Source organism: Amycolatopsis sp. cg9, assembly GCF_041346945.1.
Taxonomy (GTDB): Bacteria; Actinomycetota; Actinomycetes; order Mycobacteriales; family Pseudonocardiaceae; genus Amycolatopsis.
Window position 1 is genome coordinate 5,276,863 of record NZ_CP166850.1, and the last position, 227,677, is coordinate 5,504,539.

Consider the following 227,677-nt stretch of genomic DNA (forward strand, 5'->3'; position numbering starts at 1 on the left):
GCGCCCGCGAGCTGGGCGGAGCCGGCATCGAGGTGCTCTGGTCGAAGGGCCTGTTCGCGGGCGAGGTGAAGGCGAAGGCGAGCGCCACGCAGGCGCCGGCGAGCGTGGCGGGAGCGGAGTTCGCGCTGCGCAGCCTCCTGGAGTTCCGCTGGCAGCTCAGCCTGGGCGGCGAGCAGCTGACGGAGGCGGAGGTCGCGGCGCTGGCCGAGGCGAAGCGGCCCCTGGTCCGCCTGCGCGGGCAGTGGGTCCGGGTGGACCCGCAGCTGCTGGCCCGCGTCCGCGGCCGCACCCGCAAGCTCGACGCGGGCGAGGCCTTGGCGGCGGCGCTGACGGGCGAGCTGGAACTGGACGGCGAGCGCGTGGAGTTCGCGGCCCCACCGGTCCTGGGCGACCTGGCCTCCCGCATCCGCGACCGGGCGGGTTCGGAGGTCGTCCCGCCGCCGGGTCTGCAGGCGACGCTGCGGCCGTACCAGCAGGCGGGATTGGCGTGGCTGGCGACGATGACCGGCCTGGGTCTGGGCGCTTGCCTGGCCGACGACATGGGGCTGGGCAAGACGATCCAGCTGATCGCCCTCCACCTGCATCGGCGTGCCCTCGCCCAGTCCGGTCCTCGGCAACTCGCGGATCCGCTGCCGGCTGTCGCACCCAGCGGTGGGGGTGCCCTGCCGCCCGGTTCCCGGCCCGCCGCCGTGCTCTCGTCCGCCGCTGGGCCCCAGCCCACCGGCGTCGAGTCGCAGCCGGCTGCCGCCGAGCCCGTATCCACCGTCGGCGAGTCCCCCTCGGTCGCCGCCGATGCTCAGCCCGCTGCCGCCGAGCCCGCGTCGGCCGGCGGCGCTCGACCCGCTGTCGAGCCCTGGCCGGCCGACGGCGCATCCCCCTCGGGCGGCCCTGCGCTCCGGCCTGCCGGCGCCGGGTCCACGCGCTCCGATGCCGACGTCCCACCTGTCGCCGCCGAGCCCGCGTCCACCGGCGCCGGGTTGCAGCCGGCCGCCGCCGAGCGCCAGCCCTCCGGCGTCGAATCCCCGCTCCCCACCGGCGGTCCCACCCTCGTCCTCTGCCCCACCTCCCTCCTCGGCAACTGGGAGCGCGAGTTCGCCCGCTTCGCCCCCGAAATCCCCGTCCGGAGGTTCCACGGCGGCAGCCGCCACCTCGACGACCTCGCCCCCGACGAAGTCGTCCTCGCCACCTACGGCGTCCTCCGCCGCGACCGCGAAACGCTGTCCGAAGTGGACTGGGGCCTGGTCGCCGCGGACGAAGCGCAGCACGTCAAGAACCCGCTCTCCGCCACGGCCAAGGAACTCCGCAAGATCCCCGCCCGCGCCAAGGTCGCCCTCACCGGCACCCCGGTCGAGAACCGCCTCACCGAGCTGTGGTCCATTGTGGACTGGACCACGCCCGGCCTGCTCGGTCCCCTCGACCGCTTCCGCCGCACCGTCGCGAAGCCGATCGAACGCGACCGCGACAAGGAAGTCACCGAACGGCTCGCCGCCACCGTGCGGCCGTTCCTCCTCCGGCGGCGCAAGTCCGATCCGGACATCGCGCCGGAGCTGCCGCCCAAGACCGAGACCGACCGGTTCGTCCCGCTGACCGCCGAGCAGACCACCCTGTACGAGGCCGTGGTGCGCGAGAACCTCGCCGAAATCCGCGAGTCGCAGGGCATCAAGCGGCGCGGGCAGGTGCTGCAGCTGCTCACCGAGCTCAAGCAGATCTGCAACCACCCGGCGCAGTTCCTCAAAGAACCGCACGGCGCGCTCCCCGGCCGGTCCGGCAAGCTCGCGGCCTTCGAAGAACTCCTGGACGTCATCCTCGACGAAGGCGAGAGCGTCCTCGTGTTCAGCCAGTACGTCCAGCTCTGCCGCCTGCTCGAACGCCGCCTCAAGGAACGCGGCCTGCCCACCGAAGTCCTCTCGGGGGACAGCTCGCCGTCGAAGCGGCAGGACATGGTCGACCGGTTCCAGGCCGGCGAGATCCCGGTGTTCCTGCTCTCGCTGAAGGCGGGCGGGGTCGGGCTCAACCTGACCCGCGCCACGCACGTCATCCACTACGACCGCTGGTGGAACCCCGCGGTCGAAGACCAGGCGACCGACCGCGCCTACCGCATCGGCCAGGACCGGCCCGTCCAGGTGCACCGGCTGATCGCCGAAGGCACCCTCGAAGAGCGGATCGCCGAGGTGCTCGAGAAGAAGCGCGGGCTGGCCGAGTCGATCGTCGGCGCGGGGGAGGACTGGATCACCGAGCTCTCCGACGACGCGCTCGCCGACCTGGTCCGGCTCGGGAGCGGGTGATGCCACCGCGGCGGAACTTCGGCACCACCTGGTGGGGCCGCGCCTGGGTCGACGCGCTGGAGCAGCGCGCGAAACTCGATCCGAACCGGCTGCCCCGCGGCCGCACCTACGCGCGCCAGGGCACGGTCAGCGAGCTGCACTTCGGCGCCGGCGCGATGACGGCGCGGGTGCGCGGCAGCCGGCCCCAGCCGTACCAGGTGACCATCACGATGCGCACCTTCACCGACGGCGAGTGGGACACCCTGCTGGGCGTGGTCGGCACGCAGCTCGGGCACGCGGCGGCGCTGCTCGACGGCGAGCTTCCGGGCGCGCTCGCCGAGCAGGCCCGCGAGGCGGGCGCCGACCTCCTGCCGGGCCCGGGCGACCTACGGCCGCGGTGCTCGTGCCCGGATTCGGCGAACCCGTGCAAGCACGTCGCCGCGGTGTACTACCTGGTCGCCGACGAGGTGGACCGCGATCCGTTCACGCTGTTCCTGCTGCGCGGCCGGCCGCGGGCGGACGTCCTGGCCGAGCTGCGCGCCCGCCGGTCGCCGGCCCGCGCGGACCGACCGAAGCTGCCGAAAGCGGCGGACGAAGGACTGACCCCGCGAGCCGCCTACGCCCGGCGGCCGGGGCCGATCCCGGCCGTGCCGCCCCCGCCGCGCGTCGCGGGATCCCCGGCGGTCCTGGACCTCGACCCGCCACCGGCCACGGGCTGGACGGCGGCCGCACTGTCGACGCTCGCGGCGGACGCGGCCGCCCTGGCCCGCGACCTCCTGGTCGGCGGCGTGACAGCGGCCGAGCTGACGTTCGAAGAGGACTTGGCCCGCCGCGCGGCCGGCCGCACCGCCCCGGAGATCACCACCCTCGCGACGGCGGCGGGCCTGCCACCCCGCGACCTGACCCGCTGGGCCGAAGCCTGGCGCGAAGCCGGCCGCGGCGGCTTGGCGGCCCTGCGCGAAACCTGGCAACCCGGCCCCGGCCCGCTGGCCGAGGCGCAAGCGATCCTGGCCGAAGCGGGCCTCCCGGGCCGGCCGAAGATCTGGCGCAACCGCCTCACCCAGGGCGGCCTGCAACTGCGCTACGGCCGCGACGCCCGCTGGTACCGCTTCGTCCGCTCCGGAACGGAGTGGCGGTTGGACGGCCCGCCGTCGGCGAGCCCGGTGGACCTGGCCTACTGACCGCCGGTCCCGAGCCCTCAAGCGCCCCAATGTGGCGTTGGTTGCGTCCAACGCACCGAACGCCACATTGGGTGCGTCTGACGCACCGAACGCCACATTGGGGCGCACGGGGACCGGCCGGCTACCGGTTCTCCGCCTTCCACGTGGTGTACGTGTGGTCCAGGAACCGGGCCACGCCGCGGACCACGTGCGCGCTCCGCACCGACGTGAACACGTCGAACGCGTGCTGCGCCCCCGCCAGCTCCGCATAAGCCACCGGCTGGCGGGACTTCTCCCGCAGCCGACGGACGAACTCGCGGGCCTCGCGCACCGGGACCAGGGAATCGTCGCGGCCGTGGATGACGAAGAACGGCGGGGCGTCCGAACTGATCCGGTCCAGCGGCGAAGCCGCGATGTAGTCGTCGAGGTGGTTCACCGGGTCCCGATCCGCCGCGAACACCCGCCGGGCGATCAGGCTCTCCAGCCGGTACTGGCTGGCCCGCGAACCCGACGTGGCCGCGAAGTCGTACACGCCGTAGTGCGGGACGCAGGCCTGGACGCTCGTGTCCGCGTCCTCGAACTCCGGCTGCAGCGCCGGATCGTTCTGCGACAGCGCCAGCAGCGCCGCCAGGTGGCCGCCCGCCGAACCGCCGGTCACCGCGACGAAGCGGGGGTCGCCGCCGTACGCGGTGATCTGCGAACGGATCCACGCCAGGGACTGCTTCGCCGCCACGATGTGGGCCGGCCACCTGTGCGTGGGGGACAGGGGGTAGTTGATCGCCACGCACACCCAGCCGCGGCGGGCCAGGTAGCGCATCAGGGGGCGGCCCTGCTCCTCCTTGTTGCCGATCACCCACGCGCCGCCGTGGACCTGCAGCAGCACCGGCGCGCCCGTCACCGGCGACGCGGGCCGGTACACGTCGAGCAAGAAGCGCTTGCCGCCCGGGGCGTACGCGATGTTGCGATCGACCCGCACGTCCGGGGCGCCCATCCGGAACGGGAGCGCCAGCTCGCTCCACGGGAGGCCGAGGTCGGAGCGGCCCAGCTCGGACGCGTAGTCCTCGCCCAGCGCCGCGGTCAGCGCCTTCTCGATCTCCTCGCGGGCGCCGTGGCCGGTGCGGATCAGCGCGCCCAGACCGGCGGCGGACGCCGCGGCCATGGCCAGGCCGGCCTGCGTCGAACGGTCGCGGGCGCCGTGGCGGGCCAGGTGGACCGCGGTGTCGGCCGCGGTCAGCGCCAGGAGCTGGGGTGCCAGCTCGCCGGTCAGCCAGCCGGCGAAGAACACCGGGATGGTCGTCGAGCGGGCCCGCAGGGGGCGGAGCGCGTTCGCCGTGAGACCGAGCTGGACCGCGCGGCGGATCAGGAAATTCGGCTGCACCAGCGCGATGATACCGGTGAGTAGGGTGACGCGCCGCTCACCGGAAGTGGCTTACCCTGGCGGCATGCAGAGACTGAGCGGCCTCGACGCGAGCTTCCTGTACCTCGAGACGCCGTCCCAGGTCCTGCACGTCTGCGGGCTGCTCACCCTCGACGGCTCGACCGTCCCCGGTGGCTACACCTTCGCGAAGCTCAAGGAAAAGCTCGACGAGCGGGTCCGGCTGATCCCGGCGTTCCGCCGCAAGCTGCACAACCCGCTCTGGAACCTCAGCCACCCCGTGTGGATCGAGGACGAGGACTTCGACCTCGACCACCACGTGCACCGCATCGGCGTGCCCGCCCCCGGCGATCGCGCCGAGCTGGCCGAGCTGTGCGCGCACATCGCCGGCCAGCAGCTCGACCGCGCGCAGCCGCTGTGGCAGCTCTACGTCATCGAAGGCCTGGCCGACGGCCAGATCGCCGTGCTGCTGAAGATGCACCACGCCAGCGTCGACGGCGTGAGCGGTGCCAGCCTGATCACCTACCTCGCCGGGCTGGAGCCCGACGCGCCGGCGCCGGTGATCGAGCAGCCCGGCAACCCGGGCACGCCGTCGGCGCTGGACCTGCTGCGCTCGGGCGTCGAGAACGTCGTGAGACGGCCCGCCGAAGTCGTCCGGCTGCTGCCCGACCTGCTGGAGCTGGTGCCGCGGTGGCTCGGGAAGGCCCTGCGCGGCAAGGGGATGCCGGTCCCGTTCACGGCGCCGCGGACGTCGCTGAACGGCACGATCACCGGGCACCGCAGCGTCGCGTTCGCCCAGCTGGACCTCGACCGGGTCAAGGAGGTCAAGAACGCCTTCGGGGTCACGGTGAACGACGTCGTGCTCGCGCTCGTCGCCGGGGCGCTGCGCGAGTTCCTCGAAGCCCGCGGCGAACTGCCGGACGACCCGCTGGTCGCGACCGTCCCGGTCTCGGTGCACGACCGGACCGAACGGGACCACGGCAGCAACAAGGTTTCGGCGTTCTTCGCCTCGCTCCCGACGCACCTGCCCGACCCGGCCGCGCGGGTCTTCTTCCTCGCCGAGGCCAACCGGCTCTCGAAGGACCACCACTACGACATCGACGCCGACATGCTGCAGGACTGGGCGCAGTTCTCGGCCGCGACGGCGTTCGGCCTCGCCGTGCGCGCGTACTCGGCGCTGCGCCTGGCGGAGAAGCACCCGGTGGTGCACAACCTGGTCGTGTCCAACGTGCCCGGCCCGCCGATGCCGCTGTACTTCCTCGGCGCGCGCATCACCGGCCTCTACCCGCTCGGCCCGGTCTTCCACGGCGCGGGCCTGAACGTCACGGTGCTGTCCAACGCGGGAAAGGTGCACGTCGGCCTGCTGGGCGCGCGCGAGCTGGTCAAGGACCTCTGGCCGCTCGCCGACGCGCTCCCGGAGGCCCTCGACGAGCTGCTCAAGGCCGCGGGCTGAGTACCACGACCGGGATCTCCCGGTCGGTCCACGCCTGGTACTTCGCGAAGTCCGCGTACAGCTCGACCAGCCGCGGCCACAGTTCGGCGCGCTCGGCCGGCTCCGCGACGCGGGCCGTCACCGGGACGTCCCGGTGCCCCTTCAGGTGGATGCGCGTCTCGGGGTCCGCCCGCAGGTTGAAGTACCACTGCGGGTGCCGCGGCAGCCCGCCCTGCGAGGCGACGATGACGACGTCCTCGCCGGAGCGCAGGTACAGCAGCGGCGTGGTGAACCGGCGCCCGGACTTGCGGCCGCGGTGCTCCAGCAGCAGCGTCGGCACCGGCTTGCGGAACCCGGCCCCGACCCGCCAGGTGCTGCCGATCCGGCCGCCGGTCAGCTTGAAGACCGCGACCTGCGCCTTCGCGCCGTACTTCATGACCTTCGCCGTCACCGGCGAGTCCAGGCCGTCGGGCTTCTGCTCCGGCAGGCTGAAGCGTCCCATCGTGGGGTTCCTTCCTCAGAGGGAGTGGACGGCGGCGAGCAGGGCGGGCACCCAGCGGTCGGCGGCGAGGACGCAGGCCGCGTGCCCGGCCGCGACCTCGTAGGTCGCCGCGCCCGGGATGCGGCGGGCCAGGGAGCGCTGGTGCGCGGGGGCGATGAAGCGGTCCCGCGCGGTCACGACGACCGCAGCCGGCAGCCGCACCGTGTGGAGCCACGGCGTCGAGTCGAACCGGCCGATCTCGTCGACGGCGACGGCGATCTCCCACGGCTTGGTCGACCGGAACTCCCGAAGCCCCCACCGGTGGTCTTCGACGCGCCGCAGTGGGGCCGCGGGGACGACCGGCAGCTTCACGCGCTCGCGCAGCTGCCGCACCGTCCGGCCGAAGACGTCGAGCGCGACGCGCTGCCGCAGCCCGCGGCGGAAGCTGCTCGCGGTCGAACACAGCACCAAACCGGTAACACGTTCTGGCTCGGCGCGGGCGACCAGCTGGGCGACCATCCCGCCCATCGAGTACCCCGCGAGCGCGAACCGGCCGATGCTCAGCGCGTCCGCGACCGCGGGTACGTCCCCGGCGCAGTCGGCGAGCCGGAACTCCGGCGAGCGGATGCCCCGGCCGTGCCACCGCTGGTCGAACACGACGACGCGGTGGTGCCGCGCGAGCCCGGCCAGGGCGGGGTACCAGGTCAGCAAGCCGGTGCAGGCCACGGAATGCAGCAGCAGGAGCGCGGGGGCGTCCCGTGGGCCGACGTCGGTGACCACCGTGCGCCCGCGGCCGGGCAGGTCGAGGGGGACCGGGTCGGGGACGCCGGCCGTCGGCGGCACGGTGATCAGCCGCCGCGTCGCCGCCATCCGACTCCTCCTCCGGGGTTGCCGCGCCGGTCCTTTCCGGTTAAGACTAGAACATGTTTCAGTATTGCGCCGAGCCGGAGGTCGGGCGTGGACTTCACCCTTGACGATACGCAGAGCGAGATCGCCGCACTCGCCGCGAAAGTGCTCGGCGCCGAAGACGATCCGTGGCGCGCCCTCGCCGGCGCGGGTCTGCTGGCGCTCGCGCTGCCCGCGGACCTCGAGGGCGACGGCCTGGGCGTCGCGGAGGTCGCGCAGGTCCTGACCGAGGTCGGCCGGGCCGCCGCGCCGGTGCCCGCGTACGCCGCGCTGGCGCTGGGCGTCCTGCCGGTCGAGACGCTCGGCACGCCCGCCCAGCGCGCGGAACTCCTGCCGCCGGTCGCGGCCGGGGAAGCGCTGCTCACCGCGGCGCTGCACGAGCCGTCCGCCCCGCTCACCGCCGAGCCCGCCGCGACCGCGCGCGCGGCGAACGGGAAGTGGCTGATCAGCGGCGTGAAGACGGCGGTCCCGTACGCCGCCGAAGCCACCCGGATCCTCACGCCGGTGACGACCCCGCACGGCACCGCCGTCTACCTGGTCGACCCGCGCGCCGACGGCGTCACGCTCGTCCCCACGCGGAACTCGGCCGGGACACCGGAGTGCACCGTGCGGCTCGACGACGTCGCCGTCGAGGAGACCGACCTCCTCTTCGACCGGGGCGCGGTCGCGGCGCTGCACCGGTTCGCGCTGGCCGGCGCGCTCGCGCTCGGCGACGGCCTGCTGGCCGGAGCCCTCGCGCTCACCGTCAAGCACGTCGGCGAACGCGCCCAGTTCGGCCGCCCGCTGGCGACCTTCCAGGCGGTGGCGGGCCAGATCGCCGACGTCTACGTCGCCGCGCGGACCGTGCACCTCGCCGTGACGTCCGCGGTGTGGCGGCTGGCCGCCGGCCTCGACGCGGATGCCGAACTGGACGTCGCCGCCTACTGGGTCGCCGAGGAAGCCCCGAAGGCGCTCGCGACCTGCCACCACCTGCACGGCGGTGTCGGCGTCGACGAAACGTACCCGCTGCACCGGTATTCGTCGGCGGTCAAGGATCTCGGCCGGGCGCTCGGCGGTGCCGCGCACCGGCTCGGCAAGCTCGGCGAACGAGTGGCGGGGTGAGGGAGATGCACGTCGAACTGACCGCGGCGCAGAAGGATCTGCGCGCGGAGCTCCGGGAGTACTTCGCCGGGCTCATCAGCCCCGAAGAACGCCGGGAGATGCGGCGCGAGCGGCACGGGCCGGTGTTCCGCGAGATCGTCCGCCGGATGGGCCGCGACGGGCGGCTCGGCGTCGGCTGGCCGGCGGAGTACGGCGGGCAGGGCTTCGGCGAGATCGAGCAGCACCTGTTCGTCGACGAGGCCGCGCGCGCCGACGTCCAGCTGCCGTCGGTGACGCTGCAGACCGTCGGGCCGACGCTGCAGCAGTTCGGCACCGACGAGCAGAAGTCCTTCTTCCTGCCGAAGATCCTGGCCGGCGAGATCCACTTCGCGATCGGCTACACCGAGCCGGAGGCGGGCACCGACCTCGCGGCGCTGCGGACGACGGCGGTGCGCGACGGCGACGAGTACGTCGTCGACGGCCAGAAGATCTTCACCACCGGCGGCCACGACGCCGACTACATCTGGCTCGCGGTCCGGACAGCGCCCGACGCGCCGAGGCACAAGGGCATCTCGATCCTCATCGTGGACACGAGCGACCCGGGCTATTCGTGGACGCCGATCATCACCTGCGACGGCGCCCACCACGTGAACGCGACGTACTACTCGGACGTCCGCGTGCCGGTGAACCGCCTGGTGGGCAAGGAGAACGAGGGCTGGCGGCTGATCACCACGCAGCTCAACCACGAGCGCGTGATGCTCGGGCCGGCCGGGCGCATCGGCGGGATGTACGACCGCGTGCGCGCCTGGGCCGCCGCCCACGGCCTGCTCGACCTCGCCGACGTCCGGGCCGTGCTGGCCGAGGCCATGGCGGTGACGCGGGTGAACGAGCTGCTGAACTGGCAGGTCGCGGTGTCCTCGGCGACCGCGCCGGTCGGTGTCGGGGACGCGTCGGCGACCAAGGTGTTCAGCTCCGAGGTGATCCAGCGGATCGGCCGGAACCTCGACGAGCTCGTCGCCCGCCACGGTGATCCGGCCGACCCGGACACCGCCGAGCTGGCGGACTGGCTGGACGTCTCGGCGAAGCGCAACATCGTGCTGACCTTCGGCGGCGGCGTCAGCGAAATCCAACGGGAGCTGATCGCGTCGATCGGCCTTGGCCTGCCGAGGGTGCCGCGATGACCATCGAAGAAACGGCTCGGGAAATCGCCGCCCGAGGGGAAAGCACGCCGCGTCTCGCGCGCGACCCCGTGAACCAGGCCATGGTGAACAACTGGGTCGAAGCGATCGGGGACACCAACCCCGTCTACACCGACCCGGAGTTCGCCGCGCGGAGTGTGCACAAGGGACTCGTCGCGCCCCCCGCGATGGCGCAGGTGTGGACGATGGGCGGGCTCAACGTCCCGCGCGGGAGCGACGACCCGCTCGGCCTGATGATGGAGCTCCTGGACGAAGCCGGGTTCACCTCCGTCGTCGCGACGAACTCCGAGCAGACCTACCACCGCTACCTGCGCCCGGGCGAGCGGGTCGAGGCGCGGACGAAACTGGAAGACGTCGTCGGGCCGAAGAAGACCGCGCTCGGCGAAGGCTGGTTCGTCACCACGCGGATGACCTGGTACGTCGACGGCGAAGCCGTCGCGGAAATGATGTTCCGCGTCCTCAAGTTCCGCCCGCCCGCCCCGAAGCCGCCGGCGGCGCCGGTGCTGCGGCCGGTGATCAGCAAGGACACCGAGTTCTTCTGGGACGGGCTCCGCGAAGGGGAGCTGCGCATCCAGCGCTGGGGCGAAACGCTGCGGCACCCGCCGGGGCCGATGCCGCCGGACGGGTCGCTCGACGCCGAGCCGGACTACGTCGTCGCGAGCGGCCGCGGGACGGTGTTCTCCTACGTCGTGCACCACCACCCGCCGGTGCCGGGCAAGAACCTGCCGTTCGTCGTGGCACTGGTGGAGCTGGAAGAAGGGGTCCGGGTGATGGCGGAGCTGCTCGAAGCCGCGCCGGAAGAAGTCCACATCGGACTGCCGGTGGTGGCGGCGTTCGTCCGGGTCGACGACGACCTGACCCTGCCCGCGTGGAAGGTGGCCCGATGACCGTCGCCGAAGGAACGGAACTGCCGCCGCTGACGATCGAGGCGACGCCGACGTTCGTCGTCAGCACGGCGCTGGCCACCCGCGACTTCCAGGACGTGCACCACGACCGGGACGCGGCGGTGGCGCGCGGCTCGAAGGACATCTTCCTCAACATCCTCACCGACACCGGCCTGGTGCAGCGGTTCGTCTCGGACTGGGCCGGCCCGGAGGCGCTCATCCGCTCGGTCAAGATCCGGCTCGGCGTGCCGTGCTACGCCTACGACACCTTGACCTTCACCGGCCGGGTGGTGTCCGCCGACGGCAACGACGTCGTCGTGGCGGTGTCCGGAGTGGACTCACTCGGCGAGCACGTCGCCGGCACCGTGGAGGTGACCCTGCCGTGACGCTCTCGGGCAAGGCGGCCATCGCCGGGATCGGCGCGACGGAGTTCTCGAAGGACTCCGGGCGCAGCGAACTGCGGCTGGCGGCCGAATGCGTCTCCCTCGCGCTCGCCGACGCCGGGCTGGCACCGTCCGATGTGGACGGGCTGGTGTCGTTCACCATGGACGGCAACGCGGAAATCGCCGTGGCCAGGGAACTCGGCATCCCGGAGCTGAAGTTCTTCAGCCGCATCCATTACGGCGGCGGCGCGGCGGCGGCGACCGTGCAGCAGGCCGCGATGGCCGTGGCGACCGGGGTCGCGGACGTCGTCGTCGCCTACCGGGCGTTCAACGAGCGCTCGGGCATGCGGTTCGGCCAGGTGTCCTCGGCCGCGGCGGGGCAGGTGAACTCGTCTGGGGTGGACAACGCGTTCCACTACCCGATGGGCATCGCGACCCCGGCGGCGACCGTGGCGATGGTGGCGCGGCGGTACCTCCACGAGTACGGCGCGACGAGCGAGGATTTCGGCCGGGTGGCGGTGATCGACCGCAAGCACGCGGCGACCAACCCGAACGCCTGGTTCCACGAGCGGCCGATCACCCTCGAGCAGCACCAGGCGTCGCGCTGGGTGGCCGAGCCGCTGCACCTGCTCGACTGCTGCCAGGAGAGCGACGGCGGGGTCGCGCTGGTCGTCACCAGCGTGGAGCGGGCCCGTGACCTGGCGCAGGCGCCGGCGGTGATCGCCGCGGCGGCCCAGGGGAGCGGACCGGACCAGTACGTGATGACCAGCTACTACCGCGACGACCTGGCCGCGCTGCCGGAGATGGGCGTCGTCGGGCGGCAGCTGTGGGGCCAGGCCGGGCTCGGACCGTCCGATGTGGACGTCGCGGTGCTGTACGACCACTTCACGCCGTACGTCCTGATGCAGCTGGAGGAGCTGGGCTTCTGCGGTCGCGGCGAAGCGAAGGACTTCATCGCCGGCGGCGCGCTGGAACTCGACGGCGCGCTGCCGCTCAACCCGCACGGCGGGCAGCTCGGCGAGGCCTACATCCACGGCATGAACGGCATCGCGGAAGGCGTCCGGCAGCTGCGCGGCACGGCGGCCAACCAGGTCGCGGACGCGGCCCGCGTGCTGGTCACGGCCGGGACGGGCGTGCCGACCAGCGGACTCATCCTGACGGGTGACTGAGGCGTCACCTCATTGACGGCTGGTGCGCGGCCGTCGTGGGTGTCACGGTGGAGACACCACCCACGACGGAGAGTGAGGCCGACTGGCGATGGTCGTCGACTGGGCGCTCACCGCGGTGTTCGCGGCGCTGGCCCTGCCGTGCGTGCTGCGGCTGGTCCGCCTCGACTACGCGCGGCTCGGCCTCGGCGTCCGCCACGGCGACCTGGCCGAGCTGCTGCTGGTGGTGGCCATGGTGGCGATGGTCTCCCCGGTCGGCGGCCCGATCCCGGCGGCGGGCTGGCAGGCGGTTCTGGTGCTGACGGCGGGCTGGTTCACGGTGGCCTGGTGGCGCGGCCGGTCCGGCGCCCACCACGCCCTCTCGGCGGCGGCGATGTTCTACATGGTCACGGCGATGCCGCACCCGAGCACGCACGGCCCGTGGCTGACGATGTCCACAATGGACACCCGACTGGCCCTGCCGCTCCTCGCGGTGGCGGCGGCGGGGTACTTCGTGGCCGACGCGGCCCGCACGGGGGTCATCGTGCTCCGCGGCACGGAGCTGACGGCCGGCGCCGGCCAGGCCTCCCGCGCACTCTGCCGCGCGGCGATGGGCGCCGGCATGGGCTACCTGCTCCTGGCCTCGGCCCTCTGACGCCCGCTGAAGGGGACTTTCCGTGCATCAGATGCGAGGAAAGTCCCCTTCAGCGCGTCAGATGAGACGAACGTCCCCTTCAGCTCGTGAGGCGGCGGACTTCGCCCAGGGGGCTTTCGCCCGGTTCCGGCAGGGAAGCGGCCGGGTGCTCGAGGGTCCACTGGGCCGCCGTCGCGATGTCGTTCTTCAGCGCCGTGATCAGGTCCTCGGCCGAGGAGTACTTCTCCTGGTCGCGCAGGTGCGAGCCGAGCCACACCACCAGCGTCTCGTCGTAGAGGTCGCCGGTGAAGTCCAGCAGGTGGGCCTCCAGCAGGCGGTAGCCGTCCGCGCCGTAGTACGTCGGGCGGCGGCCGACCGAGATCGCGGCCGGGATGCGGGAGCCGTCGGCGCGGCCGGCCCAGCCTGCCCAGACGCCGTCGCCGAGGGAGCCGTCCTGGTCGCGCAGGGCGATGTTGGCCGTGGGAAAGCCCAGCTCGCGGCCGCGCTTGTCGCCCGATTCGACCGTTCCCCGCACCACGAAGTATTCCGGCATCGCGTTCCGTCCTCCCGAGTCGCTCCCCTCCACGGTAGCGGGCGCGCGGGCGGGGGTTCAGAGCGTGGACAGCACCGTGTCCGCCAGTACCGGGGCGTCGTCCCGGTCGGCCGCCGACGTCGTGACCAGCAGCCGGCCGTCCTCGCGCCACACCCGGATCCGCAGCGTCTCGCCGGGGAACACGACCCCGGCGAACTTCGTCGCGAACGCCGCCACGCGGGCCGGGTCGCCGTCGAGGAACTCGTTCACCAGCACCCGCGCGACGATCCCGTACGTGCACAGCCCGTGCAGGATCGGCCGCTCGAAGCCCGCGGCCCCGGCGAACTCGGGGTCGGCGTGCAGCGGGTTGCGGTCGCCGCACAGCCGGTACAGCAGCGCCTGCTGCGGCAGCGTCGGCGTCTCGAAAACGAAGTCCGGCTCACGCGAAGGCCACTCGATGCGATCCGACGGACCGCGCGAGCCGCCGAACCCGCCCTCGCCGCGGGCGAAGATGCTCGACCGGGCCGTCCACAGTGGATCGCCCGCCGACGACGTGACCGAGACCTCCTGGACGACCACCGCCGCCTTGCCCTTGTCGTACACGTCCGCGACCCGCGAGCGGGCCACCGCCTTCCCCGAAGCCGGGATCGGCCCGTGCAGGGTGATCTCCTGCTTGCCGTGCAGCACCTTCGCCAGGTCGATCTCCACGCCGGGGAACGACACCGCCGGCGGGTCGAACACGCGCAGGTTGGCCGCGACGGTCGCGAACGTGGGCAGCACCACCAGGTCCCGCTCGTAGGTGTAGCGCAGCTCGTCCGGGCCCGCCCCCAGCGCCAGGTGGTAGAGCAGCACGTCCGACGACGTCCAGGCGAAGCTCACCTCGCCGATCTCGGCGCCGATCGCGACGTCGGGGTTGATGGGCACGCGGGCTCCTACTCGTAGCTGATCGAGACGTCGTCGGTGACCGGGAGCGACTGGCAGGCCAGCACGATGCCGTCCGCCATGTCCTCGGCGTCGAGGACCTCGTTGTGCAGCATCTTCACCTCGCCCGAGACGACCCGGCACGCGCACGCGCTGCATTGTCCCTCGCGGCAGGAGTACGGCGCGTCCATGCCCTGCTCCAGCAGGTGGTCCAGCAGTTTCCGCTGCCGCGGCCAGGCCGTCGACCGCGTGTCGCCGTCCAGTGAGACGGTGAGCGACGCCGGTGCCTCGTCCGAAGCCGGCGCAGGCTCTTCGTCCGGAGCGGCTTCGAACGGGTTCCCCGTCAGCGACGTGAACTTCTCGACGTGCACCCGGTCCCGCGGCACCCCGAGCTGCCCGAGCGCCTCCCGCACGGCCGCCATGAACGGCGCCGGCCCGCACAGGAAAGCCTCGTGGGACGTGTACGCGGACGCCAGCCCGCGCAGCTGGGAGACGTCCGGCAGGCCCTGGACGCTCTCCAGCCAGTGCACGACGACGAGGCGGTCGCCGTACCGCTTCGCCAGCGACGCCAGCTCGCCCGCGAAGATGACCGAACGCTCGTCGCGGTTCGCGTAGACCAGCACGACCCGCCCGGAACCGGTCTCCAGCGCCGTTTTCAGGATCGCCATCACCGGCGTGATCCCGCTGCCGCCGGCGAACAGCAGGAAGTCCTCGTCCACCGACGCCGGGCAGAACACCCCCGCCGGCGCGAGCACGTCGACCCGCATGCCCGGCTCCAGCGACGAGCACACCCAGCTCGACCCGTACCCGCCGTCGGTGCGCTTGACCGTCACCTGCACGCGGTTCTCGTGCGGCGCGCTCGAGAGCGAGTAGCACCGCGCCACCGAACCGGTGCGGTCGCTGGGGATCTTCAGCGTCAGGAACTGCCCGGCCCGGTAGGAAAAAGCCGAAGCGTGCTCGGGCGGGATCTCGAAGACCACCGACCGCGCGTCCGGCGTCTCGACGACGACGTCGGCGACGGTCAGCGTGTAGACCCGCTCAGCCATCGGCCACCGCCAGCGTGCCGTCGCGCACGGCGTCGCCGATGCTGTCGGCCAGCTTCGGGCACGTGTCGAGCAGCGCCGAGGGCCCGTCCGCGTCGGCGAACACCGGGCACGTCTCGGCGGGCCGGGACGTCCACTGGATGCTCGTGTGCTGGATGCTGTTCTTCTTCACCAGCACGCACGTCCCGCAGCTGCGGCACTCGTGCGGCCGCAGCCCGCCGGAGAGGAACTCGGTCTGCTCGGCGGTCGTCACACTTCCGCCTCGGTCTGCTGCCGGGCCAGGTTCTCCGCCACCTCGGCCGCCCACGCCTCGTTGGCCTTCGAAGTGTCCACTTCGAACTCGAAGCGCCGGGTCATGTCCTCGGTGACGTCGGCCGCGTCGACGTAGAACTGCTGGTACCAGCGGCGAAGCTGGTAGACCGGACCGTCCTCTTCGCACAGCAGCGGGTTGTCGATCTGCGTCTTGTGCTTCCAGATCTCGACGTCCTGAAGGAAGCCGGCGCCGATGCCCTTGGCCAGCTTCGCCGCGATCTTGTCGGCGTGCTCGTCGGTGAGCCCGTGCTGCTTCTTGACCTTCATGCCGTACTGCAGCACGAACGACGTCGGCGTGACCGGGTAGTGGCAGTTGATGAGCACGCTCTCGATTTCGTAGCCCTGGAACGAGTTCACCAGCTTGTTGATCATGTAGGACGGCCCGAAGTACGACGCCTCCGAGCGCAGCAGGTTGTCCTCGCCGCCGTAGTTCGAGGCCATCCCCATGTCCGGGCGGCCCTTGGTGTTGAGGTACTGCGTGGCGATGTGGCCTTCGAAGACGTTCTTGAAGTACGTCGGGTAGGCGTAGTGGATGTAGAAGAAGTGGGCCATGTCGACGACGTTGTCGATGATCTCCCGGCAGTTGGAGCCGTCGATGAAGATCTCGTCCCAGGTCCAGTTGCTCCACTCGTCGCTGTGGGCGGCCTCGATCCGCGGGATGGCCAGCTCCGCCGGCGGCGGGTTGCCCTCCGGGTCGTGCCACACCATGAGCTGGCCGTTCTGCTCCGACGCCGTCCACGATCGCGTCCGCGCGCGCAGCGGAACCCGCTTGGCGTAGGGGATCGAGACGCACTTGCCCTTGCCGTTCCAGCGCCAGTCGTGGAACGGGCACGCGACCTCGTCACCCTTGACCGAGCCCTGGGTGAGGTCCCCGCCCATGTGCCGGCAGTAGCCGTCGAGGACGTTCAGCTCGCCCTTCGAGTCGGCGAAGACCACGAGCTTCGTGCCGAACGCCGTGACCGCGTGGGGTTTCCCGTCGCGGAACCGCTCGGCCAGGCCGAGGCAGTGCCAGCCGCGGGCGAACCGGGTCGGCGGCTCGCCGGCGTAGATCGTGCGTACGGACTCCTGCGTCATCGTTCGCCTCCCGTGGTGCCCTGATCTTCGTTCGCCAGCCGCGTCGCCGCAAGGTAGCCGAACACCATGGCCGGGCCGATGGTCGCGCCCGGTCCGGCGTAGGTCCGGCCCATCACGGCCGCGCTGACGTTGCCCGCGGCGGACAGCCCGGGCACCACCGAGCCGTCCTCGCGCAGCACGCGCGCGTGTTCGTCGGTGCGCAGCCCGCCCTTGGTGCCCAGGTCGCCCGGCACGATCTTGACCGCGTAGTACGGCGCTTTGTCGAGCGGTCCGAGGCTGGGGTTGGGTTTGTTGCGCGGGTCGCCGTAGTAGTGGTCGTACTTGCTGACCCCGCGGTGGAAGTCCTCGTCGACGCCGTTGCGCGCGAAGCCGTTGAACCGCGTCACCGTGGCTTCGAGCGCTTCGGCCGGTACCTCGATCTTCGCCGCCAGCCCGGCCAGCGTCGACGACTTCGCCGCGATCCCGGCCTTGAACCAGCGGCCGGGCAGCGGCTGGCGCGGCCCGATGCCGGTGAACATGTACCGGTCCTTGTAGCGCTGGTCGAACACCAGCCAGGTCGGGATGTGCTCGCCGGGCCCGTCGCCTTCGCCGTACATCGCGTGCACGGCCTCGACGTAGGGCGCGGACTCGTTGACGAACCGCTCGCCGCGCGCGTCGACCATGATGCTGCGCGGCCGCGACCGTTCGGCCAGCGCGAACCACGGGCCGCCGGTGAGCGGCAGCGACGGCCCCCACCAGGCGTCGTCCATCAGGTCGAGCGCCGCGCCGAGCTGGCTGCCGGCGCTGATGCCGTCGCCGGTGTTGGCGGCGGCGCCGACGGTCCAGTCGACGCCGATCGGCGCGCGCTGGTACTTCTCGCGCATCTCGAGGTTCTGCTCGAACCCGCCGCTGGCGAGGATCACTCCCCGCCGGGCCCCGACGACGCCGCCGGGCGTGACGACGCCGGTGACGCGGCCGCCCTCGGCCCGGAGATCGACCAGCGGCGTGTTCAGCCGGACCTCGACGCCCGCCCTGGCCAGGCCCACCCGCAGGCCGGCCGCAAGCGCTTGCCCCATGCTCAGCAGCCGCTGCCCGCGCAGCTTCCCGACGAGCCACTGCCGGCCGAGCGACAACAGCCGGAGGCTGCCGCGGGGGTGCCGCGCGAGGAGGCTCAGCCAGCGGTAGTCGGCCTGCGTGATCGGCACGCCGAGCGGGGGAGCGCTGTAGGGCGGCTCGAGGTGGGCCAGCTCCGCGCCGAGCAGCTTGCCGTCGAAGGCGGCCGGCTCGACCGAGCGCCCGCCGGGCCGCCCGCCCGGGGCTTCCGGGTGGTAGTCGCTGTAGTCGCGGACCCACCGGAACTCCAGCGGGGTGTGGTCGCACACGAACTTCAGCACCTCGGGCCCGTGCGCCAGGAACGTGTCGCGCCGGACGGCCGGGACGACGTCGCCGACGATCGATGCCAGGTACTCACGGGCCCGTTCGGGGGGTTCGTCGATCCCCGCGGCCCGCAGCGCGTGGTTGCCCGGCAGCCAGACCCCGCCGCCGGAGCGGGCGGTCGAGCCGCCGAAACAGGCCGCCTTCTCCAGGACCACGACGCTGAGGCCGTGGTGGGCCGCGGCCAGCGCGGCGGTCATCCCGGCGGCGCCGCTGCCGACCACGACGACGTCGAACTGCTCCGTCATGCCACCTCACTTGCAACGTGTTCCACGAAATGAGTACCCAGTTGGGAGCCGCTTCGGTCACCATAGACGAGAACGTGTTTCAGTTCTAGGGTACCGACCATGGACGAACTCGTCGCGGACGTGGTCATCGTGGGGTTCGGGGCGGCCGGCGCCTGTGCCGCCCTCGAAGCGGCCGACGCGGGCGCCGACGTCGTCATCGTCGAGCGGTTCGACGGCGGTGGCGCCAGCGCGGTCAGCGGGGGCGTGGTCTACGCGGGCGGCGGCACCGCCCAGCAGCTCGACGCGGGCGTCGACGACTCGGTCGACGCGATGTACGCCTACCTGCGGCTCGAGACCGGGGACGTCGTCGCCGAAGAGACGCTGCGGCGGTTCTGCGAGGGCAGCCGCGAGATGATCACCTGGCTGGAGGGCAACGGCGTGCCGTTCGAAGGCAGCCTGTGCCCGTACAAGACGTCGTACCCGAGCGACGCCCACTACCTGTACTACTCCGGCAGCGAGGCCGCCGGCGGCTTCCGCGACGCGGCGAAACCGGCCCCGCGCGGGCACCGCGTCAAGGGGCCGGGGACCTCGGGGAAGCTGCTGATGACCCGGCTGAAGGAGGCCGTGCGCCGGCGGGGGATCCGGGTGCTGACCCAGACCCGCGCCCGCGGCCTGATCCGCGAAGACGGCCGGGTCACCGGGCTCGTCGCCGACACGCTGCGGGACGCGCCCGCCGGGGTGCGGGCCCGGCACCGGCGGCTCGCGCGGTACGCCGCGAAACCCGGCATCTACGTGCCCTCGCTGCGCAAGTCGCTGCACCGGCGGGTCGAGCGGATCGAGCGCGCGCACGGCCATGAGCTGCGGATTTCCGCCCGGCGCGGGGTCGTGCTCGCGGCCGGCGGGTTCATCGCGAACCGCGAGCTGGTGCGCGAGCACGCGCCGGGCTACCGCGGCGGGCTGCCGCTCGGCACGTCCGCCGACGACGGCTCGGGCCTGCGCCTCGGCGTCGAGGCCGGGGCCGCGACCGGCGAGCTCGGCCGGATCTCCGCGTGGCGGTTCATCACCCCGCCCAGCGCGTTCCTCGGCGGCATCATCGTCGACGCCGCGGGCCGCCGGGTCATCGACGAGTCCCGGTACGGCGCCGCGGTCGGCGAGAAGCTCATCGAGGAGCACGGGAGCAAGGGCTGGCTGCTCGTCGACGCGCCGATCGTGGCCGAGGCCCGGCGGGACACGAAGGCGCAAAGCCAGTGGTTCCAGGGGTTGCAGCTGCGGTACCTGCTGCGCCGCGGCCGCGTGACGGGCGCGACGGTCGAAGAGGCCGCGCGCAAGGCCGGCGTCGATCCGCAGGGGCTGCGCGCGAGCGTCGAGGCCTACCGCGGCGACCGCGATCCGGTGGGCAAGCCCGCCGAGTTCGCGCGGCGGCTGGACAACCCGCCGTACTCGCTCATCGACATCTCGGTGCGGCCGAACCTCGGCTATCCGACGCCGATGCTGACCCTCGGCGGCCTGGTCGTGGCCGAGAGCACGGGTGCGGTGCGGAGCGCGGCGGGGGAGCCGATCCCCGGCCTGTACGCCGCCGGCCGGACCGCCGTGGGAATCTGTTCCAGGTCCTACGTGAGCGGCCTGTCGCTGGCCGACTGCGTGTTTTCCGGCCGCAGGGCGGGGATCAACAGTGCCCTGGCGCAGGGTGTTCTCGACAAAAACGAGAACGTGTTCTAGTCTTGGCGCAGCGAGAAGAGAGGACTGCGCATGAGTGAGCAGGTGATCGCCGGGGTCCGGGACCTCCTGCCGGTCCTGCGGGAACGGGCCCAGGACACCGAGGACGCGCGGAACGTCCCCGAGGAGTCCGTCAAGGCCCTGCAGGAGACCGGGTTCTTCAAGATGCTGCAGCCGAAGTCCTTCGGGGGCCTCGAAACCGACCCGGTGAGCTTCTACACCGCGGTCAAGCTGATCGCGAGCGCGTGTGGATCCACCGGCTGGGTCGCCTCCATCCTCGGCGTCCACCCGTGGCACGTGGCGCTGTTCGACCGGCAGGCCCAGCAAGAGGTCTGGGGCGAGGACGAGGACGTGCGGATCTCCTCGTCGTACGCGCCGATGGGCAAGGCGGAGGTCGTCGACGGCGGCTACCGGCTGTCCGGCCGCTGGAGCTTCTCCTCCGGCTCCGGCCACTGCACGTGGGTGCTGCTCGGGGGACCCGCGTTCAAGGACGGCAAGCCGGTCGACTTCTGCACCTACCTGCTGCCCATCGCGGACTACACCATCGTGGACGTCTGGGACACCGTCGGCCTGCGCGGCACCGGCTCGAACGACATCGTCGTCGAGGACGTCTTCATCCCGCAGCACCGCGCGCTGAGCTTCATCGCGACGTCGAAGTGCAAGGTGCCGGGCCAGGCGATCAACCCCGGGCCGCTGTACCGGCTGCCCTACGGATCGGTGCACCCGTCCACGATCACCGCGCCGATCATCGGCATGGCCCAGGGTGCCTACGACGCCCACGTCGAGCACCAGCGCAAGCGCGTGCGGGCCGCGTACGCCGGTGAACAGTCCAAAGAGGACCCGTTCGCCAAGGTGCGGATCGCGGAGGCGGCCAGCGAGATCGACGCCGCCTGGCTGCAGCTGACCCGCAACATCGAGGAGCTGTACGAGCTCGCCAAGCGCGAGGAGCGGCTGCCCAGCGACCTCCGGCTGCGCGTCCGGCGCGACCAGGTCCGCGGCACCGAACGCGCGATCTCGGCGATCGACCGGCTCTTCGAGAACTCCGGTGGCCGCGCCATCCAGCGCGGCACGCCGATCCAGCGCTTCTGGCGCGACGCGCACGCGGGCCGGGTGCACGCGGCGAACGACGCCGAGCGCGCCTACGTCATGTTCGGCACCGGCGCCTTCGGGCTCCCCGTCGAGAACGCGATGTACTGATGGCCGCGCCCGAAGGGAAGTACGTCCAGGCCGGCTCGTTGCGGCTGCACTACCACGAAGCCGGCGCGGAACACGCCGAGACGGTGATCCTGCTGCACGGTGGCGGGCCCGGCGCGTCGGCGTGGAGCAACTTCGGGCGCAACCTGCCGGAGTTCGCCAAGCACTACCGGACGATCGCCGTCGACCAGCCCGGCTTCGGCCGGTCGGACAAGCCGACCGAGCACCCGCAGTACTTCCGGCACAGCGCGGACGCCGTCGCCGGGCTGATGGACTCCCTCGGCATCGAACGCGCCCACTTCGTCGGCAACTCGCTCGGCGGCGGGGCCGCGGTGCGGTTCGCGCTGAACCACGGCAAGCGCGCCGGGCGGCTGGTGCTGATGGGGCCGGGCGGGCTGAGCGTCAACCTGTTCGCGCCCGACCCCACCGAGGGCGTCAAGAACCTCGGCAAGTTCGGGGCGCACCCGAGCCGGGAGCGGATGGAAGCGTTCCTGCGCATCATGGTCCACGACCAGGCGCTGATCACCGACGAGCTGATCGACGACCGCTTCGCCGCGGCGAACACCCCGGAGTCCCTGGCCGCGATGCGGGCGATGGGGAAGTCGTTCGCCCACCCCCGAACCTACGAAGAAGGCATGCTCTGGCGCGAAGCCCACCGGCTCCGCCAGCGCGTGCTCCTGATCTGGGGCCGCGAGGACCGCGTCAATCCCCTGGACGGCGCTTTGGTGGCCTTGAAGACGATTCCGCGCGCGCAGCTGCACGTGTTCGGCGGCTGCGGGCACTGGGCCCAGCTGGAGAAGTTCGACGAGTTCAACCGGCTGGCCCTCGACTTCCTCGGGAGTTCCTGATGGGCATCCGGTCACTGGGCTACCTGCGCGTCGAAGCCACCGACATGGCCGCGTGGCGCGAGTACGGGCTCAAGGTGCTCGGCATGGTCGAAGGCAGCGGCACCGACCCGGACGCGCTCTACCTGCGGATGGACGACTTCCCGGCGCGCCTGGTCATCTCACCCGGGTCCGCGGACCGGCTGGCCGTCACCGGCTGGGAGGTCGCGAACGCGGGCGAGCTGACCGAGCTGCGGTCGCGGTTGGACAGTGCGTCGGTGCCGTACAAGGAAGGCACGCCCGACGAGCTGGCCGACCGCCGCGTCGACGAGCTGATCAGCTTCGACGACCCGTCCGGCAACACCCAGGAGGTGTTCCACGGCGTCGCGCTGCAGCACCGGCGCGTGGTCAGCCCGTACGGCCACAAGTTCGTCACCGGCGAGCAGGGCCTGGGGCACGTGGTTTTGTCCACAAAGGACGACGAAGCGTCGCTGCGGTTCTACCGCGACGTCCTCGGCTTCCGGCTGCGCGACTCGATGCGCCTGCCGCCGCAGCTGGTCGGCCGGCCCGCCGACGGGCCACCCGCGTGGCTGCGGTTCTTCGGCTGCAACCCGCGCCACCACAGCCTGGCGTTCCTGCCGATGCCGACGCCGTCCGGGATCGTGCACCTGATGGTGGAGGTCGAGAACACCGACGACGTCGGGCTGTGCCTCGACCGCGCGATCCGGCGCAAGGTGCCGATGTCGGCCACGCTCGGCCGGCACGTCAACGACCTGATGCTGTCGTTCTACATGAAGACCCCCGGCGGCTTCGACGTCGAGTTCGGCTGTGAAGGCCGCCAGGTCGACGACGACAACTGGATCGCCCGCGAAAGCACCGCGGTTTCCCTGTGGGGCCACGACTTCTCGGTCGGTGCACTCGGTCAAGGCCGCGCATGACCGCGGTGGCGGTCGACCAGGCCGGTTTCCGCACCGTGCTCGGGCACTTCTGCACGGGCGTCACCGTGGTCACCGGCCGGGACGGCGACACCCTCGCCGGCTTCGCCTGCCAGTCGTTCGCGGCGCTGTCGCTGGACCCGCCGCTGGTGCTGTTCTGCCCGGCCCGCACGTCGCGGACCTGGCCGGTGCTGGCCGCGGCGGGCCGCTTCGCGGTCAACGTGCTGGCCGAGGACCAGCAGGAGGTCAGCGCGGTGTTCGGCGCCCGCGGCGAGGACAAGTTCGCCCGCGTCGGCTGGACCCCGGCGCCGTCCGGGGCCCCGCTGCTCGACGGCGCGTTGACGTGGATCGACTGCGCGCTGGAAGCCGTCCACGAGGCGGGGGACCACTACGTCGTGATCGGCCGGGTCACGGCGCTGGGCGCGCCGTCGGACGCGCGGCCGCTGCTGTTCCACCGCGGCCGCTACGCGGTGACCGAACCCGCACCGGACGCACTGGCGGCGCTGATGCCGTGGCCGCGTCCGGACGACTGGCTCTGAGCACCCGCCGCCCGCGCTGAAGGGGACGTTCCTCTCGGGTGACGGGAGGAAAGTCCCCTTCAGCGCGTCGGACGCGAGCAAGGTCCCCTTACGGGTGGGTGGGGGCGAGTAACGGGCGCCGGGGCGCGCGCGACTTCCCCGGGAGCCGTCGCCCGAGGAGGACCCCGTGCAGCTGTGCGGATTCCCGGCCGCCGAGGTCGAATTCGACCAGGCGGGTGCCGTCGTCGGCGACCGGGGCGCGGCCGTGCGGGCGCTCGCGGCCGATCCGGCGGTCACCGACCTCGTCGTCCTCTGCCACGGCTGGAACGACGGCCCCCTGGTCGCGCGCCTGCTCTACTCCGCCCTCGCCGGGTCGATGCGCTCGGTCGCCGGCGGCGGGCCCGGCCGCCGGATCGCGTTCGCCTGCGTGCTGTGGCCGTCGCGGAAGCTCGCCGGGCCGGACACCGGCGTGCCCGAGCGCCTCGACCTGCTGCGGGACCTCGTGCCCGGCCAGCGGCTCACCATCGACGCCGCGGCCGACCTGGTGCCGGCGCTGCCGGCCCGCGCGACCGCGCGCACGGCGTTCGCCGCCGCGCTGCTTTCGGTGGCCGCCCGCGGCGCGGACGACCACGAAGACGCCTCGACGGAGCTGTTCACGCTGCCCGGCGGCACGGTCATGGACCGGCTCGGGAAGACCGGGTTCACCGACGCGGCGACCCAGCTGCTGGACTTCCTCGCCGGCTACGAGCTGAAGGCCCGCGCCGGGGAGATCGGCGTCCGCGGCCTCGCGCCGCTGCTGGCGGCGGCCGGCGGGCCGAAGGTCCACCTCGTCGGCCACAGCTTCGGCGCCCGGCTGGTGGCCGCGGCCGCGAACGCGCTCCCGGCCGGGGCACCGGCGACACTGACCCTGCTGCAGGCGGCGTTCTCGCACTTCGCCTTTTCCGCCGACTGGGCCGGCGGCCGGGCGGGGGCGTTCCGCCGCGTCGTGGCCGAGCGGCTCGTGCGCGGGCCGATCCTGGTCACGCACTCCGCCGCCGATCTCACCGTCGGCATCCCCTACGCGATCGCGTCCCGGATCGGGGACGCGTCGAGCGCGTACGGCGGCATGGGCCACGACGGCGCCCAGCGGACCGCCGAAGCCGTCGCCGCGGGGCTGCTCCCGGTGACCGGGACCTACCGCTGGCGGCCGGGGGTGCCGCACAACCTCCGCGCGGACCGGTTCGTGCGCGGCCACACCGACGTCACCGGACCCCAGATCGCTCACGCGCTGTGGTCGGCGATCGCGGCGAGTTAGCGCGACCGGGTGGTTGTGCACCGGTTCACAGGTGGGCCGCATCCCATTTACGAGAGAAAGTCGAGCCCCTGCGCGCACACTGTTATCGAGATGACGTCTTCTGGGAGGAGTGAGTCGCGCATGCGCAGGCCCAGCGGACGGATCGCCCGGTTCCGGCGCCGGTTGCACCCCGGGCGCAACCCGCTGGCGCGGGCGGGCGACCGGTTCGAGTCCCTCCTGCTGCTCCTGGTGATCGCCGGCGCGCTCCTGGCCGTGCCGTTCGCGGCGGCGTTCGGCTCCGACACCTACGCCGCGCAGACCGCCCGCGCCGAGCAGGAGCGCACCACCCGCCACCCGGCGACCGCGGTGTCGCTCGCCGCGGCGCCCAGCCAGCCCTACAGCACCGACGGCGCCGGCGCCCCGGCCGACCAGACGACCGTCCAGGCCGCCTGGTTCGACGCCCGCGGCGCCCGCCACACCGGGGACGTCCTCGCCGACGCGGGCAGCCCGGCGGGCACCCGCGTCTCCGTCTGGCTCGACCAGCGCGGCGAGCTGGCCGCCGAGCCGCTCTCCGCGTCGACGTCGGCGGCCGACGGGGTCTTCGCGGCGATCCTGCTGTGGGTCGCGATCACGGGCTCCTTGGCCGGCCTCTACGGCGCCGGGCGGTTCGTCCTGGGCCGCCTCCACTCGGCGGCGTGGGACCGCGCGTGGGCCGAAGCCCGGCACGACAGCCGGTTCTGATCACTTCCAGCGGAAGTGCACGAACACCCGGCCGAAGTTGTCCTTGTCCTTCTCGACCCGGTGGTAGCGCGCCTTGACGTCCTTGCGCTCGAGGAACCGCAGGACGTGCTTCTTCAGCTGGCCCGACCCCTTGCCGGGGATGATCTCGACGAGCGGCGCCTTCTTGGCGACGGCTTCGTCGATGATCGCTTCGAGCGCCCGGTCGATCTCGCCGCCGCGGTTGTAGATGTCGTGCAGGTCCAGCTTGAGCTTCACAGCGCCTGCCACCAGCCGTCCACCGGCGGCGGCGCGGCCGCGTCGATGCGCTCGCCCGGGCGGGGGACCGCCAGCGCCAGGTCGGCCGCCTTCGCTTCGCGCCACACGCGGTCCGCCGGCTCACCCCACGGGTGCATCGCGAGCTGGAACGTCGCCCAGTGCACCGGGACCAGCAGTTTCGCCCGCACGTCGAGGCCCGCCGCGACGCCTTCCTCCGGCGTCATGTGGATGTCCGGCCAGAGCGGGGCGTACGCGCCGATCTGGATCAGGGCGACGTCGAACGGGCCGTGCTCCTCGCCGATCTTCGCGAACCCGTCGAAATAGCCCGTGTCGCCGCTGTAGAACACGCGGTGCTCGGGCCCGAGCAGCGCCCACGACGTCCAAAGCGTGCTGTCGTTCGAGATGCCGCGGCCCGAGAAGTGCTGGGCCGGCGTCGCGACGAACCGGATGCCCGCCACCGTGGCTTCCTCGCGCCAGTCGAGCTCGATGATCCGCGATTCCGGGACGCGCCAGCGTTCGAGGTGGGCACCCACCCCGAGCGGCACCAGGAACGGCGCCGTCGTCGACGCGACCAGTTCGCGGACGGTCGCCAGGTCCAGGTGGTCGTAGTGGTCGTGCGAGATGACCACCGCGTCGATCCGGCCGAGGCCCGCCAGCGGCACCGGGGGCTCGTGCAGCCGCCGCGGGCCGGCGAACGCCGCGGGGGACACCCGCTCGCTCCACACCGGGTCGAGCAGCACGCGGGCGCCGTCGAGCTCGACCAGGGCGGACGCGTGGCCGTACCAGGTCAGGTGCAGGCCCTCGGCCGATTCGACCGGCGCGCCGGCGACCAGCGGTACCGCACCGCCCGGTTTGCGCAGTTCGCGGTGCTCGCCGAAGAACATCTCGCGGAAGATGGTCCGCATCGCCGCCGCCGTCATCGGGTGGCGCGGCGCCGCGTTGCGGAACACCTTCCCGTCGAACTGCGGCGACGAGCGCACCCGCTCGGCCCGCGCCCCGGCCGCCTTCGCGCCGAACGCCGCCGGCAGGTCCCGGAGGGTCGCGATCGTCTTCCTCATGCTGCCGAGTCTACGAACGGTTCCTGAGAGGCGCCCCAGCTTCATGCAGGTGGGTGAGCGCCTGCCGGTAGGACTCGGCCAGGCTCGTCTGCAGGTAGGGGACCCCGAGCTCGGCGCAGTAGGCCTGGACGATCGGCTGCGCCCGCCGCAGGTGCGGCGACGGCATGCTCGGGAACAGGTGGTGCTCGATCTGGTAGTTGAGCCCGCCGAGCGCGACGTCGGTGACGAGGCCGCCGCGGACGTTGCGCGACGTCAGCACCTGCTTGCGCAGGAAGTCGAGCTGGGCCGGCCCGGTCAGCGTCGGCATGCCCTTGTGGTTCGGCGCGAAGATCGATCCCATGTAGACACCCCACAGTCCTTGGTGGACGGCGAAGAAGAGCAGCGCCATGCCGGGCGAGAGCACGGTGAACAGCGCGCCGAAGTACAGGACGTGGTGCGCGGCGAGCAGCGCGGCTTCGGTCTTGCGGTGGCGCAGCCCCGGTTTCCGCACCGCGCGGATCCCCGACCAGTGCAGGTTCAGCCCTTCGAGGGTGAGCAGCGGGAAGAACAGGAACGCCTGGTACCGCCCGATGAACCGCGCCACCCCGCGGCTGGCGCGCGCCTGGTCCTTCGACCACACCAGGATGTCCGGGTCGACGTCGGGGTCGAGCTCCTCGTGGTTCGGGTTGGCGTGGTGGCGGGTGTGCTTGTCCATCCACCAGCCGTAGCTCATCCCGACCCCGAGGTTCCCGGCGAGCATCCCGGCGGCCTCGGTGGGGCGCCGGCGCCGGAACACCTGCTTGTGCGCGAGGTCGTGGGAGAGCAGCGCGATCTGCCCGAACAGGAAGGCCTGGAAGACGGCTACACCGAGCTGCCACCAGGAGTTCCCGAGCAGCGCGAAGGCCACCCACCCGGCGGCGAAGAGCCCGGCGACGACGGCGGTCCGGACGGCGTAGTAGCCGGGCCGGCGCGCCATGAGCCCGGCGGCGGAGATGCGGTGGCTCAGCCGGGCGAAGTCGCTGCCGACGTGATTCTCTGTGGTGGTCACGCACCCGAGTCTTCGCGACGGCGGCGCCTGACGGAATGCGGTGGGCTCCCGGCACTTTCGGGGGGCCAGCCCTACCGGCCACGCTGGTATACGAGCACCCCGATGTGGCGTTCGGTGCGCTCAACGCACCGAACGCCACATCGGGGTGCTTCGGTCAGGCGATGTACTCCGCCAGGTGCCGGCCCGTCAGGGTCTTCTTCCGCGCCTTCACCAGCTGCGCCGGCGTGCCCTCGAACACGATCTTCCCGCCGTCGTGGCCCGCGCCGGGACCGAGGTCGACGATCCAGTCCGCGTGCGCCATCACCGCCTGGTGGTGCTCGATCACGATCACCGACTTGCCCGCGTCCACCAGGCGGTCCAGGAGGCCGAGCAGCTGCTCGACGTCGGCCAGGTGCAGGCCCGCGGTCGGCTCGTCGAGGACGTACACCCCGCCCTGCTCCGCCATGTGCGTCGCCAGCTTGATGCGCTGGCGCTCGCCGCCGGACAGCGTCGTCAGCGGCTGGCCGAGGGTGAGGTAGCCGAGGCCGACGTCGGACAGGTGCGTCAGGATCTTGTGCGCCGCCGGGGTTTTCGCGTCGCCGTCGGCGAAGAACTCCAGTGCCTCGGCGACCGACATCCCGAGGACCTCGCTGATGTCGCGGCCGCCGAAGGTGTAGTCCAGGACCTCGGCCGAGAACCGCTTGCCGTCGCACACCTCGCACGGGGTGGCCGTGCTCGCCATGATGCCCAGGTCCGTGTAGACGACGCCGGCGCCGTTGCAGTTGGGGCAGGCGCCCTCGGAGTTGGCGCTGAACAACGCCGGCTTCACGCCGTTGGCCTTGGCGAACGCCTTGCGGATCGGTTCCAGCAAACCGGTGTACGTGGCCGGGTTGCTGCGGCGCGAACCGCGGATGCCGGTCTGGTCCACCGTCACCACGCCTTCGCCGCCGGACACCGAGCCGTGGATCAGGGAGCTCTTGCCCGAGCCCGCCACCCCGGTCACGACCACCAGCACGCCGAGCGGGATGTCGACGTCGACGTCCTGGAGGTTGTGCGTGGAGGCCCCGCGCACCTCCAGCACGCCCGACGGCGAGCGCACCGACGACTTCAGCGACGCCCGGTCGTCGAGGTGCTGCCCGGTCAGCGTCCCGCTCTTGCGGAGACCGTCCACAGTGCCCTCGAAGACGACCTCGCCGCCCGCCGAACCGGCGCGCGGCCCGAGGTCGACGACGTGGTCGGCGATCGCGATCGCCTCCGGCTTGTGCTCGACGACCAGCACCGTGTTGCCCTTGTCCCGCAGCTGCAGCAGCAGCTCGTTCATCCGCTGGATGTCGTGCGGGTGCAGCCCGATCGTCGGCTCGTCGAAGACGTAGGTGACGTCGGTCAGCGACGACCCGAGGTGGCGGATCATCTTGGTGCGCTGGGCTTCCCCGCCCGACAGCGTCCCGGATGGACGGTCGAGCGAGAGGTAGCCGAGCCCGATTTCGACGAACGAGTCCAGCGTGTGCTTCAGCGCGTCCAGCAGCGGCGCGACCGACGGCTCCGCCAGCTTCCCGACCCACCCGGCGAGGTCGCTGATCTGCATCTCGCACGCGTCGGCGATGCTGATCCCGTCGATCTTCGACGACCGGGCCGCGTCCGACAGCCGCGTTCCGGCGCAGTCCGGGCAGGTCTGGAAGGTCACCGCCCGCTCGACGAACGCGCGGATGTGCGGCTGCATCGAGTCGACGTCCTTGGACAGCATGGACTTCTGGATCGCCGGGACCAGCCCCGAGTAGGTGAGGTTGATGCCGTCGACCTTGATCTTGGTCGGTTCCTTGTACACCAGGTCGGCGAACTGCTTCTTGGTGAACTTCTTGATCGGCTTGTCCGGGTCGAAGAAGCCGGAGCCGCGGAAGATGCGGCCGTACCAGCCCTCCATGCTGTAGCCCGGGATGGTGATCGCGCCTTCGTTGAGCGACTTGTCCTCGTCGAAGAGCGCGGTGAGGTCGATGTCGTTGACCTTGCCGCGGCCCTCGCAGCGCGGGCACATGCCGCCGGTGATGCTGAAGCTGCGGCGCTCCTTGATCTGGCGCCCGCCCTTTTCGATGGTCACCGCCCCCGCCCCGCTGATCGAGGCGACGTTGAACGAAAACGCCTGCGGCGAACCGATGTGCGGCGTCCCGAGCCTGCTGAACAGGATGCGCAGCATCGCGTTCGCATCGGTCGCGGTGCCGACGGTGGAGTGCGGGTTGGCGCCCATCCGCTCCTGGTCGACGATGATCGCGGTGGTGATCCCGTCGAGGACGTCGACGTCCGGCCGGGCCAGCGTCGGCATGAACCCCTGCACGAAGGTGCTGTAGGTTTCGTTGATCAGCCGCTGCGACTCGGCCGCGATCGTGCTGAACACCAGGGAGCTCTTGCCGGAGCCGGAGACCCCGGTGAACACCGTCAGCCGCCGCTTGGGCAGCTCGACGCTGACGTCCTTGAGGTTGTTGACGCGTGCGCCGTGGACGCGGATCAGGTCGTGGCTGTCGGCGGTGTGCGACGCGCTCTTCCTCGTGGGCTTGCTCATCGGGGTTCTCCAGCTTTTCGGTGGGATCAGCGCACTTCTTGGATGCGGACGAGGTTGCCCGCGGGGTCGCGGAAGGAACAGTCGCGGATGCCCCACGGCTGGTCGGTCGGCTCCTGGACGACTTCGGCGGCGCCGGCCTGGACCCGCTCGAAGGTGCCGTCCAGGTCGTCGGTGGCCAGGTTGACCGCCGCGAAGCTGCCCTTGGCCATCATTTCGGTGACGGTGCGGCGTTCTTCGTCGGACAGGCCCGCGTAAGCGGCGCCCGTCGGCTGCAGGACGAGCGCGGTGTCGGGCTGGTCCGGGAGACCGATCGTGAGCCAGTGCTGGCCGCCGTAATCGACGTCGTTGCGCACTTCGAAGCCGAGGGTGTCGCGGTAAAAGGCCAGCGAAGCTTCGTGGTCGTGGTGGGGGAGGAACGTCTGGTGAATGGTGAGGTTCATGGGAATCACGCTACTTTCGGCCGCGGGGCCGGGGCTTCTCGATTCCTGACCGCTTCGGCGGCCCGCCGGTAATCGTGCGGGGAAAGGCCGTAAGCCTCCCGGAACCGGCGGACGAATTGCGCGACCGGCATCGCCGCGTCGCGCGCCAGCGCTTCGACGTCGAGCGGCCGCGCGCATTCACGGTCGATGCGATCGCGGACGCGGCGCAGCAGCGCCAGCTCGCCCAGGTGCTTTCGCGCGGCGGCGGCGAGGCTCAGGCACATGTCGGTTCCCCTTCCGGTGTGCGGCCGAGCACCGCCCGGGCCGCGATCGGGAGCAGCAGGAGGGTCAGCACCCCGGACAGCACCAGCCCGCCGGTGCTGCCGGCCAGCTCGACCAGCGGCCCGCCCAGCGCGAGGCCCAGCGGGGCGGCCACGGTCGCGCCGGTCGTCCAGAGCGTGACGACCGGCTGCTGTTCATCGGGTGCCAGCCCGGATTGCAGGAAGCTGTAGGCGACCGGCGTGAACGGCGCGTACACCAGGCCGCCCAGGCCGAAGACGAGCAGCGCCACGGTCAGGTCGCCGGTCAGCGCGAGGCCGATCGGGCACAGCGCCCACAGCCCGATGATCGCGACCAGCAGCGGCCGCTGCGGCAGGTTCCGCAGCCGGCTGACCAGCGCGGCCCCGAGGAACGCGCCCGCACCGAGCGCACCCCAGAGCCACCCCAGCCCGGTGGCGCCGGCGTGCAGCGTCCCGCTCACGTACAGCGGGAGCGCCACTTCGATGGGCATGTAGAGGAAGTTGAAGAAGAACTCGACGACGAGCAGCCGCGCGGCCACCGGACGGCGGCGCAGGATCCGCCACCCGGAGCTTTCCGGCCGCCCGGGGGCCTCGGCGGGCTGGGGGACGCACGCCAGGGTGGCCGCCAGCAGGACCAGCGCGCCGCACGCGTCGAGGAGCAGCGCGAGGCTCGCGCCCGCGGTGGCCACGACGATCCCGCCGAGCACCGGCCCGGCGATGTAGAGCGCGAACGTCGTGTTCAGGCCGAGCAGCCCGTTGACCGAGAACCGCCCGGCCTCGCCCGCGGCCGCCGTCGCCAGCACCCGGCGGCCGCTCGCCCCGGCCAGCCGGAACGTGGCGCCGAAGAAGAGCCCGGCGAGCAGCACCGGCAGGGTCAGCGTGCCGGTGGCGGCCAGGACGCCGAGCGCGGCGAACGTCAGCGACCGCAGCACGCAGTCGGCGACGAGCAGCGTCCGCGGCGGCACGCGCACCCGGCCCAGCCCGATGGCCAGCGCCAGCGCGGTGGAGAGCACGAACGGCGCCGCCTCCACGAGCCCGATGGCGATCGCCTTCGGCACGCCGCCGTGCAGCGACAGCGTCTGCACCGGCATGGCGACCAGCAGCATGCCCGTGCCGACGTTGGCCAGGAGGTCCCCCAGGAGCAGACCGGCGATCCGCCGGTCGCGCAGCACTTCGCGGTAGCCGTGCGCCGCCGCGGTCGTGGTCAGCGCAGTTCCTGGATGCGCAGCAGGTTGCCGGCGGGGTCGCGGAAGGAGCAGTCGCGGACGCCGTAGGGCTGGTCGATCGGCTCCTGGACGACTTCGGCGTTGCCCGCCTGCAGCTTCGCGAACAAGGCGTCGAGGTCCTTGGTGGCCAGGTTGACCCCGGCGTAGGTGCCCTTCGCCATCATCTCGCCGATCATGCGGCGCTCGTCGTCGGTCAGCCCCGGCGTCGCGGTCGGCGGCGTCAGCACGATCGCGGTGTCCGGCTGGTTCGGCGGGCCGATGGTGATCCACTGCAGGCCGCCGTACTTGACGTTCTGGCGGACCTCGAAGCCGAGCAGGTCGCGGTAGAAGGCGAGCGAGGCTTCCGGGTCGGTGTGGGGGAGGAAGCTCGAGTGAATGGTGACGTCCATGGCCGTCACACTATGTGTGCGCCTGCGGTCGCGCTTCTCGATTCCTGATCGGTCTGGTGACCTGTTTGGCCACGCACGGCGGCATCCCGACGGTCGCCTCGGCCTGCTGCTCGCGGTAGACGCTCGGGGGCATGCCCACCAGCTCGGCGAACCGGGTGCTGAAGGTGCCGAGCGACGAGAACCCGACGGTGAAGCAGACCTCGGTGACGCTCAGCTCGCCCTTCCGCAGCAGCGCCATCGCCCGTTCGATCCGCCGCGTCATGAGGTACGAATACGGTGACTCTCCGTAGGCCTTCCGGAACTGCCGGCTGAGGTGCCCGGCCGACATGTTCACCCCGCTCGCGAGCGCCTCGACGTCGAGCGGCTGCGCGTACTCGCGGTCGATCCGGTCCCGGACGCGGCGAAGCAGCGCGAGGTCGCGCAGGTACTGCGCCGAGGCGGCGGTGCTGGTCACCCCGGAATCGTGCCACACCGGACGGCCGGCGCGGAGCGAATCGGACCCGCCCGGGCGGCGCGGACCCGCCCGGGCGGCGCGGACCCGCCCGGGTCAGCGGAGCGCGGCGGTCAAGACGGCGTCCCTGGTCCGGTGACACCGGCTCCGCCGAGGTCGCGAATGACTCATTGGGGACCTCCGAGGTCCCCAATGAGTCATTCGCGACACCACAGCAGCCGTCACCACCCGACCTCAGCGGCAACACCGGCCCGAAAGCGTCATGGACGGGTCGTTCACCGCGCCCGCCGTCAAGACACCGCCGACCGAGCCGCCGCGACTTCGCCGGGGCCCTGTCGTCCGGACGCGGCGGCGCTGCGGTCAGCGGAGTGCGGTGGTGATCGTCTCCCGCAGCCAGCGTTGCGGGGGGTCCGCGTCGAGCCGCGCGTGCCAGGACAGCCGTACCTCCACCTCCGGCAGCTCCGCCGGGACCGGGAACCAGCGCAGCCCCAGCGCCGGGCCGTGCTGCTCGGCCAGGCGCTGGGGGAGCAGGCCCACGTAGTCGCTGGACGAGACCACCAGCGCGGCCACCGCGGACGTCGGCACGACCGCGGCCACCCGGCGGTGCAGGCCCGCCGCCGCGAGGACGTCGTCCAGGGGGCCGCGGGCCCGGCCGCGCCGGGACGCCGAGACGTGCGGGTAGCGGCACAGCTGCGCCAGCGTCGGACGGCGGTGCCCGCCCAGCGGGCTGTCCGCGCGCACCGCCGCGACCAGGCGTTCGCGGTAGAGCACGGCGCTGTGGATGTCCGGCGCCGCGTGCTCGCCCACGCCGATGTCCAGGTCGATCGAGCCGTCGCGGAGCGCCTCCGCGCTTTCCGTGCCCTCCGCGACGAAGCGCAGCGTGACGCCGGGCGCGGCCGCCGCCGTCGCTTCGGCCGCCGCGGTCGCCAGGGTGGCCGCCACGCCGTCGTTGATGCGGATGGTGAACGTGCGCTCGAGGTCGGCGATCGCCACCTCGGTGCTGATCAGCGCCGACGCCTCCTCCAGCAGCGACCGCACGCGCGGCGCGGTGCGCAGCGCGAACGGCGTCGGGGCCATCCCGCGCCCGGCGCGCACCAGGATCGGGTCGTTCATCGCCCGCCGCAGGCGGCCCAGCGCGCGGCTCGTCGCCGGGATGGACAAGTTCAGGCGCTCGGCCGCGGCCGTGACGCTCCCTTCCCGCAGCAGCGCGTCGAACACGCGCAGGAGGTTCAAGTCCATGGATTGCACTGTACGCAAACCTGCATTGACGAAGTTGCGTGGCACGCCACCCCACGGCGTCCTTAGCGTCGGGTCCATGGAGTTCAAGAAGCTGGTCGCCCTGATGTGCGCGTGCGTCGTGCTCGTCGTCGGGATGGTCGCGGCGGTCAACCTCGCCGTCCCGATGCTCGCCGCGAGCGCGCTGCACCCGTCCGCGCCGGCGCTGGTCTGGATCGTCGACACCTACGTCGTCGTGTTCGCCTGCCTGGTGATCCCCGGCGGGGCCGCGGGCGACCGGTTCGGCCGCAAGGGCGTCCTGCTGGCCGGCCTCGTCCTCTTCGCGGCGGGCGCGCTGCTGTCGGCGGTGGCCCCGGACGTCGTCGTCCTGCTCGGCGGCCGGGCGCTCACCGGCGTCGGCGCGGCCGCGGTGCTGCCCAACTCGCTCGCCGTCCTGCTGCACGCCGCGCCCGCGGACCGCAAAGCCGCCACGATCGCCACCTGGGCGTCGATGACCGGCATCGGCGGCGTCGTCGGCAACGTCGGCGGCGGGCTGGTCCTGTCCGGCGGCTCGTGGCGCTGGCTGTTCGCCGCCGCCGTACCGGTCGCCCTCGCCGCGGCCGCACTGGTGGCCCGCAACGCGCCGGTGTCCTCGCGCCACGACCGCCCGCTCGACCCGCCGGCCGCGCTGCTGCTCGTCGGCGCGTCGGTCGCGCTGCTCGTCGGGATCGTCGAGGGCCCGGAAGCGGGCTGGGGGAGTGCGGTCGTCGTGTTCGGCTTCGCCGCCGCCGCGGTGCTGTTCACCGCCTGGACGCTCCGGGAGCTGAAGGCCGGGCACCCGCTGCTGGACCCCCGGCTGTTCCGGATCGCGGGCCTGCGCAGCGCCTGCCTCGGCATGACCACGGTCTTCTTCGGCATGTTCGCGCTGTTCTACGTCAACGCGTCGTTCCTCCAGTACGCCAAGGGGTTCGGCGTGCTGGGGACCGGGCTGGGGATCGTCCCCCTGACGATCCCGCTCATCCTCGGCGGACGGCACGCGGGGCACCTGGCCCGGCGCATCGGCCTCGACGCCACGGTGGCGCTCGCCTTCGCGTTCGTCGGCGGCGGCCTGCTCGGGCTGTCCACGAGCGACGCGCAGACGCCGTACGCGGAGTACGCGGCTTGGCTGGTGGTGACGGGGATCGGCGTGACGCTGGCGCTGCCGACGCTGTCCGGCGTGATCGCGGGTTCGCTGCCGCCCGCGCAGGCCGGCGTCGGCACCGGGCTGCAGGCCACCACCCGCGAGTTCGGCAGCGCGCTCGGCGTCGCCGTCATCGGGACGGTGATGACCGCGGAGTTCGCGGCCGCGCTGCCATCGGACGCCCGTGGTTCCCGCACGGTGGCCGAAGCACTGGCCAGGACCGGTCACGCGCCGGACGTCGTCACGGCGTTCGTCGCGGGCACGGACGCGGGCCTGTTCGCGGCCGGGATCGTCGTGCTCGTCCTCGGCGCGCTGGTCGCCGGGGAAGCCTGGTGGCGGAGACCGTCCCGGGGGTTCCCGTTCCCCCGGGACGGCCGTGCACCGGTGCAACCCCGACCGGAGCCGTGACGGCCTTCGCGGCGGCATACCCTTCCGCCGCGAAGGCCCCCACGGTTCCGTTGCCGTGACGGGAAACCCCGTCACGGCGTCGACCCCGGGCCCCCGCCCGGTGCGCCGGAAGAAGGCCACCCCGGGGGCGTCGGGTTCCCTCGGGATGGCCCTCTCCTGGCCCGCCGGGCGCTCGGATCAGTACGCGAGACGGGCAGGGGGACGTTGGGGGCCGGTCACCACACCGCCCAGCCGCGGAGGGGGCGTGGTGACCGGCAAGGGGACGAGGGCCGCCGCGCGCAGCCCCGCCCCGGCTTTCACTACCTCCCCATCGGGATGGCCATCGTCGGCAGCGCCGCTCCGGGCTGCGCGGCGAACGCCGTGGTCGGCGGGGTCGGCAGGGCCTGCGCGGGGAACGCCGTCGTGGGGATGTCGTTGGCGAACTCGCTCTCGAACTCGCGCTCGAAGGCCTGGTGGTCGAAGCCGCTGTCGAACTCCGGCGGCACCTCGGCCGCCAGCGCGGCGACCGACGGCTCGACGACCGGGACCTCCGCGACGGGCGCGGGTTCCGGCTCGGGCACGTAGTCGGGTGCGGGCAGCCGGCGGTCGAGCTCGGCCATCCAGTCGAGCATCGCCCGCGGCTTGTCCCACGAGGAGATGCCGACGAGCCTGCCGTCGCGGATGAAGCCGGTGATGCCGTCCGCGAGCGTCACGGTGTCCTCGGCCAGCGACGGCATCCCGCACATCTGCAGCCGGGTGTCGTACAGCGTCGACCAGGCGCGGGGGAGCGGGGTGAACGGCTTCGCGCTCGACTGGCCCATCAGCAGGTTGTCCGCCGCGTGCCGGGCCGACTCGACGGCGTTGATCCAGTGCTCGACCCGCCGCGGGGTCTCGTCGAAGCGCAGGTTCGGCCAGCGCGCGATGTCGCCGGCGATGACGACGTCGGAAGCGCCCTCGGCGAACAGCTTCGAGTCGCAGAGCACGCCGTCGCTGATGTCGAGGCCGGAGCCGCGCATCCAGTCGACCGACGGGACGCTGCCGATGGCGAGCACGACGACGCTGGCGACCAGCAGCTGGTTGTTCGTCAGGTGCAGCCCGACGGTGTCCTTCGTGCTGATCCAGTGCCGGACTTCGCTCTTCATCGCCAGGTTCGCGCGGTGCTCGTGGTGCGCCTCGACGATGCCGCTGGAGACGCGGTCGCCGAAGCGGTGCAGCGGCGCCTTCGCGTGCCCGACCAGGGTGACGTCCCGGCCGATGTGCCGCATGCTCGCGGCGAACTCGTTGCCGATCAGGCCGGCGCCGATCACGACGGCCGGCTTCTTGCTGGCGTTGAGGCAGCGCCGCACGGCCATCGAATCCTCGACCGTGCGCAGGATCCGCACGCGCGGGTCGTGCCGCGGTGACCCGGGCAGGTGCCGCGGGTAGACGCCGGTCGCGGCGATCAGGCCGTCGTACCAGAGGGACTCGCCGCCGGGCAGGTGCACGACCCGCTCGGTGGTGTCCAGGTGCGTCACGCGCGCCCCGAGGCGCCAGTGCACGTCGAGGTCGGGCAGGTAGTGCGAAAGGCCCACGTCGCTGGGCCGTTCGGTCCCCATCACCAGCGCCTTGGAGACCATCGGCCGGTGGTAGGGGCGCCGCGCCTCGTCGCCGATGAGCACGATCTCGCCGTCGAAGTTCTGTTCCCGCAGGCGTTCCGCGGCACGCAGCCCGGCGACGCCCGCGCCGACGATGACGATCCGGTCGCCGTCAGCCATCGAGGTCCCCTCTCATCACGACCGCCTGCATCGGGCAGCAGCGGGCGGCCATCTTCGCCTGTTCCATGGTGGTTTCGTCGAGCAGCCGCGTGTGGAAGCGCAGCCGGCCGTCCTGGCCGAGGTCGAACACGTCCGGCGCCTCCATGGCGCAGATGCCGTAGAGCTCGCACCGGTCGTTGTCGACGCTGATCCGGGGCCCGCTTCCGGGCAGACGGAAGGGCATGTCAGGCCACCTGCTCTTCCACGAGTCCGATGCGTTCGAGGGTGCGCGCGGGCATGAACCGCAGCAGTGACACCGTGGCCGCCGGGATGAGCAGCGTGATGCCGCCCAGCCAGACGACGGCGAGGTGGCCGTTGGCGATCGAGCCGAACCAGGCGTGCAGCGCGGTCAGCGCCACCGCCGGGTACGCGCAGCGGTGCAGCCACAGCCAGCGGCGGTAGGAGGTGAACCGCTGCAGGCCCGCGGTGAGCGCGATGGCGAGCATGACCTCGAAGCCGACGATGCCGGCGATGTGCCTGCCCTCTTGGCCCGCGAGGAACGGGAGGAAGAGGTACTGCAGGGTGTACGGCTGGATCGTCAGGTAGAAGAAGCCCAGCGCGTGGATGCCGCCGAAGATCAGCGTCCCCGTCGCCAGCACCATGTGCGAGCTGCGCAGCGCCTTGCGGCCGGTGACCGAGCGCACCCAGCCGGTGGCGGTGAGCACGCCCCAGGTGAGCGTGAGCATCATGGCCGCGTAGGACGCCCGGGCGGCGAAGGCCGCGAGCCCGCGGGCCGCCGGGTCCGTCTTCGGCTGGAACTGCTGCGTGACGAAGATCGTCGCTTCGTGCCAGGTCTCAACCATGGCTACCCCCGGTTCTCACAGCGGCCGGCCGGCGCGTCGCCCTGGCCCGGCCGCGGTTGCCCTTGATCTGGCGCAGCACGTAGAACAGGCCGCCACCGACCAGCAGGAACAGCGCTCCCACCACGGCGATCTGGGACGTGTCGAGGCCGAGCGGCTGGCCGACGGGCGCCGCGGTGGTGGAGACGGCGGGGGTGGGCAGGGCGGTGTAGTCGACCATCCCGGTGCTCTCGAGCATCGTCATGTGCCGCATCACGGCCTGGTTGCCGACGGTCGCGAACGCGCGCACGTCGTCGTTGCGGGTGCCGGCGCGCAGCTGCGCGAGGATGGCGAACACCTGGCCGTGCGCCGCGCGCAGCCGGTTGGCGAAGATGCGGTCGAACTCCGGCCCCGGCGACGCGTTCATCTCTTCGGCGAGCCAGCCGAGCTGTTCGGCGGAGGGCTGGTCGGGGACCGGCGAGTTCAGCTTCGCCGACAGCGCGCGCGTGGCCACGTCGAGGCGGCCGTGGTCCATCATGATCGCGAAGCCGACGGCCTGGACGATCGGGCTGCCCTTCTCCATCGCCATCATGCCCGAGGGCATCTCCCAGAGCCCGGCCTGGCGGACCTTGGTCAGCAGCACCGCGTCGGTGTCGGAAACCGAGGTGGTCTGGGCGGTGGAGGTCACGGCCACCGACGCGAGCAGGGTCAGCACCGCGACCAGCACGAACGTGATCCGGACCAGGGGCCGGGAGCGGTCGGCGGCGGGCCGGAGCGCGAAGTCCGGCCCGGCGAACTCAGACGCCGAAAGCATTTTGCCTCCACTGGTCCTGGGTCAGCGTGATCTTGGTGCCGTCCGGCGCGATCGGGTACCACGCCTGGTCGGCGCCCTGGCCCGACGTGTCGGCCGGTTCGCTGTCGCCGGTGAAGTGGTACAGCGGCCAGCCGGCCAGGGTGAGCTGCTGGGTGCCGTCGTCACGGCTGATCTGGCCGATCAGGGACTGGTCGACGTCGATCGGGGGCAGGGTGCCGCCGGCCTTGACCGGGATCCACTTGGCCGCGCACGCGCCGGCGCAGTTCGACCGCGGGGGATTGGTCGTGTCCTTGTCGTAGCGGTAGATGGTGAACCCGGTGCCGTCGACGAGCATGAGGCCGAGGTCGAACGTCTTCGCGGCCCTGAGCTGGCTCTTCGCCGGGTCGTTCGGCGTGGCGGTGATGGGCTGCGGCATCGCGATGGTCATCGGTGCCTGCTGCTGCATACCGGGCATCTGCATCCCGGCGCCGCCGCCGGCGTACCCGCCGGCCGAGGTGGTGGCCGCGCCGGCGGTACAGGCGGTGAGCAGGGCGAGTGCGGTGAGGCACACGGCGGCGGGGACCGCCGTTCGGGGAATGCGGATCACTGCTCCTCCGGAGGGCATGACTACGCGCTGTACCTTGAGGTGCAACGGAAAAGCGCGCGAAGGATCCACAGTGGACATTTGGTCCGGGGTGGATGCGGAGCGTTGCGGGGGACAACGCCTTGTCGGGGTCTTCGGTAGGGGATACGGACACGGTCCGGAAACGGTTCAAAAAAGTTTCGGGACCATTTGGTACTGGACGTGGGCCGTCCGGAGCACCAGGATGTCCCGCGTGGGACGGCACACCCGAGCGCTGAGACCCGTTCAAGATCAGGAAGTCGTTGGTGAGCTCAACGACGCCTCCGATGATCTGGCGAAGGCGCTCTACCAGGAGTTCGGCGGGTCCCTCATGGCGTTCGCGCTGCGGCTGACCGGTCACGACCGGCAGTGGGCCGAGGACGTCGTGCAGGAGACCCTGATCAAGGCGTGGCGGAACGCGGACAAGCTCGACCGCCGGCCGGAGATGCTGCGTGCCTGGTTGTTCACGGTGGCCCGGCGTACCGTCATCGACGGCTGGCGCAGCCGCAGTGTCCGGCCCCAGGAGCTCGAGGAGATCGAATCCGACGCGATCGCGGTGTCCGACGAATCGGACCGGACGCTCGCCGCGATGATCGTTTACGAGGCGCTGCAGGGCCTTTCGCCCGAGCAGCGGGAGGCCATCCAGCAGACCTACCTGCGCGATCGGACCGTGAACGAGGTCGCGGCGACCCTCGGCGTACCTCCCGGAACCGTCAAGTCCCGCATCCACCACGCCGTCCGCGCGCTGCGCCGGGCCCTGCGCGAGCGGGGGTGAACTGAGGGTGGCCGGGTCCGCACACACCGATGTCGCCGCGTACGTGCTCGGCGTCCTCAGCGAGGCCGAGAACACCCAGTTCGAAGCCCACCTGATGAACTGCCCGCACTGCCAGCTCGACCTGATCGAGCTCTACCAGCTGCCGGACGTCCTCGACCTCGTCAAGCGCAGCTGGCCGGAACCCCCGATGCCGGCGCCCAGTCCCCGGACCCTCGCGCCCGGGCCGCGCGTGCTGCGCGGCCTCATGGAAGAGGCCACGGTGAAGCGCCGCCGCCGCAAGCGCCTCGGCCTGCTGGCCGGCGCCGCGGCCGCCGCCCTCGTCGTGGCCGGCCCGCTCGTGACACTGGCGGTCCGGCCCGCCGACGCCGTCCCGCCCGCGTCGCTGGCCGCGCCGAGCACCAAGCAGGCGCCGCCGGAGACGGGGGTCCTCGCGACGAGCGTGCCCCCGGCACCCGCCACGCCGGCCCAGCCGGGCGGTGGCCAGACCTACGGCCGCGGCAGCGGCGGGTCCGCGGTCAACGCCCTCGTGACGGTCTCGCCGGTGGAGTGGGGCAGCCGCGTCGAGCTCGAGCTGCGCGGGATCGTGGGGCCGGTGAAGTGCCAGCTGGTCGCGATCTCCACCGCGGGCGACGAGCGCGTGGTCTCCAGCTGGTCGGTGCCGCCCAAGGGGTTCGGCATCCCGGGTTCGCCGGAACCGCTCCGGCTGCAGGGAACCATTTCGCTGGCGATGGACCAGATCGGCCGCTTCGAAGTCCGCGGTGACGACGGCTCGGTCCTCGTTTCCGTGCAGCGCTGACTCTTTTTTCCCGATAACGCGATGACCTGGATGAATGCTGCCCGGTTGCGTCCCGGTTGATAACGAACAGATAACGGACCGGTCGCTTTTGAACCTCCAGGCGCTGGGGTCCGTATCCCCCAATGCATCCCCCGATGCATCCCGACGCGGCGGAACCGCCCAACCCGACCCCCCGGTTCCGCGCGAATCTCGACGTAAAAACAACGGTAGTTCTTGCCCGGGCTGAGGCGCTTTCGAAGCGCGCGCCCGGAATAACGAACGAGGTGAACTAGTCTATGGCCCGGAATTCTCGGTCCCCCGTGACGGGCAAGCACCGCGTTGCCCGCCGAACCAAGATCGCGATGGGTGCGATCGGCCTGGCGATCGCCGTCGGCGCGCTCGCCGTCGCGGTCAGCGCGGGCCGCACGGGCGAGGCCAGCGCGGACCCCGCGGACCCGTCGTTCTTCATCGACATCAACAAGGTTCCCGCCGGCAACAACGTCAACGCGGCCTTGAAGAAGAAGGGCGCCCAGGGTTCGTTCACCGTCGACTGTGGAACGAACGCGGACGGCGCGCACCACAACCCGGACAACTTCATCGCCCAGCCCGGGATCAAGAACGGCGCCCAGCACCTGCACGACTACGTCGGCAACGTGACCACCGACGCCGACTCGAACCTCAAGAGCCTGCTCGCCGGTGACACCACCTGCAAGAACGGTGACCAGTCCGCCTACTTCTGGCCGGTCATCCGCATCGACCGCGAAGACGACGCGGCCAACGCCAGCGAAAACCAGCAGGCGCAGCAGAAGCAGCAGGGCAAGACCGGCGACGTCCAGCAGGACCAGAGCGGGCAGGACGCCCAGGCCGCGCAGGAGCAGGACCAGCGCGAGCGCGACGGCCGCGGTGGTGGCCGGACCAGCGCCGGGCGCAACGACGGCCAGAACGCCCAGCAGCAGGACGGTCAGGACGGCCAGCAGCAGGATCGCCAGCGCCGTCAGCGGAACCAGGACCAGAACAACCAGCAGCAGAACGGCGACCAGAACAACCAGCAGAACGGCGACCAGCAGAACGGCGGCCAGAACCAGAACGGCAACCAGAGCAGCACCGCCGCGGCACCGCCGGCCGAGGAGCTGGGCGGTCCCCAGGGCGAGAACGAAGAAGTCGGGGACAACGACGGCGAGATCATCGAGCCGGAGTCGGCGACCCTGAAGTTCATCGGCGGCGGGGCCCAGCAGGTCACCGCGATGCCGCTCGGCCTGCGCGTCCTCTACGGCGACGCCAAGCAGAGCACCAACGGCCCGGCGAACGCCCGGCCCAGCTGGACCTGCACCGGGTTCGAGGACCGGCTGACCGATCTGTACCCGATCTGCCCGCAGGGCAGCAAGGTCGAGCGCATCCACGCCTTCCCGAACTGCTGGGACGGCAAGAACACCGACAGCGCGAACCACCGCACGCACATCGTGTTCGCCGACCAGCAGGGCAAGTGCCCCAAGGGCTTCAAGAACGTGCCCCAGCTGCAGGTGACGCTGGTCTACGACGTCCCGCAGGACGTCCAGCAGAACGGTCAGTACAAAGTGGACGCGTTCGCCCAGGAGAAGCACAACCCGCGGTCCGACCACGACGACTTCGCGAACGTGATGAGCAAGCAGATCATGGGCCGCCTGGTCAACTGCATCAACTCCGGCAAGGCCTGCGCCGAATAGCGGCGGAGGCGGACTTCCGGCGAACCGCGCTCACCCGGCCACCGCTGGAACGCACCCGGTGAGCGTGGTTCCGGTCCGGTCCACTGGCGACCCGACCGCAGGCGGGCACCGGCCCGCCCCGTGAACCCCGGCCCGGCGGACCCTTCCCCTCCACCTCACCCCCCTTTCGGTCCGCCGGGGCGGTGGCACCACCCCTCGAAGAACCGCGGGACCTGCGTCCCGCGCCCCGAGCCCCGGTCCGGTGGACGCTTTCCCTCCACCTCACCCCCCAGTCCACCGGGCCGGGATTCCCCACCCCCACCCCGATCCGGCCCCGCCGGGTCAGCGAAGGAGGAACCGGCGGGAGTCGCTCCCGCCCCCGCGAGTCCCGGCCCGGTGGACGTCTTCCCTCCACCTCACCCCCCACGTCCACCGGCGCCGGAACTCCGCCCCTCGCAGCACAGCAGTCGAGCACAGTGGACGCGACATCCGCTCCACCCCTTGCAGCACAACGGATTCACCCCGAAGACCGCCGGAATCGCCAGGATGCGCGGGACTTCCACCCTCGGACCACCGCGAGCCACCGCCCCGCGATACGCGAGTCCCTTCCCCCGCAGGCGAAATCCCGCCCGCATCCCCGCAGTGCCGGTCGATGGCCCGCCGCTCACCCGGCCGGCGCCCGGCAGCCCCCCAGTCCCGGTCCGGTGGATGCTTCCCTCCACCTCACCCCCCTCATCCCCCGGACCGGCCTCCGTCGCGGTCCCCGTGCTCCGGCACGGGGACCGCGGCCCAGAAGTCCAGCGGCACCCGCCCCACTCCGCGTCCCGACGCGTCGAGCAGGCGGCCCATCAGCTTCACGCTTCGCAGTGTCACCGCCCGGCCGGTGATCTCCAGCCACGGCAGCTTCGCCGCCAGCAGCGCCTCCACCGCCACCGTGTCGTGCTGGGACGGCAGCCACAGCACCAGCATCAGGTTCGCCGCCCCGGTCAGCGCCGCGCACATGCGGACCTCCGGCAGCATCGCCAGCGACCGGGCCGTCGTCTCCAGCTTGTCCGGCGGGACCCGCAGCCACAGCGTCACCGTGACCGGCGCCGGCGAGGCCGAGCGCGCGATCTCGCACCGGACGCGGATCGCGCCGCGGCCGAGCAGGGTGTCCAGGCGGCGCCGGACGGTCGTCGCCCCGACGCCCAGCGAAGCCGCGAGCGAAGCCGCCGACGCGCGGGCGTCCACACCGAGGGCCAGGATCAGCGCCCGGTCCGCGTCGCCGAAGCGCAGGGGCGCGCGGTTCCTCGCCGGCTTCGCCGAAAGCGCTTCACGCTGGTCCGGGGAGATCGCCCGCACCCGCCAGCGGCTGCCTTCGGTGAACATCCGCGGGGACAGCACCGTCCGCGCCCGCGCCACGCCGGGCACCGCCGCCACCCGGGCCGGCACGTGCGCGCCCAGCTCGCGCAGGGTCGGCGTCACGACGTGGACGAGCAGGTCGCACGGCCCGGCCAGGTACTCGACGGTGACCACGTGCGGGTCCGCGGCCAGCGCGGACGCCACCGCGAGCGCGGCCCCGGGCTCGCAGTCGATCTCGACGAACGCCAGCGACAGCCGCGCGGTCAGCTCGCCGCCGACGTACGCGGTGAGCCACGCGTCCCCGCGCTCGACCAGCGCGTCCCAGTGCCGGGCGGCGGTCACCGCGCCCACGCCGAGCGCCCGGCCGAGCGTCGACCAGGACGCCCGCGGCGCGGCCTGGAGCGCGTCGACCAGTTTGAGGTCCTGCTCGGCCAACATGGCGGATTCTTCGCTCATCGGGCCCCGCATCGGTGGTTCCGGTGTTTTTCCCCGGCCATTGTGCTCGACACTTGCATGATCTGCGGATGACCCTGCGCTCGGACGCCGCCGCCATCCTCGACGATCTGGTCGCCCTCCGCCGCGACCTGCACCGCATCCCCGAGATCGGCCTCCACCTGCCCCGCACCCAGGACCGGGTCCTCGCGGCGCTGGACGGCCTGCCCCTCGAAGTGAGCCTCGGCAAGAACCTGTCTTCGATCACCGCCGTCCTCCGCGGCGGCAAGCCCGGCGGGACCGTGCTGCTGCGCGGCGACATGGACGCGCTCCCGGTCACCGAGGCCAGCGGCGAGGAGTTCAGCTCGGCCCACGACGGCGCGATGCACGCCTGCGGCCACGACCTGCACACCGCGGGCCTGGTCGGCGCGGCCCGGCTGCTCGCCGCCCGCAAGGACGACCTGCCCGGCGACGTCGTCTTCATGTTCCAGCCCGGCGAGGAAGGCTGGGACGGCGCCGGCCACATGATCGAGGAAGGCGTGCTGACCGCGTCCGGCAAGCACGTCGACGCCGCGTACGGCCTGCACGTCTCGGCCGCGAGCTACGCGAAGGGCCACTTCGTCGCCCGGCCCGGGACGCTGATGGCGGCGTCGGGCGCCCTCGCGGTCCGCGTCGTCGGCGACGGCGGCCACGGCTCGTCCCCGCACGACGCCCGCGACCCGATCCCGGCCGCCTGCGAGATGGTGACCGCGCTGCAGACGATGGTCACGCGCGCCTTCGACGTCTTCGACCCGGTGGTCGTCACGGTCGGCACGTTCCACGCCGGCACCCGGCGCAACATCATCCCGGACGACGCGGCGTTCGAAGCCACGCTGCGGTCCTTCTCGCCGGAAGTCGCCGCGCGGGTGGGGGAGCGCGCCGTGCAGGTGTGCCGCGGGATCGCCGCCGCGCACGGACTCGACGTCGAAGTCACCTACGAACCCGAGTACCCGGCGACGGTCAACGACGCCGCCGCGTACGACTTCGTCGCCGACACGGTCCGCGACGTCTTCGGCGCGGAGCGGTTCACCGAGATGGCCGATCCGATCACCGGTTCGGAGGACTTCTCCCGCGTGCTCGAACGGGTTCCCGGCGCGTACCTCTTCCTCGGCGCCTGCCCGGGCGACCCGGAGTCCTCGCCGGACAACCATTCCCCGCGAGCCCGCTTCGACGACAGCGTGCTCGGCGACGGCGCCGCGCTGCTGGCCGAGCTCGCCGTCCGCCGCCTCGGGCTGCTGGCCGGGTGACGTTCGTGCGCAGCTACCACTGGCCGCCGCTGCTCCCGGTCGTCGCGCTGGTCCTGATGCCGTTCCTGCCGTTCGTCAACACCACCGGGCTGTGGCTCGGGCTGCCGCGGATGGTCGTCTGGGGCGCGTTCTGGTGCCTCATGTTCACCCCGGCGCTGCTGCTGTCGGAACGGCTGATGCGCGGGCGGGAGGACGAAGGATGATCCTGGCCTTCACCCTCGCCGGCATCGTCCTGATCGGCGTGCTCGGCTTCGTCGGGCGCCGCCGCCCGGCCGCGGACCTCGCCGAATGGACCGTCGGCGGCCGCCGCTTCGGCGCCGTGACGATGTGGTTCCTCCAGGCGGGGGAGGTGTTCACCACCTTCACCTTCCTCGGCATGGCGGGCCTCGCCTTCTCCGGCGGCGTCGCCGCGATGTACGCGCTGCCGTACGTGCCGATCGCCTACGTCGTGCTGTTCTTCCTCGCGAAACGCCTGTGGACGCTGGGGAAGGAGCGCGGCTACCTCACGCAGGGCGACTTCCTCGAGGACCGTTACGCCAGCCGGGCGCTCGGGACGCTGTCGGCGGTACTGGGAGTGGTCTTCGTGCTGCCGTACCTGCAACTTCAGATCACCGGGCTGGGCCTGATCGTCCGGCTGGTCACCGGCGACAGCGCGTCCGGGACGCTGAGCATGGTCGCCGGCAGCGTGCTGGTGGTCGCGTTCGTGCTGTGGGCCGGGCTGCGCGGCGTCGCGGCGACGTCCTACTTCAAGGACGGCATCATGCTGGTCGCGCTGGTCGTGCTGATCATCGCCGTGCCGACGCACTTCGCCGGCGGCATCGGGGGCGTGTTCCACAAGATCGAGCAGCTGCACCCGGAGAAACTGATCGTCCACAGTGGACCAAATGATCACGTCTGGTTCGTGACGAGCATGCTGGTCAGCGCGATCGGCGTCGGGCTGATGACGCTGCCGCACTCGTGGCCGGCGCTGATGTCCGCGCGCGACCCGAAGGTGCTGCGGCGCAACTACGCCTGGATGCCGGTCTACGAACTGTGCCTGCTGCTGCCGATGGTCGTGGGGTTCGCCGCGATCCTCGTGGTGCCCAAGAGCAGTGACCCGAACGGCGTATTGCTGACGCTGTCGAAGGACGCGTTGCCGACCTGGGTCACGGGCGTCATCGTGGTCGCCGCGACGGCCACCGCGATGGTGCCGGCCGCCGGGATCCTGATCGGCATCTCGTCGCTGGTGGCGCGCAACATAGTCCGCGTCTCGAGCGGCCGCAAGCAGTTCTGGATCAACCACGGCACGGTTGTGCTCGCGAGTACCCTTGCCCTCGTGCTCGGCATCTTCCGGCCGGACCTGCTGGCCAACCTGCTGTTGCTGACCTATTCGGGGTCGGTCCAGCTGGCCCCGGCGAACCTGCTGGGCTTCCTGAAGCGAGTGCCCGTCGGCAAGGGCCCGGTGCTCGCCGGGCTGATCGCCGGCGAGCTCGTGGTGCTCTGGCTGACCTTTGTGGACAAACACCTCGTCGGCACCGTCAACGTGGGCCTGGTCGGGCTCGGCGTCAACGTCGCCGTCCTCGCGCCGGCCGCGCTCGTGGCGCGGCGGCGGACTTCTCTCGTGGAGGCGGCGTGACGCGCACGGTATTCACCGGTGGTTCGGTCTTCGACGGCACGGGCGCCGAGCCCGCGACCGCGGACGTCGTGGTCGAACACGGCCGGATCGTCGACGTCGGCCCGGACCTGGACGGCGACGAGTCCGTCGACTGCGCGGGCGCGGTGCTGCTGCCCGGCCTGTTCGACTGCCACGTGCACGTCACGGTGTCGGACATCGGGCTGCTGGCCCGCGTGCAGAAGCCGTTCTCCTACCAGTTCTACGAGGCCGCGCGGAACCTGTGGGCGACGCTCGGGCTGGGCATCACGACGGTCCGGGACGCCTCGGGCGCGGACCTCGGCATCAAGCAGGCGGTCGACGACGGGCTGATCCCCGGCCCCCGGCTGCAGATCTCGATCGGGCTGATCAGCCAGACCGGCGGCCACGGCGACAGCTGGCACCCGTCCGGGCTGTGCGTGCCGCTGCTGGTCCCGCACCCGGGCCGCCCGGACGCCACGGTCGACGGCCCCGACGAGATGCGCCGGGTGGCGCGGACGCTGCTGCGCGCGGGCGCCGACGTCCTCAAGGTGTGCACGACCGGCGGCGTGCTTTCCCCGCGCGACGACCCGCGGCACTCGCAGTTCACGCCGGAGGAACTGGACGTGCTGGTCGCCGAGGCGTCGATGCAGGGCCGCCCGGTGATGGCCCACGCCCAGGGTGCGGCGGGCATCAAGAACGCGGTCCGCGCCGGCGTCCGGTCCATCGAGCACGGCATCTACCTCGACGACGAGGCGATCGAGCTGATGCTCGGCCACGGCACCTGGCTGGTCCCGACCCTGATCGCCCCGGTCAACGTGGTCCGCGCGGCCGACGCCGGGGTCGACCTGCCGGCCGCGGTGGTGGCGAAGGCGCGCGAAGTGGTGGAGGTGCACCGCGATTCGGTCCGCCGCGCGTACGCGGCGGGCGTCCGGATCGCGATGGGCACCGACAGCGGCGTGGGCCCGCACGGCACGAACCTCGAGGAACTGGCCCTGATGGCGGCGTGCGGCATGACCCCGGCGGACGTCCTGGAGGCGACGACGTCCTCGGCGGCCCGCCTGATGGGCCTGGACGGCGAGCTGGGCCGGCTGGAGCCGGGCCTGCGCGCGGACCTCGTGGTGGTGGCGGGCGACCCGTACGACTTCCCGGCGCTGGCGTCGAACATCCGCGAGGTCTGGAAGGACGGCGTCCGGGTGGTCTGAGGCTGAAGGGGACGTTGCTGCCATCTGACGCGCTGAAGGGGACTTTCCTGGCATCACATCGCCGGAACGTCCCCTTCAGGCCGCTTCGGGCCGGCGGGCGTTACCGCGGGTCGAGCCGCAGGGTGGTCGCCGCGGCTTCGGCGGTCACCATGGCGTCGGTGCCGCCGCCGGGGTACTTGGCGCGGTAGGCCGCGTCGACCTCGGCGGTGATCTCCGGGGTGGCCTCTTCGATCGTCACGGCGGCGGCCAGGCCGGGCACGCGGATCCGGGCCCGGCGCGACCGCAGCGCGGCCCCGAACCGGCCGGTGTCCCGCCGGTACCAGGTGCGCGCGTACGCGTGCCCGCCGGTGCACACGACCCAGATCGGCGTCCACCGCCGCGGGCCGCCGTCGATGGTGATCTCCAGCTCCCGGGCCTCGTCCAGGAGCCGCAGATCATCCGGTGACCACACGCTCCGTCAGAGCTCCGGGCTCAGCAGGTCCCGCAACGCGGCCGCGAACTTCGCCGGGTTCCGCTGCGGCGCCAGGTGCGCCCCCGGGACCTCGGTGAACGGCAAACCCAGTTCCAGCGCCAGGATCTTCGCCGGCTGGTAGTGGTACCGCCCGCGGCTGCCCTCGCCCGCCACCGGGAAGATCTCCGTGCCCGCCCGCCGCAGGGCGCGCAGGTCGGGCAGGTAGTCGAAGAACTCCGTCAGCTCGCGGTCGAACAGGCGGATCCAGTCGGCTTCGTGCGGCAGCCGGAGGTTCGGCAGGTCGGGCAGGGCCGCGCCCGCGATCGCGTCGGCGAAGCGCGTCACCGCGGTCATCAGCTCGCCGGAGCGGGCCAGCCGGACCTGTTCCGCCGCCGCTTCGAGCCAGCCGCCCGCGTCCGGCATCAGGTGCACCGCCGGGGGTTCGTGCGCCACCAGGGCGCTCACCCGGTCCGGGTGGCGGGCGACCAGGTCGAGGCCGATCAGCGCGCCCGCGCTCGTGCCGAACACCAGTGCCGGCCCGTCGGTCGCGTGGCCGAGCACCGCCAGCGCGTCGTCGGCCTGCAGCGACACCGGGACCGGGCCCGTCGTGGTGTCCGTGCTGCCGAAGTGGCCGCGCCGGTCGTAGGTGATCACGGTGTAATCCGCGTAGAGCTGCTTCGCCAGCGCGCGGTAGGAGTCACCCGCCCCGGTGCCACCCGGGATCAGCAGCAGCGCCGGGCCCTCGCCGCCGCGGCGGACGAGGAGCTCACCGTCCTGAACCGGGCAGCGGCTCTCCGAGATCATGCATCGAAGTGAAGCACAAGCGCCGCAAGCCATTGTGCGCGGTACGACGGAACGCGGGGGGTCAGATCCGCTCGATGATCGTCGCCGTCGCGAGGGCGCCGCCCGCGCACATCGTCACCAGGGCCGTCGCCGCGTCGCGGCGCTCCAGCTCGTGCAACGCCGTCGTCAGCAGGCGGGCGCCCGTGCTGCCCACCGGGTGGCCGAGCGCGATCGCGCCGCCGTTCACGTTGACCCGCGCCGGGTCCGGCCCGACGACCTGCTGCCACGACAGCGCGACGGACGCGAACGCCTCGTTCACCTCGAACAGGTCCAGGTCACCCACCGTCATCCCGGTGCGCTCCAGCACCCGTTCGGTCGCGCGGATGGGGCCGTCCAGGTGGTAGTACGGCTCGGCGCCGACCAGTGCCTGCGCGAGGATCCGGGCCCGGGGGCGCAGGCCCAGCGCCGCCGCGCGGTCCGAATCGACCAGGAGCAGCGCCGCCGCGCCGTCGGAGATCTGGGAGGACGTGCCCGCCGTGTGGATGCCGTCCTCGACCACCGGCTTCAAGCGCGCCAGGCCCTCGACCGTCGTCTCGCGGAGCCCCTGGTCGCGGCCGACCAGCCGGGTCTCGCCGGTGGGGGAGCCCTCGGGAGAGAGGACCGGCGCCTTCACCGGCACGACCTCGCGGTCGAAGTGCCCGGCTTCCCACGCGGCCGCCGCCTTCTGCTGCGAAGCGGCGCCGAACGCGTCGACGTCGGCACGGGTCAGCCCGCGCCGGACCGCGATGCGCTCGGCCGCGCCGTACTGGTTGGGCAGGTCGATCGTCCACGACGACGGCCGCGGGGACGCGCCGGCCCGGTTGGCGCCCAGCGGGACGCGGCTCATCGCCTCGACCCCGCAGGCGACGCCGACCTCGATGGCGCCCGCCGCGATCAGGCCGGCGACCAGGTGGGTGGCCTGCTGCGCCGAGCCGCACTGGGCGTCGATCGTCGTCGCGCCCGCCGTCTCGGGCAGGCCCGCGTGCAGCCACGCCGTGCGCGTGACGTTGTTCGACTGCTCGCCCGCCTGTGTGACGCAGCCGCCGATCAGCTGCTCGACCAGCGCCGGGTCGATCCCGGCGCGGTCGGTCAGTGCGAGCTGCGCGGCGCCGAGCAGCTCGGCCGCGTGCAGGCCGGCCAGCAGCCCGCCCCGCTTGCCGATGGGGGTTCGCACGGCTTCGGCGATGACCGGCACGCCCATGTCGTCCCTTTCGTCGGGAAACACTGTTCACTGATCCAAAAACTAGAACAAGTTATCGTTTCTGGCAAGCTGCCGCAGGCTCGGCGTCATCTTGATCTTTGCCAGGTGAGCGCACGCTCACCTGCCGTCATCGGTCAAGTTAACGGGTTTCACTGAACGTCTTCCGTTGGTTAACACCGTATGCTTCAATCCAACCTAGAACGTGTTCCAAGCCGAACCGTGGGAGGCAACGTGGCCGCTCCGCTCATCCCGGCAGGGTTCGACTTCACCGATCCCGATCTCCTGGCGCAACGACTCCCGGTGGACGAGTTCGCCGAGCTGCGGCGGACGGCACCGGTGTGGTGGAACCCCCAGAAGCACAACACCGCGGGTTTCCGCGACGACGGCTATTGGGTCGTCTCGCGCCACGCGGACGTCAAGGAGGTCTCCCGCGACAGCACGCTGTACTCGTCGCGGGAAAAGACCGCCATCATCCGCTTCGACGAGAACATGACCGAGGACAACCTCGACGCCAACCGCCTTGTGCTGCTCAACATGGACGCACCGCAGCACACCAAGCTGCGGCGGATCGTGTCCAAAGGCTTCACGCCGCGGTCGATCTCGAAGCTCGAGGACACCCTGCGCGACCGCGCGGAGCGGATCGCCCACGAGGCCCGCAAGAAGGGGACCGGCGACTTCGTCACCGACGTCGCGTGCGAGCTGCCGCTGCAGGCGATCGCCGAGCTGATCGGCATCCCGCAGGAGGACCGGCTCAAGATCTTCGACTGGTCCAACCAGATGGTCGCCTACGACGACCCGGAGTACGAGGTCGCGCCGCTGGAGGCGTCCGCGCAGCTCATCGGCTACGCGTGGAACATGGCCGAGGACCGCCGCAAGTGCCCGATGGACGACATCGTCACGAAGCTGATCCAGGCCGACGTCGACGGCGAAGCGCTCGGCTCGGACGAGTTCGGGTTCTTCGTCATCCTGCTCGCCGTCGCCGGCAACGAGACGACCCGCAACGCCATCACCCACGGCATGAAAGCGCTCCTGGACCACCCGGACCAGTGGGAGCTGTTCAAGGAGCAGCGGCCGAAGACGGCACCGGACGAGATCGTCCGCTGGGCCACCCCGGTGGTCGCCTTCCAGCGCACCGCCACGCGCGACACCGAGCTCGGCGGCGCGCGGATCCGCAAGGGCGACCGCGTCGGCATGTTCTACAGCTCGGCCAACTTCGACCACGAGGTCTTCGACGACCCGGAGAAGTTCGACATCCTCCGCGAAGACAACCCGCACGTCGGCTTCGGCGGCACGGGTTCGCACTACTGCATCGGCGCGAACCTCGCCCGCCTGGAGATCGACCTGATCTTCAACGCGATCGCCGACGTGATGCCGGGCATCACGGAGGCGGCGCCCCCGGTGCGGCTGCGCTCCAGCTGGCTCAACGGGATCAAGCACTACCCGGTTCGGTACGCCTGAGAAACCTCGAGACCCGCTCCCAGGTGAGCGCGGCCGCGGCCGGGGTCGGGGCCGTCCGCGTCGGTGTGGAAAGTGGCCGATGCCCGGGTGCGTGCGCACCCGGGCATCGGCGCCCGCCCCGGCACGGAGTGGAACACCACGATGTCGGTCACCCGGCAATCGTGCCGAAGGGTGACATCATGAGGCGATGGCCCCGCGAGCGACCGTCGACGTCGAGTTCTCCGTCCGCGTCACCGAACCCGGGCGCGCCGCGATTTCCATCGCCGCGGCGCGTGCCGACACCGAAGAGCTGAGCGTTTCCTGGCACGGGGAGAGCGAGCTCGTCGAATTCGAGCACGGGACCCGTGCCGAGGTCTTCGAGCTGCCGGTGGGGGAGCACCGCGTCGCCTACCACGCCGAACGCGTGCTGGGCGAAGCCGCGCCCGAGCCCGTCACGGTCGCCGACGCCGCCGTGTTCACCCGGCCGAGCCGGTACTGCCCCTCCGACCGGATCGCCGGCCTGGTACCGCCGGAGCTGTTCGCCTTGAAGAGCAAGAAAAAGCAGGTCGACGCCATCGTCCGGCACGTCCACGAGCGACTGTCCTATGTGGTCGGGTCCGGGCGGGGGACCGACGACGCCATCGACACCCTGCTGGCCGGCACGGGCGTCTGCCGCGACTTCGCGCACGTCTGCATCGCGCTGTGCCGCGTCCTCGACATCCCGGCGCGCTACGCCGGTGTCTACGCGCCCGGCCTCTCGCCGATGGACTTCCACGCCGTCTTCGAAGCCGGCATCGACGGGCACTGGTACGTCTTCGACGCCACCCACCTGGCCCCGCGCCAGACCATGCTCCGCATCGCCACCGGCCGCGACGCCGCCGACACGTCCTTCCTCGCCACCCTCGGCTGCGAGCTCGACTTCCTCGGCAGCACGGTGTTCGCGACGACGGACGCGGCGCTGCCCGAGGACCGCTGGACCGACCTGGTCGTCCTCGGCTGAGCCACTTCCGGAGGCACGCCCGCGTGTTGCCCGCGCAAGGAGGGCTCCGGCTGGGTAGACAGTCTTCGTGAAGAGTTCCCCCAAGGCCCCGAGCCCCTGGGCCCGGGCACGCGCCCGGTACCGGTGGCTCGACCACATCGCCCGCGCGACCAACCGCTACATCGAGTGCGGCGGCTACCACTACGTCGCCTCGATCACCTACTTCAGCCTGCTGTCGCTGGTGCCCCTGCTGATGGTCGCCTCGTCGGTCGCCGGGTTCGTGCTGGCCACCCAGCCGCACCTGCTCGACACGATGGTGCACGCGATCGTGTCCACGCTGCCCGGTGGACTCGGCGCCAAGGCCACCGACCTGCTCACCGGCTTCGTCGAGCAGCGGACCAGCGTCGGGGCCTTCGGCCTGGTGATCGGCCTCTACTCGGGCTGGAACTGGATGAACGCGCTGCGGGACTCGCTGACCGCGCTGTGGGGGCAGAACCGCTCCGACCAGCCGCTGCTGCGGCTCATCGCCGTCGATCTGCTCGCGCTGGCCGGCCTGAGCGCGGCGCTGCTGGTGTCGTTCACGCTGACCATCTCCGGCACCGCGCTCGGCGGCTACCTGCTGCGGCTGGCCGGCTTCGACGACACGAGCTGGGGGCACCAGCTCGTGTCCGCGTCCTCGGTACCGCTGTCGCTGGCCGCCGACTGGCTGGTGTTCCTGTGGGTGCTGACCCGGCTGCCGCGGCAGAAGGTGGGCGTGCGCAGCGCGGTGCGCGGCGCGATCGCGCTGGCCCTCGGGTTCGAGGCGCTCAAGCTGGCCGGCGGCTTCTACCTCCGGCTGATCGGCGACTCGCCGACCGGCATCGCGTTCGGCTCGGTGATCGGCCTCATCTTCTTCATCTCGCTGGTGGCGCGCCTGCTGGTGTACGTCACGGCGTGGACCGCGACCGGCTCCGACGCGCCGCCGAAGCCGGTCCAGCCGCCCGCGCCGGTGGCGCTGAACCCGGTGGTCGTGGTGGACCCGCCGGTCGCGGTGCCCGCCGCGGTCGGCGTGCTGACCGGCGTGGCAGGCACCCTGCTCGCCCTGCGCTGGCGCCGCTCCCGCCGCTGACCCCCGCACTTTCACGTGAAAGTGCGGACCTGGGGCCGGACCTTTCACGTGAAAGTGCGGGTCACGAGGTGGGCTTGTCGGAGCCGACCAGCCACATCGAGAAGTACTGGGAGCCGCCGCCGTAGGCGTGGCCGAGCGCGCGGCGCGCGCCGTCCACCTGGTAGTCCCCGGCCCGGCCCATGACCTGCTTCGCCGCTTCGGAGAACCGGAGCATGCCGGACGCGCCGATCGGGTTGGACGAGAGCACCCCGCCGGACGGGTTGACCGGCAGCCGCCCGCCGATCGCCGTCTCGCCCTTCTCGGTCACCTTCCAGCCCTCGCCTTCGGGCGCGAACCCGAGGTTCTCCAGCCACATCGGCTCGAACCAGGAGAACGGCACGTAGATCTCGGCGACGTCCACTTCGGACATCGGGTCGGTGATGCCCGCCTCGGCCCACAGCGCGGCCGCCGCGTCCCGTCCGGCCTGGGGGTTCACCTGGTCGCGGCCGGCGAACGTGGTCGGCTCGGTGCGCATCGCCGTCGCGTGCAGCCACGCGGCCCCGCCTTCGACGGCGTCCCCGGCGGCCTCGTCGCCGAGCACCATCGCGCAGGCGCCGTCGGACGACGGGCACGTCTCGTCGTAGCGGATCGGGTCCCACAGCATCTGCGACGCCCGCACCGACTCCACGGTGATGTCCGGCTGCCGCAGGTGCGCGAACGGGTTCAGCGCCCCGTTGCGCCGGTCCTTCGCCGCGACGATCGCCCCGACGTGCTCGGGCGCGCCCGACCGCCGGATGTAGGACCGGACGTGCGGCGCGAAGTAGCCGCCCGCGCCCGCGCCGACCGGCATCTGGAACGGCGGCAGGATCGACAGGCCCCACATCGCGTTCGACTCGGACTGCTTCTCGTACGCCACGGTCAGCACCCGGCGGTGCACGCCGGCCTGGATGAGGGAGGCCGCGACCAGCGCGGTCGAGCCGCCCACCGACCCGGCGGTGTGCACGCGCAGCAGCGGTTTCCCGGTCGCCCCCAGCGAATCGGCGAGGAACAGCTCGGGCATCATCACGCCCTCGAACAGGTCCGGTGCCTTGCCGAGCACGACGGCGTCGATGTCGGCCCACTCGACCTGGGCGTCGGTCATCGCGCGGTCGATCGCCTCGCGCAGCAGGCCCGGCATGGAGACGTCCGCGCGCTTGGCGCGGTGGTGCGTCTGGCCGGTGCCGAGCACGGCGGTGAGCTGCTTGGTCATCGGGCCTCCAGCACGGTCACCAGGTTCTGTTGCAGGGCGGGGCCGCTCGTCGCGTGCGCCACGGCCTTGCGGGATTCGCCGCGGTGGATCCGGGCCGCGGCCTCGCCGATGCGGGCGAGCCCGGCGGAGAACATCGGGTTCGCCGCCAGCGCGCCCCCGGACGGGTTGACCTTGACGCCGTCGCCGAGCCCGAGCGCGGTCCGCAGGATCAGCTCCTGGTGCGTGAACGGCGCGTGCAGCTCGGCGAGGTCGACGCCGTCGAGGTCGAGGGCCTTCGCCGCCGCCTCGGTGGACGGCGAGCGCGTCAGGTCGCGGGCGCCGAGCACGGGGGAGTCGACGCGGTGCTCGATCCCGGTGAGCACCGCGGGGTGCTCGACGATGTCCCGGGCGCGTTCCACAGTGGACAGGATGACCACGGCGGCCCCGTCGGTGACCGGCGCGATGTCGTGCTTGCGCAACGGATCCGCGACGTACGGCGTGTCCAGCAGCTCGGCGGCGTCCACGCCGCGGTGCCGGGCGGCGACCTCGGCCAGGTCCTTTTCGGACCACAACCCGGCCTCCAGGCCCAGGCGCGCCTGGATCCCGGCGATCGACACCGAGTCCGGCCACAGCGGCGTGACGACGTAGGGGTCGAGCTGCAGGGCGAGCACCCGGCGCAGCTGACCGGCGCTGGACTTGCCGAAGCCGTAGACGAGCGCGGTCTCGACCTCGCCCATCTTGATCTTCAGCCAGGCTTCGTAGAGCGCCCAGGCGGCGTCCATTTCGACGTGGGACTCGTGGATCGGCGGGAACGCGCCGATCGCGTCGACCGCGGCGATGAACGAGAACGCGCGCCCGGCCAGGTAGTCCGACGAACCGGAGCACCAGAACCCGATGTCCTGCTTGGACAGGCCGGTCCGCGCGAAGACCTCGGCGAAGATGGGGACGAGCATCTCGACGCCGTTGGTGGTCCCCTCGGTCTCCCGGACGTTGGGGGCCTTGGCGAAGCCCGCGATGGCGACGTCTGGCATCAGGACCTCACAGGTGGTGGGCGAAGGTTTCGTAGGCCGCGTCCGGCTCGCCGGTCGGCTCGAAGTGGCTGATGTTCTCCAGCGACGTCCACCACTCTTCGCGGGGTTTCCAGGACGCCCGCACGCGCATGCCCATCTTGACGTCCTGTGCGTCGCAGCCCAGCACGAGGTGCAGGAACGCGATGTCGGCGCCGTCGAGCAGGATGTACGCGGCGACGTACGGCGGCTTGAGCCGCTGGCCGAGGAACGGGACGTTCACGATGCAGAACGTCGTCACGATGCCGGTGTCGGGGAGCTCGACCTCTTCGGTGGTCGGCACGCCGTCGGTCGGGCAGGCGCCGCGCGGCGGGATGTAGACCTTCCCGCACTCGGGGCAGCGCTGGCCGATCAGCTTGCCCTCGGCGAGCCCGCGCAGGTAACGGCTTTCCTCCGGGGAGGCCGAGTGCTGGTACTTCAGGTGCACGGGCGTGATGACGACGCTGACCGGCGCGCCCGCTTCGCGTTCGGCGACCGGGGGAGCCGGCTCGGTCGGCGTGGTGTCGGCGGCGTCCACCGGCAGGAAGTAGGCGATGTCCCGGATGTGCCCGACGGCTTCCTCGGCCCAGCGCACCCGCACCCGCTGTCCACTGTGGATGTTCTCCGGCGAGCCGGCGTCCACGGCGTGCAGCATGGCGGTGTCCGCTCCGTCGAGCTTGACCAGCGCCCAGGCGAACGGCCGGCTCAGCGGCTGCCCGTCGAGCGGCTCGGGGCACCACGACCACGAGACGACGGTGCCCTCTTCGCCCACGGGGACGAACTCGCCGAGCTGTTCGGCGGTCACGGGGTCGTACTCGACCGGCGGCACGTGCACCCGGCCGTCGCTGCCGCGGATGCCTTCGATCCGGTGCTCGCGCAGGCCGTTGACGAACCGGCCGAGCACCGGCCCGGTCGAGCGGGTGTAGTCGAACCCGACGTTGAGGGGCGCCGCCAGTGGTGTCTCGGTCACGTCCTTGAGTGAAACACGTTCTCGTTCTGGCGGCAAGATTCACTGCGGAGCGGATCGGGTTTTGCTGGAACGTGTTCTAGGTATGGTGGCCGTGCCGGGTTCGGGGACGCCGAGCTCGCCGAAGAGGCCGCTCGCCCGCCGCCGGTGGTCGCGGGCCTCGCCGGGCTCGCCGAGGGCCTCGTGGGCCGCGCCGAGCCCGGCGAGGGCCCGGGCCTGCTCGTACCGCTCGCCGCCTTCGACGGCCAGGGACAACGCCCTCCGGTGCGCATCGGCCGCTTCGCCGGGAGCGCCGGCCTGGGTCAGGGTCGCGCCCAGGTTGTTGAGCGCCTCGATCTCCACGTACCGATCGCCGATCTCGCGGGCGATCGCGAGGGCTTCGCGGTGGTGGCCGAGCGCGTCGGTGAGGCGGCCCCGCTGCCGGTGGAGCGTGCCCAGGTTGGTGAGCACGAAGCCTTCCGTCGTCCGGCTGCCCACGTCGCGGGCGATCCCGAGCGCCCGGCGGTGGCAGTCCGCCGCCTCGCCGGGCCGTCCCAGCAGCTGGTGGATCGTGCCGATGTTCGTCAGCGCGTGGCCGACGTACTCCCGTTCGCCGAGTTCCTCCCCGATCGCCAGGGCCTGCCGGAAGTGCTCGAGCGCCCCGGCGCGGTGGTCCTGCCGCCGCAGGACGTTGCCGATGTTGTTGAGCAGGTAGGCCTCGTTGGCGCGGTCGCCGATCTCGCGGGCGATCGTCAACGCCCCGCGGAACTGCCCGAGTGCCTCGGCGTAGCGGCCCAGCGCCGCGCAGGCGTTGCCGATGTTGCAGCCGGCCCGGCTCCGGCCGGCGACGTCGCCGACCTCCCGGGCGATCGTCATGGCCTGCTCGTAGCAGGTGAGCGCTTCGGTGATGCGCCGTTGCCGCTCGTGCATGATGCCGAGGTTGTTCAGCGCCCGCCCTTCGTTGGCGCGGTCGCCGATTTCCCGGGCGACGTCGAGTGCGCGGGCGAAGAGCCGCTGCGCCTCCTCGATGCGGCCTTGCTTCCAGCGGGCGCCGCCGAGGTGGTTGAGCGCGTGCACCTCACCCGCGCGGTCGCCCAGCTCCACGGTCGCCTCGAGGGCTCGTTCGTGAAGGGTGACGGCGACCGTGGTGCGGCCCGTGAGGTGCAGGTGCCGCCACAGGAGCATCGCGATGTCCGCGGTGTGCCGGGGCCGGCCCGGCCCCGCCGCGGCGGCCACCAGGTTGGCCTCTTCGGCGTCCAGCCAGTCCCGGGCCGCCTCGGCGGTGGCCGGTCCGCGACCGGGTGCCTCGGCCACCGTGGGCCGCCGGTCCTTCTCGTACGGGTACACCAGGTCCATCGCCACGGACACCCGGTGGCGGTAGTGGTCGAACAGCCGGGTCACGGCGTCGTGCGCGCGGCTGCCCGGCTCGTCGAGGCGGGCCCGTTCCGCCGCGTACGCGCGCACCAGGTCGTGCAGGCCGTACCGGCCCGGCGCCGGGCGGGTCAGCAGGTGCGCCGTCGCCAGTGTCTCCAGCTGATCGCGGGTGCCGTCCGGGTCCTGGCCGGCCAGCGCGGCGGCCGCGGCCGCGTCGATGTCCCGGCCGGGCGGCAGGGCCAGCAGCCGCAGCAGCCGGCGGAGCCCGGCGTCGAGGCCCTGGTCGGAGAGGGCGAGCGCGGCTCGCACCCCGCCCTCCATGGCGAGCTCGGCCAGCGGGGCCGGGTAGTCGGCGAGCGGCCAGTCCGGGTGGTCCCGCAGGTGCCTGCCGATGATGGAGAGGGCCAGCGGGAGCCGGCCCAGCAGTGCGGCGATCCGGGCGGCGGTCGCCCGGTCGGCGTCGATCCGCCCGGTACCCGCGGTCCGGCGCAGCAGGGCGAGCGATTCGGCCGGCGTGAACACCGGGACCGCGACGCTGCGGACCCCCGCCGGGCGCCGCAGCGCGGTCCGGCTGGTCAGCAGCGCCGGGCACGACGGCGACCGCGGGAGGAGCGGCTCGGCCTGCCGGTCGTCGAGGACGTTGTCCAGCACGACGAGCGCCGGGGTCTCCGCCAGCCGCCGCCGGTAGAGGGCGGTCCGGCCTTCGACGGTCCTCGGGAGCGCCGCGCCGGGCACGCCGAGCAGCCGGAGGAACGACTCCAGCACGGCGTACGGGTCGGCGGGCGGGCCGTCCGGGTCGAAGCCGCGCAGGTCGGCGAACAGGGTTTTCCGGTCGCCGTCCGCCGCGAGGACCCGGTGGCCGACGTGGATCGCCAGCGCGGTCTTCCCGACGCCGGCCATGCCGGTGAGCACCGTGCCGGCGGAGTTCCGGCACAGCTCGGTGACCCGCTGGACGAGGCGGGCGCGGCCGGTGAAGGCGGTGACGTCCGCCGGGAGCCGGTCCCGCACGCCGACGCAGCCGGCGGCGCCGCGTTCCCCGAGCACCAGGGCGAGGGCCTGGCGCCAGCGCAGCAGCACCGGCGGATCGTCGCCGGCCAGCGCCCGCACGACGGCGAGGATCAGGTCGGGGCTGGGGCGGCGGCGGCCGAGCCGGAAGCAGTCGCCGACGGTGGCGCGCGCCGGCCATTCGCTCTCCGGGATCCCGCCGGTCCGCAGGGTCGCGTGGATCCGGCGGGTGACCGTCGTGATCGACGGGTCGCCCGCCCACACCTTCAACGACCGGAGCTCGCCGATGAGCTCGTCCACCGACCGCGCGTGCTCTGGATCCGGTGCTCGCATCGAAACCCTCCCCGGTTTCCGGCCCGTCCGGGATCATCCAGGTTTTCCCCGCCCGCCGGTGGCCGGTCGGAGAATTTCCGCCGTCCGAAGCAACGAGCGTTGGTACGGAAGGGGAGATCGATGCGAGGAAAGATCGGCGTCGTGGCCGGCGTCGCGCTGGCGGCCTTGGTGACGGGGGTGACGGACGCGGGCGCGGCGGCCGGGACGGGGTTCACGGCGCAGGCGCGGGCGGCCGGCCTCAGTGCCGGCCAGGCCGGCGAACTGCAGGCGGAGGTCGACCGTGGCCTGGACACCCTCGGCGGCGTCCAGGTGGCCGCGAACGAGATCACCACGGCCGACGGTGCCACGGTGCGGTACGCGTTGCCGGGCGAGAAGTACGTCCACAAGCTGGGCGACGGCCTGGACGGCAACGCGGCGACGACGGCCGCGGAGTCCTGCCCGTACTACAACTTCTGCGGCTACCGCGGGGCCAACTACACGGGTGCCCAGTGGTTCAAGTCGAACTGCGGGACGTACAACGAGATCCCGGACGGCTGGAACAGCGGCGGTTCCTGGATCAACAACCAGTCGCACCACTTCACGTCGAGCATGTTCAACAAGAAGAAATACCACGTGTTCACGACGAAGCCGGCGCGCAGTTACGACCCGAACGGCAACTGGGGACCCGTCTGGTACGTCATGAACAACTGCTGACCGGGGGGAGGGGAGGCCGGGGTTCGCGGGCCCCGGCCTTTCCCGCGCTCAGCGGCCGCGGAACTCCGGCTTCCGCTTCTCCGAGAACGCCCGCGGCCCTTCCTTGGCGTCCTCCGACGCGAAGACCTCGATCCCGTACTGCGAGTCGAGCTTGAAGGCCTCTTCCTCGTGCAGGCCTTCGGTGTCCCGGATCGTCCGCAGGATCGCCCGCACGGCGACCGGCCCGTTCGCGTTGACCAGCGCCGCCAGCTCCAATGCCTTCGACAGGGCTTCGCCATCGGGGACCACGTGGCCGATCAGCCCGATCGCCAGGGCTTCCGATGCGGACAGGTGCCGCCCGGTCAGCAGGATGTCCGCGGCCACGGTGTACGGGATCTGGCGAGGCAGGCGCACCGCCGACCCGCCCATCGGGAACAGTCCCCACCGCGCCTCCGACACCCCGAAGCGGGCCGACTCGCCCGCCACCCGGATGTCCGTGCCCTGGAGGATCTCCGTGCCGCCCGCGATCGCCGGGCCTTCGACGGCCGCGATCAGGGGTTTCGTCAGGCGGCGGCCCTTCAGGAGGCCGGGGATGTGCGCGGGGTTGAACTTGCCCGACGCGAAGGACTCGGAAGGCGAATTGCGGGACATCGACTTCAGGTCCGCGCCCGCGCAGAACGCGCCGCCCGCGCCGGTCAGGACGCAGCTGCGGATCTCCTCGTCCGCATCGACCCGGTCCCAGGCCTCGACCATGATCGACATCATCTCGCCGGTGATCGCGTTGCGCGCCTCGGGCCGGTTCATCGTGACGACCAGGGTCTGCCCCTCTTGCGAAACCAGCGCGTGCGGTTCACCCACGGAAGACCTCCTGAAGGAGCAGTGCCATTGCCCAGAACGATAACATGTTCTACTTTGAGGGCGTGGCACTCAACATCGCGGATCTTCTGGAGCACGCCGTCGACGCCGTGCCGGAGCGCGTCGCGGTCGTGTGCGGCGACCGGCGGGTCACCTTCGCCGAACTGGAGGCGCGGGCCAACCGGCTCGCCCACCACCTCGCCGCGCACGGCGTGGGACGCGGGTCCCACATCGGGGTCTATTCCCGCAACTCGATCGAGGCCTTGGAGGCGATGATCGCGGCGTACAAGCTGCGCGCGATCGCCGTCAACGTCAACTACCGCTACGTGCACGGCGAGCTCGCCTACCTCTTCACCGACGCCGAGCTCGTCGCGCTCGTGCACGAGAGAAGCTACGCCGACAAGGTCGCCGCGGTCCTGCCCGAGACGCCGAAACTGAAACACGTTGTCGTGATCGACGACGGCAGCGGCGGCGATTACGGGCGCTACGGCGGTGTCGACTACGAAACCGCCCTCGCCGAGCAGTCGCCGGAGCGCGACTTCGGCGAGCGCAGCAGCGACGACCTCTACATCCTCTACACCGGCGGCACCACGGGCTACCCGAAGGGCGTGCTCTGGCGGCAGGAAGACGTCTGGCGCGCGCTCGGCGGCGGGATCAACTTCGTCACCGGCGAGTACATCCCCGACGAGTGGACGCTCGCCGAGCAGGGCAAGGCCGGGAGCCTCACCCGGCTCCCCGCCGCGCCGCTGATCCACGGCGCCGCGCAGTGGGCCGCGTTCGGGGCGCTGTTCACCGGCAGCCCGGTGGTGTTCGTGCCGCGCTTCGACGCCCACGAGATCTGGAAAGCCGTGCAGGACAACAAGGTCCAGGTCCTCACGATCGTCGGCGACGCGATGGCGCGGCCGTTGATCGAGGCCTTCCGCGAGGGGGATTACGACGCTTCGTCGCTCGTCGCCGTGTCGAGCCACGCCGCGCTGTTCTCGCAGTCGGTCAAGCAGGAGTTCGTCGAACTGGTCCCGAACGCCGTGATCACCGACGCCATCGGCTCGTCGGAAAGCGGCTTCACCGGGATCGGCATGGTCGGCAAGGGCTCCGACCACAGCGCCGGCCCCCGGGTCAGCTTCGGCAAGGACGCGATCCTCGTCGACGACGACGGCAAGCTCGTCGAGCCGGCGCCCGGCGCGGTCGGGCTGATCGCCCGCCGCGGGCACGTCCCGCTCGGCTACTACGGCGATCCCGAGAAGAGCAAGAAGATCTTCGTCGAGGTCGAGGGCGTCCGGTACGTCGTCCCCGGCGACTACGCCCGCTACGAGGAGGACGGCACGGTCACGCTGCTCGGCCGCGGCTCCCAGTGCGTCAACACCGGCGGTGAGAAGGTCTACCCGGAGGAGGTCGAAGGGGCGCTGAAGTCGCACCCCGACGTCTTCGACGCCCTGGTCATCGGCGTCCCGGACGAGCGGCTCGGCCAGCGCGTCGCCGCCGTCGTCCAGCTGCGGGACGGCGCGGCACCGGACCTGACCTCCCTCGAGGAGCACGTCCGCGGCGAGATCGCCGGGTACAAGGTGCCGCGCACGATCTGGCTGGCCGCCGAAATCGGCCGCTCGCCCAGCGGCAAGCCGGACTACCCGTGGGCCCAGCGCTACGCCGCTGAGCACGAACCGGCGACGGCCCAGCCCGTCTGAGGAGGACACCAGAAGTGCGGACACCCCTGTGCGACCGGCTCGGCATAGACCTGCCGATCATCGGGTTCACCCCGTCGGAGCACGTCGCCGCGGCGCTCAGCCGCGCGGGCGGGCTCGGCGTGCTCGGCTGCGTCCGGTTCAACGACGCCGCCGAGCTCGACCGGGTGCTGACCTGGATGGACGAGAACACCGGCGGGAAGCCCTACGGCGTCGACATCGTGATGCCGGCGAAGATCCCCGCCGAGGGCAGCCAGGTCGACCTGTCGAAGCACATCCCGGACGGCCACCGCGCGTTCGTCGACAAGGTGCTGCGCGACCTTTCGGTGCCGCCGCTGCCGGACGACACCGACGAGCGCGCGGGCGTGCTCGGCTGGCTGCACTCGGTCGCCCGCTCGCACGTCGAGGTCGCGCTCAACCACCCGATCAAGCTGATCGCCAACGCGCTCGGCTCACCGCCGGCCGACGTCATCGGGCAGTGCCACGACCGCGGGGTGCCCGTGGCGGCGCTGGCCGGCAAGGCCGAGCACGCGGTCCGGCACGTCGAGAACGGCGTCGACTTCGTGGTGGCCCAGGGCTACGAGGCCGGCGGGCACACCGGCGAAATCGCGTCCATGGTGCTGGTGCCGGAGATCGTCGACGCCGTCGACGTGCCGGTGCTCGCGGCCGGCGGGATCGGTTCCGGCCGGCAGGTGGCCGCGGCGCTCGCGCTCGGCGCGTCCGGCGTCTGGATGGGTTCGATGTGGCTCGCCACGCAGGAGTACCTGCAGACGATGGGCGAGTCGGTGGCCATGCAGCAGGCGCTCGTCGCGGCGTCCTCGGCGGACACCGTGCGGACGCGGATCTACACCGGCAAGCCCGCGCGGCTGCTCAAGACCCGGTGGACCGAGGCGTGGGCCGCGGCGGACGCGCCCGAGCCGCTGCCGATGCCGCTGCAGAACCTGCTGGTTTCCCACGCCCACAACCGGATCCACGCGGCGAACGACCCGAGCGTGGTGTCGATGCCGGTCGGGCAGATCGTCGGCCGGATGAACGCCGTCCGCCCGGTCGCCGACGTCGTCGCGGACCTGGTGAACGGCTACGAAGAGGCACTGTCGCGTTTGGACAAGACGCGCTGAAGGGGGCCCGCCGCGGCGGGCCCCCTCTTCGCGGAAGCGGTTACAGGGAAGCGGCGGCCGCGGCGATCTTCGACGCGAACGTGCTCACCTCGGTGTAGACGCCGGGGGCGTGCGGCCGGGCGCAGCCGTCACCCCAGGAGACGATGCCGACCTGGATCCAGGCGTTGTTGTTGTCCCGGCGGAACATCGGGCCGCCCGAGTCGCCCTGGCAGGTGTCGACCCCGCCGGCGGTCAGGTTGCCGGCGCAGATCTCCGCGCTCGGGATCAGGTCGGGGTAGCTGCCGCCCTGGGCCTGGCAGGTGGCGTCCGAAACGAACGGGACGGTCGCCTTGAGCAGGTAGCGCTGCTGCGCGCCGCCCTCGGTCGCCGCGCCCCAGCCGGCCACGGTGAACGTGCCGGTGTTGTACGTCGACGTCGTCGCGATCGGCAGCGTCGAGAGGCCGGTGACCGGGCTCGCGAGCTTGATCAGCGCCCAGTCGCCGCCGGTCGAGGTGCCGTAGGTCGGCGACTGGTAGACGTAGGTCGACTTGATCTTCTTGGCGCTGGTGCTCTGCAGGTCGACGACGCCGACGGTCGCCGTGATCGAGGTGTTGGCCCCGGTCCGGCTGACGCAGTGGGCGGCGGTCAGCACGATCTGGTTCGTGTAGAGCGCCCCGCCGCAGCCCATCGAAAGCCGGACCATGAACGGGAACTCGCCCTGGGCGGCCCGGGTCCCGCCGACGACGTCGGTGGACGGCGGCTGGGCCGCGATCGCCGGGGTGGCGAACGACGCGGCCGCGGCGACCGCGGCCACCGCGGTGGTGACGTTTCTGAGCAGGGTGAACCAGCGCTTGGGAGCCAAGGGGATCAGTCCTTCCAGTGTCCACTGTGGAAGCCGTTGCCGTGAGCGGCACCATGACTACACCAGGTGGCCGCAGACCGGGACAACCGACTTTCTTCGGATCTTTCGGGCGGTTGGGTGATTTCTCACCGCCGGATCCGACGAACGCCGTAGGCCGTTGCGCCCAGCAACGCCGGTCCCGGGACGGCGGCGAACCGGGCCGTCTCGCCGAGCACCCTCCCGGTGTCCGAAGCCCGGAATTCACCGGGCGTTTCCCGGCCGTAAACGTAAACGGGGGCGGCCGCATCCGGGTGATCCTCTACGTTTCGGCCGTGTTGCGCGCCACAGCGAACCACGGTGCCCGGGGAACCGAATAGGGTCGATTCCGTGCCTGCCCCTTCACGCCATTCCCGCTTGTCCGCCGACGGTCCCGTGCTCGACGGGATTCCCGAGCACGGCCGCGTTCCGCGTTACTACGCGGTGAAGGTCGAACTGCTGGCGGTGATCGCGGAACTCGGCGAAGGCGCGGCGCTGCCGACGGAACGGGAATTGTGCGAACGGTTCGAGGTGTCGAGGGCGACCGTCCGGCAGGCGGTCGGCGAACTGGTGCTGGAGGGCAAGCTCAGCCGCCGCCAGGGGAGCGGCACGTACGTCGCCGGCCCGAAGCTCGTCCAGCCGCTGGCCCTGGTCAGCTACACCGAGGGCCTGCGGCGCCAGGGCATCCGGCCGGGCCGCAACGTGATCACGCTGGAACGCCGGCTCGCGGGCAGCGCGCTGGCCGCCGACCTGCAGGTCACCTCGGACGCCGAGGTGTTCCACCTCGAGCGGGTGCTGCTGGCCGACGAGGAGCGCGTCGGGCTGGAGTCGACATATCTCCTCGTCGAGCGGTTCCCGGACCTGCTGGACGTGTTCGACCCGGAGCAGTCGCTCTACGCGTGCTTGAGCGAGCGGCTCGGGGTCGTGTTCGACGGGGCCGAGGAGCGGGTCGAGACGGTGCTGGCGACCCCGCGCGAAGCGCTGCTGATCGGCACCAACCCGGCCCTGCCGATGCTGCTCCTGCACCGCGTTTCGTGGGGCCCGGACGGCGTCCCGTTCGAGCGCGTGCGGTCGCTCTACCGCGGTGACCGGCTGAGCTTCACGACCCGCCTGGGCCGCGCGGACTGACCCGCTGTCACGTTCCGCGCGACGTCCTCGTCCCTCCCTCGACGACCCACTGGGAGGACATCATGAACATCGCGCTGTGGAGCGGGCAGGTGCTGCTGGCCGCGATCTTCGCCGTCTCGGGCGTGCTCAAGTCGACCATGTCGCGGCAGCGGATGCTGGGGACCGGCCAGACCGGCGCGGCCGCCTACCCGCTGCCCGTGGTCCGGTTCACCGCGATCTGCGAGCTGTTCGCGGTGGTCGGGCTGATCCTGCCGGTGCCGCTGGGCATCGCGCCGGCGCTGACCGGGTGGGCCGCGGCCGGGCTGGCCGTGGTCATGGTGGGTGCCATGGCGATGCACTCCCGGCCGGCGATCGTGCAGCACAAGCCGGCCGAGTGGCGGAACGTCAGCGTCAACACCGTGCTGCTCGCGATCGCCGTGTTCGTCGCCGCCGGCCGACTGTAGATAACGGGATGATAACTCATCCGGTCCAATATTCGAGGGTCCTTCACGCTCCGTTAGCCGTCGGGTCAGCCGTCGTTGGCGCGCGGCCGACAGCGTGGGCGGCGTGCGAATCCTCATCGTGGGCGGTGGCGTGCTCGGCACGTTGCACGCCTGGCAGGCCGTCGAGCGCGGCCACGACGTCGTCCAGCTCGAACGCGAACCCGAGGCCCGGGGCGCGTCCGTGCGCAACTTCGGCCTGGTCTGGGTCGGCGGCCGCGCGGCAGGCGCCGAGCTCGGCACCGCGCGGCGGGCCCGGCTGCTGTGGGAGCGGATCGGCGAGCGCGTCCCGGCCCTCGGCTTCCGCGCCAACGGCTCGCTGACCGTCGTCCGGACCGAAGCCGAACTCGCCGTCGCCCGTCAGGTCGCCGAAGGGCCCGAAGCCGCCGAGCGCGGGTACGAGCTGCTCGACGCCACCGAGACCCGGGCGCTGAACCCGGCTCTCCGCGGCGATTTCCGCGGCGCGCTGTGGTGCGGGCGCGACGCCGCCGTCGAGCCGCGGACCGCGCAGCCCGCCCTGCGGGCCGAACTCGCGAAGACCGGCCGCTACACCTGGCGGCCCGGCCGGGAGGTCCGGCACCTGAGCGCCACCGGCGTCGTCGACGACCACGGCGAGCGGCACGACGGCGACGTAGTCGTGTTCTGCACCGGCGCCCGGACCGGCGGCCTGGTGCGCGAGCTGGCCGGCGACCCGCCGGTGCGGCGCGTGCGGCTGCAGATGGCCCAGACCGAGCCCCTCGGCGAAGCGCTCACCACGAGCGTCGCCGACGGCGACAGCTTCCACTACTACCCGGCTTACCGCGGTCCGGCACTCGACGCACTCGCGGAAACCCAGCCCCAGGCCGACGTCGCCGCCGCCCACCGGATGCAGCTGCTGCTCGTCCAGCGGCTCGACGGCTCGCTCACCATCGGCGACACCCACTCCTACGACGAGCCGTTCGCCTTCGACGTCACCGAAGACCCCTACGCGCACCTCGCCGACGTCGCCGGGGCCCTGCTGGGGCGCCCGCTGCCGCCGATCCGCCGCCGCTGGGCCGGGGTGTACGCGCAGACCGCCGATCCCGGCCGGATCGTGCACCGCGCGCGCGTCGCGGACAACGCCGTGCTGGTCACCGGGCCCGGCGGGCGCGGCATGACCTGCGCGCCCGCCATCGCCGAAGACACCGCCGAGGAGCTGGACCTGTGACCCCCGAACTCGTCGTGCTCGACATGGCCGGCACGACCGTCGCCGACGACGGCCTCGTCGTGCGGGCCTTCACCGAAGTCATCCGGTCCGCCGGCGTGCCCGACGAGAAGTACCCCGAGATGCTGCGGTACGTCCTCGACACCATGGGCCAGTCGAAGATCGTCGTCTTCCGCGCCCTCCTCGGCGACGAAACCCGGGCCCGGCAGGCGAACGCGGCCTTCGAAGCCGCCTACGGGGAGCTGGTGGGGGAGAGCAAGCCGGTCCCCGGCGCCGAAGCCGTCGTCCGCGGCCTGCGCGAGGACGGCGTCAAGGTCGCCTTCACCACCGGCTTCGCGCCCGCGACCCAGCGGGCCATCCTCGTCGCCCTCGGCTGGCGCGACCTCGCCGACCTCGCGCTCGCCCCCGGCGACGGCGTCCGCGGCCGCCCGTTCCCCGACCTCGTCCTCGCCGCGGCGCTGCGGCTCGAAGTCACCGACGTGCGGCGGATCGCCGTCGTCGGCGACACCGCTTCGGACGTCCTGTGCGGCCTCCGCTCGGGCGCGTCCGTCGTCGCGGGCGTGCTCACCGGCGCCGGCCGCCGCGAAGACCTCGCCGGCGCCACCCACGTCCTCGGCTCCGTCTCCGACCTCCCCGCCGTGCTCGAAGGAGAACCCCGATGAAGAAGACCCTGGCCACCGTCCTCGCGGTGGCGCTGACCGCGCTGCTCTCCGCGTGCGGTGGCACCGGCGCCGGTGCCACCGGCGGCAAGACCGTCACCGTGTACACAGTGGACGGACTGGAAGACTGGTACACCGCCCGGTTCGCCGAGTTCAAGGCACAGACCGGCATCACCGTGCAGGCGGTCACCGCCGGCTCCGGCGAAGTCGCTTCGCGCGTGGAGAAGGAAAAGGCCAACACCCAGGCCGACGTCCTCGTCACGCTGCCGCCGTTCATCCAGCGCGTCGCCGGCCTGCTGCAGCCCTACACCCCGCAGGGCGCGGACCAGGTGTCGGACAAGGATCCGCAGGGCCGCTTCGCCGCGATGATGAACAACTACCTCAGCTTCATCCGCAACCCGGCGGCCACGCCGAAGACCTGGGACGACCTCCTCGACCCGAAGCTCAAGGGCAAGGTCCAGTATTCGACACCCGGCGAGGCCGGCGACGGCACCGCCGTGCTCCTGCAGCTGCAGCACGTCCTCGGCGAGCAGGGCGCGCTCGACTACCTCGGCAAGCTGGAGGCCAACAACGCGGGGCCGTCGTCCTCCACCGGCAAGCTGCAGCCGAAGGTGGCCAAGGGCGAGCTGCTCGTGGCCAACGGCGACGTCCAGATGAACCTCGCCGAGATCGCCAAGAGCGGCGGCTTCGAGGTGTTCTTCCCAGCCGACGCCCAGGGCAGGCGCTCGACCTTCGCGCTGCCGTACTACGCCGGGCTCGTGACGAACGCGCCGCACCCCGACGACGCGAAGCGGCTCCTCGACTTCCTGTTCTCCCCGGAAGTCCAGGCGAAGGCCGCCGACGCGTACGGCATCCCGGCCCGCGCCGACGTCACGGCCACCGGCGCGAACGCGGCGAAGATCAAGGCCGCGCTTGACGGCGTCGAGATCTGGCACCCGGACTGGGTCGCGGTGCTCGGGAAGCTCGACGCCGACCTTGCCGCGTACAAGAAGGCCGTCGGCCGGTGACGCCGTCCGTCGAGTTCCGCGGGGTATCCGTCCACTTCGGACGGACCACCGCGCTGGACACCCTCGACCTCGCGGTCGGCCGCGGCGAAACCCTCGCGCTGCTCGGGCCGTCCGGCTCCGGCAAGTCGACGGCGCTCAAGGCGCTGGCCGGGTTCGTGCGGCCCAGCGCGGGACGGGTGTTCCTGAACGGCGAGGACGTCACGGACCTGCCGCCGCACCGCCGCGGTCTCGGCGTCGTGGTCCAGAGCTACGCGCTGTTCCCGCACCTGCGCGTCGACGCCAACGTCGCGTTCGGCCTCAGGGCCCGGCGGTGGCCGCGCGCCGACGTCGCGGCGCGGGTCGCCGAGGTCCTCGGCCTGGTCGGGATGGGGGCCTACGCCCGCCGGTTCCCGCGCGAGCTGTCCGGCGGCCAGCAGCAGCGGGTCGCCCTGGCCAGGGCGCTGGCCATCCGCCCCGACGTGCTGCTGCTCGACGAGCCGCTGTCCGCGTTGGACGCCGCCCTGCGCGAGGACATGATCGCGGAGCTGCTGCGGCTGCGCGCCGAACTGCCGGGCACCACGCTCGTCTACGTCACCCACGACCAGGGCGAAGCGCTCGCGCTGGCCGACCGGATCGCCGTCATGCGCGACTCGCGGCTGGTCGAAACCGGGCCGTGCGAACAGCTTTACCGGCGCCCGGCGAACGCGTTCACCGCGAGCTTCCTCGGCGCGGCCAACCTCATCCCGGTCGACCTGGTCCGCGCCGGGTCCCCGGCGACCGTCCGGCTCGGCGAGCGCGAGCTGACCGCCGAACCGACCGGCGCGCTCGGCGCCGGCCCGGTCGCGCTCGGCGTGCGCCCGCACCGGGTCGGCGTCGGCGAACCGGCAGCGGGCACGCTCCCGGCGCTGGTCACGGCCGTGCAGTGGCGCGGCACCGGCTACCGCCTGGACCTGGTGCTGGCGACCGGCACGACGATCCGGGCCGAGGTGCCCGAGGCGTTCACCGTCGGCACGGCGGTCGGGGTGTCCATCCCGGACGGCTGCCCGCTGGTCGGGGCCGTCTCGTGACCGCCGTGGCCCTCGTGAGTGAGAAACAACGTGCTGACCCTGTTTCCCGCTCACGACGGGGTTCGCTGTGGGTGCTGCCGCCGCTCGTGGTCGTCGCGGTGTTCTTCGGTTACCCGCTGGTGCTGGTGGCGGGGCAGTCGCTGACCACGGACACCGGGTTCGGCCTGGACGTCTGGGCCGAGGTGCTCGGCTCGGCCGAGTTCCGCGACGCGGCGCTCCAGACGGTGCTGCTCGCGCTGGGCGCCACCGCCGGCTGCGTCGTGCTCGGCACGTTCCTCGCCCTGGTCATCGCGTTCGTCCCGTTCCCCGGCGCGCGGACGCTGTCGCGGCTGGTCGACACGGTGCTCGCGTTCCCGTCGTTCCTCATCGCGCTGGCGTTCACGTTCCTCTACGGCAGCGCCGGCGTGCTCGGCGCGGGCGGCTTCCTCTACTCGCCGTGGGGCGTGCTGCTGGCCGAGATCACGTTCTACACGCCGTTCGTGATGCGGCCGGCGCTGGCGGCGTTCGGGCAGATCCCCGGCGTCCACCTGGACGTCGCCGCGTCGCTCGGCGCGCGGCCGGGCCGGGTGCTGGCGCGGGTGGTGCTGCCCGCGGCGCTGCCGTCGCTGGCCTCAGGCGCCTGCCTGACGCTGCTGCTCGCGCTCAACGAGTTCGGCATCGTGCTGTTCCTCGGCGCGAAGGGGGTCACGACGCTGCCGATGCTGGTGTACGGCAAGGGGATCGTCACGTTCGACTTCCCGGCGGCGAGCGTCGTCGCGCTGGTCGACGTCGTGCTTTCGCTGCTGTTGTACGGGTGTTACCGGGTGCTCGCGGGAAGGGGTCGCGGTGCTGCTGTGGACGCGGCGTAGCAAGGTGCTGCTGTGGCTGGTTTTCGGCGTGGTGTTCGCGGTCGTCGTCGCGGCCCCGCTGGTGATGATCGTGCTCGCGTCGTTCGCCGGGCACTGGACGGGCGTGCTGCCCGGCGGGTTCACCCTCGGCCACTACGCGGACGCGCTGGCGGGGGAGACGTTCGCGAGCCTGTCGGTGAGCATCCAGACCGGCGTCATCGCGGGCGCGGCGGCCGTCCTGCTCGGGACGTGGGCGGCGCTGGCCGCGGAAACCGCGTCACCCCGGCTGCGGCGGCTCGCGGGGACGGTGTTCCACCTGCCGATCGCGGTGCCGTCGGTGGTGCTGGGGCTGGCGCTGCTGGTGGCGTTCAGCCGGCCGCCGCTGGCGTTCAACGGGACCCGCTGGATCGTGCTGCTCGGGCACCTGCTGATCGTGCTGCCGTTCGCCTTCAGCACGGTGTCGGCGGCGCTCACCCGCGTCGACCCCCAGCTCGCGCAGGCGGCGGCGTCCCTCGGGGCCTCCCCCGTCCGGGTGCTGGTGCGGGTGCGCGTGCCGGTGCTGCTCCCGGCGATGACGGCGTCGGCGAGCCTCGCGCTGGCGATGTCGATGGGCGAGCTGGGCGCGACCATGATGCTGTACCCGCCGGACTGGCGCACGCTCCCGGCGAGCGTCTTCGCGCTGACCGACCGCGGCCAGGTGTTCCTCGCCTCCGCGGCGACGGTGCTGCTGCTCGCCGTCACCGGCGCGGGGGTGATCCTGCTGGGCCTGGTCCGCGGCCGGGCGGCGCACCGGTAGGTGCAACCGTTTCGGCGTCCGGTCCGTCTGGCAGGTATGCGCACACTGCTGGGTACGGTCCTGCTGCTCCTGACGCTGACCGCGTGCGGGGCGAGCACCGCGGGCGCTCCGGGCGGCACCGGCCCGGAGACGCCCACGACGTCGTCTTCGTCCCCGCTGCCGGGTTCGCCGACGGTCGCCCCGCCGCCGTCCCAGACGGTCGGCCGCCCCACGCAGGGCATCGCCCCGGGCGACGACGTGATCGCCGAATCCCAGGTCGACGCACGTTCCCTGCCCGAGGGCTACCCCCGCAGCCTCACCCGCAGCCTCGACGGCAAGACGGTCATCCTGCAGGCGGAGGAGGGCGGCTGCCGCCGCGTCTCGGCGCGGGTCGGCGACCAGACGCCGCAGCAGGTGGTGGTGCTGATCGCCGTCACCGCGGCGAAGAAGGGCCAGATGTGCCCGGACTACATCCGCGAGATCACCGTCCCGCTGGCGCTGGCCGAGCCGCTCGGCACCCGCACGGTGGTGCTCCGCCAGGGCTGACCCCGCCCCGGACGCTGGGAGGGTGACCCCGGGATGCCCGGGGTCACCCTCCCAGACCACGTTCCGCCGCACTTTCACGTGAAAGTGCGGCCACCCTCCCGCCGCACTTTCACGTGAAAGTGCGGCCCCGCTACCCGCCGGAGCCGAACGGATCGATCTTGCGTGCAACCCCGTGTCGGGCCCGTTCCGTCTTCGGGGCATGAGGTACTTAGCGAAGGTGGTCGGGACAGGCGCGTTCCTGCTGATGGCGACGGCCTGCGCCGGCCAGGACATGCCCACCAGCCAGCCCGCTGCCGGGGGTGACTCCGCGGCGCCGACCGGCAGCGTTTCGACGTCGCCGAGCGAGTCGGTGCTGCCCGGCTCGCCGACGGCGAACCCGCCGGGCAAGCCGCGGCTCACCGTGCCCGAAGGCAGTACGCCGGTGCCGCCCGCCAAGATCGACGCGACCGCGCTGCCCGGCGGCTTCCCGCACGAGGTGTGGACGGCCAACGGCGGCACCGTGCTCAACATCCGCGCCCAGGAGGGCGGCTGCGGCCACGCCCTCGGCGAGGCGACCGAGCAGGGCGGCGACCACGTCGTGGTCAACCTGAGCGAGACCAAGGCCCAGACCGGCCAGATGTGCACGATGGACATCCGGTACCCGGTGATCTCGGTCGCGCTGGCCGCGCCGCTGGACCAGCGCACGGTGGTGCTGAAGACCACGCCGCCGAAGTGATCACCCTGGCCTAGGCTCGGGTGATGGGAAGCCGCCAGGTCTCACGCACCGCGATCGTCGCCACGACCCCGGAGAAGATCTTCGGGCTCCTGGCCGATCCGGCCCAGCACCCGCTCATCGACGGATCCGGGACGGTCCGGGCCGCCCAGCCGGGCGGCCCGGACCGGCTCTCGCTCGGCGCCACGTTCGGGATGGACATGAAGCTGGGCCCGTCCTACAAGATCCTCAACACCGTGGTGGAGTTCGAAGAGGACCGCCTGATCGCCTGGCGCCACTTCAACGGCCACCGCTGGCGCTGGCGCCTGGAGCCCCTCGGCGACGGCCGCACCGAGGTCACCGAGACGTTCGACTGGTCGACGGCGAAGTTCCCGCTGGCCATCACGCTCAGCCCGTTCCCGCGCAAGAACGCCCAGGGCATCGAGAAGACCCTCGCCCGGCTCACGGAGCTGTTCCCGGGCTGACGAAGACCGCACCCAATTAGTTGTACAGTGCTTAATATTGTCCGTGCAACTACTTGCGAGGGTGCGGTGCCCCAGCCCGTCCGGCCCCGGGTCGTCCTGGCCGTCTGCTGCCTGAGCCTGTTCATCGTCGGGCTCGACAACACGATCGTGAACCTCGCCCTGCCCTCGATCCGCCACGAGCTGGGCGCATCCGTCGCGAGTCTGCAGTGGACGATCGACGCGTACACGCTCGTCCTGGCGAGCCTGCTCATGCTGTCCGGCTCCACGGCCGACCGGATCGGGCGGCGCCGGACGTTCCAGGCCGGGCTCGCGCTGTTCAGCCTCGGCTCGCTGCTGTGCGGCGTCGCCCCCAACGTCGGGACGCTGATCGCCTTCCGCGCGCTGCAGGCCATCGGCGGGTCGATGCTCAACCCGGTCGCGCTGTCCATCGTCACCAACGTCTTCACCGAACCCCGCGAGCGCGCCCGCGCGATCGGCGTGTGGGCCGGGGTGGTCGGGCTGAGCATGGCGGTCGGGCCGGTGGTCGGCGGCGCCCTCGTCGGCTGGGCCGGCTGGCGCTCGATCTTCTGGATCAACGTCCCGGTCGGCGTCGCCGCGATCGTGCTGACGGCGTTCTTCGTCCCGGAGTCCCGTTCGCCGCACCCGCGCCGCCTCGACCCGGCCGGGCAGCTGCTGGTGATCGTCCTGCTGGCTTCGCTCACCTACGCGATCATCGAAGGGCGCGGCGCGGGCTGGACGTCGCCGGAGATCATCGGCTGCTTCGCCGTGGCCGCGATCGCGCTGGCCGTCCTGCTGCCGTACGAGCGGCGGCGCACGGATCCGTTGCTGGAACTGAGGTTCTTCCGCAGCGTCCCGTTCTCCGGCGCGACGCTCACCGCCGTCACCGGCTTCGCGGCGCTGTCCGGGTTCCTCTTCCTCAACACGCTCTACCTGCAGGAAACCCGCGGGTTTTCCGCGCTGCACGCGGGATTGCTGACGCTCCCGATGGCGGCGGTGACGGCGGTGTGCGCGCCGCTGTCGGGCCGGGTGGTCGCCGCCCGCGGGCCGCGGCTGCCGCTGCTGGTCGCCGGTGCCGGGATCGCCGTGTCCGGCTCCGTGCTGGCCGGCATCGGCCCGGCCACGCCGATTCCGGTGCTGGTACTGGGGTACGTGTGCTTCGGCGCCGGCTTCGGCATGCTCAACGCGCCGATCACCAACGCCGCGGTGTCCGGGATGCCGCGCGAACGCGCCGGTCTCGCGGCGGCGGTGGCCTCGACCAGCCGCCAGGTCGGGATTTCCCTGGGGGTGGCGGTGATCGGCGCGGTCGTCGCTGCGAGTTCGCCCGCGGCGGACCGGGTGGCGTGGGTGATCGTCGCCGCGTGCGGGGTACTGGTGTTCGCGCTGGGCCTGATCACCACCGGACGCTGGGCGCTGGCCACCGCGGCGCGCGTCAATGGTTCGGACCACGGCGTACCGGTCGGCTGAACTCCGCCGTCGAAGCTGTCGAAAATTTCGCGAAAGCGGTGAACCGCCTTCGTGATCGAGCCGTGTCCCCGGGTGAGGTGGTGATCAGAGAGGAGGGGCGCATGCCCCGGTTGAGTAGTGGTCGGCACCGCAAGCAGGCGACCATCGGCCTGGCCGCGTTGCTGGGGGTTTCCGGCATCACCGCGACCGCGATCGCGCTGAGCAGCCCGGCGAGCAACGCGGCCGAAGCTCCCAAGGAGAACTGCGCAGGACTCGACACCGCACTGCAGAACAACCTGAACTTCATCGCGGGCCAGCAGGCGAACCCGGACGCGCAGTCGGCCGCGCGGATCGCCAACCGGCAGGCGGTGGTGGACCTGATCCAGCAGCGGCGCCAGGTCGCCGAGTGCACCGCGAACGTCGTGGCGGACAACGGCCAGGCCGCCCAGGCCCCGGCCGCGCAAGCGCCGGTTCAGCAGGCGCCGGCGCAGCAACCGGACCAGCAGCAGGACCAGTCCGGAGTGGACACCGGTGCCGTCGGCGAAGTCGTGTGCCCGGGGTCGACCGTGACCCTCTCGGGCGAAGGCGGCGAACCGGCCGCGTCGAGCAACCAGTTCCCGGCGGGGACGAAGCTGAAGGTGACGAACCTGGACAACTCGAAGTCCACCACGGTGGCGGTCACGTCGGTGTCGGGCAGCTGCACGCTGCTCAACAACGCGGCCTTCGAACAGGTTCGGGAACCCGGAAAGTTCCTCATCCGGCGCGCGCGGATCGAGCGCGTCGGCTGAGGGAGCAGGGAAGGAAGGGGGCACCGGCGGCGGGCCGGTGTCCCCTTCCCCTGCGTCCTAACGGAAGCTGATCTGCAGCACCGGGTCGCCGGTGCTGGCGAAGAAGTCGTTGCCCTTGTCGTCGATGACGATGAACGCCGGGAAGTCCTCGACCTCGATCTTCCACACGGCTTCCATGCCGAGCTCGGCGTACTCCAGGACGTCGACCTTCTTGATGCAGTCCTGCGCGAGCCGGGCGGCCGGGCCGCCGATCGAGCCGAGGTAGAACCCGCCGTGCGCCTGGCACGCCGAAGTCACCTGCTTCGACCGGTTTCCCTTGGCCAGCATGACGAGCGAGCCGCCGGCGGCCTGGAACTGCTCGACGTAGGAGTCCATCCGCCCGGCCGTGGTCGGCCCGAACGAGCCGGACGCGTAGCCCTCGGGCGTCTTCGCCGGGCCCGCGTAGTAGACCGGGTGGTTCTTCAGGTAGTCCGGCATCCCCTCACCGGCGTCGAGGCGCTCGGCGATCTTGGCGTGCGCGATGTCGCGCGCGACGACCAGCGGCCCGGTGAGCGAAAGCCGCGTCTTGACCGGCAGCTGCGAAAGCTGCGCGCGGATCTCGGCCATCGGCCGGTTGAGGTCGACGCTCACGACGTCGTCGGAGAGGTCCTCCTCGGTGATCTCGGGCAGGAACTGCGCCGGGTCGCGCTCGAGCTGTTCGATGAACACGCCGTCGGCGGTGATCTTGGCCTTGGCCTGCCGGTCGGCGGAGCAGCTCACGGCGATGCCGACCGGGCACGAAGCACCGTGGCGGGGGAGCCGGATGACGCGGACGTCGTGGCAGAAGTACTTGCCGCCGAACTGCGCGCCGATGCCGAACTGCCGGGTCATCTCCAGGACCTGCTGCTCCAGGTTCGGGTCGCGGAAGGCGTGCCCCAGCTCGGAGCCTTCGGTCGGCAGGTTGTCGAGGTAGCGCGCGGAGGCGAGCTTCGCGACCTTGAGGTTGAACTCGGCCGACATCCCGCCGACGACGATCGCGAGGTGGTACGGCGGGCAGGCCGCGGTGCCGAGGCTGCGCAGCTTCTCGTCGAGGAACCGCGCGAGCCGCTTCGGGTTCAGGACGGCCTTGGTTTCCTGGTACAGGAACGTCTTGTTGGCGCTGCCGCCGCCCTTGGCCATGAAGAGGAATTCGTAGGAGGGGTCACCCTCTTTGTGGTAGAGCTCGATCTGGGCGGGCAGGTTGGTGCCCGTGTTGCGCTCGTCCCAGAAGTTCACCGGCGCCATCTGCGAGTACCGCAGGTTGAGCTGCTGGTAGGCGTCGAAGATGCCCTGCGAGAGCGCGCGCTCGTCGTCCCCGCCGGTCAGCACGCCCTCACCGCGCTTGCCGACGACGATGGCGGTCCCGGTGTCCTGGCACATGGGCAGGACCCCGCCGGCCGAGATGGCGGCGTTGCGCAGCAGGTCCATGGCGACGAACCGGTCGTTGCCCGAGGCTTCGGGGTCGTCGACGATGGCGCGCAGCTGCTTCAGGTGTGACGTGCGCAACAGGTGCTGGATGTCGGTGATGGCGGTGCGCGCGAGGGTGGTGAGCGCTTCCGGGTCGATCTTCAGGAAGGTCCGCCCGGCGGCTTCGACGGTCTCGACGCCCTGGTCGGTGACCAGCCGGTATTCGGTGGTGGTGTCCTTGCCCAGCGGGAGGACTTCGGTGTGCTGAAACGTGGTGGACGGCACTGCCAGGCTCCTTTGCCAGCTCCGGGATCCGCCCACCTTATGCGGAGGGGGAGAGTACGCCGAAGAGGCATGCGGTCACTGTGGGCCACCCCACGGACCCGCTCGTGGCCACCTCGCCTGCCGGCGGTTCGCCCGTGGGCGGCGGGGAAGTTTGGTCGGGAGGCCGGGTCCACCCCGACGGACCCGACCTCCCGGGGGAAGCTCCCGGATGCGTGCACACCCGGTCGCGAGGCCGATGCCGATATCCATTCGAGCCGCTCCACGAATGTGACGTGACCGAAGTCATAAGTCAACGCGGCCGAACGGGTGTCGGCGGAAGGTTGCTACCCAGGCCCGGCGGAGGCAAAACCCGTTTTTCGTGGAAAATTTTCCGGCTCGGCGGAATGCCTGGTCGTCGGCTCGGCCGTGCGCGAAAAAAAGAGGGCGGGCGCACGGTGGGTGCGCCCGCCCTCTCCGGACGGATCGGTCAGCTGGCGTAGGCGCGGAGCCGGTCCGCGCGCTCGCCCTGGCGGAGCTTGGACATGACCTCGCGCTCGATCTGGCGGACGCGCTCGCGGGAGAGCCCGAAGTGCTTGCCGATCTGGTCGAGCGTGCGGGGCTGGCCGTCGTCGAGGCCGTAGCGGAGCCGGATGACCTGCTGTTCGCGGTCGTCCAGCGTCGACAGGACCCGGCGCAGGTCGTCCTGCAGCAGGCTCGAGATCACGGCGCTCTCGGCGTCGGTCGCCTCGGAGTCCTCGATGAAGTCGCCCAGCGGGGCGTCTTCCTCGGTGCCGACCGGCATGTCCAGGCTTACCGGGTCACGCGAGTGGTCGAGCAGGTCCGAGATCTTGTGCGCCGGGATGCCGGATTCGGCGGCCAGCTCCTCGTGGGTCGCGTCGCGCCCGAGCTGCTGGTGCAGGTCGCGCTTGATGCGGGCCAGCTTGTTCACCTGTTCCACCAGGTGGACGGGGAGCCGGATGGTGCGGCCCTGGTCGGCCATCCCCCTGGTGATGGCCTGGCGGATCCACCAGGTGGCGTAGGTCGAGAACTTGAACCCCTTGGAGTAGTCGAACTTCTCGACCGCGCGGATGAGACCCAGGTTCCCCTCCTGGATCAGGTCGAGCAGCGGCATCCCCCGGCCGGTGTAGCGCTTGGCCAGCGAAACCACCAGGCGGAGGTTGGCCTCCAGCAGGTGGTTCTTCGCCACGTGGCCGTCGCGGACCAGGGCGGCCAGCTCGGTGCGGCGCTTCGCGGTCAGGCTCTCCGCGGTGTCCAGCATGTGCTGGGCGAAGACACCCGCCTCGATGCGCTTGGCCAGCTCGACCTCGTCGGCCGCGCTGAGCAGGGCCGTCTTGCCGATGCCGTTGAGGTAGACGCGGACGAGGTCGGCGGCGGGGCTCTGGGCGTCGAGGTCGGCGTCGGTGAGCGCCCCCACGCTCATCGACGGCTCCTCGGACAGCTGAGCCGGGATGCGCTCGCGAATCCCGCGCGACTCGCGTTCGAGAGTCTGGACTGACATTCTGCCTCCCCGGTCACGGGCTGAACGTGCTGCTGCGGTGGTCCCGCCGGTGCTTCCCGGCGACCGGGGCCTGTGGATCCCGGTACGCCGGTCCGGCCGGCTTGGCTGGACATCTGGCACAACGCTCCGGGTTTCCAAAACGTTCCCGGCTCGCTGAAAAGGAGACGGCTGCCGGCGGGCTCCGGTTGCTCGACCATTGCTGAGCTTTTGCTGAGAACGTTCCGTGACCGGGAAACCTGAGAATCCGATGTGAATCGGGTCAGGATGTGAACCGTACCGCTGTGGTCTAGACCTCTACGACAACCGTGAACGGACCGTCGTTGACGCTCGACACCGCCATCATCGCCCCGAAACGGCCCGTCGCCACGGTGGCGCCGCGGCCGCGCAGCTCGGCCACGACCGCGTCCACCAACGGCTCGGCGACCTCGGGCCGGGCGGCCTGCGTCCACGACGGCCGCCGCCCTTTCTTCGTGTCGCCGTAGAGCGTGAACTGGCTCACCACGAGCAGCGGCGCATTCGCCGTGGCGCATGATTCCTCGTCACGGAGTACCCGCAGTTCGTACAATTTCCGCGCCATCGCGGCGGCCTTCGCCGCGTCGTCGTCGACGTGGATTCCCAGCAGCACAAGCAAACCCGGCTCGTCGATCGCGCCGACGACCTCGCCGGCGACGGTGACGTCCGCCCGCGTGACGCGGGCCGCGACGGCCCTCACCGCCCCGCCGGGACGAGCATCCCGTGCCGGACGAGCTCGCGGACGACCGGCAGCGCGGTGGCGGTGAGTTCCGAGGCGTCGAGCCCTTGCGAGAACGCGAGGAGCTCGATCAGGTCCGCCAGCGGCAGCGCGCCGCGGCAGCCCGCCAGGAGCCGCGTCGCCAGTTCGTCGACCTCGTGCTGCCAGCCCGGCCCGTCGGTGCGGTGCAAGCGCCGGATCGACGTCGCCCAGCCTTCGTCGCCGGGTTCCTCGACGCTTTCCAGTAGCACCGTGTCGGGCACAACAAATCGGACATCGAGCAATGAATCACCCGATTCGCGCAGCCATTCCACCCGGTCCAGCCAGCCCGCCGCTTCCGGTCCCAGCGGGTCGTCGTAGGCCTGCCGCAGGTCTTCGCAGACCACTGTGGGACTGCTCACCCCGGCCGCCCGGCGCAGCGTGACGAAGCCGAACCCGATGCCGCGGACGTCGTTCGCCGCGAACCAGTCGAGCCACGCCGCCGCCTTCGCCCGGCCCTCCGGCGAGCGCGGCTCGAGACCGGCGTCCCGCAGCCAGGTGCCGACGTAGAGCGCCGGGTCGGCGACGTCGCGCTGCACGAACCACGCGTCGGTCTCGGCGGGCAGCCAGCGGCTCACCCGGTCGGCCCAGTCCTCCTTGCCGGTGTGCAGCCACGAAGCCAGCAGGTGACCGACGCCGCCGTCGTTCAGGAAGCCCGGCAGCTGCCGCACGACCAGCGCGCTGGCGTCGTCGCCGGCCAGTCCGGAGTCGCGGTAGGTGTAGTCCACCCGCGCCGGGCCGACCACGAACGGCGGATTGCAGACGACCTGGTCGAACCTCCGCCGCGCGACCGGCGCGAACCACTCGCCGCGCAGGAGCTCGACGTCCAGCTCGTTCAGCCGGAACGTCGCCGCGGCCAGCGCCAGCGCCCGCCCGGAGACGTCGGTCGCGGTCACCCGCTGCGCGTGCCGGGCCGCGTGCAGCGCCTGCACGCCGTTGCCGGTGCCCAGGTCGAGCAGCGTGCCGACGGGGTTGCGGCTGGTCGCGCGGATCAGCGACAGCGACGCGTGGCCGACGCCGAGCACGTGGTCCTCGGGCACGGTGCTGCCGAGCACGTCGGCGTCGAGGTCGGAGACCACCCACCAGGAGCCCTCTTCGTCGCCGTGCGGCCGGACGTCGAGCGCGGCGCGGTACCCGTCGCCGGCCGCGGCCAGCAGCCCGGCGGCGACGGCGTCTTCGGGGGCGAGCGGCGCGAACGCGGCCTTGACCGCGGTCTCCGATTCGGTGCCGCCCAGCAGGAACAGCCGGATCAGCGCGCCGAGGTCACCCGCGTCGCGGCTCGCGCGCTCCGCGGGTACCGGCTCACCGCGGCCCAGCGCGGCGTGCGCGGCACCGCCGAGGGCGGCCACCACGCCGTCGGCGTCGTAGCCGGTGCGGCGGAAGGCCTCGCGCAGCCGCGCGCAGACGTCGTCGGACAGGTCGGGCAGTACGCTTCGCGTGCTCACGGTGGGTAATGCTGCCACGATGGCCCCCGTGACCCTTGAACACGTCCTCGCCCCGCTCGACGCGGCGCTGCCCGAGCTCGAAGCGCTGTACATCGACCTGCACCGCCACCCCGAACTCTCCTTCGCCGAGACCCGGACGGCGGCCGAGCTGGCCCGGCGGCTGGAGCGCGACGGCTACGAGGTGCACACCGGCATCGCCGGGACCGGCGTGCTGGGCGTGCTGCGCAACGGCGAGGGTCCGACGGTCCAGCTGCGGGCCGACATCGACGCGCTGCCGGTCGAGGAGAAGACCGGGCTGTCCTACGCCAGCACCGCCCGCGGCACCGACGAGCACGGCAAGGACGTCCCGGTCATGCACGCGTGCGGGCACGACATGCACGCGACCTGGCTTTCCGGGGCCGCCGCGCTGCTGGCGAAGGGCCGCGACACGTGGTCCGGCACGCTGCTCGTGGTGTTCCAGCCCGGGGAGGAGAGCGCGGGCGGCGCGTCGGCGATGGTGCGCGACGGGCTGTTCGACATCGCCGGGAAGCCCGACGTCGTGTTCGGCCAGCACCTGGTGCCCGGCCCGGCGGGCTGGGTGCTCACCCGGCCCGGCGTGATCATGGCCGCGACCGACACGCTGCGCATCACCCTGCACGGCCGCGGCGGGCACGGCTCACGCCCGGAAACGACCGTCGACCCGGCCGTCCTGGCCGCGTCGGTGGTGCTCAAGCTGCAGACGATCGTGTCCCGCGAGATCGCCGCCACCGACTCCGCCGTGGTCACCGTCGGCTCGCTGCACGTGGGCTCCGCGAGCAACGTGATCGCCGACGACGCCGTCCTGGAGGTCAACGTCCGGTCCTTCGACCAGGCCGTCCGCGAGCGGGTGCTGGCCGCGGTCGAGCGGATCGTCAACGGCGAGGCGGCCACGGCGGGGGCGCCGAAGCCGCCGGACATCGAGCGCTCCGGCGCCTACCCGATCACCGAGAACGACGAGGCCGCCAACGACGCCCTCACCGAGGTCTTCCGCGCCCGCTTCGGCGCGGAGCTGGTCATGCCGGCGCCGCTGGTGACCGGCAGCGAGGACTTCAGCGAGTTCGGCCGCGCGGCCGGCGCGCCCTCGGTGTTCTGGCTGGTCGGCGGCTTCGACCCGGAGACGGTGATCACGGCGATGACCGAGGGCCGCTTCGAGCGCGACGTCCCGTCCAACCACTCGCCGCGGTTCGCCCCGGTGCTGCACCCGACCCTGCGCACCGGGATCGAGACCCTGGTCGCCGCCGCGCTGAGCCGGTTGTCCCACCCCGGTGTCGGATGACCCGCGCAAGTGGGACGATGGACGCGGAGGTGGTGCAGTGACCACGCCCGCCAGCGGCCCCGACCCGGTGCTGATCACCGGGGCGGCGCGGTCGTACGAAGAACAGCTCGCGACGCGCAAGCGCAAGTACGTGATCATGATGGCGTGCCGGATCCCGTGCCTGATCCTCGCCGGGCTGACCTACCACACGTGGTGGCTGGCGCTGGGGTTCCTCGCGATCTCGGTCCCGCTGCCGTGGATCGCGGTGCTCATCGCCAACGACCGCCCGCCCCGCAAGGCCGAGAACGTCAACCGGTACGAGCGCGAGGCGAAGGCGATCGAAGGCACGAGTCACCGAGTCATCGACGGCTGAAGGCGGCACTTTCGTAGGGAAAGTTGCGCTTCCGGCGGGCTGAAGCGGCACTTTCCCTATGAAAGTTCCGGCCTAGGCGGGCTGCGGGCCCACCTTCCCGACGGCGAGGGCGCCCAGCCGGGTGCCGTGCCGGAGGACGTCCACAGTGGACTCACCGGCCAGCCAGCCGGTGAGCACGCCCGCGTCGAACGCGTCGCCCGCGCCCGTCGAGTCGATGCACTCGGCCTCGACCGCGGGCACGCTCGTCACGCCGCCGGCGTCGACCCAGCTGGCGCCGTCCAGCCCGGCCGTCACGACCACCGCGCCGACCGCGTCGAGCAGCTCCTTCGCCGCCGCCGGGTCCGCCGAGCCGGTCAGGGCGACCAGCTCCTCGGTGTTCGGCATCAGCAGGTCGACGCCGCGGACGTCGTCGAGGAACGCGGCCGGGTCGGTGATGTGCGCGGCCGCCTGGGGATCGACCGAAGTGGTCAAGCCGGCTTCGCGGGCGGCGGCCAGGGAAGCCAGCCCGGCCGCCCGCGACGGCGGGTCGAGCAGCACGTACCCGGACAGGTGCAGGTGGCTCGCGCCGGCCAGCGCCTCCGGGGTGACGTCCTCGGGGGCGAAGCGCTGGTTCGCGCCGCGGTCGGCGAGCATGCTCCGCTGCCCGGAGCCGTCGACCATCACCACGACGCAGCACGTCGGCGCCTCGTCGTCCACGGCGAACGCGCACCGCACGCCCGCCGCCTCCAGCTCCGCGCGGATCAGCCGGCCGCCGGGGTCGTTGCCGATCCGCGCGAGCAGCGTCGTTTCCGCGCCGAGGGAACGCAGCCACAGCGCGGTGTTGGCGCCCGAGCCGCCGCCGGTGAACCGGATCTTCGCGCGGGCGTCGCCGCCGTGCGGCAACGGCTTGTCGTGCCGGGCGATCACGTCCAGGGCCGCGTCGCCGACCACCACGATCCCGCTCATGCCAGCGCCACCGCGACCTCGGCGGCCAGCTTCGCGTTGTTGAGCACGAGCGCTTCGTTCGCGTCGATGCTCGCGCCGTCGCTGGCGGTGTGGAAGTGCTCCAGCAGCACCGGCGTGACGTCGGCGCCGTGCACCCCCCGCTCCGCGACCAGGGCGAGGCCTTCGGCGAGCAAGCGGTCGTGCAGTGCCTTGTCCATTTCGGACGCTTCGGGGATGGGGTTCGCCAGCAGCACACCGGAACCGGCGTACGCGCGGTGCGCGGCGACCACGGCGGCGGCCTGCTTCGGGTCGTCGACCCGCCAGCCGACCGCGTGCCCGGACGAGCGCAGGTAGAACGCCGGGAAGTCGTCGGTGCGGTACCCCAGCACCGGCACCGAGTTCGTCTCCAGCACCTCGAGCGTCGCCGGGATGTCGAGGACCGACTTCACACCGGAGCAGACGACCACGGTCGGCACCTTCGCCAGCACGCCGAGGTCCGCCGAGACGTCCCACGACTGCGCGGCGCCGACGTGCACGCCGCCGAGCCCGCCGGTGGCGAACATCCCGATCCCCGCGGCGGCGGCCAGCGCCGACGTGCTCGCCACGGTCGTCGCGCCCGAGCGGCCGAGCCCGACGGCGGGGCCGAGGTCGCGCAGCGACAGCTTGTCCAGCCCGGCGTCCGGCGCGCAGACCCGCTCCAGCTCGGCGGGGGAGAGACCGACGACGACCCGGCCGTCGAGCACCGCGATCGTGGCCGGGACGGCCCCGCCGTCACGCACCACGCGCTCGAGGCGGCGGGCGACGTCGAGGTTGCGGCCGGCGGGGAGGCCGTGGGACAGGATGGTGCTCTCCAGCGCTACGACGGGGTGCCCGTCACGCAGCGCCGAGGCGATCTCTTCGTGCAGGTGGAGTGGGGTGGTCACGAGGGACCATCATCGGTGATCGGTCCGCTCGCCGCGCCAGTGGGTCAGCTCGGCCGTGAGGTTCTTTTCCGCGGCCATCGCCCAGCGTGCCCGCGCGGCTTCGCTGCGGTACAGCTCACGCGCGAGCATCCCTTCCAGGACCGCGATGCGGCCTTCGCGCCAGACGTCGTCGGGGTATTTCGCGTACTCCTGGCGCACACTCTTCGCGTAGACCGCGTACTCGCCGGGCGGCGCGCCGAGGATGGCCAGATCGGCGTCGAGCAGCGCGGTCGCGAGGGGGTCGTCCGGCGGGGCGTCGTGCGTGATCGTGGCGAGGATCAGGCCTTCGACCCGCTCGACGTGCGCTTCGGCGACCCCGTCGAGCGCTTCGCGGGCCCACGCCGCGCTGGCGCGTTCGTCTTCGCCGGGCTTCGCGTCGTACACGACGTCGTGCGCCCAGGCGGCGACGGCGAGCATCGCGCGTTCGGTGCCGCCGAGGTCGCCGGCCAGCCGAGCCGAGTCGCGGACGACGGCGGCCGCGTGGTCCAGCGTGTGGTAGCGGCGGTGCGGCTCGCCGTAGCGCGCTTCGAGCCGCGGCCAGGCCGCGGACCTGCCGCCCAGCGCCGCGACCGCGTCGGGCCACTCCATCAGTCGAAGATCCCGCGGGGCCGGGCCACCTGGTCGAGCCAGTCCTCGAGCTGCTTCTCCCAGTTCACGTCCGGCTTCATCGTGAACTTCCCGAGGAAGTCCTGCCCGCGCCCGCCGAAGCCGCCGGTCTTGCTCACCCGGACCCGCTTGGTGACCTCGAGGACGACGTCGGTGCGCTCCGCCGAGGTCAGGAAGGTGACCGCGACTTGCGAGAAGATGCTCGCGAAGCGCGGCGAAGGCGCGAAGCGGATCTCCTGGAAGAACGGCAGCTGCTGCTGGGCGCCGTCGATGCGGCCCTGTTCGAGGATCGCTTCGCGGAAGGTGAAGCCGGTCCGGCTGAGCGCGTCGAGGACCCGCTTCTGGGCCGGGAGCGGCTCGATCGCGACGGCGTCGGCGTCGAACGGGTCGCTGACCGCGGCGGCCAGGTCGAGCTCGGCCCGGACCCCGACCGCCATCCCGGGCAGCGGCTTGGCGTAGACGCTGGTCACCGGTGTCTCCCAGGGCAGCGGCACCTCGAACGGCACCCGGACCTGCTGGCCGGCGCGGATGGTCTCGCGGCCGACGAGCTGCTGGGTGCCGAAGGGGAGGTCTTCGGTCTTGTCCGCGCCGGGGACCTGGACGCGCGCCAGCAGCGTCACCGAGAGGCCCTTGATCTCCTGGTCGACCTCGCCGCCGAGCAGCAGGACCTCGCCGTGGAGGGGGCGGCCGGGGGCGGCGGCGGTCTCGAGCAGCCGGGCGTCGATCCGCGCCCCGCCGGAGCCGAACGTCGCGAGCACCTTCTGGAACATGCCGTGGATCCTGCCAGGCCGGGGACCGTTCGCACCGGGACTCGGGCACAATGGCCGGGTGAGCACCGAGACGCTGACGAAGCCGGAAACCACGCCCGAGGGCACGGACACCACCGACGACGACACGCCGAAGATGTTCCACTACGTGAAGAAGAACAAGATCGCCGAGAGTGCGGTCATGGGCAACCACGTGGTGGCGCTCTGCGGCGAGGTCTTCCCGGTGACGAAGTCGCCGAAGCCCGGCTCGCCGGTCTGCCCGGCGTGCAAGGAGATCTTCGACGGGCTGCGCCCGGGGGAGTGACCCCGGCCTGAATCCCCCGGCGGGGTGAACCCGCCGGGGCTTCTTGCTGTCCGGATGCGCACGGATCAGCGGACAAACGTGAAAAACCTTCATTCGGCGGGTGTGCCGGGTACCGGAGTCCTGGTAAATCCAGCGGGCCAGGTTCCCCCACCCACCGGAGTCGCACATGCGCAGAACCGGGATCGTGCTCACCCTCGCCGCCCTGCTGGCCGTGGTCTCGCCCGCACTGGCCCAGGCCGTCACCGGCTGGACGGAGGTCGGCCGCGACCAGGCCAGAGCCCTCGACGAGAGCCAGGGCCTCGCGACGATCGTGCGGCCGTCGGGCACCACCATCCGCTACACCGGGATCGGCACGATCCCGGCGGACCTCAACTCCCAGGGCTGGAGCCACGTCGGCGACCCGGGCTCGGCCCAGGGCTGGTACGTCGAGCCCTACCAGCGCGACGACCGCGGCGCGAAGCTCTTCCGCGTCCAGGCCCCGGACGGCTCGTGGGCGAACTACCAGCACGCCCTCGAGTCGTGGGAAGCGAACAACAATTCGTTCGCCGCGGTCTCGCCCGACGCCCGCTGGCTGGTGGCGGGGGAGTGGGGCACGATGGACCGCCTCCTGGTCCACCCGATGCCCGGCGTGGCGGCCACCGATCCGGCGCGGAACCTGCCGATGGCCGGCACGATCCGCCTCGACCACCAGGTCCGCGACGTCCAGGGCTGCGACTTCCAGACGGCCACCCGCCTGCTCTGCGCGTCGGACGACCCGGACGGCAGCCTCTTCGGCACCACGAAGCCGCTGCTGCAGATCGACCTGGCCGGCCTGCTGTCCGGTTCGGACGTCAGCGGGCACGTCACCTCGCTGGGCCAGCTGCCCCTGCGCAGCGGCTGCTCGGGGAACTTCGAGGTCGAGGGCATCGACTTCGACGAGCGGGACAGCACGCTGCGGGTGATCGTGATGTCGCCGAGCATCTGCATCCTGTTCGACAGCATGACCTACCGCTTCAAGCAGTGAGAACGGCGAAGGCCCGCACTTTCACGTGAAAGTGCGGGCCTTCGCCGTGTGGTCAGGCGGTCGGGGCGGGGTCCAGGGACTCCGACTCCGGGACCTTCGCCGGGGTGCGGCGAGCCTCGCGACGAGCGCGGCGACGCTCCTTGCGGGTCTCGACCATCGTGTACAGCGTCGGGACCAGCACCAGGGTCAGCAGCGTCGAGCTGACCAGGCCGCCGATCACCACGATGGCGAGGGGCTGGCCGATGAAGCCGCCCTGGCCGGTGATGCCCAGCGCCATCGGGACCAGCGCGAAGATCGTCGCCGCCGCGGTCATCAGGATCGGGCGCAGGCGGCGCCGGCCGCCCTCGGTGACCGCGTCCGCGACGCTCATCCCTTCGGCGCGGTACTGGTTGATCAGGTCGATCAGGACGATCGCGTTCGTCACCACGATGCCCACCAGCATCAGCATGCCGATCAGCGCCGGGAGGCCGAGCGCGGTGCCGGTCGCCAGCAGCAGGCCGATCGCGCCGGTCGCCGCGAACGGGATCGACACCAGCAGGATCAGCGGCTGGATCAGGCTGCGGAACGTCGCCACCATGATCAGGAACACGATCGCGATCGCCGCCAGCAGCGCCAGGAACAGGTTCGAGAACGCCTCCTGCTGGTCCTGGCTCACGCCGCCGAGCGAGTAGGACGCGCCGCCGGTGAACGTCAGGCCGTCCAGCTCGGACTTGATGTCGGCGGTCGTCTTGCTCAGGTTGTCGCCGGTGTTCTTGGCCGTCACCGTGGTGCTCAGGTCGCCGCCGGTGCGGTGCACCGCCGCCGGTCCGTCCACAGTGGACACCTTCGCGACCTCGTCCAGCCGGACGACGCCCGCCGGGCCCGGGATCGGCAGGGCCTTCACCTGGTCGACCGTGACCGGCGCGGTGCCGGCGCGCAGCACGACGTCCGTGCGCTGCCCGTCGACCGGCAGCTGCGTCACCGTGCGGCCCGCGATCGCCTGGTTGGCGACCTGGCCGATGGTGCTCGCCGACAGCCCGCGCGCGGCGGCCGCGGCGTCGTCCACCTCGACCTGCACCCGCGGCGAGCCGACGGCCAGGTCACTGGTCACCTCGGTCAGCCCGGAGACCCCGCCCAGCGCCTGGACGACCTGGTCGGACGCCGGCTTGAGCGCGGCCTCCGACGGCGCGGTCACGGTCACCGAGATCTGGTCGGAGTTGAAGCCGGACGCGTCCGCGCCGATCTTGATCTCGCCCAGCTCCGGCCGGGAGGTCAGCTTCGACCGCAGCCGGTCCGACAGCGCGTCGAGGTCGGTGTCCTTCGCGACGGTGACCGAAATGCTCGTGTTGGTCCCGCCGCCGAAGCCGAACGCGCCGCCCCCGCCGACGCTGACCTGGTACGTCTGCACCGCGGACTCCGCCGCCAGCGCCTGCTCGACCGCGGTGGCGGCCTTCTCCTTGGCCTCGACGCTGGTGCCCGCGGGCAGCTTCTGCGTCATGTTCAGCGTGGTGCCGCCGGACTGGTCGAGGAAGTTGGTGTTGAGCCGCGTCGCGAGCCCGACGGTGCCGGCGAAAATCAGCAGCGCCAGCAGCACGACGGTCAGCCGCCGCTTGGTGGCGAACCGGATCACCGGCAGGTACGCGCGCTGCAGCAGGCCGCGGCGCTCCTTCTCGACGGCGGCTTCGCGCGCCCGCTCGGCTTCGATGGCGTCCGCCGGGACAGCGGGCTGCTTCAGGAACCAGTACGCCAGCACCGGAACCACGGTCAGCGACACGAGCAGCGAGGCCAGCAGCGCCACCGTCACCGTGATCGCGAACGGCGAGAACAGCTCCCCGACGAACCCGCCGACGAACGCGATCGGCAGGAACACCGCGACGGTCGTCAGCGTGGACGACGTCACCGCGCCGGCCACCTCGCGGACGCCGTCGAGCACCGCGCGCTGCTTTTCCTCGCCGTAAGCCAGGTGTCGCTTGATGTTCTCCAGCACGACGATCGAGTCGTCGACCACCCGGCCGATCGCGATGGTCAGCGCGCCGAGGGTGAGCAGGTTGAGCGACAGGTCGCCGGTCCACAGCGCCAGCAGCGCGACCACCACCGACAGCGGGATGGACACCGCGGTCACCAGCGTCGAGCGCACCGACAGCAGGAACAGCAGGATGACGAGGACGGCGAACGCCAGGCCCAGCAGGCCTTCGGTGGTCAGGCCGCTGATCGCGTCCTTCACCGGGGTGCCCTGGTCGAACACGACGTTCATCTCGGCGCCGGTCTTCTTCGCCAGCTCCGGCAGCTTGTCGCGCACGGCGTCGGAGATCGCGACGGCGTTCCCGTTGTCCACCATGGTGATCGAGAGGCCGAGGCTCGGCTTGCCGTTGGTGCGCGTGATCGACGTCGGCGGCGCGAAGCCGGCCTGGACGTCGGCGACGTCACCCAGCTTCACCGGCCCGCGCGCCGGCGCGCCCGGCCGCGACGACGAAGCCGCGCTCGGCGTGAGGTAGAGGTTGCGGATCGTGTCCACAGTGGTCTGCCCGCCGCCGACCTGGACGCTGAGCGTCTTGCCGCCTTCGGTCAGCGTGCCCGCCGGGATCGCGGCCCCCGCCGTCTGCAGGGTGGTGGCGATCGACGTCGGGTCGACGCCCGCGGCGGCCAGCTTCGCGTAGTCGAGGGTGATCGTGACGCGCGGCTGCTGCACACCCGTGACGGTCACCGTGCGGACGCCGTCGATCTTCCGCAGTTCCGGGGCGACCTGGTCGGTCAGCGCGGGCGCGAGCGCCTGCGGGTCCCCGGCCGTGCCCGCGGCGACCAGCACCACCGGCAGGTCGTCGGTGCTGCCCGCGGACACGGCGGGCTCGGAGTTCTGCGGCAGCCGCGGCCGGACCTGGTTCACCACCTGCTGGATCTGCTGGACGGCGCCGTCGATGTCCGTGCCGAACTCGAACTGCGCGACCACGCGCGAAACGCCGTCCGAGGACGTGGAGTTGACCTCCTCGAGCCCCTTCAGCCCCTGCAGCGCACCTTCGAGGGGCTCGGTGACCTGCCGGTCGACCGCGTCCGGCGAAGCGCCCGCGTACGCGGTGACGATCTGGGCCTGCGGGAACTGCAGGGACGGGAACAGCTGCTGCTTGATCTGCGGCAGCGCGAACGCCCCGAACCCGACGACGACGAGCGCGAGCAGGCCGATCAGGCTTCGGTTGCGCAGGCTCAATCTGGCCAGCACGGACATGACTCTGGGAACCCCCTCGGGAACGACGCGGCGACCGACGCCGGCGTCAGTGACCCGGAGAGCGTCCCATGTCCGACCTGAGGAGCGACTCAGTCTGAGGGTGGATTCCGGGTCGTCCCTTGGGAGGACACGCGACCCTGAGGAGCGCTGGGTGCCGGTTCCGGTGCGCTCGGTGACGACGTGTCCTCTTCGGACGGTGCGCCGCCGTTTTCGGAGACGTCTTCGGCGCGCGGGCGCTTCAGCGGCGTGGTCGTGCGCTCCCACAGCTTGCGGCCCTCTTCCGAGCGCAGCCGCTCGGAGGCGCGTTCCATCTCCAGCCGCCGCCACTTGCGCCGCTGCCGCCGGGTCGCCTTCGCCGGCCACAGCTCCTGGATCGCGCTGTTGAAGTACGCCCCGCCGACCACGGCCAGCCCGATGAAGAACATCAGCAGCAGGAACGCGATCGGCGCGGCCAGCGCGCCGTAGGTGTAGCCGGTCTTGGTGATCCAGTTCAGGTAGACGCGCAGGCCGACCGACGAAAGCAGGAACACGACCATGGCGAGCACCGCGCCGGGCAGCCCGCGGTGCCACGGCAGCTTCCGCGGCAGGGCGAGCTTGTACAGCGTGGTCAGCGCCAGGGTGATCATCACCCCGAGGGTCGGGAAGTACAGCGCGCTCACCCACGACGTCACGGTCGGGCGCCAGTCCGCCGGGAAGAACTCCGGCAGCAGGTCGGGGCCGATCGCCAGCAGCGGCAGCCCGACCACCAGGATCACCAGGCCGCACAGGTAGAGCAGGAGCGCGAAGATCCGCTGCCAGACGTCGTTGCGGACGCCGTACTGGTCGTGCGCGACCGTGATCGCGTCCACGAACGACGACATCGCCGACGAACCCGCCCAGAGCGAGATCAGGAAGCCCACCGAGACGATCTCGCCCTTGCCGACGGTGAGGATGCTGTTCACGGTCGGCTCGATGATGTCGTGGACCGCGTTGGCGCTGAACACCGTCTTGCAGAAGCCGATGATCCGGTCGTGCACCGCCGCCACGACGTCCTGGCCGAACCACTCGCCGACGAAGCCCAGGCTGCCGAGCAGGCCGAGCAGCAGCGGCGGCAGCGACAGCGTCTGCCAGAAGGCCGCTTCGGCGGCCTCGGAGAAGATGTTGCCCTCCCAGGCCTTGCCGAGCGTGCGCGTGAGGAGGCGCCACGGCCCCTTGCGGGCCACCTTCGTCGCTGCGGACGGCTGCACCTCACCCATGACGCTGTCCAGCATGGTCCATCGCCGCTGATTTGGCTCGTCACCACCGCTGCACCCGGGCGTGTCGGGGGACATCACCCGTGCCGGTGCCCGGAACTGTCGGACCCGGCCGGTAGACTCGCTCCAGTGCCCTCACCGCAGTCGCCGGCCGCCCAACGCAGCAGCAGTCGGTACCACAGTGAGGGTTTTCGCACGTCAAAGCACTTGAGCGAGGGGGGACCGGCATGACGGAGACGCAGCTCGGGGCGCCTCCCGCGGAGAAGGACTCGACCGCGCGCCCGCTGCGGGCGTGGCAGCGGCGGGCGCTCACCAAGTACCTGACGCGCAAGCCGAAGGACTTCCTCGCGGTGGCGACGCCCGGCGCCGGCAAGACCGTGTTCGGCCTGCGGATCGCGGCCGAACTGCTGAGCGACCGCACGATCGAAGCCGTCACCATCGTGACGCCGACCGAGCACCTCAAGCACCAGTGGGCCGCGTCGGCGGCCGCGGCGGGCATCCAGATCGACTCGAACTTCCGCAACACCACCGGTGTCACGTCGTCGGACTACAACGGCGTCGCGCTGACGTACGCGCAGGTCGCGGCCCACCCGACGCTGCACCGCGTGCGCACGGAGAACCGCAAGACGCTGGTCATCCTCGACGAGATCCACCACGGCGGCGACGCGAAGTCCTGGGGCGACGCGATCCGCGAGGCCTTCACCCCGGCGGTGCGGCGCCTGTCGCTGACCGGGACGCCGTTCCGGTCCGACGACTCGGCCATCCCGTTCGTCACCTACGAGCCGGACGCGGGCGGGTTCCAGCGCAGCAAGGCCGACCACTCGTACGGCTACGCGGACGCGCTGGCCGACGGCGTGGTCCGGCCGGTCGTCTTCCTGGCCTACTCGGGCGAGGCCTCCTGGCGCACGAGCGCGGGGGAGGAGTTCACCGCGCGCCTCGGCGAGCCGCTGACCGCGGAGCAGAACGCCCGGGCGTGGCGCACGGCGCTCGACCCGGCCGGCGAGTGGATCCCGGCGGTGCTGCAGGCCGCCGACACCCGGCTGTCGCAGGTCCGCCAGGGCGTGCCGGACGCGGGCGGCCTGGTGATCGCCACCGACCAGGAGACGGCGCGGGCGTACGCGAAGATCCTCGAGCGCATCTCCGGCGAGCCGCCGACGCTGGTGCTCTCGGACGACCCGAAGGCGTCGGGCCGGATCAAGGAGTTCTCGGAGACCACCGAGCGGTGGATCATCGCGGTCCGGATGGTCTCCGAAGGCGTCGACGTCCCGCGGCTCGCCGTGGGCGTGTACGCCACGAGCGCGTCGACCCCGCTGTTCTTCGCCCAGGCGATCGGCCGGTACGTGCGCGCCCGGAAGAAGGGCGAGACGGCGAGCGTGTTCCTGCCGTCGGTGCCGGTGCTGCTGGAGCTGGCCAGCGAGCTGGAGGCGCAGCGCGACCACGTGCTGGGCAAGCCGCACCGCGAGCAGGAGGGCTGGGAGGACGAGCTCCTCGCCCAGGCCAACCGCACCGAGGACGAGCCGGGCGAGGAGGAGAAGGCGTTCACCTCGCTGGGCGCCTCGGCCGAGCTCGACCAGGTCATCTACGACGGCAACTCGTTCGGCACGGCGGTGTTCTCCGGCTCGGACGAGGAGCAGGAGTACCTGGGCCTGCCGGGGCTGCTGGAGCCCGACCAGGTCCGCGCCCTGCTGCGGAAGCGGCAGGAAGAGCAGATCGCCGACGAGAAGCGGCGCAAGCCGGCCAAGGAGGAGGCGCCTCCGCCCGCGGCGCGCCCCCAGTCGGTGAGCGAGCGGCTCGGCGCATTGCGCAAGGAGCTGAACGCGCTGGTGGGGATGTACCACCACCGGACCAAGAAGCCGCACGGCGCGATCCACAACGAGCTGCGCCGGGTGTGCGGCGGCCCGGTGACCGCGATGGCGACCGTCGAACAGCTCGAGGAGCGGATCGTCACGCTGCGGTCCTGGTGACCGGTTCGGCCGCGCTTTCACCCGGCCGCGCCCGGCGTCGCCACGAGATCCTCACCCGGTGGCCTCGGCGGGCCGCCGGAGCCGTCCGGTGTCGCCCGGGCGGCTGAACCAGGCCGTCACCGTCCGTTTCTGGTCAGTACCACCCAGCCTGTGACGCTCTGTACGTCTCTTGTCACCGGCCACCTGCCCGCGTGTCCCCCGTCCGGTGGCCCCTCGGGCACGATCGCCCCGGAAGTCCGCAAGTCGGCGACCAATCACCGCCCGGTCGCGTGGGATCGCCACGGGTTGCGCTCGGTGCACTCCGGAGGAGTACCTTCACGCTGTCAAGAAACCTGGATGTAACACTGAGTGAGTGCTGGCGATCACATCGTCAGCGGATCTACTCTTTCCGGGCGAGGTTCAGCTCGTGTTGCCGAACCGTGTCCAATTGGTGTCATTTAATCGATCCAGCTATCTTCCCCGCAGCCGCTCAGCGGCATATGTTGTCGCCCACAACATATGCGCGTCGGTGCGCCGGGCCCCTCCGGATCACCGCCCCGCAGGCCCGAGACAGCCAACCGTCGACGGCCGCTCGTCACCAATGCTTGGATCCGGAAGGAACGAGGATGCGCAGCAGAACCCTTACCCTCCTCGCCGCCACGGTGAGCGCCGGCCTGGTGCTCTCCGCTTGCGGTGCCAACAGTTCGGACAGCGGGGGCTCGGGGAGCAGCTCCAACTCCGCGTCCGCCCCGGCCGCCGGTGGCGGTGCCAACGGCAAGGTCGGCGTCATCCTGCCGGAGACCGCCACCTCGGCCCGCTGGGAAGCCTTCGACAAGCCGATGCTGCAGGCCGCGCTGTCGGCACAGGGCTTCGAGGCCGACATCCAGAACGCCCAGGGCGACAGCCAGAAGTTCTCGACCCTGGCCGACGGCTTCATCAGCTCCGGCGTCAAGGTCCTGATCATCGCCCCGTCCGACCCGGCCGTCGGTGCCGCCGTCGAGGCGAAGGCCAAGGGCGCGGGCATCCCGGTCATCGACTACGACCGGCCGAGCCTCGGCGGGTCCGCCGACTACTACGTCTCGTTCGACAACGAGAAGGTCGGCCAGCTGCAGGGCCAGGGCCTCGCGGACAAGCTGAAGGACAAGCCGGGCGCGCAGGTCATCCAGATCGAGGGTGCCCCGACCGACAACAACGCGACGCTGTTCACCAACGGCCAGGACTCCGTCCTCAAGCCGCTGTTCACCTCGGGCGCGCTGAAGCTGGTCCAGAAGCAGCCGATCAACGACTGGGACAACCAGGTCGGCGGCACCACGTTCGAGCAGATCCTGCAGAACAACGGCGGCAAGGTCGACGGCGTCGTCGCCGCGAACGACGGCCTGGCCGGCGCGGTCATCACCATCCTCAAGAAGAACGGCCTCAACGGGAAGGTCCCGGTCACCGGCCAGGACGCGACCGCCGACGGTCTGATGGCGATCATGCGCGGCGACCAGTACCTGACGATCTTCAAGCCGATCAAGGAAGAGGCGGAGTCGACCGCCAAGCTGGCCGCCGCCCTGGCCAAGGGTGACACCGCCGGTGCGGACGCGATCGCGACGGGCAAGCTCCACGACCCGAAGAACAACCGCGACATCAAGTCCGTCCTGCTCACGCCGACGCTGATCCTGGAGAAGGACATCAAGACCGTCGTGACCCAGGGCTACGTGAAGGCGAGCGAGATCTGCGGTGGCGACCTCGCCGCCAAGTGCAGCTCGCTCGGCATCTCCTGAGCCGCCCGCAGTACCCATGAACAGCCGGGCCGGGACGCGCACCCCGACGGCGCGTCCCGGCCCGGTCCCCACCCAGGAGAAAAGCCAGCCATGAGTGAGCCCATTCTCGAGATCAAGGGCCTGAACAAGAGCTTCGGCCCCGTCCACGTCCTCCACGACGTGGACTTCGACGTGCGTGCGGGCGAAGTGACCGCACTGGTCGGCGACAACGGCGCCGGCAAGTCGACGCTCGTCAAGTGCATCGCCGGCATCCACCCGTACGACTCGGGGGCCGTGCGGTTCAACGGCGAAGACACCCACATCCGCGGCCCGCGCGACGCGGCGGACCTCGGCATCGAGGTCGTCTACCAGGACCTCGCGCTCGCCGACAACCTCGACATCGTCCAGAACATGTTCCTCGGGCGCGAGCGCGGCAGCTCGTGGAAGCTCGACGAAGCCAGCATGGAGAAGGCCGCCCGCGAGACGCTGGCCTCCCTGTCGGTCCGGACGGTGAAGTCCGTCCGCACGCCGGTCTCCTCGCTGTCCGGTGGTCAGCGCCAGACCGTCGCCATCGCGAAGTCGGTGCTGTGGAACAGCAAGGTGGTCGTGCTCGACGAGCCGACCGCCGCGCTCGGCGTCGCGCAGACCCGGCAGGTGCTCGACCTGGTCCGCCGGCTGGCCGAGCAGGGCCTGGGCGTCGTGCTGATCAGCCACAACATGGCCGACGTGTTCGAGGTCGCCGACCGCATCGCCGTGCTGTACCTGGGCCGGCTCGTCGCCGAGGTGCACACCAAGGACGTCACCCACGGCCAGGTCGTGGAACTGATCACCGCCGGTCGCTCCGGTGACCTCGGCCTGGCCCGGCCCGAAGCCGTGGTCCTGTGAGCGGGAAGAAAGAACCGGAAATGACTGAGACCCCTGCCAAGCACGAGGTCGGCACCCCCGCCGAAGCGCTCGCGCAGACCCAGAACCCCACCGCGGCGATCTCCGACTTCGGCATCGACACGACATCGATGTCAGCCGGCGAAGCGGTCCGCGACTACTTCGCCCGCATCCGGGCCGGCGAGCTCGGCGCGCTGCCGTCGCTGTTCGGCCTCCTCGTGCTGGTGGTCCTGTTCAGCGCGCTGTCGGACAACTTCTTCACCCTGGCGAACATCGCCAACGTCTTCCCGCAGGGCGCGGGCGTGATCATCATCGCGATGGGCATCGTCTTCGTGCTGCTGCTCGGCGAAATCGACCTCGCCGCCGGTGTCGCGTCCGGTACCGCCGCGTCGGTGATGGCACTGCACTACGTGCACGCGGGGAACCTGCTGGGCTCCATGGGGTCCGGCGTGTTCATCACGTTCATCGCGGTGCTCGCCGTGGCCATGCTGCTGTCGGCCTACCAGCGGATCTGGGCCGGTGCCGCGCTGTCGCTGGTCGGCCTGCTGATCGTCGCGATCGGCGTCCCCGCCAACGCCTGGCTGGAGATCCTGCTGGCCATCTGCGTCGGCACCGCGATCGGCTGCATCACCGGCTTCCTCGTGTCGAAGATCGGCATGCCGTCCTTCGTCGTGACGCTGGCGCTGTTCATCGTGTGGCAGGGCGTCCTGCTGCAGTTCATCGGTGAGGGCGGCACGATCGGCATCACCAACTCCGACGTGCTCTACAAGATCGCCAACGGCAACCTGAACATCGTCGGCAGCTGGATCTTCTTCCTGCTCGCCGCCGGCGGGTTCGCGGTGATCACGCTGCTCAGCCACTTCAAGCGGCTCCAGCGCGGCCTGGTCGTGCAGCCGACGCCACTGGTGCTGATCAAGGTCGCCGCGCTCGTCGTGCTGTCGGCGCTGGGCACCTGGCTGCTGACGATCAACCGCTCGCCCAACAAGGCGGTCGTCACGATCCAGGGCGTCCCGTACGTCATCCCGATCATGCTGGTGCTGCTGGTGGCCGGGACCTACGTGCTCAACCGGACCAAGTACGGCCGGTACGTCTACGCGGTCGGCGGCAACAAGGAAGCCGCCCGCCGCGCCGGTATCGACGTGCCGAAGATCCGCGCGAGCGTGTTCGTCATCGGCTCGGCGATCGCGGCCATCGGCGGCATCGTCGCCGCGTCGAAGGTCGGTTCGGTCAGCCCGCAGTCCGGTGGCCTCAACACGCTGCTGTTCGCGGTCGGCTCGGCCGTCATCGGCGGCACGTCGCTGTTCGGCGGCAAGGGCCGGATCTCCGACGCGGTCGTCGGCGGGCTCGTGATCGCCGTGGTCATCAACGGCCTGGGCCTGCTCAAGCAGCCCGCCGCGGTGGTCAACATCATCACCGGTCTGGTCCTGTTGCTCGCCGCCACGGTCGACGCGCTGTCCCGGCGCCGCGCGGCTGCGTCGACGCGCTGAACCAGCATGGAATGATAAAGCCCGTGACCAGCACACCCGTTGCACGACCGGACGAGGTGCGCCGGCACAACCGCACGACCCTGCTCCGCCTGCTGCACGTCGGCGGGCCGAGCACCCGGGCGACCCTGGCCGCCGAGCTGGGGCTCAACCGGAGCACGATCAAGACCCTCGTCGACGGGCTCGCCGAAGCCGGCGTCGTCGAGGAGAAGGTGCCGAGGCCGGGACGAGGGGCGGGCCGCCCCTCGCTCCTGGTCCTGCCCCAGCCGCACGCGGCGGTCGTGCTCGCGGTCGACCTGCAGGTCGAGCACGTCGCGATCGCCCTGGTCGGGCTGGGCGGCCAGATCCTGGGCCGCAACAGCTGGAACCTGCGCGGCCGGATGGGCCAGCCCGACGAGGTCATCACGCATGTCATCGAGTCGACGACCATCCTGGCCGGCGACCTCGACGTGACCCCGGTGGCGGCCGGGGTGTCGGTGCCGGGCGTCGTCCGGCGGGCGGACGGGCACGTGCACGAGGCCCCGAACCTGCGCTGGACCGACGTCGCGCTCGGCGAGCGGCTCGGCAGCGTGCTGCAGATCCCGATCCTGGTCGGCAACGACGCCGAGTTCGGCGCGGTCGCCGAGCACCTGCGCGGCGCGGCCCGCGGGGCGTCCGACGTGGTCTACATCTCGGCGGACGTCGGCGTCGGCGGCGGCGTCATCGCGGAGGGGTCGGCGCTGCGCGGCGGCGCGGGCTACGTCGGCGAAATCGGGCACATGGTGATCCGCCCGGACGGCCGGCCCTGCTACTGCGGCAGCAGCGGCTGCTGGGAGACCGAGGTCGGCGAAGCGGCGCTGTGCCGGGCCCTCGGGCTGCCGGAGGACACCCCGCGCGGCGCGATCCTGTTCGAGCTGCGCGAGCTGGGCCGGGATTCGGAGGCGGCGCTGACGCGGCTCGCGGAGTTCGCCGAGTGGCTGACGCTGGGGCTGATCAACGTCGTCAACCTGCTCGGCCCGCAGCTGGTGATCCTCGGCGACCTGCTGACGGTGCTGCCGGAGGCGGTGCTGCGGCACGTCGGGGCCGAGGTGCGGCGGCGCAGCCTGGTCAGCCGGGCGGTCGGCGGCACCCGGATCGTCAGCTCGGCGCTGGGTGCCGACGTCAAGCTGCTGGGGGCCGCGGAAGTGGCGTTCGAAGTGGTGCTGGATTCTGTCTGATTTCCTGTCCGGTTTCGTGTCCGGAATCACGGCCTTTCGCGGCCGTACCGTGATAACGCCCACGCAATCTGCAAGATGCAGAAAGGCGGCCGGTGCCTGTGCGCACCGGCCGCCTTTCGCGTATCGGGGGTTACCGCTGGATGTCGGCGGACAGTTCCTTGAGCTTGGCCTCGTGCTCGCGGGCGTGGTGCCCGCAGAAGAGCAGTTCGCCGCCTCCGGAGAGGACGGCGCGTACCTGAGCTGCTGCTCCGCACCGGTCACAGCGGTCGGCGGCGGTCAGTTCGGGGCGGGTGAGCGTTGGCGTTGTCATGGGGGTCTCCCTCCGTCCCGGCACCGGTTGCCCGGTGCCATCGATCCAGCTACGCCCACTTCGGAACGCTGCCGGTGGCGGCGATCGCCGTCGGCTCCGCGGTGTTCGTGCTTCCACTCTTCCAGACGTTTCGCGGCCCGCAAGTGTTCCCGCGCCGGTGGGACCTGAGTCACGTCGATTTACCCCGGATGTCGTAGCCGGATCCCGCAATGCAGGAGACGAATACCCGGAGAGTTACGTTTTCCGTGGTCAGGCACCATGGAGTCGTGAGTACGGCGACTACCCCACGACGGCTTTCCACGGTCCCCGCTCCGCTCTTGTTCGTTCTCAGCGGAATTTCGATGTACGCCGGAGCGGCGGTCGCGGTCGACCTTTTCGGCCACGCGACCCCGGCGGGAGTGGCCTGGCTCCGCTGCCTCGGCGCGGCGGCGGTCCTCCTCGCCTGGCGCCGCCCCGCCCGGCCCGCTTGGCGCGGCCGCCGCCTGTGGCTGGCGATCGTGTTCGGCGTGGTGACGGCGGGCATGAACGTGCTCTTCTACGAGGCGATCGCCCGCCTCCCGCTCGGCACGGTGGTGGCGATGGAGTTCGCCGGCCCGGTCCTGGTGGCGGCCCTGGGCTCGCGGACCCTGCGGGACGTGCTGGCCCTGCTGCTGGTGGCCTGCGGAGTGGTGGCGATCGCGGACGTCCGCATCGCCGGCTCGTTCCTGGGCGTGGCGTTCGCCCTGGCCGCAGCGGCGGCGTGGGCGGGCTACATCCTCCTGGGCAAGCGAGTGGCGGTCGACGGCGACGGAATCGACAGCCTGGCCATCGGCTTCGCCGCGGCGACGGTGGTGCTGTCCCCGCTGGCGCTGGGAACCGGGGAGGTGTGGTCTTCACCCCGGATGCTGCTGCTGGGCGCCGGCGTGGGGGTGCTGTCGACGGTGGTGCCGTACGCGCTGGACCAGGTGGTCTTGCGGAGGCTGGGCCAGGCCCGCTTCGCGGTGCTGCTGGCGTTGCTGCCGGTGACGGCCGGGGTGATGGGGTTCCTGCTGCTGGGGCAGGTGCCTTCGGTCCCGGAGGCACTGGGGACGCTGGCGGTGGTGGCGGGGGTGGCGCTGCGGAGCCGGGATGGGGCCGGCCGGGCGGTGGAGCCGCCTGGCTGAGGTTCGAGCGTGGAGCCGCCGCGCTGAGGCTTGGTGGGCGGAAGGCGCCGGATTGAGACTTGGAGCGGGTCGGCAGTTGCGTGGGCCCCAGGCTCCGGCTCGCGGAGGGGCCGTTTCGTCGGACCCGCCCGATACGCTGGAGCGGGGCTCGCCCCCCCCGGGACGGGCGGGGGCTGTCCGGGGCCGGAGGAAGCGGGTGGCCATGACCAAGGCGGCGGCCGCGGCGGCGAAGGACTTCGCTGCCGCCGGGGTGGGGGGTGTCCACCTCGCCTGGGCGGACAACAACGGCATCCCGCGCTCGCGGATCGTTCCCGTCGCCGGGCTCGCCGATGCCGCCGTCCGCGGGGTCGGGGCCACCTCGCTGTTCGCCGTTTTCGACAGTCATGACGCCATCACCTACGGGCACGCCGGGCTCGCCACGCCGTCCGGGGACATCCGGCTCGTGCCCGTCGTCGAGCGGCTGCGGCGGCTGGCCGGGCAGCCCGCGCTCGCCTGGGCGCCCGTGCGGCAGCTCACCCGGGACGGCGAGCCGTGGCCCTACTGCCAGCGGACCGTGCTCGGAGCGCAGGTCGCCGAGGGAGCGCGGCGGGGGCTCGAGTTCCGGGCCGGGTACGAGCTCGAATTCGCCGTCGCTCCCGCGGACAGCGCCGACATCGTGACCACGCCCGGGCACCCCGGGCCCGCCTACAGCCCGCACGCACTGGTCCGCCTCGACGGCTTCATCGCCGCCCTCCTGCACGACTTCGCCGCCAACGGGCTGCGGATCGGGCAGCTGCACGCCGAGTACGGCGTCGCGCAGATCGAGCTGTCGCTCGCCGCCACCGATCCGGTGGGTGCCGCCGATGACCAGTTGCTTGCGCGGCAGACCATTCACGCCGCCGCGCACGCGCACGGGCTCGTCGTCAGCTTCGCGCCGCTCATCGGGCTCGGTGCGGCCGGGAACGGCTGGCACCTGCACACCTCCGTCCACCGCAAGGGGCGGAACCTCCTCGACGACCTCGGCGGAGACGGGGCCGGCTACCTCGCCGGCCTGCTGCGCGACCTGCCGGCGCTGACCGCGATCACCGCGCCGAGCGTCCCGTCCACCCTGCGGCTGCGGCCCGGCTACTTCGCGGGCGCGTACGCGTTCTGGGGCGTCGAAAACCGCGAAGCGCCGCTGCGGTACGTCCCCGGCTCGCCACTGCTGGGGGCCGGCCACGCGAACGTCGAGCTCAAGACGTCCGACGCCTCCGCCAACCCGTACCTCGCGCTGGCGGTCGTGCTGGCCGCCGGGATGGCCGGCATCGAGGACGCGCCGGCGCTGTCCGAGCCGATCGGCGAAGACCCGGGCGGCTGGACGGCGGGGGAGCGGGAGACGCGCGGGGTGCGGCGGCTGCCGGCCGACACCGCCGAACAGGACGCCGCGCTGCTCGCCGCGCCGCGGATCGCCGGCGTCCTCGGCGACGACCTGCTGGGTGCCTTCCGCGCGGTCCGGGCGTCCGACGCGGCGTGGGCCGCCGACCGTGCGGCCGACGAGATCGTCGCCGCGCACCTGTGGCGTTATTGAAGGCTGGGATGATGACCCCACGGAACGCGAGAAGCCACTGAGGGGACCGATGTCTTCGGGGATCGACGGCGGGCAGCTCGACCTGTCCGGGGTGCGCTGGCTGCCGGGCGGGGCCCGGCTGGCCGCGGTGGCCCAGGCGGAGCTGCCTCAGAAGGACGGCCTCGCCGCGGCGTTCTGCGGCCTCGCGGCGCTGCGGGCGGCCGGGCTCGACGTGCCCGACCAGGACACCGTCGCGGCGGCCGCGGCCACCGTCCGCGGGCCGGTCGTGCGCCCGCCGGGCGAGCCGGGCCGGGCCGGGTTCCGGTTGCCGCTGCCGGTCGTCGACGACCCGGCCGCCGCCGGAACGCGGGTTTCCGGGCTGGCGTCGGCCGTCGCCTCGCTGTCGCACGGCGCCCTCGCGGCGGTACCGGTGACGGGCACGTGGACCACCGAGTCGCTCTTCGACCTGCTGGTCGGGCTGTGGGACGTCCCGCGCGTCGCGGTGATCGCCCGCATCGACGGCGCCGAACTCGGCGCCCACGACACCCCGGAACGCGCGCTCCTCGACTACCTCGACACCGGCGTCCCGCCCCTCTGGACGTCGCGCTGGCGCCCGCCCGGCGGCCACTTCGCGCTCCTGGCGGGGATCCGCATCGGCGCCGAAGGCACCTTGCTGTCCGTTGTGGACACTTATCCGTCGTTGGGCGACAACGGGATCCACGACCAGCCGGTCGAGTGGGTGACCGCGGCGCTGACCGGGCTCGGCGTCCTCGTGGTCGTGGACGCCGAGCAGGCCGACATCGTGCGCGAAGCGGCTCGCGTTGCCGGACTCAGTCCGTCTGCTTGGGACTGACCGGGGTCTTGGTGGCGAAGCGGGAGTGCCGCCGGCCGTAGGCGGAGTAGATCACCAGGCCGATCGCCAGCCACGCGGCGAAGCGGATCCACGTCAGCACGTTGAGGTTGAGCATCAGGTACAGGCACGCCAGCGCGGCCAGGATCGGGACCACCGGCGAGAACGGCACGGAGAACGGCCGGTCCAGGTCGGGACGGCGGCGCCGCAGCACCGGGACCGCCACCGCCACGATGATCATCGCCGACAGCGCGCCGATGCTCACCATGTCGGCCAGCTCGGAGATCGGGATGAACGCGGCCAGCAGGGCGATCAGCACCGCGCCGCCGATCGTCATCCGGTGCGGGGTACCCCAGCGCGAGTGCGCCGTGCCGAGCGCCTTCGGCAGCAGGCCGTCGCGGCCCATGGCGAACCCGATCCGCCCGATCGTCACCAGGTCGACCATCATCACCGACGTCAGGCCGGTCACCGCGCCGAGCGAGATCAGCGCGCCCACCCAGTGCTGGCCGACCCGGTCGAACGCGTCCGCCAGCGGCGCGCCCGTGTCGATGTCGGTGAACGGGATCATGCCGGTCAGCACGATCGACACACCGATGTAGAGCAGCGCGCACACGCCGAGCGCGCCGAGGATGCCGACCCGGAGGTCCTTGCGCGGGTTCAGCGTCTCCTCGCCGAGGTTCGCGAGGGCTTCGAAACCGGTGTAGGCGAAGAACACGACCGCCGCGGCGGTGACCATGCCGGCGATGCCGTACACCGACTGTTCGAGACCCAGCGCGGCCTGGACGATGGGTTGTTCGAGCACCGTCGTCCCGGACTCGGGCGCCTGGGCCGGCGGGATGAACGGCGTCAGGTTGGCACCCTTGACGAAGAACAGGCCGACCGCGAGCACCAGCACGCAGACGGCGACCTTCACGCACACCAGCAGGTTGGTCAGCCAGGCCGACTCCTTGATGCCCAGCACGGCGACGACGGTCAGCACGGCGATGATGAGCACGGCGCCGACGTTGACCTTCGCGTCTTCGCCGAACCACTCCGGCGACAGCCCGAGCAGGTTCGCCAGGTAGCCCGACCACCCGCGCGACACCACGGCGGCGCCGAGCGCGAACTCCAGCAGCAGGTCCCAGCCGATGATCCAGGCGAACACCTCCCCGAGGGTCGCGAAGGCGTAGGTGTAAGCGCTTCCCGCCGTCGGGACGCTGGACGCGAGCTCGGCGTAACACAGCGCCGCGAGCCCGGCGACGACCGCACCGAGCACGAACGACAGCGTCACGGCCGGCCCGGCGTGCGTCTTCGCCTCGACGCCCGCGAGGGTGAAGATGCCGGTGCCGATGATGATCCCGACGCCGAACCCGACCAGGTCGCGCCCGCGCAGTCGCCGCTTGAGCTCACCGGAGTCCTGGCGGGCCAGGACCTCGTCCACGTTCAACGTTCTCCGCACACCCATGAGGAGAAGTTAGAAGGTCACGGGGGTTTCCGCAGATCGGCGATGGTCAGCCCGTTTTCCTGCGCGAGGATCGCCGCGTGCACGCGGGAGCGCAGGCCGAGCTTGCCCAGCACGCGCGAGACGTGCGTCTTGACCGTGGTCTCGCCGATGTACAGCCGGGTGCCGATCTGGTAGTTCGACAGTCCCTCGCCGAGGCAGGCGAGCACCTCGCGCTCGCGCTCGGTGAGGTTGCCGAGGCCATCGGGCGCCGTCGCCGGTGCCGGGCTTCGGGTGGACTCGGCGAAGGCGGAGATCAACCTCCGCGTTATCTGCGGTGCCAGCACGCCCTCCCCGGCCGCGACGAGCTTCACGGCCTCGATCAGCCGCGGTGCCTCGACGGACTTGAGCAGGAACCCGGCGGCACCCGCCCGCAGCGCCTCGTCCACGTATTCTTCGAGGTCGAACGTGGTGAGCACGAGGACCTGCGTGAGCCCCTCGGCGACCAGCTGGCGGGTGGCGGTGATGCCGTCGGTGCCCGGCATCTGCACGTCCATCAACGTGACGTCCGGACGGAGGGCGCGGGCCTGCCGGACGGCGGAGGCGCCGTCGGCGGCTTCACCGACGACTTCGATGCCCTCGGCGTGGTTGAGGATCATGCTGAGGCCGAACCGGACGGCGTCGTGGTCGTCGGCGATGAGGACGGTGACGGTCATCGGGGATCGCTCACCGGCAGTTCCGCGCGGACCAGCCAGCCTTCGCCCGCCGGACCGGCGGTGAGCTTGCCACCCACGGCGTCGGCTCGTTCGCGCATGTTCAGCAGACCGGTCCCGGCGCTGCCGCCGTCTTGCGGGTGGTGGATGTCGTTGCGGACTTCGACCGCGAGGACGCCGTCGAGGAAGCAGACGTCGACGTCGACTTTCCCGCCCGGGGCGTGCTTGACCGCGTTGGTCAGTGCCTCCTGCGCGATCCGGTACGCGGTCAGGTCGACCGCCGCCGGCAGTGGTACCTCCTTGTCCACAGTGGACCCCAGGTGAACCTCCAGACCGCTGGCCCGCGCCGATTCGACCAGCTTGGCCAGCTCCGCCAGCCGGGCGGGCGCGGTCGTTTCCGCGTGCCCGCCGTCGGCCTTGAGCAACCCGATCATCGCGCGCATTTCCTCCAGGGCGCTCACACTGTTTTCCCGTACCGACTCCAGCACCGTCCTGGCCAGCTGCGGGTCCGGCAGCGAGAGTGCCGCTTCCGACTGGATCGCGATGGCCGAGAGGTGGCCGGCGATCACGTCGTGCAGGTCGCGCGCCATCCGCCCGCGCTCGGCCGCGACCGCCGCCCGCCGGTCCAGGTCCGCGATCTTCACCAGCTGCGCCGCGTTGGCCCGCTCGGTCTCGGCGATGTCGCGCTGCTGCCGGACGTTCGCGGCCCACCACACCGGCGTGACGACGAACGGCAGCACGGTCACCGCGGCCAGCACGGCCGTGCGCCACTCCTGCGCGAGCACCAGTACCGCGGCGAGCACGCCCACCACCGACAGCGCGGCGACGCCGATCATCACCCGGCTGGTGCGCCGGGAGCCGTACAGCGTCGCCGCGTACAGGAAGTCGGTGTAGATGATCAGGACCGGCAGTGACACGCCGAGCCGGATGTCCACCGCGAGCACCACCGTCGCCAGGAGCAGCGCGCCGGGGACCCACCGGCGCAGGAGCTCCAGCCCGCACAGCGCGGTCAGCTCCAGCAGCCTTACCCACAGGGGAGCGTGGTCGTACCCCGCCAGCAGCCGGTGGATCCCGGCCGCGTACACGCCGAAGCCGACCGCCCACGTGGTGAGGGCGATCAGGGCGTCCTGCTGCCACACCGGCAGCGAGCGAAGGCGAGGGAACTGCATGTGATCATCCCAGCACATCGCGTGCCGGGTGCGCGTCCTACGAAGTGATGACGCCCGGTCCTCCCTTCCGACGACGCGCCGGAGCCGCCGGGTGGGCGAGCGTGGAGGGGTGAACGGAATTGGGGAGTTCTTCGCGGAGAACCCGATGGCGGCCGTGATCGCGGCCGGCGAGATCGGGTTCTGGGTGGTCATCGCGGCCGGGCTGGTCGTGCGGTACGTGCTGCGGGCGCGCCGGGCGTCGGCGGTGCTGCTGGCGATGGTGCCGCTGATCGACGTGGTCGTGCTGGCGGCGACGGTCGTCGACCTGGCCGGCGGGGGGAAGGCCACCTTCACCCACGGCCTCGCGGCGGTGTACCTGGGGTTCAGCGTCGTGTTCGGGCCGAGCATGGTCCGCTGGGCCGACGAGCGCTTCGCGCACCGGTTCGCCGGCGGGCCGCCACCACCGCCGAAGCGGCGGGGGCGGGAGAAACTGCGCCACGAGTGGCGCGAGTTCTTCAAGTGCCTGCTGGCCTGCGGGCTCGCGGCGGTGGCGCTGCTGGCGGCGATCTTCGCGATCGGCACACCGGAACAGGTCGCGCCGTTGTGGGGGTGGTTCCCGCGGCTCGGCACGGTGACGGTGATCTGGCTGGTCACCGGCCCGGTCTGGGAGGAGCTGTTCGGGAAGCGCGAGGAGGTGCGGTCGTGATCGAGCTGCTGGGGATCCTGCTGGTGGTCCAGGGAGCGGGCGGGTTGCTGAACCGGCTGCTCGGGGCGGGCTCGCCGAGCTGGTTCGTCCAGCTGCACCTGCTGCCGCCTTCGCTGCACGTGGTGGCGAGCGTGGTGATGGTGCTCGGTGGGGCGGTGGTGCTGTTCGCGATCCGGGCGAGGAAAGGGCGGGGATGAGGGGGAGGCATCGGTGAGTGGGTGGGGATGGTGAGCGCGGCCGGGGAAGGGAGGGGCTCGGAATGTGCTGGTGAGTGCGGGCTGGTGGGAGTGAGGGGTGCGGCGGGAATGGAGGGCTGGTGCGGCTGAGGGGTTCGCGGGCAGGAGGGTGACTAGAGGGCGACGACGCCGAGGGCTGGCGACTGCTGGCTGGAGGGCGCGGTGCGTAGGGCAGCGCGGGCAAGGAGGCTGGCCCGGGCGGTGTCTGGTGCCGGAGCGGCTGGGCCGCCGGGTTGCCGGAATAGCGTGCTGCCGGGTTGCCGGGCTGCCGGAATGGCGTGCCGCCGGACTGCCGGGATGGAGGGATGGCGGGATGGCGTGCCGCCGGGTTGCCGGGCTGCCGGGCTGGTGTGCCGCCGGGCGGTCGGGTTCGCCGGGGACCAGGAGCGGCCGGCCGCCGGGGTGGCCTGCCGCCGCGGTCCTCCGGTCACCGGGGACGCCGCGCCGGGGCCGGCCGCAGTGGCGCCGGGAGTGCCGGGGCGCCCGCCGTCCTCAACCGGTCGCCGGGGTGACGTCCGTCCGTGTGGATGGCGGGAATGGCCGGGCACCGGAATGCTGGGGCCGTGCCCGAAGAGATCCCCGCCCGACGTGTCCTGCAGGAGCTTGCCGATCGGTATGGCGTTGCCACCCGGTACGAGAACGCCGACCAGGTTTGGGTCGAGGTGGACGATGATGTCGTCGTCGCCGTTCTCGGGCAGTTCGGGGTGGACGCGACCAGCGACGATGCCATCGCCGAGGCCCTGACCGCCGTGACGGGCGGCGGTGCGCTGCCGCCGACGATCGTGGTCAAGGAGGGCGCCGGCCGGCCGTTGCCCGGGGATGCCGAGGTCGTGCTGGAGGACGGGACGCGTCGCCGGGTGACCGGGGAGCTGCCCGGGGATCTGCCGCTCGGCTGGCACCGGGTGGTGACCGCCGAGCAGGACGTCGTGCTCGCTGTCGTGCCCGCGAAGCTGCCGGTCGTGCCACCCGCGTGGGGCTGGATGCTGCAGCTCTACTCGCTGCACTCGGCCGGGTCGTGGGGGATCGGGGACTACGCCGATCTCGCCACCTTCGCGGCGCGGTCGGCGGCCGAGCTGGATGCCGGGGTGCTGCTCGTCAACCCCGTGCAGGCGATCAGTCCGGCGCACCCCGTGGAGCGGTCGCCGTACTCGCCCGCGAGCCGGCGGTTCGCCAATCCCGTCTACCTGCGCGTCACGGCCACCGAGACCTTCGCGCAGGCGGACGCGGCGACGCGGGAGGCCGTCGAGTCGCTGGCGCCGGACCGGGAAGGCGACCTGATCGACTACGACGCCGTCTGGACGGCGAAGCGGGCCGCGCTCGAACTGCTGTGGCCGCACCACGTCGAAGACGTGCCCGAGGACCGGGACCTGCGGGAGTTCGGTCTCTTCTGCGCGCTCGCCGAACTGCACGGCGCCGACTGGCGGGACTGGCCGGCGGGCCTGCGGGATCCGGCCGGAGCCGAGGTCGCCGAAGCCCGTGAAGCGCGCGGGGACCGCGTCGCCTTCCACGGCTGGCTGCAGCACCTCTGCCGGGTGCAGCTGGAAGCTGCGCGAACGGCGGCCCGGGACGCCGGGATGACCGTCGGGATCGTGCACGACCTGCCGGTCGGGGTGCACCCGGGCGGGGCCGACACCTGGGCGGTGCGGGACGTCTTCGCCGCCGACGTGCGGGTGGGGGCGCCGCCGGACGCGTTCAACCAGCAGGGGCAGGACTGGAACCTGCCGCCGTGGCGGCCGGACAAGCTGGCCGAGGCCGGGTACGCGCCCTTCCGGGACGTCATCCGGGGTGTGCTCCGGTACGCCGACGGCATCCGCGTCGACCACATCGCCGGGCTCTGGCGGCTGTGGTGGATCCCGCCGGGCGAGCCCGCGCACCGCGGCACGTACGTGCACTACGACGCCGAGGCGATGGTCGGCGTGCTCGCGCTCGAGGCGCACCGGGCGGGTGCCGTCGTCGTGGGGGAGGACCTGGGGACCGTCGAGGACGTCGTCACCGAAACCATGCACGAGCGGGGGATGCTCAGCTCCGCCGTCCTGTGGTTCGAACGCGACTGGGACGCGCCGGGCAAGCCGTTCACCTCGCCCGAGAGCTGGGACCCGGACGCGATGGCCAGCATCTCCACGCACGACCTGCCGACGGTCTCGGGCTGGCTGCGGAGCGAGCACGTCCGGGTGCGCGCCGAGCTGGGGCTGCTGGACCGCGGGGTCGAGGCCGAGGAAAAATCCGCCGCGGCCGAGCGGGAAGCCCTGCTGGATCTTGTTGCGCGGGAAGGGATTCCGGACGGGGACCCGGTCGTCGCGCTGCACACCCTGCTCGCGAAAGCCGCGTCGCGGCTGGTGCTGACGTCGCCGGCCGACGTCGCGGGCCAGGTGCGGCAGCCGAATCTGCCCGGAACCGTCGACCAGTACCCTAACTGGCGGATTCGCCTTCCCGTCAGCGTCGACGGCTTCTTCACCGCGAAGGGGGTCCGCGCCGCGGTCGCACCGCTGGCGGCGGCCCGCCCGTTGCCCGGGTAACGGGTTCTTCGCGGCGCACGACTCACGTCCGTCGACACGGACGACACCGGCACGACCCAAGCTCGAGGAGACCCCAGTGCGGCCCTGGCCAGGAACGCCCTACCCGCTCGGCGCCACCTACGACGGAGTCGGGACGAACTTCGCCCTGTTCTCCGAGGTGGCCGAGCGGGTCGAACTGTGCCTGTTCGACGCCGAGGGCGAGGAGACGCGCCACGTGCTCGAAGAGGTGGACGGGTTCGTCCACCACGGTTACCTGCTCAACGTCGGGCCCGGGCAGCGGTACGGGTTCCGGGTGCACGGCCCGTACGACCCGAAGCGCGGCCTGCGCTGCAACCCGAACAAGCTGCTCATCGACCCGTACGCGAAGGCCGTCTCGCACGGCGTGAAGTGGGACGAGTCGCTGTTCGGCTACCAGTTCGACAACCCGGACGAGCGCAACGACGACGACTCCGCCGGGCGGGTGCCGTACTCGCTGGTCGCGAACCCGTTCTTCGACTGGGGCAACGACCGGCAGCCGAAGCGGCCGTACAACGAGACGGTCATCTACGAGGCGCACGTCAAGGGCATGACCGTGAACCACCCGTTCGTGCCCGAGCCGCTGCGGGGCACGTACGCCGGTCTCGCGCACCCCGCGGTCGTCGAGCACCTGCAGAAGCTCGGCATCACCGCCGTGGAGCTGCTGCCGGTGCACCAGTTCGTCTCCGACCACGGGCTGGAGGAGAAGGGCCTCACGAACTACTGGGGCTACAACACGATCGGGTACTTCGCGCCGCACGACGCGTACGCGGCGATGCCCGGCGAAGGCGGCCAGGTCCAGGAGTTCAAGGGCATGGTGAAGGCCTTCCACGAGGCCGGCATCGAAGTCATCCTGGACGTGGTTTACAACCACACCGCGGAGGGCAACCACCTCGGGCCGACCCTGTCGATGCGCGGCATCGACAACGAGGCCTACTACCGCCTGGTGGAGGGGGAGCCCGAGTACTACATGGACTACACCGGCACCGGGAACTCGCTGAACGTGCGCAACCCGCACACCCTGCAGCTGATCATGGACTCGCTGCGGTACTGGGTCACCGAAATGCACGTCGACGGCTTCCGCTTCGACCTCGCCTCGGCGCTGGCGCGCGAGTTCTACGACGTCGACCGGCTGTCCACGTTCTTCGACCTGGTGCAGCAGGACCCGATCGTGAGCCAGGTGAAGCTGATCGCCGAGCCGTGGGACGTCGGGCCCGGTGGGTACCAGGTCGGCAACTTCCCGCCGCTGTGGACGGAGTGGAACGGGCAGTTCCGCGACACCGTCCGCGACTTCTGGCGCGGCGAGCCCTCGACGCTGGGGGAGTTCGCCTCGCGCATCACCGGCTCGTCGGACCTCTACCAGGACGACGGCCGCCGACCGTTCGCGTCGATCAACTTCGTCACCGCGCACGACGGCTTCACGCTGCGGGACCTGGTGTCCTACAACGAAAAGCACAACGAGGCCAACGGCGAGGACGGGCGGGACGGGGCCGACGACAACCGGTCGTGGAACTGCGGGGTCGAGGGCGAGACCGACGACTCCGAGGTCCTCGAGCTGCGGGCCCGCCAGCAGCGGAACATGCTGGCCACGATGCTGCTGTCGCAGGGCGTCCCGATGATCCTGCACGGCGACGAGTTCGGCCGGACCCAGCAGGGCAACAACAACGTCTACTGCCAGGACTCCGCACTGTCCTGGATGGACTGGGAGCTGGCCAAGGACAACGCGGACCTGGTCAAGTTCACCGGCGGGCTGGGCGCGTTCCGGCACCGGCACCCGGTGTTCCGCCGCCGCCGGTTCTTCCAGGGCGGGCCGGTCGGCAAGGGCGACAAGCTCGGCGACATCGCCTGGTTCACCCCGGCCGGCGAGGAGATGACCGAGCAGAACTGGGACGACGGCTTCGGCAAGGCGGTCGTCGTCTTCCTCAACGGCAAGGCGATCCCGGACCTCGACCAGCGCGGCATGAAGGTCGAGGACGACTCGTTCCTGCTCGCCTTCAACGCCCACTACGAAGACATCGACGCCAAGCTGCCGGGCAACGGGTACGGGGAGCGCTGGACCGTCGTCGTCGACACCGCGACCGGCGAGGTGGAGCCCGCCGGCGCGGAGCCGATCGAAGGCGGCGGCCAGCTCACCCTCCCGGCCCGGTCCCTGATCGTGCTGCAGCGGACGGAGACGGAGCCCGAATGACGGTGCCGGAGTCGACCTACCGGGTGCAGCTGCGCCCGGAGTTCACCTTCACCGACGCGGCCGGCCTCGCCGGCTACCTGCGTGACCTCGGCATCGGCGCGCTCTACGCGTCGCCGGTGCTGGACGCGACGCCCGGGTCGACGCACGGCTACGACGTCGTCGACCCGACGCGCGCGCGGCCGGAGCTGGGCGGCGAGGACGCCCGTCGCGAGCTGAGCGCGAAGCTGAAGGAAGCCGGGCTCGGCCTGGTCGTCGACATCGTGCCGAACCACATGTCGGTCGAGGTCCCGAAGGCGAACCGGTTCTGGTGGGACGTGCTCGAACACGGCCGCGACTCCCGGTACGCCGCCTTCTTCGACGTCGACTGGGCGCGCGGGCCGATCCTGCTGCCGGTCCTCGGGGACGACGACGCCGTCGCGGACCTGTCGGTCGAGGACGGCGAGCTCGCCTACTACGACCATCGCTTCCCGATCGCGCCCGGCACGGGAGGCGGGACGCCGCAAGAGGTCCACGAGCGCCAGCACTACCGCCTGATCGGCTGGCGCCGCGGCAACGCGGAGCTGACCTACCGCCGGTTCTTCGACATCACGAACCTGGCCGCCGTGCGCGTCGAGGACCCGACGGTGTTCGCCGAGACGCACGGCGAAGTGCTGCGCTGGGTCGCCGACGGCGACGTCACCGGCCTGCGCGTCGACCACCCGGACGGGCTCGCCGATCCCGGCGGCTACTTCCGGCGGCTGCGGGAGAACGCCCCGGGCGCGTGGATCGTGGCGGAGAAGATCCTGCACCCGGGCGAGCCGCTGCCGCAGAGCTGGCCGGTCGACGGCACCACCGGTTACGACGCGCTGCGCGAGATCGCCGGCGTCTTCGTGGATCCGGCGGGCGAGCCCGGCTTCACCGAGCTGGCGAACGAGCTGGGCGTGAAGACCGGCTACCACCGCGTCGAGGCCGAGGCGCGGCGCCTGGTCACCGACCGCATCCTGGTCGCCGAGGTCCGGCGGATCGCGGCGCTGCTGCGGGACGTCGACGCCGAGCAGGCCCGGCAGGCGGTGGCCGAGACCATGATCGCCTTCCCGGTCTACCGCTCCTACCTCCCCGAAGGCGCGGCGCACTGGGCCGCCGCGATCGCCGGGGCGCGCCAGGCCCGGCCCGACCTCGCCGGCGCGCTCGAGGCCCTCGACGCGCAGGTCCGCGCCGAGCCCGAAGGCGAGCTGGCCACCCGGATCCAGCAGACGTCCGGCATGGTCGTGGCCAAGGGCACCGAGGACACGACGTTCTACCGCTACACCCGCTTCGCCGCGCTCAACGAGGTCGGCGGCAACCCGGACCGCTTCGGGCTCGACGTCGAGGAGTTCCACCGGCTGGCGGCCGAGCGCGAAGCCGGCCACCCGGCCGCGATGACGACGCTGACCACGCACGACACCAAGCGCTCCGAGGACACCCGCGCCCGGATGGCGGTGCTCGCCGAAGTGCCGGGCGAGTTCGCCGACGCGGTCCGGCGGTGGACCGCGAGCCACGGGATCGACGAGCCGTCGCTCAACCTGCTCGCCTGGCAGACGCTCGTCTCCACCTGGCCGATCGAGCCGGCCCGGCTGCGGGACTACCTGGACAAGGCGGCCAAGGAGGCCAAGCTCCGGACCAGCTGGACCGACCACGACGAGGCTTTCGAGGAAGCCGTCGCCGCCTGGCCCGACGCCGTCGTCGACGACCCCGACGTGGCCGCGTTCGTCGCGCGGATCGAGCGGCCGGGCTGGAGCAACTCGCTCGGCCAGAAGCTCGTCCAGCTGACCGCGCCCGGGGTCCCGGACGTCTACCAGGGCACCGAGCTGTGGGACTTCTCGCTGGTCGACCCGGACAACCGCCGCCCGGTCGACTACGCGGTCCGCCGCGAGCTGCTCGCGCGGATCGCCGACGGCGAGCTGCCGGAGATCGACGCGTCGGGCGCGGCGAAGCTGCTGGTGGTGCACAAGGCGCTGAAGCTGCGCCAGGAGCACCCCGCGTTGTTCCACGGCTACCGGCCGCTGCGCGCCGAGGGCGTCGCGGCGGAACACTGCCTGGCCTACACCCGCAGCGCCGGCCTGGCCGTCGCGGTCACCCGGCTGCCGGTCGGTCTCGAAGCCGCCGGTGGCTGGCGCGACACCGTGCTCCCGCTGCCGGACGGCGTCTGGACCGACGTCCTCACCGGCCGCGACGCCACGCCGGACGTGGCCACCCTGTTCGACCGCTACCCCGTCGCGTTGCTGGTGCGAGGAGACGCATGAGGTTCAGCCTGTGGGCCCCGGCCGCCGAGCGGGTCCGGGTGTCCGTCGACGCCGAGGTGCACGAGATGACCGCGGGCGAGGGCGGCTGGTGGCACGCCGACGCCGACGGGATCAACTACGGCTTCCTGCTCGACGACGACGAGAAGCGGCTGCCCGACCCGCGGTCGCGGTGGCAGCCGCACGGCGTCCACGCCGAGTCGCGCGTGTACGACCACGCCGAGTTCGAGTGGACCGACGACGCCTGGCACGGCCGCCAGCTGCCCGGCGCCGTCCTCTACGAGCTGCACGTCGGCACGTTCACCGAGGGCGGCACCTTCGACGCGGCCATCGACCGGCTCGACCACCTCGTCGACCTCGGGATCACGCACGTCGAACTGCTGCCGGTGAACTCCTTCGACGGCACCGCCGGCTGGGGCTACGACGGCGTCCTCTGGGGCGCGGTCCACGAGCCCTACGGCGGCCCGGACGGGTTCAAGCGGTTCGTCGACGCGGCCCACGCGCGCGGTCTTGCCGTCGTGCTCGACGTCGTCTACAACCACCTCGGGCCCTCCGGCGCCTACCTCGACCGGTTCGGCCCGTACTTCGCCGGCCAGAACGACTGGGGCCCCGGCCTCAACCTCGACGGCGCCGGCTCCGACGAGGTCCGCCGGTACGTGCTCGACAACGCGCTGAGCTGGTTCCGCGACTTCCACGTCGACGCGCTGCGCCTGGACGCCGTTCACGCGCTCCTCGACCGGCGGGCCGTCCACCTGCTCGAACAGCTCGCCACCGAGGTCGAGGCGCTGTCGGCGGCGCTGAACCGGCCGCTGACCCTGATCGCCGAGTCCGACCTCAACGACCCGAAGCTCGTGACGCCCCGCGAGCGCGGCGGGTACGGCCTGCACGCCCAGTGGTCGGACGACTTCCACCACGCGCTGCACGTCAAGCTGACCGGCGAGACGACGGGCTACTACGCCGACTTCGCCGCGCCGGACGCGCTCGAGCGGGTCCTGCGCGAGGTGTTCTTCCACGCGGGCACCTGGTCGTCCTTCCGGGAGCGGACCCACGGCCGGCCGGTCGACACGCGGACCGTGCCCGGGCACCGTTTCCTCGGCTACCTGCAGAACCACGACCAGATCGGCAACCGCGCGACCGGCGACCGGCTCTCGGCGACGGTCCCGGTGAACCGGCTGGGCTGCGGCGCGGCGATCCTGTTCTGCTCGCCGTTCACGCCGATGGTGTTCATGGGGGAGGAGTGGGCGGCGAGCACGCCGTGGCAGTTCTTCGCCTCCTTCCCGGAACCCGAGCTGGCCGAGGCCGTCCGCACGGGCCGCCGTCGCGAGTTCTCCCGGCACGGCTGGGGCGAATCGGACGTACCGGACCCGATGGACGCGGCCACCGTGGACCGCTCGCGGCTCGACTGGGCCGAAGTGGAGCGGCCCGCGCACCGCGAGGTGCTGGAGCTGTACCGCGCGCTGATCAAGCTGCGTCGCGAGCACCCCGAGCTGGCCGACCCGCGGATCGACGGCCTGCGCGTCGACAGCTCGCCCGACGGCTCCTGGCTGGTGCTGCACCGCGGCTCGCTCCGGCTGGCGGTCAACTTCGGTCCCGGGCCGGTCACGCTCCCGCTCGGGGCGACCTCCGCCCTGCTCGCCTGGGGCGGGGCCGAGGCCGACGGTGGGGCGGCCCAGCTGCCGCCGGACGGTTTCGTTCTGGTCGAAACCCGATAACCGGATCGCACATCGCGCGCGAAGGGGCCGGTATCTGGGACGATTCAGGAATGGCCACACGACCCTCCGCCGACCACGTCCTCGCCGGCCGCCCCTTTCCGCTCGGTGCCCACCCCGAGGCGGGCGGCGTGCGGTTCGCGATCACGTCCGCCGTCGCGGACGCCGTCGAGCTGTGCCTGATCGACGCCGACGGGTCGGAACGCCGGATCGCGCTCACCGAGCGCACCTTCGGCGTCTGGCACGGCCTGGTGCCCGGCGTGACGCCGGGGCAGCGCTACGGCTACCGGATCCACGGCCCCTACGACCCCGCCCGCGGCCTGCGGTGCAACCCGCACAAGCTGCTGGTCGACCCGTACGCGCGGCAGATCACCGGCGGGCTGACCGACCTGACCGCGGCCCAGGGCTTCACCGGTGACCCCGAACGCGGGCCGATGTCCACTGTGGACTCCCGGGGCAGCGTGCCGCTGTCGGTGGTCAGCTCGCCGGGCGGGCCGGACACCGGGGTCAAGCCGGAGGTGCCGTTCGAGGAGGCGGTCGTCTACGAGCTGCACGTCAAGGGGTTCACCCAGCGGCACCCGTTCATCCCGGAGGCGCTGCGCGGCACCTACCTCGGCCTGGCCCACCCGGTCGCGATCGAGTACCTGACCCGGCTCGGCGTCACGTCGGTGGAGCTGCTGCCGGTGCACTCGTTCCTCGACGAGCCGTCCCTGGTCCGCGCCGGCCGGCACAACTACTGGGGCTACTCGCCGCTCGGCTTCTTCGCCCCGCACGCCGCCTACGCCAGCGAGCCCGGCCACGAGGTCGAGGAGTTCCGGCTGATGGTGGCCGCCCTGCACGCGGCGGGCATCGAAGTGATCCTCGACGTCGTGTTCAACCACACCTGCGAGGGCGGGCCGGACGGGCCGACGCTGAGCTTCCGCGGGCTCAACGCGCCGGTCTACTACCTGCACACCGATCGCGGGCACATGGCCGACATCACCGGCTGCGGCAACACCCTGGAGGCGGGCTCGCCGACCGTCGTGCGGCTGGTGACCGACTCGCTGCGGTACTGGACGCAGGAGATGGGCGTCGACGGCTTCCGGTTCGACCTCGCCAGCACGCTCGGGCGGCCCCGCGGCGGCGCGTTCGACCCGGCCTCGACGCTGCTCACCGCGATCACCGCCGACCCGGTGCTGTCCCGGTGCAAGCTCATCGCCGAGCCGTGGGACGCCACCGGCGAGGGCTACCGCGTCGGCGGCTTCGGCGCCCAGTGGGCGGAATGGAACGGCCGCTACCGCGACACCGTCCGCGACTTCTGGCGCGGCGCGACCGGCGTCCGCGACCTCGCCTACCGGCTGTCCGGTTCGTCGGACCTGTACGACCACAACCTGCGCCGGCCGTGGCAGTCGATCAACTTCGTCACCGCGCACGACGGCTTCACGCTGCGGGACCTGGTGTCCTACAACGAAAAGCACAACGAGGCCAACGGCGAGGACAACCGCGACGGCGGCAACGACAACCGCTCGTGGAACCACGGCGCCGAGGGGGAGACGACCGACCCGGCGATCCGCGCGCTGCGCACCCGGCAGGCCCGGAACATGTTCGCCACGCTGCTGCTGTCCACCGGCACCCCGATGCTCACCATGGGCGACGAGTTCTGGCGGACCCAGCACGGCAACAACAACGCGTACTGCCTCGACGGCGAAACGTCCTGGCTGGACTGGACGCCGGACGACCCCGAGGCCGAGGCCATGCTCGCGTTCGCCCGCCGGGTGGTGCGGCTGCGCGCGAACAGCCCGGCGCTGCGGCAGCCGGAGTTCTTCGAAGGCCGGACCACCCCGACCGGCAAGCCCGACCTGGTCTGGTTCCGCCCGGACGGCGAGGAGTTCGGCGAGAACGACTGGTTCGAGGACCGCCACACGCTCGGCATGTGGATCGACGGCTCGAACAGCCAGGCCCGCAACCGCGAGGGCGCGCTGGTACCCGACCACTCGTGGCTGCTGTGGCTGCACGCGGGCGACGCGCCGGGCGAGGTCGTCCTGCCGGGCCGTGAGTACGGCGAGACGTTCAAGCCGACGCTCGACACGAGCACCGCGGACGGCAGCCCGGCCAACCCGGGCGCGCTGGAGGCCAAGAGCCGGGTGACGCTGCAGTCGCGGTCGCTGCTGTTGCTGCGGGCCCCGCGGCTGGCGGCGGAACCGCAGCCGGAGAGCTACTGACCGGTACCCGCGGCGGCGGGGCGCGCGAATCGTCCATTCGGGTAAGGCTGCGCACCGTTGGGGTCCGCGTGTCGCCCCGCCGCGGCCCGCGCCCCGCCGCCGCGCGTCCGTAACGTGCCGGACATCCGCCGGAAATTCCTTGCTGGAACAGCGTTTCGCTTCGCTGTCGCTGGGTACACCAGAAAAGTGCCCTGCCTCGTAGGCGCTTGATCGTGTCAGGCAGACTGTCGTCGCCTGCGTCCAACCGACACACCGAGGGGCGTTGCCCATGACCGGCCGGCTCGGCATCGACGACGTCTCCCCCAGCGTGAGCTGCGGCCGATATCCGGCCAAAGCCGTTGTGGGGGAACACATCCCGGTCACCGCGACCGTCTGGCGGGAAGGCCACGACGCCGTCGCCGCCACCGTCGCGTGGCGGGGGCCGGGCGACCGGCTGACGCGCCAGACGCGGATGGTGCCGCGGGGACCCGATCACCCCGACGAGTTCGCCGCGGTGATCGTGCCCGACACCACCGGGCCGTGGACCTTCCGCATCGACGCCTGGAGCGACCCCTGGGCGACGTGGGAGCACGCCGTCGAGGTGAAGGTCGCCGCCGGGCAGGGACCCGAGGACCTCGCCAACGACATCGAGAACGGCGCCCGGCTGCTGGAGCGCGTCTCCCGCCGTCCCGACCGCCGCGCCGAGAAAGCGCTTCTGACCGGCGCGGTGACGGCCCTGCGCGACGAAGCGCGGAGCCTCGCCGAGCGCGTCGGGCCCGCGCTGTCGCCCGAAATCCGCCAGCTCATGCGCGAATTCCCGGTGCGCGAACTGATCACCAAGGGCAAGCCGCTCAAGCTCTGGGTCGACCGGCGCCGCGCCGCGTACGGCTCCTGGTACGAGCTCTTCCCGCGCTCCACCGGCGGGCTCGACGCCGAGGGCAAGCCGGTGCACGGCACCTTCACCACCGCGGCGGCCGCGCTCGACCGGGTCGCGAAGATGGGCTTCGACGTCGTCTACCTGCCGCCGATCCACCCGATCGGCCGCGTGAACCGCAAGGGCCCCAACAACACCCTCGACGCCAAGCCCGAAGACGTCGGCTCGCCGTGGGCCATCGGCGCCGATGAGGGCGGGCACGACTCGATCCACCCGGACCTCGGCACCTTTGACGACTTCGACGCCTTCGTGGCCCGCTCCGAAGAGCTCGGCATGGAGGTGGCGCTCGACTTCGCGCTGCAGGCCGCGCCCGACCACCCGTGGGTCCTGAAGAACCCGGAGTTCTTCACCACCCGCCCGGACGGCTCGATCGCCTACGCGGAGAACCCGCCGAAGAAGTACCAGGACATCTACCCGATCAACTTCGACAACGACCCCAAGGCCGTCTACGAGGAGATGCTCCGCGTCATCACGGTCTGGGTCGAGCACGGGGTCAAGATCTTCCGGGTCGACAACCCGCACACCAAGCCGCCGGACTTCTGGGCGTGGCTGATCCAGTCGGTGAAGGACGCCCACCCCGACGTGCTGTTCCTGGCCGAGGCGTTCACCCGCCCGGCGCGGCTGTGGGGCCTGGCCCGGCTCGGCTTCACCCAGAGCTACACGTACTTCACCTGGCGGACCGGCAAGCAGGAGCTGATCGACTTCGCCGTCGACCTGCGCGACCACTGGAACGAAGGCCGCCCGAACCTGTTCGTCAACACCCCGGACATCCTCCACGAGTCGCTGCAGCGCGGCGGCCCGGGCATGTTCGCGCTGCGGGCCGCGCTCGCGGCGACGATCTCGCCGACGTGGGGCGTCTACTCCGGCTACGAGCTGTTCGAGCACGTCCCGGTCCGCGACGGCAGCGAGGAGTACCTCGACTCCGAGAAGTACCAGCTGCGGCCGCGCGACTTCGAGCGCGCGCTCGCCGAAGGGCGCTCGCTGGAGCCGTGGCTGGCGAAGCTGAACGCCGTCCGCCGCGCGCACCCGGCACTGCAGCAGATGCGCACCCTGCACTTCCACCACGTCGACAACGACGCACTGCTGGCCTACTCCAAACAGGACCCGGCCACCGGCGACACCGTGGTCACGGTCGTCACCCTCGACCCGTACGCGCCCCAGGAGGGCACGCTCTGGCTCGACACCGGGGCGCTCGGGTTCGAGGCCCACGAGCGGCTGATCGCGCACGACGAGGTCACCGGCGACACCTGGGACTGGGGGCCGGCGAACTACGTCCGGCTCGAGCCGTGGCGGGCCGTGGCCCACGTGGTGTCGGTCCGGCGGCGGCTGGCCGGTTAGCAGGGAAGGAAGAACGAATCGAGGACTGAGGTGGAACACATGGCGGAGGAGGCCCGCCCCGACGCGGCACTCGGGCTGGACGGCGTGCCGCACACCGGCGAGGCGATGACCGCCGACGGGATGCTCGTCGAGCCCCAGGCCGGCGATTTCCGGTCGGCGCAGCAGGCGCCGAGCAACCCGGAGTGGTTCAAGGGCGCGGTGTTCTACGAGGTGCTGGTGCGCGCGTTCGCCGACTCCAACGGCGACGGCACCGGCGACCTGCGCGGCCTGGCCGGCCGGCTGGACTACCTGGCGTGGCTCGGCATCGACTGCCTGTGGCTGCCGCCGTTCTACGCCTCGCCGTTGCGCGACGGCGGCTACGACATCAGCGACTTCCGGGCGGTGCTGCCGGAGTTCGGCAGCGTCGAGGACTTCGTCTTCCTGCTCAACGAGGCGCACCGGCGCGGCATCCGGGTGATCACCGACCTGGTGCTCAACCACACCTCGGACGCGCACCCGTGGTTCCAGCAGTCGCGCAACGAACCCGACGGCCCGTACGGCGACTACTACGTGTGGAGCGACGACGACTCGCGCTACGCCGACGCGCGGATCATCTTCGTCGACACCGAGACGTCGAACTGGACCTACGACCCGGTGCGCGGCCAGTTCTACTGGCACCGGTTCTTCTCCCACCAGCCCGACCTGAACTTCGAGAACGTCGACGTCCAGAACGCCATGATCGACACCCTGCGGTTCTGGCTCGACCTGGGCATCGACGGGTTCCGCCTCGACGCCGTGCCGTACCTGTTCGAGCAGGAGGGCACCAACTGCGAGAACCTGCCGCGCACGCACGAATTCCTCAAGCGCTGCCGGAAGGTCGTCGACGACGAGTACCCGGGCCGGATCCTGCTGGCCGAGGCCAACCAGTGGCCCTCGGACGTCGTCGAGTACTTCGGCGACCCGGCGGTCGGCGGCGACGAGTGCCACATGGCGTTCCACTTCCCGCTGATGCCGCGGATCTTCATGGCCGTGCGCCGCGAGTCGCGGTTCCCGATCTCGGAGATCATGACCCAGACCCCGGAGATCCCCAGCGGCAGCCAGTGGGGGATCTTCCTGCGCAACCACGACGAGCTGACCCTCGAGATGGTCACCGACGACGAGCGCGACTACATGTACGCGGAGTACGCCAAGGACCCGCGCATGAAGGCCAACATCGGCATCCGCCGCCGGCTGGCCCCGCTGCTGGACAACGACCGGAACCAGCAGGAGCTCTTCACCGCGATGCTGCTGTCCCTGCCGGGCTCGCCCGTTCTGTACTACGGTGACGAGATCGGCATGGGAGACAACATCTGGCTCGGTGACCGCGACGCGGTGCGCACGCCCATGCAGTGGACCCCGGACCGCAACGCCGGGTTCTCCAGCTGCGACCCGGGCCGGATCTACCTGCCGGTGATCATGGACCCGGTGTACGGCTACCAGGGCCTGAACGTCGAGGCGCAGTCGAACAACGCGTCTTCGCTGCTCAACTGGACCCGGCGGATGATCGAGGTGCGCAAGGAGCACCACGCCTTCGCCGAAGGCGAGTTCGTCGACCTCGGCGGGTCCAACCCGAGCGTGCTGGCCTACAAGCGCCAGTGGCGGCGCCCGGACGGCGGCGAAGACGTCGTGCTCTGCGTGAACAACCTCTCCCGGTTCCCGCAGCCGGTGGAGCTGGACCTGTCCGCGCACCGCGGGTGCACGCCGGTGGAGCTCACCGGCGGCGTGCGGTTCCCCAGCATCGGGGACCTGTCGTACCTGCTGACGCTGCCCGGGCACGGCTTCTACTGGTTCCAGCTGACGAGCCCGGGAGACGAAGGCGAAACGAGGTGAGTCCCTTGTCCGACCCGCGCGCGCTGGTCGACGAACTGGCCGGCGACCTGGAGCGCTGGCTGCCCGAGCAGCGCTGGTTCGCCGGCAAGGACCGGCCGGTGACCGGCGTCCGGCCGCTCGGCGTGACCGAGCTGGTCGCCGGTGATCCGCAGCTGCTGCACGTGGTCGTGGAGGTGATCCAGGACGACCGGCGCGAGCCCTACCAGCTGCTCGTCGGGCGGCGGACGCACCCGCCGGAGATCGCGTCGACCAGCTGGATCGGCGCGGGCGGTGACCTCAACGCCTACGAGGCGTCCGGCGACCTCGACGTCACCGGCGTGCTGCTGGACCTGATGGCCCGCGAGGAGACCGTGGGGTCGCTGACCTTCGAGCACGAGCCCGGCGCGGAGCTCGAGACCGGCCTGCGAGCCCGGCCGATCTCGTCCGAGCAGAGCAACACCTCCCTGGTCTACGGCGGGCAGTACATCCTCAAGCTGTTCCGCAAGCTGACCCCGGGCAAGAACAAGGACCTGCTGCTGCACCGCGCGCTGCAGGCCGTCGGCAGCAAGCACATCGCGCCGGTGCTCGGGTCGATCACCGGCGACCTCGGCGGCGAGCGGACCACGGTCGGCATGCTGCAGCACTTCGTCCCGGACGCCGTCGACGGCTGGGCGATGGCCACCACCAGCGTCCGCGACCTGATGGCCGCGCCGGAGCTGCACGCCGAGGAGGTCGGCGGCGACTTCGCCGGCGAGGCCGAGCGGCTCGGGCGCGCGGTCGCCGAGGTGCACGCCGACCTGGCCGAGGCCCTCGGCACGGAGAGCGTCGACGCCGGCGAGCTGGAGCGCACCACGAAGGCGATGGCCACCCGGCTCGACACGATCGCCGGGCGGGTCCCGGAGCTGGCGGCGCACGCCCCGGCGCTGCGCGCGGCGTTCGAGAAGCTGGCGGCGCTGCCCGCCGGCTCGGTGACGATGCAGTACATCCACGGCGACCTGCACCTGGGCCAGGTGCTGCGGACCGTCGGCGGCTGGCTGCTGATCGACTTCGAGGGCGAGCCCGCGGCGCCGGTGGAGGAACGCCACGCGCTGCGGTCGCCGTTGCGCGACGTGGCGGGCATGCTGAGGTCGTTCGACTACGCGGCCCAGCAGCTGCTGGTCGGGCAGCCCGACGAGCCGGCGCTGGTCGAACGGGCCTTGGAGTGGTCCCAGCGCAACCGGGCGGCGTTCTGCGAAGGCTATGCCGCGGTCGCGGCGGACCCGCGCGAACAGGGCGAGCTGCTGCGCGCCTTCGAACTGGACAAGGCGGTCTACGAGGTGGGTTACGAGCACGCGAACCGGCCCGACTGGCTCGGCGTGCCGCTCGCTTCGATCGCCCGGATCACGAGTGGAGAGGGATGACACCGTGAACGCCGTTCCGGAAGGCCTCCCGGCCGCGGCCCCGCCGGCGGCCGACATCGACCGGCTGCTGGCCGGTTCCCACCACGACCCGCACGCCGTCCTCGGCGTGCACCCGGCGGGCAAGGGGTTCGTGGCGCGGACGCTGCTGCCCGGCGCCAAGGCCGTCACGCTGCACGCCGGCGAGCACCGGTACCCGATGGAGCCGGTGATCGACGCCCTTTTCGCCGTCGCCGTGCCGGAGCACCCCGGTGACTACCGGCTGGAAGTCGAGTACGACGGGCACACCGCGACCGCCGACGACCCGTACCGCTGGCTGCCCACGGTGGGGGAGCTCGACCTGCACCTGATCGGCGAAGGCCGGCACGAGCGGCTGTGGGAGGCGCTCGGCGCGCACGTGCGGTCCTACGAGACGCCGAACGGCGTCGTCGAGGGGACGTCGTTCGCGGTGTGGGCGCCCAACGCGCGCGGCATCCGCGTGATCGGCGACTTCAACGGCTGGGACGGGCGCGGGCACCCGATGCGCTCGCTCGGCTCGTCCGGGATCTGGGAGCTGTTCGTCCCCGGCGTCGGCGTGGGCACCTGCTACAAGTTCCGGATCCTCGGCGCCGACGGCACCTGGCACGAAAAGGCCGACCCGATGGCGTTCGCCACCGAGCAGCCGCCGGCGACGGCTTCGGTCGTCACCGCGTCCGGGTACCTGTGGGACGACGACGGGTGGGTCGCCCAGCGCGAGGCGACCGAGTGGGCCGCGGCGCCGATGAGCGTCTACGAGGTCCACCTCGGCTCGTGGCGGCCCGGGCTCGACTACCGCGAGCTGGCCGACCAGCTCGGCGACTACCTCGTCGAGACCGGCTTCACGCACGTGGAGCTGCTGCCGGTGTCGGAGCACCCGTTCGGCGGCTCCTGGGGCTACCAGGTGACGTCGTACTACGCGCCGACGTCGCGCTTCGGTTCGCCCGACGACTTCCGCTACTTCGTCGACCGCCTGCACCAGCGGGGGATCGGCGTGCTGGTGGACTGGGTGCCCGCGCACTTCCCGCGCGACAGCTGGGCGCTGGCGAAGTTCGACGGCACCGCGCTGTACGAGCACGCGGACCCGCGCCGCGGCGAGCAGCCCGACTGGGGCACGCTCGTGTTCGACTTCGGCCGCAACGAGGTCCGCAACTTCCTCGTCGCCAACGCGCTGTACTGGATCGAGGAGTTCCACCTCGACGGCCTGCGCGTCGACGCGGTGGCGTCGATGCTGTACCTCGACTACTCCCGCAAGGACGGGGAGTGGCTGCCGAACCAGTACGGCGGCCGCGAGAACCTGGACGCGGTGAAGTTCCTGCAGGAGCTGAACGCGACCGTCTACAAGCGACACCCGGGTATCGTGATGGTGGCCGAGGAGTCGACGGCGTGGCCGGGCGTCACGCGCCCGACCCACCTGGGCGGGCTCGGGTTCGGCTTCAAGTGGAACATGGGCTGGATGCACGACACGCTCCGGTACCTGTCGCACGAGCCGATCCACCGGGCGTACCACCACAACGAGATGACGTTCTCGCTCGTGTACGCGTGGAGCGAGAACTTCGTGCTGCCGCTGTCGCACGACGAAGTGGTGCACGGCAAGGGATCCCTGTGGGGCCGGATGCCGGGCGACGCGTGGAACAAGGCGGCCGGGCTGCGCTCGCTGCTGGCGTTCATGTGGGCGCACCCGGGCAAGCAGCTGCTGTTCATGGGCGGCGAGTTCGGCCAGGAAGGGGAGTGGTCGGAACAGCGCTCGCTCGACTGGCACCTCCTGGAGGAACCGCTGCACCGCGGCGTCCAGGACCTGCTGCGGTCGCTGAACTCGGTGTACCGCGCCACCCCGGCGCTGTTCAGCCAGGACACCTCGCCCGAGGGCTTCGCCTGGATCGACGCGAACGACTCGAGCGGCAACGTGCTGAGCTTCCTGCGCATCGGCACCGACGGCTCACGGCTGGCGTGCGTGGCGAACTTCGCGGGCGTCCCGCACCACGACTACCGGGTCGGCCTGCCGGCCGCCGGGCGGTGGCGGGAGGTCGTCAACACCGACGCCGAGGCCTACGGCGGTTCCGGGGTGGGGAACCTCGGCCTGGTGGAGGCGACGGAGGAGCCCTGGCACGGGCAGCCGGCTTCGGCGGTGCTCCAGCTCCCGCCGGCGGGTGTCCTGTGGCTGGTGGAAGAGACCGCTCCGGAGACCCCCGGACTCACGTGACGCCGTGGCCCGGCGGAGTCGCGGAAAAAGACTCCGCCGGGCCTGGGCCGCGGGCTTACCATCGGTGCATGGACGGCTCCGGCGTCGTCGCGAACCTGATCCTCTTCGCCGTGGTCTGCTTCGCCCCCACGGTGCTGTTCTGGTGCGCGCTGCGCGTCCCCCGGCTGGTCCACCGGATCCGCTCGAGGCGGAGCGCGCCGGCGCCGGCGGGGCCGCCGATCGAGCGCGTCGCCGCCGACCTGCGGCGCGTGCACCGGCTGCTCGTCGACTACCCCTCCGGCACCCCCGCCGCGCGGCGCTTCGGCACCCGGCAGGCGTACGACGAGCTGCTCACCCAGGCCTGCCGCCAGGTCGGCGTCCCGCACCGGCTCGCCGAGCTGCCCGAGGGGATGGACCGCGAGATCGAACGGCTGCGCGTCGAGCAGTCGCTGCGGGAGCGCGGGCTGGCCGTCCCTTGAGTTGTACGGCTCGTGTACGTGCCTCGGTCACGCTGCGGGCATGCGCTACCTGATCGGCTTAGTGACGCTGCTGCTGCTCGCCCTGGCGACGCCGGCCCAGGCCGCCGCGAACTTCCCGCGCCTGGCGACGGCCGACGACTTCCGGCTCACCGCCGGCGACACGTTCGCCACCTACGGCTCGCGGGTCAGCGCGCTCGACCGGCAGCTGCCGCCGCGCGGGCTCTCGGCGTTGCTGGGCGACACCAACCGCAAGGCCCGCCCGCTCTGCCACGGCACGTACCTCGCCGCCGCGCTGAAGCCCGCGGGGTTCTGCTGGGAGGACGCCAACGACGACAAGACCAACGACTGGATCCCGCAGGGCCTCACCGGCTCCGGCGACGCCGACCCGGCGACCGGGACCGTGGGCGGCAAGCGCGTCGTCGCGACCTCGTGGCACACCCCGGGTGACACCATGGTCCGGCTGTCCTTTGTGGACGCGACCGGCCTCGGCTACCGGCACGTCCTGCTCGTGGAACCCACCTCCGACAACGATTTCGCGGTGGTCGCGGGCCACGGGCACGGCCTGACGTGGTCCGGCAACCTGCTCTACGTCGCCACCACCGGCGGCCTGATCCGCGTCTTCGACACCACGCACTTCTGGAAGGTCGACGCGAGCGCGGGCACGGTCGGCCGCGGCGCCGACGGCAAGTACCACGCGGCGTTCTACGACTACGCGATGCCGCAGGTCGGTGCCTACTGGTACCCCGGCGGCGGCGCCTGCACGACGGCGGCGGGCGCGCGCCCGTGCCTCTCGACGCTTTCCTTCGACCACAGCGATTCCACGTTCGTGACGGCGGAGCACGCACCGGAGGCGGGCGGCCGGATCTTGAAGTGGCCGTTCGACCGCGCCACCGGCCGCCTGGTTTCGGCGGCCGACGGCCTGGTGCACGCCGCGGAAGGGTTTTCGTCGCCGGTGTGGGGCATGCAGGGAGCGGTGTCGCGCAACGGCTACTTCGTCCTGACCGGCGTGTGCCCGGAGTACGCGGGCGTGGCGGGCGACCACCCGTCCTGCCTGCACGGCGGCGTCGGCGGGGTGTCGACGTCGAGGCTGGCCGGGCAGGCACCGGTGAACAGCCAGAACCTGTCGTACTGGCCGGCGACGGGGGAGCTGTGGCTGCTCAACGAGCAGCTGCGCGAGCGCGTCACGGTGCACGTCCCGTGGACGACGCTGACCGGGCGGGCCTGAAAAGTCGGCAGACCCCGTTCGTGTTTCCCGTGGTCGCGGTGCCTCACCCTGATCTGTGCAGGTGCCCGGTCCACCGTCGCGGGTGTCCGGGCTTGATCCATGATGATCGAGGTGAGTCATGACCAAGGCCAAGCGTGAGAAGGCGGCCAAGTGGCTGAGAGACTCCGCTGCGGTTCGCTGTCCGGACTGGTGCGTGGGCGGCCACCGGACCGGCGACCACCCGGTGGACAGACGACACTTTTCGCGGTGGGAATACCAGTTCCGTCCCGTGCTGATGGCGCCCAAGATCTTTCGGCCGCGCAAGGATGGCTCAGGCCTTCACGATGTCTCGTCGTGGAAGTTGGAGGTCTACGTCGCACAAGGGTGGCAGCAGTTTGAGCCCCGGATCGAGATCATGTCCGACTCCGGTGACAAACCGATCGGGGAAGGAATCAAGCTGACTCTCCGGGACGCCCGGAAGCTTCGGGCCGCTCTCGGCAAAGCTCTCGAGGTGGCGCAGTCGAGCTGAACCGGGCCTGAAACGCGGAAGAACCCCGCCACCGGGGTGACGGGGTTCTTCCGTGAGTACGACTCAGTCCAGGTAGTCCCGCAGGACCTGGGACCGCGACGGGTGGCGCAGCTTCGACATCGTCTTCGACTCGATCTGCCGGATGCGCTCACGGGTCACCCCGTACACCTGGCCGATCTCGTCGAGCGTGCGCGGCTGGCCGTCGGTGAGGCCGAAGCGCAGGCGGACCACGCCGGCTTCGCGCTCGGACAGCGTCTGCAGCACCGACTGGAGCTGGTCCTGCAGCAGCGTGAACGACACCGCGTCGACCGCGACGACCGCTTCGGAGTCTTCGATGAAGTCACCGAGCTGCGAGTCGCCCTCGTCGCCGATCGTCTGGTCGAGCGAGATCGGCTCGCGCGCGTACTGCTGGATCTCCAGGACCTTCTCCGGGGAGATGTCCATTTCCTTCGCGAGTTCCTCGGGGGTGGGCTCACGCCCGAGGTCCTGCAGCAGCTCACGCTGTATGCGGCCGAGCTTGTTGATGACCTCGACCATGTGCACCGGGATGCGGATGGTGCGGGCCTGGTCGGCCATCGCGCGGGTGATCGCCTGGCGGATCCACCACGTGGCGTACGTCGAGAACTTGTAGCCCTTGGTGTAGTCGAACTTCTCCACCGCGCGGATCAGGCCGAGGTTGCCCTCCTGGATCAGGTCCAGGAACGCCATGCCGCGGCCGGTGTAGCGCTTGGCCAGCGAAACCACGAGCCGGAGGTTCGCCTCCAGCAGGTGGTTCTTGGCGCGCTCGCCGTCGCGCACGATCCACTTGAGATCGCGGCGCATCTGGGTGACGAGCTTCTCGCCCTCCTCCTCGGCGGTGCGCACGCGCTCGGCGGCGTAGAGCCCGGCCTCGATCCGCTTGGCCAGCTCCACCTCCTCCTCCGCGTTCAGCAGCGCGACCTTGCCGATCTGCTTGAGGTAGGCACGCACGGAGTCGGCGGACGCGGTGAGCTCGGCGTCCTTGCGCGCCTGGCGCAGCGCCTCGGACTCCTCCTCGTCCCAGACGAAGTCCGGGTTGTCGGAGCTCTTCGCGGCGGCCTTGTCGGCGGCGGCACCACGACGGCGCTGGGCCGGGGTCTCCTCGTCGTCCTCTTCGTCATCGTCGTCGTCGGCCGCGGCGGCGTCCGGCTCGTCGTTGACGGTCTCGTCGACGACGTCGACCTCGACCTCTTCCAGGTCCGACAGGTCGGGCGAGTCGAGTTCGGCTTCGTCGAGTTCGCCAGGACCGTCCGGATCGCCGTCTTCGGTCTTCGCGCCCTTGGTCACGGCCTTCTTCGCGGGGGCCTTCTTGGCCGGCGCCTTCTTGGCGGTGGTGGTCTTGCGGGCCGCAGGCTTCGCCGTCCCGGTGGCTGCCTCTTCGGCCGGCTCGCCGGCTGCGGTCGCTGTCTTCGTCCCGCCTCGGGTTGCGGTTCTTGCGGCTGCCACTTACGCCCTTTCGCAGCGGTCGATCATGACGAGCAACGGCCTGGCGGCCACTGCTGCCTCACATTCGGGGATCACGCCTCGGCCTGCGGTTTTGACCTCCGCAGCCGTGGGCCGTGTTCCATTGTAACGACGGTACGCGCATGAGGTGCGAAGCGATCACCCTCAGCCCCGCCGCGAGCACCGGATCAGTGCTGGATGCCCTCGGCCGCGGCGGCCGCGGCGCCGACGATCCCGGCGTTGTTCTGCAGCGTCGCCACCAGCACCGGAGTGCGGATGTCCAGCAGCGGCACCCATTTCTCGGCCTTCTTGCTGACCCCGCCGCCGACGATGAACAGATCCGGCCAGATCAGGTTCTCGAGCACGGTCAGATAACGGTGCACCCGCTTGGCCCATTCGGGGTACGAGAGCCCCTCGTTGTCCTTCACCGACGCCGCCGCGCGCTTCTCCGCGTCGTGGCCGTCGATCTCCAGGTGGCCGAACTCGGTGTTCGGGACGAGCTTGCCGTCCTGGAACACCGCGCTGCCGATCCCGGTGCCGAAGGTGAGCAGCGCGGTCACGCCCCTGCGCGCGACCGGGTCGCCGAAGCGGATCTCGGCCATGCCCGCGGCGTCGGCGTCGTTGAGCATCGCGACCTGGTCGACGCCGCGGCCGAGCCGCTTGGCGAACAGCGCGTCGGCGTCCGTGCCGATCCACTGCTTGTCGATGTTGGCCGCGGTGTGCGCGACGCCCTTCTTGACGACGGCGGGGAGCGTCACGCCGACCGGGCCGTCCCAGCCCGCCTGCGTGACGATGTCGTGCACGACGTCCGCCACCGCCGACGGCGTGGACGGCTTCGGCGTCTCGATCCGGATCCGGTCGCCGATGAGCTGGCCCTTTTCCAGGTCGACCAAGGCGCCCTTGATCCCGCTGCCGCCGATGTCGATGCCGAAACCTCGGCGGGTCGCCTCCACCACGGACGTGGTCCCTTCTCGCACGATTCAGAAGCCTGCCTCGGAGACTTTAACCGGATGTGGTGACATGTCGGACGTGGGAGTTGACGAGTCGTTGCTGAAAAGCGTCGCGGAGCAGGTCGCGACGGAGGCCGCCGAGCTGGTCCGCGAGGCCTGGGCGGGGATGGCGGACGGCCGTTCGGTGGCCGTGGGCACCAAGTCCGCGGACACCGACGTGGTGACCGCGGTCGACCACGAGTCCGAACGCCTGGTGCGCGCCCGGCTGGCTTCGCTGCGCCCGGACGACGAGGTGCTGGGCGAGGAGGGCGGCGGCGCGGCGGGCGACGGCGTGACCTGGGTGGTCGACCCGATCGACGGCACGGTCAACTTCCTCTACGGGCTGCCGTGGTTCGCGGTGTCGGTGGCGGCGCAGGTCGACGGCGAATCGGTGGCCGGCGCGGTCGTGGAGCCGGCGAGCGGCCGCGTCTGGACGGCGGCCCGCGGTCAGGGCGCGTTCCTGGACGGCCGCCGGCTGGCGGTGTCGTCGCCTTCGCGGCTCGAGCTGACTTTGGTCGGCACCGGTTTCGCGTACGCGGCGGAGCGCCGGACGCGCCAGTCGCGCTTCGCGGCGGAGCTGCTGGGCCGGGTGCGGGACATCCGCCGCAACGGGGCGGCGTCCCTGGACCTGTGCGCGGTGGCGGCGGGCTGGCTGGACGCGTACGTGGAGCACGGCCTGCACCGCTGGGACTGGGCGGCGGGCGCGCTGATCGCGGCGGAGGCGGGCGCGGTGGTGTCCCTGCCGGGGTCGCTGCCGGAGCTGGGCGCGGACGCGACCTACGCGGCGGCGCCGTCGATCGCGGACCCGCTGCGCGAGCTTCTGGCCGAGTGCGGGGCGGCGGAGGTCTGAGCCGAGAGCCGAGCGGGCGGCCGGTGGGTCGCGAATGAGTCATTGGGGACTGCCGGTGCCGCGCGTGAGTCATGGGGGATCGTCGGTGGGTCGCGAGTGACTCATTGGGGACCTCCGGTGCCGCGAATGAGTCATTGGGGACTGCCGGTGCCGCGAGTGACTCATTCGGGACCTCCAGCGCCGCGAATGACTCATTCGGGACGCCGGGCGGCCGGAACTGTCGGTGCTCCCCGGTAGCGTGGAAAACGGGGGGCGCCCCCGCGGCGTCGGCGTCGGCGCCGACGCCGGATCAGCGTGTGAGCCGGGTCAGCAGGCGACGTCGCGGGCCGAGGCCAGCAGGGTCTGGTCGATCACCGGGGCCTTGGCGCCCGCCGACTGCTCGTTGCCGCCGCCGCCCTGGTGGGTCTTGGACCAGTCGGCGAGCTGGGTGAGGACCTGGCGGGCCTCGGCGCGCGGGCGGATGTCGCCGAAGAGGGAGCCCGTCACCAGGTCGACGCTCGCGTCCTTGCGGTTGTCCTGGACCAGCTCGGCGCACGGGACCACCAGGCTCAGCGTCCGGGCCGCGGTGACGCCGTTCTCGCCGAAGCGGATCTGGCCGCGGCACTTGGCCACCCGGCCGTCGTAGGCGGGGTCGTTGGCCGGCTCGCCCGCGCCGGTGAAGCCCAGCTCCTTGAGCGCCGTGGTGGCGATGCCGCCCTGGCCGCGCGTGCTCGACGCGTTGAGGACCTTGACCGCGACCTTGTCCGGCGGGACCGGCGCGCGGTCGTCGAGGGAGTTGTGGGGGAGCGTGCTGAACGTGACACCCGGCGGCGGGCTCGCGGGCGGGTCGCACTTCACGGCCTCGTCGACGTCGCCCTTGCCGACCGCCGCGTTGATCCAGACGATGATCGCGCCGAGGGCGAGCACGCCGATGACGATCAGCGCCGGCAGCGGCTTGTGCTTGCGATACGGCCGCGCCCCACGGTCCCCGATGCCGTTCCCCGACGCCACCTGCCCGTCCCTTCCCGAACACCGAAACCGACCGTGCGAACCCGGCACCGTCGTGGCCGATCAGCCTAGGCGCTGCGGCCGATGCGCATCGTTCCGGGGCACCCCGTTCCACGCCCGATCCCCGTGCGGCGATCGCACCACGCCCGGGACGGCCGGGGCAAGCGGACACGGGCCGCGTGTGGAGTTCTCCACCCGCGGGCAACCCGAACGGACGACAACGCGTCTTACCTGCGGGTTCCCCCTGTCGGGTGACGAATCCCCGGCAATGTCTGACTCGTTGCAGAACCGTCGCGGGCGTGAGCTACCCTTCCCGGGCTCCGGCCGCAGGAAGAGGCGCGAAAAGAAGAGACCTCGGTCACTTCGGCCGTCGGGCACAAACGAGGGCCCTGGAACGTTGACCAGCGGCACGGCGGACTCACGGGGTGACCCCGGGGGTCCGGGAAAACGACTACACAAGCTGATCGCAGGGGTGAGGGACACATGGCTACCGACTACGACGCTCCGCGCCGCAGCGAAGCCGACGAGCTGGCCGAAGACTCGTTGGAGGAGCTCAAGGCCCGGCGGAACGAGAACCAGTCCGGCGTCGTCGACGTCGACGAGGACGCGACCGCCGAGAACTTCGAGCTGCCGGGTGCCGACCTTTCCGGGCTTTCCGGTGAGGACATGACCGTGAAGGTGGTGCCGAAGCAGGCGGACGAGTTCACCTGCTCCGTGTGCTTCCTGGTGCACCACCGCAGCCGGCTGGCCGAGGACAACGGCGGACGCCTGATCTGCCGCGACTGCGCCTGACCGCGCAGGGGTTCTCGGAACAGGGGACGAACAGACGCGACGGAGAGCCTCGAGGGCACCAAGGGGGAGGCTCGAAGCGCGCTGGGGACAAGGGGGCCGGCCGGCAGGCCGGCCCCCTTCCCATGTCTTGCGGGGGTGGAGCCGCGGTCAGGCGCCCTTGAGCAGCTCGGCGACGCGCTCGGGGTGCCGGGTGCTGAACAGCCAGTACGGCGTCGGGTCGCTCGCGTCGGTGAGGCGGACCCGGACCACCGGGCCGACCCAGCCGCGGTGCAGCACGTAGGCGGCGGGGTCGCCGTCCCGCCCGAGCGCCTTGCGCTTGGCCTCCTTGTCGAAGATCTCCACCTCGCCGGCGTAGCGCAGCGGCAGGTGGGCGTCGCCGACCCACAGCTCCGGCTCGTCGCCGCCGGTGACCCGGACCTTCGACCGGCCCAGCGACAGCAGCAGCGCCACGACGACCGGCAGCGCGATCACGTACGGCAGCCACGCCCGGATCCCCGGGTAACCGAGGTCGATCTCGGCGGCGAGCAGGACCGCGCCGAGCACCGGCAGCGGCCAGCCCCACCACGGGACGTACAGCCGCTCGGAGTGCCGGACCGCGGCGCTAGCGGCCGTCTTCGCTGATTCACCCACGGGTAGAGAGTAATCTCGCCGCCCGTGTCCAGCGTTCAGGTACTCCTCTCCCGGGTCGACCCGGATGTCCCGCTGCCCGCCTACGCCCGACCGGGCGACGCGGGCGCCGATCTCGTCACCACCTCGGATATCGTCCTGGCACCCGGGGAACGCGGGGTGGTCGGCACCGGTGTCGCGATCGCGCTCCCGTCCGGGTACGCGGGGTTCGTCCACCCGCGCTCGGGCCTGGCCGCCCGGGTCGGGCTGTCGGTGGTGAACACGCCGGGCACGATCGACGCGGGCTACCGCGGGGAGATCAAGGTCTGCCTGATCAACCACGACCCGGTGCACCCGGTGAAGCTGACGCGCGGCGACCGCATCGCCCAGCTGGTCGTGCAGCGGGTCGAACACGCCGAGTTCGTCGAGGTCGCCGAGCTCGACACCACCGAACGGGGTGCCGGCGGCTACGGATCCACCGGCGGACACGCCACACTGGGAGCACCGGCGCTCGCGACGAGCACCGGCGCGGGGGAAGGAACGGAGAAGTAGTGGGGATTTTCGGACGCAAGCGGCGGACCGAGGGCGGGTCCGCGGGCAGGCACGCCGCGCCCGAGGCCGACGACACGATCGAGGACGAGGCGTACGACGACGAGGACTCGGAGCTTTCGGACGTTTCCGACGGCCCGTTCGACGTCGCGGACTTCGACGACGACGGCGTCCCGCGGATCGACCTCGGCTCGGTGAAGGTGCCGGTGCCCGACGGTTCCCAGGTCCAGGTCGAGATGGACCCGGAGACCGGGGGCGTGCGCGCGGTGCACGTCGTCACCGAGCAGGGCCAGATCACGGTCAGCGCGTACGCCGCGCCGCGCTCCGGCGGGCTGTGGCGCGAGGTGAGCACGGAGCTCGCCGAGCAGCTGCGGGCCGACGGCGCCAAGGTCAACATCGGCCGCGGCAAGTGGGGCCTGGAGATCTCGGCCATCGTCGGCGACGTCGCCCTGCGGTTCGTCGGCGTCGACCGGCCCCGCTGGATGCTGCGCGGCGTGATCGCCGGGCCGCAGTCGGAAGCCGCGGGGGCCGTCGAGGTGCTGCGCGAGATCGTCCGGCGCACGATCGTCGACCGCGGCGACGCCCCGATGCCGGTCCGCACCCCGCTGACCATCACGCTGCCCGAAGCGGTCGCCGAGCACATCGCGGCCCAGCAGCAACAGGGCTGAGCCAACGCCCATGAGGGGCACCTTCACGGCTTCAAGAGCCGTGAAGGTGCCCCTCACGGCATTTCGAGGGCCCGGCGGAAGGCGAGGACGGTCGCCCGGCCGAGGGACTCGCGGTCGGCGCCCAGCGCCGTGAGCGTCGTCTCGCCGAGCGCCGCGCGGGGGAGTGCGCTCGCCCACTCCGATGCGACTTTCGTCGGGTGGATCGGGTCGTCGGTGCACGTGCCGATCCCGGCCGGCACGGCGAGCCGCGACAGCTCCGGGAGCGTCGGCGAGGGACGGCCCGCCGCCACGCGCAGGCCGGCCGCGAGCCCGTCGCCGTGGCGGCGCCACGCCCGGTCCAGTTCGGCCCGCAGCCAGTCCGGGCTGCCCGCGGTCTGCGCCAGCGCGGCGTCGACGCCGGAACCGGCCACCAGATCCGCCGACAGCGTCGCGGCCCGCGACGCGGGTGCTGAGCCCGGGACGCCGTTCCAGGCCGGGAGCGCGGCCAGCAGGCCCCCGCAACGGCCCGGGTTGCGCACGGCCCACTCCGCGGCCAGGTGCGCGCCGAACGAAATGCCGCCGACGAGCAGTTCGCCGTGTTCGTCCGCGAGCGCGTCGAGGGCCGCCAGATAGCCGTCGGCCAGCGCCGCGCCCGGGGGCGGCGGTGGCGCGATGAGCGGGACACCGAGGGCGCGCAGGGGCCCTTCGAAGACGGCCCGGACGAACACTTCGTCCGAGCCGGTGCCGGGCAGCAGCACCGCGGCGGGAACTCTGATCGCGGACGTCACGTTGCGATCTTTGCGCAAAGGCGTTTCCCTGGCGGGAACCGCAGTACGCTGGAATCGCACGGGCCGCAAGCAGTTTGTCGGGGGCCCCGGAGCACAGGAGCACCTATGTCCGCCAAAGACGGCGGCTACTTCAGCCGGCTGGTACGCAAGCTGACCAGCGACGTCGAGGATCTCGACGCAGACGAAATGTCGATGAGGTCGGGCGCCGAAGGGGCGCAGCGGGCCTGTGACTGCCGTTCCGGTGAAGAGGTCACCGTGATGGGAAGACTGCGCAGCGTGGAGCTCTGCCCGACGAACGAGGCCGCCACCCTGGAGGCCGAGCTGTTCGACGGGACACAGGGCGTGACGCTAATCTGGCTCGGCCGCCGCCGGATCCCGGGCATCGAGCCTGGCCGGACGATCAAGGTGCGCGGCCGGATGGCCGAGCGTGACGGCCAGAAGGTGCTGTACAACCCCTATTACGAGCTCCAGAGCCCAGTGAGTTGATCACCCATCGTGACTGAACCCGCCCCGAGCGAGAAGAAGACCGACGCGGACGAAGAACCGCAGCCGACCCTGCTCGAGCAGATGGGCGGCGTGTCCGGCCTGATCTATTCGTCGCTGCCGGTGATCGTCTTCGTGCTGGCGAACTCGTTCTTCGGCCTGACCGCGGCCATCTGGACCTCGATCGGCAGCGCGGTGGCCATCACCGTGCTGCGGCTGGTCCGCAAGGAACCGCTGCAGCCGGCGATCTCGGGCTTCTTCGGCGTCGCGATCGCGGCGTTCATCGCCTACCGGACGGGGTCGGCGAAGGGCTTCTTCCTCTTCGGGATCTACGCGAGCCTGATCTACTGCGGCGTCTTCGTGCTGTCGGTGGTGGTCCGCTGGCCGATCGCGGGCGTCGTCTGGAACATGCTCAACGGCACGGGCCAGGCGTGGCGCAAGGACAAGCCCTCCCGCTACGGCTACGACATCGCGACGCTGTCCATGGCCCTGATCTTCGCGGCGCGGTTCGTGGTGCAGCGCTGGCTGTACCAGGAGGACTACACCGGCTGGCTGGCCTTCGCGAAGATCGCGATGGGCTACCCGCTGTACGCGCTGGGCCTGCTGGTGGTCGTGTGGGCGGTCCGGCGGTCGGACAAGCGCCTGAAGGCGATGGCGGAGACCGAGCCGGCGCCGGAGACGGACGCCGAGGTCGAAGCCCGGCTGCGCCAGAAGTACGCGGCTCCCGAGGCCTGAGCGGGACGGTCTCGAACGAGTTCCGGCTGCCGAGCGCCGCGAATGACTCATTCGCGGCACTGGCGGTCCCGAATGAGTCATTCGCGACACACCAGAAGGCCCCCGGCACACTCCGCCGGGGGCCTTCTCCGTGTCGTCAGTACCCCAGTGCGGTCCGGATCTCCGGCTCCACGTCCGCGGTCGCCACGAACAGCAGCTCGTCGCCCGGCTCCAGCGGGTCCTCCGGCTGCGGCACGATCACCCGGTCACCCCGCAGGATCGTCACCAAGGCCGCGTCGCGCGGCAGCGACAGCTCGCTCACCGGCTTGCCGGCCAGCGGCGTCTCGGCCGGCAGGGTCAGCTCGACGAGGTTCGCGTTGCTCTGCCGGAACGTCATCAGCCGGACGAGGTCGCCGACGCTGACCGCCTCCTCGACCATCGCCGCCAGCATCCGCGGGGTCGAAACCGCCACGTCGACGCCCCAGGCGTCGGTGAACAGCCACTCGTTGGCCGGGTTGTTCACCCGGGCCACCACGCGGCGGACCGCGAACTCGGTCTTCGCCAGCAGCGAGACCACCAGGTTGGCCTTGTCGTCGCCGGTCGCGGCGATGACCACGTCGCACTGCTCGATCCCGGACTCCTCCAGGATCGACACCTCGCAGGCGTCGCCGAGCACCCAGTCGGCCTGCTCGACCGCGTGCGGTTCGAACTGGTCGGCCTCGCGCTCGATGAGCATCACCTGGTGCCTGCCGTCGATCAGCTCGGCGGCGATGGAGCGGCCGACCGCGCCCGCGCCCGCAATCGCGACCCTCATGCCTCGTCCTCCGGTTCGCGGTGGGCCACGCTCGTCACGTCGCTGACGGTGCCCGAGCGCGCGGCCACCCACACGTCGTCGCCGTCCTGGATGACCGTCTTGTGGTCCGGCAGCACGGCGGTGCCGAACCGCATGATGAACGCCACGCGCGCGTCCGTCGCCTCCTGCAGGGACCGGACGGAGTGCCCGACCCAGCCCTCGTGCAGCGGCAGCTGCAGCAGCGCCACGTTGCCCGACGGGTCCCGCCACGCCGACGCCACGCCGTCCGGCAGCAGCGTCCGCAGGAACCGGTCGGTGGTCCACGGCACGGTCGCGACCGTCGGGATCCCCAGCCGCTCGTACACGGCCGCGCGCTTGTGGTCGTAGATCCGCGCGACGACGTGCTCGATGCCGAAGTTCTCGCGGGCGACCCGCGCGGAAATGATGTTCGAGTTGTCGCCGCTGGACACCGCGGCGAACGCGCCGGCCCGCTCGATGCCCGCTTCGATGAGCACCTTGCGGTCGAAGCCGACGCCGACGACCTGCTGGCCGTGGAAGTCGCTGCCGAGCCGGCGGAACGCCTGCTGGTTCTTGTCGATGACGGCCACCTCGTGGCCGAGCCGCTCCAGCGCAGCGGCCAGGGACGCGCCTACCCGGCCGCACCCCATGATCACCACGTGCACGCCCTGCCTCCTCTTCGGCGGTTACCCGTCCGTACCTACCCCGACATGCCAGCGCCGAACCTACCGTGCACCCCGGCGGTTACGCTTCCGTGGTGTCGAAGTTCCCGACCGTGCTGAAACGCCTGGTCCTCGGACGTCCGTTCCGCAGTGACAGGCTCGCTCACACGCTCCTCCCGAAGCGCATCGCGCTGCCGATCTTCGCGTCCGACGCGCTCTCGAGCGTGGCGTACGCGCCGGAAGAGATCTTCCTGACGCTGAGCGTCGCGGGCCTCTCCGCCTACGCGCTGGCGCCGTGGATCGGCATCATGGTCGCCCTGGTCATGCTGGTCGTCGTCGCGTCCTACCGGCAGAACGTGCACGCCTACCCGAGCGGCGGCGGCGACTACGAGGTCGCCAACACCAACCTCGGCGGCAAGTTCGGCCTCACCGTGGCCAGCGCGCTGCTCGTGGACTACGTGCTCACGGTCGCGGTGTCCACTTCGTCCGGTGTGGCCAACATCGGGTCCGCCGTCCCGTGGGTGGCGCAGCACAAGGTGCTGGCCTCGATCGTCATCGTCGTCGTGCTGACGTCGCTGAACCTGCGCGGCATCCGGGAGTCGGGGAAGGCTTTCGCGATCCCGACTTACGGGTTCATCCTGGGCATTCTGGTCATGGTCGCGTGGGGCCTGGTGCAGGCGGCCACCGGCACCGAGATGAAGGCCGAGAGCGCGGGCTTCACGCTGAACGCCGAAGGCACCTTCGCGGGCGTGGCGTACGCGTTCCTGGTGCTGCGGGCGTTTTCCTCCGGCGCGGCGGCGCTGACCGGGGTCGAGGCGATCAGCAACGGCGTCCCGGCGTTCCAGAAGCCCAAGTCGAAGAACGCGGCCACCACGCTGCTGATGATGGGCCTGCTCGCGGTGACCATGCTGGTCGGCATCATCACGCTGGCCTCGATCACCGACGTCAAGTTCGCCGAAGACCCGGCCGAACAGCTCGCGGGCGCGCCGGCCGGCTACGAGCAGAAGACGATCGTCGCGCAGATCGCGCACGCGGTGTTCGCCGACTTCCCGCCGGCGTTCTACTACATCTCCTTCTCCACCGGCATCATCCTGCTGCTGGCCGCGAACACCGCGTTCAACGGCTTCCCGGTGCTGGGCTCGATCCTGGCGCAGGACCGCTACCTGCCGCGGCAGCTGCACACGCGCGGCGACCGGCTGGCGTTCTCCAACGGGATCCTGTTCCTGGCGGCGTTCGCGCTGGTGCTGATCATCGCGTTCGACGCCGAGGTCACCCGGCTCATCCAGCTCTACATCGTGGGCGTGTTCGTGTCGTTCACGGTGAGCCAGGCCGGCATGATCCGGCACTGGAACCGGTTGCTGGCCAGGGAAACCGACCCGGCGGTGCGGCGGCGGATGCGGCGCTCGCAGACGGTCAACGCGGTCGGCCTGACGATGACCGGCGTCGTGCTGGTGATCGTGCTCATCACCAAGTTCCTGCTCGGCGCGTGGATCGCGATCGCGGCGATGGTGGCGATCTTCGTGCTGATGACCGCGATCCGGCGGCACTACGACCGCGTCGCCGACGAGCTGAAGGACCTCGGCGACACCCCGACGGTGCTGCCGTCGCGCAACCACGCGATCGTCCTGGTGTCCAAACTGCACCGTCCGACGCTGCGCGCGCTGGCCTACGCCAAGGCGATGCGCCCGGACGTCCTCGAAGCCGTGACGGTCAACGTGGACGACGCGGACACCCGCCGGTTGACCGCCGAATGGGACGCCCACAACTTCAAGGTGCCGCTGAAGGTCGTCGAGTCGCCCTACCGCGAGATCACGAAGCCGGTGCTCGACTACGTCAAGCGCGTGCGCGGGGACAACCCGCGCAACGTGGTGACCGTGTTCATCCCGGAGTACGTGGTCGGGCACTGGTGGGAGCAGGTGCTGCACAACCAGAGCGCGCTGCGGCTCAAGGGCCGCCTGCTGTTCCAGTCCGGCGTGATCGTGGCGAGCGTGCCGTGGCAGCTGGAGTCGTCGGCCAAGGCGGCCGCGCGGGTCCGGAACGAACGTCCCGCGGCCGGCGACGTCCGGCGCGGGTTCTCGCCCAACGGCAAGCGGGCCGCCGCGCCGAAACCGAAGGAGCCGGCCGAATGACGAGCTGGCTGGGCCGGGTCCTCGAGGTCGAGGTCGGGCCGGTCGCGCACGGCGGCCACTGCGTCGCGCGCGCCGACGGCCGGGTCGTGTTCGTCCGGCACGCGCTGCCGGGGGAGCGGGTCCGCGTCGAGGTCACCGAGGACAACGGCGGTTCGTTCTGCCGCGGCGACGCGGTCGAGGTGCTGTCGGCGTCCGGCGCGCGGGTCGAGCCGCCGTGCCCGCTCGCGGCGCCCGGCGGGTGCGGCGGGTGCGACTGGCAGCACGCGGCGCCGTCGTACCAGCGCGAGCTGAAGGCCGCCGTGGTGGCGGAGCAGCTGCGGCGGCTGGCCGGGATCGAGCGCGAGGTCGTCGTGGAGGCGCTGGAGGGCGGGTCGCTGGACTGGCGCAGCCGCGTCCGGCTGGTGGCCGGCCGGGACGGGCGCGCGGGCCTGCGCGCCCACCACAGCCACCGGGTGGTGCCGCTGGAGAAGTGCCCGATCGCGGTGCCGGGCGCGCTGGACGACGTCCTCGCGCGCCGCTGGCGCCCGGGTGCCGAGCTGGAAGTGACCAGCGACGGCGACGGCACCCGGCACGTGCGCGAGCTGTCGACGGTCCGCGGCAAGGTCCGCGCCCGCCAGCTGTCGGGCGGCGTGGCCGTCCAGCACGCGGCGGGCCGCGACTGGCGCCTCGACGCCCACGGCTTCTGGCAGGTCCACCCGGCGGCGGCGCCCACATTGGCGGCGGTCGTCGCCGAGTGGGCGGAAGCACCGGCGGGCGGGTCGGCGTGGGACCTGTACGCCGGGGTCGGGCTGTTCGCGTCGGTGCTGGCCGCGCAGGTCGGCGCTTCGGGCCGCGTGCTGGCGGTCGAGTCGGGCCGCCGCGCGGTCACCGACGGCGAGCGGAACCTGGCGGACCTCCCGCAGGTCTCGTGGCAGGCGGGGCGCGTGGAGCACGTGCTCGAGTCGGCGGCCAAGCCGGTCGACGTCGTGGTGCTGGACCCGCCCCGGAAGGGCGCGGGCAAGGCGGTCGTGGAGTCCATCGTGGCGGGCGCCCCGGACCGGATCGTGTACGTGGCCTGCGACCCGGCGGCGCTGGCCCGCGACCTGGCCACGTTCGCCTCGCACGGGTATTCGCTGACCGATCTGCGGGCGTTCGACGCGTTCCCGATGACCCACCACGTGGAGTGCGTGGCGCTGCTGTCCTGAGTTTTTGTCGGTGGTGGCGGTAACACTGCTGCCATGACCCCACTCGAGGACTTCGACCTGGCGGCTTCGGCGGTGACCGGCCTGGTGTCGGCGGTCGGCGCCTGGGACGCACCGACGGCGTGCGCGGACTGGGACGTGCGCGCGGTGGTGAACCACCTGGCGCACGGGAACGCGAAGGTGGCGTTCTGGGCGGGCGCGGGACCACCGGCGCCGGAGGGCGACTACCTGGGTGCCTCGCCGGTGGAGGCGTTCGCGGCCTCGGTCTTGCGCGCGCGGACGGTGCTGGTCTCGCCGGGGTTGCTGACGCGGACGGTGACGACTCCGCTGGGCGAGGTACCGGGGGTGTTCCTGGTGCACATGCGGGTCAACGAGTACGTGGTGCACGGCTGGGACATCGCGGACGCGACCGGCGCATCGACGGACTTGCTGCCGGACCTGGCGGTGAGTGCGCTGGAGCAGTGGCGATCCCGCTTCGGGGCGACGCCGCGGCAGCCGGGCGGCCCGTTCGGCCCGGAGGTCCCGGCCCTGGCGGAGGCGACGGCGGCGGACCGGCTGGCGGCGTTCCTGGGGAGGAGGTCGGCGCGCGGCTTGAGGGGCCTGGCCTGCTGGTGTGCGCTGCTTGCGGCGTGGACGCCGGTCCGGGCGGCCGGTTTGTGCACCTGTGCGGGGTGAGGCTGCTCGGCGGGGCTGGTGTGGTTGCTTGCGCTGCCTGCCGCATCGGCGCGGGCCAGCGCGACTGGCTGCCTCGGCATCCTGCTCGGCGCGGGTCGGCCGGCGTGCGTGCTGTGCCGGTTCGTTTGCGCGTTGGCGCGGGTCCGGTGTGGCTGGCTGCCTGGTGCAGGCTGCTCGACGCTGGTGGGCCGGCGTGCGTGCTCGGGCTAGGTCCGCTTGCCGCATCGGCGCTGACCGGCGCGGCCGGCTGGCTTGTGCACCTGTGCGAGGTGAGGCTGCTCGGCGGGGCTGGCGTGGTTGCTTGCGCTGCCTGCCGCATCGGCGCGGGCCCTTGCGGCAGGCAGCCGTGCGCCCGCGGGGAGCGAGCTGCCCGAAGCATGGGCGCGCCAACGTCTCCCGCGAGAGTCCGCGGAGCAAGGCCAGTCCACAGCGGACTACTGGGTCCGGCACGTCCGCGGCGCCGTCCGGTTCGCCGACGGCGTCACGACCCTGGCCGCCGACGGCGTCACGGCGTTCCTGGAGCTCGGCCCGGCCGGGGTGCGGGGCGCCTGGCCTGCGTCAGCCTGCCCGCCGCACCGCGAACGCCGCGGCCAGGCCCGTCGCCGTCATCGCCACTCCCGAGGCCAGCAGCACCCACGCGCCCGCCCCCGGCAGCACCCGTGCCGCCGGTTGGAAGCGGGTCACGCCGGGCAACGTCACCACCAGGTGGCGCAGGACCACGCCCGTCACCACCAGGCCCGGGAGGCACGCCATCGCCAGTGGCTCGTCCTGCCGCCGGGCGAAGGTCAGGTACGCCAGTGTCCCCGCCACCAGGACCGCCGCCGCGCAGACGAGGCGCAGGCCCACCGCCAGTTCCGGGTCCGGGGTGCCCGGGGGCAGCGCGGCCGGGAACGTCGCCGTGCGCAGGGTCAGGCCCGCGATCACCCCGAGCCCGGCCACCGCCACCAGTACGGCTCGCGGCCCTCGCCACTGCGTCACGTCAGGCAGCATAAAGCCGGAAAACCCGCGCTGGGCCGTTCGAATGATCCCGAACGGGCTACTCAGCCCGCGAACCAGTGCTGCGGGCCCGGGCGCAGGTTCTGGTAGATGTGCTTGACCTCGGTGTACTCCGCCAGCCCCGCCGGGCCCAGCTCGCGGCCGAACCCCGACTGCTTGTAGCCGCCCCACTCGGCCTGCGGCAGGTACGGGTGGAAGTCGTTGATCCACACCGTCCCGTGGCGCAGCCGCCCGGCCACTCGCTGCGCGCGCGAAGCGTCCTGGGTGAACACCGCGCCGGCCAGGCCGTAGTGCGTGTCGTTGGCGATGCGGACCGCGTCGTCCTCGTCGGTGAACGTCTCGACCGTCAGGACCGGCCCGAACGACTCCTCGACCACCGCCGACGAGCCCTGCCGCACCTCGTCCAGGATGGTCGGCAGGTAGTAGAAGCCCTCCGCCAGCGCCGGATCCTCCGGTCGGCGGCCGCCCGTGCGCAGCACCGCGCCCTCCGCCAGGGCTGCGGCCACGTACGCCTCCACCTTGGACCGGTGCGCCGCCGAGATCAGCGGGCCCGTCTCCGCGCGGTCGTCGAACGGGCCGCCCAGGCGGATCCGCTCGGCGCGGCGCACCAGCTCGTCGACGAACTCGCCGTGCCACTCCCGCTGCACGATCAGCCGCGCCCCCGCCGAGCAGACCTGGCCCGAGTGCAGGAACACCGCCGTCAGCGCGTAGTCGACCGCGGTCTCGAAGTCGGCGTCGGCGAAGACCACGTTCGGGTTCTTGCCGCCCAGCTCGAGGGCCACTTTCTTGACCGTGCCCGCGGCCGCCGCGGCGATCACCCTGCCGGTGGCCAGGCAGCCGGTGAACGACACCAGGTCGACGTCCGGGTGGGTCGCCAGCGGCGCGCCCACCTCGGCGCCGGCGCCGAGCACCAGGTTGCCCACACCGGGCGGCAGGCCCGCCTCGGTGAGCAGCTTCAGGAACAGGATCGCCGTGTGCGGTGTCAGCTCGCTGGGCTTGAGCACGAACGTGTTGCCCGCCGCGAGCGCCGGCGCGATCTTCCACACCGTCTGCAGCAGCGGGTAGTTCCACGGTGTGATCAGCCCGCAGACGCCGACCGGCTCGTGCACGATCCGGCTGATCGCGTCCGGGTTGCCGGTGTCGACGACGCGGCCGGCGTCCTGCGCCGCGAGCTTGCCGAAGTAGCGCAGGCAGGCCGCGATGTCGGCCATGTCGTAGCGGCTCTCGACCAGGCGCTTGCCGGTGTCGAGCGACTCGGCGCGCGCGAACGCCTCCGCGTCGCGGTCGAGCAGGTCCGCGGTGCGCAGCAGCAGGTCACCGCGCAGGTGCGCGGGCGTGCCGGGCCACGGGCCGGCGTCGAACGCCCGGCGCGCCGCCGCGATGGCCGCCCCGGTGTCCTCGGCGGTGCCCTCGGCGACCGCCGCGACCAGGGAACCGTCGGCCGGGCAGCGGATCTCCCGGCGCCCGCCGTCCCGTGCGTCCACCCAGTCGCCGCCGATGAAGAAGTCCGCCATGGCCGCCATTCTCGTGGCCACGCCGCGTGACCGCCACAGCACGGCGGGGAGACGAGGTTCACCCCGGGTGCTGACGGGTGATCGCTCTCCGCCTGTGATGCCGGACGCGGCGGGCGGAACCACCCTGGCGGGTCTCCGTAGACTGGCCGGAAGGTGGGGTGTCCGAAGACGAGCGAGGTGGAGACGAGTGACGATGCTGGAGTCCCTCAGCGGGCCGGCGGACCTGAAGCGCATGAGTGTCGAGGACCTCGGCGAACTGGCTGCCGAGATCCGGGACTTCCTCGTCGACAAGGTCCGCCGCGCGGGCGGGCACCTGGGGCCGAACCTCGGCGTCGTCGAGCTCACCCTGGCGCTGCACCGCGTGTTCGACTCGCCGCGCGACGCGATCGTGTGGGACGTCGGCCACCAGGCGTACGTGCACAAGATCGTCACCGGCCGGGCGGCCGGGTTCGACCTGCTGCGCCAGACCGGCGGCGTCACCGGTTACCCGTCGCGCGCGGAGAGTGACCACGACTGGGTGGAGAGCAGCCACGCGTCGTCCGGCCTGTCCTATGTGGACGGCCTGGCGAAGGCGTTCGCGCTGGACGGCGGCGGGCGGCACGCGATCGCCGTCGTCGGCGACGGCGCGCTCACCGGCGGGATGTGCTGGGAGGCGCTCAACAACATCGCCGCCCACCGGGACCGCCCGGTCGTCATCGTGATCAACGACAACGGCCGGTCGTACTCGCCGACCATCGGCGGGCTGGCCGACCACCTCGCCGCGCTGCGCCTGCAGCCCGGCTACGAGCGGCTCCTCGACGGCGGCCGCGAGCTCCTCAAGCACACCCCGGTCGTCGGCAAGCCGATCTACGCCGCGCTGCACGCCGCGAAGGCCGGGCTGAAGGACGCGCTGAGCCCGCAGGCGATGTTCTCCGACCTCGGCCTGAAGTACCTCGGCCCGGTCGACGGCCACGACCAGGTGGCGCTGGAGAAGGCGTTCCACAGCGCGAAGGCGTTCGGCGGCGCCGTGATCGTGCACGTGGTGACCGAGAAGGGCCACGGCTACGCGCCCGCGGTGAACAACGAGCACGACCAGATGCACCAGACCGACCCGATCGACCCGGAGACCGGCCTGCCGCCGGTGAAGGGCCCGAGCTGGACCGGGGTGTTCGGCGAAGAGCTGGCGAAGATCGGCGCCGAGCGCGAGGACGTCGTCGCGATCACCGCGGCGATGCTGCGCTCGACCGGGCTGGACAAGTTCGCCGAGTCCTTCCCGGACCGCTGGTACGACGTCGGCATCGCCGAGCAGCACGCGGTCACCTCGGCCGCCGGGCTCGCGATGGGCGGGCTGCACCCGGTGGTCGCGATCTACTCGACGTTCCTCAACCGCGCGTTCGACCAGGTGCTGATGGACGTCGCGCTGCACCGCCTGCCGGTGACGCTGGTGCTCGACCGGGCCGGCATCACCGGGCCGGACGGGCCGAGCCACCACGGCATGTGGGACCTCTCGCTGCTCGGCATGGTCCCGGGCATGCGCGTCGCGGCGCCGCGCGACCCGGCGACGCTGCGCGAAGAGCTGAACGAAGCCGTCGACGTGGCCGACGGCCCGACGGCGCTGCGCTTCTCGAAGGGCAAGGTCGGCACCGACGTCACCGCCGTCGAGCGGATCGGCACGGTCGACGTGCTGCGCCGCCCCACGGAGGGCGCGGACGTCCTGCTGGTGACGGTCGGCGCGTTCGCGACCCTCGGCCTGGCGGCCGCGGACCGGCTGGCCGACCAGGGCATCGGCGTGACGGTGGTGGACCCGCGCTGGGTCCTGCCGGTCCCGGCCGAGCTGGTCGCGCTGGCGTCACAGCACAAACTGGTGGTGACGGTCGAGGACAGCGGCCGCCACGGCGGCTTCGGCTCGGCCCTGGCGGCGATGTTCCGCGACGCCGAGTGCGATGTGCCGCTGCGCGACCTGGCGGTGCCGCAGTCGTTCCACGACCTGGGGAGCCGCGACGAGGTCTTGGCGCGCATCGGCTTGACGGCGCAGGACGTGGCCCGCCGGGTGACGGAGTGGGCTTCGGGCCGCCTGGGCACGGCTTCCGAGCAGACCGAGAAGAGCGCCGACCGCAGCTGAGCGCCCCGGCTGGGGCCGGGGTGTCGCCAGGCGTGCTTTCGCGCTCCGGAACTGTCGGTGCCCGCCGGTAGAGTGGAAAACGGGGGGCGCCCCACGGGCGGGGGCGGGTCAGGCTTCGGCCGGCAGCGCGGTGGTGACCGGGATCGGAGCCGAGCCGAACACTTCCGGCGGCTCCGGGAACAGCTTCACCAGCACCGGGTACGCCACCGCCGCCGTCACCAGCGTCACCAGCAGGCTGATGTCCACCCCGCCCGCCACATCCCGCAGGGGGCCCGCGATCATCGGCGTGTTCGCGCACAGCAGGCCCAGCGTCGTCGCGGGGATCCAGGCCGCCATCGCGCGCCAGTTCACCCCTCGGGCGAACCAATACCGGCCACCGCGACGCCCTTCGTTGAACACCTGCAGGTCGTCGACGTCGTAGAAGCCGCGGCGCTGGACGAAGCCGATCATCATGATCACCATCCACGGCGAGGTGCACAGCACGATCAGCGTTGCGAACGCGTTGATGCTCGACACCATGTCCAGCACGAAGTTGCCGACGAAGATGAACGCCACGCTCAGCGTGCCGATCAGGAGCGTCGCCTGGACCCGGGACAGCCGCGGGAAGATCGAGCTGAAGTCCAGGCCCGTGCCGTACAGCGATGTCGTGCCCGTCGAGAGGCCGCCGATCAGCGCGACCACGATCAGCGGGATCGCGTACCAGAGCGGGGAAATCGCCGTCAGGCCGGTGATGTAGTCGGCCGGGTCCGCGACCAGGGTCGCCGTCGCGATGCCGAAGCCGAACGGGAGCAGCGTTGCCACCTGGGCCAGGAACGGCGCCGTCAGCAGGGAGCGCTTGCTGAAGGAAGACGGGATGTAGCGGGCCCAGTCGCCGAGGAACGCGCCGAACGAGATCGGGTTGGCCAGTGCGGTCAGGGCCGCCAGGGTGAACGTCGGCCAGAACGTGCCCAGCGCGTACGTTCCGGTGCCCGCGTAGCCGGGGTCGAACGTGCCGCCGTACGCCAGGATCCCCAGCAGCATGATCAGCGTGCCGAGGACGACCGCGATCCGGTTGACCAGCAGCATGAACCGGTAGCCGTAGATGCACACCACCAGCGTCGCGATCGCGATCACGCCGTACGCGATCCCGCGCAGCACCGCGCCACCGTCGAAGCCGAAGAGTCGTTGTGCCGCGCCGGCCACGGCGTCGCCGCTGACCCAGACCGAGATCGCGAAGAACGTGATCGCCGTCAGCAGCGACAGGAACGACCCGACGCACCGGCCGACCACGCCGAAGTGCGCGCCGGACGAGACCGCGTTGTTGGTGCGCGTGCGCGGCCCGAACAACGCCATCGGCGCGAGCACCAGCCCGCCCACGGCGACGCCGAGCGCGGTCGCCAGCGCCGCGTCGCGGAAGCTCAGCCCGTAGGCGATCGGCAGCGTGCCCAGGATGATCGTGGCGAACGTGTTCGCGCCGCCGAACGCCATCCGGAACAGGTCGCGCGGGCGCGACGTCTGCTCCTCCGGCGGGATCGGCGCGATGCCGTGCTGCTCGACCTCGGTGATCTTGTCGCTCATGCGAACCTCGTCATCACGTGCTTGACGCGGGTGTACTCGGCGAAGGCGTACGCCGAGAGGTCCTTGCCGTGGCCGGAGTGGCCGAACCCGCCGTGCGGCATCTCGGCGACCAGCGGGCCGTGCGTGTTGACCCAGACGCAGCCGAAGTCCAGCTCGGCCGACACCCGCGCGGCGACACCGAGGTCGTTCGTCCACACCGAGGACGCCAGTCCGTAGGGGACGCCGTTGGCCAGCGCCACGCCCGCAGCTTCGTCCGAAAAGGACTGCACGGTGATGACCGGGCCGAAGATCTCCTCCTGGACGATCTCGTCGTCCTGGCGCAGGCCGGAAACCACCGTGGGGGCGAAGGAGAAGCCCCGCGCGCCGAACCGCGTGCCGCCGGTCTCGATCCGCGCGTGCGACGGCAGCCGCGAGATCAGGCCCTCGACGCGCGAGAACTGCGCCGCGCTGTTCAGCGGCCCGTAGTCGACGCCCGGAGTCCGCGAAGCGGCGACCTTCGCCAGCGCGGCGACGAAGTCGTCGTGGATCGACTCCTGGACCAGCACCCGGCTGCCCGCGGTGCAGTCCTGCCCCGCGTTGTAGAACGCCGCGCCGGCGATGCCCTCGGCCGTAGCGGCGAGGTCGACGTCCGGGAAGACCAGCAGCGGCGCGTTGCCGCCCAGCTCCAGGTGGGTGCGCTTGAGGTCCGCGGCCGCGACGGTGGCGACGTCGATGCCCGCCCGCGTCGACCCGGTGATCGAGACGAGCGCGGTGATCGGGTGCTCGACCAGGGCGCGGCCGGTGTCGCGGTCGCCGGTCAGCACGGTGAACGCGCCCGCCGGCAGGAACTCGGCGGCGACCTCGGCCAGCAGTACGGCGGTCGACGGCGTCGTCTCGGCCGGCTTGAGCACCACGGTGTTGCCCGCGGCCAGCGCCGGCGCGATCTTCCAGACCGCCATCATCAGCGGGTAGTTCCACGGCGCGATCTGCGCGCAGACGCCGACCGGCTCGCGGCGGATCACCGACGTGTGGCCCGGCGCGTACTCGCCGGCCGCGGTGCCCTCCAGGTGCCGGGCCGCCCCGGCGAAGAACCGCAGCGCGCTCACGCACTCCGGGATCTCTTCTTCGAGGACGACCGACCGGATCTTGCCGGTCTCGCGCACCTCGAGGTCGGCGAACTCCCCGGCGCGGGCTTCGAGGGCGTCGGCGATCTTCAGCAGCGCCAGCTGCCGCTGGGCCGGGGTGCTGCGACGCCAGATCGCAAACGCTTGCGCCGCCGCTACGAGCGCGTTGTCCACATCGGACTGCGAGGCCACGGTGCTGGTGCCGAACACTTCGCCGGTCGCCGGGTCGGTCAGGTCGAGCGTGCGGGTCATGCCTGCTCCAGGTGGGTCGGCGCGAACATCTTCAGCAACGCGGGGAGGACGACGACGGACGGCCCCGGTGTCCGCAAGGCCGCCGCGAGGTCGGCGCCCACCGTGTCCAAAGAGGACAAGGTCGCCGGGACGCCGAACGACGAAGCCAGCCCCACGAAGTCGGGGCGGGCCAGCTCGGTCGCCGTCGTGCGGCCGAAGGTGTCCGTGAGGTATTCGCGGAGGATGCCGTAGCCGCCGTCGTCGATCACCAGCCACGTGACGTCGAGGCCGTGCTGGACCGCGGTGGCCAGCTCGGCGAGGCCGTACATCGCGCCGCCGTCGCCGGATACCGCGAGCGTGGGGCTCCCGGCCGCCGCGCCGCCGAGCGCGCCCGGCAGGCCGTAGCCCAGGCCGCCCGCACCCTGCGCGGTGTGGATCGGCGCGCCCTCGGGGTTCCACGCCGACCAGGCCCAGTACGCGGCGATCGTCATGTCCCAGAACGTCTGGGTGCCCTCGGGGACCGCCGCGCGGATGTCGTCGATCAGCTTGCGTTCGACGGCCAGGTCCTGGCCGGCCAGCCGTGACTCGACGCGCGAGAGCAAACCCGAAACCGCAGCCTCGGCCCGGCCGTCGGACGCCCGCATCGGCACCCACTCCAGGAGCGCCTGCACCGTCAGTCGTACGTCGGCGTGGATGCCCAGGGCGGGGTAGTTGGACTCCAGCTTGCCGAGATCGGCCTCGACCTGGATCACCCGGCCGCGCGGGGCGAACTCGCGGTAGTTGCTGGACAGCTCGCCCAGCCCGGAGCCGAGCACCAGCAGCACGTCCGCGGCGGCGAGGAACTCCGTGGTGTGCCAGTCCTCCAGCCAGGACCGCCCGGACAGCTCGTGGTCCCAGCCGAAGACGCCCTTGCCGCCGAACGTCGAGATCACCGGTGCGCGCAACGCTTCGGCGAGCGCCGTCAGCTCGGCGTGCGCGCCGGACCGCAGGGCGCCGCCGCCCGCCAGGATCACCGGGTTCGAAGCTGCCGCCAGCAGCTCGGCCGCGGCCGTGACCAGCTCCGGCAGGGGAGCCAGGGGAGGGGGAGTGGCCGGCACCGACGTGATCGGCGGGAGCCCGGCGGGGCCGAGCAGCACGTCCTGGGGGATCTCGACCCACACCGGGCCGTAGGGCGCGGTCGAGGCCGACGTCCAGGCTTCGCGCAGGGCCGACGGGATCTGGCTCGCGCGGCGCACGACGTGCACCGACTTCACGACGCCGGCGAAGCTCGCCTGCTGGTCGGGCAGCTCGTGCAGGTAGCCGTGCCGCCCGCCGCCGAGCCCGGCGACCGGGACCTGGCTGGAGATCCCGAGCACCGGCACCGAAGCCGCGCGGGACTCCTGCAGGGAGGCCAGCGTCAGCAGCGCGCCCGGGCCGGTCGAGACGATCAGGGGCGTGACCGGTACCGGGCCGTCGGGGGTGGCGGCCAGCCGCGCGCGGGCGTGGCCGTCGGCGGCGAAGGCGAGGTTGTTCTCGACCCGCCCGCTGATCACGCGCAGGTCGTCGGCGCGCCGCAGCGCCTCGAACAGGCCCAGCGCGTGCTGGCCGGGCAGGCCGAACACCGTGTCGGCGCCCAGCGCCCGCAGCGTTTCGACGACGACGTCACCGCCGATGCGCGTCATTCGCCCTTCCCGAGGGTCAGCAGGCTCACCAGGTCGTAGGCGACGTGCGAGGCCGCGATGGCGGTGATCTCGGCGTGGTCGTAGGCCGGGGCCAGCTCGACGACGTCCGCGCCGACCAGGTTGAGGTCGCGCAGCCCGCGCAGGATCTCCAGGAGCTCGCGGCTGGTCAGCCCGCCCGCCTCGGGCGTGCCGGTGCCGGGCGCGTGGGCCGGGTCGAGCACGTCGATGTCGACCGAGATGTACAGCGGCCGGTCGCCGATGCGCTGCCGCAGCGCGTCGACGGTCTCGGCGACGCCGCGGCGCATGACGTCGCCGGAGGTGACGATGCCGAAGCCGAGGCGGCGGTCCTCTTCCAGGTCGCGCTTGCCGTACAGCGGCCCGCGCGTGCCGACGTGCGACAGCGCGCTCGTGTCGAGGATGCCTTCCTCGGACGCCCGCCGGAACGGGGTGCCGTGGGTGTACGGCTCGCCGAAGTAGGTGTCCCAGGTGTCCAGGTGCGCGTCGAAGTGCAGCAGCGCGACCGGCCCGTGCTTCTTCGCCGCCGCCCGCAGCAGCGGCAGGGCGATGGTGTGGTCGCCGCCGACGGTGACCAGCCGCGTCCCGTCCGCCTGCAGCGCTTCGGCTTCCTGCTGCAGCGTCTCGATCGCTTCGCCGATGTTGAACGGGTTGACCGCGATGTCGCCCGCGTCCACGACCTGCTTCTCGGCGAACGGCGAGACGTCCAGCTCCGGGTGGTACGGCCGCAGCAGCCGGCTCGCCTCGCGGACGGCCGCCGGGCCGAACCGCGCGCCCGGCCGGTAGGACACGCCGGAGTCGAAGGGCACCCCGACGACGGCGACGTCGGCGCGGTCGACCTGGTCGATGCGCGGCAGCCGCGCGAAGGTCGCGAAGCCGGCGAACCGGGGGACGCGCGACGAGTCGAGGGGTCCGATGTTAGGCACTGCTGGGCTCCTGTTCCCGGGTCGGGTTGTGCGTGTCTTCGCCGTTGAGGCGGCGGGTCCAGACGGAGAGGATCGAGTCGGCGGTGCGGGGCGTGGCGAAGCTGACGGCCAGGTACACCACCAGGCTCGCGCCGAGGCCCCAGTAGATCGGGGTGTTGGCGTCGACGCCGTCGATGATCATGAACGCGACCACCGACACCGTGCCCGCGACCATCGACGCGTACGCGCCCTGGCGGGTGCCGCGCTTCCAGAACAGCGCGCCGACGATCGCCACCAGCAGGCCGCCGACCAGGATGTCGTAGGCGATGGTGAGGGCGTTGACGACGTCGTCGACGACCATCGCGATGCCGATCGCGATCAGCCCGAGCACCAGCGTCGCGAGCCGGTTCCGGCTGACCTCGCCGCCCTTCTTCAGGCCGATCTTGGTGAGCAGGTCCGACGTCGTGGTGGTGGCGCACGCGATCAGCGCGCCGCTCGCCGTCGACATCATCGCCGACAGCGCGGCGGCCAGCACCAGGCCGCGGACCCCGGTCGGGAGCAGGCGCTCGACGATCGTCGCGAAGGCGTCCTGCGCGCTGGCGAGGTCCGGGTACAGCGTGTGCGCCGCGGTGCCGATCAGGGCCCCGGCCAGGCCGTAGACCAGGCAGTAGACGCCGGAGGTGATGCCGCCGGACGTCGCGATCCCCGGCGTGCGGGCGGTGAACACGCGCTGCCAGATGTCCTGGCCGATGAGCAGGCCGAAGGTGTAGATGACGAAGTAGGTGATGATCGTGTCGGTGCCGATCGAGGTGAAGCTGAAGAAGTTCGCGTCGAGCTTTTCGCTCATGCCGGAGAACCCGCCGGCGGAGCTGATCGCGACCGGCAGCAGGATCGCCAGGATGCCGATGGTCTTGATGACGAACTGGGCGATGTCGGTGAGCGTGATCGACCACATGCCGCCGAGCACCGAGTAGAGGACGACGATCGAGCCGCCGACGGCGATGCCCGCCCAGTTCGGCAGGTCGAACAGGACCTTGAAGATGGTCGCGAAGGCCAGCGTCGAGGTCACCGTGAGCATCAGCGTGTAGCCCCACATGACGACGCCGGACACCGCGCTGGTGCGGCCGCCGTAGCGCAGGTCGAGCATCTCGCCGACGGTGTAGACCTTGAGCTTCACCAGCCGGCGCGCGAACAGCGTGTGCAGCACGAGGATGCCGACGCCGATGCTGACGACCAGCCACATGCCGGAGATGCCGTAGGTGTAGCCGAGCTTCACGCCGCCGACGGTGGACGCGCCGCCGAGCACGACGGCCGACATCGTGCCGGAGTACATGAACCAGCCCAGCCGCCGTCCGGCGACGAGGTAGTCGGACTTCGTCTTCGCGAGCTTCAGGCCGTACCAGCCGACCCCGATCATGCCCGCGATGTACAGCGCGATCACCGCGTAGTCGCCGGTCACGGTGGTCTCCTTACCTTCGTGGCGGTGGTGTTCGGGTCACCGTAGGTTCGCCCGCCACCCTTCCGGCATGGGATGATTCATCTCCATGTCGACCTCGGCGGGGATGAAATGACCTCGATCACGGATGCGATGGCCACCGAAGTGAATGTCCCGTTACGGGACGTGGTCGGCAACCGGGAGCTCGCGCTCCACGTCGTCCCCGAGACCCTGCGGCCGGGCGCGCTGGACGCGCCGGTGCGCTGGGCGCACGTCAGCGAGCTGCAGGACCCCGCGCCCTACCTGGTCGGCGGCGAGCTGATCCTCACCGCGGGCGTCAACCTGCCGGCGCGGCTCGACCGGTACGTGCGCGGGCTGCGCGACGCCGGCGTGACGGCGCTGGGGTTCGGGCTCACCCCGACGGTCTTCGAAACGCTGCCGGAGCCGCTGCGCCGGGCCTGCGCGCGGCACGGGCTGCCGCTGCTGGTGGTGCCGGCGCGGACGCCGTTCCTGGCGATCAACCGGGCGGTGTCGGTGGCCCTGACCGAGGCCGGGCAGCGCGAGCAGCGGCGGATCACCGCGGCCCGGGAGACGTTGACCCGCGCGGCGGGCGGCGGGCTGGGCGAGCTGACGTCGTCGCTGGCCGCGCAGCTGCGGTCGTGGGTCGCGCTGGTCGGCGCCGGGGACGTGCTGGCCTCGGCGCACGACGCGCCGGCGCCGCTGCCGCCGCCGGTGCGGGAACTGGTGGCGACCGTGCGGGCGGGCAGCGGGATCCGCAGCGCGACCACCGAGGTCGACGGCGGGTTCGTGGTGGTCCAGCCGGTGTACCCGCAGGCGACGGCGTCGCACCTGGTGGTGGTCGGCCGGCCCGGCCGCTTCGACGGCGCCGACCGGGCGATCCTCGCGGTCGGCGCGGCCCTGCTCGGCCTGGTCGGCCGCGCCGGCTCGGACGCGGCCGAACTGGGTGCGGCGGCGACCGGCCTGCTCCTCGGCCGCACGTCCCCCGACGGGGTGGCTGCCGCGCTGCTCGGCTCGGACGTCGTCCGGCTGGTCGCCGGGGCGGCGTACCGGCGCGGCCCCGACGAGGTGGCCCAGCGTCCGGACTGGCTGCGCGCCCGGCTCGACACCCCGCTGGTTTCGGTGCTGCCCGGCCCGGCTTTCGTGGCGATCGCGGGGGTTCCGCCGTCGCTTCCGGTGCTGGAGGACCTGCGCGCCCACGGCTGGCTGGCGGCGGTGGGCGCACCGGTGCCCGCGGCCCGGCCGGCGTCGGGGTCGGCGGAGGTGGAGCTGCTGCTGGCGCGGGCCCGGGCACTCGGCCGTCCCGTGGTCGCGGAGAGCGGCCCGCCGGACTTCGACGCGCTGGTGGCTCCGGACGCTTCCCGGGGCTTCGCGGAGAAGGTGCTGGAGCCGCTGGTCGCCCTCGACCGGGCGGGGGACCGTTCGCTGGTGCGCACGCTGCGGACGTGGCTGGCCCACCACGGCGCCTGGGAACCGACGGCGGCGGAGCTGGGCGTGCACCGCAACAGCGTCCGGCACCGGATCGCGCAGGTGGAGCGGGCGCTGGCGGTGGATCTGGCCGATCCGGAGGCCCGGATGCGGCTGTGGTTCGCCCTGCGGTGGGCCTCACCCGAAGCACACAGTCCTTAAAGGGCACTCTCAGGAAAATATGGGATTGTGGGCTCGTGCGAGTTTTGGTAGTCGAGGACGAAGAACCCCTGGCCGACGCGATCGCCCGTGGCCTGCGCCGCGAGGGCATGGCCGTGGACGTCGCGCTCACCGGGGACGACGGGCACGAGAAGGCCGCCGTCACGCGGTACGACGTCGTGTTGCTGGACCGGGATCTGCCCGGGATGTCCGGTGACGAGCTGTGCCGCGAGATCGTCGCGTCCGGGGAGCTGACCCGGGTGCTGATGCTGACCGCGAGCAGCTCGGTGTCCGATCGCGTCGACGGGCTTTCCCTCGGCGCGGACGACTACCTCGCGAAGCCGTTCGCCTTCCCCGAGCTGGTCGCCCGCGTCCGGGCGCTCGGCCGCCGGGCCACGCCGGCCGCGCCGCCGCTGCTCACCGCCGGGGACGTCGAGCTGGACCCGGCCAAGCGGACCGTCCGCCGGGCCAGCGGGCCGGTGGAGCTGACGCGCAAGGAGTTCGGCGTGCTCGAGGTCCTGCTGTCGGCCGCCGGTTCGGTGGTCAGCAGCGAAGAGCTGCTCGAACGCGTGTGGGACGAAAACGCCGACCCGTTCACCACGACCGTCCGGGTCACCGTCATGACGCTGCGCAAGAAGCTCGGCGAGCCGGGGATCATCGAGACCGTCGTCGGCTCCGGGTACCGGGTGCCGGAGCCCGGCGCGCCACGCGCGTGAACCTGCCGGGCACCCGCAGCCTCCGCGCCCGGATCACCCTGCTGGCGACCGTGCTGGTCGCCGCCGTCAGCCTGCTGCTGCTCTGGCTGGCCTGGACGCTGGTCCGGGATTCGCTCGACACCGTGCCGCAGATGCCGCCGGGCAGCACGGTGGTCGTCGACGGCGTCACGGTCGACGCCTCGACGCTCGCCGAGCACCTGCGCGTGCACGCCCGCAACCGGATGCTGCTGTTCGGGTCGATCGCGTTCCTGTTCGTGGTGGCGGCCGCGGCGATCCTCGCCTGGACGTTCACCTCGCGCGTCCTCCTGCCGCTGCGCGAGATCACCGGCACCGCCCGGCGGCTGTCGGTCGAGTCGCTGGGGGAGCGGATCGGCGAAGTGCGCTCGCGGGACGAGCTCGCCGAGCTGGCGGGCACGTTCGACGACATGCTCGACCGGCTCCAGGCGGCGTTCGACGCCCAGCGGCACTTCGTCGCGAACGCGAGCCACGAGCTGCGGACGCCGTTGTCGGTGATCCGCACGGAACTCGACGTCACCCTCGCCGACGACGACGCCGACGTGGCCGAGCTGCGCCGGATGGGCGGGGTGGTCCGCGACGCGACCGAGCGGGCCGGGCAGCTGGTGAACTCGCTGCTGCTGCTGGCCCGCACCGACGGCGCCGGGCTCGGCGTGCGCGAGCCGGTCGACCTCGCCGTCGTGGTCGACCGGGCCTGGCGCGCGGTCGACCGGGAGGCCGCCGCCCGCGGCATCCAGGCGTCGTTCAGCACGCCGTCGGCGCCGGCGTTCGGCGACCCGGCGCTGCTGGAGCGGATCGCGGGCAACCTGCTGGAGAACGCGGTCCGCCACAACGTCGATGCCGGCTGGCTCGACGTCGTGACCCAGCCCGGCCCGCGGTGGTCGACGCTGCGGGTCCGGTCCTCGGGCGGCCTCGTGGACCCGGCGACGGTGGCGGAGCTGTTCGAGCCGTTCCGCCGCGCGGGAGTCGCCCGCACCGCCCGCCACGGCGCCGGCCTGGGGCTCTCGATCGTGCGGGCGGCGGTCCAGGCGCACGGCGGGAGCGTGACGGCGGAGCCGATCGTGGGCGGCGGCCTCGGGGTGACCGTCCACCTCCCCGTCCGCTGACGACCTCGTGAGTGTTCAGGGCGGTTCTAACCGCCCTGAACACTCACGACCCGGCCAGCGCGAGACCGGCGCGGAGGACGCCGGCCGCGTGGATCATCGCCGCGCGGGCGTCCGGGTCGATGCCGACGCGGTTGGCGAAGCCGTGCAGCTGGCCTTCGTGGCGCCGGTGCACCAGCGGGACCCCCGCCGCGGCCAGGCGGGCCGCGTAAGCCTCGCCTTCGTCGCGCAGCAGGTCGAAGCCGCAGGTCGCCACGTACGTCGGCGGGAGGCCTTCGAGGGTGTCGTCGTACTGGACCGACGCCCGCCGGTCCCGGTAGCGCGCCGGGTCGTGCACGTACTGGTCGCGGTACCAGGCCCACTCGTCCCGGTCGAGCCGGAAGCCCGAGCCGAACTGCCGGTGCGACGCCGACTCCCCGAGCGCGTCCGTCGCCGGGGTGAGCAGGAGGCTGAACGCCGGGCGGGGCAGTTCGCCGCGGGCGGCCGCGTGGGCCACCACCGCCGCCAGGTTGCCGCCGCTGCTGTCGCCGCCCACCGCGAGCCGGGCCGGGTCGGCGCCGAACTCCGCCGCGTGGCCGTGGACGAAGGAGAACGCCGCCACCGCGTCGGAAGCCGCCGCGGGGAACGGGTGTTCCGGCGCCAGGCGGTAGCCGATCGACACCACCCGGACCCCGGCTTCCTCGGCCAGCAGCCGGCACGCGCCTTCGTGCGTGTCCAGGCTGCCGAGCACGAACCCGCCGCCGTGGAAGTACACGAGCGCCGGGCCGGGCGCCGGGATCCCGGCCGGCTCGTAGCGCCGCAGCGGCAGCGGCCCGCCGGGGCCCGGCCACGACGAGTCGCGCGTCCGGACGCCCGGGCAGATCCCGGCACCCGCGAGCGCGCCCGCCAGGTTCAGCTCGGCCCGGGCCCGCGACAGGCTGCCGTTCCGGTGCGGCGCGTCGAACGGCGCGAACCGCGACACCCGCATCAGCAGCCGCGCGGTCGGCACCGGCTGCCGCCCGTCCACCACCACCGGACGGCCCGCGAGCACGCGCAGCACCGGCGCGGGCAGCCGCAGCAGCCACCGCAACCCGATCATGACCACCCGTACGAGCAGCGCTCTCCCGTTCAGCACACGTCCACGAAAATCGGGTTCGCGTACAACCACAAGTCCTCGAACGGGTTCGCCTGCCCGATCGTGTCCGGAGCGGGCTCGGAATCGCGGTTCGTCCCGCGGATCCGCGCGTAGAACGGCGAGCGCACGTTCCGGAAGGTGTGCCGGAACACGACCTGCCGCCCGGGCGCCCAGCGCGGCTCGAACGACTCGACGACCCGCGTGCCCGGCGCCGTCATCGCGTCGGCGTCGGCCACCGGCCCGGTGACCGGGCCCGCGACGACGTCCAGCCGGGCCAGCCGCGGGATCGAGCCGCCGCCGTTCGGCCGGGACGCCGTCCGCGCGGCCACCACCAGCGTGACGTCCGAGCCGCGGCGCACCCGCAGCCGCCCGCCGAGCGTCGCCGCGGACCCGCCGCCGTACGCGCCGACTTCGAGCGACTGGGCCAGACCGCCGTGCGAGAGCCAGATCCGGCCCGCTCGCAGCCCTTCCAGCACGCCTTCGAGGCTGCGCCGCGTGACGCCGACGTGCGTCCGGCTGAACTCGCCGGGGTAGAAGTCGGCGTACGGCGGAACCAGCTGCGGGACACCGCTGTCGACCGGGTCCGGGTACTTGCCGTGCGTGTCGTACCAGTCGCCCGGCACGTCCGGGCGGACCAGCGTGTCACCGCGGTTGTAGTGCGAGTCGGAGTTGGTGGTGATCCACCACGGCTTGCCCTCGGCGAGCAGCGAGTCCCAGAGCCCGCCGACCTTCGCCGTCGCCCAGTCCCAGCCGCCGAACGTCCGGTACGCCTCGGCGGGGTAGCCCGGCCACGAGTTCGGGCCCGGGCCGTTGGCGTACCCGCCGCGCGCGCCGCCGTTGCCGAGCGGCTTCGGGAAGCCGTCGGCCTGGGCGCCGGGCGCGCCCTCCATCCCGATCACGATGTGGGGTGCGGCGTCGCGGTAGGCGCGCAGCTCGTGCGGCGCGACGCGGCCGTTGCGCAGCGGGTGGTTGACCAGCACGACCGGCGCGTGGATCCGCCGCGCGCGTTCTTCCTCGGCGAGCCAGCGCAGCGCCCGCAGCGCGAGAGCCTCGTTCGCCGGGCTCGACGCCTCGGAGTTCGTCAGCCGCCAGTCGAAGGCCCGCTCGAACTCGCGCAGCTTCGCGGCCTGCTGCTCGCCGGCCCGGAAGAACACGGTCGCGTGCTCGGCGCCCGGGACGTTCCACTCCATGCCGTGCCACAGCAGCAGGTCCGGGTACTTCCGCCGGGCGGCGAGGAAGTCCTGTTCCGTCGGCTCGACCGACACCTGCTCGTGCTCGGCGTGGCCGTGGTCGGTGAAGACGATCCAGTCGGCGCCGTGCGCCCGCCCGCCGCGCGCGATCTGGTCGATCCGGTACATCGCGTCGTACGAGTACTGGCTGTGCGTGTGGTGGTCGCCCACCAGCCACTGGTAGCGGCCGCACAACCGGCTCACGTCGAGGCTTTCCGGGGTGGGGAGGGGCACGCCCGCGGCGGCGGCCGCGAGCCCGGCACCCTTGAGGAACCGGCGTCTGTCGGTGGTCACGGCGGGACGCTAAGCCGCCGGGGTGAACGGGCGGTGTCCCGGCGGCCAACGTGTGCTGTGATCTTGGACGTGGAGGAAAAGCCGCTGGTCCGCGTGGTCGCCCCGGCCGTCGCGCTGGCCCTCGCCGTCGGGATGGGGCTGGCCTTCGGCGTCGCGGCCCTGGAGCGCCCGCCGGACCTGCCGGTCGACACGAACCCGGCACCGCTGGCCGGCCACACGCTGTGCGCGGCGGTCGTCGTGGTCTTCCCGTCCGAGGCCGAGCTGCAGGGGTCGATGCAGTCCCTTCGCGCCGACCCGAAGGCGCGGCGGGTGTTCGTGGACCCGCCGTCGGTCTCGCTGCTCGCCGTCCCGGGGACGGACCTGAAGACCTGGGCGCAGGAGCTGCACGCGCGCTTCCGGACCGCCGAGCGCGTGACGGTGATCGACTCCGACACGACGGCGGCGCAGCTGAAACTCACTGCGCCGCCGCCGAAGTGCCCTCGGGAGGGCGAATACTAGGAAGCCGGAACCGAGGCCACGCCCGGGGCGAGGAACGGCTTGCCGTTCACCCGCTCGGACACACCGGAGCGGTCCAGGTACGGCGTGATGCCGCCGTTCCAGAACGGCCAGCCCGCGCCCAGGATCAGGCACAGGTCGATGTCCTGCGCCTCGGCGACCACGCCCTCGTCGAGCATGATCCGGATCTCCTCGGCGATGGCCGACAGCGCCCGCTCGCGCACCTGCTCCGAGGTGGACGGCTGGTCGCCCTGCGTCCACAGCTCGACGACCTCGGGGTCGGCGGACTGGTTGCCCTGGGAATCCCAGACCCAGACGCCCTTCTTGCCCGCCTTGACGAACTTCGCGAGGTTGTCGGACACGGTGAACCGGTCCGGGAACGCCTCGTGCAGCGTCTCGCCGACGTGCAGCGCGATGGCCGGGCCGACGAGCTGCATCAGCGTCAGCGGCGTCATCGGCAGGCCCAGCGGTTCCAGAGCCTTGTCCGCGACGTCGAACGGCGTGCCCTCGTCGACGGTGACCAGCACCTCGCCGAGGAAGCGCAGCAGGAGCCGGTTCACGACGAACGCCGAAGCGTCCTTCACCAGCACGCTGGACTTCTTGAGCTGCTTGCCGACCGAGAACGCGGTCGCCAGGGCCGCGTCGTCGGTCTGCTCGCCGCGGACGATCTCCAGCAGCGGCAGCACGGCGACCGGGTTGAAGAAGTGGAAGCCGACCACGCGCTCGGGGTGCTGCAGCTTCGACGCCATCGCGGTGATCGACAGCGACGAGGTGTTCGTCGCCAGGATCGCCTCGGGCTTGACGTGCTGCTCCAGCTCGGCGAACACCTGCTGCTTGACGCCCAGCTCCTCGAAGACGGCCTCGATGACGAAGTCCGCGTCGGCGAACGCGGCCTTGTCGAGCGAGCCGGAGACCAGTGCCTTCAGCCGGTTCGCGCCGTCCGGGGACAGGCGCTTCTTGCCGAGGAGCTTGTCGATCTCGGCGTGGACGTACCCGACACCCTTGTCGACGCGCGCCTGGTCGACGTCGGTCAGCACGACCGGCACCTTGAGGCGGCGCACGAACAGCAGCGCGAGCTGGCTGGCCATCAGGCCGGCGCCGACGATGCCGACCTTGTTCACCTTGCGGGCCAACGACTTGTCCGGCGCGCCGGCCGGGCGCTTGGCGCGCTTGTTGACCAGGTTGAACGAGTACAGCCCGGCGCGCAGGACGTCGGACATGAGCAGCTCGGCGAGGCCGTCGGTCTCGGCCGCGTAGCCGCGGTCGAGGTCGTTGTCGCGGGCCAGCGCCAGCAGCTCGACGGCCTTGGTGGCGCCCGGCGAAGCGCCGTGCGTCCGGCCGTCCACAATGGACTTGGCGCGGGCGATCGCGGCGTCCCAGCCGGAGCCGCGGTCGATCTCGGGGCGCTCCGGCGTGATCTCGCCGTTGACGACCTTCGCCAGCCACAGCAGCGACTGCTCGAGGTAGTCGGCCGAGCCGAAGACCGCGTCGACGATGCCGAGCTCCGCCGTCTGCTTGACGGTGAGCATCTTGTTCTGCGCCAGGGCGTTCTCGACGATCACCGTGACGGCGGCGTCGGCGCCGATGAGGTTCGGCAGCAGCTGCGTGCCGCCCCAGCCCGGGAACAGGCCGAGGAAGACCTCGGGGAACGCGATGGCCGCGGTGTTCTCCGACAGCGTCCGGTAGTGGCAGGACAGCGCCAGCTCGAGGCCGCCGCCCATGACCGCGCCGTTGATGAACCCGAAGGTCGGGATCTCCGTCTCGGTGAGGCGGCGGAACACGTCGTGCCCGGTCTGGGCGATCTCGCGCGCCAGCTTCGGGTCGCTCACGGACTCGACGCCGGAGAGGTCCGCGCCGACGGCGAAGATGAACGGCTTGCCGGTGACGGCGATCGCGGCCGGCTCGGCCTCGAAGGCTTTGTCGATGGCCGCGTTCAGGCTGACCAGACCTTGGGGGCCGAAGGTGTTCGGCCGGGTGTGGTCGTGGCCGTTGTCGAGGGTGATCAGCGCGACGGGCTTCTCGAGCCCGGGCACCTTCACGAGGCGGGTCACGGCGTGCGTGACGACCTCGTCCGGGAAGGCGGCCTTCGCTTCTTCAGCGGTGAAAGTCATTACTTCGCCCCCTCGAAGGCCGGGTTCTCCCAGATCACGGTGCCGCCCATGCCGATGCCGATGCACATCGTGGTGATGCCGTACCGGACGTCCGGCCGCTCGGCGAACTGGCGCGCCAGCTGCGTCATGAGCCGGACGCCGGAGGAAGCCAGCGGGTGACCGCACGCGATCGCGCCGCCCCACTGGTTCACGCGCGGGTCGTCGTCGGCGATGCCGAAGTGGTCGAGGAAGGCCAGCACCTGCACGGCGAAGGCTTCGTTGATCTCGAACAGGCCGATGTCGTCGATGGAAAGACCGGTGCGCTTGAACAGCTTCTCGGTGGCGGGCACCGGGCCGATGCCCATGACCTCGGGCTCGACGCCGGCGAAGGAGTAGCCGACCAGCCGCATCGCGACCGGCAGGCCCAGCTCGCGGGCGGTGTCCTCGTCGGCGAGGATCGAGGCGGTGGCGCCGTCGTTCAGGCCGGCCGCGTTGCCCGCGGTGATCCGGCCGTGCGGGCGGAACGGCGTCTTCAGCCCGGCGAGCGTCTCCAGCGTGGTGCCGGGCCGCGGCGGCTCGTCCTCGGTGGCCAGGCCCCAGCCCAGCTCCTTCGAGCGGGTGGCGACCGGGACCAGCTCGGGGCCGATCTTGCCGGTCTTGACGGCTTCGGCGTACTTCTCCTGGCTGCGCGCGGCGTAGGTGTCGGTGCGCAGCTTGGTGATTTCCGGGAAGCGGTCGTGCAGGTTCTCGGCGGTCTGGCCCATGACGAGCGCGGTCGGGTCGACGAGCTTGTCGGCGATGATCCGCGGGTTCGGGTCGACGCCCTCGCCCATCGGGTGCCGGCCCATGTGCTCGACGCCACCGGCGATGGCGATGTCGTAGGCGCCGAAGCCGATGCCGGACGCGGTGGTGGTGACCGCGGTCATCGCGCCGGCGCACATCCGGTCGATGGCGAAGCCGGGTACCGACTTCGGCAGCCCGGCGAGCAGCGCGGCGGTGCGGCCGATGGTCAGGCCCTGGTCGCCGATCTGGGTGGTGGCGGCGATGGCCACCTCGTCGACGCGCTCGGGCGGCAGTTCGGGGTGCCGCCGCAGCAGCTCGCGGATGGCGTTGACGACGAGGTCGTCCGCCCGCGTCCCGGCGTAGATGCCCTTGTCGCCGGCCTTGCCGAAGGGGGTCCGTACCCCCTCGACGAAGGCGACGTTTCGCACGCCCCGCGCGTTCGGCGCGAGCGGCGTTGCTGGTGCGGCCACGGGTGCTCCATGAAGTAGACGTTTCGTTCGGTCCGGGGGTCCGGGTGGCGGAGCCCCCGGCCCGGGGCGAAGCCCCGGTTGTCACAGCCGCACGATAGCCCTTGTTACCCGCCGGTAACCAGGGTTGTGGCCCGGTCGAGTGGGCTACGGCACACTCTTGGGCGTCAACGTCTGTCCCTTCAGCAGCCACGCCACACCGAACGCCCACACCGCGACGCTCTCCAGCCACAGCGCCGGGTGCAGCTCGGGCACCAGCCGGAGCCGGCTCGTCAGCGCGATCAGCACGAGTGCGGCCAGGATCACCACGCCGCAGACGCGGTAGACGACCCCGAAACCCGGGGGCTGCTCGCCGTCGTGGGGGAACAGGCGCAGGCAGAAGTAGGCGAGGGAGAGGAAGAAGACCGCGGCGAACGCCAGGTGCAGCACGCCCGACGTCCGGTCCCAGGCCGTCACGTCGTGGTCCGGGGTGGCGGGGAACAGCGCGAGCCCGATCGCGCCGAGGCCGGCCACGCTGCTGGCGACGTTGTCGACGAAGTCGTGGCCGTAGTAGGCGAGCAGGAACACCCCGGCCGCGCACATCGAGCCGACGAAGACGTCGCGGACGTCGGTGTAGTAGTAGCCGCTGAGGGAGCCGACGAGGCCGCCGCCCTGCACCCACTGCTTGCCGAGGATCAGGACGAACGGCAGCGCCAGGCCGATGAGGCCGATGGCGCGCCGGAGGAACAGGTAGGAGTGGACGAGGGTGCTCTGCGGGGAACGGGTTGCCGTGGTCATGGCCGCCTCCGGGGGTCGCTACCCGGTACATCGGCAGGCCCGGCGCGGTCGCTGAAGGTTCGTTACCGCGCCGGGCAGCTGATCGTTACCCGCCGAGGTGCGCCAGCCAGCCGCCCTTCGCCGAGATGTCCTCCGCGCCTTCGGTCGCCGCCGGTTCGCACAGGAAGCCGGGCACCCGGGTGCCGTCCGCCAGCTCGACCTTCCCGATCGCCAGCGGCGCGGGGACCCGCGAGACGAACTCGCCGAAGCCCCGCACCGGCAGCTCCCACACCTCCGCGGCGATCGCGACGCCGCCGCCGGAGACCCGGACCAGCCCGGGTTTGGGCGGCACGGTGTCCAGGGCGAACAACCGGTACGCCGCGGAAGTCGAAACCGCGGCCACGAACCGGCCGCCTCGGGACGTCAGCTCGTGGTTCAGCGGCTGCCCGCGCAGGTGCGCGCCGACCACCGCGATCGGCACCCGCTCGCCGCGCAGCCCGGCCAGCGCGGCCAGCTTCAGGTCGTCGTGCGGGGCGCCGACCAGCATCACGCCGAACGGGCGCCCGGCCACCGTCCCGGCCGGGACGGCCAGCGCGGACAGGCCGAACAGGTTGGTGGAGTTGGTGAACCGGCCCAGCCGCGCGTTGACCGCGACCGGGTCCGCCGCGACCTCCGCCAGTGTCGGGTGCTCGGTCGTCGTCGGGACCAGCAGCGCGTCGACGCCGGCCAGCGTCGCCAGTGCTTCGGCCCGCAGGCCGGCCAGCTTCGCCCGGTCCGAGAACAGCCGGTGGGCCGGGATGTCCCTGGCACCGGTGATGATGCCGTGCACCACCGGGTCGACGGCGTCCGGGTGCGCGTCCAGGAACTCGCCGACCGCGGTGTACCGCTCGGCGACGAACGCGCCGCCGTACAGGAGCTGTGCTGCCTCCAGGAACGCGGAGATGTCCACAGTGGTCACTTCGGCACCCGCGGCGGCGTACTCCTCGACGGCGGCCTCGAACGCCGCCGCCCACCCCGGCGCCAAAGGACCCAGTTCGGCCGGCACGCCGAGCCGGAACCGTCCCGTGTGGACCTGCGCGGGTTCGGCCAGGCAGGTCAGCGCGAACGAGGCCTCCTCGACCGTCCGCGCGAACAGCGAGACGCAGTCGATACTCGCGCACGCGGGCACGACGCCGTCGGTCGGCAGCAGGCCCGGGGTCGGCTTGAGCCCGACGATCCCGTTGAACGCCGCCGGCACCCGGCCCGAACCCGCGGTGTCGGTGCCCAGCGCCAGATCGGCGATCCCCAGCGCGACCGCCACCGCCGAACCCGAGCTGGACCCGCCGGAGACGTAAGCCGGGTCGACCGCGTTGCGCACCGCGCCGTACGGGCTGCGCGTCCCGACCAGCCCGGTCGCGAACTGGTCCAGGTTGGTCGTGCCGAGCACCAGCGCCCCGGCCGCCCGCAACCGCGCGACGACCGGGGCGTCGGCCTCCGGCTTGTACGCGTACGCCGGGCAGCCCGCCGTCGTCGGCAGGCCCGCGACGTCGATGTTGCCCTTGACCGCGACGAGCTTTCCGGCCAGCGGCAGGCCGCGGTCCGCCGGCGCCGCCGCCTCGGCCAGGACCTCGGCTTCGGGCCGCAGGTCGATCCAGATCTCCGGCCGGTCCACCTGCTCGATCCGGCGGTACGCCGCCCGGACGCGCTCGACGGCGGTGCCGGATGCCGCCGCTGCGGGAAAGCGTGCGTCGGCGGTCATCCGAGCACCACCAGCGGCGTTCCGGGCGCCACCTGGTCGCCGGGGGAAACCAGCACTTCGACCACCTCACCGCTCGCCGGCGCGGGGATCCGCGCCTCCGTCTTCATCGCTTCCAGCGTCACCAGCGACTGCGCGTTCTCGACCCGCTCGCCCGCGGCGACGTCGACCCGCCACACGGTCGCCGCGAAGGGCGCCTCCACCACGTGCCCGCCCGGGGGTGCCTCGACCCGCGCCGGGGGCCGGGTGACCGGCTCCGGTTTCGGGTCGAACTCGCCCGCCGCGGCCCACGCCCGCCGTTCCGCCTCGAACGCGGCCGCCTGCGTCGCCCGGAACGCCGAGATGCTGTCGGCGTTGTCCGCCAGGAACTTCTGGTAGTCGGCGAGTGCGAACGTGCCGTCGGTGGTGTCGAGTCCCAGCTGCCCGGACGCGCTTTGCGCGCGCAGGTCGAGGAGTTCCTCGGCCGACACCGGGTACCAGGAGATCCGGTCGAAGAACCGCAGGTTCCACGGCTGCTCCCCGCCGTGCCAGCTGTTCCAGACCTGCGTCGTCCGGCCGACGAACTGGTAGCCGCCCGGCCCCTCCATGCCGTAGATGCAGAGGTACGCGCCGCCGATGCCGACGGAGTTCTCCGCCGTCCACGTCCGCGCCGGGTTGTACTTCGTCGTGACCAGGCGGTGGCGTGGGTCGAGCGGTGTCGCGACCGGCGCGCCGAGGTAGACGTCGCCGAGGCCCAGCACGAGGTATTCGGCGTCGAACACCGCGCGGTACACGTCGTCCACAGTGGACAGGCCGTTGACGCGCCGGATGAACTCGATGTTCCACGGGCACCACGGCGCGTCGTCGCGCACGCCGGTCATGTACCGCTCGATCGCCTCGCGCGTGGCCGGGTCGTCCCACGACAGCGGCAGCCGGACGCTGCGGCTGGGCACCACGAGGTCGTGCGTCGGCGGCAGGTCCCGTTCCAGCTCGCGCACCAGCCCGAGCGCCTTGCCGACCGGCAGCGCGTCGGGGTCGACGTGCACCTGCAGCGACCGGATGCCCGGGGTCAGGTCCACGATCCCCGGCACGCCCTCGGCCGCGAGCCGTTCCGCGAGCGCGTGCACCCGCATCCGCAGCGCCAGGTCGAGCTTCATCTCGCCGTATTCGACGAGCAGGTTGTCGTCGCCGCTGCGGCGGTAGGTGACCGCCGGCTCACCGTCCGGAACGGACAGCCGCGCGAGGACGCCGCCGTCGTCGCGGGCGGGCCGGCTCGGCTCGACCGCCGACGCGGGCCGCGTCCGCAGCGCCGCCGCGTGGTCGGTGCCGATCGGCACGAACCGCACGGTGTCGCCCGGCCGCAGCTGCCCGAGCTTCCACCGCTCGCCGGTGGCGACCGTCGCCGGGCAGACGAACCCGCCCAGGCTGGGCCCGTCCGGGCCGAGCAGGATCGGCAGGTCGCCGGTGTAGTCCACGGCGCCGATCGCGTACGGCGTGTCGTGGATGTTCGACGGGTGCAGGCCCGCCTCGCCGCCGTCCGGCCGCGCCCACTCCGGCCGCGGCCCGACCAGGCGGACGCCGGTGCGGGCGGAGTTGAAGTGCACCTGCCAGTCGGTGGCGTAGAAGGTGTCGACGTCGTCCGGGGTGAAGAACTCCGGCGCCGCGTGCGGTCCTTCGAGCGCGCCGATCGTCCAGCGGGCGGTGAAGTCCGGCCGGTCCGCGACCGGGCCCACGACGGGGTCCGCGGGCGCCGGGCCGGGCTGCAGGACGTCCCCCGCGGCCAGCGCGCGGCCGCCGTGCCCGCCGAACTTGCCCAGGGTGAACGTCGCCGCGCTGCCGAGGAACGCCGGGACGTCGACGCCGCCACGGACGAGCACGTAGCTGCGCAACCCGGCGGTGCACGCGCGGACGTCGAGCGTGGCTCCGGCGGGTACTTCGACCGGGGTCCACAGCGGCACCTCCGCGCCGTCGACGAAGACCGTCGTCGGCGCGCCGGTGACGCACACCTGCGTGGCGTGGGAGAACCGCAGCGTTACACCGTCCACTGTGCACTCCAGGCCGGGCGCGCCCTCGGGGTTGCCGAGGGCGAGGTTGCCCAGTCGCAGGGAAAGGTCGTCCATCGGGCCGCTCGGCGGTACCCCGACGTGCCAGAAGCCGGTGCGGCCCGGCCAGTCCTGCACGGTCGTCATCGTCCCGCCGCGCACGACGTCGATCTGCGGTTCACCGTCCGCGATGCCGTCCAAAGTGGACGTGTCGTGGGCGGCCGAGCCGAACGCCGCGTCGGCGGCCGCCGCGCGCAGCTGCCCGAGGTTGGTCCGGACCCCGTCGACGCGGGTGCCGCCGAGCGCGGCCCGGAGGTTCGCCAGCGCGTCCGCCCGGTCGGTGCCGGTGCAGATCACCTTGGCCAGCAACGGGTCGTAGTGCGTGGTGACGGTGGTCCCCGGCTCCACCCAGGTGTCCACCCGGGTGCCGGCCGGGAACTCCGCCCGCGTGACGAGCCCGGAGCTGGGCCGGTGCCCGGCGTTCGGGTCTTCGGCGTACACGCGGGCTTCGACGGCGTGGCCGCGCGCGACCGGCGTCGCGCGGAACATCGCGCGATCGCCTTGGGCGAGCCGCAGCATCCAGGCGACCAGGTCGACGCCGTAGACCGCCTCGGTGACCGGGTGCTCGACCTGCAGCCGGGTGTTGACCTCGAGGAACGCCGCTTCGCCGCGTTCGGGGTCGTAGACGTACTCGACGGTGCCCGCCGAGCGGTACCGGACCGACGAGCACAGCGCCACGGCCGACTCGACGAGCTGCTTCCGGACGGTGCCGGGCAGGTCCGGTGCCGGGCACTCCTCGACGACCTTCTGGTTGCGCCGCTGCAGCGAGCAGTCCCGGGTGCCCAGCGCCATGACCTCGCCGAAGCCGTCGCCGAACACCTGGACCTCGACGTGCCGCGCGCGGGTCACCAGCCGTTCCAGGAAGACGCCGGAGCTGGCGAAACTCTTCGCCGCGACGCTGCGCACGGTGTCCCAGGCGGCCCGCAGGTCGTCGGGGGAGGCGCAGGCGCGCATGCCGATGCCGCCCCCGCCGCCGGTCGCCTTGAGCATCACCGGGTAGCCGATGTCCTCCGCCCGCGCCAGTGCTTCGTCCACATCGGACAGCAGGCCGGTGCCGGCCAGCAGCGGCACGCCCGCCGCGATGGCCGCCTCGCGCGCGGTGTGCTTGCTGCCGAACACCTCCAGGTGCTCCGGTGCCGGGCCGGCGAACGCGATCCCGGCGTCTTCGCAAGCTCGCGCGAACGCCGCGTCCTCCGAGAGGAAGCCGTAGCCGGGGTGGATCGCGTCGCAGCTGGTGTCGAGGGCGGCCTGGACGATGGCGCCGGCCCGCAGGTAGCTTTCCGCGGCGGGAGCCGGGCCGAGCCGCACGGCCCGGCCGGCGAGCCGCACGTGCGGGGACAGGCGGTCGGCGTCGGAGTACACCGCGACCGTTTCGAGACCCAGTTCCCCGGCGCTGCGGAGGATCCGGACCGCGATCTCGCCGCGGTTGGCGACGAGCAGCCTCACTCGTCACCCCCGGCCGAGGTGACGACCATGCGCACCGGCGTCGGGTCGAACCCGTTGCAGGGGTTGTTGATCTGCGGGCAGTTCGAGACGAGGACGAGCACGTCGGTCTCCGCGCGCAGCCGGACTTCCAGGCCCGGCGCGGAAATGCCGTCGACGATGCCGAGCGTGCCGTCTTCTTCGACCGGCACGTTCATGTACCAGTTGACGTTGCTGACCAGGTCGCGCTTGCCCAGCCCCCACTTGGCGCCTTCGCTGAGGAAGTTCTCGACGCACGCGTGCTGGTACCGGGTGTGCTGGCCGTAGCGGAGGCTGTTGGACTCCTTGCTGCACGCGCCGCCGAGCGTGTCGTGGCGGCCGCAGGTGTCGGCGACGACGGTCAGCAGCGGGGCGCCTTCCTGGGTGCGTAGCACGCTGCCCGTGGTGAGGAAGATGTTGCCCTGCGCTGCTATCGTCGCGGCCGCGCTGTAGCGCTTCGCGGTGTCGTTCGCGTCGTAGCAGAGGAAGTCGACGGCCTGGTTGCCGCCGAGGTCGATGATCGTCAGCTCGCTGCCGCGCTTGAGCACGGTCGAGAACGGGGCGCGCGCCGGGACGTCGAAGGTCAGCTCCAGCTGCGACTGGTAGGCCGTGCTCATGCGATCCCCCGTGCGGTCAGGTAGTCGGCGGTGTTCTCGAAGGCACGCTGGGCTTCGGGGCTGTGAGTCCACTCCGGACTGTCCGGGGTGGACGGAGTGTCGCGCCAGGCGAGGACTTCGAGGTTCGTCGCGGTGTAGTCCGGGCGCGGGTCCACCGGGTGCGGCACGTTGGTGACCAGTACGATCGACGGGATCTCGATCCGCAGGTCGACGGACTTCCCGGCGCCCGCGGAGCCGGTGAACTCCAGCGCGCCGTCCGGCTGGACGCGCACGCCCTGGAAGAACGACAGGCTCGGCGGCAGATCACGCGGTCCCAGCCCGTGCTTCGCCGCGGCCAGGGTGAACAGCGGCAGCCCGGCGGGGGAGGGGCCCTGCGGGGCACCGTCGCCGTAGCGCTCGGTGTTGCCGTCCACAGTGGACGTCCCGCACAGGGCGTCGTGGCGCCCGCTGGCGTCCGAGACGATCGTGGCGAGCACGCGGCCCTGGTCGGACAGCAGCGCCACCTTCTCGCCGAGGTAGGCGTTCCACTGCACCTTCACCGTGTCGGCGACGTTCAGCCGTTCCCACGGCTGGTCGGCGTTGAACAGCAGCACGTGCGCGCAGGCGCCGCCCTCGACGTCGGTCAGCCGCAGCCGCGTACCCCGGGCCAGCACCTTGTGCGTGTACCCGCCCCCGGCGACGGTCTCCGCCCAGGTCAGCGCCTCGGGCGCCACCCCGGGCGGGACGGCCGGCCAGGTGCTCGCCGGGATCGACGGCATCGTTTCGACCACGGTGCCGGCCTGGGCCCGGGCGTGGTCCCGGGCGCCGTAGGTGGTGGCGGTGGTGCTCATGGACGTCCTCTCAGATCGCGGGTTCGAGGGCGGGAGCGGGGCGCAGCCGCAGCCAGCAGAGCCAGCCGATCACCAGCGCGCCGCCGACGAACTCTAGCGGGAACAGCAGCATCCAGGGGGCGCCCGAACCGGCGACGTCGTAGATCTCCGCGCGCGGCCAGGCGATGTTCACGCTCATGGCGATCCCGTAGAGCACGGCTGCCCCGTTCAGCGGGACACCCCAGCGTCCCAGCGAGAACCGGCCGGGCTCCGCGGGGAACCGCCCCCGCAGCCTGGCGACCAGCAGCGGCCCGGTGACCAGCAGGTACGCCAGGTAGACGACCACCACCGACGTCCCGGTGATCGTGCTGAAGAGCGTCGGGTTGCCGACGTTGAGCAGCAGCAGGGCGATGGCCAGCGCCCCGGAGACGAGCGCGGGCGCGACCGGCGTCCCCGTGCGGGGATTCACCGACGAAAGTCGGGTGGCGGCGGGGAGCGCGCCGTCGCGGGCCATCGCGAAGACCAGCCGGACGGTGCCGGTCTGGATGGTGAGCGTGCAGACCACGACGGCGATGGCGACGTCGGCGAGGAAGACGCGGCCGAGGGTGTCGCCGAAGACGGCGGTGATCACGTACGGCAGGCCGCGGCCGGCGAGCTGGCCGTCGGTGAGGCTCGGCGCGGCCATCAGCGCGGTGAGCACCACGGCCAGCCCGCCGATCCCGGACACGAGCACGGCCCGCAGCACCGCGCGCGGCGCCGCCCTTCGCGCGTCCTTCGTCTCCTCCGCGACCGACGCGGCGGTGTCGAAGCCGTAGAGCACGTACGCGGCCATGAGCGCCGAAGCGAGGACACCGCCGATCCCGGCGCTGGTGCCGGGGGCGTCGTGCGCGACCACCTGCGGGCCGCGGACGGCGAACAGGCCCAGCCCGGCGACGAGGACCACGACGCCGAGCAGCTCGGCCGCGACACCGACGTCGTTGATCCGGGCCATCAGCCGGACACCGCCGGCGTTGACGAGCGTGGTGAAGACGAGCAGGAGCGTGCCGAGGACCACGGCGTTGGCCGCGCCCGACGGCGACGTCACCGAGGGGTCGCCGCCGACGAGCTGGAAGCCGTCCCACACCGACGGCAGCACCACCTGCAGCGCGATCGCCGCGGCGGCGAGCGCGACGACGCAGCCGAGCAGCATCATCCAGCCGGCGAGCCACCCGAGGAATCCCTTCGAGACCTGCTTCGCCCATTGGTACACGGAGCCGGCGAGCGGGAAGCGCGCGGCGAGCTCGGCGAAGGTGAGCGCCACGAGCAGCTGGCCGCCGAGGACGACCGGCCACGTCCAGAAGAAGAGCGGGCCGCCGAAGGTGTAGCCGAACCCGAAGAGCTGGAAGACCGTCGTGAGGATGGAGACGAACGAGAACCCGGCGGCGAAGGCGGAGAACCCGCCCAGCGACCGGCGGAGCTCTTGGCGGTAACCGAAGGTGGCGAGATCGTCGGGCGGCATGCGGACTCCTTGTTTCGATCGTTTGACAGAAATTAGGTCCGGGCCGGGTCCTCTTGATCTCTGACGCGTTAGGGGTGCGTTAACGGCCCTCGCTTCCGCGCGTCAACAGCGACATGCGGGCGTAACCGCACCTCGGTGCGGGTGCCCGGGCGCCGGACCTGGCAAGATCACGCCCGTGGTCAAAGGCGCGGGAGTCGGCAGGCCGAGGGCGAGCGGAGCGGCGGCGAACCGCCCGGACGCGCGCCAGGCGGTGCTCGACGCGGCGGGAGAGCTGTTCACCGGAGCCGGTTACGCGGCGACGACGACCCGCGCGATCGCGGAGCGCGCGGGCCTGCGCCAGGCGTCGCTCTACTACCACTTCCCGGCGAAGGAAGACATCCTCGCGGCGTTGCTGGCGGAAACGGTCCGGCCTTCGCTGGATTTGGCTTCCCGTCTGGTCGGTGCCGCGGGCCCGGCGGCGGTGCGGCTGTGGGCGCTGGCGTACGCGGACATCGGCCTGCTCGGCGGGGCCCGCCACAACTTGGGCGCGTTGTACTTGCTGCCGGAGGTGGGCTCGGCGAACCTGGCCCGCTTCCGCGCGGAGCGAGCGGACCTGAAGGCGGCGTACGGCCGTCTGGTGGCGGCTTCGGGGGTGGCGCCGGAGTCGGTGGCGATCCGGACGGACCTGGTGTTCGGGCTGGTGGAGAGCATCGCGGTGGTCCGCAGGGACGACCCGGACCTCGACGTCGAGGCCCACGTCCGCGAAGGGGCGGACGGGGTGGTGCGGCTGGTCGGGACGGCGGAGCCGTCGGAGGACCTGCGGGCCGAGGCCCACACCCTGCTGGCCACCCTCGCGAGCTGACCCGGCCCCCGACCGCCCCAATGTGGCGTTGGGTGCATCGAGCGCACCCAATGTGGCGTTCGGTGCGTTGGACGCACCGAACGCCACATTGGGGAGCTTGGGGCCGGGGTCAGGAAGCCGTTGCCTGCAGGGCCTTGCTCAGCGCCGTCGCCGTCAGGTCGACCTGCCACGGCCGGGCGCCGCCCGCGCGCAGGACGTCCGCCACCGAGTCCTCGTCCGTCTCCGCCGGCGGCCGCCAGCACGTGCGGCGCACCAGGTCCGGCAGCAGCAGGTTCTCCACCGGGAGCCGGCGGTCCTCCGCGATCGCCGTCAGCGCCGCGCGGGCCGCCGACAGCCGGGCCGCCGCGTCCGGGTCCTTGTCGGCCCAGCGGTTGACCGGGGGCGGGCCGTCCGTCGGCTGCGCGGGCGACGGCAGCTCCGACGCCGGGAGGGCGCGGGCCGCCTGCAGGTGGCGCAGCCAGCTCGCCGTGTACTTGCGCTGGACCCGGCCGCTGAAGACCGGGAGCGCCTGGAGGTCCTCGACCGTCTTCGGGTCGGCCGTCACCGCGTTGATGATCGCGCTGTCCGGCAGGATGCGGCTCGGTGCGCGGTCGCGTTTGCGGGCGAGCTCGTCGCGCGCCTGCCACAGCTCGCGGACCGCCGCCAGGCCGCGGGGGTTGCGGATCTTGTGGACACCGGACGTCCGGCGCCACGGCTCGGCCCGCGGGGGCGGCGGCGGGGCCGTCCGGACGTTTTCGAACTCCTGCCGCGCCCACTCCAGCTTGCCCTGGGCGCCCAGCTCCGCCTCCAGCTTTTCGCGCAGCTGGATGAGCAGCTCGACGTCGAGGGCCGCGTAGTTGAGCCAGTCGACCGGCAGCGGCCGCTTCGACCAGTCCGCCGCGCTGTGCCCCTTTTCGAGGGTGTAGCCGAGCAGCAGCTCGACGAGCGTCCCCAGCGCCACGCGTTCGTAGCCCGCCAGCCGGCCGGCCAGCTCGGTGTCGAACAGCGCCGCCGGGTGCAGGTCCAGCTCGGCGAGGCAGGGGAGGTCCTGGGAGGCCGCGTGCAGCACCCATTCCAGGTCGTTGAGGACGTCGCGCAGCGGCTGGAGGTCGTCGGCCAGCGCGATCGGGTCGATCAGCACCGTGCCGGAACCCTCACGGCGCAGCTGCACGAGGTAGGCCTTGGGCCAGTACCGGTAGCCGGACGCGCGTTCGGTGTCGACGGCGACCGCGCCGGTGCCCGCGGCGAGTCTCGCGCAGGCCTCGGCCAGCGCGGACGGTTCGGTGATCACCGGGGGCGTGCCCTCGGCGGGTTCGCGTAGCAGCACAGGGCCGCCCGTGGACTCGATCTCCATCCCGGTGTCCTCGGCCTCTGCACTTCCCATAACTGACGACCCTACGGGACGGGCGTACCGCGCCTGGTGCGCCCGCCCCGCAGGGAGGTTCGTCTGCGTCAGCGGATGACGCCGGCCCGCATGGCCAGCGCCACCATCTGAGCCCGGTCGCCCGTGCCGAGCTTGCGCCCGATCCGGGACAGGTGGGACTTGACGGTGAGAGCGGAGAGCGAAAGCTCCTCGCCGATCTCCTTGTTGGACTGCCCGTCGGCGACCAGCTGGAGCACCTCCACCTCACGAGCGGACAGCTCGCGCGGGGTGTTGTCGGTGCCCGCGACGCGGGTCCCGGTGGCCAGCACCGGAGCCACGCTCGGGTCGGCGTAGACGCCGCCCTCGAGCACGCGCCGCACGCCATCGGTCACGACGACCGGCGACGCGGACTTCAGCAGGTACGCCTGGGCCCCGGCCTGGAAGGCCGAGCGGACCGCGTACGGGTCGTCCGAGGATGCGAGTACGACCACGCGCGGCCAGCCGTGGCTACGGAGTTCCGTAACCAGCTCGATGCCGCTGCCGTCCGGCAGTCCGAGATCGAGGATCGCCAGGTCACAAGGCCCAGTGGCCTGTGCTCGCGCCCTCGCCTCGGCCACCGTGGCGGCTTCGTGGACGGTCCCCGCACCCATCTGTGCGAGTCTTGCTGCGATTGCCTCCCTCAACAGCGGGTGGTCGTCGACCACCAGTACCGAAAAGAGCTCTTCCCGCGGGTGCGGAACCATGCTCGCCGGCAACGCGCCGGCTGGCGTGGATCGGACGGCCTGAGAAATGCCGACGGTAGCCACGTCACTACCTCCCTGGAGTCGGTCGTGCCCCCCGACCGGCACCGGGACCTTCGGCCGTTCAGCCGCGCCAGCTTTAGACCGAAAGTGGTGTCGTCGAAGGCACTGTAGCCGCCCTGAGGCCGTTGCGGGGGGATCGAATGGGTATCTATCTCAAACGAACAGTCACTCAGTGGGTTCGGAGTAACACGATCGGGCTAGTACACGGCCGGTTGTTAACGGATAGCCCAGCGAACACGATGCAAAGAAGTTGCCGACGGCCAAATGGCCGTGCAGATGGGTCGTGCAGCTGCCGGTGCGCCTAGTGACGGGGGTCCGGATGGGTGCGGGCAGGTCCCGGAATGTGGCCCCGGCCGGGGCATGATCAACTCCGCGGGGCGGGGTCGGCGAGGCTCTCCGACACCGTGGGGAGTGACTGTCCGTGTCGATCACGGGGTGCCGACCGGCCTGGGATGGCCGAGTTGATCTTGTTGCGGTGCGTGACCGCGCGGAGTCACTAACGAGGAGACGTGAAACGGCCTCAGGACGGCCGGGCCGGCTCCGGCGTGGCTGCGCTCGTCCAGGGCGGTTCCGGGCGCGCAGGAGTGCGTCAGGGGGCCGGAAAGACGTGAACAGCGTTCAGCGGACGTGAATTTTGCTCACATCGGTACAGGGGGCGCGTCCCGGGACGGCTCCCGGCGGGACGCCGTTGCCGTTTCGTTGCCCGCGATCGCCCGGATGCCGCGGCTCGGCAGCGGGAGCCCGGACGCCGCGGGTCAGGAGCTCTGGCGCTGCCCGAAGAGCGTCACGCCCACCGGCGGCAGGCCCACGACGCTCGCCATCACCTGGCAGAACGCCTGCCCGTGCGGCAGCAGCCCGGCGTCCGTCGGCGTCCACGACGCCCGCAGCTCCAGATCGTCGGTCCGCGCCGGGCCGGAGATGTCGCCGAAGCGGGCCGAGGACGTCTCGGTGACCGTGCCGCCCAGCGCCGTCCAGCTCGCGCCGGACACCTCCAGCGCGTCCGTCAGCCACGACCAGCCGACCGCCGGCAGGAACGGGTCGGTCGCCAGCTCGCGGTCCAGCTCCGCGCGCACGTACATGACGAGCCGGAGCACGCCGTCCCAGCCGTCCTGGCCGTCCGGGTCGTGCAGCAGGACCAGCCGGCCCGAGGCCAGCACGTCGGCCGGGCCCGCCACTTCGCAGCTGACCGCGTACGACCACGGCGCGAGCCGCTGCGGGGCCCGCATCGGCTCCAGCAGCACCTCCCGGCGGGGCCGGACGGACTGCAGCGCCGCGACTGCTTCGCGGAAGAGCTCGGGCACTGGCGTCATCGCGGTCACGCTTCGACTTTAGGGCGGGCACGCCCCGTTGCGGGCGCAGGCGCGCCGATAGAAGCACCTTCCCCGGCTCGTGGCACGATTGACGGCGATGTCTCCGACCACGCCCCTGCCGCAGCGAGCCGCCCCGTCCGGCCGCCGCGAGCTGCCCGAAGCCCCGTTCCTGGCCGCCGCACGCGGCGAACGCCCGGCCCGCACGCCCGTCTGGTTCATGCGCCAGGCCGGCCGTTCGCTGCCCGAATACCGCGCGCTGCGCGAGGGCGTGCCGATGCTCGACGCCTGCTTCGACCCCGAAATGCTCGCCGAGATCACGCTGCAGCCGGTCCGCCGCCACGGCGTCGACGCGGCGATCCTCTTCAGCGACATCGTGGTGCCGCTGAAGGCCGCGGGCGTCGACATCGACATCGTGCCCGGCACCGGCCCGGTGGCCGCCGCGCCGGTGCGCGACCTCGCCGCCGTGAAGGCCCTGCCGGAACTCGAGCCCGGCCAGGTCGCCAAGGTCGCCGACGGCGTCCGCCTGCTGGTCGAGCGGCTCGGCGGCACCCCGCTGATCGGCTTCGCCGGCGCGCCGTTCACGCTGGCCAGCTACCTCATCGAGGGCGGCCCGAGCCGCAACCACGAGCACACCAAAGCGCTGATGCACTCCGAGCCGGCGCTGTGGCACGAGCTGGCCGGGCGCCTCGCCGACGTCGCGCTGACGTTCCTGCGCGCCCAGCTCGACGCGGGCGTCGACGCGGTCCAGCTGTTCGACTCCTGGGCCGGCGCGCTGTCCGAGCGGGACTACCGCGAATTCGTCCTGCCGCACTCGGCGCGGGTCCTCGCGGGCGTCGCGGAGTACGGCGTGCCGCGCATCCACTTCGGCGTCGGCACCGGCGAGTTGCTCGCGGCGATGCGCGACGCGGGCGCGGACGTCGTCGGCGTCGACTGGCGCATCCCGCTCGACGAAGCGGTGCGGCGCCTCGGCGGCAAAGCCGTCGTGCAGGGCAACCTCGACCCGGCGCTGCTGCACGCGTCCTGGCCGGTCCTCGAAGCCGAGGTCCGCCGGATCGTCGAGGAGGGCCGCGCGGCCGACGGCCACATCTTCAACCTGGGCCACGGCGTGCTGCCGGGCGTCGACCCGGACGTGCTGACCCGCGTGGTCGGGCTGGTGCACGAGCTGTGAAGCGGGTCGCGGTCGTCGGGGGCGGCGTTTCCGGGCTGACCGCGGCGTACCGGCTGCGGCGGCTGCTCGGCGCGGACGCCGAGATCGTCGTGTTCGAGAAGACGAAGACGCCGGGCGGGAAGCTGCGCACCGCCGAGCTCGCCGGCGTCCCCTACGACGTCGGCGCCGAGGCCTTCCTCGTCCGCCGTCCCGAGATGCTCGCGCTCGTCCGCGAGCTGGACCTCGACGTCGTCCACCCGACGAAGGCCCGCGCGAAGATCCACGCCGGCGGCACTGTCACCGGCATGCCGCCCGGCACGTTGATGGGGGTCCCGGCGTCGGCGGACTCCGTGGCCGGCGTGCTTTCGGAAACGGGACGACGGGCCGTCGAGGCCGAAGTCTCCCTGCCCGAACTGCGGCTGCCGAGCGGTGACCTGCCGCTGGGGCCGCTGCTGCGCGAACGCTTCGGCGACGAACTGGTCGACCGGCTGGTCGACCCGCTGCTCGGCGGCGTCTACGCGGGCGGGGCGGACGGCCTCGGCCTGCGCGCGACCATGCCGGGCCTGGCGTCGGCGCTGGCCGCGGGCGCCGGTTCGCTGACCGCCGCGGCCGCCGCCCAGCTGCCGGCGAACCCGTCCACCGCGCCGGTGTTCGGCACCGTCCCGGGCGGGCTGGGCACGGTGATCGACCGGCTCACCGAAGCTTCCGGCGCCGAGCTGCGCACCGGGTTGCCGGTCTGCGACATCGAGCGGCACGGCGCGGGCTGGCGGCTGCGCATCGGCGCCGCGCCGACCGCGCACGCGCCCGCGGACAACACGGTCGAGGCCGACGCGGTGGTCCTCGCGGTCCCCGCGCCCTCGGCCCGGCGGCTGCTGGCCGACCTGGTGCCCGCGGCTTCGGCGGCGTTCGGCGAGGTCGAGCTGGCGTCGATGGCCGTGGTCGCGCTGGCGCTCCCGCCCGGCACACCGCTGCCGGACGCGTCCGGGATCCTGATCGGCCACGGCGAGCGCGACGCTTCGGGCAAGCCGTACGCGTCGAAGGCGTTCACGTTCTCTTCGCGGAAGTGGGGCCACCTCGGCACCGGCCCGGTGCTGGTCCGCGGCTCGGTCGGGCGCTTCGGCGAGCTGGGCGCGCTGCAGGCCGACGACGTCGAGCTGGTCCGCGTGGTCCGCGACGACCTCGCGCGCCTGACCGGCGTGACGGCCGCGCCGGTCGAGACGCTGGTGACGCGCTGGGGCGGCGGGCTGCCGCAATACGGCACCGGGCACCTCGAGCGCGTCGAGCGGATCGAAAAGGCGATCGCGGCGGTCCCGGGGCTGGCGGTCGCCGGGGCGACGCTGCACGGGGTCGGGCTGCCGGCGTGCGTGGCCACCGCGGAGGCGGCCGCGCAGCGGATCGCGGCCCACCTCGCCGAGTGAGTGCTCTCACCTGACCCGTGGCGGCGACGGTCCCGGCGCGGTGACAGGATGGACGCATGGCGCGGGTCAACTACAACGAGCTCAACGACACCATCCGCTACACCACCTGGTCGGTCTTCCGGATCGAGCCCGGCAGGCTCGGCGAGGACCGCGGGACCGCGGGCCGGGAAACGACCGAGTACCTCGACGGTCTCGAGGCCAAGGGCGTCGTCGTCCGGGGTGTCTACGACCTGTCCGCGCTGCGCGCCGACGCCGACTACATGATCTGGTGGCACGCCGAGGAGATCGAGCAGGTCCAGGCCGCCTACGCCGGGTTCCGCCGGACGCCGCTCGGGCGCGCGTCGACGCCGGTCTGGAGCCAGACCGCGCTGCACCGGCCCGCCGAGTTCAACAAGAGCCACATCCCGGCGTTCCTCGCCGGGGAAGAGGCGCGCAAGTACGTCTGCGTGTACCCGTTCGTCCGCTCCTACGAGTGGTACCTGCTGCCGGACGCCGACCGCCGCAAGATGCTGGCCGACCACGGCAAGGAAGCCCGCGACTACCCGGACGTGCGCGCCAACACCGTCGCGTCGTTCGCGCTGGGCGACTACGAGTGGATCCTCGCCTTCGAAGCCGACGAGCTGCACCGGATCGTCGACCTGATGCGCCACCTGCGCGGCACCGAGGCGCGGCTGCACGTCCGGGAGGAAATCCCGTTCTACACCGGCACGCGCGTGCCGCCCGCCGAGCTCGTCGCGGCCCTCCCGTAGTGCGCGAGGCAGTCGAGGGCGTCTGGCGGGCGCTCACCGGTTCGGCGCCCGGCCCCTTCGAGGTGACCGGCACCGAGGACGTGCTGCCCGGCCCGTACCGGGTGGCGGCCGCGGCGACGGCGTCGATCGCGGCGGCGACCCTGGCGGCCGCCGAACTGCTGAAGCAGCGCGGGATCGAGCCCGGCGTCGTCACCGCGGACGCGCGGCACGCGGCGGCGGCGTTCTACAGCGAGCAGCTGCTGCGGGTGGACGGCACGGGCGCGGAGTCGGTCTGGGCACCGCTGTCGGGCAACTACCGCGCGGCCGACGGCTGGGTGCGCCTGCACTGCAACTACCCGCGCCACGAAGCGGCGGTGTGCTGGGGGCTGGGTGTGCCCGGCACCCGCGGCGCGGTCGCGAAGGCGGTGGCCGGGCGGCCGGCGCGCGAGATCGAGCACGCGGTGGTGTCCGCCGGGGGAGCGGCCGCCGAGCTGCGTTCGCCGGCGGACTGGGCGGCGCACCCGCAGGGTTCGGCGGTGGCTTCGCTGCCGCTGGTTTCGCTGGAGCCGGTGGACGCGGCGCCGAAACGGACGTTGTTCTATTCGGACCGGCCGCTGGGCGGGGTCCGGGTGCTGGAGCTGACCCACGTACTCGCGGGCCCGGTGGCCGGCCGGGTCCTGGCCGCGCACGGCGCCGACGTCCTGCACGTCGGGGCGGCGCACCTGCCGCGCGTCGAGGCCCTGGTGCGCGACACCGGCCAGGGCAAGCGCTCGACGTTCGTGGCCCTGGACACCGAGGGCGGCCGCGCGCGGCTGAAGAAGCTGATCAGCCGGGCGGACGTACTGGTCCAGTCCTTCCGCCCGGGAGCGCTGGAGCGCATCGGGTTCGGTCCCGAGGAGCTGGCTTCGCTGCGGCCGGGCTTGGTGGTCGCGGACCTGAGCGCGTACGGCTGGGAAGGCCCGTGGGCCCGCCGGCGCGGCTTCGACAGCCTGGTCCAGATGTCGAACGGGATGGCCTGGGGTCCGGAGGAGCCCTCGCCGTTGCCGGTCCAGGCACTGGACCACGCGACGGGCTGGCTCGCGGCGGCGGCGGTCATGACGGCGGTGCACCGGCAGCTGACCGACGGCGGCACGTGGCGGGCGCGGCTTTCGCTGGCGGGTACCGGCCGGTGGCTGGATTCGCTGGGGCGCAAGGATCCTGCGGGCGTCGAGGTCGATTACCGCGATCTGATGGAGGACGCGGACAGCGGCTACGGGCGGCTTACGCGGGTTCGCATGGCGGGCGGGTTGCCGGGGGCGGAGCCGCACTGGGACTTCGGAACGCGGCTGCCGGGAGTCGACAAACCGACCTGGACCCCCTGACTCGGGCCACCCCCTGACCCAGGGCCCCGCCCGTCCCTGGGGGCAGGCCCCGCTGCCAGCTTACTGGCGGCCCCTGACGAAAAGCCCTGGTCGGGCCGGGTTGTCCACAGCCCGGCCCGGTTGTGGATGGGCGGCGTTGGGGCTGGTTGGGATGTCATGAACGACCCTTTCACCGCGCTGGACGAGGTGAAAGGGTCGTTCATGACGTTCGGGGGGAGCGGTCGGGCTGGGGGTGGGCCGCGCGAGCGGCTGAGCCGGAGGCGGTCGGCGGTGGGGAGGTGGGCCGCGCGAGCGGCTGAGCCGGAGGTGGTCGGCGGTGGGGAGGTGGGCCGCGCGAGCGGCTGAGCCGCAGGCGGTCGGCGGTGCGGAGGTGGTCCAGCAAGCGGCTGAGCCGGAGGCGGTCGGCGGTGCGGAGGTGGGCCGCGCGAGCGGCTGAGCCGCAGGCGGTCAGCGGCGCCGGAGCCGGTCCCGCAGGCCCCGCCGCGGCTTCGGCAGGTGCCCACCCGCGATCAGCCACGTCACGAACTCGTCCGCGTACGCCCCCGACCGTTCCGCGGCCAGCTTCGGCCGCTCCCCGTTGAACTCCGCGAACAACGGCCCGTACCGCTCGCCCAGCGCCTCCGCCAGCTCGGGCCGCTGGTAAGCCAGCACCCGCCCGTGCTTCCGCCGCAGCACCGAAGCCTCCACCCGCAGCCGCGCGGGGTCGAAGCCGGAAGGTGCCGGGCCCGAAGCCAGCAGCGCCTTCAGCAGCTCGGCCTGCCGCGCCGCCAGCTCCTCCCGGCTCACCCCGTCACCGCCGCCCGCAACGAGGCCAGCTCCGATGCCAGTTCCTCGTCGCTCGGGTAGTCGTCGTCGCGCTCCAGCAGCACGCCCGGCGGGTCCGTCCGGCGGCGCAGCTCTGTCAACAGCGCGAGCACCTCCGGCAGCACCGGGTGCGCGTGCGTGTCGTGGTAAACGCCGTCGCGCTCGACGCCGCCCGCCATGTGCACGTACGCCAGCCGCTCCCACGGGATGCCGTCCAGGAACGCCACCGGGTCGGTGCCGATGTTGCGGGCGTTGGCGTAGAGGTTCGCGACGTCGATGATCAGCCGGCAGCCGGTCCGGTCGGTCAGCTCGGTGAGGAACTGCTCCTCCGTCAGCTCGTTGTCCGGCCAGTCCAGCACCGCCGCGATGTTCTCCAGTGCGAACGGGACGTCCACGATGGACTGGGCCAGCCGGACGTTCGCCACCAGCACGTCGAGCGCCTCGCGGGTGCGGGGGAGCGGCATCAGGTGCCCCGAGTCGAGCCCGCCCGCGCGGACGAAGCACACGTGGTCGCTGACCAGCGGCGCGTCCACCGCCCGCGCGATCTCCGCCAGGTGCTGGACGCGGCCGGTGTCGAGCGGCTCGGCCCCGCCCAGCGAAAGCGAAACCGCGTGCGGCAGCACCGGCAGCCCGCGCCGGCGCAACGCCACGAGCGTCTCCGGGAGGTGGTCGGCGTGCAGGTTCTCCGCGACCACCTCCACCCAGTCGACGCCCGGGAGCCGCGCGATGGACAGGTCCAGTTCGTGCCGCCAGCCGATCCCGATGCCGAGCTCACCCACCGCAGCCCCCTCCGCCGCACGAAGAACCGCACGAAGACCCGCTGCTGCACGACGAGCTCGAACAGGACGAGCCGCTGCTGCACGAAGAACCGCCCGACGAGCCACCGCCGCCGAACGACGACACCGGTGGGGTCAGCGCCGCGCTGAGCTCTTCGTCCGGGTACATCGCCCAGCCGCCCAGCGCGACCGCCGCCGCGGCGCCGCCGAGCAGCGCGCCGCCCGCCAGCATGCCGGCCGGCACCGGCCCGGACGCCGCCGAACGCGCCTGGCCGAGCACCCGGTGCCCCGCCGCCGACGGCTGCCGGGCGCCCGTCTTCGACCGGCGGACCGCGGCCACGATCGCCAGCACCGCCGCGAGCAGGACCAGGAACACCAGGACCCCGACCGGGCGGCCGAGCGAGATGCCGTTGACCAGCCGCACCACGCCGAGCGCCAGCACGGCGAGCTGCAGGACCAGCCCGAACGTCCGCGCCTGCCGCTTCGCCGCCGCCGACGCCAGCAGGCCCTGCTGGTCGAGGCCGGTTTCCAGGGCCCGCATGACCGCGGAGCCGCGGACCTGCGACCGGATCATCGACGTCGTCTTCAGCTGCGCCACGTCGTAGACCGCCCGCTCCAGCGGCTCCGACGGCCGGGCCCCGGCCTGGCTGACCTGCTTGTAGCTGTTGACGCGCAGCTGCCCGCGGTCCACCAGGGCCGCGATCGCCGCGTCGACGGCCCGGTCGGGGCCGCCGGCGAGGAACGCGAGCTGGTAGACGGTCGGCGGCGGGACGGGCCGTCCGTCGTCCGCGCGCAGCGCCCGGCTGCTCACGACGCCGGCCACGACGACCCTGATCAGCAGGACCGCGCCGAGCAACGCGATGTAGAGGACCACGAAATCCGGTCCGGAAATGCCCCACGGGTCGTTCATCGCCCGTCTCCCCTCAGTGAGTCGCGATTACCGTAGCTGTGAGACGCGCGCGCTCGCGTCGGCGTTTCAACCGCCGCAGCCCCCGCCGCCACCACCACCGCAACCCCCGCCGCCACCGCCGCAGGAGCTGCCACCCCCGCCGCCGCAGGAGCTGCCGCCGTAGTAGCCGACGGCGGCGCCGCCCCCGGCGCTTGCCCAGCGGGTGCGCGACCGGCGGTAGGCGCGCGCCGTCGACTGCTGCGTGGCCCGGCTGACCGCCAGCCGGACGTCCTTGTCGGGGTGCTCGCCGAACCCGCCCGAGGCGACGGCCCCGGCCGGTCCCGCGGTGAGCGTCGCGGTGCGGCGCGCCTCTTCCGCGGCGGCCCGGCCGGCGGCGGTGGCCTTCACCTCGCGCTTCTTCGCGGCGCGGACCGTGGTGAACACGGCCGCGACGACGTTCGGCGCGAGCAGGCCCAGCAGGAAGCCGACGGGGTGGCCGGTCGCTGACCCGGCGATCAGCCGGACGACGCCGAAGACGAACAGCGCCCAGTACGCGACGGCGGCGAACACCCAGGTCAGACGCAGTTTCCGCACGTCGGTGAGCAGGCCGCGGGCGGTCAGCCCGGCCTCCAGCCCGGTCGCCGACGGGTGGGCGCGCACCTCGGCGCGCACCCGGTCGACGGTCGTGCCGGTCTTGCCGATCCGCGCCAGCGCGGCCCGGCCCAGGTCGTCCGGCGCCGAGCCGCGGACGCGGTGCAGGCGCCCGGTGCCGTCCATCCGGACCGCCTGCCGTTCCAGCAGCCGCGCGACGACCAGCTCGCCGAGCCGCTCGCGGCCGCCGGTCAGCAACGCGAGTTCTTCGGCCCGCTCCGGCGCCCCGCCGGCGCGCCCCCGCGCCAGCAATGCCCCGCGCACCCCCGCGGCCAGCGCCGTGAGGAGCAGCAGGGCCAGGTACAGGCCCGCGAACACCGGTCCCGGAATGCCCCAGGTGTCGGTCATGAGTCCGCCCTCCCTCGTCCGTGTGCGGAGACTACGTTCGAGGAAGGGCGGCCGGTTGCTCGCTTAAGGAGGATTTAGGCTGGCGGTTTTTACGACTCGGGGACCAGCTTCAGCGAAATCGAGTTGATGCAGTAGCGCTGGTCGGTCGGGGTCGGGTAGCCCTCGCCCTCGAAGACGTGCCCGAGGTGGCTGTGGCAGGAGCCGCAGAGCACCTCGATCCGCTTCATGCCCATGGCGCGGTCTTCGCGCAGCAGCACGGCGTCGGAGTCCGCCGGGTCGAAGAAGGACGGCCAGCCGCAGTGGCTTTCGAACTTCGTGTCGCTGCGGAACAGCTCCGCACCGCACGCGCGGCACTCGTAGACGCCGGTCGTCTTCGTGTCGGTGTACTCACCGGTGAACGGCCGTTCGGTCCCCGCCTGGCGGAGCACGGCGTACTCGTCGGGGCTGAGCTGCTGCCGCCATTCCTGCTCGGACTTCACGACGCGCGGGGTCGCGCCGACAACGGGTTTCATACCTTTCACCCGATCCACGTTACGCCGCGAGCCACGCGAGGGCGTGCACCACGATGTCCCATGCGGTCACGATCACGCCGAGCACGATGAGCACCACGATCAGGGCCGACACCCAGTAGCGCAGCCCGCCGAGGCGGTTGCTGGAGTCCGCGAAGTCGGCCACGCCGTCCAGCGCGGCTTCGATGGTGTAGTTGGGTCCGCAGCGCTCGATCCGGTCGAGGTGCTCGGCGAACGCGCGCGCCTCGGGGTCGTACGGGTCCAGGCCGACCAGGTCCTCGTGGAAGCGAGGATTCTGGCCCGGCAGCGAAGCTCCGTTCTCGGCCATACCCCCACGGTAGGCCATCGGCGCCCGTCAGCCCACCAGCGGCGCGTTAAGTCTCAGTAGCCGGAGCCGGCCGCGTCGTGCTGGCCGAGCCGGGTGTCGGCGTCGATCAGCAGCCGGCCGCCGCTCATGACGATGCGGTAGCCGTTGCGCGTGCCGTTGACCGTCAGGTTCATCGTGATCGAACCGTCGGAGTTCGAGCCGCCGCTGTCGGCGCGGGCGCTCACGTAGGTGTTGACCTTGTTGTTCGCCCAGTAGTCGGCGAAGGCCTGCTCGCTGCCGTACACCTGCTGGGCGGCCGGGGTCAGCTTCGCCCAGCCGCCGGCGGGGTTGTCGTAGAACCCGGTGATGGCGAGACCGGCGGACTGGAAGTCGGTGATCTTGCCCTCGGGGACGGTCTTGCCGAGCGCCGCCGGGGCGTTCGTCGCGCTGCTCTGCCCGCTCTTCGGGGTCGTCTGGCCCGCGGTCGGCTGGGTGCCCGGCGACTGGGCGGTCTGGTCGCCGCCGGAGCCGCCGCTGCCGGAGTTCAGCACCAGGAACAGGACCACCGCGACCACGACGACCGCGGCGCCCGCCCCGGCGAACAGGGCGTACTTGCGCTTGTTGTCCGGTTTCGCGGGGCTCGACGAGTACTGCGGCGCCCTGGCCGTCGGCGCGGCCGCGGGCATCGGTCTGGGCGGGGTGTTCGGCGGCGCGGCCGGCGACCGCATCGGCATGAACGCCGCGGTCGGGCGCGGCGGGTTCGACGGCGCCTTGCCCGCGGGCACCGGCGTGCCGACCGGCGGCGACGACGGCGCGGGCTGGTCGGTCCGCTGCCACGGCGGGCGGTCGCCGGCCTCGGCGGGCGCGGCGGGCTTGCGGCCCGCGCCACCCGAGAGCAGCGGCGGCGACGCCGACATGCCGCCCGGCTCGGTGCGGGCCAGCGCGGCCAGCCGCTCGCGGGCCTCGGCCATGCTCGGCCGCTCGCCCGGCTCGCTGCGCAGCAGGCTCATCAGCAGCGCGGTGGCCGCGCCCGCCTGGACCGGCGGGTTGATCTGGCCGTTCGCGGCCGCGTAGAGCAGCGCGAGCTGGTTGGTGGTGTTGCCGTACGGCGTGGTGCCCTCGATCGCCTGGTAGAGGGTCGCGCCGAGGGCGAAGACGTCGGAGCTGGGCACCGGGTCGGCGCCGCGCGCCAGCTCGGGCGCCAGGTAGGCGGGCGTGCCGCCGATCAGGCCGGTCGCGGTGAGCGTCATGTCGCCCGCCGCGCGCGAGATGCCGAAGTCGGTGATCTTCGCGGTGCCGGTCTCGTCGATCAGGATGTTGCCGGGCTTGACGTCGCGGTGGACGATCCCGGCGCGGTGCGCGGCCACCAGCGCGGACGCGACCTGCTCGCCGATCCGGGCGATGCGGCCGAGGGGCAGCGTGCCCTCCTCGGACAGGATCGTGGAGAGGCTGGGCCCGTTCAGGTACTCCATCACCAGGCACGGGTCGCCGTTGTGCTCGGCGATGTCGAACACCACGATCGCGTTCGGGTGCTGGAACCGGGCCGCGTTCTTCGCCTCGCGCATCGCGCGCTGGCGCATGTTGTCGCGCTCGGTCTCGGAGACGCCCGGCTGGGGCAGGATCTGCTTGATCGCGACGGTGCGCTCGAGGCGCACGTCGGTGGCGCGCCACACGACACCCATGGCACCGCTACCAATGTGCTCGACGAGGCGGTAGTGCCCCGCGATCAGCTGACCGGTGTCGATGGCGACTGCTCCTGACGAAATTCCCGGTGGTGGTGATCCTGCTCAGCGCGTTTCCGCTTCGCGCACCCGATCGAGTGTAGCGGTCGGCCCGGTGCTCTTCGCGTCAGCCAGCCGGACCGGCGGGCTCCGGTTCGGGCACCGGGGCCCGTTTCCGGAACACCCGGACCAGGCCGATCGCCCCGGCCAGCGCGAACACGCCGTAACAGACGAGCAGCGCCGGTGGCGTTCCGCCGGTCAGGGCGTCGCCGAGGACGACCACGGCGACGGTGCCGGGCACGCTTCCCAGCAGCGTACCGGCCAGGTAGGGGACCGGCCGCACGGACGACACGCCGCAGAGGTAGCTGAACGGCGCGAACGGGACGACCGGGATCAGCCGCAGCGAGGTGATCGCGAGGACACCGCCGTCGGACAGCCGGTCGTTCACGGCCCGGACGGCGGATCGGTGCAGGTGGCGGGTGACGAGGTCACGCCCGAGCAGGCGGGCCAGCCCGAAGGACAGCGCCGCCGCGATGGTGGTGGCGACCAGCCCGATCGCGATCCCGGCCGCGGTGCCCACGAGCAGCCCGGCGGCGAGGTTGAACACGGTCCGCGGGATCGGCGCCACGGTGAGCAGCGAGTAGGCGACGAGCAGCACGAGCGGCGTGGCGGCACCGGTGGTGGCCGCCCAGGCCCGCAGCTCGGCCGGACCGGGGATCGGCAGCAGCACCGCGGCCGCCGCGAAGACGGCGAGCACGGCGAGCGCGCAGATCAGCTTGGTGCGGCCGGACACCCGTTCGAGCTTACCGGGGCCGGTCCGGCGGCTCCCCGGCCTGGTCGGGCCCGGCTCTGCCGAGGTCGCGAATGACTCATTGGGGACCTCCGAGGTCCCCAATGAGTCATTCGCGACGCCACAGCGGCCAGTACCACCCGACCTCATCGGCAGTACTGACCCGCGAGGGTCATGAACGGGTCGTTCACCGCGCCCGACGTCAGGGTCTCGGCAAAGTTGCGGCAGCTTGCTCCGCAGCGGCTTCGCACGCGATCACCGCTAGCGTGGCCGCATGCCGAAGCACGGAAACCCGGTCGAGTACGAGGTGGGCGGGCGGACGGTCCGCGTCTCGAGCCCGGACAAGGTGTACTTCCCCCAGCGCGGCATCACCAAGCGCCAGGTCGTCGAGCACTACATCACCGTGGGCGAGCCGCTGCTGCGCGCGATCGGCGAGCGGCCGACCACGCTGAAGCGCTACGTCGACGGCGTCGAAGGCGAGTGGTTCTACGCCAAGCGCGTGCCGAAGGGCGCGCCGCCGTGGGTCGAGACCGCCGAGATCACCTTCCCGTCGGGCCGCACGGCCGCCGAGGTGTGCCCGACCGAGCCCGCGGTGTTCGCCTGGGCGGCCAACCTGGGGACGTTCGACTTCCACCCGTGGCCGGTCCGCCGCGCCGACGCCGACCACCCGGACGAGCTCCGCATCGACGTCGACCCGCCGGACCGGGCCGGCTTCGCGGACGCGGTCGAGGTCGCGCGGGTGGTCCGCGAGGTTCTGGCGGACGCGGGCCTGACCGGCTACCCGAAGACGTCCGGCGGCCGCGGCGTGCACGTCCTCGTCCGCATCCGCCCGGAGTGGGACTTCATCGAGGTCCGCCACGCGGTGATCGCGCTCGGCCGCGAGGTCGCGCGGCGGATCCCGGAGAAGGCGACGATCGCGTGGTGGAAGGAGGAACGCGGCGGCCGCGTCTTCCTCGACTACAACCAGGCCGCGCGCGACCGCACGGTGGCGTCGGCCTGGTCGGTCCGCGGCACCCCGCGGGCGACGGTCTCGACCCCGCTGACCTGGGACCTGCTGGACGAGGTCGACGCGGACGACTTCGACGTGCTGACGATCCCGGCGTTCCTGGCTTCGCACGGCGACCTGCACGCGGGCATGGACGCGGAGGCGTTCGGCCTGGAGACGGCACTGGAGTGGTACGAGCGCGACCTGCGGGACGAGGGGCTGGGGGACATGCCGTACCCGCCGGACTACCCGAAGATGCCGGGGGAGCCGAAGCGGGTGCAGCCGAGCAAGGCCCGCCCGGACTGAGTGAGGCGGCCGCTCCGCTCGTCACCGAGCGGGGCGGAAACACCCCCGTCCGACACCCCCTGTAACGAGCGGCACATCCGTGTCGAGCACCACTCCGTCGAAGCTTTAATCGGCCCCCGCGAAATACCCGCCCGAACGCGGAGTGATCACGCGGGCGCCCGCTGTCGCCTTTCGGGTCACAAATGGTGCACGGCCTTCTTCGAGATCACGATCACCGGCTTCGCTGGCGTAACGTGCGGTCCCGAATCGATGACTCCCCGGGCCGGGCCGGGGAGCGGGTTCCCGGAAGGAGGCCCTCGTGGACGACCTGATCGCATTCCTCGCCGCGCGCGTGGGCGCACGGCAGGCGTTGATCATGCAGGCCGTCAACAAGGCGAAGGCCGGCGACGCGATGAACCGCGGGGAGACCAAGGTCGCCGTGGAGCAGAAGATCCGCGGGCTCAGCGATCTCGACCTGGACGCGGTCAACCAGATGATCAACGAGATCGAAGCGACCCGGCGGATCCTGCTCGCCCACCGCACCACCGTGTCGGAGAAGGTGCCCGGTTTTCCGCTCTACGGCAGCGAATACTGGTGTGAGACCTGCCACGTGCCCGCCGACGAGGCCGGCTCCAACTGGTGCCTCACGCTGCGCCTGCTGGCCCTGCCCTACGCCGACCACGCGGACTACAGCGAGCGCTGGCGGCCCTGACGGGAATCCCGCCGCGGGGCGCGCGTTGCACTTCGCGTGAGGTTCTCCGTGCTGGATCGCTCGCCCGTGCGGCGCGACGGCGGGTCCGCGCGGGCGCTGCGGGACACCGTCGCCTTCGCCGCCGACGTCGAACGGCTGGGGTACCACCGGTTCTGGGTGTCCGAGCACCACGGCGTGCCCGGGGTCGCCGGGTCCGCGCCGACCGTGCTGGCCGCCGCCGTGGCCGGGGCGACCCGGCGGATCCGCGTCGGGACCGGCGGGGTCATGCTGCCGAACCACCGGCCGCTGGTCGTGGCGGAGCAGTTCGGGGTGCTGGAAGCGCTTCACCCGGGCCGGATCGACATGGGGCTCGGCCGGTCGGTCGGCTTCACCGGCGGGGTGCGCGCCGCGCTGGGGCAGGGCAAGGAAGCCGCCGACGACTTCGCCGCGCAGGTGCGCGAGCTGCTCGGGTTCTTCACCGGTGAGCACGCCTACCCGGGCGTCCACGCCTACCCGGCCGAAGGGCTGCGCGTGCCACCGTTCCTGCTGGCCACCGGCTCCGGCGCCGATCTCGCCGCGGAACTCGGGCTGCCGCTGGTGATCGCGCCGGTCCGCGGGGAACGGGCCATGGCCGAAGCCGTTACGCGCTACCGCGACGGGTTCCGGCCGAGCCCGTGGGCGCTCGAGCCGTACGTCGTGGTGTCGACGGCGATCGCCGTCGCGGACACGGCGGCGGACGCGCGGCGGCTGCTCGTCTCGGAGGCCTGGGCGACGGTGTATTCGCGCTCCCACGGCGTCTTCCCGCCGCTGGACCCGCCGGCGGACGTCCTCGCCGCGCCGATGACCGACCGCGAACGCCGCCGCCTCGAAGAGACCCTCGACAGCCAGATCTCCGGCACCCCGGCCGAAGTCGAGCACCGGCTGGGGACGGTGATCGCGGCCGCGGGCGCCGACGAGGTTTTGGTGACGACGGCCGCGTACGACCAATCCGCGCGACTCGATTCCCTCGCCCGATTGGCGGAACTGCCCGCGCTCGTGTGAGCCGATTTCCCGGTGCCCGGATATCGCGTCGAAGAATTACCGCGGGGCAATTTCCGGACGCTCACCCGAGAACGAACGGCAACCGCCCGGCGAGCTCGCCCAGTGCCGCCGCTTCGGCCGCCGCCGGGGCGCGCCGCCCGGTCGCCACCAGCAGGACGTCGGTGTCGGAGAACGACGCCGGGAACGCCGTCCCCGCGATCTCCTCCAGCATCGCCCGGGTCCGGGCCGGTCCTTCCGCGGGCGGCGGCGGGGCCGCGGGCAGGTGGGCCACCAGGTCCAGGTGGTGCAGCGTCCACTCCAGCACGTACGCCGAGAGGTAGTCGCCCGCGGTCAGGACCATCTCCTGCGTCGACACCCGCATCCCCGGATCGGCCAGGTCCGCCGCGCGGCCGGCCGCCGAACCCACGTCGTCGAGGTGGAACTTGAGCAGCGCGGGGTCCTCGTACGCCGCCGCCAGCCGGACGATCAGCGCGTCCAGCGGGTCGTCGCCCGTCGGCGGCTCGGCCGACACCGCCCAGTACGACACCGAGTCGTGCGTGACCGCGGCCGAAGCCGGCGTCACCAGCGTGATCAGCACGTCCTGCGCGTCGATCACCAGGTGGCACACCAGGTCCCGGACCAGCCAGCCCCGGCAGCCGGACGGCTTCGCGAAGTCTTCGTCGGGCAGGGCGGCGACCGCGGCGCGCAACGCCGCCCACGTGCGCGAAAAGAGATCCACGCCGGCGAAGCTAGCAGGGTCTACAGCCTCAGCTGCAGCTGAGTGAGGATGCGCTGCGCGGGGTCGTCGAAGTCCACTCCGGACACCTCGGTCGCGCGGCGGACGCGGTAGCGCACGGTGTTCGGGTGGATGTTCAGCGCCCGCGCCGCCGCCCGGACGTCGCCGAACGCGTCCAGCCAGGCCAGGACCGCCGGGACGAGGATGCCGCCGTGCTCGGCGTCGTGTCCGGTGAGCGCGGTCAGGCGCGGGTCGCGGATGCGCGGCTGCCCGCCCAGGTACGCCAGCACCTCCGACAGCAGCACCTCGGCGCGGACGTCGGCCAGCGAGGCGACTTCGGCGGCCCAGTGCCCGCGCGCCATCGCCGCCAGCACGCGGTCGGCGTCGCCCCGGGACGCGGCCGCGTCGGACAGGCGCGGCACCACACCGCCGAGCGCCACCCGCACCGGGACGTCCAGGTGCCGCCGGGCGGTGGCGGCGATCTCGCGCGCCAGGGCCAGCACCGCCGCGTCGGAGTGCTCGGGCAGGTCCGGCAGCAGTGCGTAGACGCGGCCGCCGATCACGCTCACCAGCGCGCTGCGCCGGTAGGCCGCCGTGTGCACGGCGATCAGGTGGACCAGCTCGGCGCGCCGCAGCTGGCGGTTGTCCGAGCGCTCCAGCGAAAACGCCAGCACCTGGGCCGGGCGCGACGGGTCGGCGCCGATGTCGTCGGCGACGGACTCCGCGTCGAGCCGCCCTTCCAGCAGGCTCGCCAGGAGGTCCTCGCGCAGCCGCAGTTCGGGGCTCGGCAGCGTGCGGGCGCGGATGAGCTGCGGGGCGAGGGTCCGGCTCGCGCCGAGCAGGGCCGTCTCGGCGCGTTCGGTGAGCGGCTGGGCGCCTTCCTGGACCCAGATCGTGCCGAGCGGCTGCTTGCCGGCGTGGATGCCGGCCGCGATCCGCCGCCGGATGCCCAGCTCGGGGCGCTCGTCGATGCGCACGATCCCCTCGCCGGCGCGCAGCCGCTGGTAGACGCCCCATTCGCGGAGCATCGCGAGGTAGCGTTCCGGGCCTTCGCGGCCGAGGATCGACAGCCGCCGCAGCTCGTCCACCTCGTCGCCCGCCCGCGAGTAGGCGAGCACGCGGTTCGCGGTGTCCTCGATGCTGACCAGGCCGCCGGTGAGCGTCGCGATGGTCTGGGCCAGGGCGAACAGGTCGCCGAGCACCTCGCCGCTGGCCGCCTCGCCGCCGGCGCGGGCCGCTTCGACGACTCCGCGGGCCAGCGACTCGACCTGCTCCCACCGCGCTTCGGTGCCGACGGTGAGCAGCGCGACGCCCGCGTCGGCGGCGACGTCGGCGCCCGTCGCGCCCTTGACCGCCACCGCGGCCGCGCCGCCGCGCCCGGCCGCGCGGATGGCCGGGGCCGCCGCCCGCCCCCGCGCGCCGATCACCAGCACCAGGTCGCCCGGCGAGGCTTCCAGGGGGTCCTCGGGGTCGAGGATCACGACGTCGGAGACCGGCACGCCCAGGCCGTGCGGTGCCACGACGACCTCGACGAGGGGCTCGCCGAGGGTCGCCAGCACGTGCCGCAGGGACGTCATCGCCGGGTTATCCGATCGGCCAAGATCATACGAGCGATTTTAGCCGGTTGGACAAGCCGCGCCGACGTGTCCGGAGTTACCGTTCGGGGCATCCAGACGTAGCAGGAATGGCAGAGGAGCCGCCGTGGACGCCGTGACCCAGACCCCCGCCCCGAAGAACGAGCCGGTGCTGACGTACGCGCCGGGCAGCGCCGAGCGCGCCGAACTCGAGGGTGCGCTCAAGCGGCTGGGCCAGGCGGAGCCGATCGACCTGACGGTCACCGTCGGCGGCGAGCAGCGTCCCGGCGGCGGCGAGAAGATCGACGTCGTCCAGCCGCACAACCACAAGCACGTGCTGGGCACCATCCACAGCGCCACGGCGCAGGACGCGACCGACGCCATCGCCGCGGCCGCGAAGGCCGCGCCGGAGTGGCGCTCGCTGTCCTACGACGACCGCGCCGCGATCCTGCTGCGCGCCGCCGACCTGCTCACCGGCAAGTGGCGCGCCACCCTGAACGCCGCCACCATGCTCGGCCAGTCCAAGACCGCGACCCAGGCCGAGATCGACTCCGCCTGCGAGCTCGCCGACTTCTGGCGCTTCAACGTCGAGTTCGGCCGCCGCGTGCTCACCGAGCAGCCGGTCAGCTCGGCGGGCGTGTGGAACCGGATGGAGCACCGGCCGCTCGAGGGCTTCGTCTACGCGATCACGCCGTTCAACTTCACCGCGATCGCCGGCAACCTGCCGACCGCGCCCGCGCTGATGGGCAACACGGTCCTGTGGAAGCCGTCGCCGACGCAGTCGTTCGCCGCGCACCTCACCATGCGGCTGCTCGAAGAGGCGGGCATGCCGCCGGGTGTCATCAACCTGCTGCCGGGTGACGGCAAGGCCGTCTCCGAGGTCGCCCTGACCCACCGCGACCTGGCCGGCATCCACTTCACCGGCTCGACCGCGACGTTCCAGCACCTGTGGGGCACGGTCGGCGCGAACATCGCCGGTTACCGCTCGTACCCGCGGCTGGTCGGCGAGACCGGCGGCAAGGACTTCGTGCTCGCGCACCCGTCCGCCGACCTCGACGTGCTGCGCACCGCGCTCGTCCGCGGCGCCTTCGAGTACCAGGGCCAGAAGTGCTCCGCCGCTTCGCGCGCGTACGTCCCGCGCAGCCTGTGGACGAAGCTGAAGGACGGCCTGGTCGCCGAGACCGAGGCACTGACCTACGGCGACGTCACCGACCTGTCGCACTTCGGCGGCGCGGTGATCGACGCCCGCGCGTTCGCCAAGCACGCCGCGCTGTTCGAGCGCGTCGCAGCCGATGACTCGGTGGAGGTGCTGACCGGCGGCACCGCCGACGACAGCGTCGGCTACTTCGTCCAGCCGACGATCCTGGTGTCGGACAACCCGAAGCACGAGATCTTCTCGACCGAGTACTTCGGCCCGATCCTGTCGGTGCACGTCTACGAAGACGGCGACTTCGACGCCGTGCTCAAGCTCGTCGACGAGACCGCCGCCTACGCGCTGACCGGTGCGATCATCGCCAACGACCGCACGGCCGTGGCGAAGGCGTCGGAGGCGCTGCGGTTCGCCGCGGGCAACTTCTACGTCAACGACAAGCCGACCGGCGCCGTCGTCGGCCAGCAGCCGTTCGGCGGCGCGCGGGCCTCGGGCACCAACGACAAGGCGGGCTCGATCTTCAACCTCCAGCGCTGGACCAGCCCGCGCTCGATCAAGGAGACGTTCGTCCCGCCGACCGCCGTCCGCTACCCGCACCAGGGCTGAGGGAGACACCGTCATGTTGCGTGCCCCGTTGCTCGCCGCCGCCCGGTCGAAGGGCATCCGGCGGCTCGTCGAGGCCGTGCCCGCCACGCGTTCGGTGGTGCGCCGGTTCGTCGCCGGGTCCGAGACCGCCGACGCCGTCCGCGTGGCCAGGGAACTGGCCGCGGACGGGCGCCGGATCACCCTCGACCACCTCGGCGAGGACACCACCGACGCCGCGCAGGCCGCGTCGACCGTCGCGGCCTACGAAGCCGTGCTGACCGCGCTGGCCGCGGAAGGTCTCGCGGCCGGTGCCGACGTCTCGGTGAAGCTGTCGGCGGTGGGCCAGTTCCTGCCGTCGAACGGCGAGGACGTCGCCTTGGAAAACGCGCGGAAGATCTGCGCGGCGGCCGACGCGGTCGGCGCCACCGTGACGCTCGACATGGAGGACCACACCACCACGGACTCGACGCTCGGCATCCTGCGCGAGCTGCGCGGCGAGTACCCGTGGGTGGGCGCGGTGCTGCAGGCCTACCTGCGGCGCACCGAGCAGGACTGCCGGGAGCTGTCCGGCCCCGGCTCGCGGGTGCGGCTGTGCAAGGGCGCGTACGCCGAGCCCGAGTCGGTGGCGTTCCCGGAGAAGTCCGAAGTGGACAAGTCCTACGTCCGCTGCCTGCGCGTCCTGATGGCGGGCCAGGGCTACCCGATGGTCGCCTCGCACGACCCGCGGATGATCGAGATCGCCGCCGCGCTGGCCGAGGAGAACGGCCGGACCGACGACGACCACGAGTTCCAGATGCTCTTCGGCATCCGGCCGGAGGAGCAGGCGCGGATCGCGGCTTCGGGCTCGCGCATGCGCGTCTACGTGCCCTACGGCGACGAGTGGTACGGCTACTTCATGCGCCGGCTGGCCGAGCGCCCGGCGAACCTGGCGTTCTTCCTGCGCGGGCTCGCGACTCGCTCCTGAACACGACGAAGGCCGCCCCGCGGGGCGGCCTTCGTCGTGTGGTGGTGGTCAGGCCTGTTCGGCCTCGGCTTCGGCGGCCTTGCGCTTGACCTCGTCCATGTCGACGTCGCGGGCCTGCTTGATGAGCTCTTCCAGCGCGGGCTCGGGGAGCGCGCCGGGCTGGGCGTAGATCAGCGTCTTGTCGCGGATGATGGCCAGCGTCGGGATGGAGCGGACGTCGAAGGCGGCGGCGAGCTGCTGCTGCGCTTCGGTGTCGACGCTCGCGAACACGATGTCGTCGTGCTTCTCGGAGGCCTTTTCGTAGACCGGCGCGAACTGGCGGCACGGCCCGCACCAGCTCGCCCAGAAGTCGATCAGGACGAACTCGTTGTCGTTTACCGTCTGGTCGAAGTTCTCGGCAGTCAGCTCAACGGTGCTCATGCCCCGGTCAACGAACCGGGCGCGGCGGGAATTCCCGGGGCCGGGGTAGCGTCTGCTTCAGCGCAACCCGGAAGAGGAGGACCACAGATGGCCGACGGCGAAATCCTGGGCCGGATCGACGAGCTGATCGCGGAGGAGCACGAGCTCCGGTCGCGCTCGGTCGGCGTGGGGCTGAGCGGCGGCGACAAGGACCGCCTCACCGCGGTCGAGCAGCAGCTCGACCAGTGCTGGGACCTGCTGCGGCAGCGGCGGGCGAAGACCGAGTTCCACGAGAACCCGGACGACGCCGCGGCCCGCCCGGTCTCCGAGGTCGAGTCCTACCGCCAGTAAATCTTCTTCGGCGTTGCCCGGGGCTCCGCCCCGAGCCGGGGGCTCCGCCACCCGGACCCCGAAAAAATTCGGGAGGCGATGTCGAAGACCCGGAGCCGGCTCCGTCCCCGGGGTGAAGGCGGCCGGGAACGCCGGTCGCCCACCACCGAGGGAGCACCACGATGGCCAAGTACCTGCTGCTCAAGCACTACCGCGGCGCCCCGGAGGCAGTCAACTGCGTGCCGATGGACCGCTGGACGCCCGAAGAGATCACCGCGCACATCCGGTACATGAGCGACTTCGCGGCCAAGCTCCGGGAGTCCGGCGAGTTCGTCGGGGAGCAGGGGCTCGCCCCCGAGGGGACGTTCGTCCGCTTCGACGGCGAAGGGCGCCCGCCGGTCACCGACGGCCCGTTCGCCGAGACGAAGGACCTCATCGCCGGCTGGATGATCATCGACGTCGACAGCTACGAGCGCGCGCTCGAGCTGGCCGGCGAGCTGTCCGCGGCGCCGGGCGCGGGCGGGAAGCCGATCCACGAGTGGCTCGAGCTGCGCCCGTGCCTGACCCCGCTGCCGACCATCACGGAGTGACCGGCCCGGTGGACGAAGTCCTGCTCCGCGGCCTCACCCCGGCCGTCCTGGCGATCCTCGTCCGCCGGGGAGCCCCCTTCGCGGCGGCCGAAGACGCCGTCCAGGAAGCGCTGATCGAGGCCGTCGCGGGCTGGGCGGACGGCCCGCCGCGGGACCCGAAGGGCTGGCTGGTCACGGTCGCCTGGCGCAAGTTCCTCGACGAGACCCGGTCGGACAGCGCCCGCCGCCGGCGGGAGGACGTCGTCGAAGCCGAGGTGGCGCCCGGGGACGTGCCCGCGGAGGACGACACGCTCCAGCTGTACTTCCTGTGCGCGCACCCGTCGCTGACGCCGTCGTCCGCGGTGGCGCTGACGCTGCGCGCGGTGGGCGGGCTGACCACGCGCCAGATCGCGCAGGCGTACCTGGTGCCCGAGGCGACGATGGGGCAGCGCATCAGCCGGGCCAAGAAGACGGTCTCGGGGGTGCGGTTCGACGAGCCCGGCGACGTCGCGACGGTGCTGCGCGTGCTGTACCTGGTGTTCAACGAGGGGTATTCGGGCGACGTCGACCTGGCGGCGGAGGCGATCCGCCTGACCCGCCGGCTGGCGGCGGCGATCGACCATCCGGAGGTGGCGGGGCTGCTCGCGCTGATGCTGCTGCACCACGCCCGCCGGGCCGGCCGGACCGGGCCGGACGGGGGCCTGGTCCCGCTGGCTTCGCAGGACCGGTCCTTGTGGGACACGGCGCTGATCGCCGAGGGGGTCGCGATCCTGCAGGCCGCGCTGGCCCGCGACCGCCTCGGCGAGTTCCAGGCCCAGGCGGCGATCGCGGCGCTGCACGCCGACGCGCCGACCGCGGCGGAGACCGACTGGGTGCAGATCGTCGAGTGGTACGACGAGCTGGCCCGGCTGACGGACAGCCCGGTCGTCCGGCTCAACCGCGCGGTGGCGGTGGGCGAGGCCGACGGGGCCCGGGCCGGCCTGGCCGCGCTGGCCGGGCTGGACCCGTCGCTGCCCCGGTACACCGCGGTGGCGGCGTACCTCCACGAGCGCGACGGCGACCCGGCGAAGGCGGCGGAGTTGTACGTCGAGGCGGCCCGGAAGGCGACGAACGCGGCGGAGATCGAGCACCTGACCCGCGAGGCGGCCCGGCTCCACACCGGCCTCCACGACTCTTGACCGCGAAGGGGCCGCCTCGCCGACCGCGGGCCCCGCGACTCAGCCGCGACCAGTGAGGTCGCGAATGACTCATTGGGGACCTCCGAGGTCCCCAATGAGTCATTCGCGACGTCCGTCGGGTGGGCGGGCCGGCGCCGCCCGGGCCGTCAGGCTGGGCAGAGGGTGCCGTTCGCGGGGATCTTCCCGTCCACCAGGAACGCCCGCGCCGCGTCGGTCACGCACGGCGAAGCGCCCACCGCTCCGTGGCCCGCGCCCTGCCACGTGATCGTCACCGCCGAGGGCATCTGGTCCGCCGCGCGCGTGCTGCCCACGCCCGGGGTCGACGGGTCGGCGGCCGTTGCGGCGACCAGGATCGGCGGGGCGCCCGGGGCGCCCGGGGCCGGCAGTGGTTCCGTGCGCACCGGCCACGGTCCGCACCAGGCGAGCTGCTGCGCGATCACCGCGCCGAACTGCGGGTACTTCGCCCGCATGCCGGCCACCACCTGGTCGAGCTGGTCCGCCGACAGCCGGGACTGGCTGTCGTTGCACCGGGTCGCGATCGTCGCGTCGATCCGCGACGGCTGCGCGCGCGAGTCGTGCAGCACCGGTGCCGCGAACGCCGCCAGCGGGGCGATGTTCCCGCCGCGGGCCGCCACCACCGCGTCCGCCAGTTCCGGCCAGCGCGCGCGCTGCGAAAGTCCCGAGTAGACGGCGAACATCGCCACCCCCGGGCCGAACGGGACGCCGTCGTCGGTCGCCGGGGTGGTGGCGCGCAGCTGCTCGGTCAACGCCGCCAGGGCCGCCTTCGGGTCGCCCAGCGCGCAGCCGCGGGACGCGCAGTCCGTGCCGAACGCGTCCAATGTGGACTGCGCGCCGGCCGCGACCGCGTCGAGCACCGCCGCGGTGTCCGCGCCCGGGTCCGGGACGCCGTCGAGGACCACGCGGCCGACCTGGCCGGGGAAGCGGACCGCGTACTCGGCCAGCACCTTCGAGCCGTCGCCGCGGCCGAGCGCGTTCAGGCGCTCCATGCCCAGCTGCTTGCGCACCTCGTCGAGGTCGCCCGCCGTGCGCCAGCTGTCCAGCGCCGTCTGGGAGTCGTCCAGCTCGATCGCGCACTGCTGGCCGGCCTTGCGGGCCGCGTCCAGCACGTCCTGCAGGCCGCCCTGGACCGGGTCGGCGTCGATCAGGTCGTGGCGGATGTCCGGCGGCACGCACTGGGCCGCGCCGGACATCCCGGTGCCGCGGCGGTCCACGCCCACCAGCGAGAACTTCTCCAGGAACGCCGGCGGCAGCGTCGCGGCCAGCCGCGCCGCGTACACCGTGCCCGGCTCGCCGTCGACGTCGTTGACGACCACCAGCGGCACCGGCCCGCTGCCCACCTTCAGCGCCAGCAGCCGCACCAGCGACCGGCGGGGCTCGCCCGGGGCGTCCAGCGGGGCGGTGACGCGCGCGCAGGTGAAGTGCAGGCTGTCCGGGACCGCGGGGGTGCCGATCCGCTGCCGGGTGTCGTCGTCGCAGTCGGCCCACTTCAGCGACGGCGACTGCGGTTCGGCCAGCGGCGGCAGCGGCACCGACGGCGTCCCGGCCGGCGTGCTGCCGGTGGTCTTCCCGTCGTTCTCGACCAGCGCCGGGCGCACCGACGGCCCGGCGGCGCACCCCGCGGCGGCGGCCAGGACGAGCAGCGCGACCAGGACACGGGAACGGCGGCGGCGCACGGGCGGGATCCTCACGTCGAGCACGATCAAGGGCAGGGGCCAGCCGAGCTTCGCACGGCCGGTGTGGGACGAGGGTTAGCGGGTCCGCACGACCTGGCCGCGGAACACCGCGTCGAGGTCGTAGCGCGCCGGCTCCTCGAGCTGGCTGTAGTCGCACGACGCGGCTTCGCGATCGGGACGCCAGCGCTTGAACCGCGCGTTGTGCCGGAACCGCGACGGCATGCCGCCTTCGGTGTTCTCGTAGGCGACTTCGACGACGCGCTCGGGCCGCAGCGGCACCCACTCGTGCTCGGTGGCGCGCCACCGCGTGATGCCGCCCGGGATGCGCTGCCCCGACCCCTGAGCCCGCCCGCCCCACGGGTGGTCTTCGCCGTCGGTGACCAGCGGCGCCAGCTCTTCGGCCAGTTCGCGGCGGCGGGGCATCGGGAACGACCCGACCGTGCCGACGTGGTGCAGCACGCCCTGTTCGTCGTGCAGGCCGAGCAGGAACGAGCCGACCAGTTCGCCGGGGCCGCCGTCGACGTGCCAGCGCAGCCCGGCCAGCACGCAGTCGGCGGTGCGCACGTGCTTGTACTTCAGCATCACGCGCTTGCCGGGGGTGTACGGCTCGTCGAGGGGCTTGCCGATGACGCCGTCGAGACCGGCGCCCTCGAACAGCTCGAACCAGTGCCGCGCGGTGGCCGGGTCGGTGGTGGCCGGGGTGAGCGGGAACCGGTCGCCGGCCAGCTCCACGAGCCGGTCGCGCCGCACCGACGTCGGTTCGTCGAGCAGCAGGTCGCCGTCGAGGGCGAGGACGTCGAAGGCGACGAACTCGGCGGGCTGCTCGGCCGCCAGGAGCGTGATCCGGCTTTCGGCCGGGTGGATCCGCTCGGTGAGGGCGTCGAAGTTCAGCCGCCCGTCCCGCGCGACGACGAGTTCGCCGTCCAGCACCACCCGCGGCGGCAGGACCTCCAGCAGCCGGGCCACCGCTTCCGGGAAGTACCGGTTGAGCGGCTTTTCCGCGCGCGACTGCAGGTACAGCTCGTCGCCGTCGCGGAAGACGAGGCAGCGGAAGCCGTCCCACTTGGGCTCGAACAGCAGGCCGCGGGAGTCCGGGATGGCCTTCGCGGGCTTGGCGAGCATCGGCTTCAGCGGCGGCTGCAGCGGTAGGGGCATGCTGCGCATTCTGCGGAAAACCCCGGCTCAGCGCACGCGTTTCGCCGGGGCCGTGTCGAGTTCCAGGCGGACGGCGGTGGGCAGCGCGTCGAGGCCGAGCGATTCCCGGGCCCTGGCCAGCACCTGTGTGTCCAGCCCGGCCCACACGGCCTTGAGGTCGGTGCCTTCGTGCAGCCACAGCGTCAGGCGCAGCGCCGGGGCGGTGCGCGAGCCGACGGCGCGGACGCGGGCGCGGCTGACCCCGTCGAGCCCTTCCGCGTCGGCCCGCACGGCGTCGGCGATCGCCGCCGCGGTGACCACCAGCTCGGCGCCTTCGGTGCGGTCGAGGTCCAGGTCCGGCCGCGGTTCCGGGCGCAGCGAGCGCAGCGCCCAGCGCAGCCCGAGCACGAACAGCAGCACGCCGAGCACGATCGCGGCGATCCGCGCGGGCGTCGCGTGGCTCCCGAGCCAGCCGACGGCCAGCGGGTCCAGCAGCGGCCGCCGCCCGCGGTACTCGCCGAGCACGCCGAACCCCACGACGAGCGCGAGCGCCCCGCCGAGCAGGGCGAGCAGCCCGACGAGGAACGTCAGCACGCGTTCGCCCGCGTAGGAGCGGGAAAGCGCCTTCGCGGCGACTGACCTGGTCATCGGCGGTCCTTCGGCGAGTCGACGACGACGGTGACCTTCGGCCGCCGCGCCAGCGGGACGTCGTCGAGCAGGGCGGACACGGTTTCCAGCAGCCGCGGCCGCAGCTCGCCTTCGGTTTCCAGGGTGCTCTTCGCCCGGACGCGGATCCGCCGGGCGCTCGCGGTGACCGACGCGCCGGCGACGTTGTCCTGCGCGCGCACGGTCAGCCCGACCAGCCGGGCCAGCGACCGCGGCGACGTCGAAACGCTCACCGCGTCACCCGGGTCGGTCAGCCGCACCGCGCGGCTGCCGGCGGCCAGCGCGCAGAGGACGAGCACCAGGCCCGCGGCGGCGAGGACCCCGGCACCGACGCGGACCGCGTAGGCGTCCCAGCCCAGTGCCGAGAGCTGCGCTTGCCAGCGCGGCCACGGCACCACCAGCGGCGCCGCTCCCGGGCGCCACCAGTGCCAGCCGACCTCGAGGGCGAGCAGCGCCCCGGCGGCCGCGAAGGCCAGGCCGAGCAGCGCGGCCAGGATGCGGACGAACGGGCGCACGGCTACCGCACCCTCGGCGCGGCGGCGGGCAGCAGTGCGGACACCGTCACGGCGAGCGTCCGCACGTGGTAGCCGGTGATCAGCTCGACCTCTTCGGTGACCTTCTCGCGCACGTCGCCGACGACCGCCCGGACCGCGCCCGGGTAGCGCAGGGCGAGCTCCAGCGCTAGGTCGACGTCGTTGTCCAGGCCGCCGACCTTGGCCTTCGCGCCCTTCTTGCCGTCGGGCGCGGTGCCCGGCACCCGGTCGGCGGCGTGCTGCGCGACCTTGCGCACCACCGCGTGGCCGATGGTGAGGGTGCCGCGTTCGGCCGGTTCGGCGAGCTCGCGCGGCACGTCCAGGGCGCGGTTCACTTGTCGCGGCCCTTGCCGAAGAGCTCGCCGAGGTCGAGTTCGCCGTCGAGGACCCGGCCGGCGACCAGGCCGATGATCCCGACGGCCAGGGTCACCAGGAACGCGGTGAACCCCTGGGTCGCGGCGAGGCCGAGGACCAGCCCGGCCAGGAGCCCGGTCTGCGTTGCGTTCACATGTCCTCCTTGGACGGGCGATGGGGGGAAGCTTGCCCCGGCGGGGCGGTCACCGCACGCGGGGCGGGCGCCCGCGGCGGCGGAAGCGGGACAGCAGTGCCGCGAGACCCCGGCGGCGGCGCACGAAGGAGATCGGGGCGTCGAAGCGGGTGTCCGGTGCGGATTCCCGGAAGCGGGCCAGCCCGGCCGCGAACTCGGCCGGGTCACCGCCGACGTCCGGGTGGTGTTCCCGCACGAACGCCCGGAAGGCCGCGCGGCCTTCCGGGTCGTCGGGTCCGCGCGCGGTCACTCCACCCGCGTGGACTCGGGCTCTTCGTCGCCCGGCAGGTGGATGTCGTTGACGGCGATGTTCACTTCGATCACCTCGAGCCCGGTGATCTGCTCGACCGCGGTGATCACGTTGCGCCGCACCGCGCGGGCGACGTCGGTGATCCGGGCGCCGTACTCGACGACGACGTCGAGGTCGATCGCGGTCTGCTTCTCGCCGACCTCGACCGACACGCCCGTCGTGGTCACCGTGCCGGAGCCGGGGATCCGCTCGCGCAGCGCGCCGATCGCGCGGGACACCCCGCCGCCGCCGAGGGCGTGCACTCCGGCGACCTCGCGGGCGGCCAGCCCGGCCACCTTCTGCACGACCAGCGACGAGATCGTGGTGCGGCCGGCGGCACCCTCCTCGTTGAGCGGCGTCACCGTGCCGGGGCTCTCGATCCGTTCCGGGTGCATGCGTGCTGGCTCCTCTCGAGGCGGTCTCTCGCCCTTACGATGCCCGGGCGGGCGAATCCCTCACGCAAGGTCCCCCGATCGGGGGAACCTCAGCCCGGGTGGACGTCCACGACGTGCACGTTCACCGCGGCCGCGACGCCCAGCTGCCGGGACAGCTCGGCGGTGATCTCCCGGCGCAGCCCCTCGGCGGCTTCGTCGGCGACGACGCCGAAGCGGACCGACACCAGCACCTGCACGACGTCGTCCTCGACGGCGACGGCCGCGACGCGCACACCGGCGGGGGCCCGGCCCGCCGCGATGGTCCCGGCCAGGCGGACGACGGTCTGTTCGGTGATCCGCAGCCCGCCCTCGTCCCCGGGCACTTCGACGGCCGTCCGGGCGCCGCGCGCGACCGCCCGCAGCACGCGTTCGACCAGGCCCGGCGGGGTCGCCACCCGGCGCCGGGCGGCGGCGCGCACGGCATCCCAGCGCGGGTCGCGCTCGGGGTCGGTCTGTTCGGCCATCACCGCTCCCTCAACTCGGCGAGCAGCGCCACCCTGGCGCGGTGCAGCCGGGAGCGCAAGGCGCCGACGTTCACGTCGAGCACTTCGGCGACCTCTTCGTAGCTCAGCCCCTCCAGTTCGCGCAGCACGAGCGGCACCCGCTGGGACACCTCGAGCCGCCCGATCGCCCGGAGCACCGCGTCGACCTCTTCCGCGCGCACGACCCGGCCCTCGGGGCCCGGGACCGCGAGCAGCACCGTGTCCACAGTGGACTGGCAGGCGGGCTCGTCCAGCGAGATCGTGGGCTTGCGGCGACGCAGCAGCGCGAGCGCGCTGTTGGTGACGACCCGGTAGAGCCAGGTCGACACCGCGGACTCGTGCCGGAACGTGCCGAGCGCGCGCCACGCGGCGAGCCACGACTCCTGCACGACGTCCTCGGCCTCGGCGGCGCTGCCGGTGATCCGCAGCGCGACCCGGTACATCCGGGGCGTGTGCAGCCGGACGAGCGCGCCGAACGCGGCTTCGTCCCCGGCCGCGGCGCGGGTCGCCAGCTCGGTGTCGCCGCTCACCCGGCGGCCCGGCGGTAGCGCAGGAACGTGAAGCCGTCCTCGACCAGGATCGACGCCGGCGCGAGCTGCCGGGGAACGCTGCCGGGACCGGTGGCGATCCGGTCCGCCGTCCCGGCCACGAGCAGCGGCGCGACCGTCAGGCACAGCTGGTCGATCCGGTCGGCCGCGATGAGCTGCGCGAACAGCCGCGGCCCGCCTTCGCACGCGATCCGGCGCAGGCCGCGTCCGGCCAGCAGGTCGAGGGCACGGGGCAGGTCGACGTCGGCGGTGCCCGCTCGCAGCACCGATGCCCCGGCAGCTTCGAGCGCCGCGGTGTCCGCGGTTTCCGTGGTGACCACGATCGGGGGAACGACGGTCTCGGTGAACAGCCGGGAAGCGGGATCGAGGTCCGCGGTCCGGGTCACCACGGCGATCGGCGGGACCCCGTCGAACCCGAGGCGGCGACGGCGCTCCAGCCGCTTCGGACCCGCGACGACGCCGCGGTAGTCCTCCGCGCGGGCGGTGCCGGCGCCGACCAGGATCACGTCGGCGAGGTCGCGCCCGAGCAGGAAGACCCGCCGGTCGGCGGCGTGGGACAGCCCGGCCGACGTCGTGTCGACCTCGACGGCCCCGTCGGCGGACGCGACGAAGTTGACCTGCACCCACGGCCGGTCGAGGTCCGCCGGGTAGGCGTAGATCTCTTCGAGGTCTTCCCCGGTCAGTTCGCCCGTCGAGAGGGGCCACACGCTCCGCACGGGACAATCCCAGCACGGGCGTGAAGCACGTCTCTACCGGGGCAGCTGGGCGCCCGGACGGGTGAGCGCGGCGGATAGGCTCTGCGACCATGCCCGCGCACCTCACCGGCCGCCGTCCCGAGCTGTCCGCCGACGAGCTGATCGGCGCGCTGGTGCCGCCGCCGCGCTTCGACGCCGTCCGGTTCGAGACGTACATCCCCGATCCCGACGAGCCGAGCCAGGCCGCCGCGGTCGAGGCGTGCTCGGCGTTCGCCGCGAAAGTGGGGGCGCGCAAGGAGAAGAAGCGCTTCAAGCTCTTCGGCGGTTCCCCGGAACCGGCCGGGCCGATGGGGCTCTACCTCGACGGCGGCTTCGGCGTCGGCAAGACCCACCTGCTGGCCTCGGCGTGGCACGCGGCGCCGTCGCCCAAGGCGTACGGCACGTTCGTCGAGCTGACCCACCTGGTCGGCGCGCTGGGCTTCGCCGAAGCCGTGCGGCGGCTGTCGGAGCACCGGATCCTGGCCATCGACGAGTTCGAGCTCGACGACCCGGGCGACACCACCCTGGTCACCCGGCTGCTGCAGGAGCTGATGGACGCCGGGGTCTTCGTCGCGGCGACGTCGAACACCCTGCCGGAGAAGCTGGGCGAGGGCCGGTTCGCCGCGGAGGACTTCCTGCGCGAGATCCAGACGCTGTCGGCCCGGTTCGGCGTGGTGCGCGTCGACGGCCCGGACTACCGCCACCGCGGCCTGCCGGACGCGCCGCCGCCGGTCAGCCCGGCGGCGCTGGAGGAGTCCGTGGCCGCGCACGAAGGGTCCACTGTGGACGACTTCGACGCGCTGTGCGAGCACCTGGCGTCCCTGCACCCCTCGCGCTACGGGCGGCTGCTGGACGGCGTCACCCGCGTGCACCTGCGCGGTGTCCACCCGGCGCCGGACCAGAACGTGGCCCTGCGGCTGGTGGCGTTCGCCGACCGGCTCTACGACCGCGCGATCCCGGTGGTGGTGTCGGGCGAGCCGCTGCCGTCGCTGTTCACCGAGGAGATGGTGAACGGCGGCTACCGCAAGAAGTACCTGCGCGCGGTCAGCCGCCTGACGGCACTGGCACGCGACGCGGCACCGGCCAGCTGAACAGCACGACGGAGACGGCGAACAGCGTCCCGCCGACGACGTCGGTCAGGTAGTGGTACCCCATCCCGACCAGCCCGGCGGTGGCGGCGAGGAGCGCGAGCGCGGCCGGCACCACGACGATCGCCTTGCGGGTGACCAGGACGAGCACGGTCAGGACGGCGACCAGGCTCACGGTGTGCCCGCTCGGGTAGACGAGGGTGCCGTTCTTCCAGCGGTCGTAGAGGGGTTTCAGCAGCCAGCTCGTCAGGAGGATGGCCAGCACGGGGACGGCGAGCGCGAGTGCGGCTTCCAGCTTCCGGCCCGCGCGCAGGCACAGGACGACGGCGAGCACGCCCAGCGCGAGGACGACGTAGGGCTCGGTCGGGAGCACGAGCGCCCGCACCAGCCCGGGGCTCAGGTGCGCGACGGCCCCGGCGGCGGCGCGGTCGACGGCGCCGGGGGCGGTCCCGCCGGCGAAGGGCAGGCCGAGCAGCAGCGCGAGCACACCGCAGACGGCGGCCGGCACCCACATCGTTCTCACCGGCGCGAGGGTAGTCGCGCTCCCGCGGCCGGTGCCGATCGTCCTCGCCGGCGTGAGGGTGGTCGCGTCCCCGTGGTCGGTGCCGGTCGTTCTCGCCGGCGTGAGGGTGGTCGCGCTCCCGTGGTCGGTGCCGGTCGTTCTCGCCGGCGTGAGGGTGGTCGCGCTCCCGTGGTCGGTGCCGGTCGTTCTCGCCGGCGTGAGGGTGGTCGCGTCCCCGTGGTCGGTGCCGGTCGTTCTCGCCGGCGTGAGGGTGGTCGCGCTCCCACGGCCGGGGCCGATCGTCCTCACCCGCGCGAGGGTGGTCGCGCCCCCGTGGGGCCGGCGGGGGCGCGGGTGCGTCACGATGCGGGGATGCGGGTGACAGTCGCCGGGGCCGGGATCGTGGGGCTCAGCTGCGCGTACCGGCTGGCCGAAGCCGGGCACGAAACCACCGTCGTCGCGGCCGCGCCGCCGGGGGAAACGACCTCCGCCGTCGCCGGTGGGGTGCTCTACCCGCCGGTGCGGCGGCCGGACGAGCGGATCGTGCGCTGGACCGCCGAGACCCTCGCGGTGCTCCGCGAGCAGCACGCGCCGGGGGTGCGGTTCCGCCGCGGCCGGGTCGTGCTGGCCCCGGGCACCCCGGACCCGGGGTGGCTCCCGGCCATGGGGGACCCCGTCCGCGACGGCGACCGGCTGGAGTTCACCACGGCGCTGGTCGACACCCCCGGCTACCTGGACTGGCTCCTGGGCCGCGTGCGCGCGCTGGGCGTGCGCGTCGAGTACCGGGAGCTGACCTCCCTCGCCGGCCTCGGCCCGGTCGTCAACGCGGCGGGGCTCGGCGCGGGCCGGCTGGCGGGGGACGGCTCGATGGTGCCCGTGGGCGGGCAGGTCGTGCACCTGACCGACCCGGGCCTGCCGGGGTTCGCGGTCGACGAGACCGGCCCCGGCGTGACCTACGTCATCCCGCACGGCACCCACGTGGTGTGCGGCGGCACGGAGGAACCGGGTCGCGGCGACACCGAGCCGAACCCGGGCGTGACGGCCGACATCGTGCGCCGCTGCCGCGCACTGGAACCGCGGCTGGCGGGCGCGGAAGTCCTGCGCTCCCGGGTCGGGCTGCGCCCGTTCCGGCGCGAGGTGCGGCTGGAGCGGGACGGCGACGTCGTGCACTGCTACGGCCACGGCGGTTCGGGCATCACCCTGGCCTGGGGCTGCGCGGCGGACGTCGCCGGCCTCGTCTCAGCTGCCTGAGAACTCGGCGTGGTCGGCCTCGGTCCGGTCGGCGTAGCGGACGGCGTACGCGCCCATCGCCTCGTCGAGCTCGGAGTCGTCGGCGAAGTACCCCGCCAGGAGCTTCGGGTGCAGCGACCGCGTGTGCGCGCGGGCCAGCAGCGCCCCGGCCAGGCGGCCGTAGTCGTCGAGGTGGTCCTTCTCGAGCTCCGACGGGTCGATGTCGCCCTTGAGGTTCCGGAACTGCCGGACGATGAACGGCACGCCGTCGATGGTGGTCCAGCCCAGGAGGATGTCGGTTTCGGCCTGGACGAGCCGGGCACCGTCGACGATGCGCTGCCCTTCGTGGTCCGCCGCGGGCAGGCCGAGGTAGGGCGCCAGTGCCGGCGGTTGCGCCTGTTTCACCTGCAGCACCAGATCTTCCTCGTCGTTGCCGTGCAGCAGGGCGACGTAGCTGCGCAGCCCGACGCTGCCGGTGCCGACCACCCGGAAGGCGACGTCGGCGAGCCGGTAGCGCGCGATCAGCGTCCGCCGCGACTCGCGCAGGGTGTCCACATAGGACACCAGGCCGGCGGCGACGGCTTCGGCGGTCTTCTCGTCGACGTGCGTCAGCACCGGCGGGTCTTCGACGAACCGGTGGCGTGCGAGGCCGGTCTCGTGGTCGTCGACGCGTTCGGTCCACTTCGCCACGACCTTGGCGCTGGTGTTTTTGCGGGCCTTCTCGGCGGCGTCGGCGAAGTCGTCGATGAGCTCGTCCGCGCGGGCCTTCGACAGCACCGAGGAGTCCGGCAGGGCGTTCCACGACCGCAGGAACGGCAGGTCGGCCAGCGCGCGGATGGTCCGGCGGTAGGACTTCACGGCGTCTTCGGCGGCTTCGCGGCAGCCGGCCTCACCGATGCCGCCCTCGCGGCCGGCGAGCACCAGGCTGGCGGCGAGCCGCTTGAGGTCCCACTCCCACGGGCCCGGCACGGTCTCGTCGAAGTCGTTGATGTCCATCACGATCTTGCCTTCGGGTGTGCCGTAGAGCCCGAAGTTCGCCGCGTGCGCGTCCCCGCAGAGCTGCGCGGTGAGCCCGGCCGACGGCGTGCCGGCGAGGTCGGCCCCCATCAGCCCGGCGGCACCGCGGAAGAACGTGAACGGCGACGCGCGCATGCGTTCCCGCCGGAGCTCGGCCAGCTCGGGCAGCCGCCCGGCGTTGCTCGCCTCGAAGTACTGCGCCGGCGTCGGCCGGTCCGCCCCCGCGGCTTCGTGGTCGTGCACCGCGGCCGGTGTCTTCTCCCGGAGCCGTTTGCCCTGCTCGTACAGCTCGGCCGGCGTCCCACCACCGGCGCCGACGAGCGGCCGTTCCACCCATTCCCCTGATCCCATACCCGGCACAACGTCCGAAGGGGACGTTGTGCTCCCGGATGCCGCCGGGGCGGGAGGCACAGCCGGCGGCATCCGGGTGGTTCAGGGGCGGACGACCCCGGCGATCGCGTCGATGCCGCGGTCCAGCTCTTCGCGGGTGATCACCAGCGGCGGGGCGACGCGCAGCGTGCGCTCGTGCGTCTCCTTGCACAGCACGCCCCGCGCCGACAGCGCCTGCGAAGCTTCCCGGCCGGACGGGCCGCCGGGGGCGATGTCGATGCCCGCCCACAGGCCGCGGCCGCGGACCTCGGCCAGCCCGTGGCCGATCAGCTCGGTCAGCCGCGCGTGCAGGTGGGCGCCCAGCTCGGTGGAGCGCTGCTGGAACTCGCCGGTCTTCAGCAGGCGGACCACCGCGCGGCCGACCGCGCAGGCCAGCGGGTTGCCGCCGAACGTCGAGCCGTGCTCGCCCGGCTTCAGCACGCCCAGCACGTCGCGGCGGCCGACCACCGCGGACACCGGCAGGATGCCGCCGCCGAGGGCCTTGCCGAGGGTGTACACGTCGGCGCGGACGCCCTCGTGGTCCAGCGCCAGCACGGTGCCGGTGCGGGCCAGGCCGGACTGGATCTCGTCGGCGATCAGCAGCACGCCGTGCTCGTCGCACGCGGAGCGGACCTCGGCGAAGTAGCCCTCCGGCGGCACGATGACTCCGGCCTCGCCCTGCACCGGCTCCAGGAGCACGGCGGCGGTGCGCGGGGTGATCGCGTCGCGCAGCGCGGCGGCGTCGCCGTACTTCACCGTGACGAAGCCGGGCGTGAACGGGCCGAAGTCGGCGCGCGCGGTCTCGTCGGTCGAAAATGACACGATCGTGGTGGTCCGGCCGTGGAAGTTCGAGCCGGCGACGATGATCTCGGCGGTGCCGTCCGGCACGCCCTTGACCTGGTGCGCCCACTTCCGGGCGACCTTCACCGCGGACTCGACGGCCTCGGCGCCGGAGTTCATCGGCAGCACCAGCTCGGTGCCGGTCAGCTCGGCCAGCTCCCGGCAGAACAGGCCCAGCTGGTCGTGGTGGAACGCGCGCGAGGTCAGCGTGACGCGGCCGAGCTGCTCGACGGCGGCGGCGACCAGGTCCGGGTGGCGGTGGCCGAAGTTCAGGGCCGAGTACCCGGAAAGGAAGTCGAGGTAGGACTTGCCCTCGACGTCGGTCACCGAGGCACCGGCGGCTTCGGCGATCACGACGGGCAGCGGGTGGTAGTTGTGCGTGCTCCAGCGCTCGTCGAGCTCGATGAAGCTCGCTGCGGAGGGGGCGGCGGTCTCCCGGCCGGCGAACGTCGTCATGCGTTCAGGTTAAAGGCAGGACACGCAGAATTCAGCCGGGAATCGTTGCTTTCACCCGTTGTTCGTTGCGCACTTCCGGGCGTCGACCCCCGAAACGCTGCGGGCGGCAGGCCGGGACTCTTCGCCAGGAAAGCCGCGGCCTGAGCAGGTAGTTTCGCGGGATGGCGAAGAACGACGCAGGAAGCCGGGTCCGGGACGCGTTGCGCATCGACGGGGAGCTGCCGGACCCGGGCTCGACGCCGGTCGGCCCCGGCAAGAAGCCCAAGGCCCTCGCCAAGCTGGACGGTGCGGGCGAGCGGCTGTCCGGGCTGCAGGAGTCGCTCTACGCCGAGGGCGCCGGCGGCGGCACCCGCAGCGTCCTGCTCGTGCTGCAGGGCATGGACACCTCCGGCAAGGGCGGCACCGTGTCGCACGTGCTCGGCCTGGTCAACCCGATGGGCGTCCGCTACGCCGGGTTCAAGGCGCCGACGGCCGCCGAGCGACGGCACCACTACCTCTGGCGGATCCGCAAGCAGCTGCCGTCGGCCGGGCAGATCGGCGTCTTCGACCGCTCGCACTACGAGGACATCCTGGTCCCGCGCGTGACCGGGCTGCTCACCGCGGCCGAGCGGCGCCGCCGCTACACCGAGATCAACGCCTTCGAGAAGGAGCTGGCCGACGCGGGCACGACCGTCGTCAAGGTGTTCCTGCACCTCTCGCCGGAAGAGCAGCTCAAGCGGCTGAAGGCCCGGCTGGAGACCCCCGAGAAGCACTGGAAGTACAACCCCGGCGACCTCGAAGCGCGTTCGCACTGGCCCGCCTACCAGGAGGCCTACGCGGACATCTTCAAGCGCACCTCGACCGGCGGCGCGCCCTGGTACGCGGTGCCCGCCGACCACAAGTGGTACCGCAACTGGGCGGTCGCCGAGCTGCTCATCGAGACCCTCGCCGAGCTGAAGCCGCGGTTCCCGGAGCCGGACTACGACGTCGACGCGGAGCTGGCGAAGCTGAAGGGTGTTGGCGTCCCGTCGTGATCGTCTGAAAGAGTGCGGGCGTGACCGATGTCGACGACCTCCCGTTCCTCCGCAAGCAGGCCCGTACCCAGCGCTTCACCCTCGGCGCGCCGAAGGAGTTCCGGGTCGCCCCGGACGGCTCCCGCGTGCTGTTCCTGCGCGCGGAGTCGGGCACCGACCCCCGGCACAGCCTCTGGGCGGCCGACCTGGCGACCGGCACCGAGACCAAGCTCGTCGACGCCGCCGAGCTGCTGCCCGGCGAGGAGGAGCTGCCCGCCGAGGAGCGGGCGCGGCGTGAGCGGGCCCGCGAGACCGGCGGCGGTGTCGTGCACTACGGCGTCGACGCGGCCTTCACCGTCGCGGTGTTCTCGCTTTCGGGCAAGCTCTACACCCTGGACCTCGCGTCCGGCGAGGTGACGCTGCGCGTCGACGGTTCGGTCATCGACCCGCGGCCCAGCCCGGCCGGCACGCACGTCGCCTACGTCCAGGACCGGCGGCTGCACGTGCTGGAGCTGGCCACCGGCGCCGACCGCGTGCTCGTCGAAGAGGACGGCGAAGACATCGCCTGGGGCCTGGCCGAGTTCATCGCGGCCGAGGAGATGGACCGCACCCGGGGCTACTGGTGGGCCCCGGACGGCCGCAGCGTCCTGGCCGAGCGCTCGGACCGCGGCCCGGTGCCGCGCTGGACCATCGCCGACCCCGCCAACCCGCAGCACCCGGCGAACGTCGTCGCCTACCCGGCCGCGGGCACCACGAACGCGCTCGTGTCGCTGGCGGTGCTCGGCCTGGACGGCTCCCGCGTCGACGTCGAGCCGGGGGAGTGGGAGTACCTGGCCTCGGTGCACTGGTCGGCGGGCGGCGCGCCGCTGCTCGCCGTCCAGCCGCGCGACCAGAAGCGCATGGACGTCCTCGCGCTCGACGTCGCCGACGGCTCGACGTCGGTCGTGCACACCGCGGCCGACCAGCACTGGATCGACATCGTCGGCGGGGTCCCGGCGTGGACGCCGGACGGCCGCCTGGTCACCGAAGGCATGGTGGACGGCGACCACCGGCTGTTCGTCGGCGGCGAGGCCGTCACCCCGGCCGGGCTGCAGCTGCGCGCGGTGCTCGACGTCGGCGAGGAGATCCTCTTCAGCGCGTCCGAGGCCGACCCGACGCAGATCCACGTCTTCCGGACCGAGGGCGCTTCGGTGCGGCGCCTGTCCACTGTGGACGGCGTGCACCACGGCTCCGGGTCGGCGTCGGTCACGGTGCTCTCGTCGTGGAGCCTGGAGCACAGCGGGCCGCGCGTTTCGGTGCTGCGGGACGGCTCGCCGGTGGCGACGATTGCCGTGTCCACTGTGGACCCGGACATCGTGCCGAACCTGACCTGGCTGACGCTGGGCGAGCGCGGCCTGCGCGCGGCCCTGCTGCTGCCGCGCGGCTACGAGCCGAGCGAAGGCAAGCTGCCGGTGCTGCTCGACCCGTACGGCGGGCCGCACGCCCAGCGCGTGCTGCAGAGCCGCAACGCGTTCCTGACCTCGCAGTGGCTGGCCGACCAGGGCTTCGCGGTGCTCGTCGCGGACGGCCGCGGCACGCCCGGGCGCGGCGCGGTGTGGGAGCGCGAGATCCACGGCCGCCTCGCCGACGTCACGCTGGCCGACCAGGTGGACGCCGTGCAGGCGGCGGCCGCGCAGTTCCCGGAGCTGGACCTCGAGCGGGTGGCCATCCGCGGCTGGTCCTACGGCGGGTACCTGTCGGCGCTCGCGGTGCTGCGGCGCCCCGACGTGTTCCACGCGGCGGTCGCGGGCGCGCCGGTCACCGACTGGTCGCTGTACGACACGCACTACACCGAGCGCTACCTCGGCACGCCGCAGGACGAGCCGGAAAGCTACGCGCACAACTCGCTGATCGAGAGCGCCGCCGAGCTGAGCCGCGCGCTGCTCATCGTGCACGGGCTGGCCGACGACAACGTCTTCGTCGCCCACGCCCTGCGGCTGTCGTCGGCGCTGCTGGCGAAGGGGCGCCCGCACGTCTTCCTGCCGCTGGCGGGCGCCACCCACATGACGCCGCAGGCCGAAGAGGTCGCGGAGAACCTGATGCGCACGCAGGTGGACTGGCTGCTGCGCGAGCTTTCCGCCGTCGCCGTCGACAAGGAGAACGCATGACTCGCTGGGGCCTCACGATCCCGCTGACCGGGGTGCCGCTGGCCGCGCACCGCGAGCTGGTGGAGCAGCTGCCGGACCTGGGTTACACCGACGCGTGGACCGCGGAAACGGCGGGCACGGACGCCTTCACACCGCTCGTGCTCGCCTCGCAGTGGGCGCCCCAGCTGCGGCTGGGCACGGCGATCGTGCCGGTGTACACCCGCGGCCCGGGCCTGCTGGCGATGCAGGCGGCGACGGTCGCGGAGCTGGCCCCCGGCCGGTTCGTCCTCGGCATCGGCGCGTCGTCCCCGGTGATCGTCTCCAACTGGAACGCGGCCGCGTTCGAAGAGCCGTTCGCGCGCTCGCGGGACACGCTGCGCTTCCTGCGTTCGGCGCTGGCGGGGGAGAAGGTCAGCGAAAAGTACGACACGTTCGCCGTCTCGAAGTTCCGCCTGGAGCGCCCGGCCGACCCGCCGCCGTCGATCATGCTGGCCGCCCTGCGCCCGGGCATGCTGCGCCTGGCGGCCCGCGAGGCGGACGGCGCGATCACCAACTGGCTGGCGGCTTCGGACGTGCCCAAGGTCCGGTCGGTGCTCGGCCCGGACGCCGAACTGGCGGCCCGCATCTTCGTCTGCCCGACGGAGGACGCCGACGCGGCGCGCGGCCTGGGCCGGATGCTGATCTCGAGCTACCTGACGGTCCCGGTGTACGCGGCGTTCCACGACTGGCTCGGCCGCGGTGAGGCGCTGGCCCCGATGCACGAAGCGTGGGCGGCGGGGGACCGGCAGAAGGCGAACCAGGTGATCCCGGATTCGGTGGTGGACGAGCTGGTGATCCACGGCAGCGTCGAGTCGTGCCGGGAGCAGGTGAAGTCCTATGTGGACAACGGGCTGACGACGCCGATCATCGCGCTGCTGCCCACGGGCGGGGACCCGTTCGAGCAGGTGCGCGGCCTGGCACCGCGCTGATATTCCGTTGCCCGTCTCCGGGGCCGGGTGTTTCCTGGCCCCGGAGGAGGGACGGATGAGACGGAAGGCGCCGCCGGAGAAGAAGCGGCTCAGCTACCGCAAGGACCGGCGCGACGCGTACGGCGAGAACGACAAGTCGTCGCGGAAGAACTTGGCGCGCAGCAAGGCGTTCGCGCGCCGGAGCAACCGGGCGCGGGAAAGCCTGGCGTTGCGCGCTGCGACGGGCACCCCGGACGAGGTCCGCGCCGAAGCGGCCGAGCTGAGGCTGCTGGGGAAACGCCGCCGGGTGAAGCGCAAGGGGCCGGACATCCCGCTCGCCGAGTACGTGGCGCGGAAGGTCGAACGCCGCGCCGAGCGGGAAGAGGGCCGGGCCGGGCGCCTGGACGCGGCGCTCGCCCGCGTGCAGCGGCGGCTGGGCCGCCCGGACCGCTAGGCGAAGACCGCGGTCGCGAGGAGCAGGCCGAGAGCGCCCGAGGCGAGGCCCGCGACCACCGTCACCACCACGTTGAGCACCGCGTACAGGCGCGTCTTCTCCAGGAACAGGCGGACCGTCTCGTAGCCGAACGTCGAGAACGTCGTCAGGCCGCCGCAGAAGCCCACCGCCACCAGCGACCGGACCGACGACGGCTCCGCGCCGTGCAGGAGCCAGCCGCTCAGGAAGCCCAGGATGAGCGAGCCCGCGATGTTGACCGTCAGCGTGCCGAAGGGGAACGGCGAATCCCGCCACGCCTGGACGCGGCGGTCGGTCAGGTAGCGCAGGATCGAGCCGGCCGCTCCGCCGAGGGCGACCAGGAGCGGCGTCACTCCGTCCGTCCCACGTGGCGGACCACCTCGACCTGGTCGAGCGTCACCAGGCCCTCGCCGATGAGCTCGTCCAGCTGCGGCAGGAACGCGCGGAGCTTCTCCTCGGCGTCGATGATCACGATGACCATCGGCAGGTCCTCCGACAGCGACAGGATCCGCGTCGTGTGGATCAGCGACGAAGCGCCGTAGCCCTCGACGCCGCGAAGCACCGAAGCGCCCGCGAGGCCGGCGTCGCGGGCCCGGCGGACGATCTCGTGGTAGAGCGGCTTGTGGTGCCAGTGGTCGTCCTCGCCGAGGTAGATCGTCAGGCGGGTGGCCGGTCCTTCCATCAGCGTCCCTTCCGGATCGCGCGGGTCGCCGTCAGCCCGGCGGTCACCGCTGCCAGGCACAGCGCCAGCGACGCCGCCACGTACAGCAGCGAACCCAGTATCCGCCCGGTCGTGGCCGCGTCGAGGGTGTCGGTCACGAACGTGGAGAACGTCGTGAAGCCGCCGAGGACGCCGACGCCGAGGAACGGCCGGAGCAGGTGGTGGGGGCGCGCGGTGGTGGTCAGGAACGCCATCAGGACGCCGATGAGCAGGCAGCCGAGCGCGTTGGTGAGCAGCGTCGCGACGGCGAACTCGCCGCGCGCGTGCGGGATCGCGACGGACAGCCCGTACCGGGACAGGCTGCCCAGCGCGCCGCCCGCGCCGATCGCGAGCAGGACGTCCCACCGGGTCGCGGGCACGCTGATCACCTCCGAGGCCGAACCTACTCCCGATGGCCGACGCGTCCCCGCCACCCGGTCGAGCATGCTGGACGGGGCCGCGTGACAGGCAGCCGTCGGTCGCCGTACTGTTGCTCAGCGTAGGCAAGGCAACCCTAAGGAAGGCGGGTACATGCGAGCAGACGGGCTGGCCGGTGGCCACGACGGCGCGGACCGGCTCGCCGAGCTGATCCCGGCGGCCCTGCGCGGCATGGCGGCGGGCGTCGCCGAACGCGGCGGCCCGATCCCGGCCGGCGGCCCGGCCGCGGTGGCGGCGGCCCTGATGGCCGAGCACGGCGAGAACGCGACGGCGGACGTGGGGTTCGACCCGGCGGGTGGCCCGGCAGCGGACGGGGCGGGACGAACCGAGTCGCCCGAGGTCACCGCGAGTGGCGCGCTCCCTCGCCACGGCGTAGGGGCCGAAGCCGCCCTCGAAGAGCTCAGCCGGCTCCTCGCCGCCGGGTCCGCCGATCCCGCCGACCCCGCCTGTGCCGCCCACCTCCACTGCCCGCCGCTCGCGGTCTCCGTGGCCGCCGATGTCGTCGCGAGTGCGCTCAACCCCTCCATGGACTCCTGGGACCAGGCGCCGGTCGCCAGTGAACTCGAACGCGAATTCACCGCCGGGATCGCCCGGTTGTGCTACCCCGGCGCGCGCGAACCCGACGCCGTCGTGACCACCGGGGGGACCGAATCGAACCTCCTCGGCCTGCTCCTCGCCCGCGAGCGCGGCACCGTCCAAGCCGTCTGCGGGGCCAACGCCCACCACAGCGTCGCGCGCGCGGCCTGGCTGCTCGGCCTGCCCGCCCCGATCGTCGTGCCGTGCGCGGGTGATCGCATGCTGCCCGGCGCGCTCGCCGAGGTCGTCTCGCCGCGGACCGTCGTCGTCGCGACCGCCGGCACCACGAACACCGGCACCCTCGACCCGCTTCCCGAGATCGCCGAAATCTGCCGTCGTGCGGGGGCCCGGCTGCACGTCGACGCCGCTTACGGGGGCACCGCCCTGTGCAGCGACGCGCTGAAGGCCAAGCTCGCCGGGCTCGACCTCGCCGATTCCGTGGCGCTCGACCTGCACAAGTTCGGCTGGCAGCCGGTCGCCGCCGGGCTCTTCGCCGCTCGGGAAGCCGCCGATCTCGCCGCGCTGACCGTGCGGGCCGAGTACCTCAACGCCGACGACGACACCGAAGCCGGGCTGCCGGACCTGCTCGGCCGGTCGATCCGGACGTCGCGGCGGCCGGACGCCTTCCGGATGGCCGTCACCGTGCGCGCGCTGGGCACCGAAGGGCTCGGCGCGCTCGTCGAACGCTGCTGCGCCACCGCGGCCGCAGTCGCGGAGGACGTCGAGCGGCACCCCGGGCTCCGGCTCTGGGGGCCGCCGGAACTGTCCACTGTGGTCCTGCGGCCGGTCGTCGCCGACGAGGCGGGCGGGGACGAGCTCGTCGCGCGGGTCCGCCGGGCGCTCCTCGAAGCCGGCACCGCCGTGATCGGCCGGGCCGCGCTGCCGACCGGGCCCGGCGGCGCGGACCAGCTGTGGCTCAAGCTGACGCTGCTGCACCCGCACGCGACCGCCGACGGCTACCGGCCGCTGCTCGACCGGATCGCCGCCACCGCGGGTGCCGAACTCGTCGCCGGCCGGGAAAGCCCGGTCGCTTCGTGAGGCGCCACCACCTCGCGGGCGTCGGGATCGGGCCGTTCAACCTCTCGCTCGCGGCGCTGGCCGACGGCGTCGACGGCCTGGACGCGGTGTTCTTCGACGCCCGCCCGGAGTTCCGCTGGCACCCCGGCCTGCTGGTCGAAGGCGCGACGCTGCAGGTGCCGTTCCTGGCCGACCTGGTGACGCTGGTCGACCCGACGAACCCGTTCTCCTTCCTCAACTACCTGCGCGACCGCGGCCGGCTGTTCCCGTTCTACTTCGCGGAGCGGTTCCACCCGCCGCGCGCCGAGTACGACGACTACGGCCGGTGGGCGGCCGCCCGGCTGCCGTCGTGCCGGTTCGGGCACGAGGTCACCGGGATCCGCTGGGCCGGGGACGCCTTCGAGCTGACGGTCGCCGGGAGCGCGCCGGTGCTCGCGGACAACGTCGTGCTCGGCGTCGGCTCGGTCCCTTCGGTGCCGGAGGCGTTGCGCGACCTCGTCGCCGACGACGCCGTCCTCGCCCTGCACTCGGCGGACTACCTGCCCCACCGGGAAAAGCTGCTCGCCGCCGCGAACGTCACGGTCGTCGGGTCCGGGCAGTCGGGTGCCGAGGTGTTCCTCGACCTCTTGCGCTCACGGTCCACTGTGGACGGCCTGCGCTGGCTCGCGCGGACCCCGGCGTTCGCGCCGATGGAGTACTCGAAGCTCGGTCTCGAGCAGTTCACCCCGGACTACACCGCGTACTTCCACGGCCTCCCGGAGGCCGTCCGCGACCGGCTGCTGCCCGCGCAGTGGCAGCTGTACAAGGGGATCGACGCCGAGACGATCGCCGCGATCCACGACGAGCTCTACCACCGCAGCATCACCGGCCCGCCGGGTGCGGTGCTGACCCCGGGGGTCGAGGTGGTCGAATCGTCCACTGTGGATAGACGGATCGAGCTGCGCGTCGTGCAGGCCCAGCAGGGGCGGGCCGGCACGCTGCGCACCGACGCCGTCGTCGCGGCCACCGGATACGCGGAGGCCCCGGTCGGGCCGCTGCTGGCCGGGCTCGGCGACGCCGTCCACCGCGACGGCCGCGGGCGCCTGGTCGTCGACGCCGGCTACCGCGTCGCCCTCGACGTGCCGGGCGCGCTGTACGTCCAGAACGCGGAACGGCACACCCACGGGCCCGGCGCCCCCGACCTCGGCCTCGGCGCCTGGCGGGCGGCCGTGATCCTCAACGCCGTGTGCGGCAAGACCGTGCACGAACTGCCCGACCGCACCGCCTTCACCACGTTCGGCCTGGAGGACAAGTGACCCTCGACGAGGCGGCCGCCTGGCGCGCGGCCGGTGCCCTGATCGCGCACAAGATGCTCGGTGAGCTGTCCTACGAGCACCTGCTGGAGCCCGTTCGGGACGGCGATTCCTACCGGCTCGAGCTGCCGGGTGCCGAATACACGTTCCGGGCCCGGCGGGGCGCGTTCGACTCCTGGACGGTCGAACCGGGCAGCGCGCGCCGCTCGGGCGAGCCGGTCACCGACCCGCGCGCCCTCGTCGTCGACGCACGGGAAGTGCTGGGGCTGAGCGGGTTGCGGCTGGCCGACGTGCTGGCCGAGCTGACCTCGACGGTCGCCAACGAGGCCGCCCGGCTGCGCCGTGCCCCGACCGCGGCCGCACTGTCCACCATGGACTACAACGTCGCCGACGGGCACCTCACCGGCCACCCGCGGCTGGTGCTGAACAAGGGCCGCGTCGGGTTCTCCGCGCACGACCGCGCCCGCTACGCGCCGGAAGCGGGCGCGGACGTCCGGCTGCGCTGGTTCGCCGTCCACCCGGACCACGCCGAGTTCCGCTGCGTCGACGGGCTGAGCCGGGACGCGCTCCTGGCCGCCGAACTCGGCGAGCAGCGGGCGGAGTTCGCCGCGAAGGCACCGGAAAACTACGTCTGGGTGCCCGTGCACCCGTGGCAGGCCGACGAAATCCTCGGCACGCTCTACGCCGCCGAGCTCGCCACCGGTGTCGTGGTCGACCTCGGGGAGAGCGCCGACGCCTACCGCGCGCACCAGACGGTCCGGACCCTGGGCAACGTGACCACGCCGGGCCGCCACGACGTCAAGACCGCGGTCTCGGTGCGCAACACGCTCGTCTACCGCGGGCTGAACTCGGCCGCGACGCTCGCCGGGCCGTCGGTGACGTCGTGGCTGCGCCGGATCAGCGCGGCCGACCCGCTGCTGAGCGAGCGGTACCGGTTCGGGCTGCTCGGCGAAGTCGCGAGCGTGTCGGTCACGCACCCGCTGTTCGGGCACCTGGAGGAACTGCCCTACCGGTTCCACGAAACGCTGGGCGCGCTCTGGCGGGAGCCGATCCGGCTCGCGGACGGGGAGCGCGCGATTTCGTTCGCCGCGCTGCCCTACCGGGGCCCCGGCGGCGGTTCGGTGCTCGCGCACCTGATCGCGGGCGGCGATCCCGTGGCGTGGCTGACGCGGCTGTTCGACCTGCTGCTCACGCCGTTGCTGCAGTGGCTGCTGCGCCACGGCGTCGGGTTCTGCCCGCACGGCCAGAACCTGGTCCTCGTCGTCGACGCCGCCGGGTTCCCCCGCCGTGTGCTGATCAAGGACTTCGCCCAGGGCGTCGACCTGCTCGACGAACAGCTGGAGAGCTACGAGTCGCTCCCGCCGGAGGCGGCCGCGGACATGCTGCGCTGGCCCGCGCACCTGCTCGCCCAGTCGCTGTTCAGCTCGGTGTTCTCCGGCCAGTTCCGGTTCTGGGCCGAGCTGCTGCTCGACGAGCTGGGCCTGCCGCGCGCGCGGTTCTGGGCGCCGGTCCGGGAGATCGCCGGGCGCTACCGGGACGAGAACCCGGACGTGGCCGCGCGGTTCGACGCGTGCCGGCTGTTCGCCCCGGACGTCGAGCGCGTGACGCTCAACCGGGAGCACCTGGCCGGCCAGGGGTTCGACAAGGTGGAGCGCGACGACGAGTTCGACGTCCGGTGGGGCCGGGTGCCGAACCCGCTGCACGCCCCGGACCCCGGCGGCGCGTGGTGACGCCGTTCGCGCGGCCGGCCGGCCCGCGTTCCCTGGCCGCGCGCCGGACGGCCGCCGCCGCGGGGACGGCCGTGCTGCGCGGGGTGCTCGCGGAGGACGGCGCGCGGCTGCTCCTGCTGGTGCCCGACCCGCACGCCCGCTTCGCCGCGGTCGAGCTGGCCGCGCCGTTCGCCGCCTCGGTCCTCGACGACGGCTACGGCGTCTGCAGCTACGTCTTCGCGTGGACACCGGACCGGGAGCCGCTCGCGGCGTCCGGCGTGCTGGGCGGGTATCTCGAGGGGTTCGGCGACCTGCGGGTGCGCCCGGACGCGGCGACGGCGATCCCGCTGGGCGAGCGGACGTGGGCGGTGGTGTGCGACGCCGAGTGGCCCTCGGGCCGGATCGCCGAGCTCGCCCCGCGCGAGGTGCTGCGCGGCCAGCTCGCGGCGCTGGAGGGGCTCGGGCTGGTGCCGTCGGTGGGCATCGAGCACGAGGTGGTGTTCGGCGACGCCGCCGGGCCGCTCACCGCGCACGGCACCGACTACGCGGTCGGCGGCACGGAACGCCTGGCACCGGTGCTTTCCGACCTCCGGTCCGCGCTGGCCGACGCCGGGCTGGGTGTCGAATCCGCGCGCGCGGAGTGTCACCCGGGGCAGTACGAGGTCGTGCTGCGCCACCGCGACGCACTGGCCGCGTGCGACGACGTGCTGCTGCAGCAGCTGATCGTGCGCCGGGTCGCGGCGCGCCACGCGGTGTCCGCGTCCTACCTGGCCGCACCCGCGCCGGGACAGGGCAATTCGGGCCACGTGCACCTGTCGCTGTCCACTGTGGACGGCTCGCCCCCGGACCTGCTCGGCGGCTTCCTGGCGGGCGTGCTGCGCGACGCGCGGGCGCTGACGGCGGTGTGGGCCCCGACGTGGAACAGCTACGTGCGGCTGCGGACGGCGCCGTTCTCCCCGCGCGAGATCCGCTGGGGCCACGACGACCGGACCGCGGCGGTGCGCGTCGCCGGGCCGCCGTCGGACCCCCGCCTGGAGTTCCGCTTCGCCGGCGCGGACGCGCAGCCGCACCTGGTGGTCGCGGCGCTGCTCGCCGCCGGGCGGTTCGGGCTGGAGGAGGGCCTGACCCCGCCGGAGCCCGGGGTCGCTTCGGGCTCGCTGGCGGGGTCGCCGTGGGAGGCGCTGCCGCTGCTGGACCGGGTGGGCGAGCTGCTGGGCGCGGACGTCGCGGCCCAGCTGGCGGCGCTGCTGACCGAGGAGATCGAGTCCGGTCTGGACTCGGTCACGGACTGGCAGCGCCGCCGCGGTTCCCTCCGTTCCTGAACGGCGTCACGCCGGGCGGATGTTCTGGTTGACGTGGAACGCGTTGTCCGGGTCGTAGCGCCGCTTCACCGCGGCCAGGCGGTCGTAGTTCCCCCGGTACGACGCCCGCACCCGGTCCTGGCCCTCCTCCATCATGAAGTTGACGTACGCCCCGCCCGCCGACGTCGGGTGCAGTTCCTCCCAGTACTCCCGCGTCCACTGGGAAATCTCCGCCGCGCGGTCCGGCGACGGGTCCACCCCGACGATCACGCCCGACCACCCGCCGGAGCGGTGCGGGAACGCCGTCGCGTCCGCCGCCACCCGGCTCGCCGCGCCGTCGATCGGGTACAGGTGCATCGACGAGTGCATCGTCGGCAAGGCCGCGCCGTGCTTGAGGTGGACGTCGATCGCCGCGTCGGAGATCTCGTGGAACACGTCCGCGCGCCAGTACCACTGCAGGCCCGCCGGGTACAGCGCGTCGAACGCGGCCTGCAGCGCGGTGTAGGGCAGCTCGTGCAGCCCCACCAGCAACGGCGAACCGAACGAGCGGATCGGGGCCAGCACCTCGTCGGCCTTGTCGTGCGGACCCGTGTAGCACCAGACGATCCCGCACGCCTTGCGGCCCCACAGCTGCTCGGGGAACGGCGGCGCGGGCGGGACGGTCAGCAGGCCGAACCAGCCGTTGACCTCCTCCGGCAGCGACGGCAGCAGCTCGCGGTACCAGCGCAGCACCTCGGGCGTGTCGGCCAGGTCGTAGAGCACCGGCCCGCCGAGCACCGAGCCGTGCTCGCCGATGTCGTGGCAGCGGAAGGTGAACGACGTGACGACGCCGAAGTTGCCGCCCCCGCCGCGCAGGGCCCAGAACAGGTCGGGGTGCGAAGACTCCGAAGCTCGCACGAACGAGCCGTCCGCGAGCACGACGTCCGCGCCGAGCAGGTTGTCGACCGTCAGGCCGAAGCGCCGGGCCAGGTAGCCGATGCCGCCGCCCAGCGTCAGGCCGGCGACGCCGGTGGACCCGACGATGCCCGACGGCGTCGCCATGCCGAAGGCGACCGTCGCGTGGTCGACGTCGCCCCAGGTGCAGCCCGCGTCGGCGCGCACGGTGTGGTTGACCGGGTCGACCGTGGTGCTGCGCAGCCCGGACAGGTCGACGACCAGCGCGCCGTCGGCGACGCCGAGGCCGCCCGCGTTGTGGCCGCCGCCGCGCACGGCGAGGTCGAGGCCCTGCTCGCGGCCGTAGCGGACGCAGGCGATGACGTCGGCGGCGTCGCGGCAGTAGGCGATCGCCGCCGGCCGCTTGTCGATCATGGCGTTGTAGACGGCGCGGGCTTCGTCGTAGCCCGGGTCCGCCGGCGTGACGAGGTCGCCGCGCAGGGTGGTGGCCAGTGCTTCGTGCGGCAACGCGGTGGTGGTCATGGTGCCCCTCTCGGATTTCCCGGTTCGAGGCGAACGTAGGCACGCGGCGTTCGCGAAGCGTTCGGTCCGTTCAGGGCCGGCCGGACGCGGCCCGAACGCCCAGGTCCGCCTCGCAGCGCCGCAGCAGGGCCACGCTGCCCTGGCCGCGGGCCAGCTCCGCGGCGGCCCGCAGACGGGGGCCGGGATCGGCGTCGTGCGCGGCCCGCAGCCGCAGCACCTCCGGCAGCCACCAGCGGTCGTCGCGGGCCTCCCCGGCGGCGAGCGCGGCGTCCAGCGTCGCGCGGGCCGCTTCGGGCCCCGACAGGTCGGCGACCAGCGTCAGCCAGTAGGGCATCCGGGCGAACGCGCCCTCGGCCTTGAGGTTCGCGACGCCTTCCTGCGCCGCGGCCAGCCCGGCCGCGCCGCCGCGGGACCAGCCGCCCAGCACCAGCGCCCACTCGCGGTAGTAGGCGAAGCCGTACCGGTCGCACAAGCCGTGCAGCTCGGAGACGGCCGCCCACAGCGCCCGCCGGTCGCGGCGCATCTGGTGGGTGATCCCCGCGTAGGCCAGCGCGATGGTCAGGCTGTACGGGTGCCCGGCCGCGCGGGCGCGGCCGACGGCTTCGGCACTGCTCGCCACGGCGGCGTCGTCGTGGCCGAGGAGCCAGTGCGCGTGCGCCGCCCAGGCCGGCCCGTGGATGTCCGGGCGGGTGCCGATCGGCCACGTCGACGCGTCGCGGGTGCGCTCGGCGCCCAGCTCGAAGTGCCGCAGCCCGTCGGCGGGGCGCCCGAGGCTCACCGACGAGCCCGCGACGATGAAGTGCGCCGAACCGCTCAGCGCGGGGTTCGTCCCGGGGACGACCAGCGTCAGCGCGCGTTCGGCCGACTCGTGCGCCAGCGCGGTCCGGCCCTGGACGAACCGGGACGACCACAGTTCCAGCAGGGCGGTCAGCGCGGAATCCTCGCTGCCCAGGGCTTCCGCGAGCTCGAGCGACCGTTCGAGGACCTGCTGCAGCTCGGGGGAGGAGTAGCCCCGGCGGGCGTTGAGCGGCCCGGCGAGCGCTTCGAGGACGGCGAGCTCCGCGCGGTCGCGGTTGCCGCTCGGCGGGCGCGCGCGGACGAGCGCCAGCGCTTCCCCGAGCAGCCGGATCGCCTCGGCGTGGGCGAACGTCCGCGCGGCGACCGCCGCGGCCCGCCGGTAGTGCTCGACGGCGCGGTCCGGCCGGCCGCCGCGGGCGTACTGCTCGGCCAGCTGCGCCGCCACGGCGTCGGTGTCCTCGGCGTGCAGCAGTTCCAGGCCCTGGGCCAGCCGCCGGTGCAGCAGCCACCGGCGCGGCGGGCTGACCTGCTGGTAGGCCGCCTCGCGCAGCAGGTCGTGGGTGAAGTCGTAGCCGCCGCCGACCTCGCGCACGATCCGGCGCCGCCACAGCTCGTCGACCGCGTCGACGACGGTGTCGGCGTCGAGGTCGCTCGCCTCGGTGAGCAGTTCGAGGGTGAAGTCGCGCCCGGCCGCGGCGGCGAGCCCCGCCACTTCGCGGGCCGCCGGACCGGGCTGTTCGAGCCGGGCCCGCAGGACGCCGCTCAGCCGCCCGGACGGCGGGGACGCGTTGGTGCGCAACGCTTCCACGACGTAGAGCGGGAACCCGCCGGTGGCCGCGTGCAGCAGCGTCCGGTCCGCTCCGGACAGCGGCCGCCCGGCGACCGCCTCGC

The 227,677-nt window shown here is 72.5% G+C and carries 211 protein-coding genes (2 of these 211 running past the window's edge); 106 read left to right on the forward strand and 105 right to left on the reverse strand.

Going from position 1 to position 227,677, the window contains the following annotated elements:
- Both AB5J73_RS25245 and AB5J73_RS25250 read left to right on the forward strand, forming a co-directional pair.
- A protein-coding gene (locus AB5J73_RS25245; protein WP_370961151.1) for an SNF2-related protein crosses the window boundary here: on the forward strand, positions 1–2,285 show its 3' portion. It extends 889 nt beyond the left edge of the window; 2,285 of the gene's 3,174 nt are visible here — the last part of the coding sequence; its start codon lies beyond the left edge, outside the window; its stop codon occupies positions 2,283–2,285.
- On the forward strand, positions 2,285–3,445 hold the full coding sequence (locus AB5J73_RS25250) for an SWIM zinc finger family protein (RefSeq protein ID WP_370961152.1): 1,161 nt from the start codon (positions 2,285–2,287) through the stop codon (positions 3,443–3,445). The genes AB5J73_RS25245 and AB5J73_RS25250 overlap by 1 nt, the downstream gene beginning before the upstream one ends.
- Before the next feature lie 121 nt (positions 3,446–3,566).
- On the opposite strand, the gene AB5J73_RS25255 is transcribed toward AB5J73_RS25250, so the two are convergent.
- Positions 3,567–4,802, reverse strand: a complete 1,236-nt coding sequence (locus AB5J73_RS25255) for an alpha/beta hydrolase (protein WP_370961153.1) — start codon at positions 4,800–4,802, stop codon at positions 3,567–3,569.
- A 64-nt stretch (positions 4,803–4,866) separates the two neighbouring features.
- Here AB5J73_RS25255 and AB5J73_RS25260 point away from each other — a divergent pair, with 64 nt between their 5' ends.
- Complete coding sequence (locus AB5J73_RS25260; RefSeq protein ID WP_370961154.1) at positions 4,867–6,252, forward strand: wax ester/triacylglycerol synthase family O-acyltransferase; 1,386 nt, start codon at positions 4,867–4,869, stop codon at positions 6,250–6,252.
- Here AB5J73_RS25260 and AB5J73_RS25265 read toward each other — a convergent pair.
- Positions 6,236–6,733, reverse strand: coding sequence for a nitroreductase family deazaflavin-dependent oxidoreductase (locus AB5J73_RS25265; RefSeq protein WP_370961155.1), 498 nt, complete (start codon positions 6,731–6,733; stop codon positions 6,236–6,238). The two genes, AB5J73_RS25260 and AB5J73_RS25265, sit on opposite strands and share 17 nt — an antisense overlap.
- 15 nt (positions 6,734–6,748) lie before the next feature.
- Positions 6,749–7,582 (reverse strand): alpha/beta fold hydrolase, encoded by an 834-nt coding sequence (locus AB5J73_RS25270; RefSeq protein WP_370961156.1) that lies wholly within the window; start codon positions 7,580–7,582, stop codon positions 6,749–6,751.
- A gap of 87 nt (positions 7,583–7,669) precedes the next feature.
- Between AB5J73_RS25270 and AB5J73_RS25275 the strand changes: the two genes are divergently transcribed.
- The 6 genes from AB5J73_RS25275 (at position 7,670) to AB5J73_RS25300 (ending at position 12,964) form a co-directional block, all read left to right on the forward strand.
- The gene (locus AB5J73_RS25275) at positions 7,670–8,719 is read left to right on the forward strand and encodes an acyl-CoA dehydrogenase family protein (RefSeq protein WP_370961157.1); all 1,050 of its coding nucleotides are present in this window, start codon (positions 7,670–7,672) and stop codon (positions 8,717–8,719) included.
- Between the two features lie 5 nt (positions 8,720–8,724).
- Entirely contained in the window at positions 8,725–9,879 is a 1,155-nt protein-coding gene (locus tag AB5J73_RS25280) for an acyl-CoA dehydrogenase family protein (protein WP_370961158.1), read from the forward strand.
- Positions 9,876–10,784: a bifunctional MaoC family dehydratase N-terminal/OB-fold nucleic acid binding domain-containing protein gene (locus AB5J73_RS25285; protein WP_370961159.1), complete on the forward strand. Its 909-nt coding sequence runs from the start codon at positions 9,876–9,878 to the stop codon at positions 10,782–10,784. Before AB5J73_RS25280 ends, AB5J73_RS25285 begins: the two co-directional genes overlap by 4 nt.
- The gene (locus AB5J73_RS25290; protein ID WP_370961160.1) at positions 10,781–11,167 is read left to right on the forward strand and encodes a MaoC family dehydratase; all 387 of its coding nucleotides are present in this window, start codon (positions 10,781–10,783) and stop codon (positions 11,165–11,167) included. The genes AB5J73_RS25285 and AB5J73_RS25290 overlap by 4 nt, the downstream gene beginning before the upstream one ends.
- Positions 11,164–12,333 (forward strand): lipid-transfer protein, encoded by a 1,170-nt coding sequence (locus AB5J73_RS25295; protein WP_370961161.1) that lies wholly within the window; start codon positions 11,164–11,166, stop codon positions 12,331–12,333. Before AB5J73_RS25290 ends, AB5J73_RS25295 begins: the two co-directional genes overlap by 4 nt.
- An 88-nt stretch (positions 12,334–12,421) precedes the next feature.
- Positions 12,422–12,964 (forward strand): DUF5134 domain-containing protein, encoded by a 543-nt coding sequence (locus AB5J73_RS25300; RefSeq protein ID WP_370961162.1) that lies wholly within the window; start codon positions 12,422–12,424, stop codon positions 12,962–12,964.
- A gap of 79 nt (positions 12,965–13,043) precedes the next feature.
- On the opposite strand, the gene AB5J73_RS25305 is transcribed toward AB5J73_RS25300, so the two are convergent.
- The 6 genes from AB5J73_RS25305 to kstD are packed head-to-tail and all read right to left on the reverse strand — an operon-like array spanning position 13,044 to position 18,486.
- Entirely contained in the window at positions 13,044–13,496 is a 453-nt protein-coding gene (locus tag AB5J73_RS25305) for a riboflavin kinase (protein ID WP_370961163.1), read from the reverse strand.
- Positions 13,497–13,553: 57 nt separating this feature from the next.
- The gene (locus tag AB5J73_RS25310) at positions 13,554–14,399 is read right to left on the reverse strand and encodes a MaoC/PaaZ C-terminal domain-containing protein (protein ID WP_370961164.1); all 846 of its coding nucleotides are present in this window, start codon (positions 14,397–14,399) and stop codon (positions 13,554–13,556) included.
- An 8-nt stretch (positions 14,400–14,407) separates the two neighbouring features.
- Entirely contained in the window at positions 14,408–15,442 is a 1,035-nt protein-coding gene (locus tag AB5J73_RS25315; protein ID WP_370961165.1) for a 2Fe-2S iron-sulfur cluster-binding protein, read from the reverse strand.
- The gene (locus tag AB5J73_RS25320; RefSeq protein ID WP_290060424.1) at positions 15,435–15,692 is read right to left on the reverse strand and encodes a hypothetical protein; all 258 of its coding nucleotides are present in this window, start codon (positions 15,690–15,692) and stop codon (positions 15,435–15,437) included. Before AB5J73_RS25320 ends, AB5J73_RS25315 begins: the two co-directional genes overlap by 8 nt.
- A complete protein-coding gene (locus tag AB5J73_RS25325) occupies positions 15,689–16,825 on the reverse strand; it encodes a Rieske 2Fe-2S domain-containing protein (RefSeq protein ID WP_370961166.1) in 1,137 nt (378 codons plus the stop codon). The genes AB5J73_RS25320 and AB5J73_RS25325 overlap by 4 nt, the downstream gene beginning before the upstream one ends.
- Positions 16,822–18,486, reverse strand: coding sequence for a 3-oxosteroid 1-dehydrogenase (gene kstD / locus AB5J73_RS25330; protein WP_370961167.1), 1,665 nt, complete (start codon positions 18,484–18,486; stop codon positions 16,822–16,824). The genes AB5J73_RS25325 and kstD overlap by 4 nt, the downstream gene beginning before the upstream one ends.
- A gap of 99 nt (positions 18,487–18,585) precedes the next feature.
- On the opposite strand from kstD, the gene AB5J73_RS25335 reads away from it, so the two are divergent.
- From AB5J73_RS25335 to AB5J73_RS25365, 7 genes are all read left to right on the forward strand, one after another.
- Entirely contained in the window at positions 18,586–20,184 is a 1,599-nt protein-coding gene (locus AB5J73_RS25335) for an FAD-binding protein (RefSeq protein ID WP_370961168.1), read from the forward strand.
- A 30-nt stretch (positions 20,185–20,214) separates the two neighbouring features.
- Positions 20,215–21,378: a 3-hydroxy-9,10-secoandrosta-1,3,5(10)-triene-9,17-dione monooxygenase oxygenase subunit gene (gene hsaA / locus AB5J73_RS25340; protein ID WP_370961169.1), complete on the forward strand. Its 1,164-nt coding sequence runs from the start codon at positions 20,215–20,217 to the stop codon at positions 21,376–21,378.
- Entirely contained in the window at positions 21,378–22,223 is an 846-nt protein-coding gene (gene hsaD / locus AB5J73_RS25345; RefSeq protein WP_370961170.1) for a 4,5:9,10-diseco-3-hydroxy-5,9,17-trioxoandrosta-1(10),2-diene-4-oate hydrolase, read from the forward strand. The genes hsaA and hsaD overlap by 1 nt, the downstream gene beginning before the upstream one ends.
- A complete protein-coding gene (gene hsaC / locus AB5J73_RS25350) occupies positions 22,223–23,137 on the forward strand; it encodes an iron-dependent extradiol dioxygenase HsaC (protein WP_370961171.1) in 915 nt (304 codons plus the stop codon). Before hsaD ends, hsaC begins: the two co-directional genes overlap by 1 nt.
- Positions 23,134–23,673, forward strand: a complete 540-nt coding sequence (hsaB, locus tag AB5J73_RS25355; protein ID WP_370961172.1) for a 3-hydroxy-9,10-secoandrosta-1,3,5(10)-triene-9,17-dione monooxygenase reductase subunit — start codon at positions 23,134–23,136, stop codon at positions 23,671–23,673. Before hsaC ends, hsaB begins: the two co-directional genes overlap by 4 nt.
- A gap of 166 nt (positions 23,674–23,839) precedes the next feature.
- Entirely contained in the window at positions 23,840–24,946 is a 1,107-nt protein-coding gene (locus AB5J73_RS25360) for a hypothetical protein (protein WP_370961173.1), read from the forward strand.
- A gap of 120 nt (positions 24,947–25,066) precedes the next feature.
- Positions 25,067–25,666, forward strand: coding sequence for a hypothetical protein (locus AB5J73_RS25365; protein WP_370961174.1), 600 nt, complete (start codon positions 25,067–25,069; stop codon positions 25,664–25,666).
- On the opposite strand, the gene AB5J73_RS25370 is transcribed toward AB5J73_RS25365, so the two are convergent.
- From AB5J73_RS25370 to AB5J73_RS25415, 10 genes are all read right to left on the reverse strand, one after another.
- A complete protein-coding gene (locus AB5J73_RS25370) occupies positions 25,667–25,933 on the reverse strand; it encodes a Smr/MutS family protein (RefSeq protein ID WP_249026888.1) in 267 nt (88 codons plus the stop codon).
- Positions 25,918–26,979, reverse strand: coding sequence for an MBL fold metallo-hydrolase (locus AB5J73_RS25375; protein ID WP_370961175.1), 1,062 nt, complete (start codon positions 26,977–26,979; stop codon positions 25,918–25,920). Before AB5J73_RS25375 ends, AB5J73_RS25370 begins: the two co-directional genes overlap by 16 nt.
- 10 nt (positions 26,980–26,989) lie before the next feature.
- Complete coding sequence (locus AB5J73_RS25380; RefSeq protein WP_370961176.1) at positions 26,990–28,006, reverse strand: fatty acid desaturase; 1,017 nt, start codon at positions 28,004–28,006, stop codon at positions 26,990–26,992.
- A gap of 154 nt (positions 28,007–28,160) precedes the next feature.
- On the reverse strand, positions 28,161–30,539 hold the full coding sequence (locus tag AB5J73_RS25385; protein WP_370961177.1) for an ATP-binding cassette domain-containing protein: 2,379 nt from the start codon (positions 30,537–30,539) through the stop codon (positions 28,161–28,163).
- Positions 30,540–30,565: 26 nt separating this feature from the next.
- Positions 30,566–30,979 carry a VOC family protein gene (locus AB5J73_RS25390; protein ID WP_370961178.1) on the reverse strand — a complete coding sequence of 138 codons (414 nt, stop codon included), beginning with the start codon at positions 30,977–30,979 and terminating at the stop codon, positions 30,566–30,568.
- 5 nt (positions 30,980–30,984) lie between these two features.
- On the reverse strand, positions 30,985–31,242 hold the full coding sequence (locus AB5J73_RS25395; RefSeq protein WP_370961179.1) for an AraC family transcriptional regulator: 258 nt from the start codon (positions 31,240–31,242) through the stop codon (positions 30,985–30,987).
- Positions 31,233–32,429 (reverse strand): MFS transporter, encoded by a 1,197-nt coding sequence (locus AB5J73_RS25400; RefSeq protein WP_370961180.1) that lies wholly within the window; start codon positions 32,427–32,429, stop codon positions 31,233–31,235. The genes AB5J73_RS25395 and AB5J73_RS25400 overlap by 10 nt, the downstream gene beginning before the upstream one ends.
- Positions 32,430–32,461: 32 nt before the next feature.
- The gene (locus tag AB5J73_RS25405) at positions 32,462–32,872 is read right to left on the reverse strand and encodes a VOC family protein (protein WP_370961181.1); all 411 of its coding nucleotides are present in this window, start codon (positions 32,870–32,872) and stop codon (positions 32,462–32,464) included.
- 10 nt (positions 32,873–32,882) lie between these two features.
- Positions 32,883–33,326, reverse strand: a complete 444-nt coding sequence (locus tag AB5J73_RS25410) for a helix-turn-helix transcriptional regulator (RefSeq protein WP_370961182.1) — start codon at positions 33,324–33,326, stop codon at positions 32,883–32,885.
- A 357-nt stretch (positions 33,327–33,683) separates the two neighbouring features.
- Positions 33,684–34,562, reverse strand: coding sequence for a LysR family transcriptional regulator (locus AB5J73_RS25415; RefSeq protein ID WP_370961183.1), 879 nt, complete (start codon positions 34,560–34,562; stop codon positions 33,684–33,686).
- A gap of 76 nt (positions 34,563–34,638) precedes the next feature.
- Between AB5J73_RS25415 and AB5J73_RS25420 the strand changes: the two genes are divergently transcribed.
- On the forward strand, positions 34,639–36,126 hold the full coding sequence (locus AB5J73_RS25420; RefSeq protein WP_370961184.1) for an MFS transporter: 1,488 nt from the start codon (positions 34,639–34,641) through the stop codon (positions 36,124–36,126).
- A 299-nt stretch (positions 36,127–36,425) separates the two neighbouring features.
- Here the strand turns inward: AB5J73_RS25420 and AB5J73_RS25425 are convergent, their stop codons facing one another.
- From AB5J73_RS25425 to AB5J73_RS25445, 5 genes are read right to left on the reverse strand one after another with little or no spacing between them, the layout of a single operon-like run.
- Positions 36,426–37,859, reverse strand: coding sequence for an FAD-dependent oxidoreductase (locus tag AB5J73_RS25425; protein ID WP_370961185.1), 1,434 nt, complete (start codon positions 37,857–37,859; stop codon positions 36,426–36,428).
- Positions 37,852–38,082, reverse strand: coding sequence for a ferredoxin (locus AB5J73_RS25430; RefSeq protein ID WP_086865695.1), 231 nt, complete (start codon positions 38,080–38,082; stop codon positions 37,852–37,854). Before AB5J73_RS25430 ends, AB5J73_RS25425 begins: the two co-directional genes overlap by 8 nt.
- Position 38,083: 1 nt before the next feature.
- On the reverse strand, positions 38,084–38,701 hold the full coding sequence (locus AB5J73_RS25435) for a ferric reductase-like transmembrane domain-containing protein (protein ID WP_370961186.1): 618 nt from the start codon (positions 38,699–38,701) through the stop codon (positions 38,084–38,086).
- Positions 38,694–39,491, reverse strand: a complete 798-nt coding sequence (locus AB5J73_RS25440) for a DUF4142 domain-containing protein (protein ID WP_370961187.1) — start codon at positions 39,489–39,491, stop codon at positions 38,694–38,696. The genes AB5J73_RS25435 and AB5J73_RS25440 overlap by 8 nt, the downstream gene beginning before the upstream one ends.
- Positions 39,475–40,077: a hypothetical protein gene (locus tag AB5J73_RS25445; protein ID WP_370961188.1), complete on the reverse strand. Its 603-nt coding sequence runs from the start codon at positions 40,075–40,077 to the stop codon at positions 39,475–39,477. Before AB5J73_RS25445 ends, AB5J73_RS25440 begins: the two co-directional genes overlap by 17 nt.
- 229 nt (positions 40,078–40,306) lie before the next feature.
- Between AB5J73_RS25445 and AB5J73_RS25450 the strand changes: the two genes are divergently transcribed.
- The 3 genes from AB5J73_RS25450 (at position 40,307) to AB5J73_RS25460 (ending at position 43,345) form a co-directional block, all read left to right on the forward strand.
- Entirely contained in the window at positions 40,307–40,867 is a 561-nt protein-coding gene (locus AB5J73_RS25450) for a sigma-70 family RNA polymerase sigma factor (RefSeq protein ID WP_370961189.1), read from the forward strand.
- A 7-nt stretch (positions 40,868–40,874) separates the two neighbouring features.
- A complete protein-coding gene (locus AB5J73_RS25455; RefSeq protein ID WP_370961190.1) occupies positions 40,875–41,663 on the forward strand; it encodes a zf-HC2 domain-containing protein in 789 nt (262 codons plus the stop codon).
- Between the two features lie 275 nt (positions 41,664–41,938).
- Positions 41,939–43,345 carry a DUF1996 domain-containing protein gene (locus AB5J73_RS25460; protein ID WP_370961191.1) on the forward strand — a complete coding sequence of 469 codons (1,407 nt, stop codon included), beginning with the start codon at positions 41,939–41,941 and terminating at the stop codon, positions 43,343–43,345.
- Positions 43,346–44,056: 711 nt separating this feature from the next.
- Here AB5J73_RS25460 and AB5J73_RS25465 read toward each other — a convergent pair.
- Positions 44,057–45,121, reverse strand: a complete 1,065-nt coding sequence (locus AB5J73_RS25465; protein WP_370961192.1) for an Lrp/AsnC family transcriptional regulator — start codon at positions 45,119–45,121, stop codon at positions 44,057–44,059.
- A gap of 68 nt (positions 45,122–45,189) precedes the next feature.
- Here AB5J73_RS25465 and AB5J73_RS25470 point away from each other — a divergent pair, with 68 nt between their 5' ends.
- From AB5J73_RS25470 to AB5J73_RS25485, 4 genes are read left to right on the forward strand one after another with little or no spacing between them, the layout of a single operon-like run.
- Positions 45,190–46,383 (forward strand): M20 family metallopeptidase, encoded by a 1,194-nt coding sequence (locus AB5J73_RS25470; RefSeq protein WP_370961193.1) that lies wholly within the window; start codon positions 45,190–45,192, stop codon positions 46,381–46,383.
- Positions 46,384–46,388: 5 nt separating this feature from the next.
- The gene (locus tag AB5J73_RS25475) at positions 46,389–46,586 is read left to right on the forward strand and encodes a hypothetical protein (RefSeq protein WP_191984500.1); all 198 of its coding nucleotides are present in this window, start codon (positions 46,389–46,391) and stop codon (positions 46,584–46,586) included.
- Positions 46,583–47,998 carry a sodium:solute symporter gene (locus AB5J73_RS25480; RefSeq protein ID WP_370961194.1) on the forward strand — a complete coding sequence of 472 codons (1,416 nt, stop codon included), beginning with the start codon at positions 46,583–46,585 and terminating at the stop codon, positions 47,996–47,998. Before AB5J73_RS25475 ends, AB5J73_RS25480 begins: the two co-directional genes overlap by 4 nt.
- Positions 47,995–49,197 (forward strand): amidohydrolase family protein, encoded by a 1,203-nt coding sequence (locus AB5J73_RS25485; RefSeq protein WP_370961195.1) that lies wholly within the window; start codon positions 47,995–47,997, stop codon positions 49,195–49,197. Before AB5J73_RS25480 ends, AB5J73_RS25485 begins: the two co-directional genes overlap by 4 nt.
- Before the next feature lie 100 nt (positions 49,198–49,297).
- Here AB5J73_RS25485 and AB5J73_RS25490 read toward each other — a convergent pair whose 3' ends face one another.
- From AB5J73_RS25490 to AB5J73_RS25500, 3 genes are all read right to left on the reverse strand, one after another.
- Positions 49,298–49,648, reverse strand: coding sequence for a DUF2255 family protein (locus tag AB5J73_RS25490; protein WP_370961196.1), 351 nt, complete (start codon positions 49,646–49,648; stop codon positions 49,298–49,300).
- Positions 49,649–49,654: 6 nt separating this feature from the next.
- Positions 49,655–50,452 carry an alpha/beta fold hydrolase gene (locus AB5J73_RS25495; protein WP_370961197.1) on the reverse strand — a complete coding sequence of 266 codons (798 nt, stop codon included), beginning with the start codon at positions 50,450–50,452 and terminating at the stop codon, positions 49,655–49,657.
- Positions 50,453–50,513: 61 nt separating this feature from the next.
- Positions 50,514–51,671, reverse strand: a complete 1,158-nt coding sequence (locus AB5J73_RS25500) for a steroid 3-ketoacyl-CoA thiolase (protein WP_370961198.1) — start codon at positions 51,669–51,671, stop codon at positions 50,514–50,516.
- A 231-nt stretch (positions 51,672–51,902) separates the two neighbouring features.
- Between AB5J73_RS25500 and AB5J73_RS25505 the strand changes: the two genes are divergently transcribed.
- The 3 genes from AB5J73_RS25505 (at position 51,903) to AB5J73_RS25515 (ending at position 55,195) form a co-directional block, all read left to right on the forward strand.
- Positions 51,903–53,129, forward strand: a complete 1,227-nt coding sequence (locus AB5J73_RS25505) for a cytochrome P450 (RefSeq protein ID WP_370961199.1) — start codon at positions 51,903–51,905, stop codon at positions 53,127–53,129.
- Positions 53,130–53,316: 187 nt separating this feature from the next.
- Entirely contained in the window at positions 53,317–54,108 is a 792-nt protein-coding gene (locus AB5J73_RS25510) for a transglutaminase family protein (protein WP_370961200.1), read from the forward strand.
- 67 nt (positions 54,109–54,175) lie between these two features.
- Positions 54,176–55,195, forward strand: a complete 1,020-nt coding sequence (locus AB5J73_RS25515) for a YhjD/YihY/BrkB family envelope integrity protein (RefSeq protein WP_370961201.1) — start codon at positions 54,176–54,178, stop codon at positions 55,193–55,195.
- Positions 55,196–55,256: 61 nt separating this feature from the next.
- Here AB5J73_RS25515 and AB5J73_RS25520 read toward each other — a convergent pair whose 3' ends face one another.
- The 4 genes from AB5J73_RS25520 to AB5J73_RS25535 are packed head-to-tail and all read right to left on the reverse strand — an operon-like array spanning position 55,257 to position 61,073.
- Positions 55,257–56,423: a thiolase domain-containing protein gene (locus AB5J73_RS25520; RefSeq protein ID WP_370961202.1), complete on the reverse strand. Its 1,167-nt coding sequence runs from the start codon at positions 56,421–56,423 to the stop codon at positions 55,257–55,259.
- Positions 56,420–57,433, reverse strand: a complete 1,014-nt coding sequence (locus tag AB5J73_RS25525; RefSeq protein WP_370961203.1) for a thiolase domain-containing protein — start codon at positions 57,431–57,433, stop codon at positions 56,420–56,422. The genes AB5J73_RS25520 and AB5J73_RS25525 overlap by 4 nt, the downstream gene beginning before the upstream one ends.
- Before the next feature lie 7 nt (positions 57,434–57,440).
- Positions 57,441–58,418 (reverse strand): Zn-ribbon domain-containing OB-fold protein, encoded by a 978-nt coding sequence (locus AB5J73_RS25530; RefSeq protein WP_370961204.1) that lies wholly within the window; start codon positions 58,416–58,418, stop codon positions 57,441–57,443.
- 39 nt (positions 58,419–58,457) lie between these two features.
- Positions 58,458–61,073: a tetratricopeptide repeat protein gene (locus AB5J73_RS25535; protein WP_370961205.1), complete on the reverse strand. Its 2,616-nt coding sequence runs from the start codon at positions 61,071–61,073 to the stop codon at positions 58,458–58,460.
- Between the two features lie 153 nt (positions 61,074–61,226).
- Between AB5J73_RS25535 and AB5J73_RS25540 the strand changes: the two genes are divergently transcribed.
- The gene (locus AB5J73_RS25540; protein ID WP_370961206.1) at positions 61,227–61,799 is read left to right on the forward strand and encodes a hypothetical protein; all 573 of its coding nucleotides are present in this window, start codon (positions 61,227–61,229) and stop codon (positions 61,797–61,799) included.
- Between the two features lie 48 nt (positions 61,800–61,847).
- On the opposite strand, the gene AB5J73_RS25545 is transcribed toward AB5J73_RS25540, so the two are convergent.
- Positions 61,848–62,636 carry a crotonase/enoyl-CoA hydratase family protein gene (locus AB5J73_RS25545; RefSeq protein ID WP_370961207.1) on the reverse strand — a complete coding sequence of 263 codons (789 nt, stop codon included), beginning with the start codon at positions 62,634–62,636 and terminating at the stop codon, positions 61,848–61,850.
- 62 nt (positions 62,637–62,698) lie between these two features.
- On the opposite strand from AB5J73_RS25545, the gene AB5J73_RS25550 reads away from it, so the two are divergent.
- Positions 62,699–64,315, forward strand: coding sequence for an acyl-CoA synthetase (locus tag AB5J73_RS25550; protein WP_370961208.1), 1,617 nt, complete (start codon positions 62,699–62,701; stop codon positions 64,313–64,315).
- Positions 64,316–64,329: 14 nt separating this feature from the next.
- Positions 64,330–65,430, forward strand: coding sequence for an NAD(P)H-dependent flavin oxidoreductase (locus AB5J73_RS25555; RefSeq protein WP_370961209.1), 1,101 nt, complete (start codon positions 64,330–64,332; stop codon positions 65,428–65,430).
- A 40-nt stretch (positions 65,431–65,470) separates the two neighbouring features.
- Here AB5J73_RS25555 and AB5J73_RS25560 read toward each other — a convergent pair whose 3' ends face one another.
- Positions 65,471–66,271, reverse strand: a complete 801-nt coding sequence (locus AB5J73_RS25560; protein ID WP_370961210.1) for a trypsin-like serine protease — start codon at positions 66,269–66,271, stop codon at positions 65,471–65,473.
- A gap of 366 nt (positions 66,272–66,637) precedes the next feature.
- Between AB5J73_RS25560 and AB5J73_RS25565 the strand changes: the two genes are divergently transcribed.
- The 13 genes from AB5J73_RS25565 (at position 66,638) to AB5J73_RS25625 (ending at position 77,343) form a co-directional block, all read left to right on the forward strand.
- On the forward strand, positions 66,638–67,414 hold the full coding sequence (locus AB5J73_RS25565) for a GntR family transcriptional regulator (protein WP_370961211.1): 777 nt from the start codon (positions 66,638–66,640) through the stop codon (positions 67,412–67,414).
- A gap of 62 nt (positions 67,415–67,476) precedes the next feature.
- Positions 67,477–67,857, forward strand: a complete 381-nt coding sequence (locus AB5J73_RS25570) for a DoxX family protein (protein WP_370961212.1) — start codon at positions 67,477–67,479, stop codon at positions 67,855–67,857.
- 103 nt (positions 67,858–67,960) lie between these two features.
- A complete protein-coding gene (locus AB5J73_RS25575; RefSeq protein WP_370961213.1) occupies positions 67,961–69,079 on the forward strand; it encodes a TIGR03364 family FAD-dependent oxidoreductase in 1,119 nt (372 codons plus the stop codon).
- Positions 69,076–69,738, forward strand: a complete 663-nt coding sequence (locus AB5J73_RS25580) for an HAD family hydrolase (RefSeq protein WP_370961214.1) — start codon at positions 69,076–69,078, stop codon at positions 69,736–69,738. Before AB5J73_RS25575 ends, AB5J73_RS25580 begins: the two co-directional genes overlap by 4 nt.
- Positions 69,735–70,742 carry a 2-aminoethylphosphonate ABC transporter substrate-binding protein gene (locus AB5J73_RS25585; protein ID WP_370961215.1) on the forward strand — a complete coding sequence of 336 codons (1,008 nt, stop codon included), beginning with the start codon at positions 69,735–69,737 and terminating at the stop codon, positions 70,740–70,742. Before AB5J73_RS25580 ends, AB5J73_RS25585 begins: the two co-directional genes overlap by 4 nt.
- The gene (locus AB5J73_RS25590) at positions 70,739–71,788 is read left to right on the forward strand and encodes an ABC transporter ATP-binding protein (RefSeq protein ID WP_370961216.1); all 1,050 of its coding nucleotides are present in this window, start codon (positions 70,739–70,741) and stop codon (positions 71,786–71,788) included. Before AB5J73_RS25585 ends, AB5J73_RS25590 begins: the two co-directional genes overlap by 4 nt.
- Complete coding sequence (locus tag AB5J73_RS25595; RefSeq protein WP_370961217.1) at positions 71,785–72,636, forward strand: 2-aminoethylphosphonate ABC transporter permease subunit; 852 nt, start codon at positions 71,785–71,787, stop codon at positions 72,634–72,636. Before AB5J73_RS25590 ends, AB5J73_RS25595 begins: the two co-directional genes overlap by 4 nt.
- Positions 72,614–73,411, forward strand: coding sequence for an ABC transporter permease (locus AB5J73_RS25600; protein ID WP_370961218.1), 798 nt, complete (start codon positions 72,614–72,616; stop codon positions 73,409–73,411). The genes AB5J73_RS25595 and AB5J73_RS25600 overlap by 23 nt, the downstream gene beginning before the upstream one ends.
- Positions 73,412–73,447: 36 nt before the next feature.
- Positions 73,448–73,936, forward strand: a complete 489-nt coding sequence (locus tag AB5J73_RS25605) for a hypothetical protein (protein WP_370961219.1) — start codon at positions 73,448–73,450, stop codon at positions 73,934–73,936.
- Between the two features lie 217 nt (positions 73,937–74,153).
- Positions 74,154–74,651, forward strand: coding sequence for a hypothetical protein (locus AB5J73_RS25610; RefSeq protein ID WP_370973320.1), 498 nt, complete (start codon positions 74,154–74,156; stop codon positions 74,649–74,651).
- Between the two features lie 23 nt (positions 74,652–74,674).
- Complete coding sequence (locus AB5J73_RS25615; protein ID WP_370961220.1) at positions 74,675–75,112, forward strand: SRPBCC family protein; 438 nt, start codon at positions 74,675–74,677, stop codon at positions 75,110–75,112.
- A 66-nt stretch (positions 75,113–75,178) separates the two neighbouring features.
- Positions 75,179–76,576 carry an MFS transporter gene (locus AB5J73_RS25620; protein WP_370961221.1) on the forward strand — a complete coding sequence of 466 codons (1,398 nt, stop codon included), beginning with the start codon at positions 75,179–75,181 and terminating at the stop codon, positions 76,574–76,576.
- Positions 76,577–76,677: 101 nt separating this feature from the next.
- Entirely contained in the window at positions 76,678–77,343 is a 666-nt protein-coding gene (locus tag AB5J73_RS25625) for a hypothetical protein (protein WP_370961222.1), read from the forward strand.
- Between the two features lie 57 nt (positions 77,344–77,400).
- Here AB5J73_RS25625 and AB5J73_RS25630 read toward each other — a convergent pair whose 3' ends face one another.
- The 4 genes from AB5J73_RS25630 to AB5J73_RS25645 form a co-directional block, all read right to left on the reverse strand.
- Positions 77,401–79,053, reverse strand: coding sequence for a fumarate hydratase (locus tag AB5J73_RS25630; RefSeq protein WP_370961223.1), 1,653 nt, complete (start codon positions 79,051–79,053; stop codon positions 77,401–77,403).
- Positions 79,054–79,519: 466 nt separating this feature from the next.
- Complete coding sequence (locus AB5J73_RS25635; RefSeq protein WP_086862670.1) at positions 79,520–80,551, reverse strand: sigma-70 family RNA polymerase sigma factor; 1,032 nt, start codon at positions 80,549–80,551, stop codon at positions 79,520–79,522.
- Positions 80,552–80,837: 286 nt separating this feature from the next.
- Positions 80,838–81,263 (reverse strand): D-aminoacyl-tRNA deacylase, encoded by a 426-nt coding sequence (dtd, locus tag AB5J73_RS25640; protein ID WP_370961224.1) that lies wholly within the window; start codon positions 81,261–81,263, stop codon positions 80,838–80,840.
- Positions 81,260–82,765: a methyltransferase gene (locus AB5J73_RS25645; protein WP_370961225.1), complete on the reverse strand. Its 1,506-nt coding sequence runs from the start codon at positions 82,763–82,765 to the stop codon at positions 81,260–81,262. Before AB5J73_RS25645 ends, dtd begins: the two co-directional genes overlap by 4 nt.
- A gap of 28 nt (positions 82,766–82,793) precedes the next feature.
- On the opposite strand from AB5J73_RS25645, the gene AB5J73_RS25650 reads away from it, so the two are divergent.
- Together AB5J73_RS25650 and AB5J73_RS25655 are read left to right on the forward strand one after the other, a co-directional pair.
- Positions 82,794–84,059, forward strand: a complete 1,266-nt coding sequence (locus AB5J73_RS25650) for an amidohydrolase (protein ID WP_370961226.1) — start codon at positions 82,794–82,796, stop codon at positions 84,057–84,059.
- 37 nt (positions 84,060–84,096) lie between these two features.
- The gene (locus tag AB5J73_RS25655) at positions 84,097–84,411 is read left to right on the forward strand and encodes a DUF3099 domain-containing protein (RefSeq protein ID WP_370961227.1); all 315 of its coding nucleotides are present in this window, start codon (positions 84,097–84,099) and stop codon (positions 84,409–84,411) included.
- A 72-nt stretch (positions 84,412–84,483) separates the two neighbouring features.
- On the opposite strand, the gene AB5J73_RS25660 is transcribed toward AB5J73_RS25655, so the two are convergent.
- The 4 genes from AB5J73_RS25660 to AB5J73_RS25675 are packed head-to-tail and all read right to left on the reverse strand — an operon-like array spanning position 84,484 to position 87,673.
- Positions 84,484–85,356, reverse strand: a complete 873-nt coding sequence (locus tag AB5J73_RS25660; protein WP_370961228.1) for a carbohydrate kinase family protein — start codon at positions 85,354–85,356, stop codon at positions 84,484–84,486.
- A complete protein-coding gene (locus AB5J73_RS25665; protein ID WP_370961229.1) occupies positions 85,353–86,258 on the reverse strand; it encodes a pseudouridine-5'-phosphate glycosidase in 906 nt (301 codons plus the stop codon). Before AB5J73_RS25665 ends, AB5J73_RS25660 begins: the two co-directional genes overlap by 4 nt.
- Positions 86,259–86,267: 9 nt before the next feature.
- Complete coding sequence (locus AB5J73_RS25670; RefSeq protein ID WP_370961230.1) at positions 86,268–86,885, reverse strand: hypothetical protein; 618 nt, start codon at positions 86,883–86,885, stop codon at positions 86,268–86,270.
- Positions 86,885–87,673: a sporulation protein gene (locus AB5J73_RS25675; RefSeq protein ID WP_370961231.1), complete on the reverse strand. Its 789-nt coding sequence runs from the start codon at positions 87,671–87,673 to the stop codon at positions 86,885–86,887. The genes AB5J73_RS25670 and AB5J73_RS25675 overlap by 1 nt, the downstream gene beginning before the upstream one ends.
- 58 nt (positions 87,674–87,731) lie before the next feature.
- On the opposite strand from AB5J73_RS25675, the gene AB5J73_RS25680 reads away from it, so the two are divergent.
- Positions 87,732–87,974, forward strand: coding sequence for a DUF3039 domain-containing protein (locus AB5J73_RS25680; RefSeq protein WP_167379801.1), 243 nt, complete (start codon positions 87,732–87,734; stop codon positions 87,972–87,974).
- A gap of 166 nt (positions 87,975–88,140) precedes the next feature.
- Positions 88,141–88,977, forward strand: coding sequence for a hypothetical protein (locus AB5J73_RS25685; RefSeq protein ID WP_370961232.1), 837 nt, complete (start codon positions 88,141–88,143; stop codon positions 88,975–88,977).
- Between the two features lie 52 nt (positions 88,978–89,029).
- Here the strand turns inward: AB5J73_RS25685 and AB5J73_RS25690 are convergent, their stop codons facing one another.
- Both AB5J73_RS25690 and AB5J73_RS25695 read right to left on the reverse strand, forming a co-directional pair.
- Positions 89,030–92,176, reverse strand: a complete 3,147-nt coding sequence (locus tag AB5J73_RS25690; RefSeq protein WP_370961233.1) for an efflux RND transporter permease subunit — start codon at positions 92,174–92,176, stop codon at positions 89,030–89,032.
- Positions 92,177–92,265: 89 nt separating this feature from the next.
- Positions 92,266–93,411: a YihY/virulence factor BrkB family protein gene (locus AB5J73_RS25695; RefSeq protein ID WP_370973322.1), complete on the reverse strand. Its 1,146-nt coding sequence runs from the start codon at positions 93,409–93,411 to the stop codon at positions 92,266–92,268.
- Positions 93,412–93,635: 224 nt separating this feature from the next.
- Here AB5J73_RS25695 and AB5J73_RS25700 point away from each other — a divergent pair, with 224 nt between their 5' ends.
- The 5 genes from AB5J73_RS25700 to AB5J73_RS25720 all read left to right on the forward strand — a co-directional run bounded on the left by AB5J73_RS25700 (position 93,636) and on the right by AB5J73_RS25720 (position 100,658).
- Positions 93,636–95,372: a DEAD/DEAH box helicase gene (locus tag AB5J73_RS25700; protein WP_370961234.1), complete on the forward strand. Its 1,737-nt coding sequence runs from the start codon at positions 93,636–93,638 to the stop codon at positions 95,370–95,372.
- Positions 95,373–95,977: 605 nt separating this feature from the next.
- The gene (locus tag AB5J73_RS25705) at positions 95,978–97,117 is read left to right on the forward strand and encodes a sugar ABC transporter substrate-binding protein (protein WP_370961235.1); all 1,140 of its coding nucleotides are present in this window, start codon (positions 95,978–95,980) and stop codon (positions 97,115–97,117) included.
- Positions 97,118–97,207: 90 nt separating this feature from the next.
- Positions 97,208–97,981, forward strand: coding sequence for an ATP-binding cassette domain-containing protein (locus tag AB5J73_RS25710; protein WP_370961236.1), 774 nt, complete (start codon positions 97,208–97,210; stop codon positions 97,979–97,981).
- Between the two features lie 20 nt (positions 97,982–98,001).
- Positions 98,002–99,465: a sugar ABC transporter permease gene (locus AB5J73_RS25715; protein ID WP_370961237.1), complete on the forward strand. Its 1,464-nt coding sequence runs from the start codon at positions 98,002–98,004 to the stop codon at positions 99,463–99,465.
- Between the two features lie 11 nt (positions 99,466–99,476).
- Positions 99,477–100,658, forward strand: coding sequence for an ROK family protein (locus AB5J73_RS25720; protein WP_370961238.1), 1,182 nt, complete (start codon positions 99,477–99,479; stop codon positions 100,656–100,658).
- Between the two features lie 130 nt (positions 100,659–100,788).
- On the opposite strand, the gene AB5J73_RS25725 is transcribed toward AB5J73_RS25720, so the two are convergent.
- Positions 100,789–100,968: a hypothetical protein gene (locus AB5J73_RS25725; RefSeq protein ID WP_086862682.1), complete on the reverse strand. Its 180-nt coding sequence runs from the start codon at positions 100,966–100,968 to the stop codon at positions 100,789–100,791.
- A gap of 341 nt (positions 100,969–101,309) precedes the next feature.
- On the opposite strand from AB5J73_RS25725, the gene AB5J73_RS25730 reads away from it, so the two are divergent.
- The 3 genes from AB5J73_RS25730 to AB5J73_RS25740 all read left to right on the forward strand — a co-directional run bounded on the left by AB5J73_RS25730 (position 101,310) and on the right by AB5J73_RS25740 (position 104,488).
- On the forward strand, positions 101,310–102,110 hold the full coding sequence (locus AB5J73_RS25730; RefSeq protein WP_370961239.1) for a DMT family transporter: 801 nt from the start codon (positions 101,310–101,312) through the stop codon (positions 102,108–102,110).
- A 202-nt stretch (positions 102,111–102,312) separates the two neighbouring features.
- Positions 102,313–103,656, forward strand: a complete 1,344-nt coding sequence (locus AB5J73_RS25735) for a glutamine synthetase (protein WP_370961240.1) — start codon at positions 102,313–102,315, stop codon at positions 103,654–103,656.
- A gap of 49 nt (positions 103,657–103,705) precedes the next feature.
- On the forward strand, positions 103,706–104,488 hold the full coding sequence (locus tag AB5J73_RS25740; protein ID WP_370961241.1) for a hypothetical protein: 783 nt from the start codon (positions 103,706–103,708) through the stop codon (positions 104,486–104,488).
- On the opposite strand, the gene AB5J73_RS25745 is transcribed toward AB5J73_RS25740, so the two are convergent.
- From AB5J73_RS25745 to AB5J73_RS25755, 3 genes are read right to left on the reverse strand one after another with little or no spacing between them, the layout of a single operon-like run.
- Positions 104,466–105,929, reverse strand: coding sequence for an amino acid permease (locus tag AB5J73_RS25745; protein ID WP_370961242.1), 1,464 nt, complete (start codon positions 105,927–105,929; stop codon positions 104,466–104,468). The two genes, AB5J73_RS25740 and AB5J73_RS25745, sit on opposite strands and share 23 nt — an antisense overlap.
- A gap of 17 nt (positions 105,930–105,946) precedes the next feature.
- Entirely contained in the window at positions 105,947–106,621 is a 675-nt protein-coding gene (locus tag AB5J73_RS25750; protein ID WP_370961243.1) for a response regulator, read from the reverse strand.
- Positions 106,618–107,787 carry a sensor histidine kinase gene (locus tag AB5J73_RS25755; RefSeq protein ID WP_370961244.1) on the reverse strand — a complete coding sequence of 390 codons (1,170 nt, stop codon included), beginning with the start codon at positions 107,785–107,787 and terminating at the stop codon, positions 106,618–106,620. The genes AB5J73_RS25750 and AB5J73_RS25755 overlap by 4 nt, the downstream gene beginning before the upstream one ends.
- Before the next feature lie 109 nt (positions 107,788–107,896).
- On the opposite strand from AB5J73_RS25755, the gene AB5J73_RS25760 reads away from it, so the two are divergent.
- From AB5J73_RS25760 to AB5J73_RS25825, 14 genes are all read left to right on the forward strand, one after another.
- Entirely contained in the window at positions 107,897–108,472 is a 576-nt protein-coding gene (locus tag AB5J73_RS25760) for a hypothetical protein (RefSeq protein ID WP_370961245.1), read from the forward strand.
- A complete protein-coding gene (locus AB5J73_RS25765; protein WP_370961246.1) occupies positions 108,469–108,669 on the forward strand; it encodes a hypothetical protein in 201 nt (66 codons plus the stop codon). Before AB5J73_RS25760 ends, AB5J73_RS25765 begins: the two co-directional genes overlap by 4 nt.
- Positions 108,670–109,244: 575 nt before the next feature.
- Positions 109,245–111,224, forward strand: coding sequence for a 4-alpha-glucanotransferase (gene malQ, locus AB5J73_RS25770; protein ID WP_370961247.1), 1,980 nt, complete (start codon positions 109,245–109,247; stop codon positions 111,222–111,224).
- Positions 111,225–111,300: 76 nt separating this feature from the next.
- Positions 111,301–113,427 carry a glycogen debranching protein GlgX gene (glgX, locus tag AB5J73_RS25775; RefSeq protein WP_370961248.1) on the forward strand — a complete coding sequence of 709 codons (2,127 nt, stop codon included), beginning with the start codon at positions 111,301–111,303 and terminating at the stop codon, positions 113,425–113,427.
- Positions 113,424–115,688 (forward strand): malto-oligosyltrehalose synthase, encoded by a 2,265-nt coding sequence (gene treY / locus AB5J73_RS25780; RefSeq protein ID WP_370961249.1) that lies wholly within the window; start codon positions 113,424–113,426, stop codon positions 115,686–115,688. The genes glgX (AB5J73_RS25775) and treY overlap by 4 nt, the downstream gene beginning before the upstream one ends.
- Positions 115,685–117,397, forward strand: a complete 1,713-nt coding sequence (treZ, locus tag AB5J73_RS25785; RefSeq protein ID WP_370961250.1) for a malto-oligosyltrehalose trehalohydrolase — start codon at positions 115,685–115,687, stop codon at positions 117,395–117,397. Before treY ends, treZ begins: the two co-directional genes overlap by 4 nt.
- 50 nt (positions 117,398–117,447) lie before the next feature.
- Positions 117,448–119,595: a glycogen debranching protein GlgX gene (gene glgX / locus AB5J73_RS25790; RefSeq protein ID WP_370961251.1), complete on the forward strand. Its 2,148-nt coding sequence runs from the start codon at positions 117,448–117,450 to the stop codon at positions 119,593–119,595.
- A gap of 268 nt (positions 119,596–119,863) precedes the next feature.
- Positions 119,864–121,846 (forward strand): maltotransferase domain-containing protein, encoded by a 1,983-nt coding sequence (locus AB5J73_RS25795; protein ID WP_370961252.1) that lies wholly within the window; start codon positions 119,864–119,866, stop codon positions 121,844–121,846.
- Positions 121,847–121,885: 39 nt separating this feature from the next.
- Entirely contained in the window at positions 121,886–123,694 is a 1,809-nt protein-coding gene (treS, locus tag AB5J73_RS25800) for a maltose alpha-D-glucosyltransferase (RefSeq protein WP_370961253.1), read from the forward strand.
- 5 nt (positions 123,695–123,699) lie between these two features.
- Positions 123,700–125,073 (forward strand): phosphotransferase, encoded by a 1,374-nt coding sequence (locus tag AB5J73_RS25805; RefSeq protein WP_370961254.1) that lies wholly within the window; start codon positions 123,700–123,702, stop codon positions 125,071–125,073.
- Between the two features lie 4 nt (positions 125,074–125,077).
- Positions 125,078–127,288: a 1,4-alpha-glucan branching protein GlgB gene (gene glgB, locus AB5J73_RS25810; RefSeq protein ID WP_370961255.1), complete on the forward strand. Its 2,211-nt coding sequence runs from the start codon at positions 125,078–125,080 to the stop codon at positions 127,286–127,288.
- Between the two features lie 68 nt (positions 127,289–127,356).
- Positions 127,357–127,746 (forward strand): hypothetical protein, encoded by a 390-nt coding sequence (locus AB5J73_RS25815; protein WP_370961256.1) that lies wholly within the window; start codon positions 127,357–127,359, stop codon positions 127,744–127,746.
- Between the two features lie 40 nt (positions 127,747–127,786).
- A complete protein-coding gene (locus AB5J73_RS25820) occupies positions 127,787–128,971 on the forward strand; it encodes a hypothetical protein (protein ID WP_370961257.1) in 1,185 nt (394 codons plus the stop codon).
- Between the two features lie 118 nt (positions 128,972–129,089).
- A complete protein-coding gene (locus tag AB5J73_RS25825) occupies positions 129,090–129,479 on the forward strand; it encodes a hypothetical protein (protein ID WP_370961258.1) in 390 nt (129 codons plus the stop codon).
- 63 nt (positions 129,480–129,542) lie between these two features.
- Here AB5J73_RS25825 and AB5J73_RS25830 read toward each other — a convergent pair whose 3' ends face one another.
- The gene (locus AB5J73_RS25830) at positions 129,543–130,943 is read right to left on the reverse strand and encodes an RNA polymerase sigma factor (protein ID WP_370961259.1); all 1,401 of its coding nucleotides are present in this window, start codon (positions 130,941–130,943) and stop codon (positions 129,543–129,545) included.
- A gap of 185 nt (positions 130,944–131,128) precedes the next feature.
- Positions 131,129–131,896 (reverse strand): polyphosphate--glucose phosphotransferase, encoded by a 768-nt coding sequence (gene ppgK / locus AB5J73_RS25835; RefSeq protein ID WP_370973323.1) that lies wholly within the window; start codon positions 131,894–131,896, stop codon positions 131,129–131,131.
- A gap of 64 nt (positions 131,897–131,960) precedes the next feature.
- Here ppgK and AB5J73_RS25840 point away from each other — a divergent pair, with 64 nt between their 5' ends.
- Entirely contained in the window at positions 131,961–132,779 is an 819-nt protein-coding gene (locus AB5J73_RS25840; protein ID WP_370961260.1) for an inositol monophosphatase family protein, read from the forward strand.
- 306 nt (positions 132,780–133,085) lie between these two features.
- Here AB5J73_RS25840 and cei read toward each other — a convergent pair whose 3' ends face one another.
- Positions 133,086–133,769, reverse strand: a complete 684-nt coding sequence (gene cei, locus AB5J73_RS25845; protein ID WP_370961261.1) for an envelope integrity protein Cei — start codon at positions 133,767–133,769, stop codon at positions 133,086–133,088.
- 480 nt (positions 133,770–134,249) lie between these two features.
- On the opposite strand from cei, the gene AB5J73_RS25850 reads away from it, so the two are divergent.
- Positions 134,250–134,558, forward strand: a complete 309-nt coding sequence (locus AB5J73_RS25850) for a DUF4193 domain-containing protein (RefSeq protein WP_013224476.1) — start codon at positions 134,250–134,252, stop codon at positions 134,556–134,558.
- A 147-nt stretch (positions 134,559–134,705) separates the two neighbouring features.
- Here the strand turns inward: AB5J73_RS25850 and AB5J73_RS25855 are convergent, their stop codons facing one another.
- Positions 134,706–135,188 carry a DUF3093 domain-containing protein gene (locus AB5J73_RS25855; RefSeq protein WP_370961262.1) on the reverse strand — a complete coding sequence of 161 codons (483 nt, stop codon included), beginning with the start codon at positions 135,186–135,188 and terminating at the stop codon, positions 134,706–134,708.
- A gap of 24 nt (positions 135,189–135,212) precedes the next feature.
- Here AB5J73_RS25855 and dut point away from each other — a divergent pair, with 24 nt between their 5' ends.
- Positions 135,213–135,716 carry a dUTP diphosphatase gene (dut, locus tag AB5J73_RS25860; RefSeq protein WP_370961263.1) on the forward strand — a complete coding sequence of 168 codons (504 nt, stop codon included), beginning with the start codon at positions 135,213–135,215 and terminating at the stop codon, positions 135,714–135,716.
- Positions 135,716–136,381 (forward strand): DUF3710 domain-containing protein, encoded by a 666-nt coding sequence (locus tag AB5J73_RS25865; protein ID WP_370961264.1) that lies wholly within the window; start codon positions 135,716–135,718, stop codon positions 136,379–136,381. The genes dut and AB5J73_RS25865 overlap by 1 nt, the downstream gene beginning before the upstream one ends.
- 53 nt (positions 136,382–136,434) lie before the next feature.
- On the opposite strand, the gene AB5J73_RS25870 is transcribed toward AB5J73_RS25865, so the two are convergent.
- Positions 136,435–137,118 carry an alpha/beta fold hydrolase gene (locus AB5J73_RS25870; RefSeq protein ID WP_370961265.1) on the reverse strand — a complete coding sequence of 228 codons (684 nt, stop codon included), beginning with the start codon at positions 137,116–137,118 and terminating at the stop codon, positions 136,435–136,437.
- A gap of 135 nt (positions 137,119–137,253) precedes the next feature.
- Here AB5J73_RS25870 and AB5J73_RS25875 point away from each other — a divergent pair, with 135 nt between their 5' ends.
- Positions 137,254–137,634 (forward strand): OB-fold nucleic acid binding domain-containing protein, encoded by a 381-nt coding sequence (locus AB5J73_RS25875; protein WP_003074944.1) that lies wholly within the window; start codon positions 137,254–137,256, stop codon positions 137,632–137,634.
- Between the two features lie 9 nt (positions 137,635–137,643).
- A complete protein-coding gene (locus AB5J73_RS25880) occupies positions 137,644–138,366 on the forward strand; it encodes a DUF3159 domain-containing protein (RefSeq protein WP_370961266.1) in 723 nt (240 codons plus the stop codon).
- Positions 138,367–138,502: 136 nt separating this feature from the next.
- Here AB5J73_RS25880 and AB5J73_RS25885 read toward each other — a convergent pair whose 3' ends face one another.
- On the reverse strand, positions 138,503–139,159 hold the full coding sequence (locus AB5J73_RS25885) for a TrkA family potassium uptake protein (protein ID WP_160704385.1): 657 nt from the start codon (positions 139,157–139,159) through the stop codon (positions 138,503–138,505).
- Positions 139,156–139,821 (reverse strand): TrkA family potassium uptake protein, encoded by a 666-nt coding sequence (locus AB5J73_RS25890; protein ID WP_370961267.1) that lies wholly within the window; start codon positions 139,819–139,821, stop codon positions 139,156–139,158. The genes AB5J73_RS25885 and AB5J73_RS25890 overlap by 4 nt, the downstream gene beginning before the upstream one ends.
- A 92-nt stretch (positions 139,822–139,913) precedes the next feature.
- Here AB5J73_RS25890 and AB5J73_RS25895 point away from each other — a divergent pair, with 92 nt between their 5' ends.
- From AB5J73_RS25895 to AB5J73_RS25905, 3 genes are read left to right on the forward strand one after another with little or no spacing between them, the layout of a single operon-like run.
- Positions 139,914–141,947, forward strand: coding sequence for an APC family permease (locus AB5J73_RS25895; protein ID WP_370961268.1), 2,034 nt, complete (start codon positions 139,914–139,916; stop codon positions 141,945–141,947).
- A complete protein-coding gene (locus tag AB5J73_RS25900; protein WP_370961269.1) occupies positions 141,944–143,131 on the forward strand; it encodes a class I SAM-dependent RNA methyltransferase in 1,188 nt (395 codons plus the stop codon). Before AB5J73_RS25895 ends, AB5J73_RS25900 begins: the two co-directional genes overlap by 4 nt.
- Before the next feature lie 33 nt (positions 143,132–143,164).
- A complete protein-coding gene (locus tag AB5J73_RS25905; protein WP_370961270.1) occupies positions 143,165–143,803 on the forward strand; it encodes a TIGR03086 family metal-binding protein in 639 nt (212 codons plus the stop codon).
- A 558-nt stretch (positions 143,804–144,361) separates the two neighbouring features.
- Here AB5J73_RS25905 and AB5J73_RS25910 read toward each other — a convergent pair.
- Both AB5J73_RS25910 and AB5J73_RS25915 read right to left on the reverse strand, forming a co-directional pair.
- Positions 144,362–144,781: a hypothetical protein gene (locus tag AB5J73_RS25910; RefSeq protein ID WP_370961271.1), complete on the reverse strand. Its 420-nt coding sequence runs from the start codon at positions 144,779–144,781 to the stop codon at positions 144,362–144,364.
- A 62-nt stretch (positions 144,782–144,843) separates the two neighbouring features.
- A complete protein-coding gene (locus AB5J73_RS25915) occupies positions 144,844–146,313 on the reverse strand; it encodes an aldehyde dehydrogenase family protein (protein WP_370961272.1) in 1,470 nt (489 codons plus the stop codon).
- 187 nt (positions 146,314–146,500) lie between these two features.
- On the opposite strand from AB5J73_RS25915, the gene dxs reads away from it, so the two are divergent.
- Positions 146,501–148,414 carry a 1-deoxy-D-xylulose-5-phosphate synthase gene (gene dxs, locus AB5J73_RS25920; protein WP_370961273.1) on the forward strand — a complete coding sequence of 638 codons (1,914 nt, stop codon included), beginning with the start codon at positions 146,501–146,503 and terminating at the stop codon, positions 148,412–148,414.
- A gap of 108 nt (positions 148,415–148,522) precedes the next feature.
- On the opposite strand, the gene AB5J73_RS25925 is transcribed toward dxs, so the two are convergent.
- The 5 genes from AB5J73_RS25925 to AB5J73_RS25945 are packed head-to-tail and all read right to left on the reverse strand — an operon-like array spanning position 148,523 to position 155,345.
- Complete coding sequence (locus AB5J73_RS25925) at positions 148,523–149,971, reverse strand: cytosine permease (RefSeq protein WP_370961274.1); 1,449 nt, start codon at positions 149,969–149,971, stop codon at positions 148,523–148,525.
- Positions 149,968–151,326: an aminobutyraldehyde dehydrogenase gene (locus tag AB5J73_RS25930; RefSeq protein ID WP_370961275.1), complete on the reverse strand. Its 1,359-nt coding sequence runs from the start codon at positions 151,324–151,326 to the stop codon at positions 149,968–149,970. Before AB5J73_RS25930 ends, AB5J73_RS25925 begins: the two co-directional genes overlap by 4 nt.
- Positions 151,323–152,966 (reverse strand): thiamine pyrophosphate-binding protein, encoded by a 1,644-nt coding sequence (locus AB5J73_RS25935; protein WP_370961276.1) that lies wholly within the window; start codon positions 152,964–152,966, stop codon positions 151,323–151,325. The genes AB5J73_RS25930 and AB5J73_RS25935 overlap by 4 nt, the downstream gene beginning before the upstream one ends.
- A complete protein-coding gene (gene speB, locus AB5J73_RS25940) occupies positions 152,963–153,907 on the reverse strand; it encodes an agmatinase (RefSeq protein WP_370961277.1) in 945 nt (314 codons plus the stop codon). Before speB ends, AB5J73_RS25935 begins: the two co-directional genes overlap by 4 nt.
- Positions 153,900–155,345: a sodium:solute symporter gene (locus AB5J73_RS25945; RefSeq protein ID WP_370961278.1), complete on the reverse strand. Its 1,446-nt coding sequence runs from the start codon at positions 155,343–155,345 to the stop codon at positions 153,900–153,902. Before AB5J73_RS25945 ends, speB begins: the two co-directional genes overlap by 8 nt.
- 129 nt (positions 155,346–155,474) lie before the next feature.
- On the opposite strand from AB5J73_RS25945, the gene AB5J73_RS25950 reads away from it, so the two are divergent.
- Genes AB5J73_RS25950 through AB5J73_RS25960 form a run of 3 tightly spaced genes read left to right on the forward strand, consistent with a single transcriptional unit; the run spans position 155,475 to position 158,802 of the window.
- Positions 155,475–156,968, forward strand: coding sequence for a PucR family transcriptional regulator (locus AB5J73_RS25950; protein ID WP_370961279.1), 1,494 nt, complete (start codon positions 155,475–155,477; stop codon positions 156,966–156,968).
- Between the two features lie 35 nt (positions 156,969–157,003).
- Positions 157,004–157,681, forward strand: a complete 678-nt coding sequence (locus tag AB5J73_RS25955) for a response regulator transcription factor (RefSeq protein ID WP_169734892.1) — start codon at positions 157,004–157,006, stop codon at positions 157,679–157,681.
- Positions 157,678–158,802 (forward strand): sensor histidine kinase, encoded by a 1,125-nt coding sequence (locus AB5J73_RS25960; protein WP_370961280.1) that lies wholly within the window; start codon positions 157,678–157,680, stop codon positions 158,800–158,802. The genes AB5J73_RS25955 and AB5J73_RS25960 overlap by 4 nt, the downstream gene beginning before the upstream one ends.
- A gap of 43 nt (positions 158,803–158,845) precedes the next feature.
- On the opposite strand, the gene AB5J73_RS25965 is transcribed toward AB5J73_RS25960, so the two are convergent.
- Positions 158,846–159,913 (reverse strand): alpha/beta hydrolase, encoded by a 1,068-nt coding sequence (locus AB5J73_RS25965; protein WP_370961281.1) that lies wholly within the window; start codon positions 159,911–159,913, stop codon positions 158,846–158,848.
- On the reverse strand, positions 159,907–161,436 hold the full coding sequence (locus tag AB5J73_RS25970; RefSeq protein WP_370961283.1) for a twin-arginine translocation signal domain-containing protein: 1,530 nt from the start codon (positions 161,434–161,436) through the stop codon (positions 159,907–159,909). The genes AB5J73_RS25965 and AB5J73_RS25970 overlap by 7 nt, the downstream gene beginning before the upstream one ends.
- A gap of 57 nt (positions 161,437–161,493) precedes the next feature.
- On the opposite strand from AB5J73_RS25970, the gene AB5J73_RS25975 reads away from it, so the two are divergent.
- A complete protein-coding gene (locus tag AB5J73_RS25975) occupies positions 161,494–161,934 on the forward strand; it encodes a hypothetical protein (RefSeq protein ID WP_370961284.1) in 441 nt (146 codons plus the stop codon).
- Here the strand turns inward: AB5J73_RS25975 and AB5J73_RS25980 are convergent.
- The 8 genes from AB5J73_RS25980 to AB5J73_RS26015 form a co-directional block, all read right to left on the reverse strand.
- Positions 161,931–164,042 (reverse strand): 3-hydroxyacyl-CoA dehydrogenase NAD-binding domain-containing protein, encoded by a 2,112-nt coding sequence (locus AB5J73_RS25980; RefSeq protein ID WP_370961286.1) that lies wholly within the window; start codon positions 164,040–164,042, stop codon positions 161,931–161,933. The genes AB5J73_RS25975 and AB5J73_RS25980 overlap by 4 nt on opposite strands.
- A complete protein-coding gene (locus AB5J73_RS25985; RefSeq protein ID WP_370973325.1) occupies positions 164,042–165,232 on the reverse strand; it encodes an acetyl-CoA C-acyltransferase in 1,191 nt (396 codons plus the stop codon). Before AB5J73_RS25985 ends, AB5J73_RS25980 begins: the two co-directional genes overlap by 1 nt.
- Before the next feature lie 186 nt (positions 165,233–165,418).
- Entirely contained in the window at positions 165,419–166,048 is a 630-nt protein-coding gene (locus AB5J73_RS25990; RefSeq protein ID WP_370961287.1) for a DUF998 domain-containing protein, read from the reverse strand.
- Positions 166,049–166,133: 85 nt separating this feature from the next.
- Positions 166,134–167,765: an allophanate hydrolase gene (locus AB5J73_RS25995; protein ID WP_370961288.1), complete on the reverse strand. Its 1,632-nt coding sequence runs from the start codon at positions 167,763–167,765 to the stop codon at positions 166,134–166,136.
- Complete coding sequence (gene uca, locus AB5J73_RS26000; RefSeq protein ID WP_370961289.1) at positions 167,762–171,289, reverse strand: urea carboxylase; 3,528 nt, start codon at positions 171,287–171,289, stop codon at positions 167,762–167,764. Before uca ends, AB5J73_RS25995 begins: the two co-directional genes overlap by 4 nt.
- On the reverse strand, positions 171,286–171,921 hold the full coding sequence (locus tag AB5J73_RS26005) for an urea amidolyase associated protein UAAP2 (protein WP_370961290.1): 636 nt from the start codon (positions 171,919–171,921) through the stop codon (positions 171,286–171,288). The genes uca and AB5J73_RS26005 overlap by 4 nt, the downstream gene beginning before the upstream one ends.
- Entirely contained in the window at positions 171,918–172,751 is an 834-nt protein-coding gene (locus AB5J73_RS26010; protein WP_370961291.1) for an urea amidolyase associated protein UAAP1, read from the reverse strand. The genes AB5J73_RS26005 and AB5J73_RS26010 overlap by 4 nt, the downstream gene beginning before the upstream one ends.
- Before the next feature lie 10 nt (positions 172,752–172,761).
- Positions 172,762–174,228 carry an amino acid permease gene (locus tag AB5J73_RS26015; protein WP_370961292.1) on the reverse strand — a complete coding sequence of 489 codons (1,467 nt, stop codon included), beginning with the start codon at positions 174,226–174,228 and terminating at the stop codon, positions 172,762–172,764.
- A gap of 175 nt (positions 174,229–174,403) precedes the next feature.
- Between AB5J73_RS26015 and AB5J73_RS26020 the strand changes: the two genes are divergently transcribed.
- Positions 174,404–175,069 (forward strand): TetR/AcrR family transcriptional regulator, encoded by a 666-nt coding sequence (locus AB5J73_RS26020; protein ID WP_370961293.1) that lies wholly within the window; start codon positions 174,404–174,406, stop codon positions 175,067–175,069.
- A 109-nt stretch (positions 175,070–175,178) separates the two neighbouring features.
- Here the strand turns inward: AB5J73_RS26020 and AB5J73_RS26025 are convergent, their stop codons facing one another.
- From AB5J73_RS26025 to AB5J73_RS26035, 3 genes are all read right to left on the reverse strand, one after another.
- Positions 175,179–176,402: an HRDC domain-containing protein gene (locus tag AB5J73_RS26025; protein ID WP_370973327.1), complete on the reverse strand. Its 1,224-nt coding sequence runs from the start codon at positions 176,400–176,402 to the stop codon at positions 175,179–175,181.
- Positions 176,403–176,500: 98 nt separating this feature from the next.
- A complete protein-coding gene (locus AB5J73_RS26030; RefSeq protein ID WP_033261886.1) occupies positions 176,501–177,217 on the reverse strand; it encodes a response regulator transcription factor in 717 nt (238 codons plus the stop codon).
- A 752-nt stretch (positions 177,218–177,969) separates the two neighbouring features.
- Complete coding sequence (locus AB5J73_RS26035) at positions 177,970–178,533, reverse strand: DUF3000 domain-containing protein (RefSeq protein ID WP_191984486.1); 564 nt, start codon at positions 178,531–178,533, stop codon at positions 177,970–177,972.
- 88 nt (positions 178,534–178,621) lie between these two features.
- Between AB5J73_RS26035 and hemE the strand changes: the two genes are divergently transcribed.
- Genes hemE through AB5J73_RS26055 form a run of 4 tightly spaced genes read left to right on the forward strand, consistent with a single transcriptional unit; the run spans position 178,622 to position 183,178 of the window.
- Positions 178,622–179,692: a uroporphyrinogen decarboxylase gene (gene hemE, locus AB5J73_RS26040; RefSeq protein ID WP_370961294.1), complete on the forward strand. Its 1,071-nt coding sequence runs from the start codon at positions 178,622–178,624 to the stop codon at positions 179,690–179,692.
- The gene (gene hemG, locus AB5J73_RS26045) at positions 179,689–181,089 is read left to right on the forward strand and encodes a protoporphyrinogen oxidase (protein ID WP_370961295.1); all 1,401 of its coding nucleotides are present in this window, start codon (positions 179,689–179,691) and stop codon (positions 181,087–181,089) included. The genes hemE and hemG overlap by 4 nt, the downstream gene beginning before the upstream one ends.
- A gap of 56 nt (positions 181,090–181,145) precedes the next feature.
- Positions 181,146–181,838 (forward strand): hydrogen peroxide-dependent heme synthase, encoded by a 693-nt coding sequence (hemQ, locus tag AB5J73_RS26050; RefSeq protein WP_370961296.1) that lies wholly within the window; start codon positions 181,146–181,148, stop codon positions 181,836–181,838.
- On the forward strand, positions 181,838–183,178 hold the full coding sequence (locus tag AB5J73_RS26055) for a CoA transferase (RefSeq protein ID WP_370961297.1): 1,341 nt from the start codon (positions 181,838–181,840) through the stop codon (positions 183,176–183,178). The genes hemQ and AB5J73_RS26055 overlap by 1 nt, the downstream gene beginning before the upstream one ends.
- Before the next feature lie 447 nt (positions 183,179–183,625).
- Here AB5J73_RS26055 and AB5J73_RS26060 read toward each other — a convergent pair whose 3' ends face one another.
- The 8 genes from AB5J73_RS26060 to AB5J73_RS26095 all read right to left on the reverse strand — a co-directional run bounded on the left by AB5J73_RS26060 (position 183,626) and on the right by AB5J73_RS26095 (position 189,976).
- Positions 183,626–183,964 (reverse strand): hypothetical protein, encoded by a 339-nt coding sequence (locus AB5J73_RS26060; protein WP_370961298.1) that lies wholly within the window; start codon positions 183,962–183,964, stop codon positions 183,626–183,628.
- Positions 183,961–184,761, reverse strand: a complete 801-nt coding sequence (locus AB5J73_RS26065; RefSeq protein WP_370961299.1) for a DUF692 domain-containing protein — start codon at positions 184,759–184,761, stop codon at positions 183,961–183,963. The genes AB5J73_RS26060 and AB5J73_RS26065 overlap by 4 nt, the downstream gene beginning before the upstream one ends.
- The gene (locus AB5J73_RS26070; RefSeq protein ID WP_370961300.1) at positions 184,754–185,668 is read right to left on the reverse strand and encodes a TIGR04222 domain-containing membrane protein; all 915 of its coding nucleotides are present in this window, start codon (positions 185,666–185,668) and stop codon (positions 184,754–184,756) included. The genes AB5J73_RS26065 and AB5J73_RS26070 overlap by 8 nt, the downstream gene beginning before the upstream one ends.
- Positions 185,669–185,734: 66 nt before the next feature.
- Positions 185,735–186,646: a TIGR04222 domain-containing membrane protein gene (locus tag AB5J73_RS26075; RefSeq protein WP_370961301.1), complete on the reverse strand. Its 912-nt coding sequence runs from the start codon at positions 186,644–186,646 to the stop codon at positions 185,735–185,737.
- Positions 186,647–186,735: 89 nt separating this feature from the next.
- Complete coding sequence (msrB, locus tag AB5J73_RS26080) at positions 186,736–187,158, reverse strand: peptide-methionine (R)-S-oxide reductase MsrB (RefSeq protein WP_370961302.1); 423 nt, start codon at positions 187,156–187,158, stop codon at positions 186,736–186,738.
- A gap of 19 nt (positions 187,159–187,177) precedes the next feature.
- The gene (locus AB5J73_RS26085; protein ID WP_370961303.1) at positions 187,178–187,483 is read right to left on the reverse strand and encodes a hypothetical protein; all 306 of its coding nucleotides are present in this window, start codon (positions 187,481–187,483) and stop codon (positions 187,178–187,180) included.
- A gap of 53 nt (positions 187,484–187,536) precedes the next feature.
- Entirely contained in the window at positions 187,537–189,192 is a 1,656-nt protein-coding gene (locus AB5J73_RS26090) for a protein kinase (protein WP_370973329.1), read from the reverse strand.
- Between the two features lie 118 nt (positions 189,193–189,310).
- The gene (locus tag AB5J73_RS26095) at positions 189,311–189,976 is read right to left on the reverse strand and encodes a TVP38/TMEM64 family protein (RefSeq protein WP_370961304.1); all 666 of its coding nucleotides are present in this window, start codon (positions 189,974–189,976) and stop codon (positions 189,311–189,313) included.
- A 271-nt stretch (positions 189,977–190,247) separates the two neighbouring features.
- Here AB5J73_RS26095 and AB5J73_RS26100 point away from each other — a divergent pair, with 271 nt between their 5' ends.
- From AB5J73_RS26100 to AB5J73_RS26110, 3 genes are all read left to right on the forward strand, one after another.
- Positions 190,248–191,264 (forward strand): DNA polymerase domain-containing protein, encoded by a 1,017-nt coding sequence (locus AB5J73_RS26100; protein ID WP_370961305.1) that lies wholly within the window; start codon positions 190,248–190,250, stop codon positions 191,262–191,264.
- 298 nt (positions 191,265–191,562) lie between these two features.
- A complete protein-coding gene (locus tag AB5J73_RS26105; RefSeq protein ID WP_370961306.1) occupies positions 191,563–191,955 on the forward strand; it encodes a DUF6221 family protein in 393 nt (130 codons plus the stop codon).
- A gap of 48 nt (positions 191,956–192,003) precedes the next feature.
- Positions 192,004–192,975: an LLM class flavin-dependent oxidoreductase gene (locus AB5J73_RS26110; RefSeq protein ID WP_370961307.1), complete on the forward strand. Its 972-nt coding sequence runs from the start codon at positions 192,004–192,006 to the stop codon at positions 192,973–192,975.
- 61 nt (positions 192,976–193,036) lie between these two features.
- On the opposite strand, the gene AB5J73_RS26115 is transcribed toward AB5J73_RS26110, so the two are convergent.
- On the reverse strand, positions 193,037–193,693 hold the full coding sequence (locus AB5J73_RS26115; protein ID WP_370961308.1) for a maleylpyruvate isomerase N-terminal domain-containing protein: 657 nt from the start codon (positions 193,691–193,693) through the stop codon (positions 193,037–193,039).
- Between the two features lie 20 nt (positions 193,694–193,713).
- A complete protein-coding gene (locus AB5J73_RS26120) occupies positions 193,714–195,267 on the reverse strand; it encodes a PucR family transcriptional regulator (protein WP_370961309.1) in 1,554 nt (517 codons plus the stop codon).
- Positions 195,268–195,391: 124 nt separating this feature from the next.
- Between AB5J73_RS26120 and pruA the strand changes: the two genes are divergently transcribed.
- The gene (pruA, locus tag AB5J73_RS26125; protein WP_370961310.1) at positions 195,392–197,020 is read left to right on the forward strand and encodes an L-glutamate gamma-semialdehyde dehydrogenase; all 1,629 of its coding nucleotides are present in this window, start codon (positions 195,392–195,394) and stop codon (positions 197,018–197,020) included.
- A 13-nt stretch (positions 197,021–197,033) separates the two neighbouring features.
- Complete coding sequence (locus AB5J73_RS26130; protein WP_370961311.1) at positions 197,034–197,963, forward strand: proline dehydrogenase family protein; 930 nt, start codon at positions 197,034–197,036, stop codon at positions 197,961–197,963.
- A gap of 48 nt (positions 197,964–198,011) precedes the next feature.
- Here the strand turns inward: AB5J73_RS26130 and trxA are convergent, their stop codons facing one another.
- Positions 198,012–198,383, reverse strand: coding sequence for a thioredoxin (trxA, locus tag AB5J73_RS26135; protein WP_086865313.1), 372 nt, complete (start codon positions 198,381–198,383; stop codon positions 198,012–198,014).
- An 87-nt stretch (positions 198,384–198,470) separates the two neighbouring features.
- On the opposite strand from trxA, the gene AB5J73_RS26140 reads away from it, so the two are divergent.
- The 3 genes from AB5J73_RS26140 (at position 198,471) to AB5J73_RS26150 (ending at position 200,439) form a co-directional block, all read left to right on the forward strand.
- Positions 198,471–198,713 (forward strand): DUF2630 family protein, encoded by a 243-nt coding sequence (locus AB5J73_RS26140; RefSeq protein ID WP_003068842.1) that lies wholly within the window; start codon positions 198,471–198,473, stop codon positions 198,711–198,713.
- Positions 198,714–198,874: 161 nt separating this feature from the next.
- Positions 198,875–199,282: a YciI family protein gene (locus tag AB5J73_RS26145; protein ID WP_370961312.1), complete on the forward strand. Its 408-nt coding sequence runs from the start codon at positions 198,875–198,877 to the stop codon at positions 199,280–199,282.
- Between the two features lie 8 nt (positions 199,283–199,290).
- Positions 199,291–200,439 carry an RNA polymerase sigma factor gene (locus tag AB5J73_RS26150; protein WP_370973331.1) on the forward strand — a complete coding sequence of 383 codons (1,149 nt, stop codon included), beginning with the start codon at positions 199,291–199,293 and terminating at the stop codon, positions 200,437–200,439.
- 146 nt (positions 200,440–200,585) lie between these two features.
- Here AB5J73_RS26150 and AB5J73_RS26155 read toward each other — a convergent pair whose 3' ends face one another.
- The 11 genes from AB5J73_RS26155 to AB5J73_RS26205 all read right to left on the reverse strand — a co-directional run bounded on the left by AB5J73_RS26155 (position 200,586) and on the right by AB5J73_RS26205 (position 207,482).
- On the reverse strand, positions 200,586–202,133 hold the full coding sequence (locus AB5J73_RS26155; RefSeq protein WP_370973333.1) for an alpha/beta hydrolase: 1,548 nt from the start codon (positions 202,131–202,133) through the stop codon (positions 200,586–200,588).
- A gap of 75 nt (positions 202,134–202,208) precedes the next feature.
- Complete coding sequence (locus tag AB5J73_RS26160) at positions 202,209–203,288, reverse strand: ATP-dependent DNA ligase (protein ID WP_370961313.1); 1,080 nt, start codon at positions 203,286–203,288, stop codon at positions 202,209–202,211.
- A 27-nt stretch (positions 203,289–203,315) separates the two neighbouring features.
- On the reverse strand, positions 203,316–203,915 hold the full coding sequence (locus AB5J73_RS26165) for an alkaline shock response membrane anchor protein AmaP (RefSeq protein ID WP_370961314.1): 600 nt from the start codon (positions 203,913–203,915) through the stop codon (positions 203,316–203,318).
- Complete coding sequence (locus AB5J73_RS26170) at positions 203,912–204,448, reverse strand: DUF6286 domain-containing protein (RefSeq protein WP_370961315.1); 537 nt, start codon at positions 204,446–204,448, stop codon at positions 203,912–203,914. The genes AB5J73_RS26165 and AB5J73_RS26170 overlap by 4 nt, the downstream gene beginning before the upstream one ends.
- A gap of 2 nt (positions 204,449–204,450) precedes the next feature.
- On the reverse strand, positions 204,451–204,801 hold the full coding sequence (locus AB5J73_RS26175; RefSeq protein ID WP_370961316.1) for a hypothetical protein: 351 nt from the start codon (positions 204,799–204,801) through the stop codon (positions 204,451–204,453).
- Positions 204,798–204,974, reverse strand: coding sequence for a hypothetical protein (locus tag AB5J73_RS26180; protein ID WP_086865721.1), 177 nt, complete (start codon positions 204,972–204,974; stop codon positions 204,798–204,800). The genes AB5J73_RS26175 and AB5J73_RS26180 overlap by 4 nt, the downstream gene beginning before the upstream one ends.
- A gap of 49 nt (positions 204,975–205,023) precedes the next feature.
- A complete protein-coding gene (locus tag AB5J73_RS26185; protein WP_370961318.1) occupies positions 205,024–205,263 on the reverse strand; it encodes a hypothetical protein in 240 nt (79 codons plus the stop codon).
- Positions 205,260–205,697: an Asp23/Gls24 family envelope stress response protein gene (locus tag AB5J73_RS26190; RefSeq protein WP_370961319.1), complete on the reverse strand. Its 438-nt coding sequence runs from the start codon at positions 205,695–205,697 to the stop codon at positions 205,260–205,262. Before AB5J73_RS26190 ends, AB5J73_RS26185 begins: the two co-directional genes overlap by 4 nt.
- Positions 205,698–205,786: 89 nt before the next feature.
- Positions 205,787–206,200 carry a hypothetical protein gene (locus AB5J73_RS26195; RefSeq protein ID WP_370961320.1) on the reverse strand — a complete coding sequence of 138 codons (414 nt, stop codon included), beginning with the start codon at positions 206,198–206,200 and terminating at the stop codon, positions 205,787–205,789.
- The gene (locus AB5J73_RS26200) at positions 206,200–206,748 is read right to left on the reverse strand and encodes an RNA polymerase sigma factor (RefSeq protein ID WP_370961321.1); all 549 of its coding nucleotides are present in this window, start codon (positions 206,746–206,748) and stop codon (positions 206,200–206,202) included. The genes AB5J73_RS26195 and AB5J73_RS26200 overlap by 1 nt, the downstream gene beginning before the upstream one ends.
- Positions 206,745–207,482, reverse strand: coding sequence for a pyrimidine reductase family protein (locus tag AB5J73_RS26205; RefSeq protein ID WP_370961322.1), 738 nt, complete (start codon positions 207,480–207,482; stop codon positions 206,745–206,747). The genes AB5J73_RS26200 and AB5J73_RS26205 overlap by 4 nt, the downstream gene beginning before the upstream one ends.
- A gap of 89 nt (positions 207,483–207,571) precedes the next feature.
- Here AB5J73_RS26205 and zapE point away from each other — a divergent pair, with 89 nt between their 5' ends.
- The gene (zapE, locus tag AB5J73_RS26210) at positions 207,572–208,591 is read left to right on the forward strand and encodes a cell division protein ZapE (protein ID WP_370961323.1); all 1,020 of its coding nucleotides are present in this window, start codon (positions 207,572–207,574) and stop codon (positions 208,589–208,591) included.
- Here zapE and AB5J73_RS26215 read toward each other — a convergent pair.
- Positions 208,545–209,096, reverse strand: coding sequence for a phosphatase PAP2 family protein (locus AB5J73_RS26215; RefSeq protein ID WP_370973335.1), 552 nt, complete (start codon positions 209,094–209,096; stop codon positions 208,545–208,547). The two genes, zapE and AB5J73_RS26215, sit on opposite strands and share 47 nt — an antisense overlap.
- A 366-nt stretch (positions 209,097–209,462) precedes the next feature.
- On the opposite strand from AB5J73_RS26215, the gene AB5J73_RS26220 reads away from it, so the two are divergent.
- Positions 209,463–210,341, forward strand: coding sequence for an FAD-dependent oxidoreductase (locus AB5J73_RS26220; protein WP_370961324.1), 879 nt, complete (start codon positions 209,463–209,465; stop codon positions 210,339–210,341).
- On the opposite strand, the gene AB5J73_RS26225 is transcribed toward AB5J73_RS26220, so the two are convergent.
- Positions 210,330–211,688: a DUF2252 domain-containing protein gene (locus tag AB5J73_RS26225; protein WP_370961325.1), complete on the reverse strand. Its 1,359-nt coding sequence runs from the start codon at positions 211,686–211,688 to the stop codon at positions 210,330–210,332. The two genes, AB5J73_RS26220 and AB5J73_RS26225, sit on opposite strands and share 12 nt — an antisense overlap.
- Before the next feature lie 81 nt (positions 211,689–211,769).
- On the reverse strand, positions 211,770–213,002 hold the full coding sequence (gene rocD / locus AB5J73_RS26230) for an ornithine--oxo-acid transaminase (protein WP_370961326.1): 1,233 nt from the start codon (positions 213,000–213,002) through the stop codon (positions 211,770–211,772).
- A 161-nt stretch (positions 213,003–213,163) separates the two neighbouring features.
- Here rocD and AB5J73_RS26235 point away from each other — a divergent pair, with 161 nt between their 5' ends.
- Genes AB5J73_RS26235 through AB5J73_RS26250 form a run of 4 tightly spaced genes read left to right on the forward strand, consistent with a single transcriptional unit; the run spans position 213,164 to position 217,521 of the window.
- Entirely contained in the window at positions 213,164–214,015 is an 852-nt protein-coding gene (locus AB5J73_RS26235; RefSeq protein ID WP_370961327.1) for a PPK2 family polyphosphate kinase, read from the forward strand.
- 20 nt (positions 214,016–214,035) lie between these two features.
- Positions 214,036–216,141, forward strand: a complete 2,106-nt coding sequence (locus AB5J73_RS26240; RefSeq protein WP_370961328.1) for a prolyl oligopeptidase family serine peptidase — start codon at positions 214,036–214,038, stop codon at positions 216,139–216,141.
- Entirely contained in the window at positions 216,138–217,088 is a 951-nt protein-coding gene (locus AB5J73_RS26245; RefSeq protein ID WP_370961329.1) for an LLM class F420-dependent oxidoreductase, read from the forward strand. The genes AB5J73_RS26240 and AB5J73_RS26245 overlap by 4 nt, the downstream gene beginning before the upstream one ends.
- A 55-nt stretch (positions 217,089–217,143) precedes the next feature.
- The gene (locus AB5J73_RS26250) at positions 217,144–217,521 is read left to right on the forward strand and encodes a hypothetical protein (RefSeq protein WP_370961330.1); all 378 of its coding nucleotides are present in this window, start codon (positions 217,144–217,146) and stop codon (positions 217,519–217,521) included.
- Here AB5J73_RS26250 and crcB read toward each other — a convergent pair.
- The 3 genes from crcB to AB5J73_RS26265 are packed head-to-tail and all read right to left on the reverse strand — an operon-like array spanning position 217,518 to position 218,628.
- Positions 217,518–217,892 carry a fluoride efflux transporter CrcB gene (gene crcB / locus AB5J73_RS26255; protein WP_370961331.1) on the reverse strand — a complete coding sequence of 125 codons (375 nt, stop codon included), beginning with the start codon at positions 217,890–217,892 and terminating at the stop codon, positions 217,518–217,520. The genes AB5J73_RS26250 and crcB overlap by 4 nt on opposite strands.
- Entirely contained in the window at positions 217,889–218,221 is a 333-nt protein-coding gene (locus AB5J73_RS26260; RefSeq protein ID WP_160701646.1) for a DUF190 domain-containing protein, read from the reverse strand. The genes crcB and AB5J73_RS26260 overlap by 4 nt, the downstream gene beginning before the upstream one ends.
- Complete coding sequence (locus AB5J73_RS26265; protein ID WP_370961332.1) at positions 218,221–218,628, reverse strand: CrcB family protein; 408 nt, start codon at positions 218,626–218,628, stop codon at positions 218,221–218,223. Before AB5J73_RS26265 ends, AB5J73_RS26260 begins: the two co-directional genes overlap by 1 nt.
- Before the next feature lie 142 nt (positions 218,629–218,770).
- Here AB5J73_RS26265 and AB5J73_RS26270 point away from each other — a divergent pair, with 142 nt between their 5' ends.
- Genes AB5J73_RS26270 through AB5J73_RS26285 form a run of 4 tightly spaced genes read left to right on the forward strand, consistent with a single transcriptional unit; the run spans position 218,771 to position 224,593 of the window.
- Positions 218,771–220,291 (forward strand): aspartate aminotransferase family protein, encoded by a 1,521-nt coding sequence (locus AB5J73_RS26270; protein WP_370961333.1) that lies wholly within the window; start codon positions 218,771–218,773, stop codon positions 220,289–220,291.
- The gene (locus AB5J73_RS26275; protein ID WP_370961335.1) at positions 220,288–221,565 is read left to right on the forward strand and encodes a lysine N(6)-hydroxylase/L-ornithine N(5)-oxygenase family protein; all 1,278 of its coding nucleotides are present in this window, start codon (positions 220,288–220,290) and stop codon (positions 221,563–221,565) included. The genes AB5J73_RS26270 and AB5J73_RS26275 overlap by 4 nt, the downstream gene beginning before the upstream one ends.
- On the forward strand, positions 221,562–223,292 hold the full coding sequence (locus tag AB5J73_RS26280; RefSeq protein ID WP_370961336.1) for an IucA/IucC family siderophore biosynthesis protein: 1,731 nt from the start codon (positions 221,562–221,564) through the stop codon (positions 223,290–223,292). The genes AB5J73_RS26275 and AB5J73_RS26280 overlap by 4 nt, the downstream gene beginning before the upstream one ends.
- Positions 223,289–224,593, forward strand: a complete 1,305-nt coding sequence (locus AB5J73_RS26285; RefSeq protein ID WP_370973337.1) for a glutamine synthetase — start codon at positions 223,289–223,291, stop codon at positions 224,591–224,593. The genes AB5J73_RS26280 and AB5J73_RS26285 overlap by 4 nt, the downstream gene beginning before the upstream one ends.
- 6 nt (positions 224,594–224,599) lie before the next feature.
- Here the strand turns inward: AB5J73_RS26285 and AB5J73_RS26290 are convergent, their stop codons facing one another.
- Together AB5J73_RS26290 and AB5J73_RS26295 are read right to left on the reverse strand one after the other, a co-directional pair.
- Positions 224,600–225,988 carry an FAD-binding oxidoreductase gene (locus tag AB5J73_RS26290; RefSeq protein ID WP_370961338.1) on the reverse strand — a complete coding sequence of 463 codons (1,389 nt, stop codon included), beginning with the start codon at positions 225,986–225,988 and terminating at the stop codon, positions 224,600–224,602.
- Positions 225,989–226,058: 70 nt separating this feature from the next.
- Positions 226,059–227,677, reverse strand: partial view of an AAA family ATPase gene (locus AB5J73_RS26295; RefSeq protein ID WP_370961339.1) — the 3' portion only. It continues 1,381 nt past the right edge of the window; 1,619 of the gene's 3,000 nt are visible here — the last part of the coding sequence; its start codon lies off the right edge, out of view — the gene reads right to left on this strand; it ends in the stop codon at positions 226,059–226,061.

What these genes read in the sequence shown, in the direction of transcription:
- AB5J73_RS25250 (WP_370961152.1), top strand. Translation starts at nt 2,285, where the DNA reads ATGCCACCGCGGCGGAACTTCGGCACCACCTGGTGGGGCCGCGCCTGG.
- AB5J73_RS25260 (WP_370961154.1), top strand. Translation starts at nt 4,867, where the DNA reads ATGCAGAGACTGAGCGGCCTCGACGCGAGCTTCCTGTACCTCGAGACG.
- AB5J73_RS25265 (WP_370961155.1), bottom strand. Translation starts at nt 6,733, where the DNA reads ATGGGACGCTTCAGCCTGCCGGAGCAGAAGCCCGACGGCCTGGACTCG.
- AB5J73_RS25270 (WP_370961156.1), bottom strand. Translation starts at nt 7,582, where the DNA reads ATGGCGGCGACGCGGCGGCTGATCACCGTGCCGCCGACGGCCGGCGTC.
- AB5J73_RS25280 (WP_370961158.1), top strand. Translation starts at nt 8,725, where the DNA reads ATGCACGTCGAACTGACCGCGGCGCAGAAGGATCTGCGCGCGGAGCTC.
- AB5J73_RS25285 (WP_370961159.1), top strand. Translation starts at nt 9,876, where the DNA reads ATGACCATCGAAGAAACGGCTCGGGAAATCGCCGCCCGAGGGGAAAGC.
- AB5J73_RS25290 (WP_370961160.1), top strand. Translation starts at nt 10,781, where the DNA reads ATGACCGTCGCCGAAGGAACGGAACTGCCGCCGCTGACGATCGAGGCG.
- AB5J73_RS25300 (WP_370961162.1), top strand. Translation starts at nt 12,422, where the DNA reads ATGGTCGTCGACTGGGCGCTCACCGCGGTGTTCGCGGCGCTGGCCCTG.
- AB5J73_RS25305 (WP_370961163.1), bottom strand. Translation starts at nt 13,496, where the DNA reads ATGCCGGAATACTTCGTGGTGCGGGGAACGGTCGAATCGGGCGACAAG.
- AB5J73_RS25315 (WP_370961165.1), bottom strand. Translation starts at nt 15,442, where the DNA reads ATGGCTGAGCGGGTCTACACGCTGACCGTCGCCGACGTCGTCGTCGAG.
- AB5J73_RS25325 (WP_370961166.1), bottom strand. Translation starts at nt 16,825, where the DNA reads ATGACGCAGGAGTCCGTACGCACGATCTACGCCGGCGAGCCGCCGACC.
- kstD (WP_370961167.1), bottom strand. Translation starts at nt 18,486, where the DNA reads ATGACGGAGCAGTTCGACGTCGTCGTGGTCGGCAGCGGCGCCGCCGGG.
- AB5J73_RS25335 (WP_370961168.1), top strand. Translation starts at nt 18,586, where the DNA reads ATGGACGAACTCGTCGCGGACGTGGTCATCGTGGGGTTCGGGGCGGCC.
- hsaA (WP_370961169.1), top strand. Translation starts at nt 20,215, where the DNA reads ATGAGTGAGCAGGTGATCGCCGGGGTCCGGGACCTCCTGCCGGTCCTG.
- hsaD (WP_370961170.1), top strand. Translation starts at nt 21,378, where the DNA reads ATGGCCGCGCCCGAAGGGAAGTACGTCCAGGCCGGCTCGTTGCGGCTG.
- hsaC (WP_370961171.1), top strand. Translation starts at nt 22,223, where the DNA reads ATGGGCATCCGGTCACTGGGCTACCTGCGCGTCGAAGCCACCGACATG.
- hsaB (WP_370961172.1), top strand. Translation starts at nt 23,134, where the DNA reads ATGACCGCGGTGGCGGTCGACCAGGCCGGTTTCCGCACCGTGCTCGGG.
- AB5J73_RS25365 (WP_370961174.1), top strand. Translation starts at nt 25,067, where the DNA reads ATGCGCAGGCCCAGCGGACGGATCGCCCGGTTCCGGCGCCGGTTGCAC.
- AB5J73_RS25375 (WP_370961175.1), bottom strand. Translation starts at nt 26,979, where the DNA reads ATGAGGAAGACGATCGCGACCCTCCGGGACCTGCCGGCGGCGTTCGGC.
- AB5J73_RS25385 (WP_370961177.1), bottom strand. Translation starts at nt 30,539, where the DNA reads ATGAGCAAGCCCACGAGGAAGAGCGCGTCGCACACCGCCGACAGCCAC.
- AB5J73_RS25390 (WP_370961178.1), bottom strand. Translation starts at nt 30,979, where the DNA reads ATGAACCTCACCATTCACCAGACGTTCCTCCCCCACCACGACCACGAA.
- AB5J73_RS25395 (WP_370961179.1), bottom strand. Translation starts at nt 31,242, where the DNA reads ATGTGCCTGAGCCTCGCCGCCGCCGCGCGAAAGCACCTGGGCGAGCTG.
- AB5J73_RS25405 (WP_370961181.1), bottom strand. Translation starts at nt 32,872, where the DNA reads ATGGACGTCACCATTCACTCGAGCTTCCTCCCCCACACCGACCCGGAA.
- AB5J73_RS25415 (WP_370961183.1), bottom strand. Translation starts at nt 34,562, where the DNA reads ATGGACTTGAACCTCCTGCGCGTGTTCGACGCGCTGCTGCGGGAAGGG.
- AB5J73_RS25420 (WP_370961184.1), top strand. Translation starts at nt 34,639, where the DNA reads ATGGAGTTCAAGAAGCTGGTCGCCCTGATGTGCGCGTGCGTCGTGCTC.
- AB5J73_RS25425 (WP_370961185.1), bottom strand. Translation starts at nt 37,859, where the DNA reads ATGGCTGACGGCGACCGGATCGTCATCGTCGGCGCGGGCGTCGCCGGG.
- AB5J73_RS25430 (WP_086865695.1), bottom strand. Translation starts at nt 38,082, where the DNA reads ATGCCCTTCCGTCTGCCCGGAAGCGGGCCCCGGATCAGCGTCGACAAC.
- AB5J73_RS25435 (WP_370961186.1), bottom strand. Translation starts at nt 38,701, where the DNA reads ATGGTTGAGACCTGGCACGAAGCGACGATCTTCGTCACGCAGCAGTTC.
- AB5J73_RS25440 (WP_370961187.1), bottom strand. Translation starts at nt 39,491, where the DNA reads ATGCTTTCGGCGTCTGAGTTCGCCGGGCCGGACTTCGCGCTCCGGCCC.
- AB5J73_RS25460 (WP_370961191.1), top strand. Translation starts at nt 41,939, where the DNA reads ATGGCCCGGAATTCTCGGTCCCCCGTGACGGGCAAGCACCGCGTTGCC.
- AB5J73_RS25465 (WP_370961192.1), bottom strand. Translation starts at nt 45,121, where the DNA reads ATGAGCGAAGAATCCGCCATGTTGGCCGAGCAGGACCTCAAACTGGTC.
- AB5J73_RS25470 (WP_370961193.1), top strand. Translation starts at nt 45,190, where the DNA reads ATGACCCTGCGCTCGGACGCCGCCGCCATCCTCGACGATCTGGTCGCC.
- AB5J73_RS25480 (WP_370961194.1), top strand. Translation starts at nt 46,583, where the DNA reads ATGATCCTGGCCTTCACCCTCGCCGGCATCGTCCTGATCGGCGTGCTC.
- AB5J73_RS25495 (WP_370961197.1), bottom strand. Translation starts at nt 50,452, where the DNA reads ATGATCTCGGAGAGCCGCTGCCCGGTTCAGGACGGTGAGCTCCTCGTC.
- AB5J73_RS25500 (WP_370961198.1), bottom strand. Translation starts at nt 51,671, where the DNA reads ATGGGCGTGCCGGTCATCGCCGAAGCCGTGCGAACCCCCATCGGCAAG.
- AB5J73_RS25510 (WP_370961200.1), top strand. Translation starts at nt 53,317, where the DNA reads ATGGCCCCGCGAGCGACCGTCGACGTCGAGTTCTCCGTCCGCGTCACC.
- AB5J73_RS25520 (WP_370961202.1), bottom strand. Translation starts at nt 56,423, where the DNA reads ATGACCAAGCAGCTCACCGCCGTGCTCGGCACCGGCCAGACGCACCAC.
- AB5J73_RS25525 (WP_370961203.1), bottom strand. Translation starts at nt 57,433, where the DNA reads ATGCCAGACGTCGCCATCGCGGGCTTCGCCAAGGCCCCCAACGTCCGG.
- AB5J73_RS25540 (WP_370961206.1), top strand. Translation starts at nt 61,227, where the DNA reads ATGCGAGGAAAGATCGGCGTCGTGGCCGGCGTCGCGCTGGCGGCCTTG.
- AB5J73_RS25570 (WP_370961212.1), top strand. Translation starts at nt 67,477, where the DNA reads ATGAACATCGCGCTGTGGAGCGGGCAGGTGCTGCTGGCCGCGATCTTC.
- AB5J73_RS25585 (WP_370961215.1), top strand. Translation starts at nt 69,735, where the DNA reads ATGAAGAAGACCCTGGCCACCGTCCTCGCGGTGGCGCTGACCGCGCTG.
- AB5J73_RS25605 (WP_370961219.1), top strand. Translation starts at nt 73,448, where the DNA reads ATGCGCACACTGCTGGGTACGGTCCTGCTGCTCCTGACGCTGACCGCG.
- AB5J73_RS25615 (WP_370961220.1), top strand. Translation starts at nt 74,675, where the DNA reads ATGGGAAGCCGCCAGGTCTCACGCACCGCGATCGTCGCCACGACCCCG.
- AB5J73_RS25625 (WP_370961222.1), top strand. Translation starts at nt 76,678, where the DNA reads ATGCCCCGGTTGAGTAGTGGTCGGCACCGCAAGCAGGCGACCATCGGC.
- AB5J73_RS25635 (WP_086862670.1), bottom strand. Translation starts at nt 80,551, where the DNA reads ATGTCAGTCCAGACTCTCGAACGCGAGTCGCGCGGGATTCGCGAGCGC.
- AB5J73_RS25660 (WP_370961228.1), bottom strand. Translation starts at nt 85,356, where the DNA reads ATGAGCGGGATCGTGGTGGTCGGCGACGCGGCCCTGGACGTGATCGCC.
- AB5J73_RS25670 (WP_370961230.1), bottom strand. Translation starts at nt 86,885, where the DNA reads ATGGAGTGGCCCGACGCGGTCGCGGCGCTGGGCGGCAGGTCCGCGGCC.
- AB5J73_RS25675 (WP_370961231.1), bottom strand. Translation starts at nt 87,673, where the DNA reads ATGTTCCAGAAGGTGCTCGCGACGTTCGGCTCCGGCGGGGCGCGGATC.
- AB5J73_RS25685 (WP_370961232.1), top strand. Translation starts at nt 88,141, where the DNA reads ATGCGCAGAACCGGGATCGTGCTCACCCTCGCCGCCCTGCTGGCCGTG.
- AB5J73_RS25690 (WP_370961233.1), bottom strand. Translation starts at nt 92,176, where the DNA reads ATGTCCGTGCTGGCCAGATTGAGCCTGCGCAACCGAAGCCTGATCGGC.
- AB5J73_RS25695 (WP_370973322.1), bottom strand. Translation starts at nt 93,411, where the DNA reads ATGGGTGAGGTGCAGCCGTCCGCAGCGACGAAGGTGGCCCGCAAGGGG.
- AB5J73_RS25700 (WP_370961234.1), top strand. Translation starts at nt 93,636, where the DNA reads ATGACGGAGACGCAGCTCGGGGCGCCTCCCGCGGAGAAGGACTCGACC.
- AB5J73_RS25705 (WP_370961235.1), top strand. Translation starts at nt 95,978, where the DNA reads ATGCGCAGCAGAACCCTTACCCTCCTCGCCGCCACGGTGAGCGCCGGC.
- AB5J73_RS25710 (WP_370961236.1), top strand. Translation starts at nt 97,208, where the DNA reads ATGAGTGAGCCCATTCTCGAGATCAAGGGCCTGAACAAGAGCTTCGGC.
- AB5J73_RS25715 (WP_370961237.1), top strand. Translation starts at nt 98,002, where the DNA reads ATGACTGAGACCCCTGCCAAGCACGAGGTCGGCACCCCCGCCGAAGCG.
- AB5J73_RS25720 (WP_370961238.1), top strand. Translation starts at nt 99,477, where the DNA reads ATGATAAAGCCCGTGACCAGCACACCCGTTGCACGACCGGACGAGGTG.
- AB5J73_RS25725 (WP_086862682.1), bottom strand. Translation starts at nt 100,968, where the DNA reads ATGACAACGCCAACGCTCACCCGCCCCGAACTGACCGCCGCCGACCGC.
- AB5J73_RS25730 (WP_370961239.1), top strand. Translation starts at nt 101,310, where the DNA reads ATGTACGCCGGAGCGGCGGTCGCGGTCGACCTTTTCGGCCACGCGACC.
- AB5J73_RS25735 (WP_370961240.1), top strand. Translation starts at nt 102,313, where the DNA reads ATGACCAAGGCGGCGGCCGCGGCGGCGAAGGACTTCGCTGCCGCCGGG.
- AB5J73_RS25740 (WP_370961241.1), top strand. Translation starts at nt 103,706, where the DNA reads ATGTCTTCGGGGATCGACGGCGGGCAGCTCGACCTGTCCGGGGTGCGC.
- AB5J73_RS25745 (WP_370961242.1), bottom strand. Translation starts at nt 105,929, where the DNA reads ATGGGTGTGCGGAGAACGTTGAACGTGGACGAGGTCCTGGCCCGCCAG.
- AB5J73_RS25750 (WP_370961243.1), bottom strand. Translation starts at nt 106,621, where the DNA reads ATGACCGTCACCGTCCTCATCGCCGACGACCACGACGCCGTCCGGTTC.
- AB5J73_RS25755 (WP_370961244.1), bottom strand. Translation starts at nt 107,787, where the DNA reads ATGCAGTTCCCTCGCCTTCGCTCGCTGCCGGTGTGGCAGCAGGACGCC.
- malQ (WP_370961247.1), top strand. Translation starts at nt 109,245, where the DNA reads ATGGCCGGGCACCGGAATGCTGGGGCCGTGCCCGAAGAGATCCCCGCC.
- treY (WP_370961249.1), top strand. Translation starts at nt 113,424, where the DNA reads ATGACGGTGCCGGAGTCGACCTACCGGGTGCAGCTGCGCCCGGAGTTC.
- treZ (WP_370961250.1), top strand. Translation starts at nt 115,685, where the DNA reads ATGAGGTTCAGCCTGTGGGCCCCGGCCGCCGAGCGGGTCCGGGTGTCC.
- glgX (WP_370961251.1), top strand. Translation starts at nt 117,448, where the DNA reads ATGGCCACACGACCCTCCGCCGACCACGTCCTCGCCGGCCGCCCCTTT.
- AB5J73_RS25795 (WP_370961252.1), top strand. Translation starts at nt 119,864, where the DNA reads ATGACCGGCCGGCTCGGCATCGACGACGTCTCCCCCAGCGTGAGCTGC.
- treS (WP_370961253.1), top strand. Translation starts at nt 121,886, where the DNA reads ATGGCGGAGGAGGCCCGCCCCGACGCGGCACTCGGGCTGGACGGCGTG.
- AB5J73_RS25815 (WP_370961256.1), top strand. Translation starts at nt 127,357, where the DNA reads ATGGACGGCTCCGGCGTCGTCGCGAACCTGATCCTCTTCGCCGTGGTC.
- AB5J73_RS25820 (WP_370961257.1), top strand. Translation starts at nt 127,787, where the DNA reads ATGCGCTACCTGATCGGCTTAGTGACGCTGCTGCTGCTCGCCCTGGCG.
- AB5J73_RS25825 (WP_370961258.1), top strand. Translation starts at nt 129,090, where the DNA reads ATGACCAAGGCCAAGCGTGAGAAGGCGGCCAAGTGGCTGAGAGACTCC.
- AB5J73_RS25840 (WP_370961260.1), top strand. Translation starts at nt 131,961, where the DNA reads ATGTCGGACGTGGGAGTTGACGAGTCGTTGCTGAAAAGCGTCGCGGAG.
- AB5J73_RS25850 (WP_013224476.1), top strand. Translation starts at nt 134,250, where the DNA reads ATGGCTACCGACTACGACGCTCCGCGCCGCAGCGAAGCCGACGAGCTG.
- AB5J73_RS25875 (WP_003074944.1), top strand. Translation starts at nt 137,254, where the DNA reads ATGTCCGCCAAAGACGGCGGCTACTTCAGCCGGCTGGTACGCAAGCTG.
- AB5J73_RS25885 (WP_160704385.1), bottom strand. Translation starts at nt 139,159, where the DNA reads ATGAGGGTCGCGATTGCGGGCGCGGGCGCGGTCGGCCGCTCCATCGCC.
- AB5J73_RS25900 (WP_370961269.1), top strand. Translation starts at nt 141,944, where the DNA reads ATGACGAGCTGGCTGGGCCGGGTCCTCGAGGTCGAGGTCGGGCCGGTC.
- AB5J73_RS25905 (WP_370961270.1), top strand. Translation starts at nt 143,165, where the DNA reads ATGACCCCACTCGAGGACTTCGACCTGGCGGCTTCGGCGGTGACCGGC.
- AB5J73_RS25915 (WP_370961272.1), bottom strand. Translation starts at nt 146,313, where the DNA reads ATGGCGGACTTCTTCATCGGCGGCGACTGGGTGGACGCACGGGACGGC.
- AB5J73_RS25925 (WP_370961274.1), bottom strand. Translation starts at nt 149,971, where the DNA reads ATGAGCGACAAGATCACCGAGGTCGAGCAGCACGGCATCGCGCCGATC.
- AB5J73_RS25930 (WP_370961275.1), bottom strand. Translation starts at nt 151,326, where the DNA reads ATGACCCGCACGCTCGACCTGACCGACCCGGCGACCGGCGAAGTGTTC.
- AB5J73_RS25935 (WP_370961276.1), bottom strand. Translation starts at nt 152,966, where the DNA reads ATGACGCGCATCGGCGGTGACGTCGTCGTCGAAACGCTGCGGGCGCTG.
- AB5J73_RS25950 (WP_370961279.1), top strand. Translation starts at nt 155,475, where the DNA reads ATGGCCACCGAAGTGAATGTCCCGTTACGGGACGTGGTCGGCAACCGG.
- AB5J73_RS25980 (WP_370961286.1), bottom strand. Translation starts at nt 164,042, where the DNA reads ATGACTTTCACCGCTGAAGAAGCGAAGGCCGCCTTCCCGGACGAGGTC.
- AB5J73_RS25990 (WP_370961287.1), bottom strand. Translation starts at nt 166,048, where the DNA reads ATGACCACGGCAACCCGTTCCCCGCAGAGCACCCTCGTCCACTCCTAC.
- AB5J73_RS25995 (WP_370961288.1), bottom strand. Translation starts at nt 167,765, where the DNA reads ATGACCGCCGACGCACGCTTTCCCGCAGCGGCGGCATCCGGCACCGCC.
- AB5J73_RS26005 (WP_370961290.1), bottom strand. Translation starts at nt 171,921, where the DNA reads ATGAGCACGGCCTACCAGTCGCAGCTGGAGCTGACCTTCGACGTCCCG.
- AB5J73_RS26010 (WP_370961291.1), bottom strand. Translation starts at nt 172,751, where the DNA reads ATGAGCACCACCGCCACCACCTACGGCGCCCGGGACCACGCCCGGGCC.
- AB5J73_RS26015 (WP_370961292.1), bottom strand. Translation starts at nt 174,228, where the DNA reads ATGCCGCCCGACGATCTCGCCACCTTCGGTTACCGCCAAGAGCTCCGC.
- AB5J73_RS26025 (WP_370973327.1), bottom strand. Translation starts at nt 176,402, where the DNA reads ATGGAGATCGAGTCCACGGGCGGCCCTGTGCTGCTACGCGAACCCGCC.
- hemE (WP_370961294.1), top strand. Translation starts at nt 178,622, where the DNA reads ATGTCTCCGACCACGCCCCTGCCGCAGCGAGCCGCCCCGTCCGGCCGC.
- hemQ (WP_370961296.1), top strand. Translation starts at nt 181,146, where the DNA reads ATGGCGCGGGTCAACTACAACGAGCTCAACGACACCATCCGCTACACC.
- AB5J73_RS26070 (WP_370961300.1), bottom strand. Translation starts at nt 185,668, where the DNA reads ATGAACGACCCGTGGGGCATTTCCGGACCGGATTTCGTGGTCCTCTAC.
- AB5J73_RS26075 (WP_370961301.1), bottom strand. Translation starts at nt 186,646, where the DNA reads ATGACCGACACCTGGGGCATTCCGGGACCGGTGTTCGCGGGCCTGTAC.
- msrB (WP_370961302.1), bottom strand. Translation starts at nt 187,158, where the DNA reads ATGAAACCCGTTGTCGGCGCGACCCCGCGCGTCGTGAAGTCCGAGCAG.
- AB5J73_RS26085 (WP_370961303.1), bottom strand. Translation starts at nt 187,483, where the DNA reads ATGGCCGAGAACGGAGCTTCGCTGCCGGGCCAGAATCCTCGCTTCCAC.
- AB5J73_RS26100 (WP_370961305.1), top strand. Translation starts at nt 190,248, where the DNA reads ATGCCGAAGCACGGAAACCCGGTCGAGTACGAGGTGGGCGGGCGGACG.
- AB5J73_RS26120 (WP_370961309.1), bottom strand. Translation starts at nt 195,267, where the DNA reads ATGACGTCCCTGCGGCACGTGCTGGCGACCCTCGGCGAGCCCCTCGTC.
- AB5J73_RS26130 (WP_370961311.1), top strand. Translation starts at nt 197,034, where the DNA reads ATGTTGCGTGCCCCGTTGCTCGCCGCCGCCCGGTCGAAGGGCATCCGG.
- trxA (WP_086865313.1), bottom strand. Translation starts at nt 198,383, where the DNA reads ATGAGCACCGTTGAGCTGACTGCCGAGAACTTCGACCAGACGGTAAAC.
- AB5J73_RS26140 (WP_003068842.1), top strand. Translation starts at nt 198,471, where the DNA reads ATGGCCGACGGCGAAATCCTGGGCCGGATCGACGAGCTGATCGCGGAG.
- AB5J73_RS26145 (WP_370961312.1), top strand. Translation starts at nt 198,875, where the DNA reads ATGGCCAAGTACCTGCTGCTCAAGCACTACCGCGGCGCCCCGGAGGCA.
- AB5J73_RS26160 (WP_370961313.1), bottom strand. Translation starts at nt 203,288, where the DNA reads ATGCCCCTACCGCTGCAGCCGCCGCTGAAGCCGATGCTCGCCAAGCCC.
- AB5J73_RS26165 (WP_370961314.1), bottom strand. Translation starts at nt 203,915, where the DNA reads ATGACCAGGTCAGTCGCCGCGAAGGCGCTTTCCCGCTCCTACGCGGGC.
- AB5J73_RS26190 (WP_370961319.1), bottom strand. Translation starts at nt 205,697, where the DNA reads ATGCACCCGGAACGGATCGAGAGCCCCGGCACGGTGACGCCGCTCAAC.
- AB5J73_RS26195 (WP_370961320.1), bottom strand. Translation starts at nt 206,200, where the DNA reads ATGGCCGAACAGACCGACCCCGAGCGCGACCCGCGCTGGGATGCCGTG.
- zapE (WP_370961323.1), top strand. Translation starts at nt 207,572, where the DNA reads ATGCCCGCGCACCTCACCGGCCGCCGTCCCGAGCTGTCCGCCGACGAG.
- AB5J73_RS26220 (WP_370961324.1), top strand. Translation starts at nt 209,463, where the DNA reads ATGCGGGTGACAGTCGCCGGGGCCGGGATCGTGGGGCTCAGCTGCGCG.
- AB5J73_RS26225 (WP_370961325.1), bottom strand. Translation starts at nt 211,688, where the DNA reads ATGGGATCAGGGGAATGGGTGGAACGGCCGCTCGTCGGCGCCGGTGGT.
- rocD (WP_370961326.1), bottom strand. Translation starts at nt 213,002, where the DNA reads ATGACGACGTTCGCCGGCCGGGAGACCGCCGCCCCCTCCGCAGCGAGC.
- AB5J73_RS26235 (WP_370961327.1), top strand. Translation starts at nt 213,164, where the DNA reads ATGGCGAAGAACGACGCAGGAAGCCGGGTCCGGGACGCGTTGCGCATC.
- AB5J73_RS26245 (WP_370961329.1), top strand. Translation starts at nt 216,138, where the DNA reads ATGACTCGCTGGGGCCTCACGATCCCGCTGACCGGGGTGCCGCTGGCC.
- AB5J73_RS26250 (WP_370961330.1), top strand. Translation starts at nt 217,144, where the DNA reads ATGAGACGGAAGGCGCCGCCGGAGAAGAAGCGGCTCAGCTACCGCAAG.
- AB5J73_RS26260 (WP_160701646.1), bottom strand. Translation starts at nt 218,221, where the DNA reads ATGGAAGGACCGGCCACCCGCCTGACGATCTACCTCGGCGAGGACGAC.
- AB5J73_RS26270 (WP_370961333.1), top strand. Translation starts at nt 218,771, where the DNA reads ATGCGAGCAGACGGGCTGGCCGGTGGCCACGACGGCGCGGACCGGCTC.
- AB5J73_RS26290 (WP_370961338.1), bottom strand. Translation starts at nt 225,988, where the DNA reads ATGACCACCACCGCGTTGCCGCACGAAGCACTGGCCACCACCCTGCGC.